This is a genomic window from Siccirubricoccus phaeus, assembly GCF_008360935.1.
Lineage (GTDB): Bacteria > Pseudomonadota > Alphaproteobacteria > Acetobacterales > Acetobacteraceae > Siccirubricoccus > Siccirubricoccus phaeus.
On record NZ_SRXO01000010.1, the window covers coordinates 57,672 to 247,514 of the forward strand.

General features: G+C 71.7%; 155 protein-coding genes, 1 tRNA gene, 1 other RNA gene and 3 pseudogenes (1 of these 160 cut by a window edge). 82 read left to right on the forward strand and 78 right to left on the reverse strand.

Features of this window, described 5'->3' with window-relative positions:
* A protein-coding gene (gene xseA / locus E5N76_RS15225; protein WP_149538174.1) for an exodeoxyribonuclease VII large subunit crosses the window boundary here: on the reverse strand, positions 1 to 10 show its start. The gene continues 1,505 nt to the left of window position 1, outside the view; only the first 10 of its 1,515 coding nucleotides appear in the window; its start codon is at positions 8 to 10; the stop codon falls past the left edge of the window.
* A gap of 263 nt (positions 11 to 273) precedes the next feature.
* Here xseA and purD point away from each other — a divergent pair, with 263 nt between their 5' ends.
* Complete coding sequence (gene purD / locus E5N76_RS15230; protein ID WP_149538175.1) at positions 274 to 1,542, forward strand: phosphoribosylamine--glycine ligase; 1,269 nt, start codon at positions 274 to 276, stop codon at positions 1,540 to 1,542.
* 144 nt (positions 1,543 to 1,686) lie between these two features.
* Here purD and E5N76_RS15235 read toward each other — a convergent pair whose 3' ends face one another.
* A complete protein-coding gene (locus tag E5N76_RS15235; protein ID WP_149538176.1) occupies positions 1,687 to 3,111 on the reverse strand; it encodes a hypothetical protein in 1,425 nt (474 codons plus the stop codon).
* A 121-nt stretch (positions 3,112 to 3,232) separates the two neighbouring features.
* Positions 3,233 to 5,263 (reverse strand): TonB-dependent receptor, encoded by a 2,031-nt coding sequence (locus E5N76_RS15240; protein WP_149538177.1) that lies wholly within the window; start codon positions 5,261 to 5,263, stop codon positions 3,233 to 3,235.
* Between the two features lie 107 nt (positions 5,264 to 5,370).
* Here E5N76_RS15240 and nikR point away from each other — a divergent pair, with 107 nt between their 5' ends.
* Positions 5,371 to 5,823, forward strand: a complete 453-nt coding sequence (nikR, locus tag E5N76_RS15245; RefSeq protein ID WP_149538178.1) for a nickel-responsive transcriptional regulator NikR — start codon at positions 5,371 to 5,373, stop codon at positions 5,821 to 5,823.
* Positions 5,824 to 5,929: 106 nt separating this feature from the next.
* Here the strand turns inward: nikR and E5N76_RS15250 are convergent, their stop codons facing one another.
* Positions 5,930 to 7,570 carry a long-chain-fatty-acid--CoA ligase gene (locus E5N76_RS15250; protein ID WP_149538179.1) on the reverse strand — a complete coding sequence of 547 codons (1,641 nt, stop codon included), beginning with the start codon at positions 7,568 to 7,570 and terminating at the stop codon, positions 5,930 to 5,932.
* Positions 7,571 to 7,865: 295 nt separating this feature from the next.
* Positions 7,866 to 8,426, reverse strand: a complete 561-nt coding sequence (locus E5N76_RS15255) for an HD domain-containing protein (protein ID WP_149538180.1) — start codon at positions 8,424 to 8,426, stop codon at positions 7,866 to 7,868.
* Between the two features lie 323 nt (positions 8,427 to 8,749).
* Here E5N76_RS15255 and E5N76_RS15260 point away from each other — a divergent pair, with 323 nt between their 5' ends.
* The 6 genes from E5N76_RS15260 (at position 8,750) to dnaJ (ending at position 16,703) form a co-directional block, all read left to right on the forward strand.
* Entirely contained in the window at positions 8,750 to 9,634 is an 885-nt protein-coding gene (locus E5N76_RS15260; RefSeq protein ID WP_187830187.1) for a S1C family serine protease, read from the forward strand.
* On the forward strand, positions 9,631 to 10,227 hold the full coding sequence (locus tag E5N76_RS15265; protein ID WP_149538182.1) for a helix-turn-helix transcriptional regulator: 597 nt from the start codon (positions 9,631 to 9,633) through the stop codon (positions 10,225 to 10,227). Before E5N76_RS15260 ends, E5N76_RS15265 begins: the two co-directional genes overlap by 4 nt.
* Positions 10,228 to 10,447: 220 nt before the next feature.
* On the forward strand, positions 10,448 to 12,445 hold the full coding sequence (locus tag E5N76_RS15270) for an ATP-binding protein (RefSeq protein WP_149538183.1): 1,998 nt from the start codon (positions 10,448 to 10,450) through the stop codon (positions 12,443 to 12,445).
* Positions 12,446 to 12,471: 26 nt separating this feature from the next.
* A complete protein-coding gene (grpE, locus tag E5N76_RS15275; protein WP_149538184.1) occupies positions 12,472 to 13,077 on the forward strand; it encodes a nucleotide exchange factor GrpE in 606 nt (201 codons plus the stop codon).
* A gap of 262 nt (positions 13,078 to 13,339) precedes the next feature.
* Positions 13,340 to 15,298 carry a molecular chaperone DnaK gene (dnaK, locus tag E5N76_RS15280; RefSeq protein ID WP_149538185.1) on the forward strand — a complete coding sequence of 653 codons (1,959 nt, stop codon included), beginning with the start codon at positions 13,340 to 13,342 and terminating at the stop codon, positions 15,296 to 15,298.
* Between the two features lie 244 nt (positions 15,299 to 15,542).
* A complete protein-coding gene (gene dnaJ, locus E5N76_RS15285) occupies positions 15,543 to 16,703 on the forward strand; it encodes a molecular chaperone DnaJ (RefSeq protein ID WP_149538186.1) in 1,161 nt (386 codons plus the stop codon).
* A gap of 331 nt (positions 16,704 to 17,034) precedes the next feature.
* Here the strand turns inward: dnaJ and E5N76_RS15290 are convergent, their stop codons facing one another.
* Together E5N76_RS15290 and E5N76_RS15295 are read right to left on the reverse strand one after the other, a co-directional pair.
* Positions 17,035 to 17,361 (reverse strand): DUF2218 domain-containing protein, encoded by a 327-nt coding sequence (locus E5N76_RS15290; RefSeq protein ID WP_149538187.1) that lies wholly within the window; start codon positions 17,359 to 17,361, stop codon positions 17,035 to 17,037.
* Positions 17,361 to 17,906 carry a PadR family transcriptional regulator gene (locus E5N76_RS15295; protein ID WP_235907717.1) on the reverse strand — a complete coding sequence of 182 codons (546 nt, stop codon included), beginning with the start codon at positions 17,904 to 17,906 and terminating at the stop codon, positions 17,361 to 17,363. Before E5N76_RS15295 ends, E5N76_RS15290 begins: the two co-directional genes overlap by 1 nt.
* A 568-nt stretch (positions 17,907 to 18,474) precedes the next feature.
* On the opposite strand from E5N76_RS15295, the gene E5N76_RS15300 reads away from it, so the two are divergent.
* Positions 18,475 to 19,446: a tripartite tricarboxylate transporter substrate binding protein gene (locus E5N76_RS15300; protein WP_149538189.1), complete on the forward strand. Its 972-nt coding sequence runs from the start codon at positions 18,475 to 18,477 to the stop codon at positions 19,444 to 19,446.
* 150 nt (positions 19,447 to 19,596) lie between these two features.
* Here the strand turns inward: E5N76_RS15300 and E5N76_RS15305 are convergent, their stop codons facing one another.
* Positions 19,597 to 19,995 (reverse strand): hypothetical protein, encoded by a 399-nt coding sequence (locus E5N76_RS15305; RefSeq protein ID WP_149538190.1) that lies wholly within the window; start codon positions 19,993 to 19,995, stop codon positions 19,597 to 19,599.
* Positions 19,996 to 20,028: 33 nt separating this feature from the next.
* On the opposite strand from E5N76_RS15305, the gene E5N76_RS15310 reads away from it, so the two are divergent.
* Positions 20,029 to 20,763, forward strand: a complete 735-nt coding sequence (locus tag E5N76_RS15310) for a UdgX family uracil-DNA binding protein (protein WP_149538191.1) — start codon at positions 20,029 to 20,031, stop codon at positions 20,761 to 20,763.
* Positions 20,764 to 20,803: 40 nt separating this feature from the next.
* Here E5N76_RS15310 and nth read toward each other — a convergent pair whose 3' ends face one another.
* The gene (gene nth, locus E5N76_RS15315; protein WP_408021708.1) at positions 20,804 to 21,523 is read right to left on the reverse strand and encodes an endonuclease III; all 720 of its coding nucleotides are present in this window, start codon (positions 21,521 to 21,523) and stop codon (positions 20,804 to 20,806) included.
* A 59-nt stretch (positions 21,524 to 21,582) separates the two neighbouring features.
* Here nth and E5N76_RS15320 point away from each other — a divergent pair, with 59 nt between their 5' ends.
* On the forward strand, positions 21,583 to 22,089 hold the full coding sequence (locus E5N76_RS15320) for a DUF2244 domain-containing protein (RefSeq protein WP_187830188.1): 507 nt from the start codon (positions 21,583 to 21,585) through the stop codon (positions 22,087 to 22,089).
* 504 nt (positions 22,090 to 22,593) lie between these two features.
* Here E5N76_RS15320 and E5N76_RS15325 read toward each other — a convergent pair.
* From E5N76_RS15325 to E5N76_RS15335, 3 genes are all read right to left on the reverse strand, one after another.
* Positions 22,594 to 23,043, reverse strand: a complete 450-nt coding sequence (locus tag E5N76_RS15325; protein WP_149538193.1) for a helix-turn-helix domain-containing protein — start codon at positions 23,041 to 23,043, stop codon at positions 22,594 to 22,596.
* 235 nt (positions 23,044 to 23,278) lie between these two features.
* A complete protein-coding gene (gene lnt, locus E5N76_RS15330; RefSeq protein ID WP_235907718.1) occupies positions 23,279 to 24,781 on the reverse strand; it encodes an apolipoprotein N-acyltransferase in 1,503 nt (500 codons plus the stop codon).
* 375 nt (positions 24,782 to 25,156) lie between these two features.
* Positions 25,157 to 27,772: an MMPL family transporter gene (locus tag E5N76_RS15335; RefSeq protein ID WP_149538194.1), complete on the reverse strand. Its 2,616-nt coding sequence runs from the start codon at positions 27,770 to 27,772 to the stop codon at positions 25,157 to 25,159.
* A gap of 269 nt (positions 27,773 to 28,041) precedes the next feature.
* Here E5N76_RS15335 and E5N76_RS30535 point away from each other — a divergent pair.
* A pseudogene (locus E5N76_RS30535) lies at positions 28,042 to 28,152 on the forward strand (VapC toxin family PIN domain ribonuclease); the annotation flags it as partial.
* Between the two features lie 179 nt (positions 28,153 to 28,331).
* On the opposite strand, the gene E5N76_RS29535 reads toward E5N76_RS30535, so the two are convergent.
* Both E5N76_RS29535 and E5N76_RS15345 read right to left on the reverse strand, forming a co-directional pair.
* Positions 28,332 to 29,990 (reverse strand): CopD family protein, encoded by a 1,659-nt coding sequence (locus E5N76_RS29535; RefSeq protein WP_187830189.1) that lies wholly within the window; start codon positions 29,988 to 29,990, stop codon positions 28,332 to 28,334.
* On the reverse strand, positions 29,990 to 30,343 hold the full coding sequence (locus E5N76_RS15345) for a copper resistance CopC family protein (protein ID WP_207791987.1): 354 nt from the start codon (positions 30,341 to 30,343) through the stop codon (positions 29,990 to 29,992). Before E5N76_RS15345 ends, E5N76_RS29535 begins: the two co-directional genes overlap by 1 nt.
* Before the next feature lie 309 nt (positions 30,344 to 30,652).
* Here E5N76_RS15345 and ispH point away from each other — a divergent pair, with 309 nt between their 5' ends.
* Together ispH and hpnH are read left to right on the forward strand one after the other, a co-directional pair.
* Positions 30,653 to 31,597 (forward strand): 4-hydroxy-3-methylbut-2-enyl diphosphate reductase, encoded by a 945-nt coding sequence (ispH, locus tag E5N76_RS15350; RefSeq protein WP_149538195.1) that lies wholly within the window; start codon positions 30,653 to 30,655, stop codon positions 31,595 to 31,597.
* 205 nt (positions 31,598 to 31,802) lie between these two features.
* On the forward strand, positions 31,803 to 32,987 hold the full coding sequence (gene hpnH / locus E5N76_RS15355) for an adenosyl-hopene transferase HpnH (protein WP_149538196.1): 1,185 nt from the start codon (positions 31,803 to 31,805) through the stop codon (positions 32,985 to 32,987).
* Between the two features lie 219 nt (positions 32,988 to 33,206).
* Here hpnH and E5N76_RS15360 read toward each other — a convergent pair whose 3' ends face one another.
* Positions 33,207 to 33,833, reverse strand: coding sequence for a hypothetical protein (locus E5N76_RS15360; RefSeq protein WP_149538197.1), 627 nt, complete (start codon positions 33,831 to 33,833; stop codon positions 33,207 to 33,209).
* Between the two features lie 36 nt (positions 33,834 to 33,869).
* On the opposite strand from E5N76_RS15360, the gene E5N76_RS15365 reads away from it, so the two are divergent.
* Complete coding sequence (locus E5N76_RS15365) at positions 33,870 to 34,700, forward strand: aldo/keto reductase (RefSeq protein WP_149538198.1); 831 nt, start codon at positions 33,870 to 33,872, stop codon at positions 34,698 to 34,700.
* Positions 34,701 to 34,945: 245 nt separating this feature from the next.
* Here the strand turns inward: E5N76_RS15365 and E5N76_RS29540 are convergent, their stop codons facing one another.
* The 6 genes from E5N76_RS29540 to E5N76_RS15390 form a co-directional block, all read right to left on the reverse strand.
* Positions 34,946 to 35,101, reverse strand: a complete 156-nt coding sequence (locus E5N76_RS29540; protein ID WP_187830191.1) for a hypothetical protein — start codon at positions 35,099 to 35,101, stop codon at positions 34,946 to 34,948.
* Between the two features lie 75 nt (positions 35,102 to 35,176).
* Positions 35,177 to 36,487 (reverse strand): capsule biosynthesis protein, encoded by a 1,311-nt coding sequence (locus E5N76_RS15370; RefSeq protein ID WP_149538199.1) that lies wholly within the window; start codon positions 36,485 to 36,487, stop codon positions 35,177 to 35,179.
* The gene (locus E5N76_RS15375; protein ID WP_149538200.1) at positions 36,484 to 37,302 is read right to left on the reverse strand and encodes a formyltransferase family protein; all 819 of its coding nucleotides are present in this window, start codon (positions 37,300 to 37,302) and stop codon (positions 36,484 to 36,486) included. Before E5N76_RS15375 ends, E5N76_RS15370 begins: the two co-directional genes overlap by 4 nt.
* The gene (locus E5N76_RS15380; RefSeq protein WP_149538201.1) at positions 37,302 to 38,627 is read right to left on the reverse strand and encodes an aminotransferase class I/II-fold pyridoxal phosphate-dependent enzyme; all 1,326 of its coding nucleotides are present in this window, start codon (positions 38,625 to 38,627) and stop codon (positions 37,302 to 37,304) included. Before E5N76_RS15380 ends, E5N76_RS15375 begins: the two co-directional genes overlap by 1 nt.
* Positions 38,628 to 38,817: 190 nt before the next feature.
* The gene (locus E5N76_RS15385) at positions 38,818 to 46,131 is read right to left on the reverse strand and encodes a type I polyketide synthase (protein WP_187830192.1); all 7,314 of its coding nucleotides are present in this window, start codon (positions 46,129 to 46,131) and stop codon (positions 38,818 to 38,820) included.
* The gene (locus E5N76_RS15390) at positions 46,128 to 47,492 is read right to left on the reverse strand and encodes a glycosyltransferase family 4 protein (RefSeq protein WP_149538203.1); all 1,365 of its coding nucleotides are present in this window, start codon (positions 47,490 to 47,492) and stop codon (positions 46,128 to 46,130) included. The genes E5N76_RS15385 and E5N76_RS15390 overlap by 4 nt, the downstream gene beginning before the upstream one ends.
* Positions 47,493 to 47,762: 270 nt before the next feature.
* Between E5N76_RS15390 and E5N76_RS15395 the strand changes: the two genes are divergently transcribed.
* From E5N76_RS15395 to E5N76_RS15430, 8 genes are all read left to right on the forward strand, one after another.
* Positions 47,763 to 48,212 (forward strand): hotdog fold thioesterase, encoded by a 450-nt coding sequence (locus tag E5N76_RS15395; RefSeq protein WP_149538204.1) that lies wholly within the window; start codon positions 47,763 to 47,765, stop codon positions 48,210 to 48,212.
* Between the two features lie 401 nt (positions 48,213 to 48,613).
* Positions 48,614 to 48,973: a response regulator gene (locus E5N76_RS15400; RefSeq protein WP_149538205.1), complete on the forward strand. Its 360-nt coding sequence runs from the start codon at positions 48,614 to 48,616 to the stop codon at positions 48,971 to 48,973.
* Positions 48,974 to 49,503: 530 nt separating this feature from the next.
* A complete protein-coding gene (gene tkt / locus E5N76_RS15405) occupies positions 49,504 to 51,543 on the forward strand; it encodes a transketolase (protein ID WP_149538206.1) in 2,040 nt (679 codons plus the stop codon).
* Positions 51,544 to 51,571: 28 nt separating this feature from the next.
* Positions 51,572 to 52,588 (forward strand): type I glyceraldehyde-3-phosphate dehydrogenase, encoded by a 1,017-nt coding sequence (gene gap / locus E5N76_RS15410; protein ID WP_149538207.1) that lies wholly within the window; start codon positions 51,572 to 51,574, stop codon positions 52,586 to 52,588.
* 163 nt (positions 52,589 to 52,751) lie between these two features.
* Complete coding sequence (locus tag E5N76_RS15415; RefSeq protein WP_149538208.1) at positions 52,752 to 53,951, forward strand: phosphoglycerate kinase; 1,200 nt, start codon at positions 52,752 to 52,754, stop codon at positions 53,949 to 53,951.
* Positions 53,952 to 54,183: 232 nt separating this feature from the next.
* Entirely contained in the window at positions 54,184 to 54,951 is a 768-nt protein-coding gene (allE, locus tag E5N76_RS15420; protein ID WP_149538209.1) for a (S)-ureidoglycine aminohydrolase, read from the forward strand.
* Entirely contained in the window at positions 54,948 to 55,913 is a 966-nt protein-coding gene (locus E5N76_RS15425) for a fatty acid desaturase (RefSeq protein WP_149538210.1), read from the forward strand. The genes allE and E5N76_RS15425 overlap by 4 nt, the downstream gene beginning before the upstream one ends.
* Positions 55,910 to 56,923, forward strand: coding sequence for an alpha/beta fold hydrolase (locus tag E5N76_RS15430; RefSeq protein ID WP_149538211.1), 1,014 nt, complete (start codon positions 55,910 to 55,912; stop codon positions 56,921 to 56,923). Before E5N76_RS15425 ends, E5N76_RS15430 begins: the two co-directional genes overlap by 4 nt.
* Positions 56,924 to 57,355: 432 nt before the next feature.
* Here the strand turns inward: E5N76_RS15430 and E5N76_RS15435 are convergent.
* A tRNA-Ala gene (locus E5N76_RS15435) sits at positions 57,356 to 57,431 on the reverse strand.
* Positions 57,432 to 57,660: 229 nt separating this feature from the next.
* Between E5N76_RS15435 and E5N76_RS15440 the strand changes: the two genes are divergently transcribed.
* The 5 genes from E5N76_RS15440 (at position 57,661) to E5N76_RS15460 (ending at position 62,642) form a co-directional block, all read left to right on the forward strand.
* Positions 57,661 to 57,972: a YggT family protein gene (locus E5N76_RS15440; RefSeq protein WP_149538212.1), complete on the forward strand. Its 312-nt coding sequence runs from the start codon at positions 57,661 to 57,663 to the stop codon at positions 57,970 to 57,972.
* Positions 57,969 to 58,277: a DUF167 domain-containing protein gene (locus E5N76_RS15445; RefSeq protein WP_149538213.1), complete on the forward strand. Its 309-nt coding sequence runs from the start codon at positions 57,969 to 57,971 to the stop codon at positions 58,275 to 58,277. Before E5N76_RS15440 ends, E5N76_RS15445 begins: the two co-directional genes overlap by 4 nt.
* Positions 58,274 to 59,119, forward strand: a complete 846-nt coding sequence (gene folD / locus E5N76_RS15450) for a bifunctional methylenetetrahydrofolate dehydrogenase/methenyltetrahydrofolate cyclohydrolase FolD (RefSeq protein ID WP_149538214.1) — start codon at positions 58,274 to 58,276, stop codon at positions 59,117 to 59,119. Before E5N76_RS15445 ends, folD begins: the two co-directional genes overlap by 4 nt.
* A gap of 369 nt (positions 59,120 to 59,488) precedes the next feature.
* Entirely contained in the window at positions 59,489 to 61,609 is a 2,121-nt protein-coding gene (locus tag E5N76_RS15455; protein WP_149538215.1) for an O-linked N-acetylglucosamine transferase, SPINDLY family protein, read from the forward strand.
* Between the two features lie 169 nt (positions 61,610 to 61,778).
* Positions 61,779 to 62,642: a DMT family transporter gene (locus E5N76_RS15460; protein ID WP_149538216.1), complete on the forward strand. Its 864-nt coding sequence runs from the start codon at positions 61,779 to 61,781 to the stop codon at positions 62,640 to 62,642.
* A gap of 426 nt (positions 62,643 to 63,068) precedes the next feature.
* Here E5N76_RS15460 and E5N76_RS15465 read toward each other — a convergent pair whose 3' ends face one another.
* The 4 genes from E5N76_RS15465 to E5N76_RS15480 all read right to left on the reverse strand — a co-directional run bounded on the left by E5N76_RS15465 (position 63,069) and on the right by E5N76_RS15480 (position 66,804).
* The gene (locus E5N76_RS15465; protein WP_149538217.1) at positions 63,069 to 63,983 is read right to left on the reverse strand and encodes a class I fructose-bisphosphate aldolase; all 915 of its coding nucleotides are present in this window, start codon (positions 63,981 to 63,983) and stop codon (positions 63,069 to 63,071) included.
* 78 nt (positions 63,984 to 64,061) lie between these two features.
* A complete protein-coding gene (locus E5N76_RS15470; protein WP_149538218.1) occupies positions 64,062 to 64,523 on the reverse strand; it encodes a hypothetical protein in 462 nt (153 codons plus the stop codon).
* A 315-nt stretch (positions 64,524 to 64,838) separates the two neighbouring features.
* A complete protein-coding gene (locus E5N76_RS15475; protein WP_149538219.1) occupies positions 64,839 to 65,837 on the reverse strand; it encodes a hypothetical protein in 999 nt (332 codons plus the stop codon).
* Between the two features lie 283 nt (positions 65,838 to 66,120).
* The gene (locus E5N76_RS15480; RefSeq protein ID WP_187830193.1) at positions 66,121 to 66,804 is read right to left on the reverse strand and encodes a choice-of-anchor E domain-containing protein; all 684 of its coding nucleotides are present in this window, start codon (positions 66,802 to 66,804) and stop codon (positions 66,121 to 66,123) included.
* A gap of 230 nt (positions 66,805 to 67,034) precedes the next feature.
* Between E5N76_RS15480 and E5N76_RS15485 the strand changes: the two genes are divergently transcribed.
* The 7 genes from E5N76_RS15485 to E5N76_RS15515 all read left to right on the forward strand — a co-directional run bounded on the left by E5N76_RS15485 (position 67,035) and on the right by E5N76_RS15515 (position 72,107).
* Positions 67,035 to 68,945, forward strand: a complete 1,911-nt coding sequence (locus E5N76_RS15485) for a potassium transporter Kup (RefSeq protein ID WP_408021709.1) — start codon at positions 67,035 to 67,037, stop codon at positions 68,943 to 68,945.
* 110 nt (positions 68,946 to 69,055) lie between these two features.
* Positions 69,056 to 69,421 (forward strand): hypothetical protein, encoded by a 366-nt coding sequence (locus tag E5N76_RS15490; RefSeq protein ID WP_149538221.1) that lies wholly within the window; start codon positions 69,056 to 69,058, stop codon positions 69,419 to 69,421.
* A gap of 181 nt (positions 69,422 to 69,602) precedes the next feature.
* The gene (locus E5N76_RS15495) at positions 69,603 to 69,851 is read left to right on the forward strand and encodes a hypothetical protein (protein WP_149538222.1); all 249 of its coding nucleotides are present in this window, start codon (positions 69,603 to 69,605) and stop codon (positions 69,849 to 69,851) included.
* Between the two features lie 3 nt (positions 69,852 to 69,854).
* Positions 69,855 to 70,217 carry a cell division protein ZapA gene (locus E5N76_RS15500; protein WP_149538223.1) on the forward strand — a complete coding sequence of 121 codons (363 nt, stop codon included), beginning with the start codon at positions 69,855 to 69,857 and terminating at the stop codon, positions 70,215 to 70,217.
* Positions 70,218 to 70,238: 21 nt separating this feature from the next.
* A non-coding RNA gene (ssrS, locus tag E5N76_RS15505) (6S RNA) lies at positions 70,239 to 70,393 on the forward strand.
* A 270-nt stretch (positions 70,394 to 70,663) separates the two neighbouring features.
* Entirely contained in the window at positions 70,664 to 71,281 is a 618-nt protein-coding gene (locus E5N76_RS15510) for a 5-formyltetrahydrofolate cyclo-ligase (RefSeq protein WP_149538224.1), read from the forward strand.
* A gap of 4 nt (positions 71,282 to 71,285) precedes the next feature.
* Positions 71,286 to 72,107 carry a TIGR00282 family metallophosphoesterase gene (locus E5N76_RS15515; protein ID WP_149538225.1) on the forward strand — a complete coding sequence of 274 codons (822 nt, stop codon included), beginning with the start codon at positions 71,286 to 71,288 and terminating at the stop codon, positions 72,105 to 72,107.
* 322 nt (positions 72,108 to 72,429) lie between these two features.
* Here the strand turns inward: E5N76_RS15515 and E5N76_RS15520 are convergent, their stop codons facing one another.
* From E5N76_RS15520 to E5N76_RS15530, 3 genes are read right to left on the reverse strand one after another with little or no spacing between them, the layout of a single operon-like run.
* Complete coding sequence (locus E5N76_RS15520) at positions 72,430 to 73,401, reverse strand: Bug family tripartite tricarboxylate transporter substrate binding protein (RefSeq protein ID WP_149538226.1); 972 nt, start codon at positions 73,399 to 73,401, stop codon at positions 72,430 to 72,432.
* A gap of 18 nt (positions 73,402 to 73,419) precedes the next feature.
* Positions 73,420 to 74,796, reverse strand: a complete 1,377-nt coding sequence (locus E5N76_RS15525; protein ID WP_149538227.1) for an MmgE/PrpD family protein — start codon at positions 74,794 to 74,796, stop codon at positions 73,420 to 73,422.
* A 3-nt stretch (positions 74,797 to 74,799) separates the two neighbouring features.
* The gene (locus E5N76_RS15530) at positions 74,800 to 76,188 is read right to left on the reverse strand and encodes an MmgE/PrpD family protein (protein ID WP_187830194.1); all 1,389 of its coding nucleotides are present in this window, start codon (positions 76,186 to 76,188) and stop codon (positions 74,800 to 74,802) included.
* 173 nt (positions 76,189 to 76,361) lie between these two features.
* Between E5N76_RS15530 and E5N76_RS15535 the strand changes: the two genes are divergently transcribed.
* A complete protein-coding gene (locus E5N76_RS15535) occupies positions 76,362 to 77,279 on the forward strand; it encodes a LysR family transcriptional regulator (protein WP_149538229.1) in 918 nt (305 codons plus the stop codon).
* 266 nt (positions 77,280 to 77,545) lie between these two features.
* Here E5N76_RS15535 and E5N76_RS15540 read toward each other — a convergent pair whose 3' ends face one another.
* Positions 77,546 to 78,205, reverse strand: coding sequence for a redoxin domain-containing protein (locus tag E5N76_RS15540; protein ID WP_149538230.1), 660 nt, complete (start codon positions 78,203 to 78,205; stop codon positions 77,546 to 77,548).
* A gap of 20 nt (positions 78,206 to 78,225) precedes the next feature.
* Complete coding sequence (locus E5N76_RS15545; RefSeq protein WP_149538231.1) at positions 78,226 to 80,346, reverse strand: protein-disulfide reductase DsbD family protein; 2,121 nt, start codon at positions 80,344 to 80,346, stop codon at positions 78,226 to 78,228.
* Between the two features lie 538 nt (positions 80,347 to 80,884).
* Between E5N76_RS15545 and E5N76_RS15550 the strand changes: the two genes are divergently transcribed.
* The gene (locus E5N76_RS15550) at positions 80,885 to 82,129 is read left to right on the forward strand and encodes an ABC transporter substrate-binding protein (protein WP_149538232.1); all 1,245 of its coding nucleotides are present in this window, start codon (positions 80,885 to 80,887) and stop codon (positions 82,127 to 82,129) included.
* Between the two features lie 106 nt (positions 82,130 to 82,235).
* Here the strand turns inward: E5N76_RS15550 and E5N76_RS15555 are convergent, their stop codons facing one another.
* Positions 82,236 to 85,802 carry an ABC transporter ATP-binding protein/permease gene (locus E5N76_RS15555; RefSeq protein WP_149538233.1) on the reverse strand — a complete coding sequence of 1,189 codons (3,567 nt, stop codon included), beginning with the start codon at positions 85,800 to 85,802 and terminating at the stop codon, positions 82,236 to 82,238.
* A gap of 117 nt (positions 85,803 to 85,919) precedes the next feature.
* On the opposite strand from E5N76_RS15555, the gene E5N76_RS15560 reads away from it, so the two are divergent.
* From E5N76_RS15560 to E5N76_RS15575, 4 genes are all read left to right on the forward strand, one after another.
* Complete coding sequence (locus E5N76_RS15560) at positions 85,920 to 86,831, forward strand: LysR substrate-binding domain-containing protein (protein WP_149538234.1); 912 nt, start codon at positions 85,920 to 85,922, stop codon at positions 86,829 to 86,831.
* 192 nt (positions 86,832 to 87,023) lie between these two features.
* Positions 87,024 to 88,430 (forward strand): MFS transporter, encoded by a 1,407-nt coding sequence (locus E5N76_RS15565; protein ID WP_149538235.1) that lies wholly within the window; start codon positions 87,024 to 87,026, stop codon positions 88,428 to 88,430.
* 572 nt (positions 88,431 to 89,002) lie between these two features.
* The gene (locus E5N76_RS29545) at positions 89,003 to 89,419 is read left to right on the forward strand and encodes a DUF6496 domain-containing protein (protein WP_187830195.1); all 417 of its coding nucleotides are present in this window, start codon (positions 89,003 to 89,005) and stop codon (positions 89,417 to 89,419) included.
* Between the two features lie 167 nt (positions 89,420 to 89,586).
* Positions 89,587 to 89,919, forward strand: a complete 333-nt coding sequence (locus tag E5N76_RS15575; protein ID WP_149538236.1) for a four-helix bundle copper-binding protein — start codon at positions 89,587 to 89,589, stop codon at positions 89,917 to 89,919.
* 98 nt (positions 89,920 to 90,017) lie between these two features.
* On the opposite strand, the gene E5N76_RS15580 is transcribed toward E5N76_RS15575, so the two are convergent.
* The 8 genes and pseudogenes from E5N76_RS15580 to E5N76_RS15615 form a co-directional block, all read right to left on the reverse strand.
* The gene (locus E5N76_RS15580) at positions 90,018 to 90,473 is read right to left on the reverse strand and encodes a hypothetical protein (protein WP_187830196.1); all 456 of its coding nucleotides are present in this window, start codon (positions 90,471 to 90,473) and stop codon (positions 90,018 to 90,020) included.
* Between the two features lie 196 nt (positions 90,474 to 90,669).
* Positions 90,670 to 91,080, reverse strand: a pseudogene (locus E5N76_RS15585) (hypothetical protein); the annotation flags it as partial.
* A gap of 99 nt (positions 91,081 to 91,179) precedes the next feature.
* Entirely contained in the window at positions 91,180 to 91,548 is a 369-nt protein-coding gene (locus E5N76_RS15590) for a hypothetical protein (protein ID WP_149538239.1), read from the reverse strand.
* Entirely contained in the window at positions 91,548 to 94,115 is a 2,568-nt protein-coding gene (locus tag E5N76_RS15595) for a cbb3-type cytochrome c oxidase subunit I (protein ID WP_235907720.1), read from the reverse strand. Before E5N76_RS15595 ends, E5N76_RS15590 begins: the two co-directional genes overlap by 1 nt.
* Positions 94,112 to 95,032, reverse strand: coding sequence for a cytochrome c oxidase subunit II (locus tag E5N76_RS15600; protein WP_149538240.1), 921 nt, complete (start codon positions 95,030 to 95,032; stop codon positions 94,112 to 94,114). Before E5N76_RS15600 ends, E5N76_RS15595 begins: the two co-directional genes overlap by 4 nt.
* Positions 95,032 to 95,769 (reverse strand): cytochrome c oxidase assembly protein, encoded by a 738-nt coding sequence (locus tag E5N76_RS15605; RefSeq protein ID WP_149538241.1) that lies wholly within the window; start codon positions 95,767 to 95,769, stop codon positions 95,032 to 95,034. The genes E5N76_RS15600 and E5N76_RS15605 overlap by 1 nt, the downstream gene beginning before the upstream one ends.
* A 77-nt stretch (positions 95,770 to 95,846) precedes the next feature.
* Positions 95,847 to 96,218: a c-type cytochrome gene (locus E5N76_RS15610; RefSeq protein WP_149538242.1), complete on the reverse strand. Its 372-nt coding sequence runs from the start codon at positions 96,216 to 96,218 to the stop codon at positions 95,847 to 95,849.
* A complete protein-coding gene (locus E5N76_RS15615; protein ID WP_149538243.1) occupies positions 96,218 to 97,552 on the reverse strand; it encodes a c-type cytochrome in 1,335 nt (444 codons plus the stop codon). The genes E5N76_RS15610 and E5N76_RS15615 overlap by 1 nt, the downstream gene beginning before the upstream one ends.
* 154 nt (positions 97,553 to 97,706) lie before the next feature.
* Between E5N76_RS15615 and E5N76_RS15620 the strand changes: the two genes are divergently transcribed.
* On the forward strand, positions 97,707 to 98,648 hold the full coding sequence (locus tag E5N76_RS15620; RefSeq protein WP_207791988.1) for an NADP-dependent oxidoreductase: 942 nt from the start codon (positions 97,707 to 97,709) through the stop codon (positions 98,646 to 98,648).
* A gap of 200 nt (positions 98,649 to 98,848) precedes the next feature.
* On the opposite strand, the gene E5N76_RS15625 is transcribed toward E5N76_RS15620, so the two are convergent.
* Positions 98,849 to 99,820 carry an NADP-dependent phosphogluconate dehydrogenase gene (locus tag E5N76_RS15625; protein WP_149538244.1) on the reverse strand — a complete coding sequence of 324 codons (972 nt, stop codon included), beginning with the start codon at positions 99,818 to 99,820 and terminating at the stop codon, positions 98,849 to 98,851.
* 8 nt (positions 99,821 to 99,828) lie between these two features.
* Positions 99,829 to 101,175: a dihydrolipoyl dehydrogenase family protein gene (locus E5N76_RS15630; protein ID WP_149538245.1), complete on the reverse strand. Its 1,347-nt coding sequence runs from the start codon at positions 101,173 to 101,175 to the stop codon at positions 99,829 to 99,831.
* A 781-nt stretch (positions 101,176 to 101,956) separates the two neighbouring features.
* On the opposite strand from E5N76_RS15630, the gene E5N76_RS15635 reads away from it, so the two are divergent.
* Positions 101,957 to 103,543, forward strand: a complete 1,587-nt coding sequence (locus E5N76_RS15635; RefSeq protein ID WP_149538246.1) for an ABC transporter substrate-binding protein — start codon at positions 101,957 to 101,959, stop codon at positions 103,541 to 103,543.
* Between the two features lie 80 nt (positions 103,544 to 103,623).
* On the opposite strand, the gene E5N76_RS15640 is transcribed toward E5N76_RS15635, so the two are convergent.
* Both E5N76_RS15640 and E5N76_RS15645 read right to left on the reverse strand, forming a co-directional pair.
* Positions 103,624 to 105,366, reverse strand: coding sequence for a hydantoinase B/oxoprolinase family protein (locus E5N76_RS15640; protein ID WP_149538247.1), 1,743 nt, complete (start codon positions 105,364 to 105,366; stop codon positions 103,624 to 103,626).
* A gap of 3 nt (positions 105,367 to 105,369) precedes the next feature.
* Entirely contained in the window at positions 105,370 to 107,442 is a 2,073-nt protein-coding gene (locus E5N76_RS15645; RefSeq protein ID WP_149538248.1) for a hydantoinase/oxoprolinase family protein, read from the reverse strand.
* 245 nt (positions 107,443 to 107,687) lie between these two features.
* On the opposite strand from E5N76_RS15645, the gene E5N76_RS15650 reads away from it, so the two are divergent.
* Together E5N76_RS15650 and E5N76_RS15655 are read left to right on the forward strand one after the other, a co-directional pair.
* On the forward strand, positions 107,688 to 109,907 hold the full coding sequence (locus E5N76_RS15650; protein ID WP_149538249.1) for a TonB-dependent siderophore receptor: 2,220 nt from the start codon (positions 107,688 to 107,690) through the stop codon (positions 109,905 to 109,907).
* Between the two features lie 35 nt (positions 109,908 to 109,942).
* Entirely contained in the window at positions 109,943 to 110,812 is an 870-nt protein-coding gene (locus E5N76_RS15655) for an alpha/beta hydrolase (protein WP_149538318.1), read from the forward strand.
* A gap of 6 nt (positions 110,813 to 110,818) precedes the next feature.
* On the opposite strand, the gene E5N76_RS15660 is transcribed toward E5N76_RS15655, so the two are convergent.
* The 3 genes from E5N76_RS15660 to E5N76_RS15670 all read right to left on the reverse strand — a co-directional run bounded on the left by E5N76_RS15660 (position 110,819) and on the right by E5N76_RS15670 (position 113,535).
* Positions 110,819 to 111,922 (reverse strand): amidohydrolase family protein, encoded by a 1,104-nt coding sequence (locus E5N76_RS15660; RefSeq protein WP_207791989.1) that lies wholly within the window; start codon positions 111,920 to 111,922, stop codon positions 110,819 to 110,821.
* Positions 111,919 to 112,989, reverse strand: coding sequence for an amidohydrolase family protein (locus tag E5N76_RS15665; RefSeq protein WP_149538250.1), 1,071 nt, complete (start codon positions 112,987 to 112,989; stop codon positions 111,919 to 111,921). The genes E5N76_RS15660 and E5N76_RS15665 overlap by 4 nt, the downstream gene beginning before the upstream one ends.
* 132 nt (positions 112,990 to 113,121) lie before the next feature.
* Positions 113,122 to 113,535: a Rieske (2Fe-2S) protein gene (locus E5N76_RS15670; protein WP_149538251.1), complete on the reverse strand. Its 414-nt coding sequence runs from the start codon at positions 113,533 to 113,535 to the stop codon at positions 113,122 to 113,124.
* 170 nt (positions 113,536 to 113,705) lie between these two features.
* Here E5N76_RS15670 and E5N76_RS15675 point away from each other — a divergent pair, with 170 nt between their 5' ends.
* The 3 genes from E5N76_RS15675 to E5N76_RS15685 all read left to right on the forward strand — a co-directional run bounded on the left by E5N76_RS15675 (position 113,706) and on the right by E5N76_RS15685 (position 117,467).
* Positions 113,706 to 115,496, forward strand: coding sequence for a flavin-containing monooxygenase (locus tag E5N76_RS15675; protein ID WP_149538252.1), 1,791 nt, complete (start codon positions 113,706 to 113,708; stop codon positions 115,494 to 115,496).
* Positions 115,497 to 115,557: 61 nt separating this feature from the next.
* The gene (locus tag E5N76_RS15680) at positions 115,558 to 116,706 is read left to right on the forward strand and encodes an iron-containing alcohol dehydrogenase (RefSeq protein WP_207791990.1); all 1,149 of its coding nucleotides are present in this window, start codon (positions 115,558 to 115,560) and stop codon (positions 116,704 to 116,706) included.
* Positions 116,703 to 117,467, forward strand: coding sequence for an enoyl-CoA hydratase/isomerase family protein (locus tag E5N76_RS15685; protein WP_149538253.1), 765 nt, complete (start codon positions 116,703 to 116,705; stop codon positions 117,465 to 117,467). Before E5N76_RS15680 ends, E5N76_RS15685 begins: the two co-directional genes overlap by 4 nt.
* A gap of 3 nt (positions 117,468 to 117,470) precedes the next feature.
* On the opposite strand, the gene E5N76_RS15690 is transcribed toward E5N76_RS15685, so the two are convergent.
* The 7 genes from E5N76_RS15690 to E5N76_RS15720 form a co-directional block, all read right to left on the reverse strand.
* The gene (locus E5N76_RS15690) at positions 117,471 to 118,430 is read right to left on the reverse strand and encodes a Bug family tripartite tricarboxylate transporter substrate binding protein (RefSeq protein ID WP_149538254.1); all 960 of its coding nucleotides are present in this window, start codon (positions 118,428 to 118,430) and stop codon (positions 117,471 to 117,473) included.
* Between the two features lie 12 nt (positions 118,431 to 118,442).
* The gene (locus tag E5N76_RS15695) at positions 118,443 to 119,153 is read right to left on the reverse strand and encodes an ABC transporter ATP-binding protein (protein WP_149538255.1); all 711 of its coding nucleotides are present in this window, start codon (positions 119,151 to 119,153) and stop codon (positions 118,443 to 118,445) included.
* Entirely contained in the window at positions 119,146 to 120,951 is a 1,806-nt protein-coding gene (locus E5N76_RS15700; RefSeq protein ID WP_149538256.1) for a branched-chain amino acid ABC transporter ATP-binding protein/permease, read from the reverse strand. The genes E5N76_RS15695 and E5N76_RS15700 overlap by 8 nt, the downstream gene beginning before the upstream one ends.
* Entirely contained in the window at positions 120,948 to 121,838 is an 891-nt protein-coding gene (locus E5N76_RS15705) for a branched-chain amino acid ABC transporter permease (RefSeq protein ID WP_149538257.1), read from the reverse strand. The genes E5N76_RS15700 and E5N76_RS15705 overlap by 4 nt, the downstream gene beginning before the upstream one ends.
* Positions 121,839 to 123,044 (reverse strand): ABC transporter substrate-binding protein, encoded by a 1,206-nt coding sequence (locus tag E5N76_RS15710; protein ID WP_149538258.1) that lies wholly within the window; start codon positions 123,042 to 123,044, stop codon positions 121,839 to 121,841. It lies immediately after the preceding gene.
* A 17-nt stretch (positions 123,045 to 123,061) separates the two neighbouring features.
* Complete coding sequence (locus tag E5N76_RS15715; protein ID WP_149538259.1) at positions 123,062 to 123,835, reverse strand: carboxymuconolactone decarboxylase family protein; 774 nt, start codon at positions 123,833 to 123,835, stop codon at positions 123,062 to 123,064.
* A gap of 132 nt (positions 123,836 to 123,967) precedes the next feature.
* On the reverse strand, positions 123,968 to 124,900 hold the full coding sequence (locus E5N76_RS15720) for a LysR family transcriptional regulator (protein ID WP_187830197.1): 933 nt from the start codon (positions 124,898 to 124,900) through the stop codon (positions 123,968 to 123,970).
* Between the two features lie 177 nt (positions 124,901 to 125,077).
* Here E5N76_RS15720 and E5N76_RS15725 point away from each other — a divergent pair, with 177 nt between their 5' ends.
* Positions 125,078 to 126,364, forward strand: coding sequence for an LLM class flavin-dependent oxidoreductase (locus tag E5N76_RS15725; RefSeq protein WP_149538261.1), 1,287 nt, complete (start codon positions 125,078 to 125,080; stop codon positions 126,362 to 126,364).
* Positions 126,365 to 126,372: 8 nt separating this feature from the next.
* A complete protein-coding gene (locus tag E5N76_RS15730) occupies positions 126,373 to 127,314 on the forward strand; it encodes an alpha/beta hydrolase (protein ID WP_207791991.1) in 942 nt (313 codons plus the stop codon).
* Positions 127,315 to 127,377: 63 nt separating this feature from the next.
* Here E5N76_RS15730 and E5N76_RS15735 read toward each other — a convergent pair whose 3' ends face one another.
* Entirely contained in the window at positions 127,378 to 128,367 is a 990-nt protein-coding gene (locus tag E5N76_RS15735; RefSeq protein WP_187830198.1) for a Bug family tripartite tricarboxylate transporter substrate binding protein, read from the reverse strand.
* Between the two features lie 598 nt (positions 128,368 to 128,965).
* On the opposite strand from E5N76_RS15735, the gene E5N76_RS15740 reads away from it, so the two are divergent.
* The 18 genes from E5N76_RS15740 (at position 128,966) to E5N76_RS15825 (ending at position 150,915) form a co-directional block, all read left to right on the forward strand.
* Positions 128,966 to 130,147: an ABC transporter substrate-binding protein gene (locus tag E5N76_RS15740; protein ID WP_149538264.1), complete on the forward strand. Its 1,182-nt coding sequence runs from the start codon at positions 128,966 to 128,968 to the stop codon at positions 130,145 to 130,147.
* A gap of 6 nt (positions 130,148 to 130,153) precedes the next feature.
* Positions 130,154 to 131,029, forward strand: coding sequence for a branched-chain amino acid ABC transporter permease (locus tag E5N76_RS15745; RefSeq protein ID WP_149538265.1), 876 nt, complete (start codon positions 130,154 to 130,156; stop codon positions 131,027 to 131,029).
* Positions 131,029 to 131,985, forward strand: a complete 957-nt coding sequence (locus E5N76_RS15750) for a branched-chain amino acid ABC transporter permease (protein WP_149538266.1) — start codon at positions 131,029 to 131,031, stop codon at positions 131,983 to 131,985. Before E5N76_RS15745 ends, E5N76_RS15750 begins: the two co-directional genes overlap by 1 nt.
* Complete coding sequence (locus E5N76_RS15755) at positions 131,982 to 132,755, forward strand: ABC transporter ATP-binding protein (protein ID WP_149538267.1); 774 nt, start codon at positions 131,982 to 131,984, stop codon at positions 132,753 to 132,755. The genes E5N76_RS15750 and E5N76_RS15755 overlap by 4 nt, the downstream gene beginning before the upstream one ends.
* A complete protein-coding gene (locus tag E5N76_RS15760) occupies positions 132,748 to 133,449 on the forward strand; it encodes an ABC transporter ATP-binding protein (protein ID WP_149538268.1) in 702 nt (233 codons plus the stop codon). The genes E5N76_RS15755 and E5N76_RS15760 overlap by 8 nt, the downstream gene beginning before the upstream one ends.
* Before the next feature lie 90 nt (positions 133,450 to 133,539).
* Positions 133,540 to 134,319, forward strand: coding sequence for an enoyl-CoA hydratase-related protein (locus E5N76_RS15765; RefSeq protein WP_207791992.1), 780 nt, complete (start codon positions 133,540 to 133,542; stop codon positions 134,317 to 134,319).
* A 2-nt stretch (positions 134,320 to 134,321) separates the two neighbouring features.
* Positions 134,322 to 136,340, forward strand: a complete 2,019-nt coding sequence (locus E5N76_RS15770; protein WP_187830199.1) for a hydantoinase/oxoprolinase family protein — start codon at positions 134,322 to 134,324, stop codon at positions 136,338 to 136,340.
* 3 nt (positions 136,341 to 136,343) lie between these two features.
* On the forward strand, positions 136,344 to 138,377 hold the full coding sequence (locus E5N76_RS15775; protein WP_149538270.1) for a hydantoinase B/oxoprolinase family protein: 2,034 nt from the start codon (positions 136,344 to 136,346) through the stop codon (positions 138,375 to 138,377).
* A 53-nt stretch (positions 138,378 to 138,430) separates the two neighbouring features.
* Complete coding sequence (locus E5N76_RS15780) at positions 138,431 to 139,354, forward strand: NAD-dependent epimerase/dehydratase family protein (protein ID WP_187830200.1); 924 nt, start codon at positions 138,431 to 138,433, stop codon at positions 139,352 to 139,354.
* Positions 139,351 to 140,091 (forward strand): SDR family NAD(P)-dependent oxidoreductase, encoded by a 741-nt coding sequence (locus E5N76_RS15785; RefSeq protein WP_187830201.1) that lies wholly within the window; start codon positions 139,351 to 139,353, stop codon positions 140,089 to 140,091. The genes E5N76_RS15780 and E5N76_RS15785 overlap by 4 nt, the downstream gene beginning before the upstream one ends.
* A gap of 359 nt (positions 140,092 to 140,450) precedes the next feature.
* A complete protein-coding gene (locus E5N76_RS15790; protein WP_149538273.1) occupies positions 140,451 to 142,613 on the forward strand; it encodes a CHAT domain-containing protein in 2,163 nt (720 codons plus the stop codon).
* A 16-nt stretch (positions 142,614 to 142,629) separates the two neighbouring features.
* Positions 142,630 to 143,205 carry a hypothetical protein gene (locus tag E5N76_RS15795; protein ID WP_149538274.1) on the forward strand — a complete coding sequence of 192 codons (576 nt, stop codon included), beginning with the start codon at positions 142,630 to 142,632 and terminating at the stop codon, positions 143,203 to 143,205.
* Positions 143,206 to 143,263: 58 nt separating this feature from the next.
* Complete coding sequence (locus tag E5N76_RS15800) at positions 143,264 to 144,172, forward strand: ABC transporter permease (protein ID WP_149538275.1); 909 nt, start codon at positions 143,264 to 143,266, stop codon at positions 144,170 to 144,172.
* Positions 144,169 to 144,993: an ABC transporter permease gene (locus E5N76_RS15805; protein WP_149538276.1), complete on the forward strand. Its 825-nt coding sequence runs from the start codon at positions 144,169 to 144,171 to the stop codon at positions 144,991 to 144,993. Before E5N76_RS15800 ends, E5N76_RS15805 begins: the two co-directional genes overlap by 4 nt.
* Complete coding sequence (locus tag E5N76_RS15810; protein ID WP_187830202.1) at positions 144,990 to 146,114, forward strand: ABC transporter ATP-binding protein; 1,125 nt, start codon at positions 144,990 to 144,992, stop codon at positions 146,112 to 146,114. The genes E5N76_RS15805 and E5N76_RS15810 overlap by 4 nt, the downstream gene beginning before the upstream one ends.
* Positions 146,111 to 147,202 (forward strand): ABC transporter substrate-binding protein, encoded by a 1,092-nt coding sequence (locus E5N76_RS15815; RefSeq protein ID WP_149538277.1) that lies wholly within the window; start codon positions 146,111 to 146,113, stop codon positions 147,200 to 147,202. The genes E5N76_RS15810 and E5N76_RS15815 overlap by 4 nt, the downstream gene beginning before the upstream one ends.
* Positions 147,203 to 147,205: 3 nt before the next feature.
* Positions 147,206 to 149,239, forward strand: coding sequence for a hydantoinase/oxoprolinase family protein (locus E5N76_RS15820; RefSeq protein WP_149538278.1), 2,034 nt, complete (start codon positions 147,206 to 147,208; stop codon positions 149,237 to 149,239).
* Entirely contained in the window at positions 149,236 to 150,915 is a 1,680-nt protein-coding gene (locus tag E5N76_RS15825) for a hydantoinase B/oxoprolinase family protein (protein WP_149538279.1), read from the forward strand. Before E5N76_RS15820 ends, E5N76_RS15825 begins: the two co-directional genes overlap by 4 nt.
* A gap of 13 nt (positions 150,916 to 150,928) precedes the next feature.
* Here the strand turns inward: E5N76_RS15825 and E5N76_RS15830 are convergent, their stop codons facing one another.
* A complete protein-coding gene (locus E5N76_RS15830) occupies positions 150,929 to 151,723 on the reverse strand; it encodes a DUF899 domain-containing protein (RefSeq protein ID WP_149538280.1) in 795 nt (264 codons plus the stop codon).
* A 537-nt stretch (positions 151,724 to 152,260) separates the two neighbouring features.
* Here E5N76_RS15830 and E5N76_RS15835 point away from each other — a divergent pair.
* From E5N76_RS15835 to E5N76_RS15870, 8 genes are all read left to right on the forward strand, one after another.
* Positions 152,261 to 153,508, forward strand: a complete 1,248-nt coding sequence (locus tag E5N76_RS15835; protein ID WP_235907721.1) for an ABC transporter substrate-binding protein — start codon at positions 152,261 to 152,263, stop codon at positions 153,506 to 153,508.
* Positions 153,509 to 153,575: 67 nt separating this feature from the next.
* The gene (gene rutA, locus E5N76_RS15840; protein WP_149538282.1) at positions 153,576 to 154,658 is read left to right on the forward strand and encodes a pyrimidine utilization protein A; all 1,083 of its coding nucleotides are present in this window, start codon (positions 153,576 to 153,578) and stop codon (positions 154,656 to 154,658) included.
* Complete coding sequence (locus E5N76_RS15845) at positions 154,655 to 155,593, forward strand: ABC transporter permease (protein WP_207791993.1); 939 nt, start codon at positions 154,655 to 154,657, stop codon at positions 155,591 to 155,593. The genes rutA and E5N76_RS15845 overlap by 4 nt, the downstream gene beginning before the upstream one ends.
* Positions 155,590 to 156,450 carry an ABC transporter permease gene (locus E5N76_RS15850; RefSeq protein ID WP_235907722.1) on the forward strand — a complete coding sequence of 287 codons (861 nt, stop codon included), beginning with the start codon at positions 155,590 to 155,592 and terminating at the stop codon, positions 156,448 to 156,450. Before E5N76_RS15845 ends, E5N76_RS15850 begins: the two co-directional genes overlap by 4 nt.
* Before the next feature lie 19 nt (positions 156,451 to 156,469).
* A complete protein-coding gene (locus tag E5N76_RS15855) occupies positions 156,470 to 157,492 on the forward strand; it encodes an ABC transporter ATP-binding protein (protein WP_149538283.1) in 1,023 nt (340 codons plus the stop codon).
* A gap of 250 nt (positions 157,493 to 157,742) precedes the next feature.
* Positions 157,743 to 157,970, forward strand: a complete 228-nt coding sequence (locus E5N76_RS15860; RefSeq protein ID WP_149538284.1) for a hypothetical protein — start codon at positions 157,743 to 157,745, stop codon at positions 157,968 to 157,970.
* 201 nt (positions 157,971 to 158,171) lie between these two features.
* Entirely contained in the window at positions 158,172 to 159,179 is a 1,008-nt protein-coding gene (locus tag E5N76_RS15865; protein WP_149538285.1) for an alpha/beta hydrolase, read from the forward strand.
* A gap of 121 nt (positions 159,180 to 159,300) precedes the next feature.
* Positions 159,301 to 159,687: a hypothetical protein gene (locus tag E5N76_RS15870; protein ID WP_149538286.1), complete on the forward strand. Its 387-nt coding sequence runs from the start codon at positions 159,301 to 159,303 to the stop codon at positions 159,685 to 159,687.
* A 163-nt stretch (positions 159,688 to 159,850) separates the two neighbouring features.
* Here E5N76_RS15870 and fabG read toward each other — a convergent pair whose 3' ends face one another.
* The 14 genes from fabG to E5N76_RS15940 all read right to left on the reverse strand — a co-directional run bounded on the left by fabG (position 159,851) and on the right by E5N76_RS15940 (position 172,209).
* Positions 159,851 to 160,579 (reverse strand): 3-oxoacyl-ACP reductase FabG, encoded by a 729-nt coding sequence (gene fabG, locus E5N76_RS15875; protein ID WP_149538287.1) that lies wholly within the window; start codon positions 160,577 to 160,579, stop codon positions 159,851 to 159,853.
* A complete protein-coding gene (locus E5N76_RS15880; RefSeq protein ID WP_207791994.1) occupies positions 160,576 to 161,007 on the reverse strand; it encodes a phosphotransferase in 432 nt (143 codons plus the stop codon). Before E5N76_RS15880 ends, fabG begins: the two co-directional genes overlap by 4 nt.
* Positions 161,004 to 161,792, reverse strand: coding sequence for a beta-ketoacyl synthase chain length factor (locus E5N76_RS15885; protein WP_149538288.1), 789 nt, complete (start codon positions 161,790 to 161,792; stop codon positions 161,004 to 161,006). Before E5N76_RS15885 ends, E5N76_RS15880 begins: the two co-directional genes overlap by 4 nt.
* A gap of 10 nt (positions 161,793 to 161,802) precedes the next feature.
* The gene (locus E5N76_RS15890; protein WP_149538289.1) at positions 161,803 to 162,993 is read right to left on the reverse strand and encodes a beta-ketoacyl-ACP synthase; all 1,191 of its coding nucleotides are present in this window, start codon (positions 162,991 to 162,993) and stop codon (positions 161,803 to 161,805) included.
* 10 nt (positions 162,994 to 163,003) lie between these two features.
* Positions 163,004 to 165,382, reverse strand: coding sequence for an MMPL family transporter (locus E5N76_RS15895; protein WP_149538290.1), 2,379 nt, complete (start codon positions 165,380 to 165,382; stop codon positions 163,004 to 163,006).
* On the reverse strand, positions 165,379 to 165,984 hold the full coding sequence (locus tag E5N76_RS15900) for a LolA family protein (RefSeq protein ID WP_149538291.1): 606 nt from the start codon (positions 165,982 to 165,984) through the stop codon (positions 165,379 to 165,381). The genes E5N76_RS15895 and E5N76_RS15900 overlap by 4 nt, the downstream gene beginning before the upstream one ends.
* Positions 165,981 to 166,865, reverse strand: coding sequence for an LpxL/LpxP family acyltransferase (locus E5N76_RS15905; RefSeq protein ID WP_149538292.1), 885 nt, complete (start codon positions 166,863 to 166,865; stop codon positions 165,981 to 165,983). The genes E5N76_RS15900 and E5N76_RS15905 overlap by 4 nt, the downstream gene beginning before the upstream one ends.
* 196 nt (positions 166,866 to 167,061) lie before the next feature.
* Positions 167,062 to 167,367, reverse strand: a complete 306-nt coding sequence (locus tag E5N76_RS29550) for a hypothetical protein (RefSeq protein WP_187830203.1) — start codon at positions 167,365 to 167,367, stop codon at positions 167,062 to 167,064.
* Positions 167,364 to 168,743, reverse strand: coding sequence for an AMP-binding protein (locus tag E5N76_RS15915; RefSeq protein ID WP_149538293.1), 1,380 nt, complete (start codon positions 168,741 to 168,743; stop codon positions 167,364 to 167,366). Before E5N76_RS15915 ends, E5N76_RS29550 begins: the two co-directional genes overlap by 4 nt.
* A complete protein-coding gene (locus tag E5N76_RS15920) occupies positions 168,733 to 169,200 on the reverse strand; it encodes a hypothetical protein (protein WP_149538294.1) in 468 nt (155 codons plus the stop codon). Before E5N76_RS15920 ends, E5N76_RS15915 begins: the two co-directional genes overlap by 11 nt.
* 64 nt (positions 169,201 to 169,264) lie before the next feature.
* The gene (locus E5N76_RS15925) at positions 169,265 to 169,585 is read right to left on the reverse strand and encodes a phosphopantetheine-binding protein (RefSeq protein WP_328593061.1); all 321 of its coding nucleotides are present in this window, start codon (positions 169,583 to 169,585) and stop codon (positions 169,265 to 169,267) included.
* Positions 169,586 to 169,785: 200 nt separating this feature from the next.
* Positions 169,786 to 170,658, reverse strand: coding sequence for a MipA/OmpV family protein (locus E5N76_RS15930; protein ID WP_149538295.1), 873 nt, complete (start codon positions 170,656 to 170,658; stop codon positions 169,786 to 169,788).
* Positions 170,655 to 171,374 carry a methyltransferase domain-containing protein gene (locus E5N76_RS15935; RefSeq protein ID WP_187830204.1) on the reverse strand — a complete coding sequence of 240 codons (720 nt, stop codon included), beginning with the start codon at positions 171,372 to 171,374 and terminating at the stop codon, positions 170,655 to 170,657. The genes E5N76_RS15930 and E5N76_RS15935 overlap by 4 nt, the downstream gene beginning before the upstream one ends.
* Before the next feature lie 61 nt (positions 171,375 to 171,435).
* Positions 171,436 to 172,209, reverse strand: a complete 774-nt coding sequence (locus E5N76_RS15940; protein WP_149538297.1) for a class I SAM-dependent methyltransferase — start codon at positions 172,207 to 172,209, stop codon at positions 171,436 to 171,438.
* Positions 172,210 to 172,375: 166 nt separating this feature from the next.
* On the opposite strand from E5N76_RS15940, the gene E5N76_RS15945 reads away from it, so the two are divergent.
* Positions 172,376 to 173,161, forward strand: a complete 786-nt coding sequence (locus E5N76_RS15945; RefSeq protein ID WP_207791995.1) for a lysophospholipid acyltransferase family protein — start codon at positions 172,376 to 172,378, stop codon at positions 173,159 to 173,161.
* Positions 173,137 to 173,892, forward strand: coding sequence for a glycosyltransferase family 2 protein (locus E5N76_RS15950; RefSeq protein ID WP_149538299.1), 756 nt, complete (start codon positions 173,137 to 173,139; stop codon positions 173,890 to 173,892). Before E5N76_RS15945 ends, E5N76_RS15950 begins: the two co-directional genes overlap by 25 nt.
* A gap of 244 nt (positions 173,893 to 174,136) precedes the next feature.
* On the opposite strand, the pseudogene E5N76_RS31265 reads toward E5N76_RS15950, so the two are convergent.
* The 3 genes and pseudogenes from E5N76_RS31265 to E5N76_RS15965 all read right to left on the reverse strand — a co-directional run.
* A pseudogene (locus E5N76_RS31265) lies at positions 174,137 to 174,826 on the reverse strand (polysaccharide deacetylase family protein); the annotation flags it as partial.
* Positions 174,827 to 174,874: 48 nt separating this feature from the next.
* Positions 174,875 to 176,233: an NAD(P)/FAD-dependent oxidoreductase gene (locus E5N76_RS15960; protein WP_149538300.1), complete on the reverse strand. Its 1,359-nt coding sequence runs from the start codon at positions 176,231 to 176,233 to the stop codon at positions 174,875 to 174,877.
* Positions 176,234 to 176,550: 317 nt separating this feature from the next.
* Complete coding sequence (locus E5N76_RS15965) at positions 176,551 to 177,528, reverse strand: tripartite tricarboxylate transporter substrate binding protein (protein WP_149538301.1); 978 nt, start codon at positions 177,526 to 177,528, stop codon at positions 176,551 to 176,553.
* Between the two features lie 296 nt (positions 177,529 to 177,824).
* On the opposite strand from E5N76_RS15965, the gene E5N76_RS15970 reads away from it, so the two are divergent.
* Positions 177,825 to 178,793: a Bug family tripartite tricarboxylate transporter substrate binding protein gene (locus tag E5N76_RS15970; protein ID WP_149538302.1), complete on the forward strand. Its 969-nt coding sequence runs from the start codon at positions 177,825 to 177,827 to the stop codon at positions 178,791 to 178,793.
* A gap of 240 nt (positions 178,794 to 179,033) precedes the next feature.
* On the opposite strand, the gene E5N76_RS15975 is transcribed toward E5N76_RS15970, so the two are convergent.
* Together E5N76_RS15975 and E5N76_RS15980 are read right to left on the reverse strand one after the other, a co-directional pair.
* The gene (locus E5N76_RS15975; RefSeq protein ID WP_149538303.1) at positions 179,034 to 181,133 is read right to left on the reverse strand and encodes a 3-hydroxyacyl-CoA dehydrogenase NAD-binding domain-containing protein; all 2,100 of its coding nucleotides are present in this window, start codon (positions 181,131 to 181,133) and stop codon (positions 179,034 to 179,036) included.
* Positions 181,134 to 181,361: 228 nt separating this feature from the next.
* Positions 181,362 to 182,819 (reverse strand): amidase, encoded by a 1,458-nt coding sequence (locus tag E5N76_RS15980; protein ID WP_149538304.1) that lies wholly within the window; start codon positions 182,817 to 182,819, stop codon positions 181,362 to 181,364.
* A gap of 124 nt (positions 182,820 to 182,943) precedes the next feature.
* Between E5N76_RS15980 and E5N76_RS15985 the strand changes: the two genes are divergently transcribed.
* Entirely contained in the window at positions 182,944 to 185,253 is a 2,310-nt protein-coding gene (locus E5N76_RS15985; RefSeq protein WP_149538305.1) for a xanthine dehydrogenase family protein molybdopterin-binding subunit, read from the forward strand.
* Positions 185,254 to 185,416: 163 nt separating this feature from the next.
* Here the strand turns inward: E5N76_RS15985 and E5N76_RS15990 are convergent, their stop codons facing one another.
* The 3 genes from E5N76_RS15990 to E5N76_RS16000 form a co-directional block, all read right to left on the reverse strand.
* Positions 185,417 to 187,132 (reverse strand): N-acyl-D-amino-acid deacylase family protein, encoded by a 1,716-nt coding sequence (locus E5N76_RS15990; RefSeq protein ID WP_149538306.1) that lies wholly within the window; start codon positions 187,130 to 187,132, stop codon positions 185,417 to 185,419.
* 224 nt (positions 187,133 to 187,356) lie between these two features.
* Complete coding sequence (locus E5N76_RS15995; RefSeq protein ID WP_235907723.1) at positions 187,357 to 187,995, reverse strand: glutathione S-transferase family protein; 639 nt, start codon at positions 187,993 to 187,995, stop codon at positions 187,357 to 187,359.
* Positions 187,992 to 188,618 carry a glutathione S-transferase family protein gene (locus tag E5N76_RS16000; RefSeq protein ID WP_149538307.1) on the reverse strand — a complete coding sequence of 209 codons (627 nt, stop codon included), beginning with the start codon at positions 188,616 to 188,618 and terminating at the stop codon, positions 187,992 to 187,994. Before E5N76_RS16000 ends, E5N76_RS15995 begins: the two co-directional genes overlap by 4 nt.
* A 103-nt stretch (positions 188,619 to 188,721) precedes the next feature.
* Between E5N76_RS16000 and E5N76_RS16005 the strand changes: the two genes are divergently transcribed.
* Both E5N76_RS16005 and E5N76_RS16010 read left to right on the forward strand, forming a co-directional pair.
* Complete coding sequence (locus E5N76_RS16005; protein ID WP_149538308.1) at positions 188,722 to 189,189, forward strand: disulfide bond formation protein B; 468 nt, start codon at positions 188,722 to 188,724, stop codon at positions 189,187 to 189,189.
* Positions 189,186 to 189,734, forward strand: a complete 549-nt coding sequence (locus tag E5N76_RS16010; RefSeq protein WP_149538309.1) for a demethoxyubiquinone hydroxylase family protein — start codon at positions 189,186 to 189,188, stop codon at positions 189,732 to 189,734. The genes E5N76_RS16005 and E5N76_RS16010 overlap by 4 nt, the downstream gene beginning before the upstream one ends.
* Positions 189,735 to 189,843: the final 109 nt, after the last annotated feature.

Sequence of the window (189,843 nt, forward strand, 5' to 3'; positions counted from 1 at the left end):
TGGTGTCCATGCGGGGAGTATATGCTAGCCCGCCACGGTGTTGAGGGAGGGCGTCGCGCCGCAAGGCGCGCCTCGCGGCGCGACCCTCCCTCAAGCTCTACCCGCCAGGGGCCGCAAGGCCCTTGGAATCCTTGAGTTTGCGGTGGAACCGTCGGGTCTGAAATTCATGCCTTCCAATGGCCCTTCGGCCTTTGGCGGGGGAGAGCTCGAGAGGGGGTCGTGCCGCAAGGCACGCCCTTCGGCGTGACGCCCCCTCTCGGAACGGAGCGGATGATGAAAGTACTGGTCGTCGGCGGCGGTGGCCGCGAGCATGCGCTGTGCTGGGCCCTGGCGGCCTCGCCCCTGCTGACCAGGCTGTGGTGCGCCCCCGGCAATGCCGGCATTGCCGAACTCGCCGAGTGCGTCCCGATCGGCGCCGAGGACATCCCCGCTTTGGTCGCCTTCGCCAAGGCCCAGGCCGTGGACCTGGTGGTGGTGGGGCCGGAGGCGCCGCTGACGCTGGGCCTCGCCGATGCCTGCGCCGAAGCGGGGCTGAAATGCTTCGGCCCCAGCCAGGCGGCGGCGCGGCTGGAGGGCAGCAAGGGCTTCACCCGCGAGGTCGCCGATGCCGCCGGCGCCCCCGGCGCGCGCTGGGCCCGCTTCGCCGATCCCGTCGCGGCGCGCGCTTATATCCGCGCCCAGGGCGCCCCCATCGTGGTGAAGGCGGATGGGCTGGCCGCCGGCAAGGGCGTGGTGGTGGCGGCGACGGTGGAGGAGGCCGAGGCCGCCATCGCCGACATCATGGAATCCCGCATCCATGGCGAATCGGGCGCGACCGTGCTGGTCGAGGAATGCCTGATCGGCCAGGAAATCTCCTTCTTCGCCCTGTGCGACGGCCGGACCGCGCTGCCCCTCGGTGCCGCGCAGGACCACAAGCGCGTGGGCGATGGCGATACCGGGCCGAATACCGGCGGCATGGGCGCCTATTCCCCGCCGCCGGTCTTCACCGAGGCGCTGCGCGACCAGGTGATGGCGCGGATCGTCCGGCCGGTGCTGGCGGAGATGGCCCGCCGCGGCTCGCCCTTCCGCGGCGTGCTCTTCGCCGGGCTGATGCTCACGGCCGAGGGGCCGAAGCTGATCGAATTCAACGTCCGCTTCGGCGACCCGGAATGCCAGGCGCTGATGGTGCGGCTGAAATCCGATCTGCTCGCCGCGCTGCTGGCGGCCTGCGACGGCGAGCTGGCCGGTTTCGACCTGCGCTGGGATGCGCGGCCCAGCCTGACGGTGGTGATGGCGGCGCGCGGCTATCCCGGCGCCTATGCGAAGGGCACGGAAATCCGCGGGTTGGACCGCGCCGCCGCGGTGCCGGGGGTGCAGGTCTTCCATGCCGGCACGGCGCGGCGGGCGGATGGCGCCATCCTGGCCAATGGCGGCCGCGTGCTCGGCATCACCGCCATGGCGGAGACGCTGCAGGCGGCGCGGGATGTGGCCTACCGGGCGGTGGACGCCATCGACTGGCCGGAGGGCTTCTGCCGGCGGGACATCGCCCACCGCGCCCTGTAGCCGCCGCGCGGCATCGCCGGGGCGTCGGCCTTATCTCAGCGGTCGGTTCGCGTGGCCGGCCCCGGGCCGCAAGGGCAGCCTGCACATCCGCGGGCGGGAGGCAGGGGTTGCGCTTGGCGGCGGAAAGGGCGAGCGGGGGCGGCATCACGGCGCCGGCAGGTTCAGCACCCGCCAGGCCATGCCGGCCGCGACGACCACGCCCACCGGGCTCAGCGCCAGCACCCAGCCCCGCAGCGTCATCGCCCGAAGATGCCGTAGCTCCGCTGTGCCGACCGCCGTGGCCACGCCCACCCCCAGCATGGTCCAGACATGGTAGCGCAGGTCGGAGGCCACGCTCACCACGGCGATTCCCGCGCCATACAGCAGCACCGAGGCGCAGATCGCCACCACCGCCCCGCGCGCCGGGCTTGCCGGCAGGCGCCGCGCCAGCAGCAGCCAGCTCATCGCCAGACCCAGCCAGAAGGCCGGCCAGCCCAGCGGCGTCGCGGCCTGCAGGAAGCCGGCGGCCCGCACCGCGTAGCTCGCCTGGTTCGGCCGGAAGGCGAGGCCGAGATCATTCGGGACATCGGCGAGGAAGGTGACATCGGCCCGGCCGCTCGGCATCAGCCAGCGGATATTCTGGTTCAGATGGGCGAGGCGGTGGCCGATATAGGCCGCCGGCGCATCCAGCACCGCCCTGGCCCACCAGCCTGGCGCATCCAGCCGGCCATCCCGCAATTGCGCGTGGACGGTGGCGAAGACGAAGTCGCAGCGCCCCCAGAAATAGGGGTCCCACCATTCCGGCGTGTAGCACTGCTCGCGGTTGACCGGCGGGAAATCCGCCACGCCAAGCTCGGGGAAATAGTCGCGGCCGGTGCGGGAGCTGATGCCGCCGACATCGTAGATCAGCAGGGAAAGCTGCACCCCCGTCCGCTGCGGCTTGAAGGCGTAGTGGTTCAGCAGGAGGGGCAGGAGGAAGAGCGCGACGAGGGCAAGGAGATGCCGCCCCGCCGAGGCGACCGGCCCGGCCGGGCGCGGCCCGGCCAGCGCATAGACCAGCAGCGGCGCCGCCGCGAAGGGGCCGTTGAACCGCGTGAGGGAGCCGAGCAGGAGCAGCCCCGCCACCAGCGCCAGGGCCGGCAGCGGCAGCGCCTCCCGCCGCGCGCGGCACAGGAAGGCGAGCCCCATGGCGGCATAGAAGAGCAGCCCCATGGTGATGTCCTTCATGAGGATGCCGACATAGCCGAGGGTGATCGGCAGCAGCGCGAAGCCCCCCACCAGCAGCGCCCCGAGCCAGTCCCGCCGGTGCCGCAGCGCCAGGGCGAAGGCGCCCATGCCCAGCCCGTACAGCGCCAGGTGGAAGAGGAAGAGCGAGTCCGGCCCGGCGACGATCAGGTTCAGTTGCCGCCACAGCCAGGCGTAGGCCGGCGGGTGCCAATCCGTGTAGTCGCCGCTCAGGGCCTGCCGGTATTGCTCGATGGTGTCGTTCCTGGCGACGCCGGGGTAGTAGGCGAAACCCACCAGGGCCATGGCGAAGAGGATCGGGGGCAGGCAGAGCCACCCGCTTCGCAGCCAGGACGCAATGCGCATGAACAGCCTTCGATCGGGGGGCGTGGTGCGGCGACGAAACTACGCCGCCGCATCGTCACGGGCCAGCACCGAAATCGCGGCCGGCGGGCCGGGGCGCCGCACCCCGGAAGCGGCCGCCTGCTCAGAATTGCGCCGCCAGGGTGAAGCGCACCGCCAGCGGCTCCACCGGGTGGAAATGCCGGTCGGCGACGCCCTCCGCCGGCTCTCCCGGCAGGCGGGAAGCGTACCAGTAGTCGATCTGGCTGGCCTTGCTGTCGAACAGGTTGAACACGTCCAGCACCGCCTGCACGCCATTCGTGAAGCGGTAGCCCGCCCGCGCATTCACCAGCGCGGTGTCGCGGGACCGGGCGGTGTTCTCCTCGTTCAGCGGCCGGGCGCCAAACCAGCGCAGGCGCAGCGCGCCGAACCAGCCCAGGCCGTCATCCACCGTCACGCCGGCGCTGGCGACGAAATTCGGCGCGCCCGGGATGTGCCGCCCCGGCCCCGGCGCATCGGAGAAGCGGGCGCGGGTCACGGCGATGTCCGCCTCCAGCCCCAGCCAGGGCAAAGGCCGCCAGTCATTCGTCCATTCCACGCCGATCCGCCGGCTCGGCCGGCTGGCCTCCGTGGTGCCGGCATCGCCGACGAAGAGGATCTCCGAGCCCAAGGTCAGCACGAAGACCGCCAGCCGCGTGTCCAGCCCGGGGATGGCGCGGCTCGCCACCCCGATCTCCGCCCCCTTGGCCCTGACCAGCAGCGGCACGCGGGAGAGCGGGGTCAGCCGGTCCGTCGGGTCCACCCGGATGGTGGCGCCGCGCAGATCATTGCTGTGAAAGCCCATGCCGGCGTTGAGGAAGAACTCGGTCCCCCACCACGGGCCGAGGACCAGCCCGCCCTTGGGGCTGAACATCCATTCCCCGGCGCTGCCGGAATTCTCCGCCGTATCGCTGCGCACGCGCCCGCCCATCCAGTCGCCGCGCAGCCCGGCGGTGGCGCGCAGCCAGGGCGTGGGCCGCACCGTGGTCTCGGCGAAGAGGCCGACGCTCTGCTGGCTGACGCGATCCTCCCGCACCGGCGCCAGCAGGGCGCGGCCGGCGCTGCGGAACAGGCCGAGGCGGATCTCGTCGAACCGCGCCTGCACCCCGAAGCGCGTCTCCGCCGCCCGCCCGAAGGCCTGCCAGGGAATGCGGTGCGCCAGCTCCCCGCCCCAGACCCAGCGGCGGTCGCGCTGGTTGAACTGGTCGCCATTCTCCGGGTCGTCGAGGAAATAGGTGAAGTCGTTGTAAAGCGAGAGGGTGGAGCGGATGGCATAGGCGCTGAGGCTGGTGGTGCCGTAGTCGCCGGTGCCCGCCCAGCGGCCGGAGAGGCTGAAGCGTTCGGCCTTGCCGCCATCGGTTGGGCTCAGCGTGCCGAAGCGGTCGATCAGCCCGGCGGAGACGGCACGGGCCGGCACCTGGTCCGTGGACCGCCAATGGCTGGTATAGGCCATGCCGGTCAGGCTGAAGCCGTCCTCCGCCGTGCCCTGGGTGAAGCGCAGCAGCCCGTTGAGGCGGGCCAGCGCGTCGCCGCGCTGCCAGGGGCCGTCATAGGCAACGGCCTCCCCCGCCGCGGTCAGGGTGCCAGCGCCGAGCGGGGCGGAGCCGGCGGCGAGGCCGCGCCAATAGCCGAAGCTGCCGACCGTGGCCTGCACCAAGGCACGGTCCAGCCGGTCCACCAGGCCGAGGTTCAGCGCGCCGGCGGTGGCGAAATCGCCCTCATCCGCGAAGTAGGGGCCCTTGCGCACCCGCAGGCCGCCGAGGAGTTCCGGGATGATGAAATTGAGGTCGGCATAGCCCTGGCCATGGCCATGGGTGCGCATGTTCACCGGCATGCCGTCCAGCGTGATGGCGAGGTCGGTGCCGTGATCCAGGTTGAAGCCGCGGAGGAAGTACTGGTTGGCCTTACCCTCCCCGCTGTGCTGGGTGACGATGAGGCCGGGGGTGGCTTCCAGCACCTCGCCGATGCGGGCGATGGGGCGGGCGGCGAGTTCCTCCCGCGTCAGCTCCCGCTCGCTGGCGGCGGCGGGGGCCTGGGCGGGGGCGGTCACCTCGATGGGTGGCAGGGTGGCGGTCTGGGCCAGGGCGGGGGCGCCGCCGCAAAGGGTCAACACCCCAGCCCAGCCGAGTCCGCGCATGCCCGATCCTCATACGATTTCAGGGAAACATCACACGAGCATTGCGGGGACGCAATCCCCTGGGCAGGATGGCGGGGAGAGCAGGGGCAGGCCCTGGGGGGACCAGCATGGAACGCATCACCATCACCATCGAGGAGGAACTGTTGGCGACGGTGGATGCGCTGGTGGCGCGGCATGGCTACGCCAGCCGGTCCGAGGCGATGCGCGACCTGCTGCGCCAGGCGGCGGCGCGGGAGGCGGCGCCGGAGACGCAATGCATCGCCACGCTGAGCTATGTGTACGACCATGCGGTGCGGGATCTGCCGCGGCGGCTGGCGCAGGCGCAGCACGCGCATCACGACCTCAGCATCGCCAGCATGCATGTGCATCTGGACCACGACGCCTGCCTGGAGGTGGCGGTGCTGCGCGGCGCCTCCGGCGCGGTGCGGCGCTTCGCGGATGCGGTGACGAGCCAGCGCGGGGTGCGGCACCACGCGCTGCATCTGGTGCCGGCGCGGGTGGAGGAGGCGCGGCACGACCATGGGGCGGGGGCGCATCGGCATACGCATATTTCGGCGTGAGACTGCGCTTTTCATTCTCAAGGACGCCGTCGCGTGCGGGCGCGCTCAGCGCGCTCGACGGTGTCGAAGGCGCCGATGGGCGCCTTCAATCCACGAAGCGGCAGCGCTACCCGATGACGCGATCCCTGTAGCTCTGCTTCAGCTCCGCCTTCCACAATTTGCCGGTGGCGGTATGCGGCAGGCTCTCCACGAACTCCACCGCATCCGGAATCCACCACTTCGCCACCTTGCCCTCATAGAAGGCGAGGATCTCCTCGGCACTCGGCGTCATGCCCGGCTTGGGCTGCACCAGCAGCAGCGGGCGTTCGTCCCATTTCCGGTGGCGCACGGGGATCACCGCCGCCTCCGCCACCGCCGGATGCCCCATGATGAGGTTCTCCAGCGTGATGGAGCTGATCCACTCCCCGCCCGACTTGATGACATCCTTCGCCCGATCGACGATCTCCATGCAGCCCAGCGCATCCACCGTCACCACGTCGCCGGTGCGGAACCAGCCATCCGCCGTATGCGCCGGGTCGCCCGGGCGGTTGAAATAGGCGCTCGCCACCCAGGGGCCGCGCACTTCCAGCTCCCCGAAGGCGACGCCGTCATGCGGGATCTCCTGCCCATTGCCGTCGCGCACCCGGATCTCCACGCCGAACAGCGCCCGCCCCTGCTTCCGCGCGTAGTCGAGGAAGCGGTCCGCGTCCCAATCCGCATTCTCCGGCTTCCGCGCATTGGTGGTGCCGAGCGGGCTGGTCTCCGTCATCCCCCAGGCATGCAGGATGGAGACGCCGTATTCCTTCAGGAAGCCGGCATTGATCGCGGTCGGCAGCGCCGTGCCGCCCACCACCAGCCGCGGCGGCCGCGTGAAGCGGCGCGCGGGCTCCGCCCGCAGCCATTGCAGCAGCGCGGTCCAGATGGTCGGCACGCCGGCGGAGAAGGTCACGCCCTCCTCCTCGAACAGCCGGTGCAGGCTGGCAGGATCCAGCTTCATCCCCGGCAGCGCCAGGGAAGCCCCGGCCGCGGCGGCGGAATAGGGAATGCCCCAGCCATTCACATGGAACATCGGCACCACCGGCATCACCACATCCGTGGCGCCGATATTGAAGCAATCCCGCTGCAGCGTGCTGATGGCGTGCAGCACGGTGGAGCGGTGCGAATACAGCACCCCCTTCGGCTCCCCCGTGGTGCCGGAAGTGTAGCAGAGCGAGGACGCCGCCCGCTCATCCAGATCCGGCCAGGGGAAGTGCTCGGGCTCGCCGGCGATCAGCTCCTCCTGGCTCAGCACCTCGAAGCGCGCGCGCAGCGAGCACTCGGCGGGGATCTGCGAGGCATCGCCCATGATGACGATGGTCTTGAGGCTCTCCGGCAGCTTGTCCGCCAGCGCTTCCGCCCCGGCGACCAGGGTAGGATCGACGAACAGATGCGTGTCCGCCGCATCCGCCAGGATGTAGCCGATCTGCCCCGGGAAGAGCCGCGGATTGACCGTGTGCAGCACCGCCCCCATGCCGGAGACGCCGTAATAGCATTCCAGATGGTGGTGCCCGTTCCAGGCCAGGGTGGCGATGCGCTCCCCCCGCTGCACGCCGCGCTTCGTCAGCGCATGGGCGAGCTGGGCGGCGCGGGCGGCGATCTGCGGCCAGGTGTGGCGGGCCAGGCTGCCATCCGCCCGGGCGGAGACGATCTTCGCCCCGCCATGGTGCCGCGCCGCATGCTCCAGCAGGGCGGAAATCAGCAGCGGGCGGTCCTGCATCAGCCCCAGCATCTCGGTCGTCTCCCGGTTGTCTCGCCCGTGGCGGGCGTTGCCGCCAATATCGGGGCGGGATGTGGGCCGCGGCAAGGGCGCGGTGACCCGGGTGCCGGAAGGGATGCGTGATGCGAGGACCACGCCCGGTGCCTGGCACGTCCTTGCCGCCACGGGCCGTGCGGAGCCTGCAACCCATGCCCGTCACCGCCGGCTGGCCCGGCCCTCCCGCACGGGGATTGCGCCGGGCAGGCAGATGCCGCGTCAGGCCCGGGCCTAAGGTCGGGCGGGGACCGGCGCGCCCTCTCGCGGCCTGTCAGGCTTCTTCGGCCAGCTTCGCCATGGCCGCGCGATAGGTGGCGTCGAACAGCGCCTCGAGCCCCGGGTTGCAGCCGCGCAGCCCCACCGCCACCCGCCCGGCCCAGCCCACATATTCCACCCGCCGCGCATGCTCCCAGGCCCGCGGCGGGCTGGCCATGATGGCGCGGAGGTTGGAAATCTTGTCCGCCAGCTTGAGCTGCCGCGCCGCGGCGGATTTCTTCGCCGCCTGCCGCACCTGCAGCGCCTTGCGCACCTCCTTCGGCAGGCTCTTGTCGTCGGAGACCTCGGCGACGATGCCGGCCACCTCCTCGCCGAATTCGGCGGCGAGCGCCGCCAGGGTCACCGGCTCCGGGTCGTCGCTGCTGTCCTCCACCGTGTCATGCAGCAGGCCGGCGATCACCGCCACGTCCGGCGCCCCGTGCTCGGCCAGCAGCGCGGCCACTTCCAGCACATGGTTCACATAGGGCTCCGCCGCCGCGCCCTTCCTGGTATGGGTGGCGTGGACCCTGGCGGCGAAGACGGCGGCGCGCAGCGTGGCGGCAAGGGGGGATTCCATGCGGCCGGCATTCTCCCCGGCGAGGTGTCCGGGGGGAAGGGGTAGCGGGCGGGGGCTTCGCGCCCGGCCCCAGCAGAGGGCGCTGCCCTCTGCACTCCCGCCGGGGCCAGGACCTGGCCCCGGACCCCGGTCTGAGTTTCAGACCCGAGGGTTCAACCTGCCGACTCCCACCGGGGTCCGGGGAGGGGTCCCCTCCCCGGCGGGGTCCAGGGGCAGCGCCCCTGGCGGGGGTTTGGGGGCGGAGCCCCCATCGCCCCGCCCATCCGGGCAATGGCACCCCCCTCGCACCCGCCGCATCTCTCTCCCAAATGAGGAGCCGCACCATGTCCGACCTCACCCCCTTCGCCGCCCTCTCCCGCCAGCTTGCCGCCTTCACCGCCGCCGCGGCGGCGCGCACCTGCCTGGTTCATGGGCGGGACGGCCGTGCCCGCGCCGGCCTCATCTGGGCCGAGGACCAGGTGGTGACGGCCGAGGAGGCGCTGGAGCGCGATGACGACCTGGCCGTCACCTTGCCGGATGGCCGCCAGGTCCCGGCCAGCCTCGCCGGCCGCGACCCGGGCACGGACCTCGCTTTGCTGCGCGCTGCCACCGGTGCCCCCGCCCCCCTGGACCTGGCCCCGGCGGAGGGGCTGGAGCCTGGCCATCTGGTGCTCGCCATCGGCCGCGGCGAATACGGCCCCGTCGCCGCCCGCGCCCTGGTGGCGGAGCTGGGCGGCCCCTGGCGCTCCCTCCGCGGCGGCCGGCTGGAACGCCGCATCCGCCTCGACATCAAGCTCGACCCCGCGGCCGAGGGCGGCGCGGTGCTGGACCATGAGGGGCGGCTGCTCGGCATGGCCGTCCCCGGCCCGCGCCGCCGCGCCCTGGTGGTGCCGGTGGAGACCATCAGCCGGGTCGTTCCGCTGCTCGCGGCGGAAGGCCGCATCGCCCGCGGCTATCTCGGCCTCGCCCTGCAGCCGGTGCGGCTGGAGGAGGCGCCCGGCCGCGGGTTGATCGCGGTCGGCGTCGATCCCCGCAGCCCGGCCGGGGAGGCGGGGATCCTGCTCGGCGACGTGCTGCTGGCCTGGGACGGCATGCCGCTTGCCTCGGTGCGGGAGATGCTGGCGCGGCTGGACCCGGAGAGCGTCGGCCGGACCGTGGTGCTGGACCTGCTGCGCGGCGGGCAGAAGCGCCAGGCGCGCGTCACCATCCGGGCGAGGGCCGCCGCATGATCGCCACCCTGCAGGACCGGCCGCGGGCCACGCCGCGGCACCCCGCGGCGCCGCTGCGCGTGGCGCTGGACCCGCCGGACCCGGCGCTGGCCGCGCGCCTCGCAGGCCAGCCCGGGCTGCGGCTGGAGGAGGTGGACGCGGCCGCCGAGGCCGATGTGGTGCTGGCCGTCGCCGGCGCGGCCGGCGGGCCGCCGCGGCTGGTGCTGGCCGAGGGCGCCGCGGCCCTGGCCGCGCTGCGCGCCGGCGCCCAGGGGGTGGTGCCGCCGGAAGCCTCCGCCGCCACCATCGCCGCGGCGCTGCAGGCGGTGGCGCGCGGCCTCGCGGTGCTGCCGCCGGCGCTGCTGGCCAGCCGTCTCGGCGCCGCCCCACCCCTCGCCGGCCCGGCCGCGAAGGAGGCGGAGCTGACCCGGCGGGAGCGGGAGGTGCTGGAATTGCTGGCCGCCGGCGCATCCAACAAGGTGATCGCCCGGCATCTCGGCATGTCCTTCCACACCGCCAAGGCGCATGTGGCGGCGGTGCTGGCCAAGCTCGGCGCCGGCAGCCGGGCGGATGCGGTGGCGCGGGCGGCGCGGGCCGGGCTGGTGCTGCTATAAATTTGTAAATAAATTAGTGCTGTCTCGGGTCGACCGGTGCGACATATTAACGACTTTCACCCGATCCGCCCGCGGATGAACGGCTTATAGGGAATTAAACTTCCCGCTATCTTCCAGCGAATGTGAGAATTCGCCGGGAACCGTCGCGATAACGTAAGGCATTCCGTGGCGAACACGATGGCTTTCGGCCCGCGATCCGGTTTACGCAAATCCTATGCCGATGCAGAACGCCCAACCTGCCGATCCGAGGCGGTGGCGGCAGGGGGCCAGGGAGCTCCTCGCCGGGAAGGGCGCATTCTGGCCGCTGCGGGTGGCCGCGGTGGCGCTGCCCCTGCTGGCCTTCGCCCTCGCCACCGGCCAGAGCTGGCGGCGGGTGCAGACGGAAGCGGCGGCCGAGCTGGTCCGCCGGGTGGAATTGCTGCAGGAACATGCCCGCCGTGCCTTCGAGACCCAGGATGCGCTGCTCGCCGCGCTGCAATGGCAGATCCGGGGCATGCCCTGGCCGCAGATCCTGGCGGACGCGCCGCTGGCGGAGATGCTTGCCTATCTGGTGCGCAGCACGCCGGGCACCGGCAATCTCGGCCTGGCGGCGCCGGACGGCCAGGCGGCGCTGCAGGGCAACCCGCCCGGCCCGGCCCGGCCGGTGGGCCTGGCGGGGCGAGCCTTCCTGCTGCGGCAGCGGGGGCCGGCGCCCGGCCCCTATGTCTCTCCGCCCATGGCCGGCCCCGCCGGCGGGCGGCCCTTCTTCCATTACAGCCGGCCGCGCCGGGATGCCGATGGACGGCCGGATGGCGGGGCGCTGTGGACCAGCTTCCGCCCGGCGGATTTCACCGCCGTCTATGCCCGGCTGGTCGGCGCGGCGGGGGATGAGGTGGCGCTGCTGCGGCGGGAGGACGGCGCGCTGCTGGCCAGCTACCCGTCGCAGCCCGCGGCGGCCGATGCCGCGGCGCCGCCCACCCTGCACGCCGCGGACGGCCTTGCCGCCGCGCTGGCGGCCGCCGGGCCGGTGGAGGGGCCCTCGCCCTTCGACGGCCGCACCCGGCGCTACCTGGTCCGCCATCTGCCGGACCATCCGGTCTCCGTGGTCTATGGCCAGAACCCCGAGGGGCCGCGCGCCCTGTGGCGGCGGGAAGCGCTGAACAGCGGCATGATCGCCGCCACCGCCATGCTGCTGCTGCTCTGGCTGACCGCGGTGGCGCAGCGCCGCGCCCGCGGGGAGGCGGTGGCGCTGCAGCGCGGCCAGGCGGAGGCGGAGCGGCGGGCGGAGGCGGAGGCGGCGCTGCGCCAGACCCAGCGGCTGGAAGCGCTGGGCCAGATCGCCGCCGGCGTGGCGCATGATTTCCGCAACACCGTGCAGGCGGTGCGGGCCGGCGCCCGGTTGGCCCGCAAATCGCTGGAAGCCGGAGATACCCGCCGCGCCGCCGAGCTGCTGGAGATGGTGGCGACGGCGGCCGGGCGCGGCGCCCTGCTGACCGACCGCATGCTGCGCATGGCCCGCCGCGGCGCCCAGCCCCGCAACGCCCCGGCGGTGCTGGAGCCGGAGGCGGCGCTGCGCGCCGCGGTGGAGCTGCTGCGCCGCACCCTGCCGGCCGGCTACCCGGTGACGCTGGAGGTGGACCGGCGCGACCTGCCGCCGCGCGTGGTGGGCGACCCGGCGGAGCTGGAGGCGGCGCTGCTCAACCTGGCGCTGAATGCGCGGGATGCCATGCCGAGGGGCGGCCCCATCCGGGTGCGGCTGGAAGGCGTGCCGCCCGGGGCGCCGCCGCCGCTCGGCTTCGGCGCCAGCCAGGCCCAGGCGCGGATCAGCATGGCGGATAGCGGCATCGGCATGGACCCGGCCACCCTGGCCCGGGCGGCGGAGCCCTTCTTCACCACCAAGCAGGGCCATGGCACCGGGCTCGGCCTGGCTTCCGTCCGCGCCTTCGCCCACGGCGCCGGCGGGGCCATGCAGGTGACGAGCGAGGGGCCGGGCCGCGGCTGCACCATCCTGCTCTGGCTGCCGGCGGCGCCGGGCGGCGGCGGGGAGCTGGCCCGGGTCTGGACCGCCGCCGGCCTGGGGCTGCGGCCGGGGTGGGAGGCGGCACGGCCGGCCGGCCTGCCCACGGGCTGCACGGCCCTGGCACCAGGGAGGGCATCGGGGGGCGGTTGCCCTGGCCCCTGGCAAAGACTACCTGAGGCCGGGACTGCGGCCCGGACGACCGGGCCGGCTGCCCCATAGCCCTTAGCGCCTTCGCAAAGAGATCAATGAGCGACCCTGCCGAGAAGCTGCCCGACCCGTCCCAGACGGGCGCCCCCGAGACCGACCAGGCCCCGCAGGACCAGGCCCCGCGGGACCGGGCGCCTGGCGCGGCCGGCCCCGCCACGGAGGACCGCCTGGCCGCGCTGGAGGCCGAGCTGTCCCAGATGCGGGACCGCTGGCTGCGCTCCGAGGCGGAGATGCAGAACCTGCGCAGCCGCACCCAGCGGGAGGTGCAGGATGCCCGCCAATACGCCATCCAGAAATTCGCCGGCGATGTGGTGGAGGCCGCACAGAATCTCCGCCGCGGCCTGGAAGCCCTGCCCGCGCCGCGGGAGGGCGAGCCGGAGCTGCTGACCAAGCTGCGCGAGGGGTTCGAGGGGGTGGAGCGCAGCTTCCTCGGCATCCTCGAGCGCCATGGGATCGCCCGGCAGGACGCCCAGGGCCAGCCCTTCGACCCGGAGCTGCACCAGGCGATGGCGGAGCAGCCGGCGCCCGAGGGCGTCGCCCCCGGCACGGTGCTGCAGGCCTGGACCCCGGCCTGGACGCTGAACGGGCGGCTGCTGAAGCCGGCCATGGTGGTGGTCGCGGCGGGGGGCGCGCAGAAGGGTTAGCCGCCCCGGGCGAGCCGAAGCCATGCCGGCCAGGCCCCGGCGGCCGCCCAATTTTTCATCACACGGTGCCGATCCCCCCTTGTTCCGGGGAAGGGGCGCCAATACATCGCCAGCATCGCTGGTCGTCCGACCAGCGGCGCTCCACTGAAACCGCCCGTCAGGAAGCCGGCCATAAGGTCCGGCCCCTGGCCGGCTCAGTCAGGGGACGGGGATCGGCGCCTCTTCCGGGCCAGCCCCGCCCGCCGCGAAGGAGAAGTACGGAATGAGCAAAGTCATCGGCATCGACCTCGGTACGACCAACTCCTGCGTCGCCATCATGGAAGGCAAGGACGTCCGGGTCATCGAGAACGCCGAAGGGGCCCGCACCACGCCCTCCATGGTCGCCTTCGCCAAGAACGGCGAGCGGCTGGTGGGCCAGAGCGCCAAGCGCCAGGCGGTGACGAACCCGAGCAACACCCTTTACGCCGTGAAGCGGCTGATCGGCCGGCGCTTCGACGACCCGATGGTCAAGAAGGATATCGGCCTCGTCCCCTACAAGATCGTGCGCGCCGACAATGGCGATGCCTGGGTGGAGGTCGAGGGCCAGAAATACGCGCCGCAGCAGATCAGCGCCCATGTGCTGACCAAGATGAAGGAGACCGCCGAGGCCTATCTCGGCGAGAAGGTCGCCCAGGCCGTCATCACCGTCCCCGCCTACTTCAACGACGCCCAGCGCCAGGCGACGAAGGAAGCCGGCGCCATCGCCGGCCTCGAGGTGCTGCGCATCATCAACGAGCCGACGGCGGCGGCGCTCGCCTACGGCATGGACAAGAAGAACAGCGGCACGATCGCGGTCTACGACCTCGGCGGCGGCACCTTCGACGTCTCGGTGCTCGAGATCGGCGACGGCGTCTTCGAGGTGAAGTCCACCAATGGCGACACCTTCCTCGGCGGCGAGGATTTCGACGCCCGGGTGATCGACTACCTGGCCGACGAGTTCAAGAAGGAGCAGGGGATCGACCTGCGCGGCGACAAGCTCGCCCTGCAGCGGCTGAAGGAGGCCGCCGAGAAGGCGAAGATCGAGCTGTCCTCCTCCAAGCAGACCGAGGTGAACCTGCCCTTCATCACCGCCGACGCCTCCGGGCCGAAGCACCTGGTGATGACGCTGACCCGGGCGAAGCTGGAGGCGCTGGTCGATGACCTGATCCAGCGGACCCTTGAGCCCTGCAAGCAGGCGCTGAAGGATGCGCAGCTCACCGCCGGGGAGATCGACGAGGTGATCCTGGTCGGCGGCATGACCCGCATGCCCAAGGTCATCGAGGTGGTGAAGCAGTTCTTCGGCAAGGAGCCGGCCCGCAACGTCAACCCGGACGAGGTCGTCGCCATCGGCGCCGCCATCCAGGGCGGCGTGCTGAAGGGCGAGGTGAAGGACGTCCTGCTGCTCGACGTGACCCCGCTGTCGCTGGGCATCGAGACGCTGGGCGGCGTGTTCACCCGGCTGATCGACCGCAACACGACGATCCCGACCAAGAAGTCGCAGGTGTTCTCCACGGCGGATGACAACCAGACCGCGGTGACCATCAAGGTCTTCCAGGGCGAGCGGGAGATGGCCGCCGACAACAAGCTGCTCGGCAATTTCGACCTGCAGGGCATCCCGCCGGCGCCGCGCGGCGTGCCGCAGATCGAGGTCACCTTCGACATCGACGCCAACGGCATCGTCTCGGTTCAGGCGCGGGACAAGGCGACCGGCAAGGAGCAGCAGATCAAGATCCAGGCCCGGTCCGGCCTCTCGGATGCGGATATCGAGCGGATGGTGAAGGAGGCGGAAGCGAATGCGGAAGCCGACAGGAAGCGCCGCGAGCAGGTGGAATCCCGCAACCAGCTTGAGGCGCTGATCCACAGCACCGAGAGGACGCTGAAGGAGAATGGCGACAAGGCCGGCCCGGCCGAGAAGGCGGAGGTGGAGACGGCGCTGGCCGCCGCCCGCACCGCCCTCGAGGGTACGGATGCCGATGCCCAGCGGGAGGCCGGGGAGAAGCTCTCCCAGGCCGCGATGAAGCTGGGCGAGGCGCTGTACAAGGCGCAGCAGGCGGCCGAGCAGGCCGCCGGCGGCGGCACGGCGGGCGGCCCGTCCGGCGGCGCGGGGGCTGGCGGCCCGGGCGGCGGCCCAGGGGGCGGCAACGACAAGGTGGTGGACGCCGACTTCGAGGAAGTGGACCCCACCAAGAAGAAGCCGAGCTAAGCTCGCGGAACCGCCGCGCTGTGAGGAAGGGTGGCGCCCGGTGCCCGCCCAGAGCACGCCCCGTCCGGCTGGGGACCAGCCGGACGGGAGGTCGTGCTCTGGAGGACATGGTGCCAGAGCAGCTTTGGCCCCCGCGGTGGAACCGCATGGCGGTTCCGCCGCGGGGGCGCTGCTCTGGGGCCGGGCGTATGCCTGTCCGGGGGGTGCGGCACGGGTTTCTCGCTGACGGGATCACAGCCTGACCATGGCCAAGCGCGATTTCTACGAGATCCTCGGCGTGCAGCGGGACGCCACCGAGGACGACCTGAAGAGGGCCTATCGCAAGCTTGCGATGAAGTACCACCCTGACCGCAACCAGGGTGACCGGGAGGCCGAGGCCAAGTTCAAGGAGCTGAACGAGGCCTATGACGTGCTGAAGGACGCCGAGAAGCGGGCGGCCTATGACCGCTACGGCCATGCCGCCTTCGATCAGGGCGGCGGCGGGCCGGGGGCGGGCGGCTTCCAGGGCGGCAACCCCTTCGGCGCCGGCTTCGAGGACATCTTCGAGGAGATGTTCGGCCGCTTCGGCGGCGGCCAGGGGCGCGGCCGGCAGCGCCAGGCCAGCGGCCGCGGCGCCGATCTGCGCACTACCGTGGAGATCACGCTGGAGGAAGCCTTCGCCGGCACCAAGAAGACCATCAGGGTGCCGAGCAGCGTCGCCTGCGAGGCCTGCTCCGGCACCGGGGCGGAGCCCGGCAGCGGCGGCGGGGCGCAGACCTGCCCCACCTGCCAGGGCGCCGGCAAGGTGCGGGCGCAGCAGGGCTTCTTCTTGATCGAGCGGACCTGCCCGACCTGCTCCGGCACCGGGCGGATCATCAAGAATCCCTGCAAGGTCTGTCAGGGCGCCGGCCGGGTGCAGCGCGACCGCACGCTGAACGTCTCCGTCCCGGCGGGGGTGGAGGACGGCACCCGCATCCGCCTGGCCGGCGAGGGCGAGGCCGGGCTGCGCGGCGCGCCGGCGGGCGACCTCTATGTGGATGTCGGGGTGCGGCAGCACCCGATCTTCCAGCGAGACGGCGCCAATATCTATGTCCGCGTTCCGCTGCGGATGACCCAGGCGGCGCTGGGCGGGGCGGTGGAAGTCCCGACGGTGGATGGCGGCCGGGCCAAGGTCAGCATCCCGGCCGGCACCCAGGCGGGCGACCAGTTCCGGCTGCGCGGCAAGGGCTTCTCCGTGCTGCGCAGCGCGGCGCGGGGCGACATGTTCGTGCAGGTCTCGGTGGAGACCCCGCAGAACCTGACGCCGAAGCAGCGCGAGCTGCTGGAGGCCTTCGAGCAGGAGGCGACGAAGAGCGGGAAGTCCAGCCCGGAGGCGGAGGGCTTCTTCGCCAAGGTGGCGGCGTTCTGGGACGGGCTCGGGCGCTAGAGCAGATCGCCGGAGGGCGGCATCGCCCGGAGGCGTGAATCTGCTCTACAATCCATGAGCTAGGGTGGTTTCGCGCTGCACAGTCAGCGTGAAACCGCTCTGGAGCGGGGCGGGTGAGCGCAGCTCAACCGATCCCGCTCTGGCCCGGGCGGCCGCGCGCGGCCGGTGTTCCGACCGCGAGGCGCGCCGGGCTTCCGGCGAGCATCGCGGCTGAACAGGTCACGGATGGCAAGGCCCGTGGCCTGATCCCAAAGGCTGCAGCGCCAGGCCGGCGGCCGGCGTCGGTCCCGCTCAAGGGCAGGCCCCTTGCCTGGGCCGCCGCGCGGCGGGGTCAGGGCGCCGGATCCTGCCGCTGCCAGTCCAGCGCCGTCGCCGCTTCGCGGAAGGCGAAGCGCAGCAGGTGGCTGCCCACCACCTCCTGCAGCCGGGCCAGGGCCGTGGCATCCGCCGCGGAGAGGCGCAGCCGCAGCGCCTCGGCATCGGCCTCCAAGGTGCAGAGCCCGTCGGGGAATTCCAGGCTGCCGCGATCGCCTTCCCGCACCGCCGGGATGCGGTGGCCGAAATGCGTGCAGAGCTGGCCGAGATAGCGGCCGGCCGCCGCGGTGGGGAAGCGCGCCTCCGCCACCAGCCAGGGGGCGGCCCCGGGGGCGGTGGGCATCAGCTCTGCTCCACCGCGCGCGCCGCCTCGTCCAGCGCGGCGGCGATGGCATTGGCGGCCGTCTCGTCCAGCCGGCCGCGGCCGAGGCGGAGGCGGAGGGCGAGCTTCAGGTTCTCCATGGCGCGCAGGATCTGCGGCGCGGGCTCGCCGCCATGGCGGTCCGCGGCCTCCGCCATGCGGGCCAGCAGCGCTTCGACCGCCGCCTGGTTGGCGGCGAGGAAGGCGCGGCCTTCCGCCGTGATGTCCAGCAGCTTGCGGGTGCCGCCCGGCTCGGCGCTGGCGGTGACGTAGCCCAGCTCCTCCAGCAGGGTCAGGGTCGGGTAGATCACCCCGGGGCTCGGGCTGTAGGCGCCGCCGACCTTCTCCTCGATGGCCTTGATCAGCTCATAGCCATGCCGCGGCTTCTCCGCGATGAGCTGCAGCAGGACCAGGCGGAGATCGCCATGGGCGAAGAACCGGCCGAGGCCGCCGCGGCCGCCATAGCGGCGATGGCCGAAGGGGCCGTCGAGCCCTGGCTCGCCGCGGGCGAAGCGGCGGTCCTGCATGTCGGGATGACGAGGGTGGCGGTGATGGCCGCAATGTGGGTGTCGGTGGAACATGATGCTCCTCCCTTCGAGTGTTTCAGACGCTATTTAGATATATCTAAACTCACTCGGAAGCAAGGGGCATTGCTGGCGGCAGGGGCGGCACGGCCTTTCCGCGGGAGGAAGGTGCTTCAGGGGCGCCTTCGGCACCGTCGCAGGCGACCTTGTGCGGGACCATGGGAGCCGTTGCCGCATCGAGGGATGCCGCGCAGCGGCACCCGGCGTCGTGTCGGAAGCGTGCTACTCGCACGACGCGCGGCTGCGTCCCGGGCGCGGCAACGGCTTCAGGACTGGGGCTTGAGGTGCGCGCATGCGAAAGCGCGCCTCGGCGAAAGCAGGTCGCGGTGGGCATCCGTGGGACAGGCTGCGCGGGCCAGCCCTCAGGACCGGGGCAGGGCAGCCCGGCCATCCGGCCATCGCGCACCCGGCCGCGCGGCCGGGGACGCGGCAGCGCGCGCCATGGCAGGCTTGCCAAGCGGTGCCGGACCACCCCATCTGCCAGGCTCGACCAGCCGGAGACGCTCCAGGAATGATCCATCTCACCCGCCGCAGCGCCCTCGCCTTCGGCGCCGCCGCCCTCGCCGCCCCCGCCCTGGCGCAGCCCCGCTTCCCGGACCGGCCGATCCGCCTGGTCATCCCCTGGCCCGCCGGCAGCTCCTCGGACGCCCAGCTCCGCTCCATCTGCGACCTCGCCAGCCGCGCCCTCGGCCAGCCGGTGGTGGCGGAGAACCGTGCCGGCGCGGGCGGCACGCTGGGCCCGATGACCGTCGCCCAGCAGGCCCGCCCGGATGGCTACAGCCTGACGCAGATGCATCTTTCCGTGCTGCGCCGGCCCTGGATGATGCGCACGCCGCAATGGGACCCGATCGCCGATTTCACCCACATCATCGGCCTGACCGGCTGGCTGTTCGGCACCGCGGTGAAGGCGGACAGCCCCTTCAAATCCTGGGCGGAGATGGTGGACTACGCCCGCCGCAACCCGGGCAAGCTGACCTACAGCACCAGCGGCATCGGCACCACCAACCACCTGGCCATGGAGACGCTGCAGGAACAGGCGGGGTTCGAGGTGACGCACATCCCCTTCCGCGGCGCCAGCGAGGGGGTGACGGCGGTGCTGGCCGGCCAGGTGGACATGATCTGCGACAGCAGCGTCTGGGCCCCCTTCTGCGAGTCCGGCCAGATGCGCGCGCTGTCCGTCTGGACCGCGGAGCGCGTCGCCCGCTTCCCCAACGTGCCGACGCTGAAGGAGCTGGGGCACGACATGGAGGTGACCAGCCCCTATGGAGTCAGCGGCCCGAAGGGCATGGATCCCGGCATCGTCCGCGTGCTGCATGACGTGATGAAGGACGCGCTGTTCCACGCGGAGAACGCCAGGGTCCGCGCCCAATTCGACATGCCGCTGGTCTATTACAACACGGAGGATTACCGCCGCTTCCTGACGGAGCGGGTGGAGTATGAGAAGGCGATGGTGCACCGGCTGAATCTCACCCTGGAGGGCTGAGGCCACCGCCTGGCGCCGGGTGCGGCGAGGGGGTTGCCGGCCGCCGGGAGGCGATGCGGCTGGGGCGCGGGGGGCGGCCCTGTCTGGTTGCCCCCGGCCCTGGCCATCAGCGCCGCGCCCCGGCGGCACCCCGTCCCCGCGCCGCCCCTACTACTGCCGCACCGTCCCGGTGCGCGCATCCACCGCCAGCTCCACCGCCGCGCCCTCCCGCTTCGCGCGCAGGCGGATCATATCGCCCTCGCGGCCCAGCGGCTGCACCTCCGTATAGCCGCGGTCGCGCAGCATGGCCGCGGCCTCCCGCTCGGTCAGGGGCGGGGTCTCGCGCGGCAGGCCGGTCAGCGCGTCCAGCCGCAGGTTCTGCACCGGCTGGCCGTAGCGCCTGGCCCGGCGCACCACGTAATCGCCGCCCTCCCGTTCCAGCCCCTCCACATCGGTGAAGCCGCGCGCCTGCAGGATGATGCGGACCTGGTCGGCATTCAGCCAGGCGGGTTCCTGGCCCAGGGCGGGGGCGGCGAGGAGGAGGGCGAGAACGAGGAGGAGGCTGCGCATGCCCGGTTAATCCGCCGGCCCGGGAAAGGTTGCATGGAACGACCGGACCCAGCGGCCAGCGGCAGCCCGCTGCCGCAAGGCCGCATGCCGGGCCGCCGGCGCCGCATGCATCTGCCGCCCCTGCCGGACGTTGCCGCGGACATGCCCGCCGATCTCTTCGCCGCCGCCGAGGACCCCGCCACCGGACTCCGCGCCCTGCGGGAGGAGCTGGCCAGGCGCAACGACCTGCCCCCTTGGGCGGCGCAGGCGACCCAGATGGTGTTCGGCGAGGGCCCGCCCGGCGCGCCGCTCTTCTTCCTCGGCGAGCAGCCGGGGGATGAGGAGGATCTGGCCGGCCGCCCCTTCGTCGGCCCGGCCGGGCGCCTCTTCGACCGGGCGCTGCTGGAGGCAGGGATCGAGCGGCCGCAGACCTATGTGACCAATGCGGTAAAGCACTTCAAATTCAAGCCCACCGGCCGGCGGCGCCTGCATCAGAGCCCGGATGCCGGCGACATCACCTATTACCGCCCCTTCCTGAAGCGGGAGATCAGGCTGGTCGGGCCGCGCCTGGTGGTGACGCTCGGCGCCACCGCGCTGCGGGCGATGACCGGCAAGCCGATGCCGATCGGCAAGACGCGCGGCGCGGTGCTGACGGCGCCGGATGGCATCCGCCTCCTTCCCACCGTGCATCCCAGCTACCTGCTGCGCCTGCCGGATGCCGAGAGCAAGGCGCGGGAATATGCCCGCTTCGTTGCGGATCTGCAGGCGGCGAAGCGGGAGGCGGCGTGACGCGCCGCACCGCCTTGCCGCCGCCAGGTCGGGGCGGGCCCTACCGCGCCGGCGGCGCCAGCACCTTGTCCCGGTAATTGCAATGCGCCGCGGCGACGCAGCGCCAGCATTCCGGCGCCCTGGCCTTGCAGACATAGCGGCCGTGCAGGATCAGCCAGTGATGCGCGTCCCGCAGCAGCTCCGGCGGGCAGCGCTGGATCAGGCCGTCCTCCACCTCGCGGGGCGTCCTGCCCGGCGCCAGGCCGGTGCGGTTGCCGAGGCGGAAGATATGCGTGTCCACCGCCATGGTGTTCTCGCCGAAGGCGACGTTCAGCACCACATTGGCGGTCTTCCGCCCCACCCCCGGCAGGGCTTCCAGCGCCGCCCGGTCGCGCGGCACCTCGCCGCCATGCTTCTCGACGAGCTGGGCCGCCAGGGCGGCGACGTTCTTCGCCTTGCCCTGCCAGAGGCCGATGCGGCGGATATAGGGGGCGATCCCCTCCGCCTCCAGCGCCGCCATGGCCGCCGGGGTGGGGGCGGCGGCGAAGAGGGCAGGGGTGCATTTGTTCACCGCCGCATCGGTCGTCTGGGCGGAAAGCACCACGGCGACCAGCAGGGTGAAGGGCGTCTCGTACACCAGCTCCGTCTCCGGCGCCGGGTTGGCGACGGCGAGCGCGCGGATGAAGGCGGCGGCCTGCTCCGCCGACATGCGCCGGGCACGGCGGGGGGCATCGGCCGTGCCGTGCAGCGGCGTGGCGGGCTTGGCAGGGGCGCGGGGCATGCGGGCGCTCGGGCAAGGGGGGTAGCGGGGAACCCCGCCTATCCCAGATGATGGCGCCCATGTCATCCCGTACCGATCCCGTCCTGTTCGAGGCGATCTGCACCCCCGCGCGCAGCCTGGGGCGGCGGGGGATGCTGGCGGTATGCCTGGCGCTCGGCGCGGCCTCGGCGCTGACCAGCGGCTTGTTCCTCTGGCTTGGGGCCTGGCCGATCCTCGGCTTTTCCGGCGGGGAGGCGATGCTGGTGCTGGGGCTGCTGGCGCTGCACCGGCGCTGGTCGGCCCGGGCGATGGAGGTGCTGGTGCTGACCGAGGGCGCCCTGACTATCAGCCGCACCGATGCCAGCGGGCGGCGGGAGGAGCTGGTGCTGGACCCCTACTGGACCCGGCTGCGGCTGGAGGAGCGGCCGGGCCGGGTCAGCCTGCTGGTGCTGCGGCGGCGGGGCCAGGCGATCGAGATCGGGCGGCTTCTGGGGGAGGCGCAGAAGCGCGACCTGGCGGAGGCGCTGGAGGGCGCGCTGCGCCGCTGGCGCGAGCCGGTATTCGACAATCCGCAATTGCGGGGCTGAGGCGCCGGGCGGCTGGCACGGCCCGGAGGGACTTCGGCCCCGGGGGGCGGGCACTGGCGCCCGGCCCGCGGGGCCCCGGCGGCGAACCCCGGCGGCTGGGACGGACCAAGGGCGGCCAGCGAGAGCCCGAGGCGGCCGGACCCCGCCCGTGCCGCCCGGCGCGGCTCCAGCGGCCTGACTGGTAGGGCGGCCCGGCGCGGCTACCAGCGGCTGGCCGGGGCCGACGGGACGGCATGAGCGGCTGGGGCCGGGGCATGGCGGCCACGCCATTGCAGGCGGCTTGGCTGGACCCGTGACGGCGCAGCACGAGCGGGTGCGGCCGGGTCGCGCGGCGCGAAGGATGACGGCCGATTCAACCCAGGGTAGCTGGCCAGGCCCGTACAGGCCGGCCGAAACCCCCCGGGGCGCGACCGGAGCGCCCGGTGCCGGCCGCGGCTTTGCCATGGCCGGCTGCGCGCGACGCCGGTCGTCTCCCCGCAGCCCTCGTGGCGCCGCGGCGGGGAACTAGTCCGTGGGCGTCAGGCTCTTGATGAGCTCGAAGACCCGCTTGCGGACGGAGCTGTCGGTGATGCGGTAATAGGCCCGCACCAGCTCCAGCGTTTCCCGCCGGTGCAGGGTGTCGTCCTCGAAGCCTTCCTGCTGCTCGGCGAAGCCGATGGCGCGGCGCATGGTGTTCATGCCGCCGCCGAGCGCATCCGGCATGTCGTCGAAGAAGAAGCCGATCGGCACGTCCAGCACCCGGGCCAGGTCGAACAGCCGGCTGGCGCCGATGCGGTTCACCCCCCGTTCGTATTTCTGCACCTGCTGGAAGGTCAGGCCGAGGGCCTCGCCGAGCTTCTCCTGGCTCATGCCGAGCAGGGTGCGGCGAAGCCGGACGCGGCCGCCGACATGCACATCGATGGGGCTAGGGCGATGCTCGCGTTCGACGCGGTCCACGCCTTCCTCAGTTGCCATCGCCGTCGATCCCATAGCGCGCCAACCCCTCGAGGGCTGAAAGTCCCGGTTAAAAGGCGGACGTCGGCGAGCGCTTGGGGAGACCGGCGGCCCGTCGGCGATGGACTCCTTTTACGGGAGCATTAGGAAAGCGTCAATACTTTTGAGAATTCTCAATAAAGATCACACTCGCGGGGCGAGCGGTCTAGCAGATCGGGATACAACCCGTCTTGCCACGTAAAGTTGATATTGATTCTCAGGGAGTTGTTGCGATTCCGGGCCGGCGTGGCAGCCCGCCCAAACCCAGGGCCAGCCCCAGCGCCAGCACGGCAAGGACCAGGGGCAGCAGCAATCCCCAGCGGGCGAAGGGCGTCGGCGGCAAGGCCCCGGGCAGCGGGCCGGCCACCACCCCCGCCTCCCCCAGCCGCAGCATCAGCAGCCTTTCGCCCCGGGCATCGAACAGGGCGGAAACCCCGGTTTGCGCGGCCCGCGCCAGGGGCAGCCCTTCCTCCACCGCCCGCAGCCTGGCCGTCGCCAGATGCTGCCAGGGCCCGGCCGAGATGCCGAACCAGCCATCATTGGTGATGTTCACCAGCCAGGCCGGGCGCGGGCTGGGGGTGACGGCGGCGGGGAAGATCACCTCGTAGCAGATCAGGGCGCCGAAGGGCGGCAGGCCGGGGGGCGAGAGCAGCACCGGGCCGGGGCCGGCGGAGAAATCCATCCCCCCCGTCACCATGCGGATGGGGATGAGGCCCGAGAGCGGCATGTACTCCCCGAAGGGCACCAGATGCGCTTTGTCGTAATTTGCGCGCACCTCCCCCGCGGAATCCAGCACGGTGAGGCTGTTGTACAGATGCTCCAGCGCCCCGCCCGGCCCCCATTCCGCCCGCACCGTGCCGCCGAGCAGCCAGGCCCCGGGCCGCAGCGCCCCGGCGGCCAGGCGCATGGCCTCCGGGTCCTGGCCGAGCAGGAAGGGGCTGGCGGTCTCCGGCCAGATGACGGCGAGCGGCAGGCCTTCGGACACGGCGCGGCTGGCCTGCTCCGTCAACTCCAGGTAGTGGTGGAAATTCGGCAGGCGCTGTTCCGGGCGCCATTTCACCTCCTGCGCGATATTGCCCTGCACCAGCGCGACCTGCAGCCCGGGCGGCTCGGGCTGGGGCTGCGCCAGGCGCCAGGCGCCGAAGCCAGCGAAGAGGGCGAGCACCGCCGCCCCCGCGGCCCAGGGCCGCCAGCCGGGCAGCAGGGGCAGGCCGGCCAGCAGCAGGGTGACGAGGGAAAGCCCATGCACGCCAATGATGGCGGCGCCTTGCACCGGCAGGGCGGCGAAGGCCCAGACCGTGCCGAGCAGGTTCCAGGGGAAGCCGGTGAAGAGGAAGCCGCGGGCCAGCTCCGCCAGCACCCAGGCGCCGGCGAAGCCGGAAAGGCGCCGCCAGCCGGGCGGCAGCGCACGGGCGACCAGGGCCGGGGGAATGACGAAGAGGGCCAGGGGAATGGCCAGCGCGGGCGCGGCCAGCGGCACCAGCCACCAGAAATGCTCGACATCCGTGAGGATGGCATGGGTGACCCAGTAGATGCCCGCCAGGCTGTGCCCCCAGCCCCAGGCGAAGGCCAGCCAGGCGGCGCGGCGCCAGCTCGGCGCGGCAACGACCAGGCGGATGAGGCCGGGGATGGCGAGGAGCAGCACGGGCACGGCGTGCACGGGCGGCAGGGCCAGGGCAGACATCAGGCCGAGGCCGAAGGCGAGGAGGAGCGGAGGCACGCGGCCAGTAGGGCGGGGCAGGGGCGGCGGTCAATGGGGCTCCGTCAGGGGGCTCTGCCCCATCTGCACGAAGTCCGGAAGTCGGGGACTTTGCCCTTGGACGCAGGGCGGCCGACCCCCCAACCGGGGAGAGTCCCCCGACCCCGGTGGGAGTTTTATGCCTCGCAGGTTCAACCAGCCGACTCACGGCGGGGTCCGGGGGAAGCCTTCCCCCGGCGGAGGTGCAGGGTCGCGGGCACTGCCCGCGACGACCTCCTGCCGGGGGCTGGGGGCGAAGCCCCCATTCCCACCCGGCCGACTTCATCCCGTTATCGCTTAACCTCGCGCCTATGGGAGCCAGCCCCGGACCCCGGTCCGAGTTTCCGGTCCGTGGGTTCAGCCTGCCGACTCAGCACCCGGCGGGGTGGGGGCGGCGCGCCCCACCGGCTCCGCGAACAGGGGCAGCAGCGCCGGCAGGGTCAGCATCACCGCCACCAGCGCATAGAGCAGGCTCATCGTCAGCAGCACCCCCATGCTGGCCGTGCCGGGATGGTTCGAGAGCGCCAGGGTCCCGAAGGCCGTCCCGTTGGTCAGCGCGCTGTAGAGCACCGCCCGGGTCAGGGAGGAGGGCAGCAGCCGCCGCTCCCCATGCCGCCAGGCCGCCACGTAGTAGATGTCGAAGGCGACGCCCTGGGCGAAGAGCAGCGGCAGGGCGATGATGTTCGCCAGGTTCAGCGGCATCCCGATCAGGATGCAGGTGACGAGGGTGAGCAGCCCCGCCAGCGCCAGCGGCGCCAGGGCCAGCAGGGAAAGCCGCCAGGACCGCAGCGCCACCAGCAGCAGCAGCACGGTCAGCCCGGTGGCCAGCGTCCCCGCCACCAGGAAGCTGCGCTGGATGGTGGCGGAGCTGGCCTGGACCGAAATGGCCGTGCCGCTCGCCGCCGGCGCCACGCGCCGCACCGCGGCGGCGAAGGCCGCCATGGCCTCCGCCCGGTCGGAGAGGTCGCGCGGCCGGATTTCCACGCGTGCCCTGCCGTCCGCCGCGATCCAGTCGCGCTTCAGGCTCTCCGGCAGGGTCTCCACCGTCACCGGCGCGGCCTGCAGGGCCAGGCGGAGGGTCGCCAGCGTGTCCTGCAGCCCCGGCAGCAGGGCGGCGGCCAGCCGGGCGCGGCCGGCCGGGCCGCCCTCCGCCAGCCGCAGCAGCGCCTGGGAAAGCGGCGCCGCCACCTCCCGCAGCGCCGTCCCGGCCTTGACCAGGGCCCCGGCCGCCGCCGAATCATCCGGCGGCGGCTCGGTCTCCGGCAATTCCAGCGTCGGGCCCAGCAGGTCGGCGGCGTCGCGGATCAGGGCGAGCTTCGGCGCCTGGTCCTGCGGCACGTAGCTGGGGAGGGTGAGGGTATCCGCCACCTCCGGCAGCGCCTCCAGCCGCCGCGCCAGGGCCTCGGCCGCGGGCAGGTCGGCGGCCAGGGCTTCCAGCGTGTTCGGCGTGGTGTCCAGGTTCCGCATCAGCTCGCGGAAGGTGGAGACCGCTTCGGTATGCGGGTTGCGCAGGTTCAGCGGGTTGGTGTCGAAGCGCAGCAGCGGCAGGGCCAGCACGCAGCCCACCCCCACCAGCAGCGCGGCGGCGGCGACGCCCCTGGCATGCCGTGCCAGCCAGGAATCCAGCGGCGCGAGCATGGCATAGCCCACCCCCTCCTTCTCCGCCTTCGGCCGGGTGAAGACCAGCCAGGCGGGCAGCGTGGTGAGGCTGATGAGGACGGCGATCAGCATGCCGGCGGCGGCGATCAGGCCGAGCTCCGAAAGGCCGCGGTAATCGGTCGGCAGGAAGGCGAGGAAGCCGACGCCGAGGGCCAGGGCGGCCAGCGCGATGCCCTCCCCCGCCGTGCCGGCGGCGGCGATGAGGGCGGCGGGCAAGGGCTGGTCCTGCAGCCGGTGCCGCTGCTCCCGCAGGCAGACCGCGTACTGGATGCCGAAATCCACCCCGAAGCCGATGAACAGCACGGCGAAGGCGATGGAGAGCGGGTTGAAGGGCCCCACCACCAGCAGGCCGAAGGCGGCGGTGATGGGCAGCCCCAGCACCAGCGTGCCGAGGATGGGGAAGATCAGCCGCCCGGAGCGCAGCCCCAGCCAGAGCAGCAGGGCGACGGAGAGGAGGGAGAGGATGTTCTCCGCAATGGCGCCGCCGAAGACGGTGGAGAATTCCTCGTCGCCCATCACCAGGTCGCCGGTGAGGCGGACGCGGATGCCGTTCTCCTCGGTCAGGCCGAGGCGCCGCGCCTCGGCCCGCACCGTCTCGATGGCGTCGGCGATGGGGGCGAGGGCGCTGTAATCCGGCACCGGCCGCAGCAGCAGGAAGCGGCGGCGCATCGAGGGGTCCGAGGCCTGGCCGGTGAAGAGGGCGGCCCAATCGACCGGCGCCACCTTCCCCGCCGCCGCCTGCTGCGCCGCTGCGGTCAGCGCGGCCAGCGCCGGGGCGGTGAGGGCGCGGTCGCCCTCCCCCCGCCTCAGCCCCTCCGCCAGCAATTCCAGTGCCTTGCCGAGGCCGCGCAGGCTGGGATCGGCGGCCAGGGTGCCCAGCAGGGGCTGGGCGGCGATGATCCGCTCCGTCGCCGCCTGCACCTCCTTCTCCTCCAGGAAGAGCAGGGCGCTCTGGCGGAAGAAGGGCTCGGCACCGGGGCGGGAGACGCTGTGGAACAGCGCCTTGCGGGTGGAGAGCGCCTCGGCGAGGCGGGCGGCGGCGCGGTCGGCCTCGTCCGGGGTACGGGCGTCCAGCACCACGGCGATGACATCGGTGCGGTTGGGGAAGGCGGCGTCCATCGCCTCCTCCGTCTGCCGCCAGGGCAGGTCGGGGGGGAAGAGGTTCACCACATCCGTGTCCATGGCGAAGCGCGTCGCCACCACCCAGCAGGACCAGGCGCCGAGCAGGAGGGAGAGCAGCAGGACGAGGCGCGGCCGCGCGATGCTGGCGCGGACCAGCGCGGCGGCGAGGCGCGCCGGCCAGGCGGTGGTCATGGCTGGGGCGGAGTCACCTGCGGCGCCGGCCCTCGCAGGATGGCGGGAGTGCGGCGCGCCGCCTGCGGCGAGGGCGGAATCGGAAGGGCCGTGTCTGGCATGGCGGCGCCTCCTAGCCCCGGGGCGGGAGAAGGGGAACACCTGTTGCCGTGCGGAACCGCAGCGAGACGGCGTGCCCGGCCCGTGCGGTGAGGCCGAACCGGGCAGGAGGCAATGGCAGCAGGAGCTTCGGAAGGGATATACTTCGGGTATATCCAAGGGGCGATGGCCGTGTCGCCGGCCATGCCCGGAGCCGGGGCCTGGTCGTGGTCACCGGCGATCTCGGCGAGTTCCGGCGGGTGGCAGGGCTGCGGTCCGAGGATTGGCTGGCGCCGCCCTGAGGCAAGGGCGGGGGCGCATCCGCGGGAGGCCGATACGGCCTGGATAGTTTCCGGTTGACAATTCACGGCCTGCGCCGCCCCTTGCCCTGGCGCGGCCTTGCCGCGCCAGGCTGCGACTGGCCTCGATCGCGGGCGAATACCGGGCTCCCACGGCGTCGCGTGGCGACGTCGTGGGGACGTCATGCCTCCCGGTACAGCAGCAGCAGCACCCCGATCAGCACCAGCGCCCCCGGCCAGACCCAACGCGCCACCCGGGCCAGCCGCTCCGGCCCGCGCAGCTCGGTGAACCGGGCGCAGCCGGCCACCACCGCCATCACCGCCAGCGGCAGGTGGGAGAGCTCCACCAGCAGCGCCTCCTTCTGGTTGGAGATGGCATGGGTATGCGCCAGCAGCAGCACGCCGCCCGCCACCATGGCGGCGGGGAAGACGAAGCGCAGCCCGCCCGTCACCCGCCCCAGCCGCACCCACCATTCGGCGATGGCGAAGCCCACCACCAGCAGCGCCGCGATCTTGTGCTGCACCACCTCCGGGTCGCGCAGGCTCTCCAGCAGCCCGATCTCGCCGAGCGGCCAGGCCTCCGGGTCGGACCGCAGCAGGATGAAGCCGGCCAGCCCCAGGAACAGCAGCGGCCAGTGCCGCGCCAGCGGCACCCTGCCGGAGGCGTCCAGCAGCGCCGCCAGCCCCACCAGCAGCACCATGATGCCGGCCCAATGGTGGTTGTACTCGCTCCAGGCGATGTCCTGGGCGTTGCGCGGCGGCAGCAGCCCCTCGCCCGGGGTGAAGGCCTGCGGCCGCTGCGCCGCCTGGCGCTGCTGCCATTCGGTATCGAGCTGCGCCTGCAGCGCCGGGATCGCCAGATCGGCATGGCTTGGCGAGGTCAGCCGCGGCCATGCGGGCGTGAAGCGCTCGACGATCTCGCCCCAGGTCACCCGGTCCTCCGTCAGGTCGGCGGCCGGCGGGACGGAGGTGAGGGAGGCGGCGACGGCCAGCATGGCGAGGCCGATCAGCATCTCGCTCTCGACGAAGCGGCGGACCCGCAGCAGCCCCTCCGGCGCCGTCTGGAGGTGGTGCAGGAAGAGGAAATTGGCCCCGCCCAGCGCCAGCAGCAGCACCAGCATCACCGCCTTGGTGCCGGACATGGCGCCATAGGCGGTGCCGTACACCGCCTCCACCTCGCCGATATAGCCGCGCCAGAAGCCGAGGATGCCGAGCAGGATCAGCCCGACGCCGCCAGCCGCCAGCACCGAATAGCGCCGCCCGACCGCCCGCGCCGAGGCCGGCGTCAGCCGTCGCAGCGCGCCGAGCAGCGCCGGCAGCCCGCCGATCCAGAGCGCCGCCCCCGCCTGGTGGCTGGCCGTCGCGGCCAGCAGCAGGGCCCGCTCCTCCTCCCGCGCCAGGGCGTGGCTGCCGGCGGTGACGGCGCCCAGCAGCCCGAGCGCCGCGACGGCCAGCGCCGCCTGCCGTCCCGGGCTGGGCCGGGCCCCGGGCAGGGCCAGCAGCAGCAGGAGGAATTGCGCCAGCATCGCCAGCCCGGCGGCGAAGACGAAATCCGCCCCCAGCAGCACGCCGAAGGGCGCGTCCAAGGTCGCCGCCAGGGCGGCGAGGCCGAGCCCGCCCGTCGCCAGCGTGGCCAGGCACCCGGCTGCTGCGCCCCACAGCACCAGCCGCCGCCCCAGGCCGCGCGCCGCCGCGGCATCGCCGGGCGGCATCAGCGGCGCCAGCGGCATCGCCACCAGCAGCCAGAAGGCGATGCCGCCCAGCAGCGCGGTGCGGGCGGTGAGCTCCACCACCTGCAGCACCACATTGATGAAGCCGTAAAGATCGAGGAATTGCTCCATCAGGGCGTGCCGAGCCGGAAGGGGATGTCGCCCCGGGTGATATGGCCGTCGATCGCCAGCACCTGCCAGCGCAGCCGCCAGCCGCCCGCGGGCGCCGGCAGGCTGGGGGGAATCGCCGCCTCCAGCACCGTGTGCTCGCCGGGGGGGGCCAGCGCCAGCGCCAGCGGCTCGCCTTCCGGCGGCACCAGCAGCAGCCGGCTGCGGGCATGGTCGATGCGGCTATTGAAACGGATCGTGACGGTCCCAGGTAGGGCCGGCAGCACCGCGGCGGCGGCGGGGCTGGAGCCGATCACCACCGCATGTGCGGCGGCCGGAGTCGGCCTCAGCAGCAGCAGCGGGGCGGCGAATGTCACCAACAGACAAGCAAGCCGGGTGCGGGACAAGGCAGTCTCCTTCAGGGGGCGGCCGCGGCGCCCCCGGGGATGCTACTCCCCGGTTGCAACGCGGCGGCAAGGTGCCGCAAAAGAGGCGGAGCGCAAGGGATTGCGATGCGGAACGGTCTGCGGCCGGGGGCGGACCCGGGGCGGCATCCGATCGGGTGGAACCGCGGAGCGGTTGCTGCCGGCCGGATATGAGCTGCTCCAGACAGGCGTTTTTAGAGCAATCCCCGATCAGGTGATGCCACCTGGTCGGAGAGTGCCCAGGGGTAGGGGGCGGGGGTGATGCGGATCATTCTGGCGCAGCCAAGGGGCTTCTGCGCCGGCGTCGTCAGGGCGGTGGAGATCGTGGAACGGGCGCTGGAGAAATACGGCGCCCCGGTCTTCGTCCGCCATGAGATCGTCCACAACAAGCGGGTGGTGCAGACGCTGGAAGCCAAGGGCGCCCGCTTCGTCAACGAACTGGATGAGGTGCCGCCGGGCGCGGTCACGGTGTTCAGCGCCCATGGCGTCGCCCGCGCCGTGGAGCAGGAGGCGGCGCTGCGCGGCCTGCCGGTGCTGGATGCGACCTGCCCGCTGGTCTCCAAGGTGCATGCCGAGGGGCGGCGCTACCTGGCGCAGGGGCGCACCGTCATCCTCATCGGCCATGCCGGGCATCCGGAGGTGGAGGGGACGCTGGGGCAGATCCCCGGGGAGGTGCATCTGGTCGGCTCCGCCGAGGCGGTCGCCCGACTGCCGATCCCGCCCGACCGGCCGGTGGCCTTCGTCACCCAGACCACGCTTTCGGTGGACGACACAAGGGCGGTGATCGAGGCGCTGAAGGCGCGCTTCACCGACATCGTCGGGCCGGACACGCGGGATATCTGCTACGCCACCCAGAACCGCCAATCCGCGGTGCGGGCGCTGGCGCGGCAGGTGGAGCTGCTGCTGGTGGTGGGCTCGGCGAACAGCTCCAACTCCAACCGCCTGGCGGAGATCGGGGCCGAGGAGGGGGTGCCGTGCCACCTGATCCCCGATGCCGCCGCGATCCGTCCGGAATGGCTGGAAGGGGTGGCGACCATCGGCCTCACCGCCGGCGCCTCGGCGCCGGAGACCCTGGTGCAGGAGGTGATCGCGGCGCTCGGAAGGCTGGGGCCGGTGGAGGTCTCCACCTTGCCCGGCATCATCGAGGATGTGCAGTTCAAGCTGCCCGTCGCCCTGCTGACGCCGGAGGCGAGCGCCGCGAGCTGAGCCCCGCGGCGGCGGCGGGCGGGGCGGCGAGCGCGGCATTCCTGCCACGCCGTTCTGCTTCCCGCCTGCCGCGCCTTGACCCGGCCGCCCCGAACCCTGAAGTGCAGCGCAACATGACGGCGGCGCGACAGTCGCCCCGGTCGGATCAGCCAGGGGCGGCACCCCAGCCAGGCCCGGCCCGTAAAGAGGCAGGAGCAGACACCAGATGGGTATCCCGCTGCGCCAGCAGGTGAAGGTCGGCGCCTATATCCTGAAACAGCACCTGGCCGGGCGGAAACGCTACCCGCTGGTGCTGATGCTGGAGCCGCTGTTCAAGTGCAACCTGGCCTGTGCCGGCTGCGGCAAGATCGACTACCCGGACCCCATCCTGAACAAGCGCCTCTCGGTGGAGGAATGCCTGCAGGCGGTGGATGAATGCGGCGCGCCGGTGGTGGCGATCGCCGGCGGGGAGCCGCTGCTGCACAAGGAAATGCCGGAGATCGTCGAGAAGATCCTGGCGCGCGGCAAGATCATCATCCTCTGCACCAACGCCCTGCTGCTGGAGAAGCGGATCGAGCAGTACAAGCCGCATCCGCGCTTCACCTGGGACATCCACCTGGATGGCGACCGGGAGCAGCATGACTGGGCGGTGAGCCAGAAGGGCGTGTACGACCGCGCGGTGAAGGCGCTGACGCTGGCGAAGCAGAAGGGCTTCCGCGTCGCCATCAACGCCACGCTGTTCAACAATGCCGAGCCGGAGCGGACGGCGCGGTTCTTCGACGACGTCACCGCGATGGGCGTCGACGCCATCATGGTCTCGCCCGGCTATGCCTATGAACGGGCGCCGGACCAGCAGCACTTCCTCAACCGGCGGAAGACGAAGGAGCTGTTCCGCGGCATCTTCGCCCGCGGCAAGGGGAAGGGGTGGAAGATGGGCAACAGCCCGCTCTTCCTCGATTTTCTCGCCGGCAACCAGAGCTACCACTGCACGCCCTGGGGCAACCCGACGCGCAACATCTTCGGCTGGCAGCGCCCCTGCTACCTGCTGGGCGAGGGCTATGCGAAGAGCTTCCGGGAGCTGATGGAGACCACCGACTGGGACAAGTACGGCACCGGCAACTACGAAAAATGCGCCGACTGCATGGTGCATAGCGGCTTCGAGGCGACGGCGGTGGTGGATACGGTGAAGCGCCCCTGGAAGGCGCTGGCGGCGCAGCTCCGCGGGCCGAAGGTGACGGGCGAGATGGCGCCGGAGATCGACCTGACGAACCAGCGCCCGGCGGAATACGTGTTCAGCCGGCATGTGGAGAAGACCATGGCGGAGCTGGCGCACGACGCTCCGTCCAAGCGGGCCCCGGTGAAGGGCGCCAAGCATGGCGGGACGGCGCCGCCGGCGGTGGCGGCGGAATAACGGGGGCTCCGCCCCCGAGCCCCCCGGCAGGAGGTCGTCGCGGGCAGTGCCCGCGACCCTGCACCTCCGCCGGCGAGGATACGCCTCCCCGGACCCCGGTGCGAATTTCAGACCCGTGGGTTCAACCGCAAACTCATACCGGGGTCCGGGGACCGGTCCGGTCCCCGGCGGGGGTGCAGGGGGCAGAGCCCCCTGCCGGGGCCCGGGGGCGGAGCCCCCCTACCACCCGAAGCGACGCAGCAGTCGCTGCAGCAACTCCGGCCCCTCCACCCCCTCGCTTCCCCTGGGATTGCGCTCCGGCGCCGCCGCCGCCGGCGGGGCGTCCCGGGCGAAGCGGGCCACCGCCTCCCGGGTGCCGGCAAGCCGCAGCTCGGCGGGCTCCGCCAGGCTGCTGCCGCCGCTGCCGAGGCCGGTGATGCGCACCAGCGCCGTCTCCGCCGCCAGCAACTCCTGCTCCGCCCGCGCCGCATCCTCCGCGCGCGGGGCGCAGATCAGGGAGCGGCCCTCCAGCCCGCAGGGCAATTCCAGCATGGGGTGCGGCGGAAAGCGCAATTGCGCCGTGCCGGTCAGCGCCAGCACCCCGCGGGAGACGCCGTCCAGCGTCAGGTCCCGCGCCGTCACCGCCGGCACCAGGCGGCCGCCGCGATCCACCACCTCCAGCGCCAGGCCGGGGGTGGCGCCGGCGGGCGGCTCCGCCCAGTCCCGGTGGCGCATCTGGCAGGTGCTGCGGTCGGTCATCCGGTCGGTGGCGCAGCGCAGCCGCCAGCTCCCGATCTCGGTGGGGGCCTGGGCCGCGGCCGGGCCGAGCCAGGCGAGCAGGAGCAGAAAGCTTGCGGGGCGCCACATGACGCGGATGATAGCCAGGGTGAGGGAGGCGGCAACATGCGGATGGTGACATTTCCGGACGGCGCGCTTGTGCCGGCCCTCGGCCAGGGCACCTGGCATATGGGAGAGCGCGGCAGCGACCGGGCGCAGGAGGCGGCCGCGCTCCGCCTCGGCCTCGACCTCGGCATGACGCTGATCGACACCGCCGAGATGTATGCCGAGGGCGGCGCCGAGGAGGTGGTGGCGGCGGCGATCGCGGGACGGCGGGAGGAGGTGTTCCTCGTCTCCAAGGTCTATCCCCACAATGCCGGCGGGCGGAAGCTGGAGGCGGCGCTGGAACGCAGCCTGAAGCGGCTGCGGGTGGAGCGGCTCGACCTCTACCTGCTGCATTGGCGCGGCTCCATCCCGCTGGCCGAGACGGTGGCGGCGATGGAGCGGGCGCTTGCGGCGGGGAAGATCGCCCGCTGGGGCGTCTCCAACCTCGATGTCGATGATCTGGAGGAGCTGGGCCCGGCGCTGCCGGAGTGTGCGGCGGACCAGGTGCTCTACAGCCTGGAGCATCGCGGGGTGGAATACGACCTGCTGCCCTTCTGCCGGCAGCGCGGCATGCCGGTGATGGCCTATTCCCCGGTGGGCCAGGGCGGGCGGCTGCTGCGCCAGCCCGTGCTGGTGCAGCAGGCGAAGCGGCTGGGGGTGACGCCGGCGCAGCTTGCTTTGGCCTGGACCTTGCGGGGGGAGGGGGTGATCAGCATCCCGAAGGCGGCGGATCCGGCGCATGTGAAGCTGAACGCTGCCGCGCGGGATCTGGTGCCCGATGCCGAGGCGCTGGCCGCGCTCGATGCCGCCTTCCCGCCGCCCGGCCGGAAGCGTTCCTTGGCCATGCTTTGATTTTCCCCATGAAGCCGCTGACGCGGCTTCATGGGGGCCCCGGGTTTCGCCCCAGGCGGCCGCTGGCGCGGCGCCGTGGGGCCCATGAATGTCTTGCGATCGGGGCCTCGCACAGCCTGTCGCGGCAAAGCCGCGCCAGGGCAACGGGCAGCGCGGGACGGCAGGTTGCGCAGGCCCCGTCGTGGGCGGGGGCGGATCAGCGGCCCGTGCTACGGCCCTTCAGGGCAGTTGCTCAGGGCAGTTGCTCAGGGCAGTTGCGCCGTGGCGATCCGGTCCGGGGCGGTTTCGGCCGGCGGGGAATACCGCAGCGGCGGAAAGCCGCCCGGCGCGCCGAAGAGCAGCGGGATCAGCGCCAGCAGGCTGGCGAGGAGCAACGCCCGGATCAGAAGCCCTATTGGCATGTCGCACGCCCCAGCAGCGTTGATGACGGCAACCAGGCTGACGCCACGGCCCCGGCAGGGCCGTAACGGCAGGGATCAGGCGGTGGTCGGGGCCTCTCCCGGCAGCGGGACGTTCACCGCATCCAGATGCAGGCGTTGGACCGTGGCGGCCACCGCCGCGTCCAGCCCCGGCCGGGCGTAATAGCCGCCGCGCACATGCAGGCAGGCGGCGATCGCCTTGAGGAAATCCGTGGTCAGTTCCGGCTCCGGCGGCGGCGCTTCCTGCCAGAAGGCATCGGCGCCGCCCTGCCAGGTGAGGCCGGGGATGTTGTAGAGCGCGTCGCCCAGCACGCGCACCGCGCGGCCCAGGGCGATGGCGCGCAGCCCGAGCGTGCTGTTGACGGTGACGACGCCGCGGCAGGCGAGGATCGCCTCATCCATCGGCAGGGCGCCGGCCAGGTAGTGCACCCGCCCCTCCACCCCCGCGGCCCTGGCGATGCGGCGGATGCGCCTGCCCCAGGCCTTCAGCCCGGGATCCAGCGGATGCACCTTCACCAGCAGATGCGCCGCCGCCGGGGCGCCGCGGGCGAAGCTCTCCACCACCTCGGCGATGGCGCTGTCATTGTCCTCGAAGCGGGAATAGGCGCGCAGGGAGTAGTCATTCTCCATCTGCATGGCGAAGAGGTAGAGCGGCCCGCGCGAGGCAAGGCCACGGACCACCGCGCGGTCCCACTGCGTGGCGCGCTTGCGCCGCAGCAGCCGGAGGCCGGTACCGAGATAGGCCGGGATGGGCGGGTGCAGCAGCCAGCTTTCGTAGCGGCGGAAGCGCCAGGAGAAGAGCGTGGCGAGGTGGAAGGTCACATCCCACACCGCCTGGGTGCCGAAATCCTCCCCGAAGCGCTGGCGGAAATCCACTTCCGGGCAGGTCGCGGCCAGGGCGCGGATCGCCTCCGGCGCGCGGGGGAAGCGGCTGGAAGGGCCCATGCCGTCGCGTTCCACCACCACCCAGTCGGGGCGGAGATAGCCGAAATCCGTCACCGTCACCGCGATGCCGCGGCTTCGCGCCGCTTCGATCGCTTCCCGGTGGCGCGGCCGCTGCTCCCCCAGCAGGACCAGGTCCGTGATGCCCCTGCTGTCCAGGAAATCGGCGATGAAGCCCGGCCATTCGGCTGGGGCGCCAAGGAATTCGGCGACCTCCCCGCCCTGCCAGAAGATGCGGTCCCCGGCGCAGAGGTTGATGCGGAAAGTGGCATGGCCCAGCGCCCGCAGCCCGGCCGCCACCTCGGTGAAGAAGGGGCTGATCGGCCCTTGCAGGAAGAGGAAGCGGCGCGGCGGCAGCACCCCCTGCGTGACGGAGACAAGGCTGCCCGCAAGGCCAGGCGCGTCGAGGCGGGTGAGCGTCGTCATGCCGCCACCTGCAGCGCGGCACGCAAATCCGCGGCATTCACCAGCCCGCCACGGCGTCTTGCCGCGCGCAGCACTGTCGGGGGCGGGAAAGGACAGTAGGGCAGGGGAGTGACCTCCTCGGCAGCCACGGTTTTCGCGGCCAGTGCGGAGAGGCTATCGGCCAAAAGTTTAGCACCGGTTACGTGCAGCGCCCTGGCGGCGGCGGAGGCGGTGATCCGCACCGGCAGCGCCACTTCGCGCTGCGCCAGGATGGCCCCGGCATCGATGCGCGGCGCCAGGCGATGCAGGGTGACGCCGAAGCGCGGCATTACTTCCCCTTGGGCCTCCGCCTGCGCCCAGATGGTCGGCACCGGCCCGCGATGCCGCGGCAGCAGGGAGGGATGCACGTTCACCCCGCCGCACGGCACCACTTCCAGCGTCTCCGCCGCCAGGATCTGGTCGAAATGGAAGGTGACGAGCAGCTCCACCCGTGCCGCCCGCAGCGCCTCCCGGAAGGCGGGGGCGTTGACATCCGGCACCGGGTGCAGCTTCAGCCCGTGCCGCGCCGCCAGCCGCGCCAACGCGTCCTGCCGGCCGCATTGCCGCAGGAATTCCGGCAGCCCGTAATTCACCAGCAGATAGGGCAGAATGCCAGGGCCGGAGCGGCGGAGATGCCGCCAGGCCTGGGAAAGCGGCCCGCCGGCCCCCGGCCGGTAGAGCACGGAGCGGCCGAGCAGCGCCACCTCCCATGTCCCTCCCTTTGGGCCAGCCGCGAGGAAGGCCGCCACCGCCGCATTGCTCAGCGGGCTGTCGAGGGTGAGGAGCGCGATCCGCATCAGGAGGCCATCAGCTTCTGGCCGGCGATGGCCTGCCGCGCTTCGGTGAGCGCCGCCACGGCGCGGTCGAGGTCCGCCGCGCTGTGCTCCGCCGAGAGGAAGAAGCGCAGCCGCGCCGAGCGTTCGGGGACGACGGGGAAGAGGATGGGTTGCACGTTGATGCCCGCCTCGAACAGCGCGGCGGCCATGCGGGCGGCGAGCACCGAGCTGCCGAGGATGACGGGCACGATGCCGAGGCCGGCGGAGGCGCCGGTCTCGAACCCCGCCGCCCGGGCCTTCTTCAGGAAGCGGCTTGCATTGGCCTGCAAGGCTTCGGTGCGCCAGGGCTCGGCCTCCAGGATGCGCAGCGATTCCAGCGCGGCGGCAGCGAGCGGCGGGGCGAGGCCGACGGAATAGACGAAGCCCGGCGCGGCATGGCGCAGCAGGTCGATCAGCCGGCGGCGGCCGGCGATGTAGCCGCCGCAGGCGGAGAGGGTCTTGGAGAGCGTGCCCATCCAGATATCCACCTGCTCGGGCGGGACGCCGCATTGCTCGGCGATGCCGCGGCCGGTGGGGCCGACCACGCCGAGGGAATGCGCCTCATCGACCATGAGCAGCGCGTCGTGCCGGCGGGCCATCTCCACGAAGGGGGCGAGGGCGGGGATGTCCCCGTCCATGCTGTAATGGCCCTCGATGACGATCAGCGCGCGGCCATGCCTACGGCGCTGCGCCGCCAGCTCCCGCTCCGCCGCCTGCCAATCGTTGTGCGGGAAGGCGAGGCGGCGGGCGCCGGAGAGGCGGGCGCCCTCGGCCACGGAATTGTGGATGAGCTGGTCGTGCAGGATGAGGTCGCGCGGGCCGAGAAGCTGGCCGATGACGGTGACGTTCGTCGCATGGCCGCTGACGAAGGCCAGGCACGCCTCGGCGCCGTGATGCGCGGCGAGCGCCGCTTCCAGCGCGGCATGCACCGGGCGCTCGCCGGAGGCAAGGCGGGAGGCGGAGGCGGAGACGCCATGCCGGTCGATCGCCGCCTTGGCCGCGGCGGCGACGCGCGGATCGCCATTCAGGCCGAGGTAATTGTAGGAGGAGAAATTGACGTAGTCGCGGTTGCCGATGCTGGTATGGGCGCCGGCGACGCCGTCATGCGGGCGGAAATAGGGGCTTTCCAGGCCGAGCGCAGCACCGGCCTCGCGCACCATCTCGATGTCGCGGGCGCCGGGCAGGGTGGCAAGGTCGCGGCCGGGACTCTCGGCCGGCGCGGCCTCCTCCGGCTCCGCGCGGCGCTTGGAGAGGCGCTGCAGCAGGGCAGCGCGGGCGGTGGCGGAGAGGCCGAAACCCTGGGTCATGGTGTGGGTGCCGAGAGGGGCTCTGCCCCTCTCGGGCTCTCCCCGCCAAAGGCCGAAGGGCCTTTGGAAACCATGAGTTTTGCGTCTCGACCGTCGCGCCTGGACTCAAGGGTTCCAAGGGCCTTTCGGCCCTTGGCAGGGGAGAGTTCGAGAGGGGGCAGCGCCCCTTCTCGACACCGCGCCTGGCCCTTCACGCCGCATCCTCCAAGCTCGGCTCATGCGCCGCGATCAGCGCCGCCACATCGTCCTCGGGCTGCGCTTCGCGCACCGTCTCCGCGATGCGCCTGGCCAGCCCGTCGATGCTCAGCGTATCGGTCAGCGCGCCCAGCGGCACCGGCAGGCCGAGCCGCTGCTCCAGCGCCGTGCGCAATTCCATGCCGCCGAGGCTGTCCAGCCCCAGCCCCGCCAGCGGCGCATCCGGCGTGAGGGAGAGGGGCGGCAGCCGCAGGATGCGGCCGAGCTCCGCCACCAGCGTCTCCCGCAGCAGCGCCAGCGCCTCGGCCTCCCCGGCGCTGCGCAGCCGGGCGCGGAGGTCGGCGGCGTCGGCGGCGGCCGGCGCGGCTTCGCGCACCGCGGCAAAGGCCGGTTCGGCGAGCACGGCGAGGGCCTGCCCCGCCTCCCCCCAGGAGATCCGCGCCAGGCCCAGCACCGCCGGCCCTGCCTCCAGCAGGGCGGGCAGGGCGGCGAGCGCTTCCTCGGCGCTCATCGCGGTGGTGCCGAGGCGGCGGCGCAGGATCTCCTGCGTTGTGGCATTGCCGGCCAGCATGCCGGCATTGCCGATCGGGCCCCAGGCCACCGCCATGGCCGGCCTGCCAGCGGCGCGGCGGCGGCGCGCCAGCGCCTCCAGCCCCGCATTCGCGGCCACGTAGGCGGCCTGGCCGGGATTGCCGATGGCGACCGTCGCCGAGGAGTAGAGCAGGAACAGCGCCAGCGGATCCTCCGCCGTGGCACGGTCCAGATTCTCGGCGATGGCAAGCTTCGCCGCCAGCACCTGCGCCACCCGCGCCGGCTCCATCGCCGCGGCCGCGCCATCCGCCATCGCGGCAGCGGCCTGCACCACGCCGCGGATCGGCGGCATGGCGGCGCGGACGGAATTCAGCGTGCGGGAGAGCGCGGCCGCATCCGTCGCGTCGCAGGCGTAAAGCGTGGCCGAGGCGCCGGCCGCGGCGAGGTCGCGCAGCAGCGCCTCCGCCCCCGGCACGGCCGGGCCGCGGCGGGAGAGCAGCGCCAAATGATGCACCCCTTGCGCGGCCAGCCAGCGGGCGGTGGCGGCGCCGAAGCCCTCCGTGCCGCCCACCACCACCACCGTGCCGCGCCTTGCCTGCTCCAGCGCGCCCGGCTGGCGCTGCGGGGCGGTGAGGGCAGGCGGGCGGATCACCAGCTTGCCGATATGCTGGCTGCCCTGCAGGGCGCGGAAACCGGCCTCGGCCTCCGCCGCCGCGTGTTCGGTGGCCGGCAGCGGGCGCAGGCTGCCCGCCGCCAGCCTTGCCGCGATGCCCGCCAGCAGCCGCGCCGCATGGGCGGGGCGGGCGCGCGGCAGCTCATCCACATCCACCGCGAACCAGGTGGCGTTGCGGCGCAGCGGGCGCAGCGGCACGCGCCGCGCCTCGGCGAAGTCGCGCTTGCCCAGCTCGACGAAGCGGCCGAAGGGGCGGAGCAGGCCGAGGGAGCGCTCCATCGCCTCCCCCGCCAGGGAGTTCAACACCACGTCCACGCCCTCGGGCCATTCGGCGCGCAGCGCATCGGCGAAGGCGGGGTCGCGGCTGTCCAGCACCAGCTCCGCCCCCGCAGCGCGGAGGAAGGCGCGCTTGGCGGGGCTGCCGGCGGTGGCCGCCACCCGGGCGCCGGCCGCCAGCGCCACCTGCAGGGCGGCCAGCCCCACCGCGCCGGCGCCGCCATGGATCAGCACGCGCTCCCCGGGCTCGATCCGCGCCAGCTCCTCCAGCGCATGGACGGCGGTGAGGAAGGCGACGGGCACGGTTGCGGCGGCGGCGGGGTCCAGCCCCTCGGGCAGCGGGGCCAGGGCCTCCGCCTTGGTCACCGCATGGGTGGCCAGCGCCTGAGGGGCGATGCCGAAGACGCGGTCGCCGGGGCGGAATTCCACGCCCTCGCCCACCGCCTCCACCACCCCGGCGCATTCCATGCCGAGGCCGGGGCCGGTGAAGCCCGGCAGCAGCGCCTCCTCCGGCAGCAGGCCGAGCGCCCACATCACGTCGCGGAAATTCAGCCCGGCGGCCTCGATGCGCAGCCGCACCTCGCCCGGGCCGGGGCTGGGCAGGCTGGCCGGCACCCACTCCAGGCTGGCGAGCTGGCCCGGCTGCGCCACGGCGAGCTTCAGCTTCCCGCCCGGCAGCGGTGCCGGCGGCAGGCCGGGGCGGAGGCGCGGGACCAGCCGCGCGGTGGCGGTCAGCGTCACTTCCGGCTCGGCATCCGCCTCGGCCAGCAGCTCATTCGTCAGGCGCCGCGCTGCGGCCTCCGGCCCCAGCGCCGGACACAGGTCGATCCGCCGTGGCTTGAGGCCCGGATGCTCATTGGCCAGCACCCGGCCGAGGGCAAAGGCGGCGGCGGCGCGGGGCGCATGCCCCTCGGCACCCTCCGGCTGCTGCCCGCCGCGCGTGACGATGGCGAAGCCGGCGGCACTGCCCTCCGCCGCGGCGGCGAGGCGGGCCAGGGCAGCAAGGTTGGCGGCGAGGCCGCGGGCGGTCTCCGCCACCTCCTCCCCCTCCGCGGCCAGCGCCACCACCAGGCTGCCCTGCAGGGCGCGGGGCGGGGTGGAAGCCGCCTCGGCCAGCTCCGCCTGGGTCACGCTGGCGCCGCGGCCCGTCAGGGCGGCGGCCAGGGCGCGGCGGAAGCCGGCGCTGGCGGCATCGGCGAACAGCACGACGCGGCGCAATTTCGGCGCCGCCAGCACGGCCGCCCCCAGCGGCGCCCGGGCGGCGATCAGCGCGGCCGGCCAGGGCGCGGCGGCAAGCGGCGTCAGCGCCGGCGCCTCCCACCCCGCCTCGGCCAGGGCGGCGGTCCAGGCCTCGGCGCCCGGCAGCGGGGCAGTGCCGCCGGCGGACCACCAGCCGGGGCTCTGGCCGGCGCAGAAATTCCACACCCGTCCGGGCAGCGGCTCGGCCAGCAGCAGCGCGCCGCCGGGGGCGACGGCGCGGCGCAGCGCCTCGGGCAGCAGCGCCCCCGCCCGCAGCCGCGCCCCGGCCCCCAGGCCGAGCACCAGATCGGCGGCGAGGGGCGGCGGCGCCTCGCCCTCCGGGTCCCAGGCCACGGCCTGGAATTCGAGGTTCTCGGCCGCGCGCGGCGTGGCCGGTGCGGGCTGGCCCGGCAGGGCGGCGGCGCAGTAGAGGATGTGCCGCCCGCTCGCCGCCAGCGCCGCCACCAGCCGGGCGGTCACCGGGCCGGGCGCGGCGCCGGTCTCCAGCACCCGCAGCGGCCGGTGGCGCGGCCAGGCGGCGGCCAGGGCGGCGGCGGCCTCGGCCAGCACGCTGGCCAGCCCGCCCAGCCCGGCGGGGCCCACCGGCAGCGCCGCCGGCTCCTCCGCCGGCGGCCAATGGGAGAGCAGCTCGGGCAGCCGCTCCGCCGCCAGGGCCAGGGCCGCGAGGTCCGGGGCAAGGCCCGGCTGCTCCAGCCAGATCTGCCGCCAGATCTCCCGCGCCGGGGGCAGGTCCGGCGCCGGGACCGGCCTGAGGCCCAGCGCGCCGTGCGCCGCCAGCCCGTCCTCCGCCAGGTCTTCCAGCAGGGCACGGGCGTAGGGGCTGGCGACCGTGGCGTGGGACAGCGCGGCATGCGCCGCGGCGGCGCAGAAGCCTTCCAGCAGCAGCCCGGCCTCGCCGAGATCCAGCGCCGCGTCGCGCCGCCGCGCCGCTTCCTGCGCCGCGGCGAGGTCCGGCCGCTCCGCCGGCTCGCCTCCCGGGCCCGGCTGGGCAGGCACCAGGGCGAGGCGGAAAGCGGCTTCCGCCGCCCCGCCCCGGCCGGGCAGGCGGATGCGGCTCAGCCGGCAGCCTTCCACCACCGCCACGGCCTCGCCGGCGGCGTCCCGCAGCAGCAGATCGGCCGCGGCGCTCCGCTCCCCGCGCGCAGTCAGGCGGATCAGCGCGGCGGCCAGCGGGCCGGCGTCGCGCCGCACCACCAGCCGGTCGAAGCGCACCGGCACCAGGCCGGCGCCGGGCTCGGCGGGGCTTTCCGCCAGCAGCCCGATCAGCCCCTGCAGCGCGCCGTCGAAGCGGGCGGGGTGCAGCAGGAAGCCGGCATCGGGCGGCGCCGCTTCCGGCAGGTGCAGCGTCACCGCGGCGATTCCGGCCGCTGCATCCGCCTCCAGCCGCGCCACCGGCTGGAAGGCCGGGCCGTAGAGCAGGCCGAAGCGGGCGGCGAGCGCATTCAGCTCGGCGCCCGCCAGGGCCTGGGCAGCGGCGGGCGGGTCCAGCGCCAGCGCCGGCAGGCGGGGCAGGGCGGCGACCCGCGCTTCCATGTGCAGGGTCCAGCTCTCCTCGGAGAGGCGGCGGCGGCTGGCGAGGGCGAAGCCACCCTCCGGCGAGAGCGTCGCCCGCACCTCCCGCGCCCGCCCCGCCTCCAGCGGCAGGACGTGGCGGATGGTGGCGTCCGTCAGTTCCAGCGCCGCCGCCTCGGGCTGCCAGGCGGCGGCGGCGGCCAGCGCCATCTCCAGCATGGCGGCGGCGGGCAGCACCGCCTCCCCGGCCAGGCGGTGATCCGCCAGCCAGGGCTGCGCCTCGGTATCCAGGTGAATGGTCCAGACGCCCGGCTCCGCCCCGCGCCGCCAGCCGAGCAGGGGATGCTCCAGCGGCGGGGCGGCGAGCAGGGTGGCCTCCGGCGAGGCCGCGCACCAATGCGGCTGGCGGTCGAAGGGGGTGCGGGGCAGGCCACGCCGCGCCGCCGGGCCGGCGAAGGCCGGGCCCTGGCGCGGATCGGCGCCCAGGGTGAAGGCGCGGTCGGCGATGGCGGGGAAGGGATCGCCCGCCTCCTCCTGCCGCCGGCTCAGCGTGCCGGAAAGGGCGGCGGAGGCATTGGCTGCCCGCAAATTCTCCCGCAGATAGCTTTGCAGGATGGGGTGCGGCCCGATTTCCAGGAACAGCGCCGGGCCTTGCGCCGCCGCCGCGGTGACGGCGGCGGCGAAGCGCACCTTCTCCCGCAGGTTCCGCCACCAATAGGCGGCGTCGCATTCCGCCGCCGCCAGCGCCGCGCCGGTGACGGTGGAAAGCAGCGGCACCTCGGGCGCCCGGGCCTCGAGGCCGGCGAGATCCTCCAGCAGCCCCTCCCGCAGCCCGTCCATGGCGGCGCTGTGGAAGGCGTAGTCGAGGTCGAGGCGGAGGCAGGACCAGTGGCGTTCCACGGCGAGCTCGGCGAGCGCCTTCAGCGCCTCGGCCGGGCCGGCGACGGTGACGGAATCGGGCGCGTTGACGGCGGCGATCTCAAGCGTGGGGCTGATGCCGGCCAGCACCTGCCGTGCCGCCGGCTCGCCCAGGCCGAGCGCCGCCATGCCGCCCTGGCCCCTGGTGCGCCCCTGGTGCCGGCTGCGGGCGGCGATGAGCCGGGCCGCCTGCCCGAGGCCGAGCAGCCCGGCGGCGGCGGCCGCCGCCACCTCCCCCACCGAATGGCCGAGGCACAAAGCCGGGCGGATGCCCTGCGCCGCCAGCGCCGCGACGATGCCGTGCTGCACGGCGAAGAGCAGGGGCTGGGCGACCTCCGTGGCGGCCAGCGCCTCGGCGCTCACGCCCTCCGCCAGCCTCGCCGCGACGGACCAGCCGAGATGCGGCAGCAGGGCGGCATCCGCCGCTTCCACCGCCTGGCGGAAGGCGGGGCTGGCGCGCAGCGTGGCCCCGGCCATGCCGGCCCAGGCGGCGCCATTGCCGCTGAAGACGAAGGCGACGCCCTGGCCATGCGGCGCCACGCCGTCGCCGGCGAGGCCCCGCGCCGCCGCCCCGGCCCGCCACATGGCGAGCTGCCCGGCCATGGCCGCCGGATCCTCGGCGCGGATGGCCAGGCGATGCGGATGCAGGTCGCGATGCCGGGCGGCGCCGCGCAGCAAGGCGGGGATGGCGGGGGCGGGCGTCGCCTGCAGCCTTTCCTGCCACTGCCCGGCCAGGGCCTTCAGCCCGGCGGCGCTGCGGGCGGAGAGCAGCAGGGGCGGCAGCCGGTCCGGCGCCGCCTCCCGCCGCGGCATGGGGGCGGGGCCGGCGGCCAGCAGGGCGCAGGCATTGGTGCCGCCGAAGCCGAAGCTGTTCACCCCCACCACGGCGCGGCGGCGGCGCGGCAGCTCCTCCAGCCTGTCCGCCAGGCGCAGGCCGAGCGCCGGGAAATCGATGCCCGGGTTGAGCGGCCCATGGCTGAGGCTGGGCGGGATCTGCCCCTGCTCCAGCACCAGCATCGCCTTCAGCAGCCCGGCGATGCCGGAAGCGGGTTCGGTATGGCCGATATTGCCCTTGGCCGAGCCGATCGGCAGGGCGCCGGCCTCGGCGCGGCGGCGCTGGCCGATGGCGGCGCCAATGGCGCCGGCCTCCAGCGGGTCGCCGATCGGGGTGCCGGTGCCATGCGCCTCGAAATAGGCCAGCCGGTCGGGGGGCACGCCGGCCTCGCCCATCACCTGTTCCAGCAGCGCCGCCTGCGCCGCCTGGCTGGGCAGGGAGAGGCCCAGGGTGCGGCCGGCGGCATTGACGCCGGTGCCGAGGATGACGGCGCGGATGGCATCGCCCGCCGCCAGCGCGTCCTCCAGCCGCTTCAGGATGACGATGCCGGCGCCTTCCGCCCGCACATAGCCATCCGCGCCCGCACCGAAGGCCTGGCAGCGGCCGCGCGCCGAGAGCATCCCGGCCTTGGCGAAGCCGAGGAAGGGGAAGGGCGAGAGCAGCAGGTTCACGCCGCCGACGATGGCGGCGGGCAGCCGGCCGGCCCGCAGCGCCTCGCAGGCCCAGTGGAGCGCCACGAGGGAGGAGGAGCAGGCGGTGTCGATGGTCTGCGCCGGTCCACTCAGGTCGAACACGTTGCCGATGCGGTTGGCGAGGATGGAGAGCGCGCTGCCGGTCATGAAGTAGCGGTCGCCCGCCGCCGCATCGGCCTGGCGCAGATCGCCGTAATCGGTGAGGGACGCGCCGATGAAGATTCCGGTGAAGCTGCCGGCGAGGCGGGAGGGCGGCAGGCCGGCATCCTCCAGCGCCGCATGCGCCACTTCCAGCAGCAGGCGCTGCTGCGGATCCATCTCGGCGGCTTCCCGCGGCGAGATCCCGAAGGCGGCGGGGTCGAAGCCGGCAATGTCCTCCAGCACGCCGGCGGCGAAGGAATAGCTCTTCCCCGGCTCCCCCTTGCGCGGATGGGCGAAGAATTCGCGGCTGAAGCGGTGGGCGGGAATCTCCGTCACCGCGTCCCGCCCGGCGGCGAGCAGCGGCCAGTACTCCTCCAGCGTCGGGGCGCCCGGCAGGCGGCAGGCGGCGCCGATGATGGCGATGGCGCCGTCGGTGCGGCGGCGGGAACGCGTCTCCAGCCTTGGTGTCATGCCGGGGCGGCGCCCGCCGCGGCCGCGGCCAGCGAGTAATCCTCGGCCGGGGCGCTCTTCGGCCGGGACGGGGCGCCCGCCACCTCCTCCAGCAGCTTCTCCGCCGCGGCGAAATGCGCCGGCCAGGAAGGCGGCGCCCATGCCGCCAGGCGGGCGAGCTGGGCGGCGCGGGCGGCGCTGCCCGGCGTCGCGTAGTCCAGCACCGCGCGGCGCCAGGCGGCGCCGTCATTCGGCGAGAGGTAATCGGGCACCGCCCCGCCCACCTCGCGCAGCGCCGGCAGGTCGGAGACGATGGCCGGCACGCCGAGGCCGAGGGCTTCGGCGAGCGGCAGGCCATAGCCCTCGGCGAAGCTCGGGAAGAGCAGGGCGCGGGCGCCCGCCAGCACGCGGCGGGCTTCGTCGTCCGGCAGGGCGCCCAGCTCCTCCACATGGCCGCGCAGCGCCTCGCAGCGGTCCAGCATGCGGAGGATATGCTCGTTTTCCCAGCCGCGGCGGCCGATCAGCAGCAGGCGGGGGATCAGCGGCACGCCCTGCGCCGCCATCTCCCGCCAGAGCAGCAGCAGCAGCATGTGGTTCTTCCGCGGCTCGATGGTGCCGAGGCAGACGAAATAGGGCTGCGCCGGCAACGGCCCGGCCGGCGGCGGCGTTGTCTCCACGCCGAGCGGGGCGATGGCCATGGGCGGCAGGGCGCGACGGGCCTGGGCGAAATGCGGGCGCAGCTCCGCGGCGGTGGCGGCGGAGTTCACCAGCAGCCCGTCGGCGAGCGCGGTGATGGTGGCGACCCGGGCGGCATGGTGCGCTACCTGGCGCGGCCTGGTGTATTCCGGATGGGTCAGCGGGATCAGATCGTGGATGAAGGGGACGAAGCGCATTCCCTCCGCCTTCAGCGCCCGCAGCCGCGGCGCCGCTTCCAGGGCGCGGTGGGACGCGATGAGGAGGGTGGTGCGCTGGCCCGGCGCCAGCCAGGCGGCGAGGCCGCGGCGCCCGGCGCCGCAGGCGAGCCGCGCCTGCAGCCCGGCCGCCAGGCCGCGGGCCCGGCGCAGCGCGGCGCCCCGCTCCGCCCCGCCTGCCCAGGCTTCCCCGAGCGCGGCGGCGAATTCCGCCACCGCCGCCGCCTCCACCGCGGCGAACCAGCCGAAGGGGCTTTGCGCGACGAAGCCGCGCTCCCGCTCCGCCCGGGTGAGCCAATGCTGCGCATAGGCCATTTCCACCCGGTCGATGCCCGAGGGGGTGCTGCGCCGCACGGCGGAGAGCAGGCGGGAGATGTCCAGCAGGGTGCGGTGGCGGGCCGCGCCACCGGCCGGGACGCCAAGCGCGGCCCCGGAGCCCGTGCCGCGTGAGCCTGTGCCGCGTGAGCTCATGCCACGTGAACTCATGCCGGGTGAGCCCATGTCACAGGAGCCCAGGCCACGGCCCGGCTGCCATCGGCCATGTGCCACGCCCCGCCGGCCTGCCGGGAGGCATCGTTCCGGGCGGCGACCTGACTCTGGCCGTCTGGGGGCAGCGACGCCATGTGCGAAGCCCCTATCGCGGGATGCCGGGAAGCGTCAACCATGACGCGTTCGCACCTCGGCGGATACAAGGCAAAGTTGCGTTGACAGGCGGCGGGAAGGGATAATCCTGCGGCCGGGATGGAAGCGGAGGCGGAGGTGACGGCGCGGATCTGGAAGCGGGATGTCGATGCCGCTGCCTTCCTGGCCAAGCATGATACGACGCTGCCTGGGCTGCTCGATGTCCGGCTGGAGGAATTCGGGCCGGATTTCGCCCGCGCCAGCATGCCGGTGGATGCCCGGCATGTGCAGCCCTTCGGCATTCTGCACGGCGGCGGCAGCGTGGTGCTGGCGGAGACCATCGGCTCCTATTGCAGCCTGCTCTGCACGGAGGAGGGGCAGCATTGCGTCGGGGTGGAGGTTTCGGCCAGCCATCTGGCGCCGGTCCTGGCCGGGGACCGGGTGGAGGCGCTGTGCCGGCCGCTGCGGCTGGGCCGCAAATTGCACGTCTGGCATATCGAGCTGCGGCGCGGCGATGGTCAGCTGAGCTGCGTCGTGCGGCTGACCACCGCGGTGCAGGCGGCACGATGAGGGGGGGCGGCATCCGCCGCGACGGGGATCGGTGGCCACACCCAAACCAAGCTCTCCTTCCCGGCCGGCGGCACCTGAGGCGCCGTCACCCGTTGACGCTAGCAGAACTTCCTTAATCGGCGATTGCCACTGCGACGATGATCGTACCGATCCTTTCCGTAATGCTGTGTCCTGTTGGTCTTCCATCATGGGTTGTCGCGAGGAAGTGAGCCGAAACGGAAGGGGTCTGGGCGGTTGTGATGCCGCCGGCACAATTTCGCCAAGGACCGGGATTATAGTCGCAATTCAGGGAGGCGGGCCGCAGCTTTGCGGTCGGCAGGGCCTCTTCCAGGTCAGGACCGGCGCGGACGTATCGGATCCGGCTTGCGGTGAGCGCGGCCGGCGCGGAAGGAATGGGCGCTATGACACGCTTGAACGGGAGGCGCATCCTGGTGGTGGAGGATGAGGCGCTGGTCGCGATGCTGGTGGAGGATGCGCTGCTGGAGGCCGGCGCCACCGTTCTCGGCCCGGCCGCGACGGTGGCGGAGGCCCTGGCGCTGATCGAGCGGGATCTGCCGGAGGTGGCGGTGCTCGACCTCAACCTGGCCGGCGAGACCTCCACCCCCGTCGCGGATGTGCTGGCGGCGCGCGGCGTGCCCTTCGTGGTGGCCACCGGCTATGGGGCGGAGGGGCTGCCGCCCGGCCATGGCAGCGTGCCGGTGCTGGCCAAGCCCTATGACCCGGACGACCTGACCCAGGCCATCGCCCAGCTTTGCAGCTAGAGCGGATCGCCGGAGGGCGGCATCGCCCGGAGGCGTGAATCTGCTCTACAATCCATAAGCTAGAGCGGTTTCGCGCTGCACAGTCAGCGTGAAACCGCTCGAGTGTCCTGCCCGCGAAGTTCGCTGGATTTCCAGCGAACGCAGCGGACAAGCAGGCCAATGAAAAACAAGAGCTGGTGGCCTGAGAACGAAGTCCGCAGGACTTCGGGAATCGGGACGCTGGGGCATTTTCAAGTCCGGCGGAATCGCCGGACGACTCGGAAAATGCGACCAATCAGAGGGCTGGAGCAGGTTCGCCGAGCGCAGGCGAGGTGAAACCGCTCCAGCGTCCTGCCCGTCCTGCGGTCGCGGCATGGCGCGGGATGCCAGGGCGCGGCGGCCGTATCGCGCGGCGGACGCCGCCGGAGCAGCATGCGGCGGCGGCGTCATCCAGGCTGGCGCGGTGCCGCCCGGGACCACGGGCGGCCCGCGCCGGGTTGCCGCCTCCCGGGGGGCATTTTATAGGGCGGGCCAATCCGGAGGTGCCCCGCATGGCCAGCCTTGACCCCGTCCCTGGCGCCGCCAACCCGGCCCTCACCGCGCAGGCCGCCCTGCTCGCCCGGCCGGTGACCGAAGCCCGGCGGATGGCGGATGCGATCCGCGCCCTGACCATCGACGCGGTGGAGAAGGCGAAATCCGGCCATCCCGGCATGCCGCTGGGCATGGCCGATGCAGCGACGGCGCTGTGGACGAAATTCCTGAAATTCGACGCCGCCGACCCACGCTGGCCGGATCGCGACCGCTTCGTGCTGAGCGCCGGCCACGGCTCCATGCTGCTGTACAGCCTGCTGCACCTGACGGGGCAGGCGGGCATGGGAATCGAGGACCTCAAGCGCTTCCGGCAATTGCATTCCCCCGCCGCCGGCCACCCGGAATATGGCGAGCATCCGGGGATCGAGACCACCACCGGCCCGCTCGGCCAGGGCCTCGCCAACGCCGTCGGCATGGCGATCGCGGAACGGCTGCTGGCGGCGCGCTTCGGCAAATCCCTGGTGGATCACCGCACCTGGGTCATCGCCGGCGATGGCTGCCTGCAGGAGGGCATCAGCCATGAGGCGGCGAGCCTTGCCGGGCATCTCTGCCTGGAGAAGCTGACGGTCCTGTGGGACGACAACAGCGTCACCATCGACGGCGCCACCGAGCTTTCCTTCACCGACGACACGCTGAAGCGCTTCGCCGCCTATGGCTGGGCGGTGCGCAAGGTGGACGGGCATGATGCCGAAGCGGTGACGGCGGCGCTGTCCTGGGCCAGCCGCAGCCGCAAGCCGACGCTGCTCGCCTGCAAGACCATCATCGGCTTCTCGGCGCCGACCAAGGCGGGGACGGCGGGCAGCCATGGCAGCCCGCTGGGCCCGGATGAGGCGGCGGCGGCGAAGAGCGCGCTCGGCTGGAACCACCCGCCCTTCGAGGTGCCGGACGGGCTGCGCGCCCAATGGGAGGCGGCCGGGCGCCGCAGCGCCGGCACAAGGCGGAGCTGGCTGAAGCGCCTGGCCAAGCACCCGCAGCGCGAGGAATTCGAGCGCGCCGTCGCCGGCCGCCTGCCGGAAAGCTGGCATGAGGCGCTGGCCGCCCTGCGCGCCGCGACCGCCGAGCAGAAGCCGAAGCTGGCCACCCGCGTCGCCAGCCAGAAGGCGCTGGAGGCGCTGGTGCCGGCGATCCCGGAGATGGTCGGTGGCTCGGCCGACCTCACCGGGTCCAACAACACCAATGTGAAGGGCGTCCCCGCCGTCACGCCGGGGAATTTCGCCGGCCGCTACATCCATTACGGCGTGCGCGAGCACGGCATGGCGGCGGCCATGAACGGCATGGCGCTGCATGGCGGCATCATCCCCTATTCCGGCACCTTCCTGGTCTTCGCCGATTACATGCGGCCGGCCATCCGGCTGGCGGCGCTGATGCGGCAGCGGGTGATCCATGTCCTGACGCATGACAGCATCGGCCTGGGCGAGGATGGCCCCACCCACCAGCCGGTGGAGACGCTGGCCAGCCTGCGCTGCATGCCGAACCTGGCGGTGTTCCGCCCCGGCGACGCGATGGAGACCGCCGAGTGCTGGGAACTGGCGGTGAAGCGGGCGGACGGCCCCTCCGTGCTGGCGCTGTCCCGTCAGAACCTGGCCGCCTTCCGCAGCGATGCCGGCGAGAATCGCTGCGCCCGCGGCGGCTATGTGGTGGCGGAGGCGGAAGGGGCGCGGCAGGCGACGCTGATCGCCACCGGCTCCGAAGTCGGCGTGGCGCTGGGGGCGCGGGAGCGGCTGGCGGCGGAGGGGATTGCCACCGCGGTCGTTTCGCTGCCTTGCTGGGAACTCTTTGCCGCCCAGGACGCCAGCTATCGAGACCAGGTGCTGGGCCCGGCGCTGCGGGTCGGCATCGAGGCGGCGGTCGGCTTCGGCTGGGAGCGCTGGCTGGGGCCGGAGGGGCTGTTCCTCGGCATGGCCGGCTTCGGCGCCAGCGCCCCGGCTGACGATCTGTTCAGGCATTTCGGCATCACCGCGGAAGCCGTGGCCAGTGCGGTTAAAAAACGCCTAGGATAAGTCAGCGATAACGGGAAAGGACGACGACATGGCCGTGAAGGTCGCCATCAACGGGTTCGGGCGCATCGGCCGCCTGGTGCTGCGGGCGATGATCGAGAGCGGGCGCCGCGATGTCGAATGCGTCGCGATCAACGACCTCGGCTCGGTCGAGGCCAATGCGCATCTGTTCCGCTATGACAGCGTCCATGGCCGCTTCCCCGGCGAGGTCGCGGTGGATGGCAACAAGATCATCATCACCGCCAATGGCCGGACCTACGCCCCCATCGTGGTGAGCGCCGAGCGCGACCCGACCAAGGTGCCTTTCCAGGGCGTGGACGTGGCGGCCGAGTGCACCGGCATCTTCACCTCGAAGGAGAAGGCCTCCGCCCTGCTGCAGGCCGGGGCGCGCAAGGTGGTGATCTCGGCGCCGGCCGACAATGCCGATGCGACCATCGTCTTCGGCGTGAACCACCGGACGCTGACGAAGGAGATGACGGTCATCTCCAACGCCTCCTGCACCACCAACTGCCTGGCGCCGATCGCCAAGGTGCTGCACGACAATTTCGGCATCGCGCGCGGCTATATGGTGACCATCCACGCCTATACCGGCGACCAGAACACGGTCGACACGCTGCACAAGGACCTGCACCGGGCCCGCGCCGCGGCGGTCTCCGCCATCCCGACCTCGACGGGTGCGGCGAAGGCGGTCGGCCTCGTGCTGCCGGAGCTGAAGGGCAAGCTGGACGGCACCGCCATCCGCATCCCGACGCCGAATGTCTCCCTGGTCTCGCTGGACTTCGTGCCGGTGAAGGAGGGGGTGACGAAGGAGGCGGTGAATGCCGCGATGAAGGCGGCTTCCGAAGGCGAGCTGAAGGGCATCCTCGGCTACAACACCGCGCCGCTGGTCTCGGTGGACTTCAACCACAACCCGGCGTCCTCCACTTTCGACGCGACGCAGACCCAGGTGGTGGATGGCGGGCTGGTGCGCGTGCTGTCCTGGTACGACAATGAGTGGGGCTTCTCCAACCGCATGAGCGACACCATGGCGCTCTTCGGCAGCCTCTGATCTCCCCATGAAGCCGCTCGCGCGGCTTCATGGCGGCCCCGGGATCGCCTGAGGCCCGGGGCCTCGCACAGCCTGCCGCGGCAAAGCCGCGGCAGGACACCGGGCGGCGCCGGGCCCGGCCGGGCGCAGCATGTCCCAGCCCCCTGCCTGCACGGAACCTTTCATGCCCCGCTTCCGCACGCTTGACGATATCGACCCCAAGGGGAAGCGCGTGCTGCTGCGCGCCGATCTCAACGTGCCGGTGAAGGACGGCCGCATCACCGACCGCACGCGGATCGAGCGGCTCTGCCCCACCATCCGCGAGCTTGCCGAGAAGGGCGCCCGCGTCATCGTCTGCAGCCATTTCGACCGGCCGAAGGGCAAGCGCGTGCCGGAGATGTCGCTGAAGCCGATGGCCGAGGCGCTTGCCGCCGCGCTCGACCGTCCGGTGGGCTTCGTCGATGACTGCGTTGGGCCGCAGGCGGAGGCCGCCGCCGCCGCGCTGAAGGATGGCGAGGTGCTGCTGCTGGAGAACACCCGCTACCACGCCGGGGAGGAGAAGAACGATCCGGCGCTTGCCGCCGGCTTGGCGAAGCTGGCGGATGCCTTCGTGAACGACGCTTTCTCGGCCGCGCATCGTGCCCATGCCAGCACGGAGGGCGTGGCGCATCTCCTCCCCGCCTATGCCGGAAGGCTGATGCAGGCGGAGCTGGAGGCGCTGGATGCGGCGCTCGGCAATCCGAAGCGGCCGGTGGTCGCCATCGTCGGCGGGGCGAAGGTCTCCACCAAGCTGGACCTGCTCGGCAACCTGTCGAAGAAGGTGGATGTGCTCGTCATCGGCGGCGCCATGGCGAACACCTTCCTTGCCGCCCAGGGCCACAAGCTGGGCAAGAGCCTGCAGGAGGCGGAGATGCACGACACCGCCCGGCAGATCCTGGCGGAGGCCAAGGGCAATGGCTGCGAGATCCTGCTGCCCAGCGATCTCGTCGTCGCCACCGAATTCGCCGAGCACGCGCCGAACCGCACCGTGAGCATCGACAGCGTGCCGGCGGACATGATGGCGCTGGATGTGGGGCCGGAGACGGTGGAGGCGATCGGCGCGAAGTTGCGCCAGGCGGCGACGCTGGTGTGGAACGGCCCGCTCGGTGCCTTCGAGATCGCGCCCTTCGACGCGGCGACGGTGGAGGTGGCGGCGACGGTCGCCGCCCTCACGCAATCCGCCGGGCTGGTCTCCATCGGCGGCGGCGGGGATACGGTCTCCGCGCTGAAGCATGCGGGGGTGGCGGAGCGGATGACCTATGTCTCCGCGGCCGGCGGGGCCTTCCTGGAGTGGCTGGAAGGGAAGACGCTGCCCGGCGTGGCGGCGCTTGAGGTGAAAGATTGAGAGGGGCTCTGCCCCTCTCAAACTCACCCCGCCAAGGGCCGAAGGGCCCTTGGAACCCTTGAGTTTTGCGCCTCGACCGTCGCGCCTGAAACTTATGGTTTCCGAAGGGACCGTCGGCCTTTGGTGGGGAGAGCCCGAGATGTCCCTCTCGGACTAAGCGCCGCTCTCGGTTACCCCTTTACGCTGCACCGCAGCGTATGGAACGAATGGCGGGCCGGATCGGAGCCCGCTCATGCCAGCCATCGTCCCCCCAGGGGTCATCGGCCATAACCGTACCCTGGTGACGCCGCATTACGCGGTGCTGCCGCCGGAAGGGATGTTCCCGAGCTTCCTGCCCGGCCTGCGCGACGCCCAGGTGTATTTCCAGGCCACGCCCCTGCTGGGGGCCCGCTTCGCGCAGGGGCGGCTGGAGGTGGCGCCCGGTGGCGGCACCACCGCCCCGCGCGATGACGAGCTGGAACACTTCTTCTACGTCCTGTCGGGCGAGCTGGAGCTGGCTGCCGGCGACAGCACGAAGACCCTGGCCGCGGGCGGCTTCGCCTATATCCCCGCCGGCACCCCCCATGGCTTCCGCAACGCCGGCCCCGCCCCGGCCCAGGCCGTGTGGATCAAGCGCCGCTATGCCATCGCCGATGGCATCCCCGCGCCGAAGCCCCGCTTCGGCAGCCGCGCCGAGACGCCCGTCACCCAGGTCGATGACAGCGGCCGCTGGCGGCAATACCTGCTTGGCACCGCCGATCTCTCGATGGATTTCGAGATGAACGTGATGGGCTTCACCCCTGGCAGCCATTTCCACTGCGTCGAGACCCATGTGTTCGAGCATGGGCTGGTGATGCTGGAAGGCCAGGGGCTGCAGCTCCTCAACCGCGACTGGCATGAACTCTGGACCGGGGATTTCGTCTGGATGGGCAGCTTCGTTCCGCAGCAATTCTACTGCACCGGCTGGGGGCCGGCGGTCTATCTGCTCTACAAGGACGTCAACCGGGATGTCGCGCTGTGAGCGGCGCCGCCGAGACGACCGCCCAGGACGGCCGCGACTGGGTCCTGCCGGAAACCCGCACCGCCATGCCCAAGGCGCCGAAGCCGGCGGAGATGATGCATCTCGCCAAGCGCTCCGATGCCGAGGGGCTGAAGCGGCTGGCGATCCACGCCGCGCTGCTGCTCGGCGCCGGCGCGCTTATCGCCTGGGCGCCGGGCTGGTGGAAGCTGCCGGCGCTGCTGCCCATGGCGCTGGTGCAGGCCGCGCTCTTCGCGCCGCTGCACGAGACCGTCCACTACACCGCCTTCGCCAGCCGAAGGCTGAACGCCATCGTCGGCTGGGTGGCGGGCGCGCCATCCCTGTGGAACTGGCATCTCTACCAGCAATTCCACATGGACCATCACAAATACACCCAGATCGAGGGCAAGGACCCGGAACTGGCGCCGCCCTCCCCGCACGAACTCGGCGGCTATATCCAGCGCATGTTCGGCCTCACCTTCTGGAAGGCGCGGCTGAAGCATAATTGGGCCGGGCTGAAGGGCGATCTTTCCGCCTACCCCTATGTGCATCCCGCCGCGGCGCCGCGCGTCAGCCGCAGCATCCGCGCCATGGACGCCACGCTGGCGGTCTGCGCCATCGGCTCCGCCCTGATCTGGGGTTGGCAGACGCCCTTCTTGTTCTGGATCCTGCCGCAGCTCATCGGCCAGAACATGCTGCGCTTCTACCTTATCACCGAGCACACCGGCTGCTCCATGGACCGCAACGGGCTGACCAATACCCGCACCACCCTGACCCATCCGCTGGTGCGGCTGCTGATGTGGAACATGCCCTATCACGCGGAGCACCACCTCTACCCCTTCGTCCCCTTCCATCGCCTGGCGGAGGCGCATGCGGTGCTGAAGGAGAAGCTGGCCTTCGTGCAGCCCGGCTACGCCGCCTGGCACCGCGACCATCTGCGGCGGCTGCGCGGCGGCGCGGCATGAGCTGGCCGACCGCGGAAGGCCGCTTCGCCCTCGGCGACCTGGCGTTGCACAAGGGCGGCGTGCTGCCCAAGGCGGAGATCGCCTGGAAGGCGCATGGCACGCTCTCCCCGCTCAGGGACAATGTCGTGCTCTACCCGACCAGCTACGGGGCGCAGCACCCGGATCTGGAATGGCTGATCGGGCCGGAAGGGATCCTCGACCCGACGCGGTGGTTCATCGTCATCCCCAACATGTTCGGCAACGGGCTCTCCACCTCGCCCTCCACCACCGCCGCATGGCCGGCGCTGGTCACGGCCTGGGACAATGTGGCGGCGCAGGCGCGGCTGCTGCGGGAGGTCTGGGGGATCGAGCAGGTGCGGGCGGTCTATGGCTGGTCCATGGGGGCGCAGCAGGCCTATCACTGGGCGGCCGCCTTCCCGGAGGCCGTCTCCCGCGTCGTGGTGAATTGCGGCAGCGCGCGCACCAGCGTGCACAACCAGGTCTTCCTGCGCGGGCTGATCGCCACGCTGGAAGCGGCGCCGGAATATGACGGCAACGCGCAATTCTCCGCCCCACCGCGCGCCGCGCTGCGCGCCTTCGGCCGCATCTATGCCGGCTGGGCGCTGAGCCAGGATTTCTACCGGGAGGGGCTGCACCTCTCCGCCCTCGGCGCGCCGGACCTCGAGACCTTCCTGCGCACGGATTGGGAGGAGCGCTTCGGCCGCCGCTATGCCGGGGATCTGCTGGCCCAGCTCCGCTGCTGGGATGCGGGGGATATCAGCGACCATCCGCGCTTCGGCGGCAATCTCTCGGCGGCGCTCGGCGCCATCTCCGCCCGGGTGCTGCTGATGCCGGGGGAGACGGATCTCTATTTCCGCGTGGCGGACAATGTGGCGGAGCTGCCCTTCCTGCGCCAGGGCCGGCTGCAGCCCATCCCCAGCATCTGGGGCCACCGGGCGGGGAACCCTGTCGCCAATGCGGCGGATGCCGGCTTCATCCGGGCGGCGGTGCGGGCGTTCTTGAATGATTAGAGCGTGATCGGTTGAGGCCGAACGGACCGAACCTGTGAATCACACGCTCGAAAGATGAGCTGGTGTCCTGTCCGCTGCGTTTGCTGGATTTCCGGCGAACGCAGCGGACAGGCAGGCCACTGAAAACACAAGCTGGTGGCCGAGAACGAAGTCCGCAGGACTGCGGAATCGGGACACCGGAGTGGGACGAAGCTCAACCGATCCCGCTCCTGCCAGCCCCGAAGGAATGGGGGCTCCGCTCCCCAACCGCCGCCGCCCCCCAAACCGGCAGGTCGAGCCGACGGGTCCAGAACTCAGACCGGGGTCCGGGGACCGGTCCGGTCCCCGGCGGAGGTGCAGGAGGCAGCGCCTCCTGCTGGGGGTTTGGGGGCAACGCCCCCAACGGTGCAGGGGCGAACCCCCGCTGCCATCATTCAAAAAGAGAGGGGGCGGTGGTGGAGCTGAGCGGGATCGAACCGCTGGCCTCGTCATTGCGAACGACGCGCTCTCCCAACTGAGCTACAGCCCCATGCGCCACCGGCGCCAGCGGCGTTGGGGCGCCGCAGGGCCGCGGTAATGCCGCCGCGGCGGGGGGAAGTCAAGCGCCTCCAGGGGCAGTTGAAGGGGCGGATTAGGGCCTTCTTCACCCCGGCCCGGCAGCCTCGGTCGCGGCCCGTACCCTGGCTTGTGCCCCTTGGCTCGCGCCTCGGGCCGATCTGCTTTAGGTTGCGCCCGCGTCACCGGCGGAATCCCTTGTAATGTTCCTTGATGTGGTCTTCTACTTGGCCGGCGCCGTGCTCGACCTGCTGTGGTGGGCGGTGGTGCTGGCCGTGATCGTGCAGTTGCTCGTCCAATTCGGCGTGCTGGATACCCGCAACCGTTTCGTCTGGACGGTGGCGGATTTCCTCTACCGGATCACCGAGCCGCTGTTCCGCCCGCTGCGGCGGATCCTGCCCAATCTCGGCCCGGTGGATATCGCGCCCCTGGTCGTGCTGCTGCTGATCAGCGCCGCCAAGCTGCTGCTGGGCGCCATCATCAATTCCCTGATCCGCTCGGGGGCGTATTTTTGACCCAGGGCTGGTGGCGGGCGGAGGCTGAGGGCGTTGCGGTGCGGGTGAAGGTGCAGCCCCGGGCGCGCCGCGCCGGCCTCGGCGGCACCGCCCCGGCGGCAGATGGGCTCCGGCTCCGCATCGCGGTCGCCGAGGCGCCGGAGGATGGCAAGGCGACCCGCGCCGCCTGCGCGGCGCTGGCGGCGGCGCTGGGCGTGGCGCCTTCCGCCGTGCAGCTTGCGCAGGGCGCCGCCGCCCGCGAGAAGCTTCTGCTGGTCAGCGGCGACCCGGCGCTGCTGGGACCGAGGCTGGAGGCGCTGGCATGACGGCCCGCATCATCGACGGCAAGCAGGTGGCGGAGGGGCTGCGCACCCGCCTCGCCGCCCGCATCGCGACGCTGCCCTTCCGCCCCGGCCTCCGGGTGGTGCGGGTGGGGGACGACCCGGCCTCGGGCGTCTATGTCCGCAACAAGGACCGGGCGGCCGCCGCGGCGGGCTTCGATTCCGCGACGCTGCACCTGCCGCCGACGGCCACGGAGGCGGAGCTGTTGGCGGTGATCGCCGAGCTGAATGCGGATCCGGCGGTGGACGGCATCCTGGTCCAGCTCCCCTTGCCGCCGCAGATCCGGGCGGAGGCGGCGATCGCGGCGGTCGATCCGGCCAAGGATGTGGACGGTTTCCACCCGCTGAATGCCGGCCGCCTGGCGGCGGGGCAGCCCGGCCTCGTCCCCTGCACCCCGAAGGGGGTGATGCATCTGCTGCGGGAGGCGGGGGCCAGGCTGCGCGGCGCCCGCGCTTTGGTGCTCGGCCGCAGCCAGATCGTCGGGCGGCCCATGGCGCAGCTTCTGCTGGGGGCGGATTGCACCGTCACCATCGCCCATTCCCGCACCCGGGACCTCGCCGCAGAATGCCGCCGGGCGGAGATCCTGGTGGCCGCGGTCGGCAGGCCGGAAATGGTCCGCGGCGATTGGGTGGGGGAGGGAGCGATCGTCATCGATGTCGGCATCAACCGCACGGCGGAGGGGAAGCTGGTGGGCGACGTCGCCTTCGCCGAGGCCGCCTCCCGGGCGGCCGCCATCACCCCGGTGCCCGGTGGGGTGGGGCCGATGACCATTGCCTGCCTGCTGGAGAACACCCTCGATGCCGCCCTGGCCCGCCGCCAGGGCTGAGGCGGCAGGGCGGGCGCCCCGGACGCTGCCTGGCGCCGGGCGGGGCGTAACGCCCGGGCGCGGCGCGGGCAGGGTCCGGCCTTCCGGCGCTCTCCGCGGTCGAAGCGCGGCGCCGATGGCCGGCCGTGCCGCCGGGGTTGCGGCGGGCCGGGGCATACCCCGGGCGCTACCCGGCACCGGCTGCGACGGGCGCGGCCCGGGCGAGGATCGGTCCCCCGGCATCCCCCGCGGTCGAGGGGCGGCACCGAGGGCCGAGCCCGCCGCCAGGGTCGCGGCAGGCCGCGCCGCGTCTCAGGCCCTGCCCGGCACCGGGCACGACCCGGCCGGGGGCCGCCCCGCCCCGCGGCCCTTCGCCGCCGGCGGGCGCTGATGGCCAGCCCCGCCGCCCGCGCCATGGCGCTGCACCAGGCCGGCCGGCTGGCGGAGGCCGCGCCGCATTACGAGAAGGCGCTGCGCGCCCGCCCCCGCGACGCCAGGCTGCTGGCGCTGTTCGGCGCGCTGCGGGTGCAGCTCGGCGCCCTTGAGGAAGGGGTGGCGCTGCTGCGGAAAAGCCTCGGCCTGGATGGCAGCGACCTGGAGGCGCGGTTCAACCTCGGCGTCGCCCTGCTGAAGCTGGGCCAGGCGGAGGCGGCCGCTGCCTGCTTCCAGCCGGTCACCGCTGCCCAGCCGGGGAATGCCGCCGCCTGGCGCAATCTCGGCCATGCCGAGCGCGACGCCGGCCGGCTGCAGGCCGCCATCGCCGCCTATCGCCACAGCCTGGCCCTGGCGCCGGAACATGCGCCGACGCTCGGCAATCTCGGCGCCCTGCTGAACCGCCGCGGTCGCGCCGGAGAGGCCGAAAAGCTGCTGCGCCGGGCCATGGCGCTGGACCCGCGGGAGCCGCGCCACCCCAACAATCTCGGCCTCGCCCTGCTGGGCCTGGCGCGAAGCGCGGAGGCGGAGGCCGCTTTCCGCGCCGCGCTCCGCCTGGCGCCCGGCCATCGCAGCGCGCTCGAGAATCTCGGCGGCCTGCTCGCCGGGCGGCGGCAGGCGGAGGCGCTGCCGCTGCTGCGGCAGGCGCTGGCCCAGGCGGAGGCGGCGGGCGAGGCGCCCGAGGCCTCCCTGCTCTTCCACCTGCTGCACGCCAAGACCCAGCTTTGCGACTGGACGGAGCGCGAGGCGCTGCTGGACCGGCTGCTGCGCGCCCCCGGCCGGCCGGCGGAGCCGCTGCTGCCGCTGCTGCTGCGCGACGACCCGGCGGCGCAGCGCCTGGTGGCGGAGGCCCGTGCCCGGGACCTGCTGCGGGACCAGCCTGCGCCCGCCCTGCGCCGCCTCGGCCCGGCCGGGGGGCCGATCCGCCTCGGCTATATCTCCCCGGATTTCGGCGACCACCCGATTAGCGCCCTGGTGGCGGAGGTGCTGGAGCTGCATGACCGCGCGGTGGTGGCGCCGCACGCCTATGCCATCGGGCCGGACCGCCCCGGCGCGATGCGGGAGAGGCTGCGCGCCGCCCTGCCCTTCACCGAATTCGGGCCGGAGCCGCCGGAGCGGATCGCCGAGCGCATCGCCGCGGACGGGATCGAGCTGCTGGTGGACCTTGCCGGCTGGACCGCGCATGCGCGGCAGGACGTGCTGGCGCTGCGCCCGGCCCCGCTGCAGGCGAGCTGGCTGGGCTTTCCCGGCACCATCGGCGGAAGCTGGATCGACTACGCCATCGTCGATCCCGTGGTGGCGCCGCCCGGGGTGGAGGCGGCCTATACCGAGGCGCTGCTGCGCCTGCCGCTCTGCTACCAGCCGAATGACCGCAAGCGGGCAGTGGGGGCGGCGCCGGACCGCGCCGCGGCGGGGCTGCCGGCGGCGGGGCTGGTGCTCTGCTGCTTCTGCCCGCCGACCAAGATCACGCCGGAAATCTTCGCCCTGTGGCTGCGGCTGCTGGCCGCGCTGCCCGGCGCGGTGCTGTGGCTGCTGGAGCCGGGGGCGGCGCCGGCCGCGGCGCTGCGCGGCCATGCCGCGGCAGCGGGGATGGACCCGGCCAGGCTGGTCTTCGCCCCGCTGGTGCCGATGGCGGAGCATCTGGGGCGCTACCTGGTGGCGGACCTGGCGCTGGACAGCTTCCCCTATGGCAGCCACACCACGGCGTCCGACGCGCTCTGGGCGGGCTGCCCGCAATTGGCGCTGACCGGGCGGAGCTTCGCGGCGCGGGTCTCCACCAGCATCGTCCGGGCGGCGGGGCTGCCGGAGCTGGCCTGCCCGGACCTGGCGAGCTTCGAGGCGGAGGTGCTGCGGCTGGGGCGGGACCCGGGGGCGCTGGCGGCGCTGCGGGCGAAGGTGGTGGCGGCGCGGAACTCGCCGCTCTTCGATGCGCCGGGCTTCACCCGGGCGCTGGAAGACGGGTTCCGGGCGATGGCGGAGCGGGCAAGGGCGGGGCTGGCGCCGGGTGGGATCGATGTCGGCGGCTCCGTCCCCGGACCCCCGCCGGGAGGGTGGGACCCCTCCCAGACCCCGGTGTGAGTTTTAAGCCTCGTCGGTTGAACCCGCCGACTCGCGGCGGGGTCCGGGGGGAAGCCTTCCCCCCGGCGGGGTCCAGGGGCAGAGCCTGGTGGGGCCGTGGGGGCGAAGCCCCCATGGCCTTTCCCCACCTCATCGCCTATGGCTCGTCCCCCTTCCGGGAGCCAGCGCCTTGGGTGGAGTAGGGCTCGGACTCCTCTTCGTCGCGATCTGGGCCTCGGCCTTCACCGCGATCAAGGGGGTAGTGCCGGAATGGCCGGCGCTGTGGGGCGTCGCGCTGCGCTTCGCGCTGGTGGCGCCGGTGCTCTTCGTGGTGCTCGCCCTGCGCGGGGTGCGCTGGCCGGCCAGGGGGGATCGCTGGCGCATCCTCGCCATGGGCGTCTTCGGCACGGCAGGCTATCTGGCGCCGGCCTGGATCGCCTCCACCGTGCTGCCTTCCGGCCTGGTCGCGCTGCTCTCCTCCACCGCGCCGCTCTTCGTCGCGGCGGGGGAAGGGCTGGTGCTCGGCCAGCGCGTGCCGGGGCGGGCCTGGGCGGGGCTGGTGCTGGGCTGGCTCGGCGTCGTTATCCTCGGCGCCGGGCGCGGCCTGGGCAGCTTCCACGCAGCGGAGGCCTGGGCCGTGCTGCTGGCCCTCACCGGCGCGCTGAGCCAGGCGGTCGGGCTGCTCTGCTTCGCCCCGGCGCGGGCGCGGGTGGATGCCTGGACCGCCAATGCCGGCCAGACCACCGCCTCCGCCCTCACCCTGCTGCTGCTGGCCTGGTGGCTGGAGCCGGGCCTGCCCGCCGCGCCCAGCCTGACCCTGGTGCTCTCCCTCGCCTATGGCGTCGTGGTGGTGGGGGTCGGGGGGTATGCGCTCTACTTCGTGATGCTGCGGCGCCTGCCGCCGGCCACCGCCGCGGCGCTGCAACTGCTGGCGCCACCGCTTGCCGCCATGTTCGGGTGGGCGCTGCTGGGGGAGACTTTGGCGTGGACGGATGTGGCGGGCGGGCTGGTGACCCTGGCGGGGCTGGCGGTGCTGTTCCGCGCCCGGCGTTGAGCGCCGCCGCCCGGCCGGGCCTGCCGGCTTCGGCCGGTGCCCCGGGCCATCCTATCCACCGGCCAAGGGACATCGCCGCAATGCGCTGCTGCCGCCCGACATAAGGGTAGACATCCGGCACGGCTGCCGACCCCGCCTCCCCCCACGCCAAAGGGTCGGACAGCCCGGCCCGCTTCGCCCCGCCGGCGGCCAGCTCCGCCTGGGTGGCGCGCCGGGTGCCGAGGGTGGCGGCACCGTCCACGCCGTCATTCTGCCCGAAGCCGCTGCGCTTCCGACGCTTCAGGCACGGTGCGCCGGGCGAGAGGCACTCGCCGCCGACCGGGCGCTCACAGCCTGTGGCTTCGCCGCGGCAGGCTGTGGGAGACGCCGATCGCCGGCCTCATCCGGGGGTCCCCGCGGCGTCGCACCGCGAGGTCCCGGGGCACGTCAGCCCTGATAGACCGCGATGATGCTTTCCAGCAGCGCTAGCGCATCCTGCTTGCTGCGCTGGAAGGCATTGCGGCCGATGATGGAGCCGTTGCCGCCGCCCTGGTGGATGGCCTTCACCTCGGCCAGGAGGGCGTCATTGCCCTTCGCCTCGCCGCCGGAGAACACCACCAGCCGGCGGCCGCCGAAGCAGGCCTGCACCACATGGGCGATGCGCTTCGCCGCGTCGTCCACCTGGACCGGGTTCTTCTGGTAGGTAGGTTTCGCCGCCTCCAGGCTGATCGCCGAGGTCGGCGGCTTCACCTTGATGATATGGGCGCCGAGCAGCGCCGCCATGTGCGCGGCATAGGCGCAGATGTCGAGCGCGGTCTCGCCCACCTTGTCCAGCATCGGGCCGCGCGGATAGCTCCAGACCACCACGGCCAGGCCGGCGGCCTTCGCCTCCTCCGCCAGCTCGCGCAGCTCCTCCATCATCTCGAACTGATATTCGCTGCTGGGATAGATGGTGAAGCCGATGGCCGAGCAGCCGAGGCGCAGCGCGTCGGAAACGCTCGCCGTCACCGCCTGGTCCTTGGTGGTGGACAGGGAGTTGGAGGAGTTGACCTTCAGGATGGTCGGGATGGCGCCGGCATAGGTGGCGGCGCCGGCCTCGATCATGCCGAGCGGGGCGGCATAGGCGTTCAGCCCGGCCTCGATCGCCAGCTCGAACATGTAGCGCGGATCGTAGCCGGCCGGATTCGGCGCGAAGGAGCGGGCCGGGCCGTGCTCGAAGCCCTGGTCCACCGGCAGGATGACCATCTTGCCGGTGCCGCCCAGCTTCCCTTCCATCAGGATGCGGGCGAGGTTGGCCTTGGTCCCCGGATTGTCGCTCTCATACCAGGAGAGGATTTCTTTCACCTTGGGCGTGAGCTGCATTGGGGGAGACCCTTTCCTGGCGAGGGGTTTGCTCTGTTGAATTGGCGTGTGTTGAATTAGCGTGGGGCCGCGCCGGAGTCACCGGCCCCGAACCAACCATTGCGCGAGGAGGCCGCGCCCCCCCGGCCGGCGCAAATCCAGCCGGCCGAGATCGAGGGCGGAAGGGCGTTCCGGCAGCAGCAGGGCGCCGCATTCGGCGGCGGCCGCCGCCAGGGCGGGGAAGGCGGCGCAGGTGGGGTCCAGCACCAGGGCGGGCAGCCCGGCGCGGAGGGCGGCCAGGGCCTGGCCGGGCGCTTCCGCGCAATCCAGCAGGGCGAGGTGCGGCACGGCGGGATGCGCCGCCGCCGCGCCGGCGACCAGCGCCAGGAACCAGGCGGGGCCCAGGCTGCCCGCGGCGCCGGGGGCCGAAAGCAGCGTAGCGCCCGCCGGCCCGGCATGGGCCAGCGCCGCCGCGGCCTCCGCGGTTGCATGCACCACCACGGCCGGGGGCAGGGCGAGGGGCATGGGGGGCAGGATGCCGGTGCCGCGGGGCTGGGGCAAGAATCGGGGCTCCTGCCCCGAGAGCCTGTCGCCAAAGGGTCCCGGCCTGTCCTGGCGGGGCTTTTCCCCTCGGCAGGTCGAAGCCACCAGCATCGGCTGCCTGCGCCCCCCGCCAGGGACGCGAAATCCCTCGCCGATCCCCCACGCCAATCCATTGCCAGGGCCCTGTTGATGCGGGCTCCGAGTCCGGAGGTTCAACCGTCGGGCCGAAACTCGGACCGAGGTCCGGTGAGGGGGTTGCCGGCACTGCCGGCAACCACCGGCGGGGGTGCAGGGGGCAGCGCCCCCTGCCGGGGGGGCCGGGGGCGGAGCCCCTTACCGCACCGAAATCCGCCGGCTGGCGTGCCAGCGCAGCAGCGCCAGGCGGCCGGTGCTGATCAGCCGGTGCCGCAGCAGCCAGGCCTCGCTTTCCGCCAGCAGGGCCTGGATGCTTTCCGCCCCTTTCGGCCGGTTGTCGCGCAGCGCCGGCACCAGCCGGGCGAAGCCCTCCAGGATGCCGGCGCAGTGGCGCTGGCTGTCCTCCTTCGCCACATGCACCTGGAATCCGGCCTCTTGCAGGGCCGCCTCCACCGCGGCCCGTGGCGGCGGCGGGCCGCGGCGGCCTTCCAGTTCCAGCCAGCGGTCGAGATCGCGGTCCGGGCCGCCGGCCATGGTCTGCACCACCTCCACCAGAACGAACTGCCCGCCGGATTTTATCGCCATACCTACCGCCTCGCAGAAGGGGCCTGGCCGCGGCTGCGTCAGCAGCGGTTCCAGCCCCAGCGCATGGTGGTGGAAATTGGCCCGGAAGGCGGGTTTCTCCGGCGTCCAGGGCTGCACCGCGATGCGCTTGCCGAAGCCGCTGAGGCGGGAGGCCATGAAGGCCGCCACCGCCCGGTCATGCTGGTGGAAGGCGATCCAGCAGCCGCGCCGGCTGGCGATGGCGGCGGCGGCGCCGCCGGAATCCTGCCCCATCATCAGCAGGGTGGTGGCGGGGGAGAGCGGCAGCAGGCTGGAGAGGCGCAGCGCCTCCTGCGCCCCGCCCGGGCTGCAGAAGCCGGCATCCCATAATTTATCGGCCCAATCCGCCCGGGCCATGACCAGCCCGCTTTCCGGGGTGGTGGCGGCATCTTCCGGCGGGGGCGGCAATTCCTCCCGCGGGGCCAGGGGGGGCGGGGGCGGGGCGGGGTCCTCCGGCGGTGGCCGGGTGGCGGCGAAGGCGGCGCGGAGCCGCGCGGCCCGTGCCTTCAGCCGGACCAGGGGGCCGCGCGGCGTCGCGCCGGCGGCGTTACCGCCGGGATCAGGCGGCGCAGCCTCGAGCGTGAGTTCGGACACCGGCGCGGATTCCCTTCACCGGCCAAGGAAGCATGTCCGGGTGAAGGAAGGGTTGCGCTGTCCGAAACCGGCGGGGCGGCCACGCCGGGCCGCAACGGGCGGCGCAGCGCCATGGTAGGCGGGACCTTGCCGCGCCGGCCTCCGTGGGGGTGGCTGGCCAGCCGGGGCTGTAAAATTTTCCGACGTATTTCGCCCGGCGCCAGTCCCGGCCGAAACGCGAAACCCCGGGGGAGATCCCCCGGGGTCCGTTGCCTGCGACGCGCCTGGTGCTGGTAAGCCTGCCTCAGGCCTTCCGGCGGGCCCGCACGATGCCGAGGCCGAGCAGGCCGGCGCCGAGCAGGGAGAGGCCGAGCGGCTCCGGCACCACCACATTCGGGGTGTAGGTGTATTCCACCGTGACGGTGGCGCCCGCATTGGTGTTGAACTGGTTGATGATGTTCCCGCTGCCGGTGGCGCTGGAATTGGCGACCGCCGAAATCGGTAGCAGGATGCTGCCGGTGCCGGTGAACAGCGCCAGGTCGACCCCGTCCGTCAGCGTGGCCTCGTCGCTGTCGGAGGCGTTGATGCCGCTATAGGTGCGGCCGGAGGTGCCGCCGAAATCGATGGTCCCGTCGAAGGAGGTGACGCTGTCGCTGTTATTGGCGATCGGCGTGGTGATGACGATCGTGGCGCCGCCGCCCGGGCGGGACAGGGTCAGCACCGCCGAGAGCTGGGTGGTGATGGTGGCCGAGCTGGCAGCGAAATTCTCGAAGGAGATGCTGCCGGTCGCAACGCCCGACAGGGTGAATTTCACCGAAGTCAGAGTGCCGTTATTCGCCACCGCGTCGAACAGCGGCAGGCTGAAGGCGCTGTCGAAATTGGTGAGCTGGGTGGGCACGGTATCGCTGTAGGTGAGCACTGCGGCCTTGGCGGAACCGATGCTCAGGGCGACACCGAGAACGGCGGCGGCGAGGGTGATGTTACGCACGGTGGTTTCCTTACCGAGGGTCTGTTGCAGGCCTCGCACCGGTTTTTTCCAGGAGCGGCGCTTCGCCCCAACTCTCGCAACTCCCGTGCCAGCACCCTAAACCCTTGATCTCGCTGACTCCGGAAAATGCCAGCCGGACAAGGTGTAAAATCCACCGACTCTTTCCGCTCACGGACCGCCCGCCGCCCCACCCCTTGCCTTCCCGCCGCCCCCCGCCTTATCCGTGCCGCATTCCGGCCCAGGGCCACGTCACCTTGTCCGATTCCCACGCCCCCGCCGACCGCCGGCCTCTCACCCCCGCCCTCATCCTCGGCGTGCTCGGCGTGGTCTATGGCGATATCGGCACCAGCCCGCTCTACGCCCTGAAGGCCTCGGTCCTGCATTTCTCGGCGGATGGGGTGGAGCGCTGGGAGGTGCTCGGGCTGCTCAGCCTGATCTTCTGGTCCCTCGTCCTCACCGTCACGGTGAAATACGTCGTCGTCATCCTCCGCGCCGACAACCGGGGCGAGGGCGGCATCCTGGCGCTCATGGCCCTTGCCCAGCGAAGCTGCGCCACGGAGCGGGGGCGCTGGCTGGTGGCGCTGGTCGGCATGGCCGGCGCCTGCCTCTTCTTCGGCGACGGCATCATCACCCCGGCCATCTCCGTGCTCTCGGCGGTGGAGGGGCTGAAGGTCGTCTCCCCGGCCTTCGAGGAGGCGGTGATCCCCCTCTCCCTGCTCATCCTGCTCGGCCTCTTCCTGGTGCAGTACCGCGGCACCGGCAGCGTCGGGGCGGTGTTCGGGCCGGTCTGCGCCCTCTGGTTCGCCAGCATCGGCCTGCTCGGCCTCATCGAGATCGTGCGGGAGCCGGCGGTGCTCGTCGCCCTCTCCCCCACCTACGCCCTCCATTTCTGCGCGGTGTACCGGCTGGCCGCCTTCGTCGCGATGGGCAGCGTGGTGCTGGCCGTGACCGGGGCGGAGGCCCTCTATGCCGATATGGGCCATTTCGGCAAGCGGCCGATCCAGACCGCCTGGCTCGGCTTCGTCCTGCCCGCCCTGGCGCTGAACTATTTCGGCCAGGGGGCGCTGCTGCTCTCCAACCCGGCGGCGCTGGAGAATCCCTTCTTCCTGCTGGCGCCGGACTGGGCGCGGCTGCCCATGGTGGTGCTGGCGACGGCGGCCACCATCATCGCCAGCCAGGCGATGATCTCCGGCGCCTATTCCATCGCCCGGCAATGCGTCCAGCTCGGCTTCTCCCCGCGACTGGAGGTGCGGCACACCAGCGAGACGGCGGAGGGGCAGATCTACATGCCCCAGGTGAATTTCGCCCTGCTCATCGGCGTCGTCATCCTGGTGATGGAGTTCCACAGCTCGGACAGCCTGGCGGCGGCCTACGGCATCGCCGTCACCGGCACCTTCCTCTGCACCTCCTGCCTCGCCTTCCTGGTCTTCCGCCGGCAGTTCCGCTGGTCGGTCCTGCTCACCCTGGCGGTGTTCGTGCCGCTCTTCGCGCTCGACCTGGTATTCTTCATCGCCAATGTCCTGAAGATCCCGGATGGCGGCTATGTGCCGCTGATCCTCGGCGCGCTGCTGATGCTGCTGATGACCACCTGGTATCGCGGCCGCCAGCTCCTCTTCGCCCGCTTCCGGCAGGACAGCCTGCCGCTGAAATCCTTCCTCGCCCGGCTGCCGCAGAGCCGCACCATCCGCGTCCCCGGCATCGCCGTCTTCATGACCGGCCAGGCCGACCTCGTCCCCGGGGCGCTGCTGCACAACCTCAAGCACAACAAGGTGCTGCATGAGCGGGTGCTGTTCGTCACCGTGCTGAACGAGGACGTGCCGCAGGTGGCGGATGTGAAGCGGCGGGAGGTCTCGGAGCTGGCGCCGGACATCCACCGCGTCATCCTCCGCTACGGCTTCCAGGAAAGCCCGAACATCCCGCGGGAGCTGGAAGCGCTGCGCGCCGAGGGGGTGCAGTTCGAGGCGATGCAGAGCAGCTATTTCCTGGGGCGGGAGACGCTGGTGCAGGCGGTGGTGCCGAAGATGTCGCGCTGGCGGCAATGGCTGTTCACCCTGATGTCGCGCAACGCCGTGCCGGCCACCGAATTCTTCCGCATCCCCTCCGACCGGGTGGTGGAGCTGGGCGTCCGGGTGGCGATCTGAGCCGCCGGCCGGGCGGGCCGGCCCTCGGGCGCGGCGCCGAACCGGGGCCGGTCCCGGGCGTTCGGCCACGGCCCCGATCCTGGCGGCAGGCGGGGGGTGGAGACAGGCCGATGCCCCTGGTGACGCTGGTGCTGGCCGCCGGCCCCGGCTTTCCGGGCGGCAGCCCGGGCCATCGCTATGAATTGGAGGTGACGCTGACCGCCGACCGGCGGCTGGACGCCGCCGCCTGGGCGGAGGGCGGGGCGCCCTGGCCGGCCCGCCGCCTCTGGCCCGGGGAGGGGTGGCGGCAGGGCCTTCTGCTTCACGATCCCGATACCGGCTGGGCCCTGCACTTCCCGCCCCGGCCTGGGGAGGCGGCGGATGCCGCGCCCCAGGCCCTGCTGCGCCAGCCCGGACAGATCCGCCCCGGCGAATATCTGACGATCCAGGAACCGGATGGGCGCGACTATGGCTGGCGCGTGGTAGGGGTGGCGTAGCCCGCCGCCGGCCTGAGCGCGCAGGCCGGAGCGGGCCACGCTCAAGCCGTGGATCGCCGGCCCTGGAATGTCCGGACCCGCACCCCGCGTGAACGTTGACCCGGGACTCCCCGCATGCCAAGGCTGCCGCGCCGGAATGCCGCGCCAGGCAAAGCCGGCGGGCGATTCGGCCAGGAGCGGCATGAGCGACAGCGCGGGTGATCCGGCGAGCACCGATCCGGTGACCAAGGCGGCGATGCGGCTGGAAGCGGCGGTGGAGAAGCTGGCCGCCCTGCTCGCCGCCAGCCAGGAGCGGCTGGCCGCCGGGACCGAGACCGTCCCCCGGGCGGAGGTCGCCATCCTGGCGGAGCGGCTGGATGCAACGCTCGGCCGGCTGCGCCTTGCGCTTGCCGAGGAGCTGCGCGGCGCGCCCGAGGAGGAAGAGGAGTAGCGCGTGGGGCAGGTTACCGTCCGGGTCAATGGCTACCAGCACACCATCGGCTGCAAGGATGGTGAGGAGCCGCATGTCACCGGCCTCATCGCCCAGATCGAGGACAAGGTGCGGCTGATCCGCGCCATGGGCGGCCAGTTCTCGGAAGCGCGGATGCTGCTGCATGTGGCGCTGCTGCTGGCCGATGAGCTGCATGATCTGCGCGCCGTCGGCGGCATCCCGACCGCCCCCGTCGCTGCGCCGGACCCGCTGCTGGCGGAGCGGCTGGGTCGCATCGCCGAGCGCATCGAGGGCCTGGCCCGGACCCTGGACCCCCAGGCTCCGGACCCTCAGACTCTGGACCCCCAGACCCTCGACCGCGGCTGATCCCCACCCTATATGGGTCATGCGGAGCTGCCCGGTGCGTCAGGCACTTCATCCCCGGGGCCAATAAGCATCCTCCGGGAACTGGCTCTGCCCGGATCGTGGTCCGGGTACCTGGTGCCCACCTGCTCACGCAGGCCTTGGGAGGATGAGACGCCAACGGCCATGGTGGCCCCGCACTTTCCCCCGGTTCCATTTATGGTTGCGGCGGCGCTTCGCGGTGCGGCGGCGGCGCCTTGTGTTGTGGCGGCGCTTCGCAGCGGGGCGGCGGTGCCTGGTGCCGCGTCGGGGCTGCGGGCCTGGGTGTCGGTGCTTCGGGCTGCTGTGGCGGGGTGTGGCGCCGCTGGCCGGGGCGCGGCGCGGGGGTGGCGGGGCGGCGGCCGGTGGTCCGCAGGGCGGCGCCGGCCGGGAAACTGCCTGCCGGGACGCTGCCTGCCGGGGCGTGCGCGATGACCGGGGAGGCCGGGCCGCCGCCTGCCGCCGACGGGGCGGCACCCTTTCCGCTTTGCGAGGAATTGCTGTCCGGCCTGAAGGCGGAGGCGCGGCTCGCGGCACTGGCGCGGCGCGAAGGCGCCGATCCGGCGCGCGGCGAGGCGCTGGTCGCGCCGCTGCTGGACTCCGGCCTGGTGCCGACGGGCGCGGTGGTGGCCGGCTTCTGGCCGATGGGTCCGGAGATCGACCCGCGGCCGCTGCTGCGCGCCTTCGCCGCGCGCGGCCATGGCCTGGCCCTGCCGGTGACGCCGAAGCGCGGCCTGCCGTTGGCCTTCCGCCGCTTCCGCTTCGGCGATCCCCTGGCGCATGGGCCCTTCGGCACGCGCCAGCCGGCGGGGGGCGAGCCCGTGATCCCCGATGCGCTGCTGGTGCCGCTGCTGGCCTTCGACCGTGCCGGGCGGCGGCTGGGCTATGGCGGCGGCTATTACGACCGGACCCTGGCCGCCCTGCCGGGCGCGCTCGCCATCGGCCTTGCCTATGCGGCGCAGGAGGTGGCGGAGGTGCCGGCCGGGCCGCTGGACTGGCGTTTGCCCTTCATCCTGACGGAGGCCGGCCTGATCCGGTGCGGAGGCTGACCGGATGCGGATCCTCTTCCTGGGCGATGTAGTGGGACGGACGGGGCGGGACGCCCTGACCGCCCGCCTGCCGGCGCTGCGGACGGCGCTGGCCGCCGACCTCGTGGTGGTGAATGGCGAGAACGCCTCGCACGGCTTCGGCCTGGCGCCGGACATGGCGCGCGCCTTCCTGGCGGCAGGGGCGGATGTCATCACCCTCGGCAACCACGCCTGGGACCGGAAGGAGATCATCCCCTATCTGGAGACCGAGAAGCGCGTCATCCGCCCGGCCAATTTCCCGCCCGGCACGCCGGGGCAGGGGGCCTATGTGGCGGAGGTGGCGGGCGGGCGCCGGGCGCTGGTGATGAACGTCATGGGCCGGCTGTTCATGGACCCGCTGGACGATCCCTTCCGCGCCGTGCAGGCGGAGCTGGCGAAGCACCGCATGGGCGCCGGCGGCACGGTGCAGGCGGTGGTGCTGGACGTGCATGCCGAGGCGAGCAGCGAGAAATACGCCTTCGGCCACAGCTTCGACGGCATGGTGAGCCTGGTGGTGGGAACGCACACCCACACCCCCTCGGCCGACCACCAGATCCTGCCCGGCGGCACCGCCTACATGACCGATGCCGGCATGTGCGGCGACTATGACAGCGTCATCGGCATGCAGAAGGGCGGCGCCGCGCTGCGCTTCTGGCGGAAGATGCCGGGGGAGAAGCTGGCGCCGGCGGAAGGCGAGGCGACGCTCTGCGGCGTGTTCGTGGAGACGGATGACGCGACAGGGCTGGCGAAGCGGGTGGAGCCGGTAAGGCTGGGCGGGCGGCTTTCCCAGGCGATGCCGGTGGGGTAGGGCGGACATCGGGGGCTCCGCCCACGAACCCCCGCCGGGCCAGGACCTGGCCCCGGACCCCGGTCTGGGTTTCAGGCCCATGGGTCAGCGAACTTCGCGGGCAGGACACTAGAGCGGGATCGGTTGAGCTGCGCTCACCCGCCCCGCTCTAGCTTATTGTTCGGTAGCGTGATTCACGGTTTCAGTCGATTCGACCTCAACCGATCACGCTCTAGAGCGGCTTCACGCTGACTGTGCAGCGCGAAACCGCTCTAGCTTATGGATTGTAGAGCAGATTCACGCCTTCGGGCGATGCCACCCTCCGGCGATCTGTTCTAGAAGGTCAGCTGTCAAGCCTGACATTCGCAATCCGGGCGACCTCGCGCCATTTCTCCGTCTCGCTGCGGATGAAGGCGGCGAACTCGGCTGGAGTCCCCGGATCGGGCGAGCCACCAAGACTTTCCAGGCGCTGCGAGGAGGACGGGTCGCGCAGGATGCGCACCACCTCCGCATTGATCCGGCTGACCAGCGGCCCGGGGGTGGCGACCGGCGCGACCATGCCGATCCAGCCCACCGCCTCGAACTCGCCCAGCGTCTCGGCCGCGGTCGGCACGTCCGGCAATTGCGGCGCGCGGTTCCGCCCGGTGATGACAAGGGCCTTCAACCGGCCGTCGCGCACATGCGGCAGCGCGCTCGCCAGGCTGTCGCTGACCAGCGGCAGGGTGCCGCCGAGCAGGTCGGCCAATGCCGGGCCGGTCCCGCGATAAGGGACGTGCTGCATCCGGATGCCCGCGCGGTGCGCCAGGTATTCCCCCGCCATGTGGCCCGCCGTGCCCGGTCCCGGCGAGCCGTAGCCCAGCTCGCCCGGCCTTTGCCGTGCCAGGGCCTGGAGTTCGGGCAAGGTATGGGCCGGGAAGTCAGGGCGCGCCACCAGCAGCAGCGGCATGGTGGCAAGATTGCTGATGGGCGCGAAGTCGCGCAGCACGTCGTAGGAGAGGTTAGGGATGATGGCCGGGTTCACCGCCAGGGTGCCGGAGGAGCCGACGACCAGGGTGTACCCATCCCCCGCCGCGCGTGCTCCGGCATCCATGCCCACGGCCCCGGCGCCGCCGCTGCGGTTCTCGACGACGACGCGCTGCGGCCAGGACTGCGACAGAGCGTCGGCGATGAAGCGCGCGACGATGTCGGTGGAATTCCCCGGCGGAAAGGGCACGATGATGCGCACCGGCCGGGCCGGGTAGGGCTGGGCACGCGCCACGGCCGGCGCCGCCAGGATGGCGGCCAGCAGCAGCGGCCTGCGGGCAAGACGGAGCATTTTTCTTTCCTCCCGTGCTCAGGGCCGCAGCAGGGCCAGCAGGGCGGCGGTGTCCGCCAGCCGCTCCAGGCCCAGCACGGTCTCGATGCAGCGCGCCGCGGCCGCGTCGGGGATGACGCCGGCTGCATTCGCGGTGAATTTCGCGACGATGTCCTCGGTGCCGAGGGGATTGGCCGGCGTGCCGCGCATGTCCACCACCCGGTGGTGCAGCACGCGGCCATCGGTGGTGCGGATGGTCACGTCGCCGCTCCAGCGCCGGCGGTCGGTGGCGTACTCATCCACGCGGTGGTTGATGCGGGCTCGCAGCGCGGCGATGCGCGGGTCGGCCAGCGTCGCCTCGGTGTAGCTGCGCTTGTCCAGCCGGCCGGTGACCAGCAGCTCGGCGATGGAATGCTGCAGGCTGAAGCGCGCATGCCAGGGCGTGTTGGGATGCGCCTTCTCGGCCACCGGCTCGCAGACCAACGGCACCATGTAGTCGGCCACCGCGCACTCCACCGCGGCGATCTCCTCGGCCCGCAGATGATGGCGCCGCTGCAGCGTCTCGGCCGCGTCGGTGAAGGGCTGGATGTAGTGGCCGTTCGGATAGACCTTGGCGGCGATGCTCAGCAGCTCCCAGCGCTCGCCCAGCGCGGCGGTCGCGGCCTCCCAGCGGAAGGCGTAGCCCGGCGCCTGGACATGGGCGGGGAAGAAGCCGAAGCGCCCCTCGAACACCACGCCGGGGCCGCTGACGCCGTGCCGCGCCAGCGCCAGCGCCTGCAGTGCATCCTGTGCCGCCAGGCCGGCATGCAGCGACTTGCTCTCGCTGCCATCCTCCCACGCCGCCATCAGCGCTGCGCTCATGCTACCGGCGAGGCCGAGCGCGCTGCCATGTACCGCGGCCGGCTGGCGCTGCAGGCTGGCGAGCGCGGCGACCGCACCAAAGATGCCGAACACGCCGGTGGGATGGAAGCCGTGGCGATGGAACATGCCGGGTGCGACGCAGGCGAGCCGGCATGCCACCTCATTGCCGAGCGCCACCGCGAGCAGCAGGTCTCGCCCGGAGCGATGCAGCGCCTCCGCCTGGCCGAGCGCTGCGGCCAGCACGGGGCTGGTGGGATGCACCCCGGTCTCGACATGGCTGTCATCGTATTCGAGCACATGCGCTGTCGTGCCATTGACCAGCGCCGCCAGGCCGAGCGGAGCTCGCGCCGCGCTGCCGACGAGCGTCGTGCCACCCTCCCCGTTCTCGGCCACCGCGGCGAGGACCCGCGCGGCGAGCGTGGTCTCGCTGCCCGCCAGCATGGCGCCGAGGATGTCCAGGATGCGGAGCTTCGTCGCCTGTCGAGCCGCTTCGGGCAACGCCTCCAAGGTCAGGCCGGCGGCCCATGCGGCCAGGCGGTGCGAAATCATCGTCATGGCTCAGCGCCCCGCCGCAGCGGTGAAGATGGCAGCGACCTCGCCGCCCTGCGCCAAGGCCGTGACCGCGCTGCGCAGCGCCTCCGCCTTGCCCTCGGCGGGCGTTCCCCGCAGGCAGGAATGCAACTTGGCCATCAGCTGGTCGTCACGCATGTGGTCGTCGCGGCCGTGGAAGTGGATGCTCTCCAGCCGCGTGCCGTCGTCGAGCTCGACCTCGATCCAGCCCTTGTAGCGCTCGTCGCGCGGCGCATCGGGGTCGATGACGTACTCGACCTTCTGCGCCAGCGCGAGCAGCGCCGGGTTGGCGCGGTTCTCCGCGCTGTAGGCCGAGGCTTCCAACCGACCGAAGAACAGCGTCTCGGCCACGGTGAAGGGCAGGCTCACACGGCAGTGCCAGTCGGTGCTGGGCCGCTTCTTCTCCGCCGCCGGCTCGCAGACCACGGGCGTGATCCATTGCGCCGCATGGCAGGTGACGCGGCGGATCCGCTCCGCCCGGGCGCCCCTCGCATGTAGCTCGAGCGCGCAATCCACGAAGGGGATGCTGACATGCCCTGTCGGATAGGGCTTGATCGCGATGTTGCGGCTCTCCCAGACCTCGCCCAGGGCCGCGGTGGCGCGCGCGTAGTCCAGCCGGTAGTCGCGATCCTGCACATGGCTCGGGAACAGGCCGAAGCTGCCTTCCAGCACCGCGGCGGGGCCGGAGAAGCCCTTCGCCGCCAGCACCGCGGCGGTGATTCCTGCCTGGGAGGCCCAGCCCGGATCGACGATCTGCGCCCAGCTCCCGTCGCGCCAGCACTCATTGCTGCCCGAGGCGAGCGTGCCGGCGATGCCGGCGGCATGGACCAGGCCGGCGGCATCGAGGCCGAGCAGCCGGCCGGCGACGAAGGCGGCGCCAAAGGCCCCGACGATGCCGGTCGGATGGAACCCGCTGCGGTGGAATTGCCCCGGCGCCACCGCGCCGATGCGGCAGATCGCCTCATTGCCGAGGGCGATCGCCAGCAGCACCTCGGGCCCCGCGATGCCCCGCCATTCAGCGAGGGCGAGCGCGGTGGCGGCGGTGGTGCAGGTGCAGTGGATCAGCGTCTCGGTCTGCGAATCATCGAAGGCCAGGGCCGATGCCATGCTGCCATTGGCGAAGGCGGCGCTGGTCGCGAGCGTACCATCCGGCCCGCCGAGGATGTGGCATGGGCCCGGCGCGCCCATGGCCAGCGCGGCCTCGGCCGCGACCTGGCCCTGCGGCCGGGCGCCGGCGGCGAGCGCGACGCCGATGACGTTCAGCAGCCGCTGCTCGGTTGCGTGGCGGAGGTCTGCCGGCAGATCCGCAGCGGCGAATCCGGCGCACCAGGCCGCCAGGGATTGGGTAATGGTCCGCGCCGGATCCAGCGTGGTCACTATGGCGTCCCTCCTCATGGGGAGAGGCATGAGCACCGGAACGCTCGTGACTTCCCTGGTCTTACGGCCAGTCTCCGGATTTTGCTGATCGACACAAACTATTATTTCTGATCTTTCTTGATCAGAAAAAATGATCAATATCGGTGACATGCGGCGCCGGGGAGACCAGGAAGATGAACTTCCAGCAGCTCGAAACACTGGTGTGGCTGGCGCGGCTGCGGAACTTCCATGCCGTGGCGGGCAAGCTGCACACCACGCAGCCCAGCGTCTCCGCACGGCTGCAAAGGTTGGAAGAAGACCTCGGTACGCGTCTGGTGGATCGTGGCCCTCAGGGCGTTGCGCTGACCGCCGCCGGTCGGGAGTGCCTGATCTATGCGGAGCGGATCCTCGCCTGGCAGGGGAGGATGCGGCAATGCGCCGGCGGCGAGGACCGGTTGCGCGGCAGGGTCAGTGTTGGCGTGAGCGAGATCGTCGCCTGCACCTGGCTGCCCGACCTCTTGCATCGCCTGGCGAGCCGCCATCCCGAGGTGATCATCGACACCCATGTCGATCTGACGCCGCAGCTCGCACGCGGCCTCGAAGAGGGCAGCTTCGACGTTATCCTGGCCGGCTCCTACCGGCTGGCGACAGTGCATCCCACGCGCTCGCTGGGCGATACGCGCCTGGGCTGGATGGCGGCCCCCGGCGCATTCGCCTTCCGCGAACCGGCTACGCCGGCGGCCCTGCAGCGGATGCCGCTGATCACCTGGCCGGAACACTCCGCGATCTACAGTCAGATATCGGACTGGTTCGCCGCCGGTGACGTCTTCCCGGTGCCGCGGCATACCTCGAACTCGGTCGTTACCCTGGCGCGCCTCGCAACCGCCGGCCTGGGCGTGGCGCTGCTGCCCCTGCAAGTGGTTCAGCGTGAGCTGGACGAAGGTAAACTGGTTCTCGTGCCGACCCGGCCGGACTTTCCCAATGTGGAGTACCGAGCCGTCTATGTGGAGCGACAGGGCTCACTCGGAGCGATGGTCGCAGAGGTCGCGGCGGAATGCAGCAGCTTTACCATGACGACGGGCTTGGGCCCGAGGGTTCGACCTGCAGACTAGGGGGCGGGTAGGGTTGGCGGCACCGCCGCTGGTGTCCTGCCCGCTGCGTTCGCCGGATTTCGGGCGAACGCAGCGGACAAGCAGGCCACGGAAAACAAAAGCTGGTGGCCCGATGCCGAAGTCCGCAGGAATTCGGCATCGGACCACTGGAGCGGTTTCACCGAGCCTGCGCTCGGTGAACCTGCTCTGGCTTTTCGTTCTGTCGCATTTTCCGCGGCGTCCGGCGATTCCGCCGGACTTGAATGTGCTCTAACCCTACCCGGCGGTCAGGCGGCGTATTTCACGCTGCAGCCATAGGGGCGCGTCACCGCCTGCTGCACCGGCTTGCCCTCGGCCACGGCGCGGAAGGCGTTGCGGAAATAGGGCGTCGCCTTCTCCAGATCCGCCAGGTTGGTGGAGGCGATGGAATCGATCCCGCCCATGTAGAGCAGCCTGCCATCGGCGCCGATGACATACATGTGCGGCGTGGTCTGCGCGCCATAGGCGCGGCCGACATTGCCCTCGGGGTCCAGCAGCACCGCCGTCGGCACCGCCTGGCGGCTGCTGCTCAGCTCATTCGCCTGGGCCGGGGTGACGAAGCCCTGCTCGCCAGGCGCGGAGGAGATGACGGAAAGCCAGGCCGCGCCTGCTCCCGTCACCTCCCGCTGCAAGGTCTGCATGTTGCTCGAGCGGTAGTGCTTCTGCACGAAGGGGCATTCATGGTTGGTCCATTCCAGGACCACCAGCTTGCCGCGCAGCGCTTCCAGCGTCTGGGTCCGGCCATTGCTGTCCTGCGCGGAGAAGGCCGGCGCGGGCTGGCCGATCGCCGGGGCGGCCTGGGCGGGGCGGCCGCGCAGCAGCGCCGGCGCCACGGCAAGCCCGGCGCCGCCGAGCAGCAGCGCCCGGCGCCTTGCGGTGAAGGGAAGGCGGGTCGTCGGTGTCGTCATCGGTGATCCTCCGGCTGCGGTCATGGGGTCGAGACGTTGCGCGTCAGCTCGGCCGTCACGATGCTCTCGGTGAGCACCGGCGGCAGCACCACCGGGTCGCGCTTCCCGGCGGGAAAGAAGACGTAGAAGGGCAGCCCGTCGCGGCCGAAGCCGCGCAGGAATTCGGTGATCTGCGGGTCCTGGTTGGTCCAGTCGCCGCGCAGATAGGTGATGCCGTTCTGCGCCAGCGCAGCCTGCACGCCAGCCGTGGCGAGGGCGGCGCGTTCATTGACCTTGCAGGTGATGCACCAGGCCGCCGTCATGTTGACGAAGACCGGCTTGCCTTCCGCCCGCAGCGCGGCGAGGCGCGCTGCGGTGAAGGGCTCCGCGCCGCTGGTGGACGCGGCCTGGGCGCCCGGGGCGGCGGCATGGCGGAGCTGCGGCAGCAGGGCAAGGGTGCCGGCCAGCGCCAGCGCCGCGGCGCCGCGGGAGAACAGGGCACGTCCGCCGCTATGCTGCGCGATGCCGTAGAGCCAGGCAGCCAGGCCGATCAGCACCCCGCCGGCCAGCGCCACCAGCACGCCGAGCTCCCCGGTCTGCTGCACCAGCACCCAGACCAGCCAGGCGGCGGAGGCGTACATCGGGAAGGCCATGCCCTGGCGCAGCCGCAGCATCCAGGCACCCGGCCGCGGCAGAGTCCGGGCGATCCGCGGGAAGATCCCGAGCAGCGCGTAAGGCAGCGCCAGGCCCAGCCCCATCGCCAGGAACAGCGCCAGTGCCAAAGCGGGCGGCGCGGCCAGCGCCGTGCCGATCGCGGCCCCCATGAAGGGCGCGGTGCAGGGCGTGGCCACCACCACCGCCAGCAGCCCGGTGAAGAAGCTGCCGCCATGGCCCTGCTGCGTGGCCAGGGACTGGCCGGTGCCGCTGAGGGACTGGCCGACCTCGAACACCCCGGAGAGGTTCAGCCCGATGGCCAGCAGCAGCCAGACCATCAGCGTGACGAAGACCGGCGACTGGAATTGGAAGCCCCAGCCCACCGCGGCGCCCGAGGCGCGCACCGCCAGCAGCAGCGCGGCGAGCGCCGTGAAGGCGACCAGCACGCCGATGGTGTAGAAGAGGCCGGAAAGCCGCACCTGCCGCAGCGCCCCGCCCGACATGCGGGCCACGGCGGTCGCCTTGATGGCGAGGACCGGGAAGACGCAGGGCATCAGGTTCAGGATCAGCCCGCCGAGGAAGGCGAAGAGCGCCGCCTGCCAGAAGGGCAGGGCCAGGGCTGCCGCCCCGGCGCCGCCGCCGGCCGGCAGGGGGCCGAGGCGGGGCGCCAGCTCCAGCCAGCGGGTCTGGCCGGTGCCGTCCGAGACGGCAAGCAGCCCTGCCAGGGGCGCCGAGGCATCCAGCGCCTGCCCCCTGGCCAGGGAGAGGGTCAGGCGGCCATTCTCGACCTGCAGCGCCTGCGGCGCCGCGTGCTCCACCGCCCCCCAGGCGGCGGGGAAGAAGAAGGCGCCCTTCACCGCGGCCGGCGTAATATCCTCGCCCTCCACCGCCAGCACCAGCGCCTCGCCCTCGCTGCCCAGCCGGGACGGCCAGGGCGAGGGCACCGGCCGCCTGGCATCGGCGGCGGCGAAGGCAGCGGCGATCTCGCCGCCGGCCGGGGTGCCGGTGGCTTCCACCGGGACCTCGATGCGGAAGCTGCCCTCCTCGGGGATGCATTCGCGCTCGCAGACCAGCCAGCTTGCCCTGGCCTCGATCGGCAGGGTCCGGCCGGGCTGCGCGGTCGGCGGCACGGTGACCGTCATCGGCAGGACGATCTCGTTCTCGTAGCCGAAATTCACCAGCGGGCCGAAGGGCAGCCGGTCCGGCCCGGGCCAGGCGATCTCCCCGGACGTCACCCCCTCCGGCAAGGTCAGGGCGATCTCCGGCGGCGTGCCGGCATCGCCCGGATTGGTCCAGTAGGTGTGCCAATGCGGCGCCAGGCGCTGCCGCAGCCCGATGCGGAAGCTCTCGCCGGGGGCGACGGCGGCCGCCTCGCTCACCAGGGTCACGGTGGCGCGGGGGCTCTGCTGGGCGGTGCTCTCGATTGCCCCGGCCCCGCCCGGCGACAGCAGCAGGGCCAACAGCCCCGCAAGGGTCGGTAGGGCGATCCGGGTCCAGGCGAGACGCATCGCGGGATCCTCCTCCATCCGGGGCAGGGCGGCAGCCCTGCGTATCTGGCGTCGCAGCCATGCGTTTGCACCGCGGCAGGGACGTATATGCCCCATATGCCCAGCGTATGGGATGGGGCCCCGGCCGGTGCAAAAGCTTCCCCCCACCAAGCGGAAAATGCGGAGGGAGTGGAAGCGATCTATACCGGGCGACCTGCGGGACGAGACGAGGCGAAGCTGCGGCGAGGATGCCCCGCCATCGCCAGCCCCGGTAGCGCGGGCGGTTTGCCGGTAAGGACGGGGTTGGAGGAGCGCGCCGCGCATGCCGTTACCGCCGATGGCGATCAAGGGGCATCGCACGGGCCGCGACGCATGGGCCGCACCTTCTTCGGCCCGCGGCGGGCAGGGCGAGGGCCGCATCTCCCGGGCGAGGAGCCCGGGCCTTTTCCCCTATGGCCGATCACGAACCCGTTGGCGGCGGCTTGCCCTGGGGCGAACATCCGGGGATGCTCCCGGCCTCGTTGCTGCCCAGGGCAGCCATCGAAATCGGAGGAAGCGAATGATCCTGCGTCGCCGTGCCGTCCTCGGCACCGGAATGTTTGCGGCAGCCTCGCTCGGGGCCCCGGCCCTCGCGCAGCCAAGGCGGCCGGAGGAGACCATCCGCGTCGGCCTGCTGCAGGACATGTCCGGCGCCTACCGCGACATCTCCGGCCCGACCAGCGTCGCCTGCGCGCGGCAGGCGATACGGGAGTTCCAGGCCGCCAATCCGGAAATCGCCGTCGATCTGCTGGTGGCGGACCACCAGAACAAATCCGATGTCGGCCTGACCGTCGTGCGCCAATGGTTCGACCGGGATGGCGTCGACATGGTGCTCGGCGTCAGCAACTCGGCGCTGGCGATCGCCATGAAGGCGGTGGTCGAGCAGAAGGACAAGGTGCATCTGAACACCTCCGCCGCGACCTCCTCCCTCACCTCCGAGCATTGCAGCCCGAATGCGATCCACTGGGCCTACGACACCTACTGCCTGTCCCACGCCACGGGCGAGCCGCTGGTGAAGCAGGGCTACGGCACCTGGTTCTTCATCACGCCGAACTACGCCTTCGGCCACACGCTGCAGGCCGATACGACGCATTCGGTGGAGACGAGCGGCGGCCGGGTGCTCGGCGCGGTCAGCTATCCCTTCCCGGAGACGACCGATTTCTCCGCCTTCCTGCTGCAGGCGCAGGCAAGCCGCGCCAAGGTCGTCGCCTTCCTCGGCGCCGGCACGGATTTCGTGAACGCGGTCAAGCAGGCGCAGGAATTCGGGCTCATGCGGTCCGGCATCCGCTTCGTCGGGCTGACCGGCTACATCAACAGCGTCATGTCGCTCGGGCTGCAGGCGGCGCAGGGCATGACGCAGACGGAAACCTTCTACTGGGACCTGAACGACCGCACCCGCGCCTTCATGGACCGCCTGCGCCCGCACCTGCCGGCCAACACCTTCCCCTGCCACAACCATGCGGGCGATTACTCGGCGCTGGTCCACTACCTCAAGGCGGTCAAGGCGCTGGGTCCCGCACGCGCGAAGGCTTCCGGGAAGGAGACGGTCGCTGCCATGAAGGAGATGGCAACGGATGATGACTGCTTCGGCCAGGGCACCATCCGCCGGGACGGCCGCAAGCTACACCCCACCTACCTGTTCATGGTGAAGTCGCCGGCCGAGAGCCGCGGCCCGGGCGACGTGTACAAGGTGCTGGCGGTGACCCCGGCGGAGCGTTCCTTCCGCCCGATCGCCGAGGGCATGTGCGCCATGGCGAAGTCCTGAAAGGCGGATAGCCCGCGCGGGACCGGTCTCTCCATGCCGCGGCGGATCGGCTGACGATCCGCCGCGACGCCATCCTGCCGGCCGGAGCGTCGCGGCTGAACGGGCTTCACGCCGCCTCCGTGCCCGTCATCTGCCAGTTGACCAGGCGGGCATAGGCACCGCCCCGGGCGAGGAGCTCGGCATGCGAGCCTGCCTCCACCACGCGGCCGGCCTGCATCACCAGGATCGCATCCGCGTGGCGGATGGTGGAGAGGCGGTGCGCGATCACCAGCACGGTGCGGTCGCGCATCAGCGCGTCCAGCGCGGCGCGCACCCGCGCCTCGCTGATCGCGTCGAGATGCGAGGTCGCCTCATCCAGCACCAGCACCGGCGCGTCCTTGAGGAAGGCGCGGGCGATGGCGATGCGCTGGCGCTGCCCACCCGAGAGCTGCACGCCGCGCTCGCCGACGCGGGTCGCGAGGCCCTCCGGCAGGCTGGCGACGAACTCCGCCAGCGCCGCGCGGTCCAGCGCCAGGGCAAGATCGGCGGCGCTCGCCTCCGGCCGGGCGAGGCGGATATTCGCCTCCAGCGTGTCGTTGAACAGGTAGGTGTCCTGCGCCACCAGCGCCACGTGCCGGCGCAGCCCGTCCAGCGTCAGCTCGCGCAGCTCCGTGCCATCCAGCGTGACACGACCGGAATCGGGGTCCCAGAAGCGCAGCAGCAGGCTGGCGACGGTGGATTTGCCGGCGCCGGAGGGGCCGACCAGTGCCACGGTGCGGCCGGCCGGGATGGCGAGCGTCACGCCATCCAGCGCCGGGCGGGTGCGGCCGGGATAGGTGAATCGCACCGCCTGGAACGCCACCTCGGAGCCGCCTTCCCGCGCGGCTGGGAGCCGCGTGCCGCCGGTGACCGCCGGCTGCTCCCGTTCCACCACGCGCAGCCGGCGGGTGGAGGCGATGGTGTCGGCGAGCTGCCGCCCGACCTGGGCGATTTCCGAGACCGGCAGAAAGGCGGCGATGGCGATCAGGATGAACATGGGCAGCAGCCCGGCGGCAAGCTGGCCCTGGGCCACCAGCGTCGCGCCCATCGCCGCCACGGCGAGGCCGCCGAGGCCGGTCGCGACCTCCAGCCCGGCGGCGGCGCGGGACTGGTCCTCCTGCAACGCCAGGCGGCGCCGCTGGTACTCGGCGACCAGGCCGAGAAAGCCCGCCCGCCGCGCCGGCACGGCGCGGAAGGCCAGCAGGTCGCCGAGCCCCTGGATGGTCTCCGTCACATGCGCGCCGAGCCCGCCCAGCGCGCCGCGCGCCTCGGCCCCCAGCCGGTCGATGCGCGCCCGGCCGCGCAGCGGGGAGAGGGCGGCGAAGAGCAGGAAGGGCAGCAGCGCCAGGGCCAGCGGCCAGGCGATGAGGGCCAGCACCAGCAGCACCGTCCCCGGCACCAGCAGCGCCACCACGGCGGGCGCGACGGTATGGGCGTAGAAATACTCCACCGTCTCGACATCCGTGGTGGCGAGGCTCACCAGATCCCCGGCACGGCGGCGCAGCAGATAGGCCGGGCCCAGCGCATCCAGCCGGGCGAAGAGCGCGATGCGCATCTCCGCCAGCAGCCGGTAGGCCATGTCATGCGCCAGCCAGGATTCCAGCCAGTGCAGCCCGCCCGCGACCGGCGCGGCGATCAGCAGCGCGATGGCGAGGCCGGCGGTCGGCGCGCTTTCGCGCAGCGCCGCGATCAGCAGCGCGCCGAGCACGCCGACGCCGACGAAGGCGGCCACCCGGCCGATGCCGAACAGCACCACCAGCGCGAACCTGCCGCGCCAGGGCAGGATGTAGCGGACCAGGCTCGCCAGCGTCTCCCGCCAGCCGATGGCGGCGGCCGCCTCGGCGATGGACTCCGGCGGCGGCGCGCCGGCCTCCTCCGGCAGCTTCGGCGAAGCCGGGGCGGCCGGTGCCGGCAGCTCCGCCATCCCGCCACGCTCGGCCGCCTGGGCGCCCATCAGCCGGCGATAGGTGCCGTCCCGCTGCATCAGCTCGGCATGGCTGCCGCTCTCCACCACCCGGCCCCGATCCAGCACCAGGATGCGGTCGGCGCCGATGACGCTGGACAGGCGGTGCGCCAGGATCAGCGTGGTGCGGCCCTGCATCAGCCGGTCCAGCGCCTGCTGGATCAGCGCCTCGTTCTCCGCATCCACGGCGGACAGCGCCTCGTCCAGGATCAGGATCGGCGCGTCGCGCAGCAGGGCGCGGGCGATGGCCAGGCGCTGCCGCTGCCCCCCCGAAAGCCGCGCGCCGCGCTCGCCGATCGTCGCGCCATAGCCGCCGGGCAGGGCCAGGATGAAGTCATGCGCGTTGGCGGCGCGGCAGGCGGCCTCCATCTCCGCCTGGGTCGCGTTCGGCCGGCCGAGCCGGAGGTTCTCCGCCACCGTGCCGTGGAACAGCGTGGCATCCTGCGCCACGATCGCGACCTGCGCGGCGATGCTCGCCGGGTCGAGGCCCGCGATGTCCTGCCCGCCGATCAGGATGCGGCCGGCCTGCGGATCGTGCTGCCGCAGCAGCAGCCGCAGGATGGAGGATTTGCCGGCGCCGCTCGGCCCCACGATGCCGACACGCTCGCCGCCGGCGATGGCGAAATCCAGCCCGTCATGCGCGGGCGCGCGGCCGCCGGGATAGGCGAAGCGCACGGCGTCGAAGGCGATATCCGGGGCCCGGCCCTGCAGCTCCAGCGCCGCGCCGCCCGGCGCCACGGCCGGCTCCGCCTCCAGCAGCGCGTGGATGCCCATGGCGGCGGACTGGCCGACCATGCCCTGGTGCAGCACGGAGCGCAGGTCGCGCAGCGGCCGGAAGATCTCGGTGCCGGCCATCAGCACCACCAGCAGCGCCTCCAGGCTCATCTCGCCCGCGCCGACGCGGTGCACGCCGAGGATGAGGGCGATGGCGGCGCCGAGCGCCATGCCGGTATCGGTGATGCCACGCGTCAGCACGCTGAGGGCCAGCACCCAGAAGGTGCTGCGGTAGAGCCCCCGCGCCTTCCCGGCCAGCTTCTCGCCGTAGCTGCGGCTCTGGCCGAAGGCCTGCAGCGTCGGCAGGCCCTGCACGGCGTCCAGGAACTCGCCGCCGAAGGCCTTGAAGGCCTGCTGCCGCGCCAGCGAGGCGCGCCGGTCCCAGCGATGCACCAGGGCCGGCAGCACCAGCGTCACCAGCGCGGCGGCAAGCAGCACCAGCGCCACCGGCATGTCCCAGAAGGCGATGAAGGCGAAGATCGCGACCGGCGCACAGGCGGCGATGGCAAGCTGCGGCAGGTACTGGCCGAAGAAGGTCTGCAATTGCTCCACGCCATCGACCATGGCGAGCATGACGCCGCCGGTGCGCTCGCCGGCGAACCAGGCCGGGCCGAGCGCCGCGATGCGGTCGAACAGCGCGGCGCGCAGCCTGGTCTGCACCGCCGCCGCGCTGCGATGCGCCTGCACGGTGCGGGCATGGTCCAGCGCCGCGCGCAGCAGCACGGCGAGCACCGCGCCAGTCAGCGGCCAGGCGATCTCCGCCGCCCCGGCGTCGGCGAAGACCCGGGCCAGGGCCACGCCCAGGAAGGCGAAGCGGGCAATGCCGGCGGCCAGCGCCAGCAGGCCGAGCGCGACGCCGCCCAGCATGCTGGCCCGCAGCCCTGCCGTCAGCCGCCACAGCCGCAGATCGAAATACATGCCTCGCAATCTCCTGGCGCCGGCGACTCCGCGGGGCCGCCAGGCGCATGCTGGGCGGCGGCCCATCGGGCCGCAAATGCAAGATTCTCATCTGCTGTTGAGCTATATTGAACGGCGATGACCGCCCCTCTCCCACCGCTCGCCGCCCTGCGCGCCTTCGCCGCGGTTGCCCGCCAGGGCAGCTTCGCCCGCGCCGCGGCCGCGCTCAATGTCAGCACCAGCGCCGTCAGCCACCAGATCCGTGCGCTGGAGGCGGAGCTGCGCGTGCCGCTGCTGACCCGGGCGCGCAACGGCACCGGGCATAGCCGGACGGCGCCCACCCCGGCCGGGCTGGAATTGCTGGTGGCGATCGAGGCGGCGCTGACGCGGCTCGGCGATGCCTGTGACGCCATCCGCGGCCAGGCGCGGCGGGCCCGGCCGAAGCTGACCATCTCGGCCAATGGCTCCTTCGCCTCGCTGTGGCTGGCGCCGCGCCTGGCCACCTTCGCCGGCATGCATCCCAGCACGGCCTGGAGCATGCGGGCGATCGAGGAGGACCGGCCGGACATGGCGCGGGAGGAGCTCGACCTCGCCATCCTGCGGCTGCGCGCCGGCACGGTGCGGCCGCCGGATGCGCTGCTGTTCGCGGAGACCATCTTCCCGGTCTGCAGCCCCGCCCTGGGCAGGCTGGAGGAACCGGCGGCGCTGCTCCGCCACAGCCTGCTGGAGGAGGAGCATGGCAACAGCCCCGAGATGGCCTGGCGCCACTGGCTTGGCCTGCTGGGCCTGCCGCCGGCGACAGGCCGGGTGGTGCGGTTCAGCAGCTTCAACCAGGTGATCGCGGCCGCCATCGCCGGGGCGGGCATCGCGCTCGGCCGCGCACCGATGCTGGAGGCCGAGCTTGCGGCCGGGCGGCTGGTGCGGCTGTTCGCGCCGCGCCAGCTTCCCGGCTCCTTCGTCTTCGCTTTGCATAGCCGGCCGGGGCTGGCGCGGGATCCGCATGTGCTGCAGTTGCGGGAATTCCTGCTGGCCTCGGCGCGTGGCGGGTGAGGGGCAGCATGTCCGGCTCGCATCGCGGCGTAGCCGCAGGCGGGCGAGGCGGACACGCTCGCTTGACGCGGCAGCGCACCGATCTTGAACGCGGTTGCGCCCTGCACGTCTGGGTTGCAGCATCCCTCGGTGAGGCCGAGCCCAATCGGTCCGCACCCGGCCGCGAGGCCAGGCAGAAGGGAGAAATGTCCGATGAGCTCGACTGCACTCGATGCAGCAGGCGCACGCGCGCCCGATATCACGCCACCGCTCACCCCCGGCGGCCCGCTGGAGGCGAAGCACATGCGCAGCGCCGCCTACCGCAACGCCGCACAGCAGGGCAAGCTGACCAGCACCCATTGGCACATCGCCTGGGCCAATGGGCTGGGCTGGGGGTTCGACGGCATGGACGGCGCGATCTTCGCGCTGGTCGCGCCGATGGTGATGCAGGAATTCGCCGTCACCCTGCCGGAGTACCGCAGCGGCGTGCAGATCGCCATGCTGTTCGGCATCATCGGCCTCTATCTCTGGCCCTGGCTGGCGGACCAGTTCGGTCGGCGGACGCTGCTCGCCATCAACATCGCGATGTTCTCGCTGATGATGCCGCTGGTGGCGCTCTCCCCGAACTGGGGCTTCTTCGTCGCCGCCTATGCCATCGTCCGCTTCGCGCTGAACGGCGAATGGGCGATCGGCTCCATGCTGGTGGCGGAGACCTGGCCGGCAAGGCTGCGCGGCATGATCGTCAGCGCGGACCGCTCCGCCTGGGGCGTCGGTGCTGCCCTCGCCGGGACCATCACCGCGGTGGTGGTGCAGAATTGGGGCTGGCGCGCGGCCTTCGTGCTGCCTGCGGTGGTGGCGCTGCTGGCGATCTATGTCCGGCTGCTCTGTCCCGAATCGCCCTATTGGGTGCGGACCATGGACCGCAAGCGGCGCATCCGGGCCGCGCTGCAGACCGGCCAGGGCATCAGCGAGGAGGACCGCCACTGGATCGACAAGGCGGAGAAGGTCGGCATCCGCCAGCTCTTCCTGCCCGACATGCGACGCGGCACCCTGCTCGCCACCTTCGTCGCCTGCACCAACGTCATCGCCTTCTCCACCGTCGGCCTCTGGATGCCGCTCTTCCTGAAGGAAGCGCATGGCTGGTCGGCGGCGGAATATGGCAGCTTCTACGTCGCCTGGGGATTGATCGGCGTGGTCGGCATCATCGGCGCCGGCTGGATCATCGACAAATTCGGCCGCCGCCTCGGCTTCGTGCTGATGCTGGTGGAAGGGGCGGTGTTCCTCACCCTCTGGACCTATACCAACGACAACACGCTGCTCTGGGTCTATGGCCTGCTGTGGAGCATCGGCTTCCTCGGCGTCTGGGGACCGGCGACGACCTATACGGCGGAGATGTACCCGACGCGCATCCGCGGCGTCGGCAATGGCTTCTCCTGGGCGCTGGCCTTCTTCGTCGGCTATGTGCTGTGGCCCTTCGTCTCGGTCTGGATCCGCGAGGCGACCGGCAGCTTCCAGCTCGCCTTCCTGCTCATCCCCGTGGTGATGCTCGGCCAGGCCGCCGTGGTCTGGTGGTGGAGCCCGGAGAATGCCGGGAAGGATCTGGACGGCATCCATGTCTAGAGCGCGATCGGTCGAGGCCGATCGAGCCGGTGCCGTGAAGCACGTGATCAAGCAATGAGCTGGTGTCCTGCCCGTGAAGTTCGCTGGATTTCCGGCAAACGCAGCGGACAAGCAGGCCACTGAAACAAAAGCCAGCGGCCCGAGAACGAAGTCCGCAGGACTTCGGAATCGGGACACTGGAGCGGGAAGAGTGAGCGAAGCTCGACCGATCCCGCTCCAGGTAGGGCCAGCCCCTTCCCCCCTGGAGCAGGGAGGAAGGGGGGTCACGCCGCCAGAAGCGGCCGGGGGCGGCGCGACCCGCTCGCCGTGCCCGGTGGCGATGCCTGGGCGGTAACGGGGCCCGTCCTGCCATGCGCTGCGTCATCAGCCGGCATGGCAGCAGGCGTGGCTCCTCAGGCGGCAGCCGCCCGGCGCCGGCGCTGCCCGCGCCAGCCCAGCTTCCATGGTGCCGGACGAAAGCCCTTCCCGCATCCGCGGCGACCGCGGCGCGTTGCGGTCGCTGAGGCGGGGTGGTGCGGCCATGCCCGGCCGCGATGCCCGCCTGGTCTCCGGCGATGAAGGAGCAACCCGCAATGGCAAAGCAGAGCAAGGCGCAGAAGGATACCGTCGGCCGCGTCATGCATGAGTTCAAGCATGGCGAGCTGGAGAGCGGCAGCGGGCGGAAGGTGCGCAACCCGAGGCAGGCCATCGCCATCGGCCTCAGCGAGGCAGGCGCCTCGAACCAGCAGAGCCCGGGCCGCAACAAGGAGAATCTGACCCGCACCAAGGCGAAGGAGCGCCGGGGAGAGACGGCGCAGGCGCAGAAGGAGGGGCGCGGCGCCCAGACCCGCAGCACCAAGGCTCGCACCACCCAGGCCCGCAGCACCCCGGGCCGCGGCGGTGGCGTGCAGACCCGGGCCGAACTCTATCAGGCGGCCAGGAAGCGGAACATTCCCGGCCGCTCGCAGATGAGCAAGGCCGAGCTGCAGGACGCGCTGCACCAGCACTGAGCCCTTCCGCCGCCGACGCGGAACGGGGCCGCGACTGCCATGCAGGGCGGCGCCGTCATCGCCTGGACCCGCCTTTCGGCCGGGCGGCCGGCCGACCGGGCACGGAAGCGCCGGCGCCGCTTCCGCTGCCCGTCCGAGAACGGCGCCACCGGAACGGAGATCGCCCCATGCAGAAGCTCTCGCCAGAACTGCGGTCCTGCATCGAGGAATGCCTGCGCTGCCACGGCACCTGCCTGGGCATGGCCATGAATCATTGCCTGGAACAGGGCGGCAAGCACCTCGAGCCACGGCATTTCAGGCTCATGCTGGCCTGTGCCGAGATCTGCCAGACCGCGGCGAATTTCATGCTCATCGGCACGCCGCACCATAAGCACACCTGCGGCGAATGCGCCGAGATCTGCGAGGAATGCGCCAGCTCCTGCGAGCAGGTCGGGGAGATGGAGGAATGCGTGCAGGCCTGCCGAAGCTGCGCCGAGAGCTGCCGGAAGATGGCGGCCTGACCTCCAGGACCGGGGAGAGCTGCGCGGCGGCCGGCGATCCCGGCGCCGGCGCTGACGCCGTCCCGGCGCCGGCGCGGGTGGCGCGGCGCAGCCAGGGCTCAGCCGCCCGGCGGGCCCCGCAGCGACCACAGCACGGCAACGCCGAGCCCATAGCAGACCAGCGCCGCCAGCGAGTCCCAGCCCATGCACGGGATCGTGCGGTCGCGCCGCTCGATGACGCCGGCCATGAAGATGACGGTCAGCACGATCCCGAGCAGCGCGCCGAAGGCGGAGAAGGCGCCGACCTGCATCAGCACCGGCTCGCCCGGCGCCAGGACGTCGATCAGGAAGAGCAGCGCGGCGTTGAACAAATTGGTGCCGAAGACGTCGCCGATCGCCATCTCGTAGCGCCGCAGCCGCACCGCGCCGACCATGGCGCTGATCTCCGGCAGGGAGGTGGCGACCGCCAGCAGCGGGGCGCCGAAGAAGGCCGAGCCAAGGCCGGTCTTCGCCGCCGCCGCCGCGCCGGTCTCGCTCAGCAGATAGCCGGCGGCCAGGATGAGCAGGGCGAGCAAGGCGAGGCGGCGCAGCAGGCCGCCCAGGGAAATGCCCGCCGTCGCCTCACCTTTCGGCGCCGGCGGCTCGGCCGCCTTGGCCTGCTGTGCCTTCTAGAGCGGGATCGGTTGAGCTGCGCTCACCCGCCCCGCTCTAGCTCATTGTTCGGTCGCGTGATTCACGGTTTCGGTCGATTCGACCTCAACCGATCACGCTCTAGGGCGTCCGGCCCTCATAGCCGGAGACGATGGCGATGGCGGCGAAATAGCCCAGCAGCAGCACCCCGTTCCACAGGCCGAAGCCGGCCATGGCGATGTCGCCCGCGGTGATGGCGCCGGCCACCAGCGCCAGCAGGATGACGTTCAGCGCCCCCTGCAGCAGCGCGACCGGATCCACCACGACCGAGGTCAGCGCGCTGCGGCCGATCAGCGCATCGGCCAGGGCCAGCAGCGCCACCTGCGCCGCGACGCTGCCGAGCAGGGTGTTGACCGCCAGCGCCGCCTCGCCCTCCAGCGCCGCGGTGACGGAGACGGCGACCTCCGGCAGGGAGGTGATGCCGCCGAGCAGCAGCATGCCGGCGAAGCCCTGCCCCATGCCGGTGCGCTCGCTGACTGCATCGACGATCCGGGCGAGGCGCGCGCCCGCCCCCTAGACCACCGCGGCGGCGCCGGCGAAGGCGGCAGCGAGGAGCTAGAGCGGCCAGGACTGGAAATCCGGCATGGCGGCTCAGCGGCAGCTATGCAGGAGGAGCACCGGCACCGCCTCCCACAGGATGGCGAGCGCGGCCAGCAGCGCGGTGGCGAGGGTGAGCCAGGCGAGGAAGCGCGGCGCGTCCTCGCCCGCCTCCGCCGCCAGGCTGCCGTCGAGCCGCCGCCAGGCGCGCCACCCGACCAGGCCGACCGCCAGCAGCGCGGCCAGGCTGGCGCCCAGCACCAGCGCCGGCACCGCCGGCAGGCCGAGCAGCGCGGCATCCGCGAAGCCGCGCTCGCAGGCCAGGGCATGCGCGCCATAGATCAGCGTGAAATGCCCGGCCCAGACCAGCAGCGCCGCCAGCGCACCGGTGATGGCGGAGAAGCCGGGGGCGCGCGCCCGCATCATGCCAACCCGCGCGGGAAGAGATGCGTCAGCGCCATCCCGGCCAGGGCCTGCGCCACGGCATAGAGCCAGAACAGCCGCACCACCTCGAAGGTGAGGCGGCGCACCGGATCGACCATGCCGGCCCAGCTCCGCGCCACCAGGTAGAGCGCCATGACCAGCACCGCGGCGGCGTGCACCCCCTGCCAGAATTGGTTGGCGAAGACCGCGGCGCCGAAGGCATGCGCCTCCGGCCGCAGCCCGGCCGCCCGCAGCGCCTGCAGGTCGGTGCCGAGGCCGGCCAGCAGCAGGCCGAGCGCAGCCAGCACCGCAAGGGACATGGCCAGGGCCCGGCCGCGCCGCAGCAGCCGCCCGGCCAGGCAGATCGCGGCGCCGCTGGCCGCCACCAGCGCCGCCGGCAGCGCCGCCGCCGGCAGCGGCGGCAGCGCCATGCCGGCGGGGGGCCAGGCGCCATCGCCATTGACCAGCCAGAGGAAGCCATGGGTGAAGGCGAGGCAGGCGAAGATGGTCCCGTCCACCAGCAGCAGCACGACCATCGCCCACCAGCCGACGCTTTCCGGGCCGGTGGCATAGACCGGGAGGCGGAGCCCCCCGCCGATCTCCGCCGGTTCCCGTATTTCGCCGAGATCCGTGCCGGTCCAGAGCCAGCGCAGCACCGAAGCCACCGCCAGGGCGCCGAAGCCGGCGGCGACCAGCACCCATTCGACGGTGAGCGAGAGGAAGAAGCCCGCCGTGCCGATGGCGGCGAGCACATGCGCCCAGCCCGGCCCGGGGATGATTGCCAGGTATTGCGGCCGCGCCTCGACCGGGCTGGTGACGAGGCTCTCGCGCCGGCCGGTGGCGGTGCCGGGCAGGAAGTGCCGGCCCTGCAGCACCTGCTCGGCAAGGTCGGGATCGTCCCAGAGCGGCTCGCGGCTGGTGACGCGCGGGATGCTGCGCGCGGCGTAATTGCCCTGGGGCAGCCATTCCAGCGTGCCGGCATGGAAGGGGTTGCCCGCCATGGTGCCCTTGATGCGGAAGTGCAGCAGGACGTCGATCGCCACCAGCAGCACGCCGAGCGCGGCGACGACCGCGCCGATGGTCGAGAGCAGGTTCCAGACCTCCAGCCCCATCCCGGCCGGATAGGTCCAGACGCGCCGCGGCATGCCCATCAGCCCGCTGACATGCATGGGGAAGAAGGTGAGGTTGATGCCGAGAAAGAGCAGCCAGAAGGCGAAGGTGCCGAGCCGGCGCGACAGCCCCTGCCCGCCCGCGGCGGGCGCCCAGTAATAGATCGCGGCCAGCAGCGGGAACACCATCCCGCCGATCAGCACATAGTGCAGATGCGCGACGACGAAGTAGGTGTCGTGCGCCTGCCAGTCGAAGGGCACCACCGCCACCATCACCCCAGTCAGCCCGCCCAGCACGAAGATGAACAGGAAGCCCAGGATGAACAGCATCGGCACCTGCAGCCGCGGCCGGCCGGTGGCGATGGTGGCGATCCAGGCGAAGACCTGGATGCCGGTGGGCACGGAGACGGCGAAGGAGGCGGCGGAGAAGAAGGCTAGGGAGAGGTTCGGGATCCCCGTGGCGAACATGTGGTGCACCCAGAGCCCGAAGCTGAGGAAGCCGGTGCCCAGCAGCGCCATCGCCACCAGCCCGTGGCCGACCAGCCGGGCCTGCACCATGGCGGGGATGATCATGGAAACCATGCCGGCCGCCGGCAGGAAGATGATGTAGACCTCCGGGTGGCCGAAGAACCAGAACAGATGCTGCCACAGCAGCGGGTCGCCGCCGCGCGCCGCGATGAAGAAGGGCCAGCCGAAGGCGCGCTCCAGCTCCAGCAGGATGGTGCCCCAGATCACCGCCGGGAAGGCGAAGACGATCATCGCGGCGAAGACCAGCATGGCCCAGGCGAAGATCGGCATGCGCGCCAGCGTCATGCCCGGCGCCCGGTTCTTCAGCACGCCGACGATGATCTCGATGGCGCCGGCGATGGCCGAGATCTCGATGAAGCCGATGCCGAGCAGCCAGAAATCGGCATTGACCCCGGGCGAGTACTGCTTGCCGGTGAGCGGCGGGTACATGAACCAGCCGCCATCCGGCGCCGCGCCGTAGAAGATGGAGGAGAAGAAGACCAGCCCGCCGATGGCGTAGGCCCAGTAGGCATAGGCGGAAAGCCGCGGGAAGGGCAGGTCGCGCGCCGCCAGCATGGCGGGCAGCAGATAGACCCCCATCGCCTCCACCGCCGGCACGGCGAAGAGGAACATCATCACCGTGCCATGGGTGGTGAAGAGCTGGTTGTAGAGGTCCTGCCCGATCAGGTCGTTCTCCGGCAGGGCGAGCTGAGCCCGCATCAGCAGCGCCAGCACCCCCGCCAGCACGAAGAACAGCAGCGCCGTGCCGAGATAGAGCACGCCGATCCAGGTGTTGTTGACCACGGTGGGGAAGCGCCAGCCGGTCGGCCGGCGCCAGGCCCGCTCCAGCGCTTCCAGCTCGCCGGCGGGCCGGGGCAGGGGGTTGGGCAGGGGCGCGTCGGGCGAGAGCGGGTCGGGCTCCGGCGGGCCCGCCATCCCGTGCGGGCTCACCGCAGGCTCTCCAGCCAGGCGGCCAGGGCGCGCAGCTCCTTCCCGTCCAGCACCGTGTTGAAGGCGGGCATGGCATTGCCCGGCTTGATCTCCTGCGGCCCGGCGATCCAGCCGGCGAGCGTCGCCTGATGGTTGTCGAGCGTGCCGGCGGCGAGGCTTCGCCGCTCGCCCAGCAGGGTCAGGTCCGGCCCGCTGCGCCCCGCCCAGGGCGTGCCGTGGATGGCGTGGCAGGCGCCGCAGCCGGCCCGGCCGAAGGCCTGCCAGCCCAGGGCGAGGGTGGGATCCGCCGGCGCCGCCACCGGCACCTTATGGCGCGCGACCCAGGCGGCGAAGGCGCTCTCCTCCTCCGCGATCACCAGCATGGCCATCAGCGCATGCTGGGTGCCGCAGAATTCGGCGCATTGCCCGCGCAGCACGCCCGGCCGGTCCAGGCTGAAGCGCAGGCTGGTCACCCTGCCCGGGATCATGTCCCGCTTGCCGTGCAGGGCGGGCACCCAGAAGCTGTGGATCACGTCGCCGCTGTCCAGCAGCAGCTCGATCCGGCGGCCGACCGGCACCCGGATCTCATTGGCCGTGGTGATCCCTTGCGCCGGGTAGCGTACCTCCCACCAATATTGCCGGCCGGTCACCTCGATGCGCAGCGCCGGCTCCCTGCCGCCGGCGCCGAGCGCTGCGGCGACGCCCAGCACATGCAGCAGCAGCGCGCTCAGCACCGCTACCGGAAAGGCGACGCCGCCCGCCAGGATGGCGCGGCGCGCGCCCAGCCGCCGCCGCACGCCCTCGCCGCCACCCAGGGCCAGCAGCAGCGCCAGCATGACCAGCAGGAAGATGGCGCCGCCGCCGAGGAAGAGCAGCCAGGCCAGCTCGGCGATCCGCGCCGCCTCCGGCCCCATGGGCGAAAAGACGGAATGCTGCATCAGCCGGCAGGGGTCGGGGCGGCGCCGCGCCGCAGCGCGAGGCCGAGCCCGGCCAGGGCGAGCGCCGCGAAGAGCAGCCCGCCCGGCACCCACATCAGCAGGCCGCCAAGCTGCTGGTCCTCGAGCGGTGAAAGCCCCCAGGGCGCGGTGACGCCGGCCGCATGCACCGCGAGGAAGAGCGGCCGCGGCGCCAGGGTCAGCAGGGCGCCGAGCAGCCCCATCTGCACCGCCGTCGCCAGGGCGGCGAGCGCCGCCGCATCCGGCCGCGGCGCGGCGACCCGCCACAGCGCCGCCCAGAGCCAGAGGGCAGTGCCGAACAGCGTGGCATGCATCGCCCAATAGGTCGTGTCGCTGGCGAAGCTGGCGGCATAGGGGCCCGGCAGGTGCCAGGCCCAGAGCGCCAGGGCGAAGCCGGCAGCGGCGGCGCCGAGTCCCGGCGGGCGGCCGGCACTGCCCCAGGCGCCAAAGGCGAGCAGCGGCGCCGCCACAAGGCTGAGCAGCATGTGCTGCCCGATCCGGGCCGAGAACAGCGCCACCGAGAGGTTGCAGAGCGGCGACACCAGGGCGAGGGCCAGCACCAGCCAGCCCAGGGCGGCGGCGCCCAGCCGCGCCCCGCCCGGCGCCCGCCACAGCGCCGCGGCGCCGCAGAGGCCGAGCGCGCCGATCAGCAGGGGGTCGAGCTGCCAGGCCAGGGCGCCCGGCACCGGCGGCGTGCCGCAATAGGGAATGCTCGGCATCTCAGGCGCTCCCGGTCGGCGCTCTCGCTCCGCCGGGTCTAACCGCCGGCACCGGGGCGGGTTGCCTGCCCGGCCGCCTATTGCAGGCGGTAGAGATAGGCGGCGACGTCGCGCAGCTCGCCCTCGGTCAGCGCGAAGCCCGGCATGGCGGTGTCCGGCGTCATGGCAGGCGCCTCGCGGATCCAGCGGATCAGCAGCGGCGCGCGGTTGGGGAATTGGCCGGCGATGTAGCCGCGCCGGGCGAAGCCGGCGAGCGGCGGCCCGACCCGCCCGCGCGCGCCGCGCAGGCCGGGGATCAGGTGACAGGCGCCGCAGCCCTCCCGCCGCATCACCTGCAGCCCGGCGGCCGGGTCGCCCTCCACCAGCATGCGCCGGTCGCCGACATCGCTGTCCTCGCAGCCGGCGAGCAGCGCGAGCAGCAGCAGCGCGAAGCGGCGGCGCGGCCGCATCAGCGGGAGGCCGCCAGCGGCGGGTCCGCCAGGGTGGCGGGCTGCGCGGCGTACCAGGCGGCCACGGCGCGGATCTCCGCCGGCGACAGGGGCCAGAGCGCCTCGCGCGCCGGCGGGCGGCGCGGATCGACGCCCACGGCGAGCGCCATGAGGCGGGCGGAGGGTGCCTCATACTCGCCGCCGCGTATGCCGCGCATCCAGAGGGCAAGCTGATCGACCAGGTAGCCCGGCTGCTGGCCGGCCAGCCGGGGGAAGCCGGGGTTCACGCCCCCCGGCGCCGGGCCGTGACAGCCGGCACAGGCGGCGACGCGGCGCTCGGGCAGCCCCTCCAGCGCAATGCGGCGGCCAAGCGCCAGCATGGCGGGGTCGGCCGGCGGGGCAGGGGGCGCCGGGTCAGGCGGCTGGGCGGCGTAATGCCGCGCCAGCAGCCGCATCTCCGCTTCATCCAGCTCGGCCGCCACGGGCTGCATGATGCCGCTGGGCCGGGTGCCGAGGGCGTAGGCCTTCAGCGCCTCATACAGATAGGTCTCGGTCTGGCCCTGCAGGCGCGGGAAGGCGCCTTCCGGCCCGCCGCCGCCGCTGGTGCCGTGGCAGCGGCGGCAGGCGGCGATGCCGCCCCCGACCGGACCGTTGCGCAGCAGCAATTCCAGCCCCTCGGCCGCCGCCGTGGTACTGCCCGCCGCCTCGCCATAGGCCAGGCGCTGGTATTCGGCCAGCTCCAGCCCGGGCAGGCGGAGCAGGAAGGCGACCATGGCCCAGACCTCGTCCTCCCGGTCCGGCGCCACCCAGGCGGGCATGCCGGTATATTTGATGCCGTGCTGGACGATCCAGAACAGCTCGGCCGGGCGCCAATCGGCGATCCGCGGCGCCAGGTAGGGCGGTTCCGGCAGCATGCGCCGGGTGATCGGGTTGCGGGCCTGGCCCGGGGCGCCATGGCACGGGGCGCAGCCGCCCTGGTAATGGCCGGCGCCGCGGCGGATCAGCGCCGGGTCGTCCAGATTGTCCGGAACCTCGATGCCCATGGTGTGGGTGCGGACCGATTGCTGCAACCCGAAGGCAAGGAGGTAGCGGAAGGCCGGGTAGTGCCCGGCGGTGGCGGCGACGCTGTAGAGGCCCGACCAGGCGAAGAGCAGCGCGCCGGCGCAGGCGGTGGCGAGGAGGCCCAGCACCAGCCGCCAGTGCTGCAGCACATGCTCGACCAGATCGGCCGCGTTCGCGTGCAGGCCGGCGATCAGGGCGTGCAGGCGCCCGCGCTTCTGCTCCGGCCGTCCGGTCGGGCGCGGCGCGTCCGGCGTCGCAGCGGTCGCCGCCTCCTCCGGCCTGCTCCTTCCCATGCCCACTCCGCCCCGGCTTCGTCAGGCGGAGCGCAGCCGCCTGCCCGTGGTTGCGCCTGCCGTGAGGGCAAGGCGCGGCGCCGCTGCCGCAAAGCCGGCCGGCCCGCACGGCGTTGTCCGGGCATCACCACGACCCGGACAAGGACCAGCACGCATGCAGACCATGAAGGCGATCCGCATCCACGCCTTCGGCGGGCCGGAGGTGCTGGTGCCGGAGGAGCTCCCCATCCCGCAGGCGCAGGATGACGAGGTCGTGATCCGGGTGCTCGCCGCCAGCGTCAACCCGGTGGACTACAAGACCCGCGCCGGCCGCTACCCGGCGGTGAAGCCGGCGGATCTGCCGGTCGTGCTCGGCCGCGATGTCTGCGGCGTCATCGAGAGTTGCGGCACGCGGGCGCATAACGCGCTGCGCCAGGGCGACCCCATCCATGCGCTGCTGGGCCGGGACCGCGGCGGCTATGCCGAATATGTGGTCGTGAAGGCCACCGAGGGGACGGCACCGCCGCGGAACCTGGACCCTATCCAGGCCGCCGCCCTGCCGCTGGCCGGGCTGACCGCCTGGCAGGGCCTGTTCGACCAGGGCGGGCTGCGGCAGGGTCAGCGGGTGCTGATCCATGGCGGCGCCGGCGGCGTCGGCCATTTCGCCGTGCAATTCGCCAAGGCCTGCGGCGCCTACGTCGCCACCACCGTCTCCGGCAAGGATCTCGATTTCGTCCGCGGCTTCGGTGCCGACCAGGCCATCGACTACAAGGAAGAGCGCTTCGAGGCGGCGGTGCGCGACATGGACCTTGTCTTCGACCTCATCGCGGGCGAGACCCAGGACCGCTCCTGGGCGGTGCTGAAGCCGGGCGGCATCCTCGTCTCCACCCTCGGCCCGCCCGATGCGGCGAAGGCCCGGCAGCATGGCATGCGCGGCGCCGGCTACATGGCGCAGCCGAACGCGGCGCAGTTGCGGGAGATCGACGGGCTGGTCGAGGCGGGGAAGGTGCGGCCGGCGGTCGAACGGGTCTTTCCCCTGGCCGAGGTGGCCGAGGCGCATCGCTTCCTCGAAACCAGCCATCCCCACGGCAAGACCGTGCTGCGCGTCGCCGCCTAGAGCGGCTTCAAATCCGGCGGATACGCGGACGGTCCGGAAACGCGACCAAGGGCGCGCGGGAGCGGGTTCACCCGTGCGTGGCACGGGCGAACCCGCGCTAGAGCATTTTCAAGTCTGGCGGAATCACCGGACGACTCGAAAAATGCGACCAGACAAAGGGCTGGAGCGGGTTCGCCGAGCGCAGGCGAGGTGAAACCGCTCTAGCCCTTCCCGCCGGGCCGGAAGATCTCGCCGAGCCGGCCCTCGCGCCGCTCCTGCGCCACGCTCTCCTCAGGGCCGAAGGGGTGGCCGCCGAAGCCGTGGCGCATCTGCACGATCGCCTTCGCCGCCTCCGCCGCGGCGCCGCGGGAGGCGAAGAGCTGCATCACCGATTGCGCGATGACGGGGATCGGCACCTCCATGCGCATGGCGTCCATCACCAGCCAATTCACCTCGCCGGTATCCTCGATATAGGCGGAGGGTTTCTCCAGGCCGGGATCCTGCCGCAGCGCCTCGGCCAGCAGGTCGATGAGCCAGGAGCGCACGACCGAGCCGTGGCGCCAGCACTCCAACGTGCCCGGGAGGTCCAGCGGCGCGTGCCAGTGGCGCAGCAGTCCATAGCCCTCGGCAATGGCCTGCAGCATGCCGAATTCGATGCCGTTATGGACCAGCTTGACGAAATGCCCCGCCCCGGGCGGCCCGGCATGGACGAAACCACCCGGGACGGCGAGGGTTCGCAGCACCGGCTCCAACGCTGCTACCGCCTCGCGTTCGCCCCCGGCCATGAAGCAGGCGCCGGCCTCGGCGCCGGGAATGCCGCCGCTGGTGCCGAGATCGACGAAGCGGAGGCCGCGTTCGGCAAGCCGGGAATGCCGGCGGATGGAATCGCCCCAATAGGCGTTGCCGCCATCGGCGATCACATCGCCCGGCTCCAGCGCTGCCGCCACCTGGTCCAGCACGGTCTCCGTCGCCGGCCCGGCCGGAACGTAGAGCAGCACCCGGCGCGGCGGCGCCAGGCGCTGGCGGAAATCCGCCGCGTCGCGGATCTCCTCGAGTCCCGCCTGCACGAGTTCCGCCGGCGCGCCGCTGCGCGTCTGCCCCACGACGCGAATGCCCTTGCCGAGCGCGTTCCGCGCCAGCCCGCCGCCGATGCGGCCAAGCCCCACAATGCCGATGGCCTGCTGGTCGTTCATCTTCGCCCTCACCGCAGCATGCTGCTGATATTCGAGGCGCCGGAGGGGTAGGCCGAGAGCAACTCGCCCAGCTCTCGCGCCGGCAGGCGCAGCCGGACCGCCAGGGCGAAGAGGTTGATCACCTCCGCCGCATCCGGCCCCAGCAGATGCGCGCCGAGCAAACAGCCGCTCTCCGGCGCCAGCAGCAGCCTGAAGGCTGCGGTGGCCTCGCCGGTGCGGCGCACCGATTGGTAGTCGGCCATGTCGCCTTCCTTCACCTCGACGCGCAGGCCCTTCTCCCGCGCCGCCTCCTCCGTCAGCCCCACCGAGGCGAGGGGCGGGATGGTGAAGACCGCGCTGGTCACGCCGGTGTAGTCGGGCGCGTGGCGGCAGCCCTCCAGCAGGTTGCGCGCGACCGCATCGGCATCCAGCAGCGCGACCGGCGTGAGCTGCGGCCCCGCCGCCGCGGCGTCGCCGGCAGCGAAGACGGCGGGGTTGGAGAGGCTGCGCAGATGCCGGTCCAGCCGCAGCCGTCCATCCTCCGCCGCGACCTCCCCGGCGGCGAGGTCGAGCCCTTCCAGATTGGGGACCCGGCCCAGGCCGTGCAGGGCGAAATCGGCCTCGAAGCGCCGCCCATCCTCGGTCAGCACGGTGAAGCCCGCCGCGCCGCGTTCCACCGCCGCGGCGCGGCAACCGAGCTCGATGCGGATGCCGATGCGGCGCGAATGCGCGACGAGGCGCTGCACCAGCGCCTGGTCGAACGGCGCCAGGGGGCGGTCATCGGCGTTCAGGATGGCCACCTCCGCCCCGGCGCGGGCGGCGATATGGGCGCATTCGAAGGAGATATAGCCGCCGCCGAGCATGAGCAGCCGCCGCGGCAGCCGCTCCAGGGCCAGGAAGTCGTCGCTGCTGGCGAGTAATTCGGCACCGGGGACGGGCGGCGCGGCGGGCTTCGCGCCGGTGGCGATCAGGATATGCCGCGCCTCCAGCCGCCGCCCCGCGACCTCCACCGCCCGCGGCCCGACGAAGCGCGCCGCGCCCTGGATGGCCTCGATCCCGGCTTCGGCATAGGCCTGGGCGCGCCGCTCCGGCACCGGATCGGTGAAGCTGCGCTTGAAGGCCATGAGGGCGGGCCAGTCGATCGTCACGCGGTCGCCCCCGGCCAGCCCCATGCCGGCCAGGCGGCGGGCGCGGTCCGCCGCCTCCGCGATGGTCCAGAGCGTCTTCTTCGGCTCGCAGCCGCGCAGTGCGCAGGTGCCGCCGAGCTCGCGGGCCTCGATGATGGCGACCCGCCAGCCGGCGGCGCGGCAGCGCCTGGCCACGGCATCCGCGGCAGTGCCGCTGCCGAGGGCGACAAGGTCGAATTGGTCTGGCATCGGTGGCGGTTCTCCTCGGCGGCTTCCGTCGCGCCCACAACCCCGCGGATGGCAGGGCGTTGCCTGGACCGGTCGCCGCCTGCGGGATTCCGTGGCGAGGTCCCTTGCATGCCGGCGCCCCGGACGGCCGATCCGCCAGGTGGTTGCGGGCCGGATGCCGCGATGCCTTGCGCAGCGGCGATGCCTCCGGAGCGCGATCCGGCCCGGGCTGCGCAACGCTATTGCTGGCTACCGGCTTCGGGATGCCATCGGATGTGCGGCTGGGTTTGGTTGGCGTCGCGTGCCGGACCGGTCGGGCGTGGCGCCGACCCTGCCCACGCCGCGACGGTGCCATTGCTGGCCTTCCGGCTTCGGGATGCCGCCGGATCTGTGCCTGTGCGTGGTTGACGTCGCGTGCCGGGCCAGTCGGGCGCGGCGCCGACCCTGCCCACGCCGCGACAGTGCCATGCGCCATCCAGCCGGATCACCAGCCTCGGCCCCTGCGCGACCTCGCCAGGATTTTCGACGGAAACGCACCAACGCTTGCCGGCGCCCGGCCTGTCCCTTTCGGCGGGACCCTCGGGGGGCGATGCGATGCTGGCCGTGCTCCGGCGCGGAAATTGCATCCTCGGGCGCAAGGCCGTGGGCGCCACGCTGATGGACGCTCGGCCAAACCGGGGAAGGCCGCGACAGCCGCACCGCAAGGGCATGATCGCCTGAGGCTGGCCAGCCGAAAGGCGCGAATCGCGCCCTCATGACCGCTCTGTTCGGGAGCGGGTCTGCCCATGGGAGGTGCTGGGCCATGAAGCGACGTGAATTGCTGGCGGGGGCGGGGGGCGGCATCGCCGCTCTCGCGGCGCCACGCCTGGGTGCGGCCCAGGGCAACGCGGTGCTGCGGTTCAAGCCGCAGACCGATCTCACCATCCTCGATCCGGTCTTCACCACCTCCTATGCCAGCCGCTTCCTCGGCTTCGCCAGCTACGACACGCTCTACGGCGTGGACGACCAGCTCAATCCGCACCCGCAGATGGTGGCCGGCCATGTGGTGGAGGAGGATGGCAAGCGGTGGCGGCTGACGCTGCGCGACGGGCTGAAATTCCACGATGGCGAGCCCGTGCGCGCGCGCGACGCGGTGGCCAGCGTGAAGCGCTGGGGGGCGGTGGATGTCTTCGGCCAGCTCCTCATGGCCGCGACGGACGAGATCTCGGCGCCCTCGGACAAGGAGATCGTCTTCCGGCTCAAGCGGCCCTTCCCGCTGCTGCCCAATGCGCTGGGCAAGAGCACCAGCTACGTGCCGGTGATCATGCCGGAGCGGCTGGTGCCGGCCGATCCGCGCCAGCAGGTGACGGAGGTGGTGGGCAGCGGCCCCTATCGCTACATCGCCGCCGAGCGCATCTCCGGCGTGCGCCAGGTATGGGAGAAATTCGCCGGCTACGTCCCGCGCGAGGGCGGTACCACGCAATTCACCTCCGGCCCCAAGATCGCCTACATCCCGCGCATCGAGTGGAACTACATCCCCGACCACCCCACCGCCGCCGCGGCGCTGATGAGCGGCGAGATCGACTGGATCGAGGATGTGCTGCTCGACCTCGCGCCGCAGCTTCGCGCCTCCCGCCAGGTCACGCTGGGCAGCTTCAATCCTCCCGGCCATATGGGCGTGTTCCGTCTGAACCACATCCAGCCGCCCTTCGACAACCCGGCGATCCGCCGCGTGGCGCTGATGGCGGTGAACCAGACGGAGATCGTGACCAGCGTGGCGGGCGAGGATGCCTCGCAATGGAACGACAAGGTGGGGGTCTTCGCTCCGCTCTCGCCCATGGCCTCCGATGCCGGGCTGGAGGTGCTGACCGGCCCGCGCGACTACGGCGCGGCGAAGCGCGCGCTGGAAGCGGCGGGCTACAAGGGCGAGAAGGTGGTGTTCATCTCTGCCGTCGACAATTTCGGCATGAATCAGCAGGCGATGGTCGCCGCCGATCAGCTCCGCCGCGCCGGCTTCAATGTGGAGGTGGTGCCGATCGCCTTCGGCGTCTGGCTGCAGCGCCGCGGCAGCCGCAACCCGCCGGAACAGGGCGGCTGGAGCTGCACCTGCACCATTCTGCCGGGCCTCGACTTCTGGGACCCGGTCTCGCATCTGGCGTTGCGCGGCAACGGGCTGGCGGCCTGGCCCGGCTGGCCGACCAGCCCGGAGCTGGAAGCGCTGCGCGACCGCTGGGTGGAGGCGCCGGACGTGCCGGCGCGGCAGGAAATCGCGCGGCAGATGCAACTGCAATCCTGGAAGGACGTGCCCTATATCCCCGCCGGCAATTGGCGGGATCTGACCGCCTTCCGCCGCAACCTGACCGGCATGCTGAATGGCGGGGTGATGTTCTACAATCTCAAGAAGGGCTGAGACGGCGGCCTGAGCCCATCATGGCGCGCCGTCGGCGATTCCGTCCGACGGCGCGAGGCGGCGACGACGGAACAGGCGCGTCAGCGCGTCTCCTCCCATGTCGTGCCGAGCAGGCTCTCCGGCGCCACGCCATAATCGCGCCGCGCGGCTTCCGGGCTAACATAGCCGTCCAGCAGATCGTCGCGCAGCCGCGCCGTGTCCCGCCCCGCGGGCGGGCCGTAGCCGCCGGAGCCCGGCACCTGCAGCACCAGGCACGATCCGGCTGGGGCGATGAAGGCGCCCTTGCCGAGAATCGGCCGCACCTCGCCATCCGGCAATTCCAGCCGGATGCTGGCCGTGGCGCCGGGCAACCCGCCGGAGAGGCCGAAGGGCGGCGTCGCCACGCGCTCGCAGCAGGTGGCGCAATGCGCGTCCCGCTCCAGCACCCGCCAGCTCCGGCGCACGCCGAGGCCGCCGCGCCAGGTGCCGGCCCCGCCGCTGTCCGGCACCAGGGCGTATTCCTCGATGCGCAGCGGGAAGCTCATCTCCAGCACCTCGATCGGCGTGTTGAGCATGTTGCTGACGGAGGAGGAGACGGCGTTGATGCCATCCATCATCGGCCGCGCCCCGAAGCCGCCTTTCGTCGACTCGTAGCTGACATAGCGGTCATCGGTGCGGTAATCCGTGCCGCCGAAGGTCACCACGGCGCTGGTGCCCTGGGAGCCGGCCATGACCGTTTGCGGCGCGATCCGATGCATCGCGGCGAAGACGATATCCGCGATGCGGTGGGACATCTCGTGATTGGCGTAGGTGACCGGCGCCGGCTCCTGCGCGTGCACCACGGAGCCCGGCGGCGCGATCACCGTCACCGGCCGCCAGGCGCCGGAATTTGGCGGGATCAGGCTCTTCGGATCAGCGATCATCTTGAGCGCGGTGAAGACGCCGGAGGAGGTGACGGTCAGCGGCGCGTTCATCGGCCCGGCCACGCGAGGGTCGGAGCCGGCGAAATCCACGGTGACGGTATCGCCGCTCTTGCGGATGCTCATGGCCACGCGGAATTGCGCGTCCTGCGTCTCGCCCGGCGCCAGGATGCCGTCGCCGTCGATGGTGTCGGTGAACTGCGCCTCGCCATCCGGCAGGGCACGCAGGGCGGCGCGCATCATCGTCTCGGAATAGTCGAGGATGCGGTCCATGATGCGCAGCAGCTCCTCGGCGCCGTATTTCCGCGCCAGCGCCGCCATGCGCTGCGCCGCCCGGCGGTTCGCCGCGACCTGGGCGCGGATGTCGCCCTGCCGTTCGGAGGGCGTGCGGACATTGGCCAGGATGATGGCCTCGATGCCCGGGTCCGGCTGGCCGTCGCGATAGAGCTTCACCGGCGGCAGGCGCAGCCCCTCGCCATAGATCTCCGTCACCGCGCCATAGCTGCCCGGCGTCGCGCTGCCGATATCCGGCCAATGCGCCCGGACGCAGCCATAGCCGAGCAGCACGTCGCCCAGAAAGGCCGGCACCACCACATTCACATCCGGCAGATGGGAGCCGCCGTGATAGGGATCGTTGTGGATATAGACATCGCCCGGATCGGGTTGCGGGAAAGCACGCACCACGCTGCGCACCGCATCCGGCATGGAGCCGAGATGGATGGGCAGGTCCGGCCCCTGCGCCACCATATTGCCCTGCCGGTCGAAGATGCCGCAGGAGTAGTCGCCCGCCACCTTCAGCAGCGGCGAATAGGCGGTCTTGGCGAGGACGATCTTCATCTCCTCGGCCGCGGAGAGCAGCGCGTTCTTCACCACCTCGAAGCGCGCGGGGTCGATGCCGGCAAGGGCGGTTGCGGAGTCCGGCATGGCTCAGCTCCTCGTCACGCGCAGATAGGCGTCGGCGTCCACCCGCGCCGTCCAGCCGGGCGGCAGCACGAAGGTGGAATCGAGCGATTCCACCACACAGGGGCCGGTGATCTCGGCCCCCGGCACCAGCCCTTCCCGCCATAGAATGGGGCAAGGGGTGAGGCCGGTCGCCGGGAACCAGACCTGCCGCTCGCGCCGACGCGCCGCCTCCGCCTTCCAGGGCTGCGCCAGCTTCATCGGCGGCAGGCGGCCGATGGCGGTGAGGCGCAGATTGACCATCTGCACCGGCTCCACCTCATTCGCATGGCCATAGGTCTGCTCATGCCGGCGGTGGAAGGCGGCGGCCAGGGCAGCAAGGCTTTGCGCCGTGATCGGCCCCTCCTCCAGCGGCACGGTCAGCTCATAGGCCTGGCGGCGGTAGCGGAGATCGGCCGAGCGCTGGAAGCCGCGCCGCGAAACCGGCACCCGCGCCGCCTCCAGCATCGCCATCCCCTCGCCTTCCATGGCCGCGAAAGCCTCGGCGATCTGCGCCGGGTCGACCGTGGCAAGGCTGGCATAGAGGGTGCGCGCATAGTCGCGCTTGATGTCGGAGGAGACCAGGCCAAGGGCGGAGAAGGCGCCGGGCGCCGGCGGGATGATCACCTCCGGGATGTCGAGCTCCTCGGCCAGCGCCACCGCATGGATGGGCCCCGCGCCGCCGAAGGCCATCAGGCTGAATTCGCGCGGGTCATGGCCGCGCTCCACCGAGACGATGCGGAGCGCCTGATGCATGTTGGCGTTCACCACCTCGACGATGCGCGCCGCCGCCTCCACCACGCTCAGCCCCAGCGGGCCGGCGATGTGCTGCTGAATCGCGGCCTCGGCCGCCGGCTTGTCCATGGCGAGGTCGCCATCCAGCAGCGCATCCGGCGCCAGATAGCCCAGCGCAACATTGGCATCGGTCACCGTCGGCAGGGTGCCGCCGCGGCCATAGGCCACGGGCCCGGGGCGCGCGCCGGCGCTGTGCGGCCCGACCTTCAGCGCGCCACCCGGGTCCAGCCAGGCGATGGAGCCGCCGCCGGCGCTGACCTCGGCGAGGTCCACCACCGGCACGCGAATGGGATGGCCGCTGCCGACCAGCCAGCGCTTGGCATTGGCGGCGCCGCCCACCTCGTAATCGGCGGTGACGGCGATCTCGCCCTCGGCGATCACGCTCGCCTTCGCCGTGGTGCCGCCCATGTCGAAGGAGAGCAGGTTGCCGAGGCCGAGCTGCTTGCCGGCGAGCCCCGCCGCGATGACGCCGGCCGCCGGCCCGCTCTCCACCGCCATGGCCGGCATGCGCAGGCATTCCTTGACATCGAGCACGCCGCCGCCGCTCGCCATCACATGCAGGGCGGGCAGGCCGATGCCATCCACGGCGCTTTGCAGCCGCTGCAGATAGCTTTGCAGGAGCGGGCCGACGAAGGCGCAGACCGCGGTGGTGCTGGCGCGCTCGAATTCCCGGATTTCCGGCAGCACCTCGCAGGAGAGGAAGACCTGCACCCCGGGCAGCGCGGCCCGCAGCGCCGCGCCAAGCTGCCGCTCATGCGCATCGTTCAGGAAGGAGAAGAGCAGGGAGACGGCGACCGTCTGCACCTCGGCTTCACGCAGCGCCGCGACCAGGGCGGGAATCTCCGCCATGGCCAGGGGCGTGATCACCTCGCCTTGGGCGTCGATGCGCTCGGTGATCTCGAAGCGGTGCCGGCGCGGCACCAGAACCGGTGGCGCCTCCTGGAACAGATCGTAGAGATCGGTGCGGGCACTGCGGCGCAATTCCAGGATGTCGCGGAAGCCCCGCGTGGCGATGAAGGCGGTGCGCGCCCCCTTATTCTCCAGCAGCGCGTTGGTGACGATGGTGGTGGCGTGGGCCAGCAGCGAGACCTCGCGCGCCGCCACGCCGCTGCCCTGCAGCCCCTGGTTCAGCCCGTCCAGCACGCCTTCGGCGAAATCCAGCGGCGTGGTCGGCACCTTGGCGATGCCGATGCGTCCGGTGCTTTCCTCCACCATGGCCACATCGGTGAAGGTGCCGCCGATATCGATTCCGATCCGCCACTCCATGCTGAGGCAGGCTCCCTGAGGGTTGGTGCGGGCAGGGCGTTGGGCTGTGTTGCGCCCCCAGATTTAAGCAACGCCCGTGCCAGGCTCGGCCGTCAGGACGAGCGAGGCGGCATCGCGCGAGCATGACCCAGCCGGGTCATTCCGGCCAGCCCATGTCGAATTGGCCTTGCCCGGACCGCCAGCTCAATTGCAATTGACTCTCATTATCGACTGGGACTGCGGTCCCGCTATTCGGGTTCCGGGATATGGCGCCACTCATCCGCCCCAGCGGCCTGCTGGCCACCTTCCTGCTGATGAGCCTTGTCCAAGGCCATGGGCTGGCGCAGGAGAACGTGCCGCCGCCATCGCCCGCCGGCGCGCTGGAACTGCCGGAGGTGGACGTGCAGGCCACGGCCTGGCGCTCCTGGCAGCCGGTCCGGGGCTATGTCGCTCCCGTCACGACGACGGGTGCGAAAACCGACACGCCCCTGATCGAGGCGCCGCAATCGGTAGGCGTCGTCACCCGCGACCAGATCGACGACCAGGCGGCGCAAAGCGTCTCCCAGGCGCTGCGCTACACCGCCGGGGTGCTGCCCGAAGTGCGGCCCAGCGGGCGCTATGACAGCGTCTTCGTGCGCGGCTTCGGCGGCCAGGGCACCAATGCCGCCTTCGTCAATTTCCTCGACGGGCTGCGCCAGGGGCGGGGCGGCGGCTTCGGCGTGCCGAACACCGATCCCTGGCTGCTGGAGCGCATCGAGGTGCTGCGCGGCCCGGCCTCCGTGCTCTACGGCCAGACCGGCGCCGGCGGGCTGGTCAACCTGGTCAGCCGCCGCCCGACCGAGGACAGCCGGCACGAGGTGCGGCTGGAAGCCGGCGAATATGCCCGGCTGCAAGCTGCCTTCGACTTCAGCGGGCCGCTGACCGAGGACCGCCGCTTCCTCTACCGCCTGACCGGCATCGGCCGCATCTCCGACACGCAATATGATTATGCGCGCGAGGAGCGCATCGCCATCGCGCCGGCCCTGACCTGGCGGCCCAGCGCCGACACGACGCTCACTTTCCTCGCCAGCTACCAGGAGGATCCGCGCGGCGGCTTCTACAATTTCGTGCCGGCGACCGGCACGGTGCTGCCCAACCGCTTCGGGCGGCTGCGTTCCAATTTCTTCGGCGGCGATCCTGGCTATGACCGCTTCAGCCGCACCCAGGCCGCCATCGGCTACCAATTCGAGCACCGCTTCGACAGCGTGTGGACGGTGCGGCAGAATTTCCGCTACTCGCACATCGATGCCGAGGTGAACGTCGTCTCCATCAACGCCATCACCAATGACCGCACCGGCACGCGTTCCGCCACCTTCCTCTCCGACCACGCCAATGCCTTCGCCCTGGACAACCAGGCTCAGGCCAGCTTCAGCACAGGGAAGCTGCGCCATACCACGCTCCTCGGCGTGGACTGGTCGCGCGCCTCGGCCCGGACGCGGCAGGCGACGATCAATGCCGCCGCGGGCGTGCCTTCGCTCGACCTCTTCGCGCCGGTCTATTTCCAGAGCATCCCGCCGATCCAGGCCGGGCTGGCCGGCCTCGCCAATCAGGATCTGGACCAGACCGGCTTCTATCTTCAGGACCAGGTCGCGCTGGATCGCTGGCGCTTCAACCTCGGCGTCCGCTACGACATCGCCCGCGCCGGCACCACGCGGCACCTCAACAGCGGTGCGCCGACGGCGCAGATCTCCCAGGTGGATGAGGAGGTCACCTGGCGGGCCGGCCTGCTCTACCTGTTCGACAGCGGCATCGCCCCCTATGTGAGCTACTCCACCTCCTTCCTGCCCAACAGCGGCACGACGGCGCCGGCGCGCGGGATGGAGCCCTTCGCGCCGACCAAGGGCGAGCAGGTTGAGGTCGGCGTGAAGTATCAGCCGCCCGGCCTGGACAGCTTCATCCAGCTCGCCGCCTTTCAGATCGTCCAAAGCAATGTGCTCACCCCGGACCCGGAGAATAACGGCTTCCAGGTGACCACGGGCGAGATCCGCTCCCGCGGCATCGAGCTGGAGGGCCGCGCCAGCCTGAACCAGAATCTCGACCTGATCGGCACCTACACCTACATCGATGCGGAGATCACCCGCTCCAACACCGCGGGCGTCGCAGGCAATGCGGTGCCGCAGGTGCCGCGCCACATCGCCAGCGGCTGGGCGAATTACCGCTTCCTCGAAGGCCCGCTGCGCGGCCTCGAGCTCGGCGGCGGCGTCCGCTACATGAGCGCCACCTACGGGAATGAGGCCAACAGCTTCAAGGTGCCGGATGTGACGCTGCTTGACGCCGCGATCCGCTATGATGTCGGGGCGCGCTTCCCCCAGGCGCAGGGGCTGGAGCTGACGCTAAACGTCAGCAACCTCGCCGATGAGGAATACGTGTCGAGCTGCTCCTCGGTTACCGCCTGCTATTTCGGCAATCGCCGGCTGATCCTCGGCGGCGTAAGGGCAAGGTGGTGAGCGGCGCAGTCGCGCGGCGCGCGCTTGGCGGGGCCATGGCCGGCCTTCTCGCCGGCCGCCCCGTCTCGGCGGCGGAGGGGGAGCGGCCGGTGACGCTGCCGCGCAGCCTGCAATGGGAGCTGCCGGCGCCGGGCGATCCGGCCCGCCCTTACCGCATCATGGCGGCCTGGCCGGAGGAAGCGCCGCCGCCGGGCGGCTTCCCCGTGCTCTACCTGCTCGACGGCAACGCCATCTTCGCCACGGCGGTGGAAGCCGCGCGGGTGCAGGGGCGGCGCGCCGCTGCCACCGGCGTGGCGCCGGCGCTTCTCGTCGGCATCGGCTACCCGACCGAGAGCCCCTTCGACATGGCGCGCCGCAGCCGCGACTACACGCCGCCCGCCGCCACGGCGCCCGAGGGGACGGGCGGTGCCGACGCCTTCCTCGACTTCCTGCTGCAGGTGGTGCGGCCGGCGGTCGCCGCGCGCTTTCCGGTGAACCCGGACCGCACAGCGCTGTTCGGCCATTCCTTCGGCGGGCTGTTCGCGCTGCACGCCCTGTTCGCCCGGCCCGGCAGCTTCCGCCGCACCATCGCCGCCAGCCCGTCCATCTGGTTCGCCGGCGGGGCCGTGCTGGAGTCCGAGCGCCGCTTCGCCGCCGCGCCGCCGCCGGAGGCCGCGCAGCTCGGCCTGCTGATCACCGTGGGCGGGTTGGAGGAGCAGGATGCCGGCGCCAGCCCGGCGCGCCAGGCGGTGCTGCGGGAACGCCGGATGGCCGGCCAGGCGCGCGAGCTTGCTGCCCGGCTGGCGGCACTCGGCCCGCGCGGGCCGCAGGTGAGCTTCGTCGAATTCCCCGGCGAGAACCATGGCTCGGTACTGCCGGTCGCGGTGAACCGGGCCCTGCGCTTCGCCCTGGGGCCGGAGCCGTAGCGGCCGCTACAGCCGGTACACCGCCTTCGCATTGCCGGCGAAGATCGCCCGCTTCTCCGCCTCGCTCATCTGACATTTGAAGGCGTAGCGCGGGTCGTCGCTATCCCAGTGCGGGTAGTCGGTGGCGAAGAGCAGCCGGTCCCAGCCGATCCAGTCGATCAGCTTGCGCAGATGCTCGGGATTCTCCGGCTCCTCCACCGGCTGGGTGGTGAACCAGAAATTGGCTTGCAGATACTCCGAGGGCTTGCGCCGCAGATGCGGCACCTCGCTGCGCAGCGCCGTCCAATGGCTGTCCATCCGCCAGCCGAGGCTCGGCACCCAGCCGAAGCCACCCTCGATAATGACCAGTTTGAGGTCGGGGAAGCGTTCCGGCACGCCTTCCAGGATGAAGCTTGCGGTCATGGCGGCGAGCGACATGGCGACCGCCTGATGCTCCTCGTAATAGTAGGAAGGCCAGCCGCCGCCGGCGACCGAATGCCCGCTGGTGCCCAGCGTGTGCAGCCCGATCGGCAGGCCGAAATGCGCTGCCGCCTCGTAGATCGGCCAATAGCGGCTGCGCCCCAGCGGCTCCAGCGCGCGGGTTACCATGGAGATCTGGACGAAATCCGGATGCCCGGCCCAGCGCTCGATCTCCTTCACCGCCGCCTGCGCATCCTCCCCGGGGACGGCGATGGTGCCCTTCAGCCGCTTGTCCTTCGCCGTCCAGTCATCGTGCTGCCATTCATTCACGGCGCAGGAGACCGCTTCGGCGAAGCCGGGAACGCGCTCATCCATGCCGCGCACGGAAAGCGGCTGCAGCATGCCGTATTCGATGTCGTGGAAATCGAGATGCTGCTGCCGCATGAAGTCGAGATCGCTGCCCGGCGGTCCGCCGCCCGGCGGCCAGGCATCGCGGCGGGACAACGCCGGCGCCGATTTCGGGTAGGGATAGGTGCTGGTGAAGGGCTGGCGCAGCCGCAGCCCGTAGTCCCGGCGGTGCTGCTGCCAGCGCGGCGGCAGCCAGCGGTCCAGCTCCGCCGCCGAGCGCATGGCCGGGTGGACATCGCAATCCACGATGCGCAGCCTTGTCTCCGCCGCCGCTTCGGTCCGAGGAAGGGTGGTTGCACTCACGGCAAGCTCTCCTTCAGCCTGGGATAGGTGGCCAGCGCGTTCTCGCGCAGCACGCGCGGCCGCAGCCGCTCCGGCAGGCCGGGCGGCAGCGCGTCCGTGCCCTCGAAGCGCCAATGCGGCCAGTCAGTGGCGAAAAGCAGCATCTCGTCGCTGCCGACCATCTCGAGCAGCGCGGCGAGATCCGCGGGGTCGGGCGGCGCATCGATCGGCTGGATCGAGATGCGCACATGGTCGCGGAAGATAGCGGCGGGGTCGCGGTCCACCCAGGGCACTTCCCGCCGCAGCGCCCGCCATTCCTTGGTGCCGCGCCAGAGGAAGCTCGGCACCCAGCCGATGCCGGCATTCAGCAGCACCAGCTTCAGCCCGGGATAGCGGCTGAACACGCCTTCCGAAATCATCGAGAGCAATTGGCTCTGGAAGGTCTGGGCGAAATTGACGTGGTCCTCGATCAGGTAGGTCGGCCAGCCATTCGCCGTCGGCGCCACGCGGGTGGCGCTGGTGACCTGCAGGGCGACCGGCAGGCCATGCTTCTCCGCCGCCTCGTAGATCGGCCAGTTCACCCGCCGGCCGAGCAGCGTCTCCGCCGCGCCGAGCAGCAGCACCTGCACGAAGCGGCGATCCGCGGCGCGGCGCTCGATCTCCTGCACCGCCAGCTCCGGGCTTTCCATCGGCACCAGGATGCCGGCGCGCAGCCGCGCATCCCGGTCCAGCCATTCCCGCGCCACCCAGTCATTCGTCGCGCGGCACAGCGCCGCGGCCATGTCCACATTGTGCAGCGCCGGCGCGCCGAACAGCGTGTTGAGGATGCCGATGCTGCTGCCGAAAGGATCCAGCGCCTGGGCGCGGACGAGATCGACGCTGCCGCCTGCCAGCCCCTGGGCCGGCCGCCAATCCTGGCGGGCGGTCAGCGGCGCGTTGCGCGGCCAGAGCGCGAGATCGAGATCGTCGAGGCCGCGGCTGACGATCTCCTCCCGCCAATGCCCGTCGAGATAGGGCAGCAGCGCCATGCAGCCAGGCAGCGCCGGGTGCAAGTCGCAATCGATGGCGCCGGGCGTTTCGGCCGACATGAACGTCCTCCTCCGCGCATCATCCGGCCAGGCCGGTAGGCGCGCCGGCCGGGTACCGCCACGCGGCCCCGGCATCCTTGCCGGCAGCATGGGTTGGCGGGCGGGCCGCGGTCAACAGGAAGCGCTGCGGCGTCAGACTTCGAGGACGACGTAATCCTCTTCGATGCGCACCGGGACCGTCTCCGCCACGTAAGGGCCCTGCACGAGGCGCGCGCCTGGCGCGACCTCGACGGGGTAGGGCCTGATCCGGATGCGGGACGGATCGCACCAGGATTGGCCGGTGCGGATGTCGAATTCCCAGCCATGCCAGGGGCAGCGGATGATCTCGCCTTCGCGCGAGACGTGGAATTCGCCCGGCCGGTCGGAGGTGACGAGGCCGGTGATCTCGCCCTCGCACAGGCCGGCGCCCTGGTGCGGGCAGCGATTCACCAGCGCGAAGAATTCACCGCTAAGGTTGAAGACGACGATGGGCCGCCCCTTGATGGTCACCTGCCTGCGGCTGCCGGCGGGCAGGTCGGAGACCGCGGCGACGACATGCTTGCTCATCTGGCGGCATTCCCTCCCTGGTTTGTCTTGGACGCTACCATTCGGCTTCCAACGCCGGCAATTGCGGTCCTGCGGCGCCACTCCCCGGCCAGATGCATGGACGGACGTCCGACTATCTGACTATAATTCGGCAATGGCCACCGGCTGCAACGCCCCAAGGTGAGGAAGCGATGAACGATTTCGATCAAGCCTTGCGTGAGTTCCAGCTTGCGCAGCAAGCGAAGCGGGAAGCCGCGGTCTGGCTCGGGAATTTCGAGGCGGCGCTGGCAAGCCGTGATGCCGCGCGGATCGGTGCCTTGTTCCATGAGGACTCCCATTGGCGGGATGTCCTGGCCTTCACCTGGTACATGACGCCGGTCTCCGGCCGGGACGGCATCGCCCAGCGCCTCGCCGCGGAGCAGGCGCGCGCCGCCGCGCATGGTTTCCACCTGCCGCGCGAGCGACGGGCGCCGCGCCGGGTGACGCGCCTCGGCATCGACAGCATCGAGGCGATCTTCGAATTCAGCACGGCGGAGGGCCGTGGTGCCGGCATTGTCCGCCTCTCCACCGCCGGAGAGGGCGAGGCGATGAAGGCCTGGCACCTCTCCACCACGCTGCAATCGTTGACGGGCCATGAGGAGAAGATCGGCGCCAACCGTCCCACCGGTGCTGCCTATTCGCGCAATTTCGGCGGCGACAATTGGGCGGATATGCGTCGCAAGGCCGTGGCCTATGCGGACCGGGACCCGGCCGTTCTGGTGATCGGCGCCGCTCAGGCGGGGCTTGCGATCGCCGCGCGGCTGAACCAGCTCGGTGTGGACACGCTCGTGGTCGAGAAATGGCCGCGCATCGGCGACAGTTGGCGGAAGCGCTACCACTCGCTGGCGCTGCACAACTCGATCCACATCAACCACCTGCCCTACATGCCCTTCCCGCCGACCTGGCCGACCTACATTCCGAAGGACATGCTGGGGAATTGGTTCGAGTTCTATGCCGATGCCATGGAGATCAATTGCTGGACGGATACCGAATTCGTCAGCGGCGCCTGGGATGAGGCGACGAAGAGCTGGACCGCGCGCGTGCGGCGTGGCGACGGGACCGAGCGCGTCCTCCGCCCCCGGCATCTTGTCTTCGCCAATGGCGTCAGCAGCTACCCGAAGATTCCGGAGCTGCCGGGCCTCAGCGACTTCAAGGGTGAGGTGATCCATTCCGAAGGCTTCGACAGCGGCGCTGCCTGGGCGGGGAAAAAGGCGCTCATCCTCGGCACCGGCAGCAGCGCCAATGACATCGCGCTGGATCTGCACAGCCATGGCGTGCACACCACGCTCATCCAGCGCGGCTCCACCACCGTCGTCTCGATCAACCCGAGCGCCCGACTCAACGAGGCGATCTGGGATGAAGGCGGGCTGCTCGAGGATTGCGACCTGATCGTCTCCTCCGCCACGCCGCCGCTGACCCGCAAGGCCTATCAGGCCGTGGTGAAGCGCATGGTCGAATTCGACAAGGAGATGATCGAGGGCCTCAAGGGCATCGGCTTCAAGCACGATATCGGCGAGGACGAGACCGGCCACCAGATGAAGTATTACCGGCGTGGCGGTGGCTACAACCTCGATGCCGGCAGCTCCGCCCTGATGATCAAGGGCGAGCTGGGCCTGCTGCAATTCGACACCATCGAATGCTTCACCGCCGGGGGCGCGCTGCTGAAGGACGGGACGAATGTTCCGGCCGACCTCATCGTGCTGGCAACGGGCTACTTCCCGCAGCAGGAACTCGTCCGCCGCGCGCTGGGCGAGGAGATGCTGGAGCGCATCGGGCCGGTCTGGGGCATCGCCCCGAATGGCGAGCTGAACAACATGTACAAGCGCACGCCGCAGCAGGGGCTGTGGTTCATCGCCGGCGGGCTGGCGCAGTGCCGGATCAACTCGAAGTATCTGGCCTTGCAGATCAAGGCTATGGAGCTCGGGAAGCTCGGCCCGCTCTGATCCGGCGCTGGCCTGCGCCCGGTGCCGTGCTATCCTTCCTCAAAACGAGGAGGAGACGCCGATGAGCCGCAACGGGCGCGTGGTGTTCAGCCGCATGGAGGAGGTGGTGTTCGGCCGCCCCGCCGCGGCGGCGGTGGCCGAGCTGGCTGAACGCCTGGGCGCGAAGCGCGTGCTGGTGATGGCCAGCGCGACGCTGGACCGCGAGACCACCAGCGTCGCTGGCATCCGCAACGCGCTGGGGTCGCGCTTTGCCGCGCAATACCAGGGCATGCCGGCGCATTCGCCGCGCGCCGCGGTGCTGGACGCGGCGCGCATGGCGCGCGAGGCGGGGGCCGATCTGATCGTCACGGTCGGCGGCGGGTCCATCACCGATGCGGCCAAAGCGGTGCAGCTTTGCCTGGCGAATGGTGTGGACAGTATCGAGGCGATGGACCGGCTGCGGCCCGGCGGCGCGCCGTTGCGGGCGCCGAGCCTGCGGCAGGTGACGGTGCCCACCACGCTGTCTGCCGGGGAGTTCAGCGCCTTCGCCGGCGTCACCGACGAACGCAGCAAGGTGAAGGAGGTGTTCCACCACCCCGGCACCATCCCCGCCGCGGTGGTGTTGGACCCGGCGATGACGCTGGCGACGCCGGAATGGCTGTTCCTCTCCACCGGCATCCGTGCGGTGGATCATTGCGTCGAGGGCATCTGCTCGCCCGAGGCGCATCCTTTCGCCGACGCCCAGGCGCTGCGCGGGCTTGCCCTGCTGGCCTCCGGCCTGCCGCGGGTGAAGGCCGACCCGACCGATATCGAGGCGCGGCTGGATTGCCAGCTCGGCTCCTGGCTCTCCATGGCGCCGCTGGCCACTGGCGTGCCGATGGGTGCCAGCCATGGCATCGGCTATGTGCTGGGCGCCGCCTTCGGCATTCCGCACGGCCACACCTCCTGCATCATGCTGCCGGCGGTGATGCGCTGGAACCTGCCGGCGAATGCCGAGCGTCAGGCGATGGTCGCCGCCGCCATGGGACAGCCGGGCGGCAAAGCGGCGGAGCTGCTGCACCGGCTGATCGAGGGGCTCGGCATGCCGCGCAGCCTCGGCGCCGTCGGCATCGGGCGCGATGCCTTCGCCCGCATCGCCGAGTCCGCGATGGGTACGCCCTGGGTGCCGCGCAACCCGCGCCGTATCGAGGGGCCGACGCAGGTGCGGGAGATCCTGGAGCTGGCGGCATGAGCCGCTTCGAAAGCTACCGCGACAAATTCTCCTGCCTGAAGATGCGGCGGGAGGACGGCATCCTGGAGATGCGGCTGCACACGGAGGACGGGCCGCTACGCTGGGGCCTGGTGCCGCATGGCGAGTTGCCCGACGCCTTCGCCGAGGTGGGGCGCGACCGCGAGAACCGCGTCGTCATCCTGACCGGTACGGGCGAGGAATTCTCCGGTGTTCGCGCCACCGCCGGCACGCGGTCGCTCGCCCAGGGCATCACCGCCAACGCCTATGACCGGGTGCATTGGGAGGGGCGGGCGCTGCTGATGAACCTGCTCAACATCGAATGCCCGGTGATCGCCGCCATCAACGGCCCGGCCTGGCGGCATTGCGAGATCCCCCTGCTCTCCGACATCGTGCTGGCTTCGGACATGGCGCAGTTCCAGGATTCGGCGCATTTCATGTCCGGCATGCTGCCGGGCGACGGCATGCACATCGTCATGCCACTGCTGATGGGGATGAATCGCGGCCGCTATTTCCTGCTGACCGGCCAGACGCTGAGCGCCGAGGAGGCGAAGGCGCTGGGCCTGGTGAACGAGGTGCTGCCGCAGGACCAGGTGCTGGCCCGCGCCTGGGAGCATGCGCGGCTGCTGGCGACGAAGCCGACCCTGCTGTTGCGCTACACAAGGCTGATGTTCACCGAGCATCTGCGCAAGCGCATGCAGGATCTGCTGGGCTATGGCCTGGCCATGGAGGGGTTGGCGCTGATGGAGCAGCCCGCCGAATAGCCTTTATTCGGGCTGGATGCCGGCGATGCGCATCAGCTCCTGGTTGCGCTGCCGATCCTCCGCGATGCGGGCCAGCATGTCGGCGCGGCCGCGCGCCGCCGGCACCAGCCCGTTCTCCGCCAGCTTCGCTGCTGCCGCCGGCGTGGCGAAGGCGCGCCTCGCGGAGTCCTCGAGCTGTGCCAGCAGCGCCGGCGCCACGCCGGGCGGCGCGGAGAGGCTGTACCAGGGCAGCATCACGAAGCCCTCATAGCCCAGCTCCTGCATCGTCGGCAGCTCCGGGTAGGACGGGATGCGCTGCGGCGAGGGCGTGGCGATGGCGCGCAGCCGGCCGCCCTGCACATGCGGCAGGGCGGCCGCCATGGTGGTGAAGATCACATCCGCCCGGCCGGCGATGATCTCGATGAGGGCGGGCGGCGTGCCGTTGAACGGCACATGCAGCATGTCGATGTTGTTGCGCCGGCAGAAATCGACGCCGAGCAGATGCGCGACCGAGCCGACGCCCCAGCTCGTATAGACCAGCTCCCCTGGCCGCCGCTTCGCCTCCGCCACGAGCTGCTCGACGCTTTGCCATTTCGGGTTGGCGGCGACGAAGTAGAGCGCCTCGCTGAGCAGCGAGATGTGGTGGAAATCCGCATCCGGGTCGAAGCCTGGATTGCGATAGGCGAATTGCGCCATGGTGAAGGTGACGTTGGTGGCCAGCAGCAGGGTGGTGCCGTCCGGCCTTGCGCGGGCCACGTAGCGCGCCGCGACGGTGGTGCCGGCGCCGGGGCGGTGGTCGTTCACATAGCTGCCGCCGCCGAAGCTTTCGGCGAGGCCGTCGGTGAGGATGCGGCTGGTCACCTCCTGCCCGGCGCTCGGCGAGTAGGGCAGCACGATCGAGACCGGACGACCCTCGGTGAAGCCCTGCGCCCGGGCGATCGCGGGGACGGCGAGGGCGCTGGCCAGCAGGGCGCGGCGAAGCATGATCGGTGTCTCCTACAGGTAGCTGGCGGCCAGGGCCTTGCCGTCGCTGCCCTGGCGCAATTCGTCGCTGGGGCCTTGCAGCACCACGCGGCCGCGCCGCAGTACCAGGCAGTGGCGCGAGACTTTCAGCGCCAGCATCGCCATCTGCTCGGCGATGACGACGGTGATGCCGCTGCGCGCGGCATAGTCGGTGATGAAGCCGTAGATCTGCTGCACGATGATGGGCGCCAGGCCCAGCGAGGGCTCATCCAGCAGAAGGCAGCGCGGGCTGCGGATGGTGGTGCAGCTCAGGATCACCATCTGCTGCTGCCCGCCAGAGAGCAGTCCGGCCGGGATGCGCGCCTTCTCCTTCAGGATCGGGAAGCGGTCATACACTTCGGCCAACGAGGCGGACAGCGCCACCCGGCGCGCGCCGAAGCTCCAGGCCAGCTTGAGATTGTCCTCCACGGTCAGTTGGCGGAACAGCCGCCGCCCTTCCATGGCATGGGCGATGCCGAGCTTCGCCCGCGCCGGCGCTGGCAGGCTGGTGATGTCCTGCCCATCCAGCCGCACGCTCCCCGCCACCACCGGGGCGATGCCCGAGACCGCGCGCATCAGCGAGGATTTGCCCGCGCCATTGGCGCCGAGGATGGCGGTGATGCCGCCGGCCTCCGCCCGCAGGGAGAGATCCTCCAGCGCCTGCACCGCGCCGTAGCGCACCGTCACGCCGCGCAGCTCAAGCATGGGCCGCCTCGTCGCCCAGATAGGCGGCGATCACCTGGGCATCGCCGCGCATGCCGGCGATGTCGCCACGATAGATCATGCGGCCGCTGTCCAGCACCACCACGTCATCCACCAGCTCCGCCAGGAAATCCATGTGGTGGTCGATCAGCAGGATCGCGAGACCCATGGCCTTCATGTCCCGGATGAGTTGGGAGAGCCGTTCCATCTCCGCCTCCGAGAGACCGGCGGCGGGCTCGTCCAGCAGGATGACGCGGGGCCGCGCCAGCAGGGCGCGCCCGACCTCGGCCATGCGGCGGGTGCCGTAGGGCAGGGTGTCGATGGGCCGGTCGGCGACATCAGTGAGGTCGGCCAGCGCCAGCACCGCTTCCACCAGGGCGAGCTGCGCGGCCTCGTCGCGCGTGGCGCCGGGCAGCGCCAGCGCGGCGGAGAGGCCGGTATGGCGGAGTTGGCGGTGCGCGCCCAGCAGCAGATTCTCCCGCACGGTGAAATGCGGCACCAGCCGCGGGTCCTGGAAGGTGCGGACCACGCCGGCCGCAGCCACCCGATGGTCGGGCAGGCCGGTGATGTCCTGCCCGGCGAAGCGCACCCGCCCGGCGCTGGGCCGGTAGATGCCGGTGACGACGTTGACGAAGGTGCTCTTGCCCGAGCCGTTCGGGCCGACCAGCGCGGTGATCCGCCCCGGCTCCAGCCGCAGCGAGACATCATCCACCGCCACCAGCCCGCCGAAGCGCATGGTGATGCCCTCGGCCTCCAGCGCGGCGGCGTCGCCGCTCGGGCGCAGCGTCGTGGCCTCGGCGCGCTGCGTAGCCGCCCGCGCCAGGGCGCGCGGCCGGATGAAGCGCGGCGGCAGGAAGAGCAGGCCGCCAATGCCCCGGGGCAGCACCAGTAGGGAGAAGGTGAGGATCAGCCCATAGGCGATGAACTGCCACTCGGCGAAGACCTGCAGCCGCTCCGGCAGGAAGGTGAACAGCGCCGCGCTCAAAACCTGCCCAGCGATGGAGCCCAGCCCGCCGACGATGGCGATGACCAGCACCTCGATGGAGCGCGGCAGGGCGAAACTCTCCGGCCCCAGATAGCCGACGAGATGCGCATAAAGCGCCCCGGCCAGCCCGGCCAGTGCGCCGGAGAGCGCATAGGCGAGCTGCTTGGTGCGGCCGGCCGGGATGCCGATGCTGCCCGCCGCGACCTCGCTGACATGGATGGCGTAGAAGGCGCGGCCGATGCGCGACTGCGTTAGGTTGCGCATCAGCAGGATGACGCCAGCGGTGACCAGCAGCACCAGGCGGAAATAGCCCAGCCCGTCCACCTGCATGCCCAGGATGGTCAGCGTGCGCAGTGCCGCGGAGGGCACGCCGGGCAGGCCCATCGTGCCGCCGGTGACGTCGTTCCATTCCCGCACGACCTCGAAGAACACCATGCCGAAGCCCAGCGTCATCATCGCGAGGTAGACGTCGCGCACCCGGTTGGCGGGGAAGGAAAGCAGCCAGCCGGTCAGCCCCGCCAGCAGCACCGCGGCCGGCACGCCGAGCGCCACGTCCAGCCCATGCGTCTTCACCAGGATACCGGTGCAGTACGCGCCGATGCCGAAGAAGCCGGCATGGCCAAGCGAGATCTGCCCGGCCAGGCCGGTGAGCAGGTTGATGCTCTGGGCGAAGATGGCGGCGATGAGGACGAAGCTGACGATCTGCACCGTGCCGGGCGAGAGCAGCGGCGCCCCCAGCAGCAGCGCCGCCACCAGCAGCAGCCCCAGCCGCCAATCGGCCGCCAGGGCGCTGAGCCGCGCGCGCACAGCGTTCATGCCTTGCTGACCTCCGGTCGGCCGAACAGACCCTGCGGGCGCACCGCCAGCGCCAGCATCAGCAGCGCGAAGGCGATGCCGTGCTCCGCCGCGGTGGAGACATAGCCGCCGACCAGCTTGCTGAGGATGCCCACCACCAGCCCGCCGGCCAGCGCGCCGAAGGAACTGCCCATACCGCCCAGCACAGCGGCGACGAAGCCCAGCAGTACCAGATCGAAGCCGAAGGCCGGGTCCACCGTGCCGCCGATCTGCGCGATCAGCACCCCCGCCACGCCGGCCAGCACGGAGGAGAGCATGAAGGAGCCGAGCACCAGGCGCCGCACCGGAATGCCCTGCACCAGCGCCAGCTCCGGGTCCAGCGAGACGGCCTGCACCGCCTGGCCCCACACCGTCTTCCGCACGAACAGCTCCAGCGCCAGGATCAGCGCCACCGCCACTGCCAGCACCACCAGATACTGCAGGGAGACGAACTGGCCGAAGAGGGTGACGTAATCCTGCGCGGAGAAGATCACGTCGGGGAAGGCCATGGCCTGGGAGCCGAAATACTTCGCCGCCATGCCTTGCAGGAAGATGCCGAAGCCCAGCGTCGAGACGACCCAGCCCATGCTGCCGCTGCTGGCCTTCAGCGCCGGCCGCACCGTCCAGCGCTCGATGAACATGCCGAGCGCGGCGACCACCACCAGGCTGCCCAGCACCGCCAGCGCCACGGCGATGCCCTGGCTGGACAGCCAGACGGTGAGCATGGCGCAGAGCATCATCAGCGAGCCCTGGCCGAAATTCAGCGTCTTGGTCGTCCAGAAGGTCAGGTTCAGGCCGAGCGCGATGAGCGCATAGACCGCACCCACGCTGACCCCGGCGAGCAGCAGTGAGAAGAAGAAGTCGTCCATCTATTGGTCACGCAGCTCCAGCACCACGCGGCCATCGCGCTTCAGCATTTCGTACATGCCGAGATCCTCCAGCTTCAGCGCCACATGGTTCTGTGGGGTGAAGCTGATGCGGCGGATGGTAGCGCCTTCGTAATCCGTGGTCTGGTCTAGCGCCTTGACCATGTCGGCGGCGCTGGTGGAGCCGGCACGACGGATGGAATCCAGCAGCAGGTTGATGCAGTCATAGCCGCTGGCCACGGTACCGGCGAGGGAGATGAGCGGGTTGGCGGCATCGGTGCCGTACCAGCGATCCGTGCCGAATTTCGCGCGGTAGAGATCGGCGAATTTCTGCGCCGTCGCATGCATCGGCCGGCGGCCGAAGGCGGCGTGGTTGACGGCGCGGGTGCCGGCCGCCAGGTCGCCGGCGCCCTCGATATAGGGCACCGTCACCGCGCCGGTGGAGCCGTAGAGCGCGGGGTTCATGTTCAGCCGGCTCATATTGCGCCGGATGACGGCGAAATCGGCGCCGAGGCCGATGACCAGCATCGCCTCGGCATTCGCCCGCTGCACCCGGACGAGCTGCGCCGTCATGTCCTGGGCGCGCTGGTTGTAGCTCTCCACCGTCACCCGGGCGCGGGCGTTGCGGCGCTGGATCTCCTTCCGCACCAGGTCGGCGCCGGTGACGCCATAGCCGGTGCTCTCATGCAGCACGCCGATGCGGCTGAACTCCGAGAGCGCCGCCGCCAGCTTCTCGGATTCCACCACATTGCCGATGGAGATGGAGAAGAGGTTGGGCCGCGGCGGCTTATCCAGACCGTTGGGATAGACGATGGAGGGCGTCTGCGCCTGCGGGTTGATGATCGGCCTGCCATCGGCCTGGATCATGTCGGCGATCGCCAGGGTGGGGCCGGAGCCGGAGGGGCACATCAGGCCAACGATTTCCCGGTTGTCCAGGATGCGGCGGAGATTCTGCACCGCGCGGTCCGGGACGAGCTGATCGTCCAGCACCTCGGCCAGCTCCACCATGCGGCCATTGATGCCGCCGGCCTTATTGCACTCCTCCACCGCGATCTGGGCGCCGCGGTTGATGCCCTCGCCGAATTCGTTGAACGGCCCGGTGAGGGCGGCGGTGAAGCCGAGCTTGATCGGGGCGGATTGCGCCCGCAGCACCCCGGGCATGGCCAGCATCGCGGCGCCGAGCGCCAGATCCCTGCGGCTGATCTTCATCGTGGTCCCCTCCCGTTTCAGCCCTTGCCGGCCGCCTTCAGCTCTTCCAGCAGGATCGGCACGCCATGCGTGGTGCTGTGGATGCCGAGCACGCTGACCAGCTCCAGCACCTCCATGATCTCCTGCTGCGTCGCGCCATGGTTGAGGGCGTTGCGGATATGGATGCGGGTGCCGGGTGCATAGAGATGCGTCGTCGCGGCATCGATCGCGATGTAGATGAACTCCTTCACCTTCGGTTCCAGCATGCCGTGCTGCCACGGTACCGAGGAGAAGCGCAGATAGGCCTCAAAGAAATCCGGCGAGAGGGCGAGGACATTGTCCCATAGCTCGCTCCAATAGCCGCGGGCCGCGGTGAATTCGGCCTTCAGCCGGGCCTCGCGCTCGCCGCCCTGGCCGGGCTTCGGCAGCTCCTCGCCGCGGCCGGCTTCCGTCAGCTCCTCCACCAGGATCGGCACGCCATGCGTCACGCTGTGGATGCCGAGCACGGAGATGAGCTGCAGCACCTCCATGATCTCCTGCCGCGTCGCGCCGTAGCGCAGCGCGTTCCGCATATGCACGCGGGTGCCTGAGGCATGGAGATGCGTGGTGGAGGCGTCGATCGCGACGTAGATGAACTCGCGCACCTTCGGCTCCAGCACGCCATGGCGCCAGGGGACCGAGGAGAAGTTCATATAGGCTTCGAAGAACTCCGGATCGAGCGCCAGCACCTGGTCCCAGGTCGGGCTCCAATAGCCGCGTGCCCGGGTGAACTCCTCTTTCAGCGCGCGCTGACGCGGCGAGAGCTCGCTCATGGCCTCTCGTTTCCTTCCCCTCCTGGCCGGCGCGTTGCCCGCGCCTCGGCAATGCCGCAGCATGCGGCATCGCGCCCGGCTTGGAAATGTTGTCCCATGATCAGGAGCTTTGCGGCAGGCGAAAAGGTCGAGCTATTCGGCCGCCAGCGGAAAGGCGCCACTCCGTCCCGCCGGGTTGCGCAGCGCCTGGGCCAGAAATTCCACAAAGGCGCGGATCTTCGGCGGCATATGGCGGTGCCGCTGGTACACGGCGTAGATGCCATGGTCGAAGGTGGTCGGCGTCGCCTGCCAGGAAGGCAGCACGCGTTCCAGCCGCCCGGCGGCGATCTCGCCGGCCACGCACCACACCGGCAGCAGCGCGATGCCGAGCCCGGCCAGCGCTGCCTCGCGCAGCATCTCGCCATTGTTCACTTGCAGGTTGCCGGCGACGCGCAGCTCCCGCCGGCCGCCCGGGCCGCGGAATTGCCACACCGCATGGCCGTCCTCATGCCGCCCGTCCAGCGGCCAGGTCAGGCAGTTGTGCCGCAGCAGATCCTCGGGTGCGCGGATCGGCCCATGGCGGGCCAGGTAGTCCGGGCTGGCGAAAAGGATGCGCTCCGAGGCATCGGCCAATTTTCGCAAGGCCAGCAGCGGCTCGCCGGCATTGCCCAGGCGGATGGCGACGTCGATGCCGTTCTCCACCAGGTCGCGCGGCTCCTCGGTCAGCCACAGCTTCAGCGTCACCTCCGGATAGCGGGCGAGGAATTCCGGCAGCAGCGGCGCCAGGAAATGATGCCCCACCGCCACCCGCGCATGCACATGCAGCAAGCCGCGCGGCCTTGCCTGGTGCTGGCTGAGCTGGCCGGCCAAGGCGTCGATATCCGCCAGGATGCGCGTAGCCTTTTCCAAATAGAGCTGCCCCGCTTCCGTCAGGGCGTGGCGCCGGCTGGTGCGGTTGATGAGCCGCACGCCGAACTCGCTCTCCAGCGCATTCACCCGGCGCGAGACCGAGGCCGGCGACAGGCCGAAGGCGCGGCCTGCCGCGGACAGGCTCTCCGACTGCGCAATGCGGACGAAGAGACGCATGGTCTCCAGCGTTTCCATCCCAGCCTCGATCTTGCTCTTGGCCGCGAATGGTAGCGCCGGCGGGGGGCGAGTCCAGCGCCAGCTTTGCGGCTGGCGGAAAGATGCTCCTCGCCGCGCGGCGGTTGCCTTGGCCGGGCGCCGCCGCGCACCCTGGCCGCAAGCACGCGGAGGAAGCCCATGCAATTCGGCCTGTTCTACGAACACCAGATGCCGCGCCCCTGGGGCCCGGATTCCGAGCTGGCCCTGTACCAGCAGGCGCTGGACCAGGTGGAGCTGGCCGATCGGCTGGGGCTGCACTATATCTGGGAGGTGGAGCACCATTTCCTCGAGGAGTATTCGCATTCCTCGGCACCGGAGGTGTTCCTGGCCGCCTGCTCGCAGCGGACGAAGCGCATCCGCCTGGGCCATGGCGTGATGCTGATGCCGAGCCCCTACAACCACCCCGCCCGCGCGGCGGAGCGCATCGCCACGCTCGATCTCGTCAGCAATGGTCGCGTGGATTGGGGCACCGGCGAAAGCGCCACGGCGATGGAAATGGGCGGCTTCAACATGCAGCCGGACAACAAGACCGCCATGTGGCGCGAGAGCACCGAACAGGCGGCCAATATGCTGGCGATGAACCCCTATCCGGGCTTCGCGGGCAGCTATTTCAGCATGCCGCCGCGCAGCATCCTGCCCAAGCCGGCGCAGCGGCCGCACCCGCCGATGTGGATGGCCTGCTCCCGCCGCGAAAGCATCCACCGCGCCGCCCGCCACGGCATGGGCGCCCTGACCTTCGCCTTCGTCGAGCCGGAGCAGGCGGCGAAATGGGTGGAGGAATATTACGACATCATCCGCTCCGAGGACTGCGTCCCGCTTGGCCATACCGTCAATCCCAACGTCGCGCTGGTCTCCGGCATGTCCCTGCATGAGGAGGAGCAGGAGGCGATCCGCCGTGGGCTGGATGGCTTCCGCTTCTTCGGCTACTCGCTGGGCTATTACGGGCTGTTCGGTGCGCACCGGCCGGGCCGCGACAACGTGTGGGAGAAATTCCTGCAGGTGAAGGACACGCTGCCGGACAATGCCGGCCGCGGCGGCATCGGCACGCCGGACCAGGTGCGGGAACACCTGCTGCGCTATGAGCGGATCGGGGTGGACCAGATCATTTTCGTGCAGCAATCCGGCAAGAACCGGCACGACCATATCTGCGACAGCCTGGAGCTCTTCGCCCGCACCCTGCTGCCGGAATTCCAGGCGCGGGAGGAGGAGCGGCAGAAGCGGAAGCAGGCGGAGCTGGCGCCCTTCATCGCCGCCGCCCTGGCGCGCAAGCAGCGCATGGCGCCGCTGGCCGAGGAGGCCGTACCGGTGGTGGAGGCCTTCGGCCGCCAGGGCGCCAAGGTCGGCGTCGCCCAGGCCAGCACCTTCAATGATCGCGGCGGCGCGATTTCCGTGCCACGTTTCGACCCGCACGCAAAGCAGGGATGAGCCCGCCGATGAAGCTGGACCCCGATGCCGAGGCATTGCTGGCCGCTGCCCGCGCCGCCAACCGCCCGGCCTGGAACGAGTTGACGCCCGAGCAGGCGCGCGAAGCCTATATGGCGACGCGCGCCCTTTCCGCCCCGCCACCGGTTGCGGTGGCAGAGGTGCGGGACCTGACCTGTCCGGGCCCGCACGGCCCCATCCCGCTGCGGCTCTATCGCCCGGCAGCGGCCCCGGCGAGGGATGCGCCGGTGCTGGTCTATGCGCATGGCGGCGGCTGGGTGTTCGGCAATCTCGAATCGCATGACGGCCTTTGCCGGCACCTGGCCGAGGGCAGCGGCTGCGTGGTAGTGGCGGTGGATTACCGCCTGGCGCCGGAGCACCGCTTCCCCGCCGCCTTCGACGACGCGTTGGCGGCCACGCGCTGGGTCGCGGCGGAGGCCGAAGCGCTGGGCGTCGACCCAGCTCGCCTCGCCGTGGGCGGCGACAGCGCCGGCGGCAACCTCATGGCTGCGGTGTGCCTGCACGCGCGCGACCATGGCGGCCCGGCCATCGCCTACCAGATGCTGCTCTACCCGGTGACGGATCTGGCGATGGACACACCCTCCCACCGCCGCTTCGGGGAGGGGCATTCGCTGACCACCGCCGCCATGCGCTGGTTCGCCGGTCTCTACCTGGGGCCAACGGAAAGCACGGATTGGCGCGTCGCGCCGCTGCGCGCCGCCAGCCTCGCCGGGCTGCCGCCCGCCTTCGTGCTGACCGCCAGCCACGACCCGCTGCGCGACGAGGGCGAGGCCTATGGTCGGCGCCTGGCCGAGGAAGCCGGCGTGCCGGTGACGCTGTGGCGCGCGCCGGGCCAACTGCATGGCTTCCTGCCGATGGGTAAGCTGCTGCGCGCCGCCGACCCCGCGCTCGACCGGCTGGCGGCGGCGCTGCGGCTGGCCCTCAGCGCCTGATCGTTTGCGGCTGCTGCAACCGCAAATAGCTGGGGGCGCGCGCGAAGCGAACGCATCCCCCCTTCAGCCCTCCAGCTTGATCCCGGCCGCCTGGATCACCTGCTGCCAGCGGCGGCGCTCGGCCAGGATCGTGTCGGCGGCCTGTTCCGGGCTGTGATGGCCGATCGGCTCCAGCCCGGTGGCCACCATGCGGGTCACGATGTCGGGCTCGGTGAGCGCGCGGTTGAAGGCGGCGTTCACGGCCATGATGATGTCGCGCGGCGTGCCGGCGGGGACGGCGATGTAGTTATAGGCGGTAGCCTCGAAGCCCGGCACCGTCTCCGCCACCGTCGGCACCTCCGGCAGCAGCGGGCTGCGCTGCGCGCTGGTCACCGCCACCCGCACCAGTGAGCTATTGGCGCTGAGCCCGAGCATGTCGGAGATGGTGCCGAAGCACATATGCACCCGGCCGGCCAGCAACTCGGCGGAATAGGCGCCGAAGCCGCGGAACGGCACATGCTGCATCTGCACCCCGGCCATGCTGTTGAACAGCTCGCCCGAGAGATGGTTGCTGCTGCCGGTATTGCTGCTGGCGAAGGTCAGCTCCCCCGGCCGGCGCTTCGCCAGCGCGATCAGCCCGGCAATGTCGCGCACGCCCAGCGAGGGATGCACCAGCAGCAAATTCGGCGCGCGCATGATGCTGCCGGTCGCCACCAGATCCTTGTCCGGATCGTAGGGCAGGTTCGGCATCAGCGAGGGGTTGATGATCTGCGTCGCCGGCGTGCCGTAGAACAGCGTGTAGCCATCCGGCGCGCTGCGGGCGACGAATTGCGCGCCGATCGCGGTGCCGCCGCCAGGGCGGTTGTCCACCACCAATTGTTGGCCGAGCTGCGGCGTCATCTTCTCTGCCAGCATGCGCCCGACGACATCGACCGAGCCACCGGCGCCGAAGGGAATCACCAGCCGCACCGGCCGGTCGGGCCAGCGCGCGGCCCGGGCCCCGCCGGGGTGCAGCAGGGGCAGGGCCAGGGTGCTGGCCAGGAGCCCGCGACGGGCACAGACAACAATGTGCATGGACGTCCTCTCCGTTTCCCCATGCATAGAATGGGCCCGGGCCGGAGCGGAAGTGGCTTCGCCGCCGCGATGCGCGCCACCGCATAGCGGCCGCCGCTTAATCTCCGACAAGGCGGCCGCCTTGCGATCGGGGAAGAACGCCTGGCGCCGCCGGCGAGCAGCCCGGCCGGCTTCCGGTGGTCAGCAGCGGTGCGTCCGTCTGGTCCTGCGGCCCGAGCCGGTGGTGCGGACGAATCCACTGGCGATCTCGATGGCCCGGCTGTTGCTGCCCCGGCGTCACCCGCCGGCGTGGCGAGTTGCGTGTGGGCCGGACCGCTTTTCCTGCCGGCGCGGCTCGGCCATGTCGCCCCGGGCAGGTTGAATCACTTGCTGTTCCGAGGCGCGCCTTCATGGCGACTTCCTGCGCAATTCTCCTCGCGAATGTATAGTTCTTGCGCGTCCTGTGCATCGCTGCTGGAAATTAAGGCTAAACGAGCAGGCGCGCCACCTTGCCGCCTGGCTGCTTCTCCGGTTCGATCCTGTCGCGCCCAGGCGGCGGGCTCCCGCCTCGGTGCCCGGCCGCGCCATCGCCGCCCATGCTGTTCATCGGAGAGGAATCATGCGGATCGCCTTGAAGCGCCTGCCGATGCTGCTGCTGGCCTTCCTGCTGCTGGCGCCCCACCTGGCCGTGGCGCAGGAGGTGCCGGGCGTCAGCGCCGAGGCCATCCGCATCGGCTCCTTCGGCGCGCTGACCGGGCCGGGCTATCTCTACGGCCGGCTGGTGATGAACGGCGTGGAGGCGGTGTTCGACAAGGTAAATGCCGCCGGCGGCGTGCATGGCCGCCGCCTCACTTTGGTGCGCGAGGATGACCGCTGCGAGCCGAGCGGCGCCATCGCCGCCGTCCGCAAGCTGGTCTTTCAGGAGCAGAGTTTTGCTCTCGTCGGCGGCGGCTGCAGCAACGCCACCCTCGCCGCACGGGGCGAGATCGAGCAATCCGGCGTGCCCTTCGTGAATTTCGCCTCGGTGCATGACGGCATCACCCTGCCGCGGGCCCGTAACATCTTCTCCACGGCGCTGACCTCCGGCATCGAGAGCCAGGCCCAGATCGCTTATGCGCTGGACCAGGGCGCGCGGCGCATCGCCGTGGTCTCCATGCGCGATGCCTGGGGCCGCTCCCGCTACGAGCCGCTGATGGCCGAGATCCGCCGCCGCGGCATTACCCTGGTGGCGGATGAGGAAGTGCCGCCGGACGCCAATGACGCGACGCCGCAGGTGCTGCGGGTGCGCCAGGCGAATGCCGATGCGGTCATCCTGCTGCTCTACCCGAAGCCCGGCGCAGTCTTCCTGCGCGACGCGGCGAAATTCGGCTTCCGGCCGCTGGCCATCGGCCAGTCCGGCATCGCCGACCCGGCGGCCTTCGAGGAGCAGGTGGGCGTGCCCGGCGCCACTGCCCGCTTCGTCACCATCTCCATGGTCCGCTACACGCCGGATTCGCCGGAGGTCGCCGCCTGGCGCGACGCGATCCAGGCGAAATACCCGGCGGACCGGCTTTCCGTCTTCAACCTGTTCGGCATCGGCAATGCGCAGACCCTGGTGGAGGCGCTGCGCCGCGCCGGCCCGCAGCCGACGCGGGAGGGGCTGATCGCGGCGCTGAACACCATAAGCGACTTCCCGACCGATGCCTTCGGGTCCGGCATCACCTGCACGCCGGAGGATGGGCGCTGCAACAAGACCGTGGTCTGGATCCAGAAGCCGCCGGGCGGGCCGATCCGCGTCATCGGCACCACCACGGTGCAATAAGCCGCCTTGCTCTCCTACCTGGTGCTGAGCGGGCTGACGACCGGCTCCATCTACGCCCTCGTCGCCCTCGGGATCGTGCTGGTCTACAAGGCGACCGGCACGATCAATTTCGCCCATGGCGACCAGCTCATGATCGCCGGCTTCCTGGCCTACACCCTGCATGTGATGCTCGGCCTGCCCTATCTGGTGGCGATGCTCGGCGCCGTCATCGGCAGCTTCCTGCTGGGCGCGCTGGCCGAGCGCATCGGCTTCCGCGCCGTGCTGCGGAGCAACCTTATCAATGTGGTGCTGGCGACGCTCGGCCTCTCCTTCGTGCTGAAGGGCGTGGCGCGGCTGACCTGGGGCGGCATCAGCGACTATCTTTCCTTTCCGCCACTGGTCTCGCCGGACCCGATCATGATCGGCGACCTGATCCTGCTGCCGCAGCAGCTCGTCGTCACCGCCGGGGCGCTGGTGGTGATGGGCCTTTTCGCCCTGTTCTTCCGGCTGACCACCATCGGCCGCGCCATGCAGGCCACGGCGGACAACCCGAAGGCGGCGCGGCTGGTCGGCATCCGCGTCGAGCATATCCACATGCTGGCCTTCGCCGTCGGCGCCGCGGTCGCCGGCGCGGGCGCCACGCTGATGGCGCCGCTCACCCTGCTCTACCCCGATATCGGCTTCACCCTGTTCATCAAGGGCTTCGCCGCCGCGGTGCTGGGCGGCCTCACCAGCCTGCCCGGCGCGCTGGTGGGTGGGCTCGCGATCGGCATCGTGGAGGCGCTGGCGGCCGGCTACATCCATTCCTCCTTCCTCGAGGTCTCCGCCTTCATCGCCATCATGCTGACCCTGGTGCTGCGGCCGCGCGGGTTGATGGGCGGCCCGCCGCCGCGGCGCGCCTGATGCGTCAGCCCGTTCTCCTCGGCCTCGCTGGTGCGCTGGCCCTCGCTGTGCTGCCTTTGGTCGCCAACCCCTATCTGCTGTTCGTCGGCAACCAGCTTGCGATCTTCGTCATCCTCGCGGTGGGGCTGAACCTGCTGGTCGGCTATTGCGGGCAGCTCGCCTTCTCCCATGCCGCGCTGTCCGGCATCGGCGCCTATGGCACGGCGCTGCTGAAGGTGCATCTCGGCCTGCCCTTCTTCCTGGCGCTGCCCTGCGGCGCGCTGCTGGCGACGGCGGTGGGCCTGGCCATTTCCTACCCGGCGCTGCGGCTGTCCGGCCTCTACCTTTCGCTCGCCACGCTGGCCTTCGCGCAATTCACCCTCTGGGTCTTCATGAACTGGGAGGCGGTGACCTTCGGCGCCGGCGGCTTCCGCGTGCCTGCGCCGTCCTACCCGCTGATCGGCGCGGGACTCGGCACTTACTATCTTTCCCTGGCGCTGGCCGTGCTGCTGGCGCTGGCCGCTGCCTCGCTGGTGCGCTCGCGCCTCGGCCGCGCCATGATCGCGGTGCGCGACGGGGAGGTGGCGGCGGAGGCGCTCGGCATCAACCTGTTGCGGACCAAGGCGATGGCCTTCGGCCTGTCCGCCTTCTATGCCGGCGTGGCGGGCGGGCTGCAGGCGCTGATGCTCGGCTACATGGCGCCGGAGAGCTTCGACCTGTTCCACATGGCGCTGATGAAGGCGATGATCGTGGTCGGCGGCCTCGGCAGCATCGCCGGCTCGGTCATCGGCGCCGGGGCGGTGCTGTTCCTGCTGGAAGGGCTGCGCGCCTTCAAGGGGGCGCAGGAGATCGCCTTCGGCAGCCTGCTGATCGCCGCCGTGGTGTTCGCGCCGCGCGGCTTGGCCGGCGCGCTGAACCGCCTGCCGCGCTGGCGGGAAAGCTATCTGCGCCGCCCGGCCCGGGACGCCGCGCCGTGACGCCGCGCCTGGCGGTGGAGAAGGTGGGCCTCGCCTTCGGCGGCGTCGCCGCGCTGAGCGGGGTCAGCCTGACCGTGGCGCCGGGCGAGATCCGTGGCATCATCGGCCCCAACGGCGCCGGCAAGACCACGCTGCTGAACGCCATCTGCGGCATCGTCCCGCCGACCACCGGGCGGGTGAGGCTGGACGGCAAGGACGTGACCGGCCTCTCCCCCTCCGCCATCGCCGCCCGCGGGTTGCGGCGCACCTTCCAGACTTCCGCTTTGTTCCCCGGGCTGACCGTGCTGGAGAATGTTGTCACCGGCCTGCACACCGCGACGCGCGCCGGGCTGCTGGACTGCGCCTTCGGCAGCCGCCGGCTGCGGGAGGAGGAGCGGGAGGCGGCCGCCCGCGCTCGCCGCGTGCTGGAATTCGTCGGCATGGCAGGCTTCGCCGAGCGCCCCGCCGGCGCGCTCTCCTTCGGCCAGCAGCGGCTGGTGGAGATCGCCCGCGCCCTGGTCTCGGACCCCGCGGTGGTGCTGCTGGACGAGCCGGCGGTCGGCCTCAGCCTCAACCGGCTGGCGGATATCGACCGGCTGCTGCGCCGCATCCGCGACGAGCGCGGCGTGACCCTGCTGCTCATCGAGCATGTGATCCGGCTGGTGATGGAGGTCTCGGACAGCATCACCGTGCTCAGCTCCGGCACCGTCATCGCGGAGGGCACGCCGGACGCGGTGCGGCAGGACCCGGCGGTGATCACCGCCTATCTCGGGACGGCGGTGCATGCTTGAGGTCGAGCATCTTGCCGTCAGCTACGGCCCGACGCGCATCCTGGAGGATGTGAGCTTCCACGTGCCGAGAGGGCGTGTGGTGGCGCTGCTCGGCGGCAATGGCTCGGGCAAGACCACGGTGCTGAACGCGCTGACCGGCATGGTGCGGCCGCGCGGCGGCGCCATCCGCTTCGGCGGACAGGATTGCGCGGGGTGGCGGCCGGACCGGATCCTCCGCCTTGGCCTCGCCCAGGTGCCGCAGGGGCGGGAGGTTTTCGCGAGTATGTCGGTGGCGGAGAATCTGGAGCTCGGCGCCTATACGCGGCGCGACCGGGAGGGCGTGCGGCGCGACACGGAACGCGCGCTGGCGCTGTTCCCGCGGCTGCGGGAGAAGGCGCGGCGCCGTGCCGGCACGCTCTCCGGCGGCGAGCAGCAGATGCTGGCCGTCGCCCGGGCGCTGATGAGCGGGCCGCGCCTGCTGCTGATGGATGAGCCTTCGGTCGGCCTGGCGCCGAATGTGGTGGGCGACATGGTGGCGGCGATCCGCGCGCTGCGCGAGGAAGGGCTGACCATCCTGCTGGTCGAGCAGAATGTCGGCGTCGCCGCGGCGGTGGCGGACAGCGCGCATGTGCTGCAAGCTGGCCGCATCGTGCATTCCGGCCCCGCCAGCGGCCTGCTGGACGATGAAGAGGTGCTGCGGAGCTATCTGGGCTAGTGCATTTCCAGGGCCGGCGAGACGCCGGGCGACTCGGAAAATGCGAACCGCACGGGGCTGGCGGCAGCGGGAGCGGCAAGGGAGAGAATCGTGGAAGACATCACGCTGCATCGCACCGCGGCGGGCATCGTCACCGTCACCCTGGCACGGCCGCAGAAGCGCAACGCCGTTTCCCTGGCGATGTGGCGGGAGCTGGGCCGGTTGTACCACGCGCTGGGCGAGGATCCGGCGGTGCGGGTGGTGATCCTGACCGGCGCGGGTGGGCATTTCAGCGCCGGCGCCGACATTTCCGAATTCGGCACGGTGCGCAGCACGCCGGAGGACATCGCCGCCTATGAGGAAACGGGCGATGCCGCCACCGCGGCGATCCGCGATTGCCCGAAGCCGACCATCGCTGCCGTCGCCGGCTTCGGCGTGGGCGGGGGCTGCGGGTTGGCGCTGGCCTGCGACCTGCGCGTCGGCGATGCGACGACGCGCATGGGCATTCCCGCGGCGAAGCGCGGCGTGGTCTATGGCACGCTGGATACCGGGCTGCTGCTGCGCGCGGTCGGGCTCTCCGCCGCCAAGCTGATCCTGTATTCGGCGCGGCTGGTGGAGGCGGCGGAGGCGCGGCGGCTCGGCCTGCTGGACGTGCTGGCGGAAGGCGAGGCGCTGCCCGCGGCGGAGGCGCTGGCCGCCGAGATCGCCGCCAATGCGCCGCTCTCCGTCGCCGGGTCGAAGCTGGTGCTGGAAGCCCTGGCGCGCGGCGAGACCGACTCCCGCATGGCGGAGATCCATGCCGCCATGGACCGCGCCAGCGGCAGCGCGGATTACCGGGAGGCGAGCCAGGCTTTCGTGGAGAAGCGCCCGGCGGTGTTCCGGGGGGCGTGAGCATGCTCTGGCTTGGCATCGATGTGGGCGGCACCTTCACCGACCTCGTGCTGTACGACGCGGAAGCCGGCAGGCTGCAGGCGCTGAAGGTGCCCTCGACGCCGGCCGACCAGTCCGAGGGCATGCTGACCGGCATTCGCCGCCTTGGCCTTGACCCCGCGCGGCTGACCCGCCTGGCCCATGGCACCACGGTTGCGACCAACACGGCGCTGGAGGGCACCGGCGCCCGCATCGCTGCGCTGGTGACGGCCGGGCATGGCGATGTGCTGGTGGTCGGCCGCGGCAACCGCACCGTGATGTACGACATCAAGGCGCCGCCGCCGCCGCCCGTGGTGCCGCGCGACCGGCTGTTCGAGGTGCGGGAGCGCATGCTCGCCTCCGGCGAGGTGCTGCGGCCGCTGGACGAGGCGCAGCTCGCGGCGCTGGCGGAACGGCTGCGCGCCGAGGGCGCCAATGCCATCGCCCTCTGCTTCCTGCACAGCTACGCCAACCCGGCCCATGAACAGCGCGCCGCCGCCATCCTGCGCGCAGCGCTGCCGGAGGCGGTGGTGGCGAGCTCCGCCGAGGTGCTGCCGGAATACCGCGAGCATGAGCGCTTCAGCACTACCGCGTTGAACGCCGCCGTCGCGCCGCGCATGCGCCATTACCTCGGCGGGCTGCGCCGCCGGCTGGCGGAATTGGGCGCCACCGCGGAGCTCTCCATCATGACCTCAGGCGGCGGCACCCTGCCTGCGGCGCGGATCGAGGCGCTGCCGGTGCTCTCCATGCTCTCCGGCCCGGCCGCTGGCGTCATCGCCGCGCGCTTTGTCGGGACGGCGATCGGCTATCCCAGCCTCATCACCTGCGACATGGGCGGCACCTCCACCGATGTCGCCGTCATCCGCGACGGTGGTTTCGGCATGACGCAGGATGGTCGGATCGGCCCCTATCCGGTGAAGATCCGGCAGATCGACATTAACACCATCGGGGCCGGCGGCGGCAGCATCGCGGCGGTGGATGCGGCGGGCACGCTGACCGTCGGCCCGCGTTCCGCCGGCGCCATGCCGGGGCCGGCCTGCTATGGGCGCTGCGGGGTTGAGCCGACCGTGACCGATGCCAACCTCGCCCTCGGCCGGCTCGGTGGTGAGCAGGCGCTGGGCGGCGAGATCCGGCTGGACCGCGCAGCGGCGGAGGCGGCGGTGGCCCGGCTCGGCGCCCGCATCGACCTTGGCACCCAGGCGATGGCGGAGGGCATCCTCCGCATGGCAGTCATCGGCATGACCGGCGCGATCAAGGAGGTCTCAGTCATGCGCGGCCTTGATCCGCGCGATTTCGCGCTGCTCGCCTATGGCGGCGCGGGGCCGCTGCATGCGGCGGCGATCGCCGAGGAGCTCGGCATGCGCATAGTGCTGGTGCCGCCGATGCCGGGCAATTTCTCCGCGCTCGGCCTGCTGGTCGCCGATATTCGTCGCGATCTGGTGCGCACGCGGCTCGGCACGCTGGGCACGCTGCAGGTAGCGGAGGTGCGGGAGGTGCTGGCGGCGCTGGTCGCAGAGGCCGCGGCGGAGCTGGCGGCATCCGGCGTCCCGGAGGCGCAGCGGGAGTATGAGGCGGTGCTCGACATGCGCTTTACCGGCCAGGCCTTCGAGCTGGCGGTGCCGGTGGCACTGGCGCCGTCCTCGCTGGACGAAATCGAGGCCGCCTTTCACCAGGTCTATGCCGCGCGCTACGGCGCCGCGCCGGCCGGCATGCCGGAGATCGTCAGCTACCGCATCGCCGCCTTCGGCCGCACCGAGACGCCGGCGCTGCCGCTGCTGGCGCCGGCAGGCCGTTCGTTGGCGGCCGCGCACAACGGCACGCGGCTGGTCGGCCTGGACGGCGCGACGCTGGAAACACCCGTGCTGATGCGGGAGAAGCTGCCGCTGGACCAGCCCATCCCCGGCCCGGCCCTAGTCGAGGAGGCCGGCTCCTGCACCGTGGTGCCGCCGGGCTGGACGCTGCGGCTGCTGCCGCAGGATGTGCTGGTGCTGGAGAGGGGCTGAGCCATGGCGGTCGATCCCATCACCCTCGAAGTGCTCACCCAGGGCCTGATCTCCATCGTGCGGGAGATGCGGGCGACGGTGATGCGCACCGCCAAATCCGTGGCGATCTATGAGGCGAAGGATTTCTCCTGCGGCCTCTTCGCGCCGGGCAGCCAGGTGGTGGCGCAATCGAACGACATCGGCTCGCATGTCGTGCCGATGCCCTGGTCGGTCCGCGCCGCCATGGCGAAGCTTGGCGAGACGCTGGCGCCGGGCGACGTGCTGCTGATGAACGACCCCTATGCGGGCGGCACGCATCTCAACGACGTCACCATCATCGTCCCGGCCTTCCGCGAAGGCCGGCTCGCCTTCTTCCCCGCAGTGCGGGCGCATTGGCCGGATGTCGGCGGCATGGTGCCCGGCAGCATGTCCGGCAAGGCGACGGAGATCTACCAGGAAGGCATCCGCATCCCGCCGATGAAGGTGATGGAGGCGGGGCGGCTCAACGCGCCGGTGCTGGAGCTGCTGCTGGCCAATATGCGCGTGCCGGAGGAGCGGCAGGGCGATTTCGACGCCATGCTCGCCGCCTGCCGCGTGGCTGAGGCGCGCATCCAGGAGATGCTGGCGCGCTACGGCATCGCGCTGGTGGAGGAGGCGGTCCGCCTCGACCTCGACCGCTCCGAGGCGCGGATGCGTGCCACCATCGCCAGCCTGCCGGACGGCACCTATCATTACGAGGATTACCTCGAGACCTTCCCGGATGGGCGGTTCGAGCCGCTGCTGGTGCCGCTGGCGCTGACCATCGCCGGCGACCGCATGATCGCCGATTTCACCGGCGCGGCGCCGCAGGTGCCGGTGCCGGTGAACTCCACTTTGGCGGTGACGGCGGGCTCGGTCTTCATTGCGGTGAAGTCGGTGCTGGACCCTGCCCTGCCGCTGAACCAGGGCAGCTTCCGCAGCATCGAGGTGATCGCCCCCGCCGGCACGGTGCTGAATGTGGAGCGCCCCGCGCCCGCCGGTTCCCATGGCGAGGTGCGCAAGCGCGTCATCGCCACCATGGTCGGCGCGCTGAGCCAGGTGACGCCGGAGCGCGTGGCCGGCGATCTCTGCCGCACCTCCTTCCACAACCTGATCGGCGGCTGGGACCCGGCGAGCCGCCGCGAATGGGTGCATTACGAATGGTCCGGCGGCGGCAATGGCGCCTTCCGCGAAGGTGATGGGCCGAGCGCCATGGCGCCCTTCGACTGGGGCGATCTCGTCACCGTGCAACCTTCCGAAGTGCTGGAGACGCGCTTCCCGCTGCTGGTGGAGGAAAGCCGGCTGCGCACCGATAGCGGCGGCGCCGGCACCACGCGCGGCGGCCTCGCCATGCAGCGGCGCATAAGGCTGCTGGCGGCGGAAGGGCGCTACTCGCTGCTCTCGGATGGCGCGGTGGTGCCGGCCTTCGGCGTGCTGGGCGGCCGCAGCGGCCTGCCGGTCGCGTCCTGGGTGGAGAAGGCGGATGGCGGGGTCGAAGCCTTCGACACGCCGGGCAAGGTCGGCGGGCATCTGCTGCGGCGGGGCGATGCGGTGGTGCTGCGCTCGGCCGGGGGCGGCGGCTACGGCGATCCGCTACAGCGCCCCCCGGCGGCAGTGGCGGAGGATGTGCGGCTCGGCCTGATCTCGCCCGAGGCGGCGGCTGCGTTCTACGGCGTGGTGCTGACGGCGGAAGGCAGCGCCGATCTGCCCGCCACCGAGGCGCGGCGCACCGCGCTGTACGCGGCACGGCAGCCGCTGGCCGCTGCGGCGGCCACGCAGGATTCGGTGTTCGAGGCCGGCAGCGTCAGCCGCCGGCGGCTCTGCCGCCTCCATCCGGCGGATGCCGCAGCGCGCGGCCTGACGGAGGATCTGCTAGTGGAGATGGATACCGGAGAGGCCGCCGCGCTGCGCGGCTGGATCAGGATCGACCCCACGGTGCCGCAGGGCCGTCTGCCGCTCGACCCGATCGGGCTCGGCATCCTGAAGGCGAAGCCGGGCGGCGCGGTGGCGCTGCGCGCCGTGCAGGCGTTGCCGGCATGAGCGCGTCCGATGACCGGAGGGGCCCCGGAGGTCCGAATCGGCCGCGCCAGGACATGGGCGCCGTATTGCTGACCGGCATCGGCGGGCTGATCGGCCATGCGGTGGCGCGGCAGCTCGTCGCCGCCGGCCGCGAGGTGGTGGCGCTGGACCGCGTGCCGGTGCCCGACGCGCCCTGCCAGGTGCACCGACACGAGATCGGCGAGGTGCACCGGCTGCATGAGCTGGTGCGCCAGCATCGCGTCACCCGCATCATCCATGCCGGCAGCATCTCCGGCCCCATGGTCGCGCCGGAGGAGCCGGCCAAGGTGCTGGCCGTCAATCTCGGCGGGCTGGTGGACATGCTGGAGGTGGCGCGCATCCACGGCCTCGCCCGGGTGGTCTGGTTCTCCTCCATCCTCGCCTATGAGCAGCGCGGCGGCGAGGCGCCGGTCGCGGAAGACGCGCCGCTCGGCGCCGATGAGGCCTATGGCGCCAGCAAGGTCGCCGGAGAGGCGGTGCTGCGCGCCTATGCGGTGGCGCATGGCGTCAGTGGCGTCGCCTTCCGCGTCGCCTCCTGCTACGGGCCCGGCCGCACCACTTCCTGCTTCATCCGCACCCTGGTGGAGAATGCGCGGGCCGGGCGGCCGACCCTGGTGCCGGATGCCACGGCGCGGGACCGGCAGCATATCTATGTCGACGATGTGGCGGTGGCGGTGGTCACGGCGCTGGACGCGCCGAACCTGCCGCAACGCACCTACAATCTCGGCCCCGGCGAGGCGCTGACCGCGGCCGAGGTCGCGGCACGCGTCGGCGCCGGCGTGCCCGGCGTGCGGCTGGAGGTCGATCTGACAGCGCCGTATGCCAATCGCTTCGCCCTCGGCCCGCTCGACATCACGGCGGCACTGCGCGATCTGGGCTTCGCCCCGCGCATCGGCCTCGCCGAAGGCGCGGCGCGCACCGCGGCATGGCTCGCCGCCCGCGATCGGAGGACTCCATGACGCTGCACGCGGATCTCAACTACACCGGCAAGCGCGTGCTGATCACCGGCGCCGCGAACGGCTTCGGCGCCGCCACCGCGCGGCTGATGCGGGCGCATGGCGCGACGCTGGTGCTGGCGGATATCGAGGCCGATACGCTGGCGCCCCTCGCCGCGGATCTCGGCGCCGCGGCGATCCCCTTCGACCAGGCCGATCCCGCTTCGGTGGAGCTGCTGGCAGCGCAGGCCGGCGAGATCGACGTGCTGGTGAACAATGCCGGCATCCTGGTGGCGAAGCCGCTGCTGGAGACCTCGCCCCTGGAGGTCCGCCGGTTGATCGACACCGATCTGGTCGGCCCCATCCTGCTGACGCGGCTGATCGGCGCCGGCATGGTGGCGCGCGGCAGCGGCGTCGTGCTCAGCATCAGCTCGCAGACCGCCTTCTGCGGCGGCGAGGGGCGGGCGGTCTATGCGGCGGCGAAGGCGGCCATCGCGCAGCTCACCCGGAGCCTTGCGGTGGAATGGGGGCCGCGCGGGGTGCGCGTGGTCAGCCTCGCCCCGGGACGGTCGATCACTCGCATGACACAGGAGACGGCGGCGCCAGGCTATACCGGCGACCGCGGCCTCTCCCGCGTGCCGCTCGGCCGCTGGGGCACGGCGGAGGAGGTGGCGAAGGCGATCCTCTTTCTCTGCTCGGATGCTGCCAGCTATGTCACCGGCCAGACGCTGGTGGCGGATGGGGGTTATGCTATCGGCTAGGCGCATGGCTTGAGCGGACGCCCTCGCCGCCTCCCGCCGCGCCGAGGTGGTGCAGGTTGGTGGCGGGGCCACCTCAGATCCCATACCGGCGCCGTCGCCCGGGCATTGCGCCGCGGCGAATTGTGCCTTCAGGCACAAGACAAGCGGCAGCACTTTGTGGCTAAGCTGGCCCGGGCTGGTCGGCCGGACGGGACTGGGCGCCGATGCGTGAAACGTCAGATATGGCCTGGGGGAAGGCGTTGGTTGCCGCGGCCCTGCACGGCGACGCGGCCGGGATCGCCGCGCGCTTGCCGGATGGCGCAACGAATCCGCAGGACCTTCTCAATGGCAGCCAGTTCCTGAAGGGCCGGGACGCCGAAATGCGTCTTCTCGGCCTGCAGATCCTGGCCAATTGGCTGCGCGCCCGCGGCGACCTCCGCAGCGCCGTCGCCCTTTCCCGGGCGTTGCTGCATGTTCTGCTGGACCGCGCCGTGCCGCCTCTCGCGTCAGGGGCCGCGCTGCAGATCGACAATGTCGCCGGCCTGTTCGCCTCCATCGCCACCGATGTGGGCTGGCCGGCCGACCAGCTTGCCGCCTGGCCGCGGATCGAGGCGGGGCTGCGCCGTCTCGGCCTCGACGCCACCGTCGTGACCCTGGCCGTGGGCCGCGCCGAGCTGCTGCGCCTCGACGGCCAGTATGAGCGCGCTGATCGCCTGGTGCGCCGGCTGTCCGCCGCGCCCCTGCTGCCGGGCGACGGCGCCACGCGCCACCGCCTCGAAGGGCTGCGCGAGCGTTTCGTGCGCCGCCCCGATGATCACCCGCACGGCCCCGTGGCCGGGCCGCCCGAGCCTCCGCCGGAGGGCGAGGCAGCGGCGGCGGCCATCGCCGAGGCGCTGTCCCGGGCCGCTTCGCTGCCGGGGGCGCGCAACCCGCTCGGCGCCGTCATGGGCCTGTTCGCCGTCGTCTCCCGCTTCGCGGCCTGCCATGAGCTGGAGACGCTGCGCGCGGTGCTGCCGCCGCTGCAATCGCTGGTGGCGTTCTGCGCTGCCCGCGGCTTCACGGATGACGAGCGCACGGCGCGCTGGCTGGAGGTGGTGTTCCTGCGCCGCCTCGGCGCGCGGGAGGAGGCGGCGGCCGGGCTGCGCGCCATCCGCGACGGCGTCGAGGCGCAGCGACTCAGGATCAGCGACCCGCATCTGCGCGCCGCGGCCGGCATCGCGCTCACTCATCTCTACCCCGTCAGCGTTGCCCTCCTGCAGGACCTGCGGCGACCGCAGGAAATGTTCGAGGCGCTGGAGGAGGCGAAGTCCCGCGTTCTCGCCGATCTCATCTCCGCCGCCCAGGCGCCGCGCCTGCTGGACCCCTCAGCGCCGCGCCCACGAGTGGCCTGCCGCGCCGCCGCGCTGCTGGGCGAACTGCGCGCGGCGCTCGCCGCCTCCTCGCAGCGGGCGCATTACCTGACCTTCCTGACGGATGATGATTGCAGCTATGCCGTCCTGGCCGACGCCGAGGGTGGCCTGCATAGCTGGCGCGCGGCGCCGGGGCGGGCCGCGCTGCTGGACGCTGCGCAGGAGTTGGAGCTGCTGATCCGGGGCGACCAGGCCGCCTTTCCGCGCCCGCGCCCGGGCATCCTCTCGGTGCCGGAGGAGGCCGCCCGCTGGCCCTTCGATCCGCTGCTGGAGCGGATCGCGCCGCTGCTGGCGCCGCTGGAGGCGCTGCTCGGGCAGGGCGTGCTTCGGCGCGGCGATGTGCTCTGCATCGCCCCGGACGGCGCCGGCTTCGGCCTGCCCTGGGCCGCCCTGCCCCTCGCCGGCGCGCCGCTGATCGACAGCCTGGTCCCCGTGCTGGTGCCGAGCGCACGCGCCCTGCTCGCCGCCTATGACCAGTCCTGCCTGGAGGATGCGCGCGGCGGCGGCGCCGATGTGGTGCAGGCGCCGCATGGCCATGAGGGCGCCGTCGCGGCCGAGGGGTTCGAGCGCGAGGCCGCGCTGCTCGCCGCGCTGGTTCCCACCGTCGTCCATCGCGGCCCCGCCGCCTCGCTCCGGGCGCTGGAGCGGCTCGACCTGCGCGGCGGCGTGCTGCATTTCGCGGCCCATGGCGAGTTCCGGCCGCATGCGCCGCTGGAGGAGTCCGGCCTCGCCCTGCCTGAGCCCGATGGGAGCTTGCCGGCCGGCGAGGCGCGGCTCGCCGAATGCCGTCTGACGGGCGCCCGGGCGGGGCGGCTGGCGCTGGCGGGCAGCCATGTGACGCTGCGCGCCTGCGTCTCCGGCGCGGTGGCGGAGATCGCCGGGCGCGAGGCGCTGGGCATGGCCTTCGGGCTATGGCAGGCCGGAGCGCAGAGCGTGCTGGCGGGGCTGTGGGACCTGAACCTGCCATCCTCGGCCGCCCTTACCGAAGCGTTCTATCGCGGCTGGCTGGGCGAGGGGCGGCCGCGCGCGGCCGCCTATGCCGCCGCCATGCGCGGCGTGCGCGACGCGCCGGATGGCGCCTGGACGCATCCCTATCATTGGGCCGGCCTTGCCCTGTGGGGCTGGTGGGACTGACCGGAGGAGGAAGCCGATGTCCGACAGCGAGCTTGCGGCGAGGATCGCCGCGCTGCATCCGAAGAACGCCGTGCGCATCCTGGAGGTGGTGCGGAACACCGCCCTGGGGGCGCTGTCCGAAGCGGCCGCGGCTGAGGCGGACGATGATCTGCAGGCGTTTGCGCAGGCGCTGCAATTGCCCGCCGGCTGGCAGAGGCAGTCGGTCACCGCCCTGCCGCCGGGCGCGGAGGCGGGGCCGGCGGCCGACCCGGGCGGCGAGGCGGCGAAGGCCTTGCTGAAGCTGCTGGCAGAGCAGCCTGAGCTGCGGCCACTGATCGAAGAGAAGCTGGCGCTTACCGACCAGAGCGCGTCCCTGACCCTGGCCCTCGGGCTCCCGCTCGCGGTGGCCGCGGCCTGGCTGCTGGTCTCCGGCCGGATCCACGTCACCTACTCCAGGGAGCGCGGCCTGGAGGTGGAGTACCAGAAGGAGGGGCTGACGCCGGATCAGCAAGCCAAGCTGCTGCCGGGCTTCGTGAAGGAGATGCTGGCCGCGGCGCGGGCGGTAGCCGGCCTGGGGAGCGGCGGCGCCGCGCCGCCCGTCGCAAAGGGCTAAGGGTTTTTGGCACAGGCTTTGCTTAAAAGCCAGCCACAGGCAGTGGCGGGCAGAGCGTATGGCGAACCTGGGCAGCCTTTCCGCGGAGGGGCCGAAGCTGGCGGCGGCGCGGCCGCGCCCGCAGGCCTTTCTCGGCCTGCAGCTCGCCCCGACCGCGCTGCTGCTGGCGCTGTTCATGGCGGCGCCACTTGCCGTCATGTTCGGCATGTCCTTCTTCCGCGCCACCATCTTCGGGTTGGAGACCACCCCCTCCCTCGGCAACTACGAAAAACTGGTCAGTGACCCGCTCTACGGGCTGCTGCTGCTGAAATCGCTGCGCATCTCGCTGACCGTGACGGTGCTGGTGCTGCTGATCAGCTACCCCGTCGCCTACTGGCTGGCAAAGATGGTCACCCGCTGGCGCACCGCGCTGCTGCTGCTGATCTTCGCGCCCTACTGGGTGAATTACGTTATCCGCACCTATGCCTGGATGCCGCTGCTCGGCCGCACCGGCGTGGTGAACAGCGTGCTGCTGGCGACCGGCGTCATCGACCGGCCGCTGGATATGCTGCTGTTCAACGAATTCTCCGTCCAGCTCGTCATGGTCTATGTCTATTTGCCCTTCGGCATCGTGCCGATCTACCTCTCGCTCGACCGCATCGACGACAATCTGCTGCGCGCCTCGGCCGATCTCGGAGCCTCGCCCTGGGCGAGTTTCCGCCAGGTGGTGCTGCCGCTTTCGGCGCCGGGCCTGGCCGGGGCGGCGATGACCGTCTTCGTCCTGGCGATCGGCGCCTATGTCACGCCGCGGCTGGTCGGCGGGCCCAGCGGCATCATGTACGGCAACCTCATCGCCGACCAATTCGGCGCCAGCTTCAACTGGTCCTGGGGCGCCACCCTTTCCCTCGTGCTGGCGCTGGCGGCCCTGGCGGTCATTGCGCTGGTCGCCAGGCGCGTGCCGCTGGCCAAGGTGTTCCTGCAATCATGAAGGGCCCGCTCTCCCGCAGCGGGGCGGCGACGGCCTTCGGGCTCTTCGCCATCGCCGTGTACGTTTTCCTCTATCTGCCGGTCATCACCATGGTGGTGCTCTCCTTCAACAATTCCATTGGCATCGGGCTGCCCTGGGGCGGCTTCACCACCCGCTGGTATCGCGAGAGCCTGGAGAATGCGCTGGCCCGCAACGCCTTCCTCTCCAGCGTCCAGCTCGCGGTGGTGGTCAGCCTGGTGTCCTCCAGCCTAGGCCTCGGCGTGGCGCTGGCCTTCCGCCGCGCCTTCCGCGGCAAGGCGCTGATGCTGAACGCGCTGATCCTGCCGCTGCTGATGCCGGGCATCGTGCTCGCCGTCGGGCAGATCACGCTGTGGAATTTGCTGGGGCTGCTGCCCGGGCTCTGGGGCACGGCGCTGCTCGGGCATCTCGTCTACACCGTGCCCTTCGCCTTCCTGAACATCTTCCCGCGGGTCCACCGCTTCGACCCGAATATCGAGGCCGCCGCCGCCGATCTCGGCGCGGGACCCTGGACGGTCTTCGCCACCATCCTGCTGCCGCGCATCCTGCCGGGGCTGCTGGCCAGCGCGCTGTTCTGCTTCACCTTGAGCTTCGACGAATTCACCCGCACCCTCTTCCTGATCGGCGCGGAGAACACCCTGCCGATCTATTTCTGGTCCATCATCCTCACCGATCCCTCGCCGGCGGCGAGCGCGATCGCGACGCTTTCCGTGCTCTTCTCCCTCGGCATCGTCGCGCTGGGGTTGTTGGCGCTGAGCGGAAGGCGGCGAGGCCGGGCCGCGCTGGCAGGAGCGCAGGGATGAAGCTGTTGCGCCGACCCGATCTGGAGCTGATTGGCATCGACAAGGGGTTCCGCGGCAAGCAGGTGCTGCGGCGGGTCTCGCTGGAGGTGCAGCCGGGCGAGTTCATCGCCGTGCTGGGCCCGAGCGGCTCCGGCAAATCCACCCTGCTGAAGATCGCAGCCGGCTTCGAGCAGCCGGATAGCGGTACGGTGCGGCTGCAGGGCGAGGATGTGACCGCGGTGCCGCCCTATCGCCGCAACATCAACACCGTCTTCCAGAATTACGCGCTGTTCCCGCATATGTCGGTGTTCGACAACGTCGCCTACGGGCTGCGCCGCAAGAAGGTGAAACCCGCGGAGGTGACGCAGCGGGTGGGCGAGGCGCTGGCGCTGGTCGGCCTGGCGAGCTTCGGCCCGCGCCAGCCGGAGACGCTCTCCGGCGGCGAGCAGCAGCGCATCGCGCTCGCCCGCGCTTTGGTCAACCGCCCCGCCGTGCTGCTGCTGGACGAGCCGCTTTCCGCCCTCGACCTAAAAATCCGCCGCCGCATGCAGGGCGAGCTGAAGCGCATCCATGAGGAGGTGGGGACCACCTTCCTCTTCGTGACGCATGACCAGGAGGAGGCGGTGGTGCTGGCCGACCGCATCACCGTCATGCGCGATGGCGGGCTGGAGCAGGTGGGCACGGCGCGGGAGATCTACGACCGGCCGGCCACGCCCTTCGTCGCGGATTTCGTCGGCGAGATGAACTGGCTGCGCGGCCAGGCCGAAGGCGGCGTGGCGCGGCTTGCGGATGGCAACGCCCTGCATCTGCCGGAGGGCATCGCGCCGCCCGCCGGGGCCCTGCGCGTCGGCGTGCGGCCGGAGCGGCTGCGCATCGCCGCCGTCGGCGCGACGTCCGGCGCGCGGGAGAATGCGCTGGCCGCCACCATCACCCGCATCACCTTCCAGGGGCCGAGCACGGTGGTGGAGGCCCGCACCGAAACCGGCGAGGCGATCCGCTGCCTGTGTGGCCCGGCCGATGTCGCCGGCGCGCTGCTGCCCGGCAGCGCCATCCTCTGCCTCTGGGATGCCGAGGCGACCTTGGTCTTTGACGCCGCCGGCGCTGAGAACGGCCTCACACGCAAGGGGGAGTTGGTGGAATGACGATGGGGTTCGGGCGCCGCGACGCGCTGAAGATGGGCTTCCTGCTGCCCGGGCTTGCCGGCGCCGCCACTGCGCAGGCGCAGCCCACACGGCGCCCGCTGAACGGCATGGTCTTCTGCCACACCATGGGCACCGCGGCGGATATCGGCCTGTTCAAGGCGGCGACCGGCATCGAGGCCAATGTCACCTGCTGGGTCTCGAACACCGATACCATCACCAAGCTCGCTGCCGGCGCAGGCCGCAGCTTCGACGTCTTCAACCTGAGCTGCCAATTCATCCCCGTCGTGCTGCAGCGCGGGCTGCTGGCGCCGCTGGACCTGGCCAAGATCCCCAACATGCAGCTTCTCGCCCCGGCCTTCGCCGGGACGCCCTACTCCACAAGGGGCGGGCGCCGCTATTCCGTGCCCTTCATGTTCGGCTACGATTCGCTGGTCTACAACCGCAAGAAGCTCGGCCATGTGGACAGCTACGGCATCCTGTTCGAAGAGAAATACAAGGGCCAGATCGCGATCCGCGACGATCCGGGCTACTCCATCGCCCAGGCGGCGGCGTTCCTCGGCCACGCCAATCCCTGGCGGCTCTCGGGGCGGGAGCTGCGGGAGGTCACCGCCTTCCTGATCAGCAAGAAGCCGATCTTCCGCAAGCTCTGGGGCGGCTTCGCCGAGGCGGTCTCCCTGCTGAAGAGCGAGGAGGTGGTGGCGGTCGGCGATGGCTGGATCTCCATGGCCTGGTCGCTGAACAATGGCGGTATGGGCGGCGATTTCGCCATCGCCAACCCGAAGGAGAAGGCGATGGTCTGGACGCATGACTGGATCATGCCGAAGGAGGTGGCGGATCGCGGCGCCGCGGACTCCGCCTATGCCTTCATGAACTGGTCGATCGGCGCCGAACAGGCGGCGAATATGGGCCGCAAGGTGGGCTATGTCTCTCCATCCAAGGCCGGCCTGTCCCTGCTGACGCCGGAGGAGGCGAAAACGGTCGGCTATGACGACTATGAGGCGGTGATGCGCAATGGCCTCTTCCTCGACGAATTCCCGGAGAACTACCAGGACTGGGTCGAGGCCTGGAGCCGGTTCAAGGCGGCCTGAATCATGGCGCAATGGCAGGTCGGTGTCGATGTCGGCGGCACCTTCACGGATATCCTGGCGGTGGAGCCCGAGAGCGGGCTCTGGCGCATCGGCAAGGTTCCTTCGACACCGGAGGACCAGTCCCGCGGCGTGATCGCGGGTCTGGAGAGCGTCGGCGTGCCGCTCGTCGAGGTGGCGGGCTTCGTCCATGGCACCACGGTCGGCACCAATGCGGTGCTGGAGCGGAAGGGCGTGCCCTGCGGGCTGATCACCACCCAGGGCTTCCGGGACATGCTGGAGCTCGGCCGCCGCACAAGGCCGAACGCCTATGGCATGACCGGCAGCTTCGAGGCGCTGGTGCCGCGCGAGATGCGGATCGAGGTGCCGGAGCGCATGGGGGCCGCCGGCCAGGTGCTGACCCCGCTGGACGAGGATGCGGTGCGCCGCGCCGTGCAGGCGCTGCGCGAGGCGGGCGCCGAGGCGCTGGTCATCCACTTCCTGCATTCCTACGCCAATCCGGCGCATGAGCTGCGGGCCGCCGAGATCGTGCGGGAGCTATGGCCCAACCCTTACGTCACCGTCGGGCATGACGTGCTGCGGGAGGTGCGGGAATTCGAGCGCGGCTCCACCGCCGCGGTGAACGCCTATATCCAGCCGCTGATGTCGCGCTACCTCTCGCGCCTGGCCGGCGCGCTGGAACGCGGCGGCTTCCCGCGCACCCTGCTGGTGATGCAGGGCAATGCCGGCACCATGACGGCGAAGGGCGCGGCGGAGCATGCGGCGCAGACGGTGATGTCCGGACCTGCGGCCGGGGCGCTGGCCGCCGCGCGGGTCGGTGTCGAGGCCGGGATGCGCAACATCATCGGCTGCGACATGGGCGGCACCAGCTTCGACGTCACCCTGATCCGCGACGGCGCGCCCGCCATCTCGGCGGAGAAGGATGTCGCCTATGGCGTGCCGGTGCGGGTGCCGATGATCGACATCCACACCATCGGCGCCGGCGGTGGCTCCATCGCCCGGGTGAACCAGGCGGGGCTGCTGCAGGTGGGGCCGGAAAGCGCCGGCTCCCGCCCCGGGCCGATCTGCTATGGCCGTGGCGGCACGGAGCCGACCGTGACCGATGCCAATCTGGTGCTCGGCCGGCTCGATCCCGCCTCCATGCCCGGCGTCGAAAGCCCGGTGCCGGTGGAGGTGGTGCAGGCGGCGATCCTGGAGAAGATCGGCAAGCCGCTCGGCCTGGATGCCATTGCCGCTGCCTCCGCCATCATCGCCGTCGCCACCAACCACCTGGCCAGCGCCATCCGGCTGGTGTCGATCGAGCGCGGCGAGGATCCGCGCGACTACGCGCTGTTTGCCTTCGGCGGCGCCGGGCCGCTGCATGCGACGGCGCTGGCGCAGGAGCTCGGCGTGCCGCAGGTGCTGGTGCCGCGCTTCCCTGGCGCCACCTCGGCGCTGGGCTGCATCCTGGCCGACCTCCGGCACGATTTCGTCCGCACCATCGGCCGGCCGTTGCTGGAGGTGGAGGGCGCGGCGATGGAGGCAATCCTCGCCGAGCACGCCGCGCAGGGCAGGGCGCTGATCGAAGGGGAGGGCGTGCCCATCGAGGGCATCGTCACCGTGCATGAGGCGGATCTGCTGTTCCGCGGCCAGAGCCATGTCTTCCGCATGGCGGTGACCCTGCCCTTCGCGCCGGCGGAGGTGCTGGCGCAATTCACCGCCCGCTATCGCCAGCGCTTCGATATCGAGCTGGCGGGGATGCGGGTGGTGCTGGCCAATCTGCGCACCACGGTGCTCGGCACGCGGCGAAAGATCGGCATGGCGCTCTTCGCGCCGGAGGCGGTGGGCGAGCCGGTGCCGCGCACCAGCCGGCAGGTGGTGTTCGGGACGAAGGCCTGGACCACGCCGATCTACCGGCGGGAGACCCTGCCCGCTGGCCATGTCCTGCCCGGCCCCGCCATCATCGAGCAGATGGACGCCACCACCGTCGTCGATCCCGGCGCGACGCTCCGGGTCGATTCCACCGGCAACCTCGTCATCTCGGTCGGAGCCGCCGCATGAGCCTCGATCCCGTCCAACTCGCCGTCATCCAGAACGGGCTGCGCCAGGTCGCGTCCGAGATGGACATGGTGCATCAGAAGACCTCTTTCTCCCCGGTGATCTCGGAGGGGCTGGACCGCGCCAACGGCATCTACCACCGCGAGACGGGCGAGGTGATCGCCCAGGGCGAAACCGGCCTGCCGAGCTTCATCGGCGTCATGCAATTCTCCACCCAGCACATCATCCGCCTGCGCCGGGATCTGGAGGAAGGCGACGTCATCCTGGTAAACGACCCCTATCTGGGCGGCACCCATCTAATGGATGTGCGCATGCTGGCGCCCTTCCACTATCGCGGGAAGCTGTGGTGCCACCTCTCCAACACCGGCCATTGGTCGGACACGGGCGGGATGGTGCCGGGCGGCTTCAATAGCACCGCGACGGAAATCCAGCAGGAAGGACTGCGCATCCCGCCGGTCAAGCTCTACCGCCGCGGCGTGCTGGACGAGGACATCCAGCAGATGGTGCTCAACAATGTCCGGGTGCCGGAGGAAAGACTGGGTGATCTCCGCGCTCAGCTCGGCGCGCTGCGCGTCGGCGCACGGCGGCTGACGGAGCTGCTGGACCGCTACGGCGCCGATGTGGTGGAGGCGGCGATCGAGGAGCTGAAGACGCGCTCCGAGCGGCTGATGCGCGCGCATATCGCCACCATTCCGGACGGCACCTATGAAGGCACCGCCTTCTGCGACAGTGATGGCGTGGTGTTCGAGAAACTGGCCGTCCGGCTGCGCATGAATGTTAAGGGCGACCGCATCGGCTTCGACCTCTCGCAATCCAGCCCGCCCTGCAAGGGGCCGATGAACACGCCGCGCGACCTCGCCACCTCCGCGGTCTATGTGGCGATGAAGCATGTCTTCCCCGACGTACCGATCAATGCCGGCTGCTTCACTCCGATCGAGGTCGGCGGCCAGGACGGCACCTTCCTCGATGCGCAATATCCCCGTCCCTGCGCCGGCGCCGCGGCAGAGGTCTGCCAGCGGGTGATGGAATCGGTCTTCGCCGCCATGGGCCAGGCAATGCCGGAGCGGATGTTCGCCTCGCCCTTCGGCACTTCCGGCAATTTCAGCCTGGGCGGCTACGACCCGGAGGAGGATCGCCGCTACATCATGTACATGTTCAGCGGCGGCGGCTATGGCGGCTACAGCGAGGGCGACGGGCTGACCAATGGCTGCTCCTCCCTCTCCATCGCCAAGACCCAGCCGATCGAGGTGCTGGAGCAGCATTTCCCCGTGCTCTACGAGGAATACGCGCTGCGCGAGGGCTCGGCCGGCGCCGGGCGGCATCGCGGCGGCTTCGGGCTGAATTACCGGGTGAAGTTGCTGCGCGGCGAGGCGCGGGCCTCCTTCGTCATGGATCACGGCGTCACCGGCCCCGCCGGCCTGCTCGGCGGTGGGCCGGGAGAGACGCTTGCCATCGAGGTAGGGCAGGGCGGCGCGCGCTCCCTGCCGCCGCATGTCTCGAAGGGGGAGGGCTATGCGCTGGAGCCGGGCGACTGGGTGCAGGTGCGCACCCCCGGTGGCGGCGGCTACGGCCCGCCGGCGGAGCGCGACCCGGCCGCCATCGCCCGCGACCTGCGCCGCGGCTATCTGGGCCCCGAGCAGGCGGCGGCGGAATACGGCCACAAGCTGGCGGCGGAGTAGCGCGCCAGCCGCGTCAGGACGCCGTACCGGGATCGGGCTTGCGGAAGGCCGCTTCCCCGGCCTCTGACACCGCGACCCATGTTGGGTTGGGCGTGGCTTCGGCGGCGTAATTGTCGTGCCAGTTCCACCATTTGTAGGGCGGGGTCTGGGGATAGCCCGGCGGTGACTCCTCCCAGCTCTCCTGGCGGCCGAGTGGCGTCACGTCCAGATAGCTCCACACCGTGCCCATCGCCTCGTCGCCGCGGTTGTTGATGAAGTAGGTGCGGAACAGGCGCTCGCCATCGCGGAAGAACACGTTGTGGCCGTGCCATTCATCGACGCCGAAATCGGCGTCGAAGCTGTCGGTGATGGTGTACCACGGCATCGTCCAGCCCATCCGCGCCTTCAGCCGCGCGATATCCGCCTGCGGCGCGCGGGAGGCGTAGGCAAGGGTGGTGTCGCGGGCGTTCAGATGCGCCAGGTGACTCACCTGGTCGGCGCCGAGGGAGCAGCCGCGGCAGGCATGATCGGGCCAGCCGAATACGCCGGGCTCGAAGAAGGCGCGGTAGAGGACGAGCTGCCGCCTGCCTTCGAACAGGTCGAGCAGGCTGACCCGGCCGCTCGACCCCTCGAAGGCATAGGCCCGCGTCACTTCCATCCACGGCATCCGCCGGCGTTCGGCGGCCAGCGCATCGCGGGCCCGGGTGTGGGCCTTCTCCTTGATGAGCAATTGCTGCCGCGCCGCCTCCCAATCCTGCGGCGAGACGATGGGCGGCTTCTGCATGGCGGGCGGTGCGGCCGTGCGGTTGTCCTCAGCCTTTCCGGTCATGGTCGTTGCATCCTCCGGATGGGACGGGCGTCCGGGTGCCGCGCTGCGCCCCGTTGCTCGTCATGGGTCGGCCGCGAGGCTGGCGCCGCGGCGCCCGAGGGTGGGAGTGACAAGCGTGGCGGGATTCCGTGGCGCACACCCTGGGCCCATGCGGACCGGGCCCGGCGGCGTCTCGAACCGCAATGTTTCATCTCCGGCTCCGCAATCCCGGCCTGAACAACGAAGAGTCGCCTCGTGCGCCGATGGTTCGGGCGGCGGCGGTGCAGAGACCTCAGCCGGCATGACTGCCGACATAGTTGGCCGAACACACCGGTTCATGTGCAAAAAATAGGCGAGATCGGGCGGTAACGGCCGGTATGGCTCTCCTCCAGGCAAGAAATACATTGCCGGAAAAGCGGATCGTCTGCGACTATTCGGACGGCGGCTCCGCCCACCCACGCCGGTCACCCAGGTTCCTGGACCCTCACTGGATCGCTGCTGCGAAGGCAGCCGGGAGACCGCATGTCCACCTCGCCACCCGCTCGCCCTTCTTCCCGTTTGCGTCGCCGTGGCCTGCTGAAGGCAGCGCTCGGTGCCAATGCCGCGCTCGGCGTGCCGACGCTCTGGGCGCAGAACATCCGCGACGTCGTCCTGCAGCATTCCGGCCCGCCGGTGACGGCGATCAACCAGATCGCGGAACAGGCCTCGAAGGATCTCGGCTTCACCGTGCGCATGCAGGCGGTGGAGAATGCCGACCTGCTGAACCGCTTCCTGTCGCAGTCGAGCGCCATCGACGTCGCCGATGTCAGCATCACCTTCATGAAGTACCTGGTCGGCCGCAACGTGCTGCAGGCCATCCCGCGCGCCAAGATCCGCAACCTCGACCAGACAATCCCGCTCTTCGTCAAGGGCCGCTACCCGGATGGCCGCGTCGCCTCCACCCAGGGCGTCGCGCCTTACACCGTTCTCTACGTGACCGGCCAGGATGCGAAGAGCTTCGCCGATGGCGAGACGGAATGGCTCAGCGGCATTCCCTCCGTCACCAATGCCGACACGCTCGGCATCCGTCCCGATCTCGTGGGCCGGCCGGTCGCAAGCTGGGCGGATCTCGTCGATCCGATGTTCAAGGGCAAGTCGGCGCTGCAGGACCAGCCGACGGTCGGCGTCATCGACGTCGCCATGGCGCTCGAATCCCGCGGCGACCTGAAATACGGCAACAAGGGCAACATGACCCGCGCCGAGATCGACAAGACCATCAACACCATGATGGAGATCAAGCGCAGCGGCCAGTTCCGCTCCTTCTGGACCACCTTCGACCAGTCGGTGAACCTGATGGCGTCCGGCGAGGTGGTGATCCAGTCCATGTGGTCGCCTGCCGTTTCCGCCGTGCGCGCCCGCGGCATTCCCTGCATCTTCCAGCCGCTGAAGGAAGGCTATCGCGGCTGGGGCTACACCTTCGGCATGATGAAGCACCTCACCGGGCTGAAGCGCGACTGCGCCATCGAATACGCCAATTGGTACGGCGCGGGCTTCCAGGGCGCCGTCATCGCTCGCCAGGGCTACTACTCGGCGCAGCCGGAGAACGTGAAGAAGTTCCTGACGCCCGCCGAATGGGACTACTGGTACGACGGCAAGCCTGCCGCGACCGACCTGCCCGATCCCTTCGGCCGCATCGCCATCAAGGCCGGCGAAATCCGCGACGGCGGCGCCTTCTGGCAGCGCATGGGCAATATCGCCGTGTGGAATTCCGTGATGGATGAGGACCGCTATCTCACCCGCCGCTGGAACGAGTTCATCACCTCCTGACCGGCTGACCCGGGCCGGGCGCGCGGCTCTGGCCCGTCCTTCCCTTGCCACCGAAGGATCACGCTCCATGCAGCTCGGCGTCTTCATCCCCATCGGCAATAATGGCTGGCTGATCTCCACCACCTCGCCGCAGTACAAGCCCAGCTTCGACCTCAACCGCACCATCGTGGAGAAGGCGGAGCGCTTCGGCTTCGACTTCGCCCTCTCGATGATCAAGCTGCGCGGCTTTGGCGGGCCGAGCGGCTTCTGGGACTACAATCTGGAGAGCTTCACCCTGATGGCCGGCCTTGCCGCCGTCACCAGCCGCATCCAGCTCTTCGCCACCTGCGCCGTGCTGACCATGCCGCCGCCCATTGCCGCCCGCATGGCGGTGACGGTGGACAGCATCAGCCATGGCCGCTTCGGCGTGAACCTCATCACCGGCTGGCAGCGCGCCGAATACACCCAGATGGGGCTCTGGCCCGGCGCCTCCCACTACGCCCGCCGCTACGATTACTGCGCCGAATACGTGAAGGTGATGCAGGAGCTGTGGCAGACGGGCCGGTCCGACTTCAAGGGCGAGTTCTTCCAGATGGAGGATTGCCGGCTGCTGCCCATGCCGGAGAAGCCCATCCCCATCATCTGCGCGGCGCAAAGCGATGCCGGCACGCAATTCGCCGCGGAGTACGCCGACTATAATTTCTGCGCCAGCTACGGCTTCAACACGCCGAAGGCGGTGGAGCCCAGCGTTGCCCGCCTGGTCAAGGCGACCGAGGCGACCGGCCGCAAATGCGGCGCCCTGGTGCTGACCATGATCATCGCCGACGAGACGGATGCCGCCGCCGAGGCGAAATGGGCGCATTACGTCGCCGGCACCGACATGGAAGCCATCGCCTGGCGCGACAGCCAGTCCGGCGACGACCCCTCCAAGGATCCCTTCGCCGGCCCCAACCGCCGCCGCTGGCTGACCGAGAACAAGCTGCCGACCAACCAGGGCGTGCTCTGTGGCTCCTATGCCAAGGTGGCGCAGATGCTGGACGAGATGGCGGAGGTGCCTGGTGTCGCCGGCGTGATGCTGACCTTCGACGATTTCGTCATCGGCATGGAGCAGTTCGGCACCCGCATCCTGCCGTTGATGCGCTCCCGCAGCGCGCTGGCCCAGGCCGCATGAGCGCCTCGGCCGAGCCCGCAACCGCCGCCGCCCGGCCCGCCGGCATGGCGGCGCCGGCCCGCCGCAAGCGCCGCTTCCGCCTGGCGCCACGCGCCATCTCCTGGCTGCAGGTCGGCCCGCTCGCCTTCATCCTGATTACCTTCTTCGCCCTGCCGACCGCGACCTTCCTGGTGGTCAGCTTCTGGGACTACGACCGTGTCGGCATCTATCCCGACTTCATGCTGGACAATTACGTCGAGCTGCTGACGACGCCGGCGACCTATCGCGTTTATCTCAGCTCGCTGAAATTCGCTTTCATCGTCTGGGGCGTGACGCTCTTCCTCGGCTTCAACATCGCGCATTTCCTGGTCTTTCATGTGCGCAGCAGCGCGGTGCGGACGGCGCTCTTCCTCGCCTGCGCGATTCCCTTCTGGACCTCCGGCATCATCCGCACCATCGCCTGGATCCCCTTCCTTGGCCGCAACGGCGCCTTCAACCAGACGCTGATGGGGGCGGGGCTGATCGAGGCGCCGCTGGATTTCCTGCTCTTCTCCCCCTTCGCGGTGATCGTCACCTATATCCACCTCTTCACCCTGCTGATGATCGGCCCGATCGCCAATTCCCTCTCCAAGATCGACCCCGCCCTGCTGGAAGCGGCGCGCGATGCCGGCGCCAGCCGCTGGCGGACGATGGTGGACATCGTGATCCCGCTGTCGAAGACCGGCATCGCGCTCGGCTCCATCCTCGTCTTCACCCAGGTGATGGGCGATTTCTTCGTGGTGAAGGCGATGAGCGGCGGCCAGAGCGCCTCCATCGTCTCCGCCCTGGCCACCGAGATCCAGGCCATGCAGTACCCGCCCGCCTCCGCCTCGGCGATGATCCTCGTGGTCTTCGTCGCGCTGATGGTCGCGGGGATGATGCGCGTGGTCGATGTGCGGAAGGAGCTGGTCCGATGATGGTCGGCGGCGCCCGGCGGGCGCGCGACCCGCGGGAGAAGCGGCCCTGGACCTTCTATGCCCTGGCCACGCTGATGGGGGCCTTCCTGCTGTTCCTTTACGGGCCCATGGCGGTCATCTACATCCTCTCCTTCCAGGGGCCGGATGGCGGCGTGACCTTCCCCATGGTCGGCTTCTCCACCACCTGGTTCGAGGAGATCTGGAAGCCGGGGCAGATGGCCAATATCCCGGTCGCCTTCTGGCGCTCCGTGGCGCTCGCCTCCATCGTCTGCGGCATCACCGTCGTGGTCGCCGTCGCGGCGGGGCTCGGCTTCCGGCGGCGCTTCCCCGGCTCGGGCGTACTCTTCTACCTCGCCGTCGCCAGCCTGGTGATGCCGAGCCTGCTGGTCGGCTTCGGCATCGGCCTCGGCTTCCGGCTGTTCGACTGGAAGCCGGACCTCTTCACTTCGGCGCTGGCGGCGCAGCTCACCTGGACGCTGCCCTTCGGGCTCTTCGCCATGTTCGCCGTCTTCAACCGCTTCAACCGCGCCTATGAGGAGGCGGCGACCGATCTCGGCGCCTCCGCCTTCCAGCGGCTGCGCTGGGTGACCTTGCCCATCCTGGCGCCGGGCATCATCGGCGTGGCGATGGGCGCCTTCACCCTCTCCTACGACGAATACGCCCGCAGCACCCTTGTCGCCGGCAACCGCAACACCCTGCCGCTCGAGATCTATGCGCTGATCTCCAGCTCCACCTCGCCGACGCTCTTCGCCATCGGCACGCTGACCACCGCTGTCTCCTTCCTGGTGATCGGCGGCACCCTGCTCTTCATCCGCCGCATGCAGCGCCGTCGCGCCGGCGCCGCGCGCCCGGCCTGACTCAAGGAGCCTCCCGCAGATGGACCACCCCGTCCCGCATCTCGAGCGGCGCTTCGATGTCGAGCTGGTCGCGGCGACCAAGCGCTATGGCGGCGTCGTCGCCGTGGACCGGGTCTCGCTGCGCATTCCGCGCGCCAGCTATTGCTGCCTGCTCGGCCCCTCCGGCTGCGGCAAGACCAGCACGCTGCGCATGATCGCGGGGCACGAGACCGTCTCGGATGGCGACATCCTGATCCATGATGAGAACGTCACCGACCTCGCCCCGGCCGAGCGGGGCACGGCGATGATGTTCCAGTCCTACGCGCTCTTCCCGCATCTGAGCTGCCTGGACAATGTCGCCTTCAGCCTGAAGGCCCGCGGCGTGCCGAAGGCGCAGCGCCATGCCAAGGCGATGGAATACCTGGCGCTGGTGCATATGGACCGGCTCTCCCACCGCATGCCGGCGGAGCTGTCCGGCGGCCAGCAGCAGCGCGTCGCCCTGGCGCGGGCGCTGATCACCGAGCCGCGAGTGCTGCTGCTGGATGAGCCGCTCTCCGCCCTCGACCCCTTCCTGCGGACGCGGGTGCGGGAGGAGCTGAAGCGGCTACAGCGGGAGCTCGGCATCACCTTCATCCATGTCACCCACAGCCAGGATGAGGCGATGGCTCTGGCCGACCTGATGGTGGTGATGGATGAGGGCCGCATCCGCCAGGCCGCCGCGCCGCGCGAGGTGTTCGAGCGCCCGGCGGACAGCTTCGTCGCGAAATTCATCGGCGGCCACAACGTGCTCAACGGTCCGGACGGCCTCATCGCCGTGCGCGCGGACCGTTGCCGGCTGGGCGCGCCGGGCGACCAGCCGCATATCGCCGGCCGCATCGCCGCCGTGGAGTATCTGGGCACGACGGTGCGGCTGGCCCTGACGGTCGGCGATGGCGAGGGGGCGTCCATCCTCCTGCCCGACGAGCTGTTCTTCGCCAACCCGGTGCAGATGGGCGAGGAGGCGGTGATGGTCTGGCGCGAGCAGGATTCGCATCCCCTGGACCTGCCGGCCGCGGCCGAGTAGCGCGGCCGGGCCGGCACCGCCCACCCGCCTGCCTGGCAGGGCTGAACGCGATCTCGCTCCCGCGATGCGCCGTTCATGCCGTGTCCCTGAGCCGGCCGTCGTCACGGTGACGCCCGGCGGATCCCGCCACCGGGAAGCGCCGTCCTTGGGCGCGGCCCCGGGGCCCAAAAGTAACGCTTGACGCATGACGCGACGCGGGTGAATCCAAAGGCGACCGAAGCCAAATGTCCTTCGTGAGGACAAGCCGCACATGACCGTCCGTCCTGCCTCCCCCGCCCATCCTGGGCTTCTCGTCGCAGCCGCCGTCATCTGCATGGCCCTGCTGCCGGGGTGTGAGAGCCGGCAGCCGGCAACCCGGGCTGGCGCGGCGATCGACCGGGCCGGGACGGAGACCGGCGAAGTCGTGGGACGCGCCGCCACGGCGACGGGCGATGCGGTGGAGCGTGCCGGTGGCTGGGTTCGGCGGCGGACCGAATAGCGGGCAGGCCACCACGGCCGCAAGACGGTGCTGTCTTTGCGCTGCGCGCCGCCTATCTTGCGGATCGCACCCATGGCCGATGGCAGCAGGACATACCGTTTCGCCGCTTCAGCAAACCCTCGGGCGGGGTAGGATGGTTCGCGGCCTGAAGCCGGCCCCGCGAAGGCCGGCGACGCCATCCGGGCAAGACGAAGCGCGCAGATGAGAAGACGCAGCCTGCACAGGCTGGCCGCCAGCGCCGCTGCGTCCCTGGTTTCCGGTTGCACCCCGGTCATCTTCCCGTCCGGGCCGGCGACGACGCAGCCGGCGCAGACCGAGGACGCCTTCGTCATGCCGGATGGCGCCCGCCTGCCCTACCGCGCCTGGCTGCCGGAGGGCAGCCCCCGCGCCGTCATCCTCGGCCTGCACGGCTTCGGCGACTACTCCGTCAACGCCTTCGACCTGCCGGCCGCCGCCTTCACCGCCCAGGGCATCGCCCTCTACGCCTATGACCAGAGAGGCTTCGGCGCCGGGCCGCATCGCGGCTACTGGCCCGGCACCGCCACCCTGGCCGCCGACTGCATCACCGCGACATCTCTGGTGGCGGCGCGCCATCCGGGCCTCCCGCTCCATATCCTGGGCGAGAGCATGGGGGCGGCGGTCGCCATGGTGGCCGCCACCGCGGCCAGCCCTCCGCCCGTCGCCGGCTACATCCTTCTGGCCCCAGGCGTTCGCGGGCGGAAGAACATGAGCGAGTTCTCGCGCACCACGCTGGAGATCGCGGCGCGCCTCATCCCGGCCGTCGGCTTCAGCGGCTCCGCCCCTGGCTTCGCCCCCTCGGACAATGAGGAAGCCCTGCGGCGCTGGTCGCGGGATCCGCTGACGACGAAGATCTTCCGCGTCGATTTCGTCTATGGCCTGGTTGATCTCATGGACCGGGCGCTCGAGGCCGCGTCTCGCTTCACCATGCCGGCGCTCGTGCTCTACGGCGCGCATGACCGCATCGTGCCGCCCGAGCCCATGCGGCGGCTGCTGCGGACAATTCCGCCGGGGAACGGCCATCGGATCGCCTATTACCCCGAGGGCCACCACCTGCTGCTGCGCGACCGCGGCCGCGCGGTGGTGATTGCCGATATCCTCGCCTGGCTCGGCAACCCCGCGGCGCCGCTGCCCTCCCATGCCGATACCGCGGCCGTCGAATGGCTGAACGGCGGCGGCGCGAGGGGCTGAAAGCCAAGGGCATCGGCGGGGCGCGATCCGCCCCGCTTGAGGCGCCTGCCAACGACGGGCATGCTCCGCCTTTCCCGCCGCAGGGCAGGATTCGCCAGCATCAAGAACCCGGAGGCCAATGATGACCCCGAACCGGCGCCGCCTCTTCCTCAGCAGCCTCTTCGCCGTGGGGCTCCTCGCCGCCTGCGCCCGCACCGCGCCGGTGCAGGAGGGCGGCGGCAATTTCAGCGGGCGCGGCACCCTCGCGCAGCGGGCGGACCAGATCCGCCGCGCCGGCACCGGCCTGGGCTGGATCATCGAGCCGCAGGGCCCCGGCCTGATGCGCGGCACGCTCAACCTGCGCACGCATCAGGCGGTGGTGGACATCCCCTACGACACGCAGCGCTTCAGCATCCGCTACGTCTCCAGCAGCAATCTCGACTATGACGGCACGGTCATCCACCGGAACTACAATAGCTGGGTGCAAAATTTGCAGAACGCCATCATGGTGCAGTCCAGCGCCTCCTAGAGCGTGATCGGTTGAGGTCGAATCGACCGAAACCGTGAATCACGCGACCGAACAATGAACTAGAGCGGGTGAGCACAGCTCAACCGATCCCGCTCTAAGACCGGCGGCCGACCGGTGTCGCGCGCAGTGCGGCGGCGGCGTGCCGGCGCAAAAAAGGCGCGCCTCAGCCGAGGCCGCCGGAGACGGCAATGGTCTGGCCGGTGATGTAGGCGGCGCGGTCGGACGCGAGGAAGCCGACCAGCTCCGCCACCTCCTCCGCTCGCCCGGCCCGCCGCGCCGGCACGAGCTGCGCGATCCGCTCCGGCGTCAGCGCGGCGGCGACGGCCGGGCTTTCGATGATGCCGGGCGCGACCACATTGCTGGTCACGCCGCGCGAGGCGTATTCCAGCGAGAGCGACTTCACCGCGCCGATCAGCCCGGCCTTCGCCGCGGCGTAATTCGCCTGGCCGCGATTGCCCAGCAGGCCGGAGATGGAGGAGATCGCCAGGATCCGCCCCCAGCGCGTGCCGATCATCGGCAGCAGCAGCGGCCGCAGCGCGGCATAGAAGCCGTTCAGCGAGACGTCGATGACGCTGCGCCATTGCGCCTCGCTCATCCCCGCCATCGGCGCGTCGTCATGCACCCCGGCATTGTGCACCAGGATCTGCACCGGCCCGCCCTGCGCCAGCACCGCCTCCAGCGCCGCCGCGGAACCGGGGATGTCGGTCAGGTTGCAGGCGAAGGCAGAGGCCACGCCGCCGCCGGCCCGGATCTCGGCGGCGACCGCCCCGGCCCGGGCCAGCCCGGCATGGGCGTGGACCAGCACCGCATGCCCCTCCGCCGCCAGGCGCAGGCAGATGGCGCGGCCGATCGGGCTGGAGCCGCCCGTCACCAGGGCGCGCCGCGCCGTCACGGCAGAATCACCGCGGCCTGGCCGCGCAGCAGCGCCGCGCCGCCGCCCGCCACCGCGAAGCGATAGATGAAGCCGCGCGCCTCGGCGACCAGGGTCTCGGCGGTGATGCCGAGGGGGCCGGGCACATCGTCCAGCCGCTCGGCCTCCAGCACGACCTCCCGCAGGCTGCTGAGATAGCCGGCCGGCTGCGCCCGGCCTTCCCCGGCGGTCAGGGCGCCGTGCAGCGCCATGGCCTGCAGCGCGAATTCCACGCCGCAGATGGCCGGCAGCATTCCGTCCCGCCGCAGCGGGTTGCGTGGCGAGGCGTGCTGCGCCGTCTCGCAGCCTATCCGGCCTTCATCCCAGGCCAGCACCCGGTCCAGCAGGCACATCTCGCCCTGATGCGGCAGCAGCCGCGCGATGGCGTCCCGGCCGAGCGGCGGCGTCACGGCGCCACCTGCAATTCCAGATGCGCATCCTCCAGCAGGGGCAGGCGGATGGTGGCGGTGCGCCCCGCCGCCAGCGCCCGCAGCAGCGGCAGGGACCGCGCCGCCGGATTCCCCGCCGCCAGCGCATCCAGCGCATCGGCGGGCGCGGGCCATGCCGCCGGCGCCGCCCGGTAGCGCAGCGTCAGCGCCGCGCCCTCCCCGGCGGCAGGGCGCAGCACCAGCGCCGCGGCGAAGCCGGTCTCCGTCCGCCGCACGCGGTCCAGCGGCGGCGGCATCGGCATGTCATAGGCGCAGAGCAGCACCGGCTTCGCGCGCGTCGCCACCGCCGTCGCCGCCGCCAGCAGCCCCGCCGCGAAGCTGTCGTCATGCCCGCCCAGGCTGAGGGAGGGCGCGACGGAGCCGATCGCGATGTGCCAGTAGCCGGCCGGCGCGTTGTGCACCGAATTGTGGAACTGCGTCGGCGAGATGGCGACGCCGTCCAGCGCCAGCAGCGCATCGAGGATGCTGCCGAGGATCGCGCCATCGCCATTGCTGCTGGCGAAGATGGTTTCCAGCGCGGTGCCGCCCGGCTCCGCCGCCACCGCCTCGCCGGCAGCGGCCAGGGCCAGGCGCACGGGCTGGCTGGTGCGCCGGCGTTCGGTCGGCGGCAGCAGGGCGGGCGGCGGCAGGGCCAGCTCGCCGCCCTGCCAGGGCGTGGCGCCGGCGAGGATGGGCGCGCTCGCCGCCCAGCCCGGCAGCCCGGGGCCGAGAATGCCGAGGCCGCCGATCCGGCAGTGCAAGCTCATCGCCCCACCCTCATGCCCGGCCGAGGACGAGGCTGCAATTGCTGCCGCCGAAGCCGAAGGAATTGCTCATCACCCGGCGCAGCGCGGCGGGGCGGTTCTCCATGGCGACATCGGCGCGGAATTCGGCGTCCAGCTCGGTCAGGTTCAGGCAGCCCGGCACCAGCCCCTCCTCCAGGCAGAGCAGGGCGATGATGGCCTCGACGGCGCCCGAGGCGCCGAGGGTGTGCCCGGTCCAGCCCTTGGTCGAGCTGCAGGGCACGAAGCTGCCGAAGACCTGATGCACCGCCCGGTCCTCCATCGCGTCATTGGCGCGCGTGCCGGTGCCGTGCAGATTCACATAGTCGATCCCGCCCGGCGCCAGGCCGGCCGAGTCCAGCGCGGCGCGCATGGCGGCGACCGCGCCCAGCCCCTCCGGATGCGGCGAGGACATGTGATGTCCGTCGCTGCTGGCGCCAGCGCCGAGCAGCAGCGGCGCGTCCGCCGGCCCGTCGCCTTCCCGTTCCAGCAGGACCAGCCCCGCCCCCTCGCCGATGGAGATGCCGTCCCGGTCCGCGGCGCAGGGCCGCGTCGGCCCGCCGCGGCTGAGCAGTTCCAGCGAGGCGAAGCCATGCAGCGTCATGCGGCAGAGCGTATCGACGCCGCCCGCCACTGCCGCATCCGCCACGCCCGCGGCGATCAGCGCGGCGGCCTCGGTCATCGCCCGGACGCCGGAGGTGCAGGCGGTGGAGACGACCAGCGCCGGCCCGCGCAGGCCGAGCCGGGCGCGGAGATAGCGCGGCAGCGCCTGCAGGTCATGGGTGCGGGCGTAGTCGAAGCTTGCCGGCAGCGGGCCGGTGCCGTTTTCCCGCTGCTGCCAGGCCTGTTCCGTCTCCTCGATGCCGGCGGTGCTGGTGCCGAGCACCACCGCGATGCGGTCCGCGCCATGCCGGGCGCGCGCCGCCGCCACCGCCCCGGCGAAGCCGTCGCAGCCGAGCGCCAGCTCGGCGAGGCGGTTGTTGCGGCAGGCGAAGCCCGCCAGCGCCGCCGGCAGGGTCACCGTCTCCAGCCCCGGGACGCGGCCGATCCAGATGCCGTCCGGCATGCCCGGCAGGTCGCAGGGGCGCAGCCCGCCCTGGCGCGCCAGCAGCGCCTTCCGCAGCGGGGCGAGGCCCGGGCCCAGCGCGGTGGCAGCGGTGCAGGCGGAGATTTTCAAGGGCCACATAACCGGCGCCTCAGTCGGTTTCCGGCCGCGGCAGCAGGGCGCAGGCCAGCAGGAAGGCAGCGGCCACCCCGACCGCCACCGTCAGCCCGATGCCGTGCAGCACCGGGGTCTGGCAAAAGGCCAGCAGGCCGAAGGTCAGCAAGGTGGCAACGGCACAGGTCAATACGGCCCCCAGAGCATCCTCCCCGCCGCGCCGCTGCCCGGCGCTTCTGGCGAGGAAGAGTGCATAGTCGATCGCCAATCCGCCAAGCAACAGCAGGGCGGCGAGGTGGAACAGCGTCAATTGCTGCCCTAGCGCGGTGAGCACTGCGAGGGTGACCAGCAGCGCCCCGCCGATCGGCACCGCCACGCGCAAAGCGGGGCGAAGCCCGCGCAGGCCGAGCGCGAGCAGCCCCAGCACGCCCACCCCGCCCACCAGCGCCCAGCGCAGCGTCGCCCGGCCGTAATCGGCAAGCAGCCCTGCCATCTCCGCCTTCACATCCACCAGCAGGATGCGCGGATCGCCCAGCCGGCCGGCCAAAGCGGCGAGGGCGGCCGGATCCGTCACCCCCTGCGCCAGCGCCACGCCCCACACCTGGCCGTCCCGCCGGCTCAGCAGGGGGGAGAGCCGGGCGGCCAGGGTCGGCGCGCCCTCGGCCAGGCCCGCGGCGGTGAGAGGGGGCAGGGCGCGGCTTTCCGCCAGCGCCGCCAGGAAGGGGGCGAAGGCGCCGGGGCGGAAGGGCAGACCGGCCAGCGCGGCCTGCATCGCCGCCTGCGCCGCCTCGGGCGCCGGCAGGGCGGTGCGGCGCGCCGCCTGCGTCGCCGGGCTGGGCAGAAAGCGGCTCGGCAGGTCCAGCGCGGCCAGCGCCCCGGCCTCGAGCAGCGGCTGGACCGAAGCGGCGAGACGTTCCGCGGCCTCCAGCACCTCCGCCTCGCTCCCCGGCCCCAGGGCGAAGAGCAGGCCGACATCCGGCGCGCCGAGCTGGCGGCGCAATTCCGCATCCAGCGCCTGGGCGGCGGCGGGCACCGGGCTCAGCGCCGCCATGTCGCGCTGCCAGGCGGGGCCGCCCTGCGCCGCCAGCCCCACCGCTGCGGCGGCCAGCGCCAGGGCGGCCAGGCCGCGCCGGCCCCGCAGCGCCCGCAGCGAAGCGGCGAGCGGGGCGGGCAGGGGCCGCGCCGCCACCTGCATCCCCGGCGGCACCAGGGCCGGCAGGCCCCAGCGGGTGACCGCGGCGGCGGTCAGCAGCCCCACCCCGGCAAAGACCCCGAGCTGCACCAGCCCGGGAAAGCCCGAGCCCAGCATGGCGGCGAGGCCGATGGCGGCCGAGGCGGCGGCGAGGCGCAGCGTGGGCCAGATGCGCCGGGCCGTCTGCCGCAGGCCTTCCTCCGGCCGCCGCAGGCTGACCAGCAGGATGGGGTAGTCCACCGTCACCCCCAGCATGGTCATGCCGAAGCCGAAGGCGATGCCATGCGGCGCCCCGCCCGAAGCCAGGGCGGCGGCGGCATAGCCGGCCAGGGTGCCGGCGCCGAGCGGCACCGCCACCAGCCCCAGCAGCAAGACCGAGCGGTAGCGCCACCAGAGGAAAGCCGCGAGCAGCGCCGCCGAGGCCAGGCTGATCAGCTCCACATCGGCGCGGATGGCGTCCGCCGCCTCGGAAGAGAAGACGCCAGGGCCGCTGAGCAGCAGCCGTGCCGGGCCGGGGTTGGCGGCGGCGAAAAGGCTGCGGAATTCCGCGATGGCGGCGCGCTGTGCCTCGGCATCCAGCCCGAAGCTGCCGGCGATGCGCGCCACCAGCAGCGCCCGGGGCGGCCCGGCGCCGGTGGCGAACCAGGCGCCGTCGCGCGTCTCGATCTGCGTCTCGCCGAGGAAATCCCGGGCGATGCCGAGGAAGGCGCCGGTCGGGTCGGCAAAGCCATAGCGCGCCAGCAGGGGCGAGGCGGCGGTGCGCAGCCCGTCCAGCAGCGCCTCCAGCCGTTGCCGCAGGGCCGCGGGCTCGAAAACCTCCGGCCGCGTCTCGCGGGAGAGCAGGTAGCGGTAGCGGAAGAGGAAGGCCTGCTCCGCTTCGGAAAGCGAGGTCGTACCATCGCCCACGAAGGCGAAGCGGGGCGAGGCGCGCAGCCCCGCCGCCACCTCCCGCGAGAGCCGCGCCAGCTCCCCGGGCGGCGCGCCCTCGATGCCGGCCAGCAGCAGGGTGGTGCCGGCCCCGTCCTGCAATTCCCGCAGCAGGAAGCTGCTGGCGGGGCTGCGGCCGGCGGGCAGGAATTCGGCCAGGTCGGTGCGCAGCCCGACCGTCAGCCCCAGCCCGGCGCCGCCGGCGGCCAGCGCCAGCAGCACGAGCAGCAGCCGCGCGGCGCGCCGGAGTGGGGTGCGGGCCCCGCCGACGCTCCTCTCGGCAGCCTCCCCTCTCACGGCAGCGGCGTGATCCGCATGCGGGTGACGCCGCCATTGCCCTCGGTATCCACCGCCAGGATCTGCGGGCCGCGGCCGGAGAGCAGGATCCGCTGCACCGCTGCCCGAACCCGGGTGGAAAGCGGCGTCAGCACCATGCGCCAGGCCCCTTCCGGCAGGGCGTCGAAGGCGATGTCGTAATAGCGGTGCAGCGCGCCGGGATCGCCCGCCAGGGTGCCGCGGATCGCCTCGACCAGCGCCCGCATCTCCGGTTGGTCCTCCAGGCCAAATTCCCGCCGGATACCGCGGTCCGGCCGCTCATAGAGCAGGCGGTCGCCTGCCACCCGCAGCACTTCCTGGATCGGCGAGAGGGTCCGCTTCTCCAGCCGGTCCGGCGCCTGCCAGGAAAGGGTGCCCTCGCTCGGCAGGGGCAGGTCGAGCTCGGGGATCGCCTTGTCCTCGGTGAAGCTGGCGCGGGATTGCGGCAGGGCGGCGAAGCGGCGCAGCAGCGCCTGCAGCCCGGCCTCCTCCGCCCGCGCCAGGGCCGGGAAGGCAAGCGGCGCCAAAAGCAGCCCGCGCCGCCCGAGCCTCGCCGCCCTGGCTGCTCCGAAGCTGCCGGTCATGCGTCCCCGCGCCGCCAGAAATCGTAGAAATTGAACCAGTTGTAGGGGTGCTCCCGGCAGATCGCCGCGAGCCTCGCGGCATAGCGGCGGACCTGCCCGGCGATCGCCGCCTCCCGCCCCTCGCGCCCCGGCGGCAGCGCCTCGGCGAAGGGTTCGAAGCGGACCTCGTAATGCCGCGGCCCACGCCAGATGCCGAAGGCGAGCATGACGGGCGCCCCGAGCACCGCGGCCAGCAGATGCGGCCCGGTGGGGAAGGGCGCCGCCTCGCCGAGGAAAGGCACGTCGAGGAAGCGCTCGGCCCGCGGCGCCCGGTCGGCCAACAGCCCGACCAGCCCGTTGCGTTCCAGGCATTCCTTCGCCCGCAGCATGGCTTCCGCAGTGCCGAGGGGGATGATGGCGGCGGCGCGGGCGGCGCCGCCCATGGCATCGAACACCGCCTTCAGCCGCGCCGCATTCGCCTCATGCATCAGGATGGCGAGATCGACGGGGCAGCCGCGGTCGGCCACCAGCCGCAGCGCCTCGAAGCTGCCGAAATGCGCGCCGAAGATCAGGCAGCCCTGGCCTTCCGCGATGCGCGCCTGCAGCGCCTCCAGCCCATGCACCTCCACCCGGTAGCGATCGGCCTTGCCGCAGACCAGGAAGGCGCGGTCGAGGATGGTGGAGGCGAAGCTGAAATAGAGGCGGAACAGGTCGCGCGGCCTGGGCGGCCGGCCGAGGGCGCGGGCCAGATAGGCCCCCGCCGCCCGCCGCGGGGTGGGCGAGGCGAGCAGGAAATAGGCCGCGATGGGGTAGAGCAGCAGATGCCCCGGCCACCAGCCGACGGAATGCACCAGCCACACCATGAAGCGCGCCAGCAGGATGCTGCCGCGCTCCGGCGCCACCGTCCATTCCGGCTGGCAACGGCCCGGCGCGGCGCTTCGCCTTCCGAGAGCGGGATTGGCCGAGTTTCGCTCGACCAATCCCGCTCTGGCCGGTTGTTTGATCGCGTGATTCACGGCTTCGGTCGATCCGGCCTCGGCCGATCACCAGCTTTCGTTTTCGGTGGCCCGCTCGTCCGCGAAATTCGCGGGCAGGACACTAGGGAAGCGGACATGCCAATTCCCCCGTGAGCACGGTGCTGCCGCCGCGTCGGCAGGTGAAGAGAACGGTACCGGCCTCCCGCGGTTTCAGCGCGATCTCCACCTGGTCGCCAGGACCGACCGGGGCGGTGAATTTGGCGCGAAGAATGCTGATGCCGCGGCCATGGGCGCAGCCGGCCGCCAGCAGCACCGCATCCAGCAATAGCACGCCCGGCAGGATCGGCCGCCCGGGGAAATGCCCGGGCAGCGCCGGATGGTCGGCGGGGACGGAGAACCGGTGAGTTGGCGCCGCGCCGCCGCTCACGCCGGCCCCGTTGCCGGCACGCGCAGCCCGGCCAGGGCGCTGCGGGAAAGCTTGCCCAGCCGGTCCCGCGGCAGGGCAGGCACCAGCAGGATGGGGCGGGGCAGGAAGAGCGGTTCCAGCCGCGTGCGGAGCGCCGCCAGCACCGCCTCCGCCGTCAGGCCGGGGGCGACGACATAGGCGGAAAGCCGCGCCCCCGGATTGCTCTCGAGGTCGTCCGGCGCGACGAAGACGCCGTCCTCTACCCCCTCGATCTCCAGCAGCCGGCGGTTGAGGTCGGCCAGGGAGGCCCGCCTGCCGCCGAGCTTCACCAGGTCGCTGCGCCGGCCGAGCAGGCGGAAGCGCCCGGCCCCGGAGGGTTCCAGCACATCCGCCAGGGCGACCTCGCCGAGGCCGGGTACCTGGACCCCGGCCTCCCGCAGCTCCACCCCGCGATAGGGCAGCCAATCCGCCTCCCGCACCGTGCGGCGGCTGGCCATGGAGCCGGCCTCGGTCGCGCCGTAGATCTCCAGCATCGGCGTCTGCCAGTCGCGCTCCACCGCCTCGGCCATGCTCGCCGCCAGCGGGGCGGTGGCGGAGATCACCGCCTCCAGCGCGGCGGGGCGGCGGCCCTCGGCCAGCAGGGCACGGAGATGCAGCGGGGTGGTGACCAGCACGCGCCGCGTCGGCAGCCAGGCCAGCGCGTCCAGCACGTCGCTCGGGAAGAAGCTGGCACCGGCATGGATGGCCATGCCGGCCTGCAGCGGCAGCATGATCGTGGTCTCGAAACCGTACATATGCTGCGGCGGCACGGTGGCGAGGAGGGTGACGGCGGCGGCGCCGCTGCCATGCAGGGAAAAGCGCTCCGCCGCCGCCTGGGCCGCGGCGACCAGCGCGCCCCAGGGCTTGGGATGCGCCGCCGGCTCCCCGGTCGAGCCGGAGGTGAAGCCGATCGCGACGATGCGTTCCACCGGGATTTCCGGGACTGCGACCACCTCGCCGGCCGCGCTGTCCCCTTCCGCGAGCCGGAAGGCGGGCAGGGGGAACTCCCGCTGCTCGCCATCGGCGATCACATAGGCGCCAGGGTAGCGGCCGGCGAGGGCGAGCAGCCGCCCCGGCTCCGGGTCCGCGTGCAGCAGCGTAACATGGCCGCGCAGCAGGGCGGCGACGAAGCCCACCAGCATGCGGTAGCGGTCGGTGCAGAGATTGATGGCGTGCAGCGCCACGCCCTGGCCGGCAGGCGGCAGGCGGGCGGCCAGGGCCCCGGCCTCGGCCAGGAAGGCCCCGACGGTGATCGCCTGGCCATTGCGGAAGCAGATCACCTCCTCCGGTGAACGGGGGATCAGGGGCCAGGCGGTGTTCCGTGCCAGGTCGATGAACTCCCCGGCCTCAGAGCGCATGCGGCACCCGCATATGGGAGAGCCAGATGGCGCGGCAGGTGCGCAGCAGGGTCACCCGCCCCAGCTCGGGGAAGCAGCGGCGGCGCAGCCAATGCTCCCCGACAAAAAGGGCAGGGCAGAGGACAAGCTGCAGGCGGGAGACGAGGCCGGCCGACCAGGCCCCGCAGGCCGCGCCGAGAAAGGCCAGGGCGAAGCAGGCCAGCAGCAGCGCCCAGGATGCGGTGAGGCGCCGCGTATAGCGTTCCAGCCGACCGGAGCGGGCAGCGGAATCATAGCGGCTGTAGCGGGAGATCAGCGGCTCCTGCCCCGGGCGCAGGGTCACGCCGAATTGCAGGCTGGCCAGCAGATTGCCCAGCGCCGCCAGCAGGGCCGGGCCGGCCCGCCCGGCCGCGCCGAGGATGACGCCGCCGGCCGCGGCTTCCGCCGCGAACAGCGCGAGCAGGAGCACGGCCGGCATGGCCGTTACACCCGCGCGGCTCGATCCTGGCGGCGGGTCGGGATCGTGGCGGACCGGCATGCCGTCACCTGGCCCGATGCTTCTCGATATGGGCCGTCAGGCTGCGCAGGGAGGCGAAGATGCGGTGGTTGCGCTCGTCGTCGGATCGCAGCTTGACGTCATAGGCCTTCGACAGGGCCAGGGCGATTTCCAGCGCGTCGATCGAATCGAGGCCGAGGCCCTGGTTGAACAGCGGCGCCTCGGGGTCGATCTCCTCGGCCGCGACCTCGAGCGACAGGGAAGAGACGATCAGGCGAGCCACCTCGAGTTCCTCCGAGGTGAGGCGGGATGGCAGGGCGACGGTTTGGGGTTCGGACGAGCCGAGGGACATGGGGGTGGGTTCCATCGCGCGATTCAGACCGCTTTGTCACACAGCGGCATTTTCCGTTTTCTTATCAGAAATTTGGCGGTTCTGACAAGTTGAGGCGCCGATCCCGGCCGGCCGCGCCAGGCCAGGGGCGGAGAGCTGGATAGGCAGCCCGCCGGCGCCCCGCCAGTGCCCTGGCGCACATCCGGGAGGTGCGGCGTTGAACGACAGGTGAGGGCTCAGTCGAAGGGCTCCGCCCGGGAGGCGACCTTCGCCTCCGACCGGTAAAGGGTGAAGGAGAGGCCCAGCACGAAGCTGGCATTGAACTCCGAGCGGAGGAGCGGGCTGTCGGCATTGCTGGCGCCGCTGAAATTCTCCAGCCGGCCGCCCGCCGTCACCCAGAGCGACTCGGTGACCGGCACGCGGTAGGAGAATTGCATCCGCAGGCCGAGATAGCCGCCGGCGGCGTCATAGGCGGGGCGGCCGGGACGGTCGAACTCGCCCTGGACGCGATACCAGTAATCCATCAGCCCGCCCGAGGCGAAGACCGGCCCCAGCCCGACACGGGCTCGCGACCCGGCCAGAACCAGCCCGGTCCGTTCCACCGCCAGCTCCGGCGCGAAGACATAGCCGCGGTAGCGGATGCGGGAGAAATCGGTGGAGAAGACCGCGCGGATCGGGGTTTCCAGCGTCAGCCGCGTGCGGTTGGGCGCATCCCGCCACGCCACCCAGCGCAGCGAGGGGCCGATCTCGCCGAGCCAGTCCAGGTCCGGCATGCCCTCCCGCGCCCGGTTGTCACTGGAGCGGCTGCCCAGCGCGCCGCTGGCGTTCAGGGTGAATTCCAGATCGCCCTCGCGGTACATCCGGCCGCGCAGCCCGCGCTCGTCGCTGCGCAGGAGGTCGCCGCGATAGATCAGCCAGGGCAGGGCCAGGCCGTGCACACGCGACTGCCCCGCCCCGGGATAGTCCGGCAGCAGCGCCGCGCCGCCGAACACGCCGGCCTCGAACAGCGGCTGGGCGGCGGGCTGGGGCGCGGTGGGCTGCGCCCTGGCGGCGGCGACGGCAAGGCAGCTCGCGGCGCCGAGGGCGGCGAGCGGGATGGCGCGCCTCATGCGGGCGGCCTTTCGGCGACGAGCAGGACATTGGGCAAAGGCGTGCGGCCCCAGCAGGGGGTGATGGTCACGGCGAAGCCCGCCTCCGTCAGCAGGCCCTGCAGCCTTGGCAGGGGCAATGGCTGGATCTCGACCTGGTCGCGCCGCAGCCGCCGGCCCAGCCTTTCCATGGCGAAGCCCAGCCGGGCCCGCCAGCCCGAATCCGGGTCGAAGGCGCGGATCAGGATGCGGCGCCGGGCCGCCTGGGTGACGCGGGCCAGCAGGCGGAGCTGCGCCGCCTCCGGCATCTGCAGCAACACGTCGATGAGCAGGATGGTGTCGCAGGTGGGTACCGCGACGGTGGCGAGGTCGGCGATGCGGAACTCCGCCGGCAGGCCGGCGGCGGCGCGGCCGGCCTCGGCGATCTTGCCTGCATGCATGTCCAGGCCGAGGAGCCGCTCCGCCCGGCCCGCCAGCAGCAGCGCCAGGCCGAGCTGGCCGCGGCCGCATCCCAGATCGGCGACGCTGCCGAAGGGCGCCGCTGCCGCCTGCCGCAGAATGGCCAGGGTGGCCGGGTCGGTCAGCAGCTTGCCGCGGACGAAGCCGCGGGCGAAGCGGGAGGCCCCCGCATAGCGCGCCACGACGCGGTCGCAGAGCGCCTGGATCTCCAGCGCCTCCCGCGCCGGCGGGATGCCGCGCCGCCGGCCATCGCCGCCGAGGAGCGCATCGCCGCTCATGCCGGGCCGGCCGCGGTCGCCACGGTCGGGCGCCGCCAGGGCGCCGGGAAGGCCAGGGCGATCACCCTTCCGCCGCTCCCCCGGCAGCCGGCCGGCGCGCCATATAGGCGCGGAAGATGCCGAGCTGGACCTCGCAGCGGACCTCCTCGAAGCCGGATTGCCGCAGCGCGTCCAGGATGGTGGCCGGCGCCACGCAGGCATCGATGGTGTCCCAGTAATACTGCATCAGCAGCCTGGCCTGCCGGCCGCCGCCCAGCAGGGCGCTGACGGCCGGGATGACGCGGCCGAGATAGAAGCGCACCGCGGCATAGGCGAGCCTGCCCCTGGGCCGCGCGATCTCCAGCAGCAGCAGGCGGCCGCCGGGCCGCAGCACGCGGCGGTACTCGGCGAAGGTCGCCGGCAGGCTGGCGACATGGCGCAGCGCATAGCCCATGCTGAGGAAGTCGAAGCGCGCATCGGCGACCGGCAGCGCCTCGGCGCGCCCGCAGATCAGCTTCACCGGCAGCGCGCGGCCGGTCTGCCGCAGCATCCCCTCGCTGAGATCGAGCCCGACCACGCCGCGCGCGGAGCCGAGCAGCCGCACCGCCTCCCGCGCCACCAGCCCGGTGCCGACCGCGACATCCAGCACCGCCTGGCCGGGCTGCAGCCCCGCGCGGCGCAGCGCCCGCCGCCGATACCAGCCCCCCGACCCGAAGGAGCAGGCCGCATTGATCCGGTCATAGGAGTCGGCCGTGCTGTCGAATACCCGGCGGACGAAGGCATCGCGGTCGGCAGGGGCGGCGTAATAGCGGGTGAGGGGCGGATGCGGCGTCGGAATTCCAGCGTACTCAGCCATGCCCACCACGCCCGTTCATGCCTGCAGCCAGCATTATTGCAACCGTCGCCACATCAGCCTGGCATTGGTTGCCGCATCCCCCCGCCGCTTCACACGGACGCGCCGGTAACCTAGTGTGTCAACCATAGTGGGGGCAACGATGCAGGCGCGCAACCCGGGTCAAGTTTTGCCGAAGGGCAAAGGGGCGGGCGGGCTGCTGGCGTTCTACTACAGCATCGCCTTTTATTTCTGCCTCGCGGTGTTCGGCATCAGTTGCCTGGTCTGGAGCCTGCCGGCCGCCCTGCTGTACCGCATCCTGCCGCGCCGCTGGGGCCAGCCGCTGGGCCAGCTCGGCATCATGCTGGGGTTTCGCTGGTTCCTCGGCGTCATGCGCTTCACCGGCGTGTTCCGGGCCGATCTCTCGGCGCTGGACCGGCTGCGGGCCGAGGGCGGGCTGGTCATCGCGCCGAACCACCCGACGATGCTGGACGCCGTCATCCTGATCTCGCGGCTGCCGCGGGTGGTCTGCATCACCAAGGCGACGCTGTGGGACAACCTCTTCCTCGGCGGGGGCATCAGGCTGGCGGGCTATGTCAGGAACGACCTGCCGCTGCCGATGATCCGCCGCGCCGCCACGGCGGTGCAGGGCGGGCAGCAATTGCTGATCTTCCCGGAAGGCTCGCGCACGGCGCACCCGCCCGTCGACCCCTTCCATCGCAGCTTCGCGGTGATCGCCCGCGCCACCCGGGCACCGGTGCAGACCGTGCTGATCGAGGCGGACAGCCCCTATCTGCGCAAGGGCTGGCCGCTGTTCCGCCGGCCCAGCCTGCCCCTGGTGTTCCGCATCCGCCTCGGCGAGCGGGTGATGGCCGCCGGCGATCCGGATGAATTCGTCCGGACGCTGGAGGGGTATTTCCGCGCCCAATTCGGCGCAGGCAATGGCAGCGCATGGCCTCACGCCACCTCGTACTGATTCCCAGCTACAATACCGGGCCACGCCTGCTGCGGACGGTGCGGGAAGCCCGGGCGGCCTGGAGCCCGGTCTGGGTTGTCGTGGATGGCAGCACGGACGGGTCCGATGCCGCGCTGCTGCAGGCGGTGCAGGCCGACCCCGAGCTGCGGGTCATCCGGCTGACGCGCAACCAGGGCAAGGGCGCGGCCGTGCTGCACGGGCTGCTTGCGGCGCAACAGGCAGGCTTCAGCCATGCGCTGGTGATGGATTCCGACGGGCAGCACCCGGCGGAGGGCATCGGGGCCATGATCGCCGCCTCCCGCGCCGCGCCGGAGGCGATGATCCTCGGCGCCCCTATCTTCGGCCCGGAGGCGCCGCGGATCCGCATCCAGGGCCGGAAGATCTCCAACTGGCTCGCCCGGATCGAGACAAGGGGCGCTGGCATCGAGGACGTGCTGTTCGGCTTCCGCGTCTATCCGATCGCGCTGCTGCTGCAGGTGATGGACGGCACGCGCTGGATGCGCCGCTTCGATTTCGACCCGGAGGCGGTGGTGCGGCTGGCCTGGAACGGGGTGGCGGCGGTCAACCTGCCGACCCCGGTGCGCTACCTCTCTCCCGAGGAGGGCGGCGTCTCGCATTTCCACTATCTGCGCGACAATCTCCGCCTGACCTGGATGCATACGCGGCTGGTGCTGGGCATGCTGGCGCGCCGGGCCGGGCTGCGGCGTCAGGGGGGAGCGGGGCGTGCCTGAGGGAGACCACCTGGTGCCCATACCCCCGCGCATGGGCGAGTAGCCGCGGCACCACCTCCTCCAGCATGCTGCGGTGGCGCGTAGGGCGGTCATGCAGCAGCAGGATGTCGCCCGGGGCCAGGCGGTGCAGCAGCCGCCGCAGGACGCGTTCGGGCTGGTCGGAGACTGTGTCGTAGCCGCGCCGCGTCCAGGTGGCGAGGCGCAGCTCCGTCACCGCCAGGACCGGGTCCAGCAGCGGGGAGCGGATGCCGGCCGGCGGCCGGAAGAAAAGCGGGCGCTGCCCGCAGATGGCGGTGATGGTGTCCTGCGCCCGCTGGATCTCCCGCTGCATCGCCCAGGGCGTCCAGCAGCCGAAGCCGAGCGGATGGGCATAGGTGTGGTTCTCCACGCTGTGGCCCCGGGCGACCATCTCGCGGAGGAGCTGCGGGTGACGCACGGCTTCGCGCCCGATGACGAAGAAGCTGGCCTTGGCCTCGTACCGGTCCAGCAGGTCCAGCAGGCGTGGGGTGATCCTGGGGTCCGGGCCGTCATCGAAGGTGAGGGCGATGGGGCCCGGGTCGCACCCTGCCGGCACCGGCAGCCGGCTGAGATTGGGGCCGAGCATGGTGCTGCGGGGCCACATGCCGCAGGTGAGCAGCGCATGGTTGCTGCCGAGGATGGCCAGGATGGTCCGCCACCACTCGGGCGCCGCCAGGAAGGCGCAGAGGGAGGCGGCATGCAGGGCCAGCGAGGCGCGGATTGCCGGGGTGGGCGACCAGCCCTGCAAGCCGGGCCAGGGCGCGAAGCCGCCATCCTCGGGCCGGTCCGGCAGGCAGGGCTCCGGGCCCAGCCGCAACGGCGCATGACCGGCCGCCTGGGTGAGCGGCACGGCACCCTCCGGCAGCCGGGCGGCAAGCCGCGCCCGCCAGGACCCCTGCTCCGGAGCGCCCCTCATCCTTCGGCGCCGGCGCGGCTGACCCCCGCCGCGCCGCCGGCCCGTGCCTCAGCGATCCGCCCCGCGCGCCGCTTCCCGGGCGCTGTCCAGGCCGGCGCCGAATCCTGAGCTGGGCATCTGGCGGTCAAGCGTCCTGGCCTCCGGCATCTCCGGCCCCATGCCGCACCGATGCAGGCGCGACAATACATGATAAACCGTCTTGAACATCAATACCGGCAGTACCGCCCGCGGGCTGTGACGCAGATTACCTGCCAGCATGTTCACAATCCCGTCGCGCATCCAAAAGGCATTGGACGGCGACATGAACATGGAGCGCAATACAGGATCGTTAATGCGGTAGATGAGCCAGCTTATGCGGTCCATCGCCCTGGCGGTTTCGCGGTTCGTCCGGGCGGCGAGGGCCTGACCGGCCACCGGGTCGTCCAGCCAGGCATGGGCCGCCTCGGCGCCCAGCTCGCCCGCCGTCATGGCCATGAGCACGCCGGTGGAGAACATCGGGTCCACGAAGCCATAGGCATCGCCGATCATCAGATAGCCCGGGCCGGTGCCGCTGCGCGCCCGGTAGCTGTAATTGGCGGTGCTGTAGATCTCCGAAACCCGCTCGGCCTGCCGCATGCGCGCCGAGACGGTGGGGCTGGCGGCGATGCGGTCCTGGAAGATTTCGGCGGCGGTGCCCCGCCGGTTCTTCCAGGCGCTCTGGTTGCCGACGAAGCCGACGCTGGTGACCTCCCCGGTCAGGGGGATGATCCAGAACCAGCCATCCTCCGCGAGGTGGATGCTGATATAGCCCGCCAGCGCCGCCTCCCGCCTCTCCACCCCGCGGAAATGCGCGTAGGCTGCCGCCGTGTTGTTGTATTTGTTGGAGGTCTTCAGGTTCAGCTTGCCGGCGAGGAAGGTGTCACGCCCGGAGGCATCGAGGACGTAGCGGGCCCGGACCTCCAGCGCCGTGCCGTCCGGACGCTGCGCCCGGATGACCGAGGGGCCGCCTTCCGTGCCGAATTCCAGGCTCTGCGCGCGGGTGCCCTGGAAGGTCAGCGCCCCCTTCCGGGCGGCGTTGTCGAACAGGATCCGATCGAATTCCGAGCGCCGCACCTGCCAGGCGAAGGTGCGGTCCCGGTCCAGGGCGCGGGCGAAGGGAAAGGCCTGGCTGCGCCCGGTGCGGTCGGAGACGAATTCGGCGCCCGGCTTGTGCACGCCGATGGTCCGGACCTCCTCCAGCACGCCCAGCCGGTCGAGGATGTCCAGGTTGCGGGGGAGCAGGCTCTCCCCGATGTGGAAGCGGGGATGGACATCCTTCTCGAGCAGCACGACCTTGCGCTGCCGCGCCGCCAGCAACCCGGCCGCGGTGGACCCGGCCGGCCCGCCGCCGATGACGGCGACCTCCGCCTCGATCGTCTCCAGGCTCATCCCCCCTCCCTTCCTGGTCAGGCGAGCAAGGCTGCCGCTGCCGGGATCTGGGCCGGTTGTCATACGCCATGGGGTACGACAATCGGCCCGGCCCCTTGTCGGAAGCGGGCAGGTTGCTCCGGCCGGGCGAGGTCTAGCAGCGTCTGCCCGGCCGGCGCCACCGCGACGCGGGCCACGCTTGTCGCGGGTGGCCATCAGCCGGTGCGCCTGCGGCGGTGGGAATGGCGGTCGCCGGTTCGCCATCGGCCGCGCCCGCAACCAGCCCACCCTGCCTGGCAGAGGGGGCCTGGCCCTGGCCGCCGCCGCCCGCGCCCCGGTCACTCCAGCCGGATGCCGAGCCGCTGGACCATCGCCTTCTCATACTCCGACCGCTGGGCGATGAAGGCGGCGTAGGATTCGCTGTCCAGATACTGTTCCGGCATGTCGAATTGCGCCCGCACCGCGGCGTTGGCCGGGCTGAACAGCGCGGATTTGAAGGCCTCGTGCAGCGCCCGCACCACGCCAGGATCCATCCCCTTCGGGCCGGAGATGCCATAGGGGGAGGTGACGACCATGTCGTGCCCCAGCTCCTTCAGGGTCGGCACGCCGGGCAGGCGGGAGACGCGCGCCGCCGTCCAGACGCAGAGGGCCCGCATGGCGCCGCTTTCCACCTGCGGCACCCAGACGGAGCTGTCCGCGATGCAATCCACCGCGCCGGAAAGCACGGCGGTCATGCCTTCCGAGGAGCCGCGATAGGGCACATGGGTGAACTCCACCCCCTCCCGGGCGCCGAGATCCTCCATGGCCAGGTGGTTGGTGGTGGCGATGCCGGAGGTGGCGAAGGTGACCTTGCCCGGATTGGCCCTGGCATGGGCGATGAAGCCGCGCCAGTCCTGCCACGGGCTGTCCGCCTTCACCGCCACGCCATACATCCAGCCGCAGAGGCGGAGGATGTGGGTGAAATCCGCGACGGCATCCCAGGGCGGCGTCCGCACCAGGAAGGGGCGGCGGACGATGGAGAGGTGCATCTGCCCCAGCGTGTAGCCATCGGCGCGGGAAGCGGCGAGGGGCTGCACATGCAGCGTGCCGCTGGCCCCCGGCCGGTTCTCCACCACCACCGGCTGGCCGAGCGTGGCCTGGGCGATTTCCGCCAGGGAGCGCATCTGCACGTCGGAGGAGGAGCCGGCGGTCCAGGGCACGAAGAGGCGGAGCGGCCGGTCCGGGAAGCGGGGCTGGGCCAGGGCCGGCGCCGCCAGCGCCGCACCGGAAAGGGCAAGCATGGCGCGCCGCGGCAGCGCGGCGGGACTCCTAGGCATGGCGTTTCCTCCTTCGGTTGTTGCGGCAAGCAGATCATGAGTCGGAGGGGGTTTGCCATCCTTCGTCACGAGGCCGGCCGCAGGCATGGCGGCATGCGTGCCGATGACCGGCGACGGGGGTCGGCAAGGGGGTGCGTCGTCCGGCACCGCCTGGGGCCGCAGGACGCGGCGGCCACCTGCCATGTCCGGCTCTGCCCCGGGCAGCGGTGACCCGGACGGTCCGGCAGCGCGGGCGCCGCCGCCTTCCGCTGCCTTTCCCGGCGGCGTAGCCTGCGGGCAAAGACCGGAGGAAACCGATGTTCCTGACGACGCGCCGCGCCGCCTTCGGCGCCGCCCTGCTGGCCACGGGCCAGCTTCGCGCCCAGAGCTGGCCGGCGCGCTCCATCACCTGGATCGTGCCCTTCACCCCGGGCGGCATCACCGACACCTCCTCCCGCCTCGTCGCGCAGCCGCTCGGCGCCTGGCTCGGCCAGCAGGTGGTGATCGACAATCGCCCGGGCGCTGGCGGCGGCATCGGCACGGAGGCCGCGGCGCGGGCCGCGGCGGATGGCTACACCATCCTCTACGGCACCCAGGGCACGCTGGCGACCAACCCCGTACTGTACCGCAATGTCCGCTACGACCCGCTGCGCGACTTCGCCCCGGTGCACGGGCTGGCGCAGACGCCGCTGCTGCTGGTGGTGAATCCGGCACGGCCCTTCCGCACCCTGGCGGAGCTGATCGGCCATGCGAAGGAGCGGCCGGGCGAGCTGACCTTCGCCACCTCCGGCATCGGCACCGGCACGCATATGGCGGCGGAGCTGTTCCAGGCCGAGGCCGGGGTGAAGCTGACCCAGGTGCCCTACCAGGGCAGCGCCCCGGCGCTGAACGACCTGGTCGCCGGCCGCACCGACCTGATGTTCGACTACCTGATCTCCACCCGCGCCTTCCTGGAGTCCGGCCGGTTGCGGCCGCTCGCGACGACGGGCAGCGCCCGGCTGGCGGCGCTGCCGGAGGTGCCGACCCTGGCGGAGGCCGGGCTGCCGGGCGCCGAGACCGCGTCCTGGTCCTGCATCATGGCGCCGGCGGCGGTGCCGGCGCCGATCCGCGAGAAGCTGGCGGAAGGGTTGCAGCGTGCCTTGTCTGAGCCGCGGGTGGTGGAGACGCTGGCCGGCAGCGGCAGCGCGCCGCTGATGCTGGCGGGAGATGGGCTGCGGGATTTCGTCGGGCGAGAGGTGGAGCGGTGGCGCGGCATCGTCGAGCGCTCCGGCGCCAGGGCGGGCTGAACGCCCTGCTCGTCGGACGAGGCCCGCTGCGCGGGCGCTCGACCTCCTCAAGCGGCCCCAGGCCACGGCCATGGTGCCGAATTCAGGTCGAGAGTGCCGCGTAGCGGCGCCGCGCCTCGCGCCGCAGGCGTGCTATCGCATGACGCGCGGCGAAGTCCTTGACCCGATTCGGCACCATGGCTTTCGCGCATGGGCGCCTTCGACGGTGTCGAAGGCGCACAGAGGCGCCTTCGCCGCCAGCTATTGCAGCCGCGGCGCTTTCGCTTCCCGCAGCTTGCCGCCGCTTTCCGCGACGCGGCGCAGCAGCGCGCTCGGCCGCCAGCGATCGCCATAGCGCTGGTGCCAGGCGGCGATCTGGTTGTAGATTTCCTGCGCGCCGATCGTGTCCGCCCAGAACATCAGCCCGCCGCGATAGCGCGGAAAGCCGAAGCCGTTCAGCCACATCACATCGATGTCGCTGGCGCGCAGCGCCTTGTCCTCCTCGAGGATCTTGCAGGCCTCGTTCGCCGAGGCGAAGAGCAGGCGGTGCAGGATCTCCTCATCCGAGAAGGGGCGCTGCTCGATGCCCTGCTCCGCCGCCACCTCCTTGATCAGCCGGTGCACCACCGGGTCCACATGCGGGGTGCGGTCGCCCTTCTCGTAGCGGTACCAGCCGGCGCCGGTCTTCTGCCCCTTGCGGCCGCTCTCCACCAGCCGGTCCGGGATGGGCAGGGTGCGGTAATTCGGGTCCTCCGCCAGGCGGCGCTTGCGGGTGAAGTAGCTGACATCGAGGCCCGACATGTCGTTCACCGCGAAGGGGCCCATTGGGTAGCCGAAATCGACCATGACCTTGTCGATCTGCTCCGGCAGCGCGCCTTCCTCGACCATGATGTTCTGCTCGAGGGTGAAGTAGATGCGGCTGCGATTGGCGACGAAGCCGTCGCAATTCCCCGCATAGCCGCTGATCTTGCCGATGGCGCGGCCGAGCTTCATCGCCGCCCCCAGCACTTCCGGCGCGGTGCGCGGCCCCTCCACCACCTCCAGCAGCTTCATCACATTGGCCGGGGCGAAGAAATGCGCGCCGGCGACCATCTGCGGGCGCTTGGTCGCGTCCGCGATCTTGTCGATGTCGATGGCGGAGGTGTTGGTCAGCAGGATGGCTTCCGGCTTCATCACCGCATCCAGCTTCGCGAATATCTCCTGCTTCACCGGTAGCTGCTCAAACACCGCCTCGATCACCACATCGCACTCGGCGATGTCCTCGATCCGCTCCACCGGCTGGATGCGGGGCAGGCGCTCATCCATCTGCGTCTGGGTGATGCTGCCGCGCTTCACGCTGACGGCGTAATTGTCGCGGATGCGCTGCATCCCGCGGGCCAGGCCCTCCGGGTTGGCGTCCACCAGCTTCACCGGGAAGCCGTTATCGGCAAAGCTCATGGCGATGCCGCCGCCCATGGTGCCGGCGCCGACCACCGCGGCGGTCTTGATCTCCGGCAGCGCCAGATCCTTGGGCAGGAAGGGGATGCGGGCGATCTCGCGCTCGGCGAAGAAGGCATAGCGCAGGGCCTGGGCCTCGGGCGCGTTCTCCAGCTCCTGGAACAGGCGCTTCTCCTCGGCCATGCCCTCGGCGAAGGGCAGGCGCGTCGCCGCCTCCACCGCGGCGATGCAGTTATAGGGCGCCTTCTGGTTGCGCGCCTTGCGGGCGATCGACATGCGCATCTCGTCGAACAGCCCGGGCTCCGCCGCGGCCGGCGGCATGGCGCTGATGCGGCGCAGCGGCTTGCCGATGACGGATCTGGCGAAGGCGATGGCCTCCGCGCGCAGATCCTGGCCAGGAATGATCGCATCCACGATCCCGAGCGCCTTGGCTTCCTCTGCCGGCACGTGCCGGCCGGTGACGATCATCTCCAGCGCAGGTTTGGCGCCGATCAGCCGCGGCAGGCGCTGGGTGCCGCCGCCGCCGGGCAGGATGCCGATCAGCACCTCCGGCAGCCCCACCTTGGCGCTCGGCACGGCGATGCGCCAATGGCAGGAGAGGGCGTTCTCCAGCCCGCCGCCGAGCGCATAGCCATGGATGGCGGCGACCACCGGCTTGGCGCTCTCATCCAGCGCGTCGTAGCTGCGGCGGGGGCTGGGCGGGCGGGGCTTGCCGAAGCGGCGGATATCGGCGCCGGCGATGAAGGTCCGGCCGGCGCCCAACAGCACCATGGCCTGCACCGCGGGGTCGGCATTGCCCTGGTCCACCGCCGCCGCGATGCCCTCCGAGACGCCTGGGCCGAGGGCATTCACTGGCGGATAATCCACCGTGATGACTCCGATGCCGTCGACGATCTCGAACCGCACCACCGGGACTTCACTCATCTCGCTTCCTCCACGCTTTGGAGGCGAGCATCGGACGGTCCGGGGTAGGGGGCAAGCCGCCCGGAGCGGGCTCGGTTGCCTTCACCCGCCTTTATCTCCTGCCCCCGTCCGGGCGCGGTTCGGGCGGCGCAGCGGGCGCCTTTATCGGCAGCCTGACCGCCGAGGCTTGCGGGCGCTCCTGGACGCCGCCGCAGGGCTTCGGCGGGTCAGGGAACGGGCCCGCCGGTGTCAGGCAGCCGTGCGCTGTTCCGGCGGCGGCACCACGCCGGGGCGCGGATCGATGGGCACGGCGCGGTCGAGGCCGGTCAGGCTCTCGAACAGCGCGGCGGCGGCCAGGGCCGTTGCATCCTGCCGCGGCGCGGCGGCGATCTGCAGCCCGACCGGGCGGCCATACTGATCGAGGCCGCAAGGCACCGCCACGGCCGGGCAGCCGGCCAGGGTGATGGCGGCGTTCAGCATGGACGCCGCCATGTAATTCTCCAGCTTCACCCCGGCGACGCTTTCCGGATGCCGCAGCATCACGTCGAAGGCCGGCGTGGCAGCCCCCGGCGTGATCAGCAGATCAAATTCAGAAAAATGCGCGGCGACCCGGCGATACCAGGCGGCGCGCTCCCGCTCCGCCCAGGCGAGGCGGGAGGGGGTGGCGGCCAGGCCGCGCTCCGTGTTCCAGATGATGTCCGGCTTGATGAGGTCGCGATGGGTCTGGAGCTGCAATTCGCGATCCACCACGAAATGCTGGCTGCGCAGCACCAGGAAGGCTTCCTGCAATTCCTCCAGCGCCGGCGCTGCTTCCTCCACCACACAGCCCGCCTCGGCGAAGCGGTGCACCGCGGCCTCGCAGATCGCCCGTGTCTCGCGGTCCACCGGCAGCTTGCCATGGAAATCCGCCGTGTAGCCGATGCGGAAGCGGCGCGGCGCCAGCGAAGCCACGTAGGGCGTGGCCGGTGCCTCCCAGGTCAGCGGGTCCGCCAAATCCCAGCCCGCCATGGTATCGAGGAACAGCGCCACATCCGCCACGTTCCGCGCCATCGGCCCATGCACGGAAAGCGGGGAGAAGAGGTTGCTCGCCGTCCCCCGCGTCACCCGCCCGGGCGAGGGCCGCAGCCCCACCACGCCGCAATAGGTGCCGGGGCGGCGCAGGCTGCCGGCATGGTCCGTGCCATGCGCCAGCCAGGCCTCCCCCGTCGCCACGCTGACGGCACCGCCGCCGGTGGAGCCGGCGCAGGTCAGCGCGGTGTTCCAGGGGTTGCGGGTGCGACCGAACACCTCGTTGAAGGTGGAGCCGCCGGCGCCGAATTCCGGCGTGTTGGACTTGCCGAGCACGATGCCGCCGAGCCGTTCGATCCGCTCCACCAAGGGGTGGGAGCGCGCCGGCACATGGTCCTTGAAGATCGGCGAGCCATAGGTGGTGCGGACGCCCGCCACATCCGTCAGGTCCTTGATCGTCACCGGCAGGCCGGCGAGCCAGCCCGGATGCGCCGCGTTCTCCGCGGCCTCGCCCGCCATGATCCGCCGCGCATGGTCGCGGGCGCGGTCCAGGCAGAGCGTGGGCAGCGCATTCACCGCCGGCTCCACCTGCGCGATGCGCGACGCCGCCGCCTCCACCAGCTCCAGCGGTGAGACGTTCCGCCGCTTCAGCCGCGCCACGGCCTCGGTGGCGGTCAGGCGGATCAGCTCCTCACTCATGCAAACCCCCTTGGCGTCGGCGCGCAGCCTGCCATATCCCCGCCGCGGCGTAAGCCGGGGGGCGCGGCCTTGCCACCGGGCCGGTCCCCCTGTCTCATGCGCCGGCCGGAGAAGGAGCTACAGCATGGATGGCGGGTTCGGGCGGTTCGGCAGCGGCCAGAAGGTCAGGCGCATCGAGGACCGGCCCCTGGTGCAGGGCGCCGGCCAATTCACCGATGATATGAGCCTGCCCGGCCAGACCTGGCTGGTCTTTCTTCGCTCCCCCTACGCCCATGCCCGCATCGTCTCCATCGACCCTGGCCCGGCCCTGGCGCTGCCCGGCGTGGTGGCGGTGCTGACGGGCGAGGATGTGGAGGCCGCCGGGCTGAAGCGCCTTGGCGTTGCGCTGCCCTTCAAGAAGCCGGATGGCTCGCCGCTTTCTGCCCCGCCCCGCCCCGTCCTGGCGGTGGGGGAGGTGCGCTTCGCCGGCGAGGCGGTGGCGGCCATCATTGCCGAAAGCCCCGGCATCGCGCGCGATGCCGCCGAGCTGGTGGCGGTGGAGTATGAGGAGCTGCCCGCCGTCACCAATTTGCGCGAGGCCGCCGCCCCGGGCGCGCCGCCGGTCTGGCCGGAGGGCAACATCGTCGCCCAGACGCAGTATGGCGACCGGGAGAAGGCGGAGGCCGCCTTCGCTGCGGCGGCGCATACCGTCTCGCTGGACATCGTCAACCAGCGCCTGGCGCCGGTTTCCATGGAGCCGCGCGTGGTGCTGGCGGAGTATGATGCGGCGACGGACCGCATCACCCTTCGCATGAGCACCCAGATGCCCTCCGGCGCGCGCGACCAGCTCACCAAGGAAGTGCTGGACGTGCCGGTGGAGAAGGTGCGCGTGCTGGTCGGCGATGTCGGCGGCGGCTTCGGCATGAAGACCGGCCTCTACCCGGAGGATGCGGTGGTGGCCTTCGCCGCGAAGCAGGTGGGGCGGCCGGTGAAATGGGCCTCCACGCGGATGGAGGATTTCCTCTCCGCCCTGCATGGCCGCGACACGGACAGCCAGGTCTCCATGGCGCTGGATGCGAATGGCAAGGTGACGGCGCTGCGGGTGCGGACGCTGGCGAATATGGGCGGCTATACCCGCGCCTCGGGCGTCGCCATCCAGCTGCTGATCGGGCCCTGGGTCTCGACCAGCATCTACGACATCACCTGCATCGACTTCCAATTCACCGCGGTGCTGACCAATACCGCGCCGACCGGCCCCTATCGCGGCGCCGGACGGCCGGAGGCGATCTACATCATCGAGCGGCTGATGGATGCCGCCGCCCGCAAGACCGGGCTGGATCCGGCCGAGCTGCGCCGGCGCAACCAGATCGACCCGGCGCTGATGCCCTACACCAACGCCATGGGCCAGACCTATGACAGCGGCAGGTTCAACCAGGTGATGGAGCAGGGGCTGACGCTGGCGGATTGGGACGGCTTCGCCGCCCGCGCGGCGGAGAGCGCGAAGCGTGGCAAGCTGCGCGGCCGCGGCATCGCCACCTTCCTCGAATGGACCGGTGGCAATGTGTTCGAGGAGCGCGTCACCGTCGCGGTGAAAGCCGAGGGTGAGATCGAGATCTACGCCACCACCCAGGCCATGGGCCAGGGCATCGCCACCTCCTACGCCCAGCTCGCTTTCGATGTCTTCGGCGTGCCGCTGGAGAAGATCCGCATCGTGCTGGGCGACAGCGATCGCGGCACCGGCTTCGGCAGCGCCGGCTCGCGCTCGCTCTTCACCGCCGGCTCCGCGGTGAAGGTCGCCTCCGACCGCACCGTGGACAAGGCGAAGGAGCTGGCCTCGGAGGCGCTGGAGGCCGCGGCCGCCGATCTGGAATATGTCGCCGGCCAGGTGCGCGTCGCCGGCACGGACCGCGCCATCGGCATCTTCGAGCTGGCGGCGCAGCAGCCGGAGCGGCGGATCTTCATCGACAGCACCAGCAGCGTCTCCGGCCCTACCTGGCCGAATGGCTGCCATATCTGCGAGGTGGAGATCGACCCGGAGACCGGCGAGGTCGCCATCCCGATTTACGTCTCGGCCAATGATGCGGGGCGGGTGGTGAACCCGCTGATCGTCGAAGGCCAGATCGTCGGTGGCGCCGTGCAGGGGCTGGGCCAGGCGCTGATGGAGGCGGTGGTCTATGATCCGGAGACGGGCCAGCCCCTCTCCTCCACCTTCATGGACTACGCCATGCCGCGTGCCGATCTGGTGGCGGATTACGTCACGGCGCTGGACCAGAGCATTCCCTGCCAGACCAACCCGCTGGGCGTGAAGGGGGTGGGGGAGCTGGGCACCATCGGTGCGACGCCCGCCCTGGTGAATGCGGTGGCGGATGCGCTGGCCCGGGCCGGCAAACCGGCGGCGGCGGATGCGCTGCAGATGCCGCTGACGCCGCCGAAGGTCTGGGCGGCGCTGCAGTAGCGAGGGAGGGCTCTGCCCTCCCTCGACCCTCCCGCAAAGGGTCGAAGGACCCTTTGAACCCTAGAGTCTGGCGCTTCGACCGACGGGTCCAGGACTCATGGTTTCCAAAGGCCCTTCGGCCTTTGGTGGGGGGAGTTTGAGGGGGGCAAAGCCCCCCTCAAGATCAGCGCCCCGCGCGCACCAGCTTGCCCGGCAGCGCGCCCGTATGCGCGCCATTCTCGAACACCGGCACGCCGGAGACGAAGGTGGCCTTGTAGCCGCTCACCTGCTGCACCAGCCGCCGGCCGCCGGCCGGCAGGTCGTACACCACTTCCGGCTTCTGCACCCGCAGCCCGTTGAAGTCGATGACGTTCACATCAGCCTTCTTGCCCACTTCCAGCGTGCCGCGGTCGTTCAGGCCGAAGAACTTCGCCGTCTCGCTGGTTTGCCGCTTCACCACGAATTCCAGCGGCAGGCGCGGCCCGCGGGTGCGGTCGCGGACCCAGTGGATCAGCATCCAGGTCGGCATGCCGGCGTCGAGGATGGAGGAGCAATGCGCCCCGCCATCGCTCAGCCCCAGCACCGTCGCGTCATCCGTCAGCATGCTGCGGGTGACTTCCAGGTCCGCGACGTTGTAGCCGGTGACCGGGAAGAAGATCAGGTTGGCCGGATCCTCCGCGATGTAGTCATAGGCCACCTCATCCGGCGTGCGGCCCTCCCGCTGCGCGATCGCCGCGATGCTCTCGCTCTCCGCCGGCTCGTAATTCGGCGGGTTGCCCAGCTTGAACATGCGGTGCCAGCGGCGGACGATGTGCTGGCGGAACTGGCTGAGCCGGTTCAGCAGCTCCCCGGAGGGCGTGTCGGCCAGCACCTCGGCGCGCACCGCCGGATCCTGCAGGCGCTTCATCCGCTCGGCGATCGGCAGTTGCAGCAGGCGCTGGTAGCTGGGGCGGATGCTGAAGGGGTTCAGCGCGGTATCGGCGCCCAGCATCACGCCCACCGGGCGGCCCGGCACCTGCGCCGTCACCATGGCGCCGGCGGCGCGGGCGGCGCGCACGCCATCCATCAGCCGCTTCCAGCGCTGGTCATCGGTCGGCCGGTCGGTCAGCAGGAACCAGACCGGGCGGCCAGTTTCCTTGCCGAGCTGCGTCATCCAGGCGAGCTCGCTTTCCTCGATGTCGAAGTCGCTGTTCATCCCGAAGGCGCCGTAGCCCACCTTGCCCAGGGCGCGGCCGATGCCCATCAGCTCCTCGATCTCCGAGTAGCGGCTGGGCACCATGCCGCCGGTCGGCGTCTTGTGGCTGTTGGTGCGGCTGGTGGTGAAGCCGAAGGCGCCGGCCTTCATGCCCTCCAGCGTCAGCCTGTGCATCTCCGCGATGTCGTCGGCGGTCGCCGCTTCCAGCTTGATGGCGCGCTCGCCCATCACATAGACGCGCAGCGGGTGGTGCGGGATCTGCGCACCGATATCGATGGTGCGCTGCATGCCATCCAGCGCGTCCAGATAGTCGGGGAAGCTTTCCCAATTCCATTTGAGGCCCTCGGCCAGGGCGATGCCGGGGATTTCCTCGATGGATTCCATCAGCCCGATCAGCTCGGCATGGTCCTTCCGCCGCACCGGCGCGAAGCCGACGCCGCAATTGCCGAAGAGGATGGTGGTGACGCCATGCCAGGAGGAAGGGGCGAGGACCGGGTCCCAGGTCGCTTGGCCGTCATAATGCGTATGCGCATCGACCCAGCCCGGTGTCACGATCAGCCCGCTGGCGTCGATCTCCCGCTTGCCCGGGCCGGCCTTGCCGCCGACCTGGGCGATGCGGTCGCCGTCCAGGGCGATATCGCCGGTGAAGCCCGGCTTGCCCGTGCCGTCGATGATGGTGCCGCCGCGGATGACGGTGCTGTGCATGGCCCGTTTCCCTCTTTCTCAGCTTGGCGGGGATTGAAGGCCCTTTGTCCGGTGTTGGTCAAGCGACCGAACAATGCCGCTTCCTTTCCCGCTGCGCGGGGGAGGGAAGGGGCAAGGGTGTCGCGCCGCTGACGGCCTGGTCAAGGGGGCGGCCCTGGCGGCTAAGCCCTTATCCCGGGCCGAGTTCCCCCCAAACCTACCCACCCGCGGAGCGGTGCCTCCGCTCAGCTCAGCGGCACGGCCACACGGGTGGCGTAGGGGACGCGCGCCCGCAGCCTGGCGTACCAGGCGGCCAGGTTCGGCAGCTCCGGCCGGTCGATCGGCAAGGCGAACCAGCGATGCAGGAAGCCGCCCATCGCCATGTCGGCAATGCTGAAGGCGCCCGCCACATGGGTGCGCCCCTCCAATTGCAGCTCGACGATCCCCCACAGCCGCGCCGCCGCGTCCCGCGCCTTCGCCACCGCCGCCATGTCCCGCGCCGCCTCCGGCGTGCGGACCAGCCCCCAGAAGACGATCCGCATCGGCTCGTTCAGGGAGGCGATGGTCCAATCCATCCAGCGTTCCACATCCGCCCGGGCTTCCGGCGCCTCCGGGTAGAAGGCGTTGCCGCCCGGCTGGGTGCGGCAGAGGTAGCGGAGAATCGCGTGGCTCTCCCACAGCGTGTAGCCATGCGGCATCACCAGCGTCGGCACGGTGGCGTTGGGGTTCATCGCCGCATAGTCGGGGTCCCGCGTGCGGCCGAATTCGCCGCCCGCCTCGATCCGCTCGAAGGGAATGGCGAGTTCGTCCAGCAGCCACAGAACCTTCATCACGTTGACCGAATTCGCCCGGCCCCAGACCGTCAGCATCCGTGGCGCGCTCATGCCAGCTCTCCGGCGCAATGGGTGACGAAGCCGGGATGCTCGGCCTTCAGCCGTTCATACCAGGCTTCCAGCCGCGCCAGCTCCGGGCGCGCGATAGGCAGGGCGAACCAGCGGTGCAGGTAGGGCCCCAGCACGATATCGGCCAGGGAGAAGCCGCCGGCGACATGGCGCTTGCCCTCAAGCTGCTTGTCCACGATGCCCCAGAGCCCCGCCGCTTCCTCCAGCGCCCTGGCGATGGCGGCCTGGTTGCGCTGCGCCTCCGGCGTGCGGGTCAGGCCCAGGAAGAGCGTGCCCATCGGCGGGTTGAGGAAGGCGAGCTGCCAATCCATCCAGCGCTCCACATCGCCGCGCGCCTTGGGGGCGGTGGGATGGATGGGGTCACCCGGGGCACGCGTCGCCACCAGGTAGCGGAGGATGGAATTGCTCTCCCACAGCGAATAGCCATCCTCCTCCTCGATGGTCGGCACCCGGCTGTTCGGGTTCATCGCCAAGTAGAAGGGCTCCGTTGTGCGGCCATACTCGCCGCCGACATCGATGCGTTCATAGGGAATCGACAGCTCCTCGCAGAGCCAGAGCACCTTCATGACATTGCTGGAACTGGCGCGCCCCCAGATTTTCAGCATGGGTTCCTCCTCTCCTCCGTCCGGGCGGCAGCCTATGGGGCATGGTTCCGCGGGTCCAGTTGCGCGGCGCCGCGCCCGGGGCGAAACAGGGTGCATGTTCGGCATGATCAGACTCGCCCTGCTCGCCGCCGCGGCGCCGCTCTTCGCTTGGGCCAGCGAGGGGCTGTTCGGCCTCGCCCCCTGCGAGCTCTGCCTGTGGCAGCGCTGGCCCTATGCGGTGGCGGCGGCGCTGGCGCTGGCGGCGGCGGTGTTCCGCCGGGCAAGGGTGCTGTTCGGTGGGCTGGCGATTGCGGCGGTGCTGGCCTCGGGCGCCATCGGCGCCTTTCATGTGGGGGTGGAGCAGGGCTGGTGGCCCTCGCCCCTGGCGGGATGCCAGGCGCCGCGGGCCGTGCCGGGCGCCAGCGTGGAGGATATGCTGCGCAGCCTGGCCCCGGCGCCGACCAAGCCTTGCGATGCGCCGACCTATCTGGTGCCCGGCCTGCCGATCTCCATGGCGGGGATGAACGTTCTTTATGCCCTTGGCCTGGCCGCGGCCGGGCTGGCCTGGCTGCGGAGGGGAACCCGCATATGAGCACGACACCACGCCGCCTGCCCGGCGACCCGACGCCGCGCGAGCAGGTGGCGCGCACCATCCGCGTGGACCATGCCGGCGAATATGGGGCGAAGCGGATCTATCAGGGCCAGCTCGCCATGCTGCGCGGCACGCGGCATGAGGCGCTGATCCGCCACATGCAGGCGCAGGAGCAGGAGCATCTGGACACCTTCTCGCGGCTGATCGCGGAGCGCAGGGTGCGCCCCACGGCGCTGCTGCCCTTCTGGCATGTGGCGGGCTTCGCGCTGGGGGCCGCGACGGCGGCGCTGGGCTACCGCGCGGCGATGGCCTGCACCGTGGCGGTGGAGGAAGCGATCGACGAGCACTACCAGGCACAGGAAGCGGCGCTGGGCGAGGATGAGGCGGCGCTGAAGGCACATATCGCGAAGTTCCGCGCGGAGGAGCTGGAGCATCGCGATATCGGGCTGCAGAACGAGGCGGAGCAGGCGCCCGCTTATCGGCTGCTGAGCGCGGCGATCAAGGCGGGGTGCAAGGTGGCGATCAAGGTCGCGGAGCGGGTGTGATTGAGGGGGAGCTCTGCTCCCCCTCAAACTCCCCCTCGCAAAGGGCCGAAGGGCCCTTTGAACCCTTGAGTCTCGACCCGACGGTCGAGACGCCAAACTCATGGTTTCC

Excerpts from the sequence above, each read along its gene's own strand:
- purD (WP_149538175.1), top strand. The coding sequence starts at position 274 with ATGAAAGTACTGGTCGTCGGCGGCGGTGGCCGCGAGCATGCGCTGTGC.
- E5N76_RS15235 (WP_149538176.1), bottom strand. The coding sequence starts at position 3,111 with ATGCGCATTGCGTCCTGGCTGCGAAGCGGGTGGCTCTGCCTGCCCCCG.
- E5N76_RS15240 (WP_149538177.1), bottom strand. The coding sequence starts at position 5,263 with ATGCGCGGACTCGGCTGGGCTGGGGTGTTGACCCTTTGCGGCGGCGCC.
- nikR (WP_149538178.1), top strand. The coding sequence starts at position 5,371 with ATGGAACGCATCACCATCACCATCGAGGAGGAACTGTTGGCGACGGTG.
- E5N76_RS15250 (WP_149538179.1), bottom strand. The coding sequence starts at position 7,570 with ATGCTGGGGCTGATGCAGGACCGCCCGCTGCTGATTTCCGCCCTGCTG.
- E5N76_RS15255 (WP_149538180.1), bottom strand. The coding sequence starts at position 8,426 with ATGGAATCCCCCCTTGCCGCCACGCTGCGCGCCGCCGTCTTCGCCGCC.
- E5N76_RS15260 (WP_187830187.1), top strand. The coding sequence starts at position 8,750 with ATGTCCGACCTCACCCCCTTCGCCGCCCTCTCCCGCCAGCTTGCCGCC.
- E5N76_RS15265 (WP_149538182.1), top strand. The coding sequence starts at position 9,631 with ATGATCGCCACCCTGCAGGACCGGCCGCGGGCCACGCCGCGGCACCCC.
- E5N76_RS15270 (WP_149538183.1), top strand. The coding sequence starts at position 10,448 with ATGCAGAACGCCCAACCTGCCGATCCGAGGCGGTGGCGGCAGGGGGCC.
- grpE (WP_149538184.1), top strand. The coding sequence starts at position 12,472 with ATGAGCGACCCTGCCGAGAAGCTGCCCGACCCGTCCCAGACGGGCGCC.
- dnaK (WP_149538185.1), top strand. The coding sequence starts at position 13,340 with ATGAGCAAAGTCATCGGCATCGACCTCGGTACGACCAACTCCTGCGTC.
- dnaJ (WP_149538186.1), top strand. The coding sequence starts at position 15,543 with ATGGCCAAGCGCGATTTCTACGAGATCCTCGGCGTGCAGCGGGACGCC.
- E5N76_RS15290 (WP_149538187.1), bottom strand. The coding sequence starts at position 17,361 with ATGCCCACCGCCCCCGGGGCCGCCCCCTGGCTGGTGGCGGAGGCGCGC.
- E5N76_RS15295 (WP_235907717.1), bottom strand. The coding sequence starts at position 17,906 with ATGCAGGACCGCCGCTTCGCCCGCGGCGAGCCAGGGCTCGACGGCCCC.
- E5N76_RS15300 (WP_149538189.1), top strand. The coding sequence starts at position 18,475 with ATGATCCATCTCACCCGCCGCAGCGCCCTCGCCTTCGGCGCCGCCGCC.
- E5N76_RS15305 (WP_149538190.1), bottom strand. The coding sequence starts at position 19,995 with ATGCGCAGCCTCCTCCTCGTTCTCGCCCTCCTCCTCGCCGCCCCCGCC.
- E5N76_RS15310 (WP_149538191.1), top strand. The coding sequence starts at position 20,029 with ATGGAACGACCGGACCCAGCGGCCAGCGGCAGCCCGCTGCCGCAAGGC.
- nth (WP_408021708.1), bottom strand. The coding sequence starts at position 21,523 with ATGCCCCGCGCCCCTGCCAAGCCCGCCACGCCGCTGCACGGCACGGCC.
- E5N76_RS15320 (WP_187830188.1), top strand. The coding sequence starts at position 21,583 with ATGTCATCCCGTACCGATCCCGTCCTGTTCGAGGCGATCTGCACCCCC.
- E5N76_RS15325 (WP_149538193.1), bottom strand. The coding sequence starts at position 23,043 with ATGGCAACTGAGGAAGGCGTGGACCGCGTCGAACGCGAGCATCGCCCT.
- E5N76_RS15335 (WP_149538194.1), bottom strand. The coding sequence starts at position 27,772 with ATGACCACCGCCTGGCCGGCGCGCCTCGCCGCCGCGCTGGTCCGCGCC.
- E5N76_RS29535 (WP_187830189.1), bottom strand. The coding sequence starts at position 29,990 with ATGGAGCAATTCCTCGATCTTTACGGCTTCATCAATGTGGTGCTGCAG.
- ispH (WP_149538195.1), top strand. The coding sequence starts at position 30,653 with ATGCGGATCATTCTGGCGCAGCCAAGGGGCTTCTGCGCCGGCGTCGTC.
- hpnH (WP_149538196.1), top strand. The coding sequence starts at position 31,803 with ATGGGTATCCCGCTGCGCCAGCAGGTGAAGGTCGGCGCCTATATCCTG.
- E5N76_RS15360 (WP_149538197.1), bottom strand. The coding sequence starts at position 33,833 with ATGTGGCGCCCCGCAAGCTTTCTGCTCCTGCTCGCCTGGCTCGGCCCG.
- E5N76_RS15365 (WP_149538198.1), top strand. The coding sequence starts at position 33,870 with ATGCGGATGGTGACATTTCCGGACGGCGCGCTTGTGCCGGCCCTCGGC.
- E5N76_RS29540 (WP_187830191.1), bottom strand. The coding sequence starts at position 35,101 with ATGCCAATAGGGCTTCTGATCCGGGCGTTGCTCCTCGCCAGCCTGCTG.
- E5N76_RS15370 (WP_149538199.1), bottom strand. The coding sequence starts at position 36,487 with ATGACGACGCTCACCCGCCTCGACGCGCCTGGCCTTGCGGGCAGCCTT.
- E5N76_RS15375 (WP_149538200.1), bottom strand. The coding sequence starts at position 37,302 with ATGCGGATCGCGCTCCTCACCCTCGACAGCCCGCTGAGCAATGCGGCG.
- E5N76_RS15380 (WP_149538201.1), bottom strand. The coding sequence starts at position 38,627 with ATGACCCAGGGTTTCGGCCTCTCCGCCACCGCCCGCGCTGCCCTGCTG.
- E5N76_RS15385 (WP_187830192.1), bottom strand. The coding sequence starts at position 46,131 with ATGACACCAAGGCTGGAGACGCGTTCCCGCCGCCGCACCGACGGCGCC.
- E5N76_RS15390 (WP_149538203.1), bottom strand. The coding sequence starts at position 47,492 with ATGAGCTCACGCGGCACAGGCTCACGCGGCACGGGCTCCGGGGCCGCG.
- E5N76_RS15395 (WP_149538204.1), top strand. The coding sequence starts at position 47,763 with ATGGAAGCGGAGGCGGAGGTGACGGCGCGGATCTGGAAGCGGGATGTC.
- E5N76_RS15400 (WP_149538205.1), top strand. The coding sequence starts at position 48,614 with ATGACACGCTTGAACGGGAGGCGCATCCTGGTGGTGGAGGATGAGGCG.
- tkt (WP_149538206.1), top strand. The coding sequence starts at position 49,504 with ATGGCCAGCCTTGACCCCGTCCCTGGCGCCGCCAACCCGGCCCTCACC.
- gap (WP_149538207.1), top strand. The coding sequence starts at position 51,572 with ATGGCCGTGAAGGTCGCCATCAACGGGTTCGGGCGCATCGGCCGCCTG.
- E5N76_RS15415 (WP_149538208.1), top strand. The coding sequence starts at position 52,752 with ATGCCCCGCTTCCGCACGCTTGACGATATCGACCCCAAGGGGAAGCGC.
- allE (WP_149538209.1), top strand. The coding sequence starts at position 54,184 with ATGCCAGCCATCGTCCCCCCAGGGGTCATCGGCCATAACCGTACCCTG.
- E5N76_RS15430 (WP_149538211.1), top strand. The coding sequence starts at position 55,910 with ATGAGCTGGCCGACCGCGGAAGGCCGCTTCGCCCTCGGCGACCTGGCG.
- E5N76_RS15440 (WP_149538212.1), top strand. The coding sequence starts at position 57,661 with ATGTTCCTTGATGTGGTCTTCTACTTGGCCGGCGCCGTGCTCGACCTG.
- folD (WP_149538214.1), top strand. The coding sequence starts at position 58,274 with ATGACGGCCCGCATCATCGACGGCAAGCAGGTGGCGGAGGGGCTGCGC.
- E5N76_RS15455 (WP_149538215.1), top strand. The coding sequence starts at position 59,489 with ATGGCCAGCCCCGCCGCCCGCGCCATGGCGCTGCACCAGGCCGGCCGG.
- E5N76_RS15465 (WP_149538217.1), bottom strand. The coding sequence starts at position 63,983 with ATGCAGCTCACGCCCAAGGTGAAAGAAATCCTCTCCTGGTATGAGAGC.
- E5N76_RS15490 (WP_149538221.1), top strand. The coding sequence starts at position 69,056 with ATGCCCCTGGTGACGCTGGTGCTGGCCGCCGGCCCCGGCTTTCCGGGC.
- E5N76_RS15495 (WP_149538222.1), top strand. The coding sequence starts at position 69,603 with ATGAGCGACAGCGCGGGTGATCCGGCGAGCACCGATCCGGTGACCAAG.
- E5N76_RS15510 (WP_149538224.1), top strand. The coding sequence starts at position 70,664 with ATGACCGGGGAGGCCGGGCCGCCGCCTGCCGCCGACGGGGCGGCACCC.
- E5N76_RS15515 (WP_149538225.1), top strand. The coding sequence starts at position 71,286 with ATGCGGATCCTCTTCCTGGGCGATGTAGTGGGACGGACGGGGCGGGAC.
- E5N76_RS15520 (WP_149538226.1), bottom strand. The coding sequence starts at position 73,401 with ATGCTCCGTCTTGCCCGCAGGCCGCTGCTGCTGGCCGCCATCCTGGCG.
- E5N76_RS15525 (WP_149538227.1), bottom strand. The coding sequence starts at position 74,796 with ATGACGATGATTTCGCACCGCCTGGCCGCATGGGCCGCCGGCCTGACC.
- E5N76_RS15535 (WP_149538229.1), top strand. The coding sequence starts at position 76,362 with ATGAACTTCCAGCAGCTCGAAACACTGGTGTGGCTGGCGCGGCTGCGG.
- E5N76_RS15540 (WP_149538230.1), bottom strand. The coding sequence starts at position 78,205 with ATGACGACACCGACGACCCGCCTTCCCTTCACCGCAAGGCGCCGGGCG.
- E5N76_RS15545 (WP_149538231.1), bottom strand. The coding sequence starts at position 80,346 with ATGCGTCTCGCCTGGACCCGGATCGCCCTACCGACCCTTGCGGGGCTG.
- E5N76_RS15550 (WP_149538232.1), top strand. The coding sequence starts at position 80,885 with ATGATCCTGCGTCGCCGTGCCGTCCTCGGCACCGGAATGTTTGCGGCA.
- E5N76_RS15555 (WP_149538233.1), bottom strand. The coding sequence starts at position 85,802 with ATGTATTTCGATCTGCGGCTGTGGCGGCTGACGGCAGGGCTGCGGGCC.
- E5N76_RS15560 (WP_149538234.1), top strand. The coding sequence starts at position 85,920 with ATGACCGCCCCTCTCCCACCGCTCGCCGCCCTGCGCGCCTTCGCCGCG.
- E5N76_RS15565 (WP_149538235.1), top strand. The coding sequence starts at position 87,024 with ATGAGCTCGACTGCACTCGATGCAGCAGGCGCACGCGCGCCCGATATC.
- E5N76_RS29545 (WP_187830195.1), top strand. The coding sequence starts at position 89,003 with ATGGCAAAGCAGAGCAAGGCGCAGAAGGATACCGTCGGCCGCGTCATG.
- E5N76_RS15575 (WP_149538236.1), top strand. The coding sequence starts at position 89,587 with ATGCAGAAGCTCTCGCCAGAACTGCGGTCCTGCATCGAGGAATGCCTG.
- E5N76_RS15590 (WP_149538239.1), bottom strand. The coding sequence starts at position 91,548 with ATGCGGGCGCGCGCCCCCGGCTTCTCCGCCATCACCGGTGCGCTGGCG.
- E5N76_RS15600 (WP_149538240.1), bottom strand. The coding sequence starts at position 95,032 with ATGCAGCATTCCGTCTTTTCGCCCATGGGGCCGGAGGCGGCGCGGATC.
- E5N76_RS15605 (WP_149538241.1), bottom strand. The coding sequence starts at position 95,769 with ATGCCGAGCATTCCCTATTGCGGCACGCCGCCGGTGCCGGGCGCCCTG.
- E5N76_RS15610 (WP_149538242.1), bottom strand. The coding sequence starts at position 96,218 with ATGCGGCCGCGCCGCCGCTTCGCGCTGCTGCTGCTCGCGCTGCTCGCC.
- E5N76_RS15615 (WP_149538243.1), bottom strand. The coding sequence starts at position 97,552 with ATGGGAAGGAGCAGGCCGGAGGAGGCGGCGACCGCTGCGACGCCGGAC.
- E5N76_RS15620 (WP_207791988.1), top strand. The coding sequence starts at position 97,707 with ATGCAGACCATGAAGGCGATCCGCATCCACGCCTTCGGCGGGCCGGAG.
- E5N76_RS15625 (WP_149538244.1), bottom strand. The coding sequence starts at position 99,820 with ATGAACGACCAGCAGGCCATCGGCATTGTGGGGCTTGGCCGCATCGGC.
- E5N76_RS15630 (WP_149538245.1), bottom strand. The coding sequence starts at position 101,175 with ATGCCAGACCAATTCGACCTTGTCGCCCTCGGCAGCGGCACTGCCGCG.
- E5N76_RS15635 (WP_149538246.1), top strand. The coding sequence starts at position 101,957 with ATGAAGCGACGTGAATTGCTGGCGGGGGCGGGGGGCGGCATCGCCGCT.
- E5N76_RS15640 (WP_149538247.1), bottom strand. The coding sequence starts at position 105,366 with ATGCCGGACTCCGCAACCGCCCTTGCCGGCATCGACCCCGCGCGCTTC.
- E5N76_RS15645 (WP_149538248.1), bottom strand. The coding sequence starts at position 107,442 with ATGGAGTGGCGGATCGGAATCGATATCGGCGGCACCTTCACCGATGTG.
- E5N76_RS15650 (WP_149538249.1), top strand. The coding sequence starts at position 107,688 with ATGGCGCCACTCATCCGCCCCAGCGGCCTGCTGGCCACCTTCCTGCTG.
- E5N76_RS15655 (WP_149538318.1), top strand. The coding sequence starts at position 109,943 with ATGGCCGGCCTTCTCGCCGGCCGCCCCGTCTCGGCGGCGGAGGGGGAG.
- E5N76_RS15665 (WP_149538250.1), bottom strand. The coding sequence starts at position 112,989 with ATGTCGGCCGAAACGCCCGGCGCCATCGATTGCGACTTGCACCCGGCG.
- E5N76_RS15670 (WP_149538251.1), bottom strand. The coding sequence starts at position 113,535 with ATGAGCAAGCATGTCGTCGCCGCGGTCTCCGACCTGCCCGCCGGCAGC.
- E5N76_RS15675 (WP_149538252.1), top strand. The coding sequence starts at position 113,706 with ATGAACGATTTCGATCAAGCCTTGCGTGAGTTCCAGCTTGCGCAGCAA.
- E5N76_RS15680 (WP_207791990.1), top strand. The coding sequence starts at position 115,558 with ATGAGCCGCAACGGGCGCGTGGTGTTCAGCCGCATGGAGGAGGTGGTG.
- E5N76_RS15685 (WP_149538253.1), top strand. The coding sequence starts at position 116,703 with ATGAGCCGCTTCGAAAGCTACCGCGACAAATTCTCCTGCCTGAAGATG.
- E5N76_RS15690 (WP_149538254.1), bottom strand. The coding sequence starts at position 118,430 with ATGCTTCGCCGCGCCCTGCTGGCCAGCGCCCTCGCCGTCCCCGCGATC.
- E5N76_RS15695 (WP_149538255.1), bottom strand. The coding sequence starts at position 119,153 with ATGCTTGAGCTGCGCGGCGTGACGGTGCGCTACGGCGCGGTGCAGGCG.
- E5N76_RS15700 (WP_149538256.1), bottom strand. The coding sequence starts at position 120,951 with ATGAACGCTGTGCGCGCGCGGCTCAGCGCCCTGGCGGCCGATTGGCGG.
- E5N76_RS15705 (WP_149538257.1), bottom strand. The coding sequence starts at position 121,838 with ATGGACGACTTCTTCTTCTCACTGCTGCTCGCCGGGGTCAGCGTGGGT.
- E5N76_RS15710 (WP_149538258.1), bottom strand. The coding sequence starts at position 123,044 with ATGAAGATCAGCCGCAGGGATCTGGCGCTCGGCGCCGCGATGCTGGCC.
- E5N76_RS15715 (WP_149538259.1), bottom strand. The coding sequence starts at position 123,835 with ATGAGCGAGCTCTCGCCGCGTCAGCGCGCGCTGAAAGAGGAGTTCACC.
- E5N76_RS15720 (WP_187830197.1), bottom strand. The coding sequence starts at position 124,900 with ATGCGTCTCTTCGTCCGCATTGCGCAGTCGGAGAGCCTGTCCGCGGCA.
- E5N76_RS15725 (WP_149538261.1), top strand. The coding sequence starts at position 125,078 with ATGCAATTCGGCCTGTTCTACGAACACCAGATGCCGCGCCCCTGGGGC.
- E5N76_RS15730 (WP_207791991.1), top strand. The coding sequence starts at position 126,373 with ATGAAGCTGGACCCCGATGCCGAGGCATTGCTGGCCGCTGCCCGCGCC.
- E5N76_RS15735 (WP_187830198.1), bottom strand. The coding sequence starts at position 128,367 with ATGCACATTGTTGTCTGTGCCCGTCGCGGGCTCCTGGCCAGCACCCTG.
- E5N76_RS15740 (WP_149538264.1), top strand. The coding sequence starts at position 128,966 with ATGCGGATCGCCTTGAAGCGCCTGCCGATGCTGCTGCTGGCCTTCCTG.
- E5N76_RS15750 (WP_149538266.1), top strand. The coding sequence starts at position 131,029 with ATGCGTCAGCCCGTTCTCCTCGGCCTCGCTGGTGCGCTGGCCCTCGCT.
- E5N76_RS15760 (WP_149538268.1), top strand. The coding sequence starts at position 132,748 with ATGCTTGAGGTCGAGCATCTTGCCGTCAGCTACGGCCCGACGCGCATC.
- E5N76_RS15770 (WP_187830199.1), top strand. The coding sequence starts at position 134,322 with ATGCTCTGGCTTGGCATCGATGTGGGCGGCACCTTCACCGACCTCGTG.
- E5N76_RS15775 (WP_149538270.1), top strand. The coding sequence starts at position 136,344 with ATGGCGGTCGATCCCATCACCCTCGAAGTGCTCACCCAGGGCCTGATC.
- E5N76_RS15780 (WP_187830200.1), top strand. The coding sequence starts at position 138,431 with ATGGGCGCCGTATTGCTGACCGGCATCGGCGGGCTGATCGGCCATGCG.
- E5N76_RS15785 (WP_187830201.1), top strand. The coding sequence starts at position 139,351 with ATGACGCTGCACGCGGATCTCAACTACACCGGCAAGCGCGTGCTGATC.
- E5N76_RS15790 (WP_149538273.1), top strand. The coding sequence starts at position 140,451 with ATGCGTCTTCTCGGCCTGCAGATCCTGGCCAATTGGCTGCGCGCCCGC.
- E5N76_RS15795 (WP_149538274.1), top strand. The coding sequence starts at position 142,630 with ATGTCCGACAGCGAGCTTGCGGCGAGGATCGCCGCGCTGCATCCGAAG.
- E5N76_RS15800 (WP_149538275.1), top strand. The coding sequence starts at position 143,264 with ATGGCGAACCTGGGCAGCCTTTCCGCGGAGGGGCCGAAGCTGGCGGCG.
- E5N76_RS15805 (WP_149538276.1), top strand. The coding sequence starts at position 144,169 with ATGAAGGGCCCGCTCTCCCGCAGCGGGGCGGCGACGGCCTTCGGGCTC.
- E5N76_RS15810 (WP_187830202.1), top strand. The coding sequence starts at position 144,990 with ATGAAGCTGTTGCGCCGACCCGATCTGGAGCTGATTGGCATCGACAAG.
- E5N76_RS15815 (WP_149538277.1), top strand. The coding sequence starts at position 146,111 with ATGACGATGGGGTTCGGGCGCCGCGACGCGCTGAAGATGGGCTTCCTG.
- E5N76_RS15820 (WP_149538278.1), top strand. The coding sequence starts at position 147,206 with ATGGCGCAATGGCAGGTCGGTGTCGATGTCGGCGGCACCTTCACGGAT.
- E5N76_RS15825 (WP_149538279.1), top strand. The coding sequence starts at position 149,236 with ATGAGCCTCGATCCCGTCCAACTCGCCGTCATCCAGAACGGGCTGCGC.
- E5N76_RS15830 (WP_149538280.1), bottom strand. The coding sequence starts at position 151,723 with ATGACCGGAAAGGCTGAGGACAACCGCACGGCCGCACCGCCCGCCATG.
- rutA (WP_149538282.1), top strand. The coding sequence starts at position 153,576 with ATGCAGCTCGGCGTCTTCATCCCCATCGGCAATAATGGCTGGCTGATC.
- E5N76_RS15845 (WP_207791993.1), top strand. The coding sequence starts at position 154,655 with ATGAGCGCCTCGGCCGAGCCCGCAACCGCCGCCGCCCGGCCCGCCGGC.
- E5N76_RS15850 (WP_235907722.1), top strand. The coding sequence starts at position 155,590 with ATGATGGTCGGCGGCGCCCGGCGGGCGCGCGACCCGCGGGAGAAGCGG.
- E5N76_RS15855 (WP_149538283.1), top strand. The coding sequence starts at position 156,470 with ATGGACCACCCCGTCCCGCATCTCGAGCGGCGCTTCGATGTCGAGCTG.
- E5N76_RS15860 (WP_149538284.1), top strand. The coding sequence starts at position 157,743 with ATGACCGTCCGTCCTGCCTCCCCCGCCCATCCTGGGCTTCTCGTCGCA.
- E5N76_RS15865 (WP_149538285.1), top strand. The coding sequence starts at position 158,172 with ATGAGAAGACGCAGCCTGCACAGGCTGGCCGCCAGCGCCGCTGCGTCC.
- E5N76_RS15870 (WP_149538286.1), top strand. The coding sequence starts at position 159,301 with ATGACCCCGAACCGGCGCCGCCTCTTCCTCAGCAGCCTCTTCGCCGTG.
- E5N76_RS15885 (WP_149538288.1), bottom strand. The coding sequence starts at position 161,792 with ATGAGCTTGCACTGCCGGATCGGCGGCCTCGGCATTCTCGGCCCCGGG.
- E5N76_RS15890 (WP_149538289.1), bottom strand. The coding sequence starts at position 162,993 with ATGTGGCCCTTGAAAATCTCCGCCTGCACCGCTGCCACCGCGCTGGGC.
- E5N76_RS15900 (WP_149538291.1), bottom strand. The coding sequence starts at position 165,984 with ATGACCGGCAGCTTCGGAGCAGCCAGGGCGGCGAGGCTCGGGCGGCGC.
- E5N76_RS15915 (WP_149538293.1), bottom strand. The coding sequence starts at position 168,743 with ATGCGCTCTGAGGCCGGGGAGTTCATCGACCTGGCACGGAACACCGCC.
- E5N76_RS15920 (WP_149538294.1), bottom strand. The coding sequence starts at position 169,200 with ATGCCGGCCGTGCTCCTGCTCGCGCTGTTCGCGGCGGAAGCCGCGGCC.
- E5N76_RS15925 (WP_328593061.1), bottom strand. The coding sequence starts at position 169,585 with ATGGAACCCACCCCCATGTCCCTCGGCTCGTCCGAACCCCAAACCGTC.
- E5N76_RS15930 (WP_149538295.1), bottom strand. The coding sequence starts at position 170,658 with ATGAGGCGCGCCATCCCGCTCGCCGCCCTCGGCGCCGCGAGCTGCCTT.
- E5N76_RS15935 (WP_187830204.1), bottom strand. The coding sequence starts at position 171,374 with ATGAGCGGCGATGCGCTCCTCGGCGGCGATGGCCGGCGGCGCGGCATC.
- E5N76_RS15940 (WP_149538297.1), bottom strand. The coding sequence starts at position 172,209 with ATGGCTGAGTACGCTGGAATTCCGACGCCGCATCCGCCCCTCACCCGC.
- E5N76_RS15950 (WP_149538299.1), top strand. The coding sequence starts at position 173,137 with ATGGCCTCACGCCACCTCGTACTGATTCCCAGCTACAATACCGGGCCA.
- E5N76_RS15960 (WP_149538300.1), bottom strand. The coding sequence starts at position 176,233 with ATGAGCCTGGAGACGATCGAGGCGGAGGTCGCCGTCATCGGCGGCGGG.
- E5N76_RS15965 (WP_149538301.1), bottom strand. The coding sequence starts at position 177,528 with ATGCCTAGGAGTCCCGCCGCGCTGCCGCGGCGCGCCATGCTTGCCCTT.
- E5N76_RS15970 (WP_149538302.1), top strand. The coding sequence starts at position 177,825 with ATGTTCCTGACGACGCGCCGCGCCGCCTTCGGCGCCGCCCTGCTGGCC.
- E5N76_RS15975 (WP_149538303.1), bottom strand. The coding sequence starts at position 181,133 with ATGAGTGAAGTCCCGGTGGTGCGGTTCGAGATCGTCGACGGCATCGGA.
- E5N76_RS15980 (WP_149538304.1), bottom strand. The coding sequence starts at position 182,819 with ATGAGTGAGGAGCTGATCCGCCTGACCGCCACCGAGGCCGTGGCGCGG.
- E5N76_RS15985 (WP_149538305.1), top strand. The coding sequence starts at position 182,944 with ATGGATGGCGGGTTCGGGCGGTTCGGCAGCGGCCAGAAGGTCAGGCGC.
- E5N76_RS15990 (WP_149538306.1), bottom strand. The coding sequence starts at position 187,132 with ATGCACAGCACCGTCATCCGCGGCGGCACCATCATCGACGGCACGGGC.
- E5N76_RS15995 (WP_235907723.1), bottom strand. The coding sequence starts at position 187,995 with ATGAGCGCGCCACGGATGCTGACGGTCTGGGGCCGGGCGAATTCGGTC.
- E5N76_RS16000 (WP_149538307.1), bottom strand. The coding sequence starts at position 188,618 with ATGCTGAAAATCTGGGGGCGCGCCAGTTCCAGCAATGTCATGAAGGTG.
- E5N76_RS16005 (WP_149538308.1), top strand. The coding sequence starts at position 188,722 with ATGATCAGACTCGCCCTGCTCGCCGCCGCGGCGCCGCTCTTCGCTTGG.
- E5N76_RS16010 (WP_149538309.1), top strand. The coding sequence starts at position 189,186 with ATGAGCACGACACCACGCCGCCTGCCCGGCGACCCGACGCCGCGCGAG.